The organism is Pseudomonas sp. Pso3, from assembly GCF_055393275.1.
Genome location: NZ_AP043687.1, coordinates 3,114,551 through 3,337,248 on the forward strand (window position 1 = coordinate 3,114,551; position 222,698 = coordinate 3,337,248).

General features: G+C 64.9%; 210 protein-coding genes, 7 tRNA genes, 3 pseudogenes and 1 riboswitch (2 of these 221 running past the window's edge). Of the genes and pseudogenes, 88 read left to right on the forward strand and 132 right to left on the reverse strand.

Translation table 11 applies throughout. The annotated features are described in order from the left end of the window. The 3 genes from ACZ5R1_RS14725 to ACZ5R1_RS14735 all read left to right on the forward strand — a co-directional run. Positions 1 to 378 carry the 3' portion of a CoA transferase subunit B gene (locus ACZ5R1_RS14725; RefSeq protein ID WP_007162849.1) on the forward strand. 249 nt of this gene lie to the left of the window's left edge, so only the last 378 of its 627 coding nucleotides appear in the window; its start codon lies beyond the left edge, outside the window; the stop codon is at positions 376 to 378. A 12-nt stretch (positions 379 to 390) separates the two neighbouring features. Then, on the forward strand, positions 391 to 1,572 hold the full coding sequence (locus tag ACZ5R1_RS14730) for an acetyl-CoA C-acetyltransferase (protein ID WP_464712457.1): 1,182 nt from the start codon (positions 391 to 393) through the stop codon (positions 1,570 to 1,572). A gap of 180 nt (positions 1,573 to 1,752) precedes the next feature. Then, positions 1,753 to 3,174: a short-chain fatty acid transporter gene (locus ACZ5R1_RS14735; RefSeq protein WP_144946177.1), complete on the forward strand. Its 1,422-nt coding sequence runs from the start codon at positions 1,753 to 1,755 to the stop codon at positions 3,172 to 3,174. A 56-nt stretch (positions 3,175 to 3,230) separates the two neighbouring features. Here the strand turns inward: ACZ5R1_RS14735 and ACZ5R1_RS14740 are convergent, their stop codons facing one another. The 5 genes from ACZ5R1_RS14740 to ACZ5R1_RS14760 form a co-directional block, all read right to left on the reverse strand. Beyond that, entirely contained in the window at positions 3,231 to 3,455 is a 225-nt protein-coding gene (locus ACZ5R1_RS14740; RefSeq protein ID WP_007159037.1) for a hypothetical protein, read from the reverse strand. A 132-nt stretch (positions 3,456 to 3,587) separates the two neighbouring features. Beyond that, positions 3,588 to 4,340 carry a TerC family protein gene (locus tag ACZ5R1_RS14745; protein ID WP_464712458.1) on the reverse strand — a complete coding sequence of 251 codons (753 nt, stop codon included), beginning with the start codon at positions 4,338 to 4,340 and terminating at the stop codon, positions 3,588 to 3,590. Positions 4,341 to 4,451: 111 nt separating this feature from the next. Then, positions 4,452 to 5,267 carry a quaternary amine ABC transporter ATP-binding protein gene (locus ACZ5R1_RS14750; RefSeq protein ID WP_007159039.1) on the reverse strand — a complete coding sequence of 272 codons (816 nt, stop codon included), beginning with the start codon at positions 5,265 to 5,267 and terminating at the stop codon, positions 4,452 to 4,454. Continuing rightward, positions 5,264 to 6,115, reverse strand: a complete 852-nt coding sequence (locus tag ACZ5R1_RS14755) for an ABC transporter permease (protein ID WP_027602790.1) — start codon at positions 6,113 to 6,115, stop codon at positions 5,264 to 5,266. Before ACZ5R1_RS14755 ends, ACZ5R1_RS14750 begins: the two co-directional genes overlap by 4 nt. 1 nt (position 6,116) lies before the next feature. After that, entirely contained in the window at positions 6,117 to 7,076 is a 960-nt protein-coding gene (locus ACZ5R1_RS14760; RefSeq protein WP_042135584.1) for an ABC transporter substrate-binding protein, read from the reverse strand. Between the two features lie 285 nt (positions 7,077 to 7,361). Here ACZ5R1_RS14760 and ACZ5R1_RS14765 point away from each other — a divergent pair, with 285 nt between their 5' ends. Further along, complete coding sequence (locus ACZ5R1_RS14765; protein WP_464712459.1) at positions 7,362 to 8,198, forward strand: MBL fold metallo-hydrolase; 837 nt, start codon at positions 7,362 to 7,364, stop codon at positions 8,196 to 8,198. Between the two features lie 339 nt (positions 8,199 to 8,537). On the opposite strand, the gene ACZ5R1_RS14770 is transcribed toward ACZ5R1_RS14765, so the two are convergent. The 3 genes from ACZ5R1_RS14770 to hpxO form a co-directional block, all read right to left on the reverse strand. Then, entirely contained in the window at positions 8,538 to 9,320 is a 783-nt protein-coding gene (locus ACZ5R1_RS14770) for a phosphate/phosphite/phosphonate ABC transporter substrate-binding protein (RefSeq protein WP_464712460.1), read from the reverse strand. 46 nt (positions 9,321 to 9,366) lie between these two features. Further along, complete coding sequence (locus ACZ5R1_RS14775) at positions 9,367 to 10,380, reverse strand: ABC transporter substrate-binding protein (protein WP_007159045.1); 1,014 nt, start codon at positions 10,378 to 10,380, stop codon at positions 9,367 to 9,369. Positions 10,381 to 10,455: 75 nt separating this feature from the next. Beyond that, positions 10,456 to 11,613, reverse strand: coding sequence for an FAD-dependent urate hydroxylase HpxO (hpxO, locus tag ACZ5R1_RS14780; protein WP_464712461.1), 1,158 nt, complete (start codon positions 11,611 to 11,613; stop codon positions 10,456 to 10,458). Positions 11,614 to 11,904: 291 nt separating this feature from the next. Here hpxO and ACZ5R1_RS14785 point away from each other — a divergent pair, with 291 nt between their 5' ends. Further along, positions 11,905 to 12,498 carry a Yip1 family protein gene (locus tag ACZ5R1_RS14785; protein ID WP_007159047.1) on the forward strand — a complete coding sequence of 198 codons (594 nt, stop codon included), beginning with the start codon at positions 11,905 to 11,907 and terminating at the stop codon, positions 12,496 to 12,498. Between the two features lie 69 nt (positions 12,499 to 12,567). Here ACZ5R1_RS14785 and ACZ5R1_RS14790 read toward each other — a convergent pair whose 3' ends face one another. Continuing rightward, the gene (locus tag ACZ5R1_RS14790) at positions 12,568 to 13,344 is read right to left on the reverse strand and encodes a DODA-type extradiol aromatic ring-opening family dioxygenase (protein ID WP_464712462.1); all 777 of its coding nucleotides are present in this window, start codon (positions 13,342 to 13,344) and stop codon (positions 12,568 to 12,570) included. Between the two features lie 23 nt (positions 13,345 to 13,367). Then, complete coding sequence (locus ACZ5R1_RS14795) at positions 13,368 to 13,766, reverse strand: DoxX family protein (protein ID WP_007159049.1); 399 nt, start codon at positions 13,764 to 13,766, stop codon at positions 13,368 to 13,370. 102 nt (positions 13,767 to 13,868) lie between these two features. Between ACZ5R1_RS14795 and ACZ5R1_RS14800 the strand changes: the two genes are divergently transcribed. The 3 genes from ACZ5R1_RS14800 (at position 13,869) to ACZ5R1_RS14810 (ending at position 15,925) form a co-directional block, all read left to right on the forward strand. Then, complete coding sequence (locus ACZ5R1_RS14800; RefSeq protein WP_027596810.1) at positions 13,869 to 14,777, forward strand: LysR family transcriptional regulator; 909 nt, start codon at positions 13,869 to 13,871, stop codon at positions 14,775 to 14,777. A gap of 106 nt (positions 14,778 to 14,883) precedes the next feature. Further along, entirely contained in the window at positions 14,884 to 15,255 is a 372-nt protein-coding gene (locus ACZ5R1_RS14805; RefSeq protein WP_027602781.1) for a YkgJ family cysteine cluster protein, read from the forward strand. Positions 15,256 to 15,652: 397 nt separating this feature from the next. Further along, the gene (locus tag ACZ5R1_RS14810) at positions 15,653 to 15,925 is read left to right on the forward strand and encodes an HU family DNA-binding protein (RefSeq protein WP_007159052.1); all 273 of its coding nucleotides are present in this window, start codon (positions 15,653 to 15,655) and stop codon (positions 15,923 to 15,925) included. A gap of 112 nt (positions 15,926 to 16,037) precedes the next feature. Here the strand turns inward: ACZ5R1_RS14810 and ACZ5R1_RS14815 are convergent, their stop codons facing one another. The 4 genes from ACZ5R1_RS14815 to lpxO all read right to left on the reverse strand — a co-directional run bounded on the left by ACZ5R1_RS14815 (position 16,038) and on the right by lpxO (position 22,162). After that, on the reverse strand, positions 16,038 to 19,112 hold the full coding sequence (locus ACZ5R1_RS14815; RefSeq protein ID WP_464713286.1) for an error-prone DNA polymerase: 3,075 nt from the start codon (positions 19,110 to 19,112) through the stop codon (positions 16,038 to 16,040). Further along, entirely contained in the window at positions 19,109 to 20,518 is a 1,410-nt protein-coding gene (locus ACZ5R1_RS14820) for a Y-family DNA polymerase (RefSeq protein WP_464712464.1), read from the reverse strand. Before ACZ5R1_RS14820 ends, ACZ5R1_RS14815 begins: the two co-directional genes overlap by 4 nt. Positions 20,519 to 20,525: 7 nt before the next feature. Next, entirely contained in the window at positions 20,526 to 21,140 is a 615-nt protein-coding gene (gene imuA / locus ACZ5R1_RS14825; protein ID WP_027602778.1) for a translesion DNA synthesis-associated protein ImuA, read from the reverse strand. A 122-nt stretch (positions 21,141 to 21,262) separates the two neighbouring features. Then, positions 21,263 to 22,162 carry a lipid A hydroxylase LpxO gene (gene lpxO / locus ACZ5R1_RS14830; protein ID WP_027596814.1) on the reverse strand — a complete coding sequence of 300 codons (900 nt, stop codon included), beginning with the start codon at positions 22,160 to 22,162 and terminating at the stop codon, positions 21,263 to 21,265. A 180-nt stretch (positions 22,163 to 22,342) separates the two neighbouring features. On the opposite strand from lpxO, the gene ACZ5R1_RS14835 reads away from it, so the two are divergent. Next, a complete protein-coding gene (locus tag ACZ5R1_RS14835) occupies positions 22,343 to 22,828 on the forward strand; it encodes a DUF4124 domain-containing protein (protein ID WP_442442132.1) in 486 nt (161 codons plus the stop codon). 2 nt (positions 22,829 to 22,830) lie between these two features. Here the strand turns inward: ACZ5R1_RS14835 and ACZ5R1_RS14840 are convergent, their stop codons facing one another. The 3 genes from ACZ5R1_RS14840 to ACZ5R1_RS14850 all read right to left on the reverse strand — a co-directional run bounded on the left by ACZ5R1_RS14840 (position 22,831) and on the right by ACZ5R1_RS14850 (position 26,137). Beyond that, the gene (locus ACZ5R1_RS14840; RefSeq protein ID WP_377708093.1) at positions 22,831 to 23,787 is read right to left on the reverse strand and encodes a SphA family protein; all 957 of its coding nucleotides are present in this window, start codon (positions 23,785 to 23,787) and stop codon (positions 22,831 to 22,833) included. 70 nt (positions 23,788 to 23,857) lie between these two features. Next, on the reverse strand, positions 23,858 to 24,625 hold the full coding sequence (locus tag ACZ5R1_RS14845) for a coniferyl-alcohol dehydrogenase (RefSeq protein WP_313334834.1): 768 nt from the start codon (positions 24,623 to 24,625) through the stop codon (positions 23,858 to 23,860). Between the two features lie 39 nt (positions 24,626 to 24,664). Continuing rightward, positions 24,665 to 26,137 carry a benzaldehyde dehydrogenase gene (locus tag ACZ5R1_RS14850; RefSeq protein ID WP_464712465.1) on the reverse strand — a complete coding sequence of 491 codons (1,473 nt, stop codon included), beginning with the start codon at positions 26,135 to 26,137 and terminating at the stop codon, positions 24,665 to 24,667. A 227-nt stretch (positions 26,138 to 26,364) separates the two neighbouring features. On the opposite strand from ACZ5R1_RS14850, the gene ACZ5R1_RS14855 reads away from it, so the two are divergent. Both ACZ5R1_RS14855 and ACZ5R1_RS14860 read left to right on the forward strand, forming a co-directional pair. Then, positions 26,365 to 28,092, forward strand: a complete 1,728-nt coding sequence (locus tag ACZ5R1_RS14855) for a sigma-54-dependent Fis family transcriptional regulator (RefSeq protein WP_077173198.1) — start codon at positions 26,365 to 26,367, stop codon at positions 28,090 to 28,092. A gap of 54 nt (positions 28,093 to 28,146) precedes the next feature. Continuing rightward, a complete protein-coding gene (locus ACZ5R1_RS14860; RefSeq protein ID WP_027602773.1) occupies positions 28,147 to 28,611 on the forward strand; it encodes a MarR family winged helix-turn-helix transcriptional regulator in 465 nt (154 codons plus the stop codon). A 271-nt stretch (positions 28,612 to 28,882) separates the two neighbouring features. On the opposite strand, the gene ACZ5R1_RS14865 is transcribed toward ACZ5R1_RS14860, so the two are convergent. The 3 genes from ACZ5R1_RS14865 to ACZ5R1_RS14875 form a co-directional block, all read right to left on the reverse strand. Continuing rightward, the gene (locus tag ACZ5R1_RS14865) at positions 28,883 to 29,815 is read right to left on the reverse strand and encodes an amidohydrolase family protein (RefSeq protein WP_464712466.1); all 933 of its coding nucleotides are present in this window, start codon (positions 29,813 to 29,815) and stop codon (positions 28,883 to 28,885) included. Between the two features lie 51 nt (positions 29,816 to 29,866). Then, positions 29,867 to 31,198, reverse strand: coding sequence for an MFS transporter (locus tag ACZ5R1_RS14870; protein WP_144960406.1), 1,332 nt, complete (start codon positions 31,196 to 31,198; stop codon positions 29,867 to 29,869). Positions 31,199 to 31,278: 80 nt separating this feature from the next. Continuing rightward, positions 31,279 to 32,256, reverse strand: coding sequence for a hydroxyacid dehydrogenase (locus tag ACZ5R1_RS14875; RefSeq protein WP_027596823.1), 978 nt, complete (start codon positions 32,254 to 32,256; stop codon positions 31,279 to 31,281). 215 nt (positions 32,257 to 32,471) lie between these two features. Here ACZ5R1_RS14875 and ACZ5R1_RS14880 point away from each other — a divergent pair, with 215 nt between their 5' ends. Next, entirely contained in the window at positions 32,472 to 33,146 is a 675-nt protein-coding gene (locus ACZ5R1_RS14880) for an RraA family protein (protein ID WP_074584700.1), read from the forward strand. A gap of 413 nt (positions 33,147 to 33,559) precedes the next feature. On the opposite strand, the gene ACZ5R1_RS14885 is transcribed toward ACZ5R1_RS14880, so the two are convergent. Both ACZ5R1_RS14885 and ACZ5R1_RS14890 read right to left on the reverse strand, forming a co-directional pair. Then, positions 33,560 to 34,915: an MFS transporter gene (locus ACZ5R1_RS14885; protein WP_044341410.1), complete on the reverse strand. Its 1,356-nt coding sequence runs from the start codon at positions 34,913 to 34,915 to the stop codon at positions 33,560 to 33,562. A 53-nt stretch (positions 34,916 to 34,968) separates the two neighbouring features. Further along, positions 34,969 to 35,889, reverse strand: a complete 921-nt coding sequence (locus ACZ5R1_RS14890; RefSeq protein WP_074584701.1) for an SMP-30/gluconolactonase/LRE family protein — start codon at positions 35,887 to 35,889, stop codon at positions 34,969 to 34,971. A gap of 217 nt (positions 35,890 to 36,106) precedes the next feature. Here ACZ5R1_RS14890 and ACZ5R1_RS14895 point away from each other — a divergent pair, with 217 nt between their 5' ends. From ACZ5R1_RS14895 to ACZ5R1_RS14910, 4 genes are read left to right on the forward strand one after another with little or no spacing between them, the layout of a single operon-like run. After that, positions 36,107 to 37,150 (forward strand): ABC transporter substrate-binding protein, encoded by a 1,044-nt coding sequence (locus ACZ5R1_RS14895; RefSeq protein ID WP_027596826.1) that lies wholly within the window; start codon positions 36,107 to 36,109, stop codon positions 37,148 to 37,150. A gap of 1 nt (position 37,151) precedes the next feature. Beyond that, positions 37,152 to 37,976, forward strand: a complete 825-nt coding sequence (locus ACZ5R1_RS14900; RefSeq protein WP_464712467.1) for an ABC transporter ATP-binding protein — start codon at positions 37,152 to 37,154, stop codon at positions 37,974 to 37,976. Next, positions 37,969 to 38,847: an ABC transporter permease gene (locus ACZ5R1_RS14905; protein WP_027602768.1), complete on the forward strand. Its 879-nt coding sequence runs from the start codon at positions 37,969 to 37,971 to the stop codon at positions 38,845 to 38,847. Before ACZ5R1_RS14900 ends, ACZ5R1_RS14905 begins: the two co-directional genes overlap by 8 nt. Positions 38,848 to 38,889: 42 nt before the next feature. After that, entirely contained in the window at positions 38,890 to 39,957 is a 1,068-nt protein-coding gene (locus ACZ5R1_RS14910) for an amidohydrolase family protein (RefSeq protein WP_464712468.1), read from the forward strand. Here the strand turns inward: ACZ5R1_RS14910 and ACZ5R1_RS14915 are convergent. Next, a complete protein-coding gene (locus tag ACZ5R1_RS14915; RefSeq protein ID WP_464712469.1) occupies positions 39,941 to 41,176 on the reverse strand; it encodes an alpha-hydroxy acid oxidase in 1,236 nt (411 codons plus the stop codon). The genes ACZ5R1_RS14910 and ACZ5R1_RS14915 overlap by 17 nt on opposite strands. Before the next feature lie 84 nt (positions 41,177 to 41,260). Here ACZ5R1_RS14915 and ACZ5R1_RS14920 point away from each other — a divergent pair, with 84 nt between their 5' ends. Continuing rightward, complete coding sequence (locus ACZ5R1_RS14920; RefSeq protein ID WP_464712470.1) at positions 41,261 to 42,127, forward strand: LysR family transcriptional regulator; 867 nt, start codon at positions 41,261 to 41,263, stop codon at positions 42,125 to 42,127. 44 nt (positions 42,128 to 42,171) lie between these two features. Here the strand turns inward: ACZ5R1_RS14920 and ACZ5R1_RS14925 are convergent, their stop codons facing one another. Genes ACZ5R1_RS14925 through ACZ5R1_RS14935 form a run of 3 tightly spaced genes read right to left on the reverse strand, consistent with a single transcriptional unit; the run spans position 42,172 to position 45,082 of the window. Continuing rightward, positions 42,172 to 43,680, reverse strand: coding sequence for a tripartite tricarboxylate transporter permease (locus ACZ5R1_RS14925; protein WP_464712471.1), 1,509 nt, complete (start codon positions 43,678 to 43,680; stop codon positions 42,172 to 42,174). Further along, the gene (locus tag ACZ5R1_RS14930) at positions 43,680 to 44,141 is read right to left on the reverse strand and encodes a tripartite tricarboxylate transporter TctB family protein (RefSeq protein ID WP_027596833.1); all 462 of its coding nucleotides are present in this window, start codon (positions 44,139 to 44,141) and stop codon (positions 43,680 to 43,682) included. The genes ACZ5R1_RS14925 and ACZ5R1_RS14930 overlap by 1 nt, the downstream gene beginning before the upstream one ends. Beyond that, entirely contained in the window at positions 44,129 to 45,082 is a 954-nt protein-coding gene (locus ACZ5R1_RS14935) for a tripartite tricarboxylate transporter substrate binding protein (RefSeq protein WP_042135634.1), read from the reverse strand. Before ACZ5R1_RS14935 ends, ACZ5R1_RS14930 begins: the two co-directional genes overlap by 13 nt. 751 nt (positions 45,083 to 45,833) lie before the next feature. Here ACZ5R1_RS14935 and ACZ5R1_RS14940 point away from each other — a divergent pair. Next, positions 45,834 to 46,568: an IclR family transcriptional regulator gene (locus ACZ5R1_RS14940; RefSeq protein WP_037007228.1), complete on the forward strand. Its 735-nt coding sequence runs from the start codon at positions 45,834 to 45,836 to the stop codon at positions 46,566 to 46,568. A gap of 326 nt (positions 46,569 to 46,894) precedes the next feature. Here ACZ5R1_RS14940 and ACZ5R1_RS14945 read toward each other — a convergent pair whose 3' ends face one another. From ACZ5R1_RS14945 to ACZ5R1_RS14960, 4 genes are all read right to left on the reverse strand, one after another. Further along, positions 46,895 to 48,763, reverse strand: a complete 1,869-nt coding sequence (locus ACZ5R1_RS14945; RefSeq protein ID WP_464712472.1) for a feruloyl-CoA synthase — start codon at positions 48,761 to 48,763, stop codon at positions 46,895 to 46,897. A 75-nt stretch (positions 48,764 to 48,838) separates the two neighbouring features. Beyond that, on the reverse strand, positions 48,839 to 50,287 hold the full coding sequence (locus ACZ5R1_RS14950; protein ID WP_027596836.1) for an aldehyde dehydrogenase: 1,449 nt from the start codon (positions 50,285 to 50,287) through the stop codon (positions 48,839 to 48,841). A 39-nt stretch (positions 50,288 to 50,326) separates the two neighbouring features. Continuing rightward, the gene (locus tag ACZ5R1_RS14955; RefSeq protein ID WP_027602761.1) at positions 50,327 to 51,157 is read right to left on the reverse strand and encodes a p-hydroxycinnamoyl CoA hydratase/lyase; all 831 of its coding nucleotides are present in this window, start codon (positions 51,155 to 51,157) and stop codon (positions 50,327 to 50,329) included. 106 nt (positions 51,158 to 51,263) lie between these two features. Further along, on the reverse strand, positions 51,264 to 52,607 hold the full coding sequence (locus tag ACZ5R1_RS14960; RefSeq protein ID WP_144960390.1) for an MFS transporter: 1,344 nt from the start codon (positions 52,605 to 52,607) through the stop codon (positions 51,264 to 51,266). Between the two features lie 378 nt (positions 52,608 to 52,985). Here ACZ5R1_RS14960 and ACZ5R1_RS14965 point away from each other — a divergent pair, with 378 nt between their 5' ends. Both ACZ5R1_RS14965 and ACZ5R1_RS14970 read left to right on the forward strand, forming a co-directional pair. Next, positions 52,986 to 54,044, forward strand: coding sequence for an aromatic ring-hydroxylating dioxygenase subunit alpha (locus tag ACZ5R1_RS14965; RefSeq protein WP_074584707.1), 1,059 nt, complete (start codon positions 52,986 to 52,988; stop codon positions 54,042 to 54,044). 10 nt (positions 54,045 to 54,054) lie between these two features. Beyond that, positions 54,055 to 55,008 (forward strand): PDR/VanB family oxidoreductase, encoded by a 954-nt coding sequence (locus ACZ5R1_RS14970; protein WP_464712473.1) that lies wholly within the window; start codon positions 54,055 to 54,057, stop codon positions 55,006 to 55,008. A gap of 63 nt (positions 55,009 to 55,071) precedes the next feature. On the opposite strand, the gene ACZ5R1_RS14975 is transcribed toward ACZ5R1_RS14970, so the two are convergent. Both ACZ5R1_RS14975 and ACZ5R1_RS14980 read right to left on the reverse strand, forming a co-directional pair. Then, positions 55,072 to 55,779 carry a GntR family transcriptional regulator gene (locus ACZ5R1_RS14975; RefSeq protein ID WP_027596840.1) on the reverse strand — a complete coding sequence of 236 codons (708 nt, stop codon included), beginning with the start codon at positions 55,777 to 55,779 and terminating at the stop codon, positions 55,072 to 55,074. Beyond that, on the reverse strand, positions 55,776 to 56,681 hold the full coding sequence (locus tag ACZ5R1_RS14980; RefSeq protein WP_027596841.1) for a LysR substrate-binding domain-containing protein: 906 nt from the start codon (positions 56,679 to 56,681) through the stop codon (positions 55,776 to 55,778). Before ACZ5R1_RS14980 ends, ACZ5R1_RS14975 begins: the two co-directional genes overlap by 4 nt. Before the next feature lie 151 nt (positions 56,682 to 56,832). Here ACZ5R1_RS14980 and ydiJ point away from each other — a divergent pair, with 151 nt between their 5' ends. Beyond that, on the forward strand, positions 56,833 to 59,862 hold the full coding sequence (gene ydiJ, locus ACZ5R1_RS14985; RefSeq protein ID WP_313331632.1) for a D-2-hydroxyglutarate dehydrogenase YdiJ: 3,030 nt from the start codon (positions 56,833 to 56,835) through the stop codon (positions 59,860 to 59,862). 338 nt (positions 59,863 to 60,200) lie between these two features. Here ydiJ and ACZ5R1_RS14990 read toward each other — a convergent pair. Both ACZ5R1_RS14990 and ACZ5R1_RS14995 read right to left on the reverse strand, forming a co-directional pair. Beyond that, positions 60,201 to 60,277 (reverse strand) — tRNA-Asp (locus ACZ5R1_RS14990). A gap of 13 nt (positions 60,278 to 60,290) precedes the next feature. Then, positions 60,291 to 60,366 (reverse strand) — tRNA-Val (locus tag ACZ5R1_RS14995). A gap of 210 nt (positions 60,367 to 60,576) precedes the next feature. On the opposite strand from ACZ5R1_RS14995, the gene rdgC reads away from it, so the two are divergent. Together rdgC and ACZ5R1_RS15005 are read left to right on the forward strand one after the other, a co-directional pair. Next, on the forward strand, positions 60,577 to 61,497 hold the full coding sequence (rdgC, locus tag ACZ5R1_RS15000) for a recombination-associated protein RdgC (protein ID WP_007159072.1): 921 nt from the start codon (positions 60,577 to 60,579) through the stop codon (positions 61,495 to 61,497). A gap of 60 nt (positions 61,498 to 61,557) precedes the next feature. Continuing rightward, positions 61,558 to 62,499 (forward strand): bile acid:sodium symporter family protein, encoded by a 942-nt coding sequence (locus ACZ5R1_RS15005; protein WP_027602755.1) that lies wholly within the window; start codon positions 61,558 to 61,560, stop codon positions 62,497 to 62,499. Here the strand turns inward: ACZ5R1_RS15005 and ACZ5R1_RS15010 are convergent. Next, positions 62,449 to 64,905 carry a putative bifunctional diguanylate cyclase/phosphodiesterase gene (locus tag ACZ5R1_RS15010; protein ID WP_115946119.1) on the reverse strand — a complete coding sequence of 819 codons (2,457 nt, stop codon included), beginning with the start codon at positions 64,903 to 64,905 and terminating at the stop codon, positions 62,449 to 62,451. The genes ACZ5R1_RS15005 and ACZ5R1_RS15010 overlap by 51 nt on opposite strands. Positions 64,906 to 65,091: 186 nt before the next feature. After that, the gene (locus ACZ5R1_RS15015; RefSeq protein ID WP_027596845.1) at positions 65,092 to 65,658 is read right to left on the reverse strand and encodes a GNAT family N-acetyltransferase; all 567 of its coding nucleotides are present in this window, start codon (positions 65,656 to 65,658) and stop codon (positions 65,092 to 65,094) included. Positions 65,659 to 65,816: 158 nt separating this feature from the next. Here ACZ5R1_RS15015 and ACZ5R1_RS15020 point away from each other — a divergent pair, with 158 nt between their 5' ends. From ACZ5R1_RS15020 to ACZ5R1_RS15035, 4 genes are all read left to right on the forward strand, one after another. Continuing rightward, a complete protein-coding gene (locus ACZ5R1_RS15020) occupies positions 65,817 to 69,287 on the forward strand; it encodes a hybrid sensor histidine kinase/response regulator (RefSeq protein ID WP_464712474.1) in 3,471 nt (1,156 codons plus the stop codon). A 568-nt stretch (positions 69,288 to 69,855) separates the two neighbouring features. Continuing rightward, positions 69,856 to 70,737, forward strand: a complete 882-nt coding sequence (gene rfbD / locus ACZ5R1_RS15025; protein ID WP_027596847.1) for a dTDP-4-dehydrorhamnose reductase — start codon at positions 69,856 to 69,858, stop codon at positions 70,735 to 70,737. A gap of 97 nt (positions 70,738 to 70,834) precedes the next feature. Next, positions 70,835 to 71,116, forward strand: coding sequence for a DUF3509 domain-containing protein (locus ACZ5R1_RS15030; protein WP_007159078.1), 282 nt, complete (start codon positions 70,835 to 70,837; stop codon positions 71,114 to 71,116). A gap of 15 nt (positions 71,117 to 71,131) precedes the next feature. Further along, complete coding sequence (locus tag ACZ5R1_RS15035) at positions 71,132 to 71,569, forward strand: hypothetical protein (RefSeq protein WP_027602752.1); 438 nt, start codon at positions 71,132 to 71,134, stop codon at positions 71,567 to 71,569. 124 nt (positions 71,570 to 71,693) lie between these two features. Here the strand turns inward: ACZ5R1_RS15035 and ACZ5R1_RS15040 are convergent, their stop codons facing one another. Next, positions 71,694 to 71,981 carry a DUF3509 domain-containing protein gene (locus ACZ5R1_RS15040; protein ID WP_007159080.1) on the reverse strand — a complete coding sequence of 96 codons (288 nt, stop codon included), beginning with the start codon at positions 71,979 to 71,981 and terminating at the stop codon, positions 71,694 to 71,696. 352 nt (positions 71,982 to 72,333) lie between these two features. Between ACZ5R1_RS15040 and ACZ5R1_RS15045 the strand changes: the two genes are divergently transcribed. From ACZ5R1_RS15045 to ACZ5R1_RS15070, 6 genes are all read left to right on the forward strand, one after another. Further along, positions 72,334 to 72,729: an ElaB/YgaM/YqjD family protein gene (locus ACZ5R1_RS15045; protein ID WP_037007227.1), complete on the forward strand. Its 396-nt coding sequence runs from the start codon at positions 72,334 to 72,336 to the stop codon at positions 72,727 to 72,729. A 15-nt stretch (positions 72,730 to 72,744) separates the two neighbouring features. Next, entirely contained in the window at positions 72,745 to 73,137 is a 393-nt protein-coding gene (locus tag ACZ5R1_RS15050) for a phage holin family protein (RefSeq protein ID WP_037007225.1), read from the forward strand. Beyond that, entirely contained in the window at positions 73,134 to 73,481 is a 348-nt protein-coding gene (locus tag ACZ5R1_RS15055; protein WP_027596850.1) for a hypothetical protein, read from the forward strand. Before ACZ5R1_RS15050 ends, ACZ5R1_RS15055 begins: the two co-directional genes overlap by 4 nt. Before the next feature lie 91 nt (positions 73,482 to 73,572). Beyond that, positions 73,573 to 74,751: an EAL domain-containing protein gene (locus tag ACZ5R1_RS15060; protein WP_150338386.1), complete on the forward strand. Its 1,179-nt coding sequence runs from the start codon at positions 73,573 to 73,575 to the stop codon at positions 74,749 to 74,751. Between the two features lie 94 nt (positions 74,752 to 74,845). Continuing rightward, positions 74,846 to 76,177 carry a deoxyguanosinetriphosphate triphosphohydrolase gene (locus ACZ5R1_RS15065; RefSeq protein WP_027596852.1) on the forward strand — a complete coding sequence of 444 codons (1,332 nt, stop codon included), beginning with the start codon at positions 74,846 to 74,848 and terminating at the stop codon, positions 76,175 to 76,177. A gap of 11 nt (positions 76,178 to 76,188) precedes the next feature. Next, entirely contained in the window at positions 76,189 to 78,810 is a 2,622-nt protein-coding gene (locus ACZ5R1_RS15070; protein WP_464712475.1) for a ligase-associated DNA damage response DEXH box helicase, read from the forward strand. On the opposite strand, the gene ACZ5R1_RS15075 is transcribed toward ACZ5R1_RS15070, so the two are convergent. Together ACZ5R1_RS15075 and ACZ5R1_RS15080 are read right to left on the reverse strand one after the other, a co-directional pair. After that, on the reverse strand, positions 78,764 to 79,615 hold the full coding sequence (locus tag ACZ5R1_RS15075) for a CvfB family protein (RefSeq protein ID WP_007159087.1): 852 nt from the start codon (positions 79,613 to 79,615) through the stop codon (positions 78,764 to 78,766). The two genes, ACZ5R1_RS15070 and ACZ5R1_RS15075, sit on opposite strands and share 47 nt — an antisense overlap. A gap of 280 nt (positions 79,616 to 79,895) precedes the next feature. Next, positions 79,896 to 80,132, reverse strand: a complete 237-nt coding sequence (locus ACZ5R1_RS15080) for a hypothetical protein (RefSeq protein WP_007159088.1) — start codon at positions 80,130 to 80,132, stop codon at positions 79,896 to 79,898. A 548-nt stretch (positions 80,133 to 80,680) separates the two neighbouring features. On the opposite strand from ACZ5R1_RS15080, the gene ACZ5R1_RS15085 reads away from it, so the two are divergent. The 4 genes from ACZ5R1_RS15085 (at position 80,681) to dacB (ending at position 83,460) form a co-directional block, all read left to right on the forward strand. Beyond that, on the forward strand, positions 80,681 to 80,890 hold the full coding sequence (locus ACZ5R1_RS15085) for a cold-shock protein (protein WP_007159089.1): 210 nt from the start codon (positions 80,681 to 80,683) through the stop codon (positions 80,888 to 80,890). 105 nt (positions 80,891 to 80,995) lie between these two features. Continuing rightward, positions 80,996 to 81,652, forward strand: coding sequence for a hypothetical protein (locus ACZ5R1_RS15090; protein WP_288403644.1), 657 nt, complete (start codon positions 80,996 to 80,998; stop codon positions 81,650 to 81,652). A gap of 26 nt (positions 81,653 to 81,678) precedes the next feature. Then, a complete protein-coding gene (locus ACZ5R1_RS15095) occupies positions 81,679 to 81,828 on the forward strand; it encodes a hypothetical protein (protein WP_007159091.1) in 150 nt (49 codons plus the stop codon). Positions 81,829 to 81,996: 168 nt separating this feature from the next. Further along, positions 81,997 to 83,460 carry a D-alanyl-D-alanine carboxypeptidase/D-alanyl-D-alanine endopeptidase gene (dacB, locus tag ACZ5R1_RS15100; protein WP_007159092.1) on the forward strand — a complete coding sequence of 488 codons (1,464 nt, stop codon included), beginning with the start codon at positions 81,997 to 81,999 and terminating at the stop codon, positions 83,458 to 83,460. A gap of 159 nt (positions 83,461 to 83,619) precedes the next feature. On the opposite strand, the gene ACZ5R1_RS15105 is transcribed toward dacB, so the two are convergent. From ACZ5R1_RS15105 to ACZ5R1_RS15225, 25 genes are all read right to left on the reverse strand, one after another. Next, on the reverse strand, positions 83,620 to 83,778 hold the full coding sequence (locus ACZ5R1_RS15105; RefSeq protein ID WP_007159093.1) for a DUF3309 family protein: 159 nt from the start codon (positions 83,776 to 83,778) through the stop codon (positions 83,620 to 83,622). 202 nt (positions 83,779 to 83,980) lie between these two features. Continuing rightward, positions 83,981 to 85,636 carry a cation acetate symporter gene (locus ACZ5R1_RS15110; RefSeq protein ID WP_169854167.1) on the reverse strand — a complete coding sequence of 552 codons (1,656 nt, stop codon included), beginning with the start codon at positions 85,634 to 85,636 and terminating at the stop codon, positions 83,981 to 83,983. Then, complete coding sequence (locus tag ACZ5R1_RS15115) at positions 85,633 to 85,944, reverse strand: DUF485 domain-containing protein (protein ID WP_144955319.1); 312 nt, start codon at positions 85,942 to 85,944, stop codon at positions 85,633 to 85,635. Before ACZ5R1_RS15115 ends, ACZ5R1_RS15110 begins: the two co-directional genes overlap by 4 nt. 96 nt (positions 85,945 to 86,040) lie before the next feature. Next, positions 86,041 to 86,943: an efflux RND transporter periplasmic adaptor subunit gene (locus ACZ5R1_RS15120; protein ID WP_027596856.1), complete on the reverse strand. Its 903-nt coding sequence runs from the start codon at positions 86,941 to 86,943 to the stop codon at positions 86,041 to 86,043. Between the two features lie 28 nt (positions 86,944 to 86,971). Then, positions 86,972 to 87,175, reverse strand: a complete 204-nt coding sequence (locus ACZ5R1_RS15125; protein WP_042135685.1) for a DUF1656 domain-containing protein — start codon at positions 87,173 to 87,175, stop codon at positions 86,972 to 86,974. Further along, positions 87,162 to 89,165 (reverse strand): FUSC family protein, encoded by a 2,004-nt coding sequence (locus tag ACZ5R1_RS15130; protein ID WP_288463826.1) that lies wholly within the window; start codon positions 89,163 to 89,165, stop codon positions 87,162 to 87,164. Before ACZ5R1_RS15130 ends, ACZ5R1_RS15125 begins: the two co-directional genes overlap by 14 nt. 153 nt (positions 89,166 to 89,318) lie before the next feature. Next, positions 89,319 to 90,317 (reverse strand): tRNA dihydrouridine synthase, encoded by a 999-nt coding sequence (locus ACZ5R1_RS15135; protein ID WP_027596859.1) that lies wholly within the window; start codon positions 90,315 to 90,317, stop codon positions 89,319 to 89,321. Between the two features lie 2 nt (positions 90,318 to 90,319). Further along, complete coding sequence (locus ACZ5R1_RS15140; protein ID WP_007159100.1) at positions 90,320 to 90,760, reverse strand: acyl-CoA thioesterase; 441 nt, start codon at positions 90,758 to 90,760, stop codon at positions 90,320 to 90,322. 142 nt (positions 90,761 to 90,902) lie between these two features. Continuing rightward, a tRNA-Arg gene (locus tag ACZ5R1_RS15145) sits at positions 90,903 to 90,979 on the reverse strand. Positions 90,980 to 91,039: 60 nt separating this feature from the next. Beyond that, positions 91,040 to 91,116, reverse strand: a tRNA-Arg gene (locus ACZ5R1_RS15150). A gap of 106 nt (positions 91,117 to 91,222) precedes the next feature. After that, a tRNA-Ser gene (locus ACZ5R1_RS15155) sits at positions 91,223 to 91,313 on the reverse strand. A 61-nt stretch (positions 91,314 to 91,374) separates the two neighbouring features. Further along, the gene (gene csrA, locus ACZ5R1_RS15160; RefSeq protein ID WP_007159101.1) at positions 91,375 to 91,560 is read right to left on the reverse strand and encodes a carbon storage regulator CsrA; all 186 of its coding nucleotides are present in this window, start codon (positions 91,558 to 91,560) and stop codon (positions 91,375 to 91,377) included. 155 nt (positions 91,561 to 91,715) lie between these two features. After that, entirely contained in the window at positions 91,716 to 92,951 is a 1,236-nt protein-coding gene (locus ACZ5R1_RS15165) for an aspartate kinase (RefSeq protein ID WP_007159102.1), read from the reverse strand. Between the two features lie 84 nt (positions 92,952 to 93,035). Continuing rightward, positions 93,036 to 95,660, reverse strand: a complete 2,625-nt coding sequence (gene alaS, locus ACZ5R1_RS15170) for an alanine--tRNA ligase (RefSeq protein WP_027596861.1) — start codon at positions 95,658 to 95,660, stop codon at positions 93,036 to 93,038. A gap of 185 nt (positions 95,661 to 95,845) precedes the next feature. Then, positions 95,846 to 96,844, reverse strand: coding sequence for a low-specificity L-threonine aldolase (ltaE, locus tag ACZ5R1_RS15175; protein ID WP_288463829.1), 999 nt, complete (start codon positions 96,842 to 96,844; stop codon positions 95,846 to 95,848). 11 nt (positions 96,845 to 96,855) lie between these two features. Further along, positions 96,856 to 97,863: a succinylglutamate desuccinylase gene (astE, locus tag ACZ5R1_RS15180; protein ID WP_464712476.1), complete on the reverse strand. Its 1,008-nt coding sequence runs from the start codon at positions 97,861 to 97,863 to the stop codon at positions 96,856 to 96,858. Positions 97,864 to 97,899: 36 nt separating this feature from the next. Then, positions 97,900 to 98,196: a hypothetical protein gene (locus ACZ5R1_RS15185; RefSeq protein WP_007159106.1), complete on the reverse strand. Its 297-nt coding sequence runs from the start codon at positions 98,194 to 98,196 to the stop codon at positions 97,900 to 97,902. Positions 98,197 to 98,210: 14 nt separating this feature from the next. Next, positions 98,211 to 99,572, reverse strand: a complete 1,362-nt coding sequence (astB, locus tag ACZ5R1_RS15190) for an N-succinylarginine dihydrolase (RefSeq protein WP_464712477.1) — start codon at positions 99,570 to 99,572, stop codon at positions 98,211 to 98,213. Continuing rightward, positions 99,569 to 101,032 (reverse strand): succinylglutamate-semialdehyde dehydrogenase, encoded by a 1,464-nt coding sequence (gene astD / locus ACZ5R1_RS15195; RefSeq protein WP_464712478.1) that lies wholly within the window; start codon positions 101,030 to 101,032, stop codon positions 99,569 to 99,571. Before astD ends, astB begins: the two co-directional genes overlap by 4 nt. Before the next feature lie 9 nt (positions 101,033 to 101,041). Beyond that, positions 101,042 to 102,049 (reverse strand): arginine N-succinyltransferase, encoded by a 1,008-nt coding sequence (gene astA / locus ACZ5R1_RS15200; protein WP_027602736.1) that lies wholly within the window; start codon positions 102,047 to 102,049, stop codon positions 101,042 to 101,044. A gap of 26 nt (positions 102,050 to 102,075) precedes the next feature. Continuing rightward, entirely contained in the window at positions 102,076 to 103,095 is a 1,020-nt protein-coding gene (aruF, locus tag ACZ5R1_RS15205) for an arginine/ornithine succinyltransferase subunit alpha (protein ID WP_007159110.1), read from the reverse strand. A gap of 62 nt (positions 103,096 to 103,157) precedes the next feature. Continuing rightward, positions 103,158 to 104,378 carry an aspartate aminotransferase family protein gene (locus tag ACZ5R1_RS15210; protein ID WP_042135701.1) on the reverse strand — a complete coding sequence of 407 codons (1,221 nt, stop codon included), beginning with the start codon at positions 104,376 to 104,378 and terminating at the stop codon, positions 103,158 to 103,160. Positions 104,379 to 104,563: 185 nt separating this feature from the next. Beyond that, positions 104,564 to 105,028, reverse strand: coding sequence for an outer membrane lipoprotein (locus tag ACZ5R1_RS15215; RefSeq protein ID WP_007159112.1), 465 nt, complete (start codon positions 105,026 to 105,028; stop codon positions 104,564 to 104,566). A 133-nt stretch (positions 105,029 to 105,161) separates the two neighbouring features. Further along, positions 105,162 to 105,809 carry a pyridoxamine 5'-phosphate oxidase gene (gene pdxH, locus ACZ5R1_RS15220; RefSeq protein WP_044342727.1) on the reverse strand — a complete coding sequence of 216 codons (648 nt, stop codon included), beginning with the start codon at positions 105,807 to 105,809 and terminating at the stop codon, positions 105,162 to 105,164. A gap of 80 nt (positions 105,810 to 105,889) precedes the next feature. Next, positions 105,890 to 106,735 (reverse strand): OmpA family protein, encoded by an 846-nt coding sequence (locus ACZ5R1_RS15225; protein WP_042135705.1) that lies wholly within the window; start codon positions 106,733 to 106,735, stop codon positions 105,890 to 105,892. Positions 106,736 to 106,989: 254 nt separating this feature from the next. On the opposite strand from ACZ5R1_RS15225, the gene ACZ5R1_RS15230 reads away from it, so the two are divergent. Together ACZ5R1_RS15230 and ACZ5R1_RS15235 are read left to right on the forward strand one after the other, a co-directional pair. Next, positions 106,990 to 107,409: a hypothetical protein gene (locus ACZ5R1_RS15230; RefSeq protein ID WP_144960361.1), complete on the forward strand. Its 420-nt coding sequence runs from the start codon at positions 106,990 to 106,992 to the stop codon at positions 107,407 to 107,409. 256 nt (positions 107,410 to 107,665) lie between these two features. Further along, entirely contained in the window at positions 107,666 to 108,259 is a 594-nt protein-coding gene (locus ACZ5R1_RS15235) for an NYN domain-containing protein (protein WP_464712479.1), read from the forward strand. Between the two features lie 18 nt (positions 108,260 to 108,277). On the opposite strand, the gene ACZ5R1_RS15240 is transcribed toward ACZ5R1_RS15235, so the two are convergent. The 4 genes from ACZ5R1_RS15240 to ACZ5R1_RS15255 all read right to left on the reverse strand — a co-directional run bounded on the left by ACZ5R1_RS15240 (position 108,278) and on the right by ACZ5R1_RS15255 (position 112,849). After that, positions 108,278 to 109,423 (reverse strand): serine hydrolase domain-containing protein, encoded by a 1,146-nt coding sequence (locus ACZ5R1_RS15240; RefSeq protein WP_464712480.1) that lies wholly within the window; start codon positions 109,421 to 109,423, stop codon positions 108,278 to 108,280. A 135-nt stretch (positions 109,424 to 109,558) separates the two neighbouring features. Next, the gene (gene dinG / locus ACZ5R1_RS15245) at positions 109,559 to 111,703 is read right to left on the reverse strand and encodes an ATP-dependent DNA helicase DinG (RefSeq protein ID WP_027602729.1); all 2,145 of its coding nucleotides are present in this window, start codon (positions 111,701 to 111,703) and stop codon (positions 109,559 to 109,561) included. Between the two features lie 135 nt (positions 111,704 to 111,838). Continuing rightward, positions 111,839 to 112,099, reverse strand: coding sequence for a DUF1145 domain-containing protein (locus tag ACZ5R1_RS15250; RefSeq protein WP_181083928.1), 261 nt, complete (start codon positions 112,097 to 112,099; stop codon positions 111,839 to 111,841). Between the two features lie 90 nt (positions 112,100 to 112,189). After that, positions 112,190 to 112,849, reverse strand: coding sequence for a PA1041 family peptidoglycan-binding anchor lipoprotein (locus ACZ5R1_RS15255; RefSeq protein WP_007159120.1), 660 nt, complete (start codon positions 112,847 to 112,849; stop codon positions 112,190 to 112,192). Between the two features lie 136 nt (positions 112,850 to 112,985). On the opposite strand from ACZ5R1_RS15255, the gene ACZ5R1_RS15260 reads away from it, so the two are divergent. Both ACZ5R1_RS15260 and ACZ5R1_RS15265 read left to right on the forward strand, forming a co-directional pair. After that, on the forward strand, positions 112,986 to 113,483 hold the full coding sequence (locus ACZ5R1_RS15260; protein WP_464712481.1) for a DUF6231 family protein: 498 nt from the start codon (positions 112,986 to 112,988) through the stop codon (positions 113,481 to 113,483). A gap of 1 nt (position 113,484) precedes the next feature. Beyond that, positions 113,485 to 113,958, forward strand: coding sequence for a YchJ family protein (locus ACZ5R1_RS15265; RefSeq protein ID WP_464712482.1), 474 nt, complete (start codon positions 113,485 to 113,487; stop codon positions 113,956 to 113,958). A gap of 12 nt (positions 113,959 to 113,970) precedes the next feature. On the opposite strand, the gene ACZ5R1_RS15270 is transcribed toward ACZ5R1_RS15265, so the two are convergent. Beyond that, on the reverse strand, positions 113,971 to 114,537 hold the full coding sequence (locus ACZ5R1_RS15270) for a hypothetical protein (protein WP_144960351.1): 567 nt from the start codon (positions 114,535 to 114,537) through the stop codon (positions 113,971 to 113,973). Between the two features lie 169 nt (positions 114,538 to 114,706). On the opposite strand from ACZ5R1_RS15270, the gene ACZ5R1_RS15275 reads away from it, so the two are divergent. Both ACZ5R1_RS15275 and ACZ5R1_RS15280 read left to right on the forward strand, forming a co-directional pair. Next, the gene (locus ACZ5R1_RS15275) at positions 114,707 to 115,189 is read left to right on the forward strand and encodes an LEA/WHy family protein (protein ID WP_027596881.1); all 483 of its coding nucleotides are present in this window, start codon (positions 114,707 to 114,709) and stop codon (positions 115,187 to 115,189) included. Position 115,190: 1 nt separating this feature from the next. After that, on the forward strand, positions 115,191 to 115,388 hold the full coding sequence (locus tag ACZ5R1_RS15280) for an SEC-C metal-binding domain-containing protein (RefSeq protein ID WP_007159125.1): 198 nt from the start codon (positions 115,191 to 115,193) through the stop codon (positions 115,386 to 115,388). Positions 115,389 to 115,445: 57 nt separating this feature from the next. Here the strand turns inward: ACZ5R1_RS15280 and ACZ5R1_RS15285 are convergent, their stop codons facing one another. Then, positions 115,446 to 116,939: a RimK family protein gene (locus ACZ5R1_RS15285; protein ID WP_464712483.1), complete on the reverse strand. Its 1,494-nt coding sequence runs from the start codon at positions 116,937 to 116,939 to the stop codon at positions 115,446 to 115,448. Between the two features lie 139 nt (positions 116,940 to 117,078). On the opposite strand from ACZ5R1_RS15285, the gene ACZ5R1_RS15290 reads away from it, so the two are divergent. The 3 genes from ACZ5R1_RS15290 to yghU all read left to right on the forward strand — a co-directional run bounded on the left by ACZ5R1_RS15290 (position 117,079) and on the right by yghU (position 120,161). Then, positions 117,079 to 118,173 (forward strand): GNAT family N-acetyltransferase/peptidase C39 family protein, encoded by a 1,095-nt coding sequence (locus ACZ5R1_RS15290; protein ID WP_042135720.1) that lies wholly within the window; start codon positions 117,079 to 117,081, stop codon positions 118,171 to 118,173. Positions 118,174 to 118,239: 66 nt separating this feature from the next. Further along, positions 118,240 to 119,142 carry an AraC family transcriptional regulator gene (locus tag ACZ5R1_RS15295; RefSeq protein WP_027596884.1) on the forward strand — a complete coding sequence of 301 codons (903 nt, stop codon included), beginning with the start codon at positions 118,240 to 118,242 and terminating at the stop codon, positions 119,140 to 119,142. A 185-nt stretch (positions 119,143 to 119,327) separates the two neighbouring features. Continuing rightward, positions 119,328 to 120,161: a glutathione-dependent disulfide-bond oxidoreductase gene (gene yghU / locus ACZ5R1_RS15300; protein ID WP_027602724.1), complete on the forward strand. Its 834-nt coding sequence runs from the start codon at positions 119,328 to 119,330 to the stop codon at positions 120,159 to 120,161. 39 nt (positions 120,162 to 120,200) lie between these two features. Here the strand turns inward: yghU and ACZ5R1_RS15305 are convergent, their stop codons facing one another. After that, positions 120,201 to 121,592 carry a CoA transferase gene (locus ACZ5R1_RS15305; RefSeq protein ID WP_464712484.1) on the reverse strand — a complete coding sequence of 464 codons (1,392 nt, stop codon included), beginning with the start codon at positions 121,590 to 121,592 and terminating at the stop codon, positions 120,201 to 120,203. A gap of 162 nt (positions 121,593 to 121,754) precedes the next feature. On the opposite strand from ACZ5R1_RS15305, the gene ACZ5R1_RS15310 reads away from it, so the two are divergent. The 3 genes from ACZ5R1_RS15310 (at position 121,755) to ACZ5R1_RS15320 (ending at position 123,974) form a co-directional block, all read left to right on the forward strand. After that, a complete protein-coding gene (locus ACZ5R1_RS15310) occupies positions 121,755 to 122,798 on the forward strand; it encodes an SDR family oxidoreductase (protein ID WP_464712485.1) in 1,044 nt (347 codons plus the stop codon). Positions 122,799 to 122,883: 85 nt separating this feature from the next. After that, complete coding sequence (locus ACZ5R1_RS15315) at positions 122,884 to 123,423, forward strand: DsbA family protein (protein ID WP_464712486.1); 540 nt, start codon at positions 122,884 to 122,886, stop codon at positions 123,421 to 123,423. Between the two features lie 113 nt (positions 123,424 to 123,536). Next, entirely contained in the window at positions 123,537 to 123,974 is a 438-nt protein-coding gene (locus tag ACZ5R1_RS15320) for a YqaA family protein (RefSeq protein WP_464713287.1), read from the forward strand. A gap of 20 nt (positions 123,975 to 123,994) precedes the next feature. Here ACZ5R1_RS15320 and ACZ5R1_RS15325 read toward each other — a convergent pair whose 3' ends face one another. The 3 genes from ACZ5R1_RS15325 to ACZ5R1_RS15335 form a co-directional block, all read right to left on the reverse strand. Next, positions 123,995 to 124,777 carry a lipopolysaccharide biosynthesis protein gene (locus tag ACZ5R1_RS15325; RefSeq protein ID WP_464712487.1) on the reverse strand — a complete coding sequence of 261 codons (783 nt, stop codon included), beginning with the start codon at positions 124,775 to 124,777 and terminating at the stop codon, positions 123,995 to 123,997. A 307-nt stretch (positions 124,778 to 125,084) separates the two neighbouring features. Continuing rightward, the gene (uraH, locus tag ACZ5R1_RS15330; RefSeq protein ID WP_464712488.1) at positions 125,085 to 125,483 is read right to left on the reverse strand and encodes a hydroxyisourate hydrolase; all 399 of its coding nucleotides are present in this window, start codon (positions 125,481 to 125,483) and stop codon (positions 125,085 to 125,087) included. Positions 125,484 to 125,494: 11 nt separating this feature from the next. Continuing rightward, on the reverse strand, positions 125,495 to 125,971 hold the full coding sequence (locus ACZ5R1_RS15335) for a GlcG/HbpS family heme-binding protein (protein WP_027602717.1): 477 nt from the start codon (positions 125,969 to 125,971) through the stop codon (positions 125,495 to 125,497). A 366-nt stretch (positions 125,972 to 126,337) separates the two neighbouring features. On the opposite strand from ACZ5R1_RS15335, the gene dapA reads away from it, so the two are divergent. From dapA to ACZ5R1_RS15375, 8 genes are all read left to right on the forward strand, one after another. Beyond that, the gene (dapA, locus tag ACZ5R1_RS15340) at positions 126,338 to 127,213 is read left to right on the forward strand and encodes a 4-hydroxy-tetrahydrodipicolinate synthase (protein ID WP_464713288.1); all 876 of its coding nucleotides are present in this window, start codon (positions 126,338 to 126,340) and stop codon (positions 127,211 to 127,213) included. 12 nt (positions 127,214 to 127,225) lie between these two features. Continuing rightward, entirely contained in the window at positions 127,226 to 128,392 is a 1,167-nt protein-coding gene (locus ACZ5R1_RS15345; RefSeq protein ID WP_464712489.1) for an iron-containing alcohol dehydrogenase, read from the forward strand. Further along, entirely contained in the window at positions 128,389 to 129,642 is a 1,254-nt protein-coding gene (locus tag ACZ5R1_RS15350) for a four-carbon acid sugar kinase family protein (RefSeq protein ID WP_464712490.1), read from the forward strand. The genes ACZ5R1_RS15345 and ACZ5R1_RS15350 overlap by 4 nt, the downstream gene beginning before the upstream one ends. Next, positions 129,635 to 130,654: a 4-hydroxythreonine-4-phosphate dehydrogenase PdxA gene (gene pdxA / locus ACZ5R1_RS15355; RefSeq protein ID WP_464712491.1), complete on the forward strand. Its 1,020-nt coding sequence runs from the start codon at positions 129,635 to 129,637 to the stop codon at positions 130,652 to 130,654. Before ACZ5R1_RS15350 ends, pdxA begins: the two co-directional genes overlap by 8 nt. Positions 130,655 to 130,715: 61 nt before the next feature. Then, positions 130,716 to 132,128 (forward strand): sodium:solute symporter family protein, encoded by a 1,413-nt coding sequence (locus ACZ5R1_RS15360; protein WP_464712492.1) that lies wholly within the window; start codon positions 130,716 to 130,718, stop codon positions 132,126 to 132,128. Next, complete coding sequence (locus tag ACZ5R1_RS15365; protein ID WP_464712493.1) at positions 132,115 to 133,245, forward strand: sialidase family protein; 1,131 nt, start codon at positions 132,115 to 132,117, stop codon at positions 133,243 to 133,245. Before ACZ5R1_RS15360 ends, ACZ5R1_RS15365 begins: the two co-directional genes overlap by 14 nt. A gap of 11 nt (positions 133,246 to 133,256) precedes the next feature. Further along, complete coding sequence (locus ACZ5R1_RS15370; protein WP_464712494.1) at positions 133,257 to 133,940, forward strand: SDR family NAD(P)-dependent oxidoreductase; 684 nt, start codon at positions 133,257 to 133,259, stop codon at positions 133,938 to 133,940. 55 nt (positions 133,941 to 133,995) lie between these two features. Next, positions 133,996 to 134,757 (forward strand): DeoR/GlpR family DNA-binding transcription regulator, encoded by a 762-nt coding sequence (locus tag ACZ5R1_RS15375; RefSeq protein WP_074584379.1) that lies wholly within the window; start codon positions 133,996 to 133,998, stop codon positions 134,755 to 134,757. 293 nt (positions 134,758 to 135,050) lie between these two features. Here the strand turns inward: ACZ5R1_RS15375 and ACZ5R1_RS15380 are convergent, their stop codons facing one another. Continuing rightward, positions 135,051 to 136,379: an APC family permease gene (locus ACZ5R1_RS15380; protein ID WP_464712495.1), complete on the reverse strand. Its 1,329-nt coding sequence runs from the start codon at positions 136,377 to 136,379 to the stop codon at positions 135,051 to 135,053. 107 nt (positions 136,380 to 136,486) lie between these two features. Then, positions 136,487 to 137,302 (reverse strand): carbon-nitrogen hydrolase family protein, encoded by an 816-nt coding sequence (locus ACZ5R1_RS15385; protein WP_464712496.1) that lies wholly within the window; start codon positions 137,300 to 137,302, stop codon positions 136,487 to 136,489. A gap of 139 nt (positions 137,303 to 137,441) precedes the next feature. Here ACZ5R1_RS15385 and ACZ5R1_RS15390 point away from each other — a divergent pair. Next, positions 137,442 to 138,231 (forward strand): annotated as a pseudogene (locus ACZ5R1_RS15390) (helix-turn-helix transcriptional regulator). A gap of 89 nt (positions 138,232 to 138,320) precedes the next feature. On the opposite strand, the pseudogene ACZ5R1_RS15395 reads toward ACZ5R1_RS15390, so the two are convergent. After that, a pseudogene (locus ACZ5R1_RS15395) lies at positions 138,321 to 138,709 on the reverse strand (SDR family oxidoreductase); the annotation flags it as partial. A 274-nt stretch (positions 138,710 to 138,983) separates the two neighbouring features. On the opposite strand from ACZ5R1_RS15395, the gene ACZ5R1_RS15400 reads away from it, so the two are divergent. After that, positions 138,984 to 139,202 (forward strand): hypothetical protein, encoded by a 219-nt coding sequence (locus ACZ5R1_RS15400; RefSeq protein WP_464712497.1) that lies wholly within the window; start codon positions 138,984 to 138,986, stop codon positions 139,200 to 139,202. A 447-nt stretch (positions 139,203 to 139,649) separates the two neighbouring features. On the opposite strand, the gene ACZ5R1_RS15405 is transcribed toward ACZ5R1_RS15400, so the two are convergent. Continuing rightward, on the reverse strand, positions 139,650 to 139,997 hold the full coding sequence (locus ACZ5R1_RS15405) for a helix-turn-helix domain-containing protein (RefSeq protein WP_158891822.1): 348 nt from the start codon (positions 139,995 to 139,997) through the stop codon (positions 139,650 to 139,652). 320 nt (positions 139,998 to 140,317) lie between these two features. Here ACZ5R1_RS15405 and ACZ5R1_RS15410 point away from each other — a divergent pair, with 320 nt between their 5' ends. Further along, positions 140,318 to 140,593, forward strand: a complete 276-nt coding sequence (locus ACZ5R1_RS15410; RefSeq protein WP_464712498.1) for a hypothetical protein — start codon at positions 140,318 to 140,320, stop codon at positions 140,591 to 140,593. A gap of 47 nt (positions 140,594 to 140,640) precedes the next feature. Here ACZ5R1_RS15410 and ACZ5R1_RS15415 read toward each other — a convergent pair whose 3' ends face one another. Further along, positions 140,641 to 141,753, reverse strand: a complete 1,113-nt coding sequence (locus tag ACZ5R1_RS15415) for an STY4528 family pathogenicity island replication protein (RefSeq protein WP_464712499.1) — start codon at positions 141,751 to 141,753, stop codon at positions 140,641 to 140,643. A 672-nt stretch (positions 141,754 to 142,425) separates the two neighbouring features. Here ACZ5R1_RS15415 and ACZ5R1_RS15420 point away from each other — a divergent pair. Then, the gene (locus ACZ5R1_RS15420; protein WP_464712500.1) at positions 142,426 to 142,713 is read left to right on the forward strand and encodes a hypothetical protein; all 288 of its coding nucleotides are present in this window, start codon (positions 142,426 to 142,428) and stop codon (positions 142,711 to 142,713) included. Between the two features lie 203 nt (positions 142,714 to 142,916). On the opposite strand, the gene ACZ5R1_RS15425 is transcribed toward ACZ5R1_RS15420, so the two are convergent. The 9 genes from ACZ5R1_RS15425 to ACZ5R1_RS15465 all read right to left on the reverse strand — a co-directional run bounded on the left by ACZ5R1_RS15425 (position 142,917) and on the right by ACZ5R1_RS15465 (position 151,307). Continuing rightward, on the reverse strand, positions 142,917 to 143,276 hold the full coding sequence (locus tag ACZ5R1_RS15425) for a RidA family protein (RefSeq protein WP_464712501.1): 360 nt from the start codon (positions 143,274 to 143,276) through the stop codon (positions 142,917 to 142,919). Further along, positions 143,237 to 144,403 carry an NAD(P)/FAD-dependent oxidoreductase gene (locus ACZ5R1_RS15430; RefSeq protein ID WP_464712502.1) on the reverse strand — a complete coding sequence of 389 codons (1,167 nt, stop codon included), beginning with the start codon at positions 144,401 to 144,403 and terminating at the stop codon, positions 143,237 to 143,239. The genes ACZ5R1_RS15425 and ACZ5R1_RS15430 overlap by 40 nt, the downstream gene beginning before the upstream one ends. Positions 144,404 to 144,416: 13 nt before the next feature. Then, positions 144,417 to 145,796: an FAD/NAD(P)-dependent oxidoreductase gene (locus ACZ5R1_RS15435; protein WP_464712503.1), complete on the reverse strand. Its 1,380-nt coding sequence runs from the start codon at positions 145,794 to 145,796 to the stop codon at positions 144,417 to 144,419. Next, on the reverse strand, positions 145,793 to 146,140 hold the full coding sequence (locus ACZ5R1_RS15440; RefSeq protein WP_074584385.1) for a (2Fe-2S)-binding protein: 348 nt from the start codon (positions 146,138 to 146,140) through the stop codon (positions 145,793 to 145,795). The genes ACZ5R1_RS15435 and ACZ5R1_RS15440 overlap by 4 nt, the downstream gene beginning before the upstream one ends. After that, positions 146,130 to 147,269: an NAD(P)/FAD-dependent oxidoreductase gene (locus ACZ5R1_RS15445; RefSeq protein ID WP_464712504.1), complete on the reverse strand. Its 1,140-nt coding sequence runs from the start codon at positions 147,267 to 147,269 to the stop codon at positions 146,130 to 146,132. Before ACZ5R1_RS15445 ends, ACZ5R1_RS15440 begins: the two co-directional genes overlap by 11 nt. Further along, positions 147,266 to 148,063 carry an ABC transporter permease gene (locus tag ACZ5R1_RS15450; protein WP_464712505.1) on the reverse strand — a complete coding sequence of 266 codons (798 nt, stop codon included), beginning with the start codon at positions 148,061 to 148,063 and terminating at the stop codon, positions 147,266 to 147,268. Before ACZ5R1_RS15450 ends, ACZ5R1_RS15445 begins: the two co-directional genes overlap by 4 nt. A 5-nt stretch (positions 148,064 to 148,068) precedes the next feature. After that, entirely contained in the window at positions 148,069 to 148,941 is an 873-nt protein-coding gene (locus ACZ5R1_RS15455) for an ABC transporter permease (RefSeq protein ID WP_150338357.1), read from the reverse strand. Beyond that, a complete protein-coding gene (locus ACZ5R1_RS15460) occupies positions 148,928 to 150,001 on the reverse strand; it encodes an ABC transporter ATP-binding protein (RefSeq protein ID WP_464712506.1) in 1,074 nt (357 codons plus the stop codon). The genes ACZ5R1_RS15455 and ACZ5R1_RS15460 overlap by 14 nt, the downstream gene beginning before the upstream one ends. A gap of 232 nt (positions 150,002 to 150,233) precedes the next feature. Further along, a complete protein-coding gene (locus ACZ5R1_RS15465) occupies positions 150,234 to 151,307 on the reverse strand; it encodes an ABC transporter substrate-binding protein (RefSeq protein ID WP_288358430.1) in 1,074 nt (357 codons plus the stop codon). A 223-nt stretch (positions 151,308 to 151,530) separates the two neighbouring features. Here ACZ5R1_RS15465 and ACZ5R1_RS15470 point away from each other — a divergent pair, with 223 nt between their 5' ends. Then, positions 151,531 to 152,424 carry a LysR substrate-binding domain-containing protein gene (locus ACZ5R1_RS15470; protein WP_464712507.1) on the forward strand — a complete coding sequence of 298 codons (894 nt, stop codon included), beginning with the start codon at positions 151,531 to 151,533 and terminating at the stop codon, positions 152,422 to 152,424. Between the two features lie 762 nt (positions 152,425 to 153,186). Here the strand turns inward: ACZ5R1_RS15470 and ACZ5R1_RS15475 are convergent. Continuing rightward, positions 153,187 to 154,875 (reverse strand): DNA cytosine methyltransferase, encoded by a 1,689-nt coding sequence (locus tag ACZ5R1_RS15475; protein WP_464712508.1) that lies wholly within the window; start codon positions 154,873 to 154,875, stop codon positions 153,187 to 153,189. A gap of 34 nt (positions 154,876 to 154,909) precedes the next feature. Between ACZ5R1_RS15475 and ACZ5R1_RS15480 the strand changes: the two genes are divergently transcribed. Then, the gene (locus ACZ5R1_RS15480) at positions 154,910 to 155,332 is read left to right on the forward strand and encodes a very short patch repair endonuclease (RefSeq protein ID WP_464713289.1); all 423 of its coding nucleotides are present in this window, start codon (positions 154,910 to 154,912) and stop codon (positions 155,330 to 155,332) included. Positions 155,333 to 155,676: 344 nt separating this feature from the next. On the opposite strand, the gene ACZ5R1_RS15485 is transcribed toward ACZ5R1_RS15480, so the two are convergent. From ACZ5R1_RS15485 to ACZ5R1_RS15505, 5 genes are read right to left on the reverse strand one after another with little or no spacing between them, the layout of a single operon-like run. Beyond that, on the reverse strand, positions 155,677 to 156,591 hold the full coding sequence (locus tag ACZ5R1_RS15485; protein WP_464712509.1) for a PD-(D/E)XK motif protein: 915 nt from the start codon (positions 156,589 to 156,591) through the stop codon (positions 155,677 to 155,679). Beyond that, positions 156,584 to 157,282 carry a DUF6339 family protein gene (locus ACZ5R1_RS15490; protein WP_464712510.1) on the reverse strand — a complete coding sequence of 233 codons (699 nt, stop codon included), beginning with the start codon at positions 157,280 to 157,282 and terminating at the stop codon, positions 156,584 to 156,586. The genes ACZ5R1_RS15485 and ACZ5R1_RS15490 overlap by 8 nt, the downstream gene beginning before the upstream one ends. Continuing rightward, the gene (locus ACZ5R1_RS15495; protein ID WP_464712511.1) at positions 157,279 to 158,238 is read right to left on the reverse strand and encodes a hypothetical protein; all 960 of its coding nucleotides are present in this window, start codon (positions 158,236 to 158,238) and stop codon (positions 157,279 to 157,281) included. The genes ACZ5R1_RS15490 and ACZ5R1_RS15495 overlap by 4 nt, the downstream gene beginning before the upstream one ends. Next, a complete protein-coding gene (locus ACZ5R1_RS15500) occupies positions 158,235 to 160,280 on the reverse strand; it encodes a hypothetical protein (protein WP_464712512.1) in 2,046 nt (681 codons plus the stop codon). The genes ACZ5R1_RS15495 and ACZ5R1_RS15500 overlap by 4 nt, the downstream gene beginning before the upstream one ends. A gap of 3 nt (positions 160,281 to 160,283) precedes the next feature. After that, positions 160,284 to 163,112 carry a Z1 domain-containing protein gene (locus tag ACZ5R1_RS15505; RefSeq protein WP_464712513.1) on the reverse strand — a complete coding sequence of 943 codons (2,829 nt, stop codon included), beginning with the start codon at positions 163,110 to 163,112 and terminating at the stop codon, positions 160,284 to 160,286. 1,001 nt (positions 163,113 to 164,113) lie between these two features. Here ACZ5R1_RS15505 and ACZ5R1_RS15510 point away from each other — a divergent pair. Next, positions 164,114 to 164,774 (forward strand): annotated as a pseudogene (locus tag ACZ5R1_RS15510) (tyrosine-type recombinase/integrase); the annotation flags it as partial. A 71-nt stretch (positions 164,775 to 164,845) separates the two neighbouring features. Here the strand turns inward: ACZ5R1_RS15510 and ACZ5R1_RS15515 are convergent. From ACZ5R1_RS15515 to ACZ5R1_RS15560, 10 genes are all read right to left on the reverse strand, one after another. Next, positions 164,846 to 164,922: transfer RNA gene (locus tag ACZ5R1_RS15515), tRNA-Pro, on the reverse strand. A 64-nt stretch (positions 164,923 to 164,986) separates the two neighbouring features. Continuing rightward, on the reverse strand, positions 164,987 to 165,346 hold the full coding sequence (locus ACZ5R1_RS15520; protein ID WP_007159195.1) for a MerR family transcriptional regulator: 360 nt from the start codon (positions 165,344 to 165,346) through the stop codon (positions 164,987 to 164,989). After that, positions 165,327 to 165,629: an integration host factor subunit alpha gene (gene ihfA / locus ACZ5R1_RS15525; protein ID WP_007159196.1), complete on the reverse strand. Its 303-nt coding sequence runs from the start codon at positions 165,627 to 165,629 to the stop codon at positions 165,327 to 165,329. Before ihfA ends, ACZ5R1_RS15520 begins: the two co-directional genes overlap by 20 nt. A 3-nt stretch (positions 165,630 to 165,632) precedes the next feature. Then, positions 165,633 to 168,011: a phenylalanine--tRNA ligase subunit beta gene (gene pheT / locus ACZ5R1_RS15530; RefSeq protein WP_288504285.1), complete on the reverse strand. Its 2,379-nt coding sequence runs from the start codon at positions 168,009 to 168,011 to the stop codon at positions 165,633 to 165,635. An 18-nt stretch (positions 168,012 to 168,029) separates the two neighbouring features. Further along, the gene (pheS, locus tag ACZ5R1_RS15535; RefSeq protein ID WP_017638834.1) at positions 168,030 to 169,031 is read right to left on the reverse strand and encodes a phenylalanine--tRNA ligase subunit alpha; all 1,002 of its coding nucleotides are present in this window, start codon (positions 169,029 to 169,031) and stop codon (positions 168,030 to 168,032) included. 96 nt (positions 169,032 to 169,127) lie between these two features. Continuing rightward, positions 169,128 to 169,484 carry a 50S ribosomal protein L20 gene (gene rplT / locus ACZ5R1_RS15540; RefSeq protein WP_007159199.1) on the reverse strand — a complete coding sequence of 119 codons (357 nt, stop codon included), beginning with the start codon at positions 169,482 to 169,484 and terminating at the stop codon, positions 169,128 to 169,130. A 30-nt stretch (positions 169,485 to 169,514) separates the two neighbouring features. Then, positions 169,515 to 169,709 (reverse strand): 50S ribosomal protein L35, encoded by a 195-nt coding sequence (gene rpmI, locus ACZ5R1_RS15545; RefSeq protein ID WP_007159200.1) that lies wholly within the window; start codon positions 169,707 to 169,709, stop codon positions 169,515 to 169,517. A 61-nt stretch (positions 169,710 to 169,770) separates the two neighbouring features. After that, positions 169,771 to 170,304 carry a translation initiation factor IF-3 gene (gene infC / locus ACZ5R1_RS15550; RefSeq protein WP_007159201.1) on the reverse strand — a complete coding sequence of 178 codons (534 nt, stop codon included), beginning with the start codon at positions 170,302 to 170,304 and terminating at the stop codon, positions 169,771 to 169,773. 20 nt (positions 170,305 to 170,324) lie between these two features. Further along, positions 170,325 to 172,247, reverse strand: a complete 1,923-nt coding sequence (gene thrS / locus ACZ5R1_RS15555) for a threonine--tRNA ligase (protein WP_278387441.1) — start codon at positions 172,245 to 172,247, stop codon at positions 170,325 to 170,327. Between the two features lie 206 nt (positions 172,248 to 172,453). Then, the gene (locus ACZ5R1_RS15560) at positions 172,454 to 172,735 is read right to left on the reverse strand and encodes a hypothetical protein (RefSeq protein WP_007159203.1); all 282 of its coding nucleotides are present in this window, start codon (positions 172,733 to 172,735) and stop codon (positions 172,454 to 172,456) included. 405 nt (positions 172,736 to 173,140) lie between these two features. Here ACZ5R1_RS15560 and ACZ5R1_RS15565 point away from each other — a divergent pair, with 405 nt between their 5' ends. From ACZ5R1_RS15565 to ACZ5R1_RS15600, 8 genes are all read left to right on the forward strand, one after another. Further along, positions 173,141 to 173,848, forward strand: a complete 708-nt coding sequence (locus tag ACZ5R1_RS15565; RefSeq protein WP_042135821.1) for a YfdX family protein — start codon at positions 173,141 to 173,143, stop codon at positions 173,846 to 173,848. Between the two features lie 568 nt (positions 173,849 to 174,416). Beyond that, positions 174,417 to 175,586: an MFS transporter gene (locus tag ACZ5R1_RS15570; RefSeq protein WP_288406689.1), complete on the forward strand. Its 1,170-nt coding sequence runs from the start codon at positions 174,417 to 174,419 to the stop codon at positions 175,584 to 175,586. Between the two features lie 285 nt (positions 175,587 to 175,871). After that, entirely contained in the window at positions 175,872 to 176,828 is a 957-nt protein-coding gene (locus ACZ5R1_RS15575) for a tyrosine-type recombinase/integrase (protein ID WP_464712514.1), read from the forward strand. A 2,156-nt stretch (positions 176,829 to 178,984) separates the two neighbouring features. Then, positions 178,985 to 179,320 carry a hypothetical protein gene (locus ACZ5R1_RS15580; protein ID WP_464712515.1) on the forward strand — a complete coding sequence of 112 codons (336 nt, stop codon included), beginning with the start codon at positions 178,985 to 178,987 and terminating at the stop codon, positions 179,318 to 179,320. Between the two features lie 10 nt (positions 179,321 to 179,330). Then, positions 179,331 to 179,750, forward strand: a complete 420-nt coding sequence (locus ACZ5R1_RS15585; RefSeq protein ID WP_464712516.1) for a hypothetical protein — start codon at positions 179,331 to 179,333, stop codon at positions 179,748 to 179,750. An 11-nt stretch (positions 179,751 to 179,761) separates the two neighbouring features. Continuing rightward, positions 179,762 to 180,064, forward strand: a complete 303-nt coding sequence (locus tag ACZ5R1_RS15590) for a hypothetical protein (RefSeq protein ID WP_464712517.1) — start codon at positions 179,762 to 179,764, stop codon at positions 180,062 to 180,064. Between the two features lie 185 nt (positions 180,065 to 180,249). Further along, positions 180,250 to 180,480, forward strand: a complete 231-nt coding sequence (locus tag ACZ5R1_RS15595) for a hypothetical protein (protein ID WP_464712519.1) — start codon at positions 180,250 to 180,252, stop codon at positions 180,478 to 180,480. A gap of 506 nt (positions 180,481 to 180,986) precedes the next feature. Continuing rightward, complete coding sequence (locus ACZ5R1_RS15600; RefSeq protein WP_464712521.1) at positions 180,987 to 181,400, forward strand: hypothetical protein; 414 nt, start codon at positions 180,987 to 180,989, stop codon at positions 181,398 to 181,400. Positions 181,401 to 181,529: 129 nt separating this feature from the next. On the opposite strand, the gene ACZ5R1_RS15605 is transcribed toward ACZ5R1_RS15600, so the two are convergent. Next, positions 181,530 to 182,291 carry a hypothetical protein gene (locus tag ACZ5R1_RS15605; protein WP_464712522.1) on the reverse strand — a complete coding sequence of 254 codons (762 nt, stop codon included), beginning with the start codon at positions 182,289 to 182,291 and terminating at the stop codon, positions 181,530 to 181,532. A gap of 662 nt (positions 182,292 to 182,953) precedes the next feature. On the opposite strand from ACZ5R1_RS15605, the gene ACZ5R1_RS15610 reads away from it, so the two are divergent. Then, positions 182,954 to 183,583 (forward strand): hypothetical protein, encoded by a 630-nt coding sequence (locus ACZ5R1_RS15610; RefSeq protein ID WP_464712523.1) that lies wholly within the window; start codon positions 182,954 to 182,956, stop codon positions 183,581 to 183,583. A gap of 468 nt (positions 183,584 to 184,051) precedes the next feature. Here the strand turns inward: ACZ5R1_RS15610 and ACZ5R1_RS15615 are convergent. The 4 genes from ACZ5R1_RS15615 to ACZ5R1_RS15630 form a co-directional block, all read right to left on the reverse strand. Next, positions 184,052 to 184,128: transfer RNA gene (locus ACZ5R1_RS15615), tRNA-Val, on the reverse strand. Positions 184,129 to 184,217: 89 nt separating this feature from the next. After that, positions 184,218 to 184,730: a DUF2937 family protein gene (locus ACZ5R1_RS15620; RefSeq protein WP_288406688.1), complete on the reverse strand. Its 513-nt coding sequence runs from the start codon at positions 184,728 to 184,730 to the stop codon at positions 184,218 to 184,220. 18 nt (positions 184,731 to 184,748) lie between these two features. Next, positions 184,749 to 185,522, reverse strand: coding sequence for a class II glutamine amidotransferase (locus ACZ5R1_RS15625; RefSeq protein ID WP_042135826.1), 774 nt, complete (start codon positions 185,520 to 185,522; stop codon positions 184,749 to 184,751). Positions 185,523 to 185,620: 98 nt separating this feature from the next. Further along, positions 185,621 to 186,094 (reverse strand): hypothetical protein, encoded by a 474-nt coding sequence (locus ACZ5R1_RS15630; protein WP_042135828.1) that lies wholly within the window; start codon positions 186,092 to 186,094, stop codon positions 185,621 to 185,623. A gap of 89 nt (positions 186,095 to 186,183) precedes the next feature. Here ACZ5R1_RS15630 and ACZ5R1_RS15635 point away from each other — a divergent pair, with 89 nt between their 5' ends. From ACZ5R1_RS15635 to ACZ5R1_RS15675, 9 genes are all read left to right on the forward strand, one after another. After that, positions 186,184 to 188,205 (forward strand): S9 family peptidase, encoded by a 2,022-nt coding sequence (locus ACZ5R1_RS15635; protein ID WP_042135830.1) that lies wholly within the window; start codon positions 186,184 to 186,186, stop codon positions 188,203 to 188,205. 53 nt (positions 188,206 to 188,258) lie between these two features. Continuing rightward, positions 188,259 to 189,014 carry an SRPBCC family protein gene (locus ACZ5R1_RS15640; RefSeq protein ID WP_464712524.1) on the forward strand — a complete coding sequence of 252 codons (756 nt, stop codon included), beginning with the start codon at positions 188,259 to 188,261 and terminating at the stop codon, positions 189,012 to 189,014. A gap of 218 nt (positions 189,015 to 189,232) precedes the next feature. After that, a complete protein-coding gene (locus ACZ5R1_RS15645; protein ID WP_042135834.1) occupies positions 189,233 to 190,084 on the forward strand; it encodes a MurR/RpiR family transcriptional regulator in 852 nt (283 codons plus the stop codon). Positions 190,085 to 190,125: 41 nt separating this feature from the next. Then, a complete protein-coding gene (gene ddpX, locus ACZ5R1_RS15650) occupies positions 190,126 to 190,701 on the forward strand; it encodes a D-alanyl-D-alanine dipeptidase (RefSeq protein ID WP_042135836.1) in 576 nt (191 codons plus the stop codon). 106 nt (positions 190,702 to 190,807) lie between these two features. Next, on the forward strand, positions 190,808 to 192,373 hold the full coding sequence (locus ACZ5R1_RS15655) for an ABC transporter substrate-binding protein (RefSeq protein ID WP_464712525.1): 1,566 nt from the start codon (positions 190,808 to 190,810) through the stop codon (positions 192,371 to 192,373). A 48-nt stretch (positions 192,374 to 192,421) separates the two neighbouring features. After that, complete coding sequence (locus tag ACZ5R1_RS15660) at positions 192,422 to 193,438, forward strand: ABC transporter permease (protein WP_068385385.1); 1,017 nt, start codon at positions 192,422 to 192,424, stop codon at positions 193,436 to 193,438. Between the two features lies 1 nt (position 193,439). Beyond that, positions 193,440 to 194,315 (forward strand): D,D-dipeptide ABC transporter permease, encoded by an 876-nt coding sequence (gene ddpC, locus ACZ5R1_RS15665; protein WP_074584400.1) that lies wholly within the window; start codon positions 193,440 to 193,442, stop codon positions 194,313 to 194,315. Position 194,316: 1 nt separating this feature from the next. Continuing rightward, positions 194,317 to 195,300, forward strand: a complete 984-nt coding sequence (locus tag ACZ5R1_RS15670; RefSeq protein ID WP_044342414.1) for an ABC transporter ATP-binding protein — start codon at positions 194,317 to 194,319, stop codon at positions 195,298 to 195,300. Beyond that, the gene (locus ACZ5R1_RS15675) at positions 195,297 to 196,313 is read left to right on the forward strand and encodes an oligopeptide/dipeptide ABC transporter ATP-binding protein (protein ID WP_464712526.1); all 1,017 of its coding nucleotides are present in this window, start codon (positions 195,297 to 195,299) and stop codon (positions 196,311 to 196,313) included. The genes ACZ5R1_RS15670 and ACZ5R1_RS15675 overlap by 4 nt, the downstream gene beginning before the upstream one ends. Here ACZ5R1_RS15675 and ACZ5R1_RS15680 read toward each other — a convergent pair. Next, the gene (locus ACZ5R1_RS15680) at positions 196,289 to 196,738 is read right to left on the reverse strand and encodes a YcgN family cysteine cluster protein (RefSeq protein WP_007159211.1); all 450 of its coding nucleotides are present in this window, start codon (positions 196,736 to 196,738) and stop codon (positions 196,289 to 196,291) included. The genes ACZ5R1_RS15675 and ACZ5R1_RS15680 overlap by 25 nt on opposite strands. Before the next feature lie 135 nt (positions 196,739 to 196,873). On the opposite strand from ACZ5R1_RS15680, the gene ACZ5R1_RS15685 reads away from it, so the two are divergent. Then, positions 196,874 to 197,470: a nitroreductase family protein gene (locus ACZ5R1_RS15685; RefSeq protein WP_027596916.1), complete on the forward strand. Its 597-nt coding sequence runs from the start codon at positions 196,874 to 196,876 to the stop codon at positions 197,468 to 197,470. Here the strand turns inward: ACZ5R1_RS15685 and ACZ5R1_RS15690 are convergent. The 3 genes from ACZ5R1_RS15690 to rnd are packed head-to-tail and all read right to left on the reverse strand — an operon-like array spanning position 197,455 to position 199,846. Then, positions 197,455 to 198,396: a D-2-hydroxyacid dehydrogenase gene (locus tag ACZ5R1_RS15690; protein WP_464712527.1), complete on the reverse strand. Its 942-nt coding sequence runs from the start codon at positions 198,394 to 198,396 to the stop codon at positions 197,455 to 197,457. The genes ACZ5R1_RS15685 and ACZ5R1_RS15690 overlap by 16 nt on opposite strands. Beyond that, on the reverse strand, positions 198,393 to 198,695 hold the full coding sequence (locus tag ACZ5R1_RS15695; protein ID WP_027596918.1) for a YcgL domain-containing protein: 303 nt from the start codon (positions 198,693 to 198,695) through the stop codon (positions 198,393 to 198,395). Before ACZ5R1_RS15695 ends, ACZ5R1_RS15690 begins: the two co-directional genes overlap by 4 nt. Next, positions 198,692 to 199,846, reverse strand: coding sequence for a ribonuclease D (gene rnd / locus ACZ5R1_RS15700; RefSeq protein ID WP_027596919.1), 1,155 nt, complete (start codon positions 199,844 to 199,846; stop codon positions 198,692 to 198,694). The genes ACZ5R1_RS15695 and rnd overlap by 4 nt, the downstream gene beginning before the upstream one ends. 284 nt (positions 199,847 to 200,130) lie before the next feature. On the opposite strand from rnd, the gene ACZ5R1_RS15705 reads away from it, so the two are divergent. Beyond that, complete coding sequence (locus tag ACZ5R1_RS15705; RefSeq protein WP_115946052.1) at positions 200,131 to 201,441, forward strand: OmpP1/FadL family transporter; 1,311 nt, start codon at positions 200,131 to 200,133, stop codon at positions 201,439 to 201,441. 103 nt (positions 201,442 to 201,544) lie between these two features. Here the strand turns inward: ACZ5R1_RS15705 and ACZ5R1_RS15710 are convergent, their stop codons facing one another. From ACZ5R1_RS15710 to cobO, 11 genes are all read right to left on the reverse strand, one after another. Beyond that, entirely contained in the window at positions 201,545 to 203,698 is a 2,154-nt protein-coding gene (locus ACZ5R1_RS15710) for a putative bifunctional diguanylate cyclase/phosphodiesterase (protein WP_042135851.1), read from the reverse strand. Between the two features lie 159 nt (positions 203,699 to 203,857). Continuing rightward, a complete protein-coding gene (locus ACZ5R1_RS15715) occupies positions 203,858 to 204,589 on the reverse strand; it encodes an adenosylcobinamide-GDP ribazoletransferase (RefSeq protein ID WP_464712528.1) in 732 nt (243 codons plus the stop codon). Next, positions 204,589 to 205,140, reverse strand: coding sequence for a histidine phosphatase family protein (locus ACZ5R1_RS15720; protein ID WP_042135855.1), 552 nt, complete (start codon positions 205,138 to 205,140; stop codon positions 204,589 to 204,591). Before ACZ5R1_RS15720 ends, ACZ5R1_RS15715 begins: the two co-directional genes overlap by 1 nt. Next, the gene (gene cobT / locus ACZ5R1_RS15725; protein WP_027596926.1) at positions 205,133 to 206,191 is read right to left on the reverse strand and encodes a nicotinate-nucleotide--dimethylbenzimidazole phosphoribosyltransferase; all 1,059 of its coding nucleotides are present in this window, start codon (positions 206,189 to 206,191) and stop codon (positions 205,133 to 205,135) included. Before cobT ends, ACZ5R1_RS15720 begins: the two co-directional genes overlap by 8 nt. After that, positions 206,188 to 206,709: a bifunctional adenosylcobinamide kinase/adenosylcobinamide-phosphate guanylyltransferase gene (gene cobU / locus ACZ5R1_RS15730; protein WP_464712529.1), complete on the reverse strand. Its 522-nt coding sequence runs from the start codon at positions 206,707 to 206,709 to the stop codon at positions 206,188 to 206,190. The genes cobT and cobU overlap by 4 nt, the downstream gene beginning before the upstream one ends. Next, entirely contained in the window at positions 206,710 to 208,161 is a 1,452-nt protein-coding gene (locus ACZ5R1_RS15735; RefSeq protein WP_464712530.1) for a cobyric acid synthase, read from the reverse strand. Next, a complete protein-coding gene (gene cobD, locus ACZ5R1_RS15740; RefSeq protein WP_464712531.1) occupies positions 208,158 to 209,147 on the reverse strand; it encodes a threonine-phosphate decarboxylase CobD in 990 nt (329 codons plus the stop codon). The genes ACZ5R1_RS15735 and cobD overlap by 4 nt, the downstream gene beginning before the upstream one ends. After that, on the reverse strand, positions 209,140 to 210,048 hold the full coding sequence (gene cbiB, locus ACZ5R1_RS15745; protein ID WP_027596930.1) for an adenosylcobinamide-phosphate synthase CbiB: 909 nt from the start codon (positions 210,046 to 210,048) through the stop codon (positions 209,140 to 209,142). Before cbiB ends, cobD begins: the two co-directional genes overlap by 8 nt. Continuing rightward, positions 210,045 to 210,695 carry a 5,6-dimethylbenzimidazole synthase gene (bluB, locus tag ACZ5R1_RS15750; RefSeq protein WP_144960271.1) on the reverse strand — a complete coding sequence of 217 codons (651 nt, stop codon included), beginning with the start codon at positions 210,693 to 210,695 and terminating at the stop codon, positions 210,045 to 210,047. The genes cbiB and bluB overlap by 4 nt, the downstream gene beginning before the upstream one ends. Beyond that, on the reverse strand, positions 210,692 to 211,990 hold the full coding sequence (locus ACZ5R1_RS15755; RefSeq protein ID WP_027602690.1) for a cobyrinate a,c-diamide synthase: 1,299 nt from the start codon (positions 211,988 to 211,990) through the stop codon (positions 210,692 to 210,694). Before ACZ5R1_RS15755 ends, bluB begins: the two co-directional genes overlap by 4 nt. Next, the gene (gene cobO, locus ACZ5R1_RS15760; RefSeq protein WP_464712532.1) at positions 211,984 to 212,610 is read right to left on the reverse strand and encodes a cob(I)yrinic acid a,c-diamide adenosyltransferase; all 627 of its coding nucleotides are present in this window, start codon (positions 212,608 to 212,610) and stop codon (positions 211,984 to 211,986) included. The genes ACZ5R1_RS15755 and cobO overlap by 7 nt, the downstream gene beginning before the upstream one ends. A gap of 101 nt (positions 212,611 to 212,711) precedes the next feature. Beyond that, positions 212,712 to 212,907, reverse strand: a riboswitch (cobalamin riboswitch). Between the two features lie 97 nt (positions 212,908 to 213,004). Here cobO and ACZ5R1_RS15765 point away from each other — a divergent pair. From ACZ5R1_RS15765 to ACZ5R1_RS15780, 4 genes are all read left to right on the forward strand, one after another. Then, complete coding sequence (locus ACZ5R1_RS15765; protein ID WP_027596934.1) at positions 213,005 to 213,334, forward strand: four-helix bundle copper-binding protein; 330 nt, start codon at positions 213,005 to 213,007, stop codon at positions 213,332 to 213,334. A 165-nt stretch (positions 213,335 to 213,499) separates the two neighbouring features. Continuing rightward, complete coding sequence (locus ACZ5R1_RS15770) at positions 213,500 to 213,868, forward strand: YggL 50S ribosome-binding family protein (RefSeq protein WP_044342397.1); 369 nt, start codon at positions 213,500 to 213,502, stop codon at positions 213,866 to 213,868. Positions 213,869 to 213,937: 69 nt separating this feature from the next. Next, positions 213,938 to 214,771 (forward strand): metallophosphoesterase family protein, encoded by an 834-nt coding sequence (locus tag ACZ5R1_RS15775; RefSeq protein ID WP_464712533.1) that lies wholly within the window; start codon positions 213,938 to 213,940, stop codon positions 214,769 to 214,771. A 130-nt stretch (positions 214,772 to 214,901) separates the two neighbouring features. After that, positions 214,902 to 215,519 carry a DedA family protein gene (locus tag ACZ5R1_RS15780; protein WP_027596937.1) on the forward strand — a complete coding sequence of 206 codons (618 nt, stop codon included), beginning with the start codon at positions 214,902 to 214,904 and terminating at the stop codon, positions 215,517 to 215,519. On the opposite strand, the gene ACZ5R1_RS15785 is transcribed toward ACZ5R1_RS15780, so the two are convergent. The 8 genes from ACZ5R1_RS15785 to ACZ5R1_RS15820 all read right to left on the reverse strand — a co-directional run. Further along, positions 215,516 to 217,762 carry a xanthine dehydrogenase family protein molybdopterin-binding subunit gene (locus ACZ5R1_RS15785; protein ID WP_464712534.1) on the reverse strand — a complete coding sequence of 749 codons (2,247 nt, stop codon included), beginning with the start codon at positions 217,760 to 217,762 and terminating at the stop codon, positions 215,516 to 215,518. The two genes, ACZ5R1_RS15780 and ACZ5R1_RS15785, sit on opposite strands and share 4 nt — an antisense overlap. After that, positions 217,759 to 218,181: a (2Fe-2S)-binding protein gene (locus tag ACZ5R1_RS15790; RefSeq protein WP_464713290.1), complete on the reverse strand. Its 423-nt coding sequence runs from the start codon at positions 218,179 to 218,181 to the stop codon at positions 217,759 to 217,761. The genes ACZ5R1_RS15785 and ACZ5R1_RS15790 overlap by 4 nt, the downstream gene beginning before the upstream one ends. A 62-nt stretch (positions 218,182 to 218,243) precedes the next feature. Continuing rightward, a complete protein-coding gene (locus tag ACZ5R1_RS15795) occupies positions 218,244 to 219,470 on the reverse strand; it encodes a cytochrome c (RefSeq protein ID WP_052382653.1) in 1,227 nt (408 codons plus the stop codon). Positions 219,471 to 219,748: 278 nt separating this feature from the next. Then, positions 219,749 to 220,069: a hypothetical protein gene (locus ACZ5R1_RS15800; RefSeq protein ID WP_007159236.1), complete on the reverse strand. Its 321-nt coding sequence runs from the start codon at positions 220,067 to 220,069 to the stop codon at positions 219,749 to 219,751. Positions 220,070 to 220,123: 54 nt separating this feature from the next. After that, entirely contained in the window at positions 220,124 to 220,660 is a 537-nt protein-coding gene (locus tag ACZ5R1_RS15805) for a C40 family peptidase (RefSeq protein ID WP_017638877.1), read from the reverse strand. A 96-nt stretch (positions 220,661 to 220,756) separates the two neighbouring features. Then, positions 220,757 to 221,395 (reverse strand): C40 family peptidase, encoded by a 639-nt coding sequence (locus tag ACZ5R1_RS15810; protein ID WP_081875203.1) that lies wholly within the window; start codon positions 221,393 to 221,395, stop codon positions 220,757 to 220,759. Between the two features lie 95 nt (positions 221,396 to 221,490). Further along, entirely contained in the window at positions 221,491 to 222,255 is a 765-nt protein-coding gene (locus ACZ5R1_RS15815) for an SIR2 family NAD-dependent protein deacylase (protein ID WP_042135875.1), read from the reverse strand. Beyond that, positions 222,252 to 222,698, reverse strand: the 3' portion of a protein-coding gene (locus ACZ5R1_RS15820) for a DNA-3-methyladenine glycosylase I (protein ID WP_027596943.1). 225 nt of this gene lie beyond the right edge of the window; the window shows 447 of its 672 coding nt (coding positions 226–672); its start codon lies beyond the right edge, outside the window; the stop codon is at positions 222,252 to 222,254. The genes ACZ5R1_RS15815 and ACZ5R1_RS15820 overlap by 4 nt, the downstream gene beginning before the upstream one ends.

A 222,698-nucleotide genomic window follows, 5' to 3' on the forward strand; every position in this document is an offset into this window, starting at 1 on the left:
GACAGCGCCGCGAGCTTCGGCATGATCCGCGGCGGCCACGTCAACCTCGCTATCCTCGGTGCCATGCAGGTGTCGGAACAAGGCGATCTGGCCAACTGGATGATCCCCGGCAAGATGGTCAAGGGCATGGGCGGCGCCATGGACCTGGTAGCCGGCGTGCAGCGCGTGGTGGTGCTGATGGAGCACACCGCCAAGGGCGCCCACAAGATCCTGCCGGCCTGCGACCTGCCGCTGACCGGGGTCGGCGTGGTCGACCTGATCATCACCGACCTGGCCGTGCTGGAGGTGACCGAAGGCGGTCTCAAGCTGGTGGAACTGGCCGAAGGCGTGAGCCTCGATGAACTGCGCGCCGCCACCGGCGCCCCCATCCAGGCCTGAGGAGACCCAGCCATGCAAGATGTCGTCATCGTCGCCGCCACCCGTACCGCGGTCGGCAGCTTCCAGGGCTCCCTGGCCAACGTACCCGCGGTCGAACTCGGCGCCACCGTCATCCGCGCCCTGCTGGCACAGACCGGCGTGGTGCCAGCCGAGGTGGATGAAGTCATCCTCGGCCAGGTACTCACCGCCGGCGCCGGCCAGAATCCCGCCCGCCAGGCGGCGGTCAAGGCCGGCCTACCCCACGAGGTGCCGGCCCTGACCCTCAACAAGGTCTGTGGCTCCGGCCTCAAGGCGGTGCAACTGGCCGTCCAGGCGATCCGTTGCGGCGACGCCGAGATCGTCATCGCCGGTGGCATGGAGAACATGAGCCTGGCGCCCTATGTGCTGCCCAAGGTGCGCAGCGGCCTGCGCCTGGGGCATGCCGAGCTGGTCGATTCCATGATCAGCGATGGGCTGTGGGATGCCTTCAACGACTACCACATGGGCCAGACCGCGGAGAATCTGGTGGAGAAATACCAGCTCAGCCGCGAGGCCCAGGATGCTTTCGCCGCCCGCTCCCAGCAGCGCGCCGCGGCCGCGGTGGAGTCCGGGCGTTTCCGCGAGGAGATCACCCCGGTGGCCATCCCCCAGCGCAAGGGCGAGCCGCTGCTGTTCGACACCGACGAAGGCATCCGCGCCGATACCAGCGCCGAGGGCCTGGCCCGCCTGCGGCCGGCCTTCGCCAAGGACGGCAGCGTCACCGCCGGCAACGCCTCCAGCCTCAACGACGGCGCTGCCGCGGTGCTGGTGATGAGCGCGACCAGGGCCGCCGCCCTGGGCCTGACGCCGCTGGCCCATATCGCCGCCTATGCCAGCGCCGGAGTGGACCCGGCGATCATGGGCATCGGCCCGGTCTCGGCCACCCGCAAGACCCTGGAAAAGGCCGGCTGGCAGCTGAGCGACCTGGACCTGATCGAGGCAAACGAAGCCTTCGCCGCCCAGGCCCTGGCCGTGGGCCAGGAGCTGGGTTGGGATGATGACAAGGTCAACGTCAATGGCGGTGCCATCGCCCTGGGCCATCCCATCGGCGCCTCGGGGTGCCGGGTGCTGGTGACGCTGCTGCACGAGTTGCGTCGACGCGAGGGTCGGCGGGGCCTGGCGACCCTGTGCATCGGCGGTGGCCAGGGCGTGGCCCTGGCGGTGGAGCGGCGGTAGTCGAGTGATGATGTTATCGCGGCCATGGGCCGCTCCTACAGGTCAATTCGCACCTGTAGGAGCGGCCGCATCGGCGGACCGCCATGGCCGCGATATGACCCCAACCGCGTGGAAAAGGCTGCGCCGTTTTCCACGCTACGCCTGATGTTCCCCTGAAAAACAACAACAAAAGGATCTCCCATGAGTTCAACCCCCTCCCGCGATTCGCGCAGCGCGCGGTTCGCCCTGGCCTGTTCCAACTGGGCCGAGCGCTGGTTTCCCGATTCCTGGGTGTTCGCCGTGCTCGCCGTGGCCGTGGTGGCCCTGGCCGCCCTCGGCATGGGCGCGCCGGCGGCCAAGACCGCCAAGGCCTTTGGCGACGGTTTCTGGAGTCTGATTCCCTTCACCATGCAGATGGCCTTCGTGGTCATCGGCGGCTATGTGGTGGCCAGTTCCGGTCCGGCCGGGCGCCTGATCGAGCGCCTGGCGCGGGTGCCCCGTACCGGACGTGGCGCGGTGTGCTGGGTGGCCCTGGTGGCCATGCTCGCCTCCCTGCTCAACTGGGGCCTGAGCCTGGTGTTCGGCGGCCTGCTGGTGCGCGCCCTGGCCCGCCGCGAAGAACTCAAGATGGACTATCGCGCCGCCGGCGCCGCGGCCTACCTGGGCCTGGGCGCGGTCTGGGCGCTGGGGCTGTCGTCGTCGGCGGCGCAGCTGCAGGCCAATCCGGCCAGCCTGCCGCCCTCGATCCTCGCCATCACCGGGGTGATTCCCTTCAGCCAGACGCTGTTCCTTTGGCAATCCGGCGCCCTGCTGCTGGTGCTGCTGGTGGTCTCGGCGGTGATCGCCTATGTCACCGCGCCCGGACCGGACAGTGCGCGCGATGCCCGTGCCTGTGGCGTCGACGTCACCCCGGCGCCCAAGCCGGCCGCTACGCCGACCCGTCCAGGCGAATGGCTGGAATACAGCCCGATCCTGATCATCCTGCTGGTGCTCCTGGCCGCGGGCTGGCTGGTGCAGGAATTCGCCAGCAAGCCGGCCATCGAGGCCATTTCCGGGCTGAACACCTACAACCTGCTGTTCATCTCCCTGGGCGCCCTGCTGCACTGGCGGCCGCGGCATTTCCTCGACGCCGTGGCCCGCGCCGTGCCGGCCACCACCGGGGTGCTGATCCAGTTTCCGCTGTACGGCTCCATCGCCGCCATCCTGACCAAGGTCAATGGCGCCGATGGCCAGACCCTGGCGCACCATATCGCAGCATTTTTCACCCAGATCGCCACCCACGACACCTTCGCCCTGCTGATGGGCGTCTACTCGGCGCTGCTGGGGTTCTTCATCCCCTCAGGCGGGGGCAAGTGGATCATCGAGGCGCCCTATGTGATGCAGGTGGCCAACGATCTGCAGTATCACCTGGGCTGGGCCGTGCAGATCTACAACGCCGCCGAGGCATTGCCGAATCTGATCAATCCCTTCTACATGCTGCCGCTGCTGGGCGTGCTGGGGCTGAAGGCGCGCGACCTGGTCGGCTTTTCCTTCGTGCAGCTGCTGGTCCATGCACCCCTGGTGCTGGTGCTGCTATGGCTGTTGGGGGGAACGTTGGCCTATCTGCCGCCGGTACACCCGTAGCTCGGGTGGGGCGCAGACGGTAAAGCGGGAGGGGTGGAGCGGGAGCCGGCTGAATCTCAGCCGGCGATGGCCAGGCGGGTGCTGTCGATGATGGCCTGCAGGCGGCTCGGGTTGCTGTATTCGTCGCGGTAGATCCGGCGGGTGTGCTTGGCCACGCCATGCTCGTTGACGACGATGAAGGAAAAACCACGCTTGCTGGGCGCGTCGATGACGCAGCTCATCGGCGCGAAAGCGGCGCTGAGGGCATGCATGGCGTTCTGGGCTTGGGCTTGTATGTTCATGACTTCAGTTGTAAACCTCACGTGTGACGCTGCTATGACAAAGGTCTTGACCGATAGTGCCTAGACTTGCCAGTTATTGTTAGCAATAGGCGTGCCGGAATGTAACAAGGCCTTTTCCGACACGCCCTGCCCTCACTTGCCGGCAGCCTGCTGGCGACGCTTGGCTCGCCGCGACAGCATGTTCAGGCCCTCGATCAGCGCCGAGAAGGCCATGGCCGCGTAGATGTAGCCCTTGGGCACATGGGCGCCGAAACCTTCGGCGATCAGGGTCATGCCGATCATGATCAGGAAGCCCAGCGCCAGCATCACGACGGTGGGGTTGTCGTTGATGAACCTGGCCAGGGGGTCGGCCGCCAGCAACATGACGGTCACCGCCACCACCACCGCGATCACCATCACCGGCAGGTGCTCGGTCATGCCGACGGCGGTGATGATGCTGTCCACCGAGAACACCAGGTCCAGCAGGAGGATCTGCACGATGGCCGAACCGAAGGCGAGGGTCGCCGTCTCGCCGCCCTTGCTCAGGGCGCTGTCGGGCTCGGGATCGACGTTGTGATGGATCTCCTTGGTCGCCTTCCACAGCAGGAACAGGCCACCGGCGATGAGGATCAGGTCCTTCCAGGAAAAGCTCTTGCCGAACACCTCGATGATGGGCTCGGTGAGCTGGACGATCCAGGCCACGGTACCGAGCAGGCCCAGGCGCAGGATCAGCGCCAGGCTGATGCCGATGCGGCGGCCCTTCTGCTGTTGGTGCGCGGGCAGCTTGTTGGTCAGGATGGAGATGAAGATGAGGTTGTCGATGCCCAGCACCACTTCCATCACGATCAAGGTGGCGAGAGCAGCCCAGACGGTCGGGTCGGCGGCAGGTTGTAGCAGATAGTCCATTGCGGCGCGGTTCCAGTGGGAAGAGAAAGGCCTGACAGGGTCAGGCCGCAGGTCTCACCATCAGAGCCTCGCATCTGTGAAATGCTCGTGAAGGCCTCTGCCGCAATTGTTTCAAACTGTCGCAGCGGTACGCCGCTGAACGAAGCGCGCCACATAGTCGTCGGCCGGCTGGCCGAGGATGTCCGCCGGGGTGCCCACCTGCACCAGCCGACCGTCACGCAGGATGGCGATGCGATTGCCCAGGCGCAGGGCCTCGTCCAGGTCATGGGTGATGAAGACGATGGTCTTGTGCAGGCGCTGTTGCAGCTCCAGCAGTTGCTCCTGCATCTCGGCGCGGATCAGTGGATCGAGGGCGGAAAAGGCCTCGTCCATCAGGATGATCTCGGTATCGGCCGCCAGGGCGCGGGCCAGGCCGACGCGCTGGCGCATGCCGCCGGAGAGCTGGTGCGGCCATTTGCGCTCGTAGCCGGCCAGACCCACCACCTCCAGCCAGTGCAGCGCCCGTTCGCGGCAGACCGCCTTGGGCTCGCCGCGCACCTTGAGACCGTAGGCGACGTTGTCCAGCACTCGCCGATGGGGCAGCAGGCCGAAGCTCTGGAACACCATGCTGATGCGCTGGCGGCGCAATTCGCGCAGCGCCGGCAGCGGCAGCTGGAGGATGTCCTGGCCATCGATGAGGATGCGCCCGCTGCTGGGATCGATCAGCCGGTTGAGGTGGCGCACCAAGGTCGATTTGCCGGAACCGGAAAGGCCCATGATGACGAAGATCTCGCCCTCGGCGATCTCCAGGGACAGATCGTCCACCCCCACCACGCAACCGGTGCGGGCGAGGATCTCGGCCTTGTCGTGCCCCTCGCGCAGCAGCGCCAGGGCCGCCTGTTCGCGCTTGCCGAAAATCTTGGAGACCCGCTCGACGACGATCTTCATCGCTCCACCTCATGGCGCTGGCGGCCATAGGCCTGGGTGATGCGGTCGATGACCACGGCGAGGATGACGATGGCCAGGCCGGCCTGCAGGCCCTTGCCCACGTCCAGGGTCTGGATGCCCACCAGCACCTCCTCACCGAGGCCGCGGGCGCCGATCATGGAGGCGATCACCACCATGGACAGCGCCATCATGGTGGTCTGGTTGATGCCGGCCATGATGCTCGGCAGCGCCAGCGGCAGCTGCACGCCGAACAGCTGCTGCCAGCGACTGGCGCCAAAGGCGTTGACCGCTTCCATGACCTCGCGATCGACCTGGCGGATGCCCAGGTCGGTGAGGCGGATCAGCGGTGGCGCGGCATAGATCACGGTGGCGAAGATCGCCGGCACCTTGCCCAGGCCGAACAGCATCAGCACCGGGATCAGGTACACGAAGCTAGGCATGGTCTGCATGATGTCCAGGAGCGGCATCAGCACCAGGCGCAGGCGAGCGCTACGGGCGCAGAGGATGCCCAGGGGCACACCGATGATGACCGCGATGGCGGTGGCCACCAGCACCAGGGCCAGGGTCTGCATCAGCTTGTCCCACAGCCCCAGGGCGCCGACCAAGAACAACAGGCCGGTGATCAGTAGCGTCGGCACCACCCGGCGGGTGGCGTGGGCGGCCAGGGCCGCGACGATCAGCAACAGCGCCCACCAGGGGGTGCCGCGCAGCAGGCCCTCGAGCCAGACGATGGCCTGCAGCAGGGTGTCGGAGATGGTTCGGAAGACGTCGCCGTAGCGCGTCACCAGCCAGTCGACGCCACGATTGACGGCGTCGGCGAAGGAAAAGGTCAGGCCTTCGGGAAACATCCTAGAGCGCCGCCTGGATCTTGCTGCGCGCCGCGGCGTCGGTCACCCAGGCCTGCCAGAGTTCCGGATGGGCCTTGAGCAGCGCCTTGGCGGCGGCGGGGGCGTCCTGCTTGGTTTCGGCCTGCTCGGCCAGGGTGCGGTTGAGCAGTTCGATGGGCACATTGACCCGACTCAGCACGGCCACCAGTTCGGGGGCGCCATCGTGGAAAGGCTTGGACAGGCCTGCCTGCACCTGGATGCGCTTGGCTTCGCCGTCGCGCGGCTTGAGCTGGACCATGTCGACCCGACCCAGCAGGGGCGTTGGCGACCAGTAGTAGGTGAGGATCGGCTGCTTGCGCTTGGTGGCCGAGACGATGGCCGCATCCAGCGCCGGACCGGTGCCGGGGCGGAAGTTGGTGTACTTGTCGCTCAGGCCGTAGCTCTGCAGCATCTGGGTGTTTTCCAGCTCGCAGGTCCAGCCGGCCGGGCAGTTGTAGAAGCGGCCCTTGCCCGGCTCTTCCGGATCGCGGAACAACTCGGCGTACTGGCCCAGGTCGGCGATGCTCTTCAGCTTGGGCGCCTTGGCGCCCTCGCCTTCCACCAGATAGCGCGGCACGTACCAGCCTTCGGTGGCGCCTTCGATGGGCGCGCCCACGCCGACCACCTTGCCGGCCGCGGCGGCCTTGTTCCAGGCCTCGCTGCGGCCGATCCACTCCTCGGCGAACACCTGGATGTCGTTGTTGCCCAGGGCCTGCTCCAGGGTGATGGAGTTGCCCGGGATGCTATCCACCTTGCAGTCGTAGCCGTGCTGCAGGACGAAGCCCATCAGTTCGGTGAGCAGCATGCCGCTCTCCCAGTTCACCCCGGCGAACTTGACCGGCTTGCTGGCGCACCAGCTGTCGGCTTGGGCGGTACCGGCGGCGAGCAGGCCAAGGGAAAGGCCGGCGGCCAGGAGGGAACGGCGGGGAAAGGCTGTGGGCATGGGTGGCTCCGTCTGCACTGGGAGGGCCAGGGCGGCAGAGCCGGTCCGCTGGCGATCCTATCTTGGTCAGCGCCAACGGCTCAGGGTTCAGCCAGAGGCCCTGGCACTGCCGTTACCCGCCTCGGCGGCGCTGAATCCGGGAGCCTGCTCCGGTCGATCGATCGTCGCCACCCGGGTCCGTCGATCTCTCTTCACTGGCTGCGACACCCGCGCGAAATGGCCGCTGCGCTCGAACTTTGCCCACGCGCGCCTCTTCTACCGGAGGTCACCTTCGCGGAGCCGAGCATGCGTATCCATCACCTCAACTGCGGCTGCATGTGCCCCCTGGGTGGGGCGCTGTACGACGGCTTCAGCCGCGGACTCGCCGCCCACCTCGCCTGTCACTGCCTGCTGGTGGAAACCGACCGGGACGGCCTGGTGCTGGTGGATACCGGCTTTGGCGAAGCCGATCTGCGGGAGCGCGGCCGGCGCCTGAGTCCCTTCTTCCGGTTGATGAATCGCATCCAGTACGATCCCGAACTCAGCGCCCTGGCGCAGCTCCGCCGCCTGGGTTTTCGTCCGGGCGATGTCCGCCATATCGTGCTGACCCACCTGGATTTCGACCACGCCGGCGGCCTGGACGACTTTCCCCAGGCCCAGGTCCATGTGCTGCAGCGGGAGTGGGATGCGCAGCGCCAGCGCCACGGCTTCATCGGTCGGCGCCGCTACAGTCCGGCGCAGTGGCAAGGCATCCGCCATTGGCATTTCCACGAGCCCCGGGGCGAGGCCTGGCACGGCTTCGCCAGCGTGCGAGACCTGCCTGGCCTGCCGCCGGAAATCCTGATGATCCCCCTGCCCGGCCACACCCCGGGCCATGCCGGCATCGCCGTCCAGCACGACGGGGGCTGGTTGCTGCACGCCGGCGACGCCTATTTCTACCGCGACGAGATGCGCCAGCCCGAACGTCACTGCACGCCGGGGCTGAGGTTCTACCAGCGGCTGATGGAAGCCGACCGCTCCAGCCGCCTGGACAACCAGGCCCGCCTGCGCGAACTTTCCCTGCGCCAGGACCTGGGGCTGACGCTGTTCTGCAGTCATGATCTGGTGGAGTTCAAGCGGTTGCAGGAGGGTGGGCGGATTTAGGTTGCATGCGTACGGGCTGACTACGGTACAAGTACCCAGTCGCGACCATGGCGGTCCGCCGATGCGGCCGCTCCTACAGTTCAGATTGAATGCAGGAGCGAATGTCTTGGCGTTTTAGGGGTACATCAGGTGTAGAACCGTAGCGTGGAAAACGGCGCAGCCTTTTCCGCTGGGGACTTCGTGGCGAGGGACGCCCTCACCCCAACCCTCTCCCAAGGGGAGAGGGAGTCATCCGTGCAGACGCTCATAGCCACTAGCCCCCGCAGGATCGCGGTCGGCCGACGTGCCTGCGTCCGCAGGAGCGGCCGCATTGGCGGACCACTATGGCCGCGACAGGTCTTAAGCAATCACTGGATAACCCTGCTCCACCGCTTCTCGCCGCCAGTCCAGCAGCGGTAGATAGGTCGTCTCGTCCACCGCCGTGACACCCTCGATGGCCAGGATGTCGGCCAGGGCAGAATCGGCGGCCAGGCTGTCGTTCAAGGCGGCGCGCAGGGCTTCCACGTCCGCATCCGAACGACTGGCGGCGGTGATGAAGGGCAGCGTCGGACTGGGGCGGGTGCGTTGCAGCAGGCGCAGACCGGCGACCCGCTCGGGTTGGGCGCGCTGCAGGTAGCCGTAGGTCACGGCATCCACCGAGGCCACATCGGCATGACCCTGCTGCAACAGCGCCAGGCTGTTGGCATGGCTCTCGCTGACGATCATCTCGCCAAAGAAGCGGGCCCGCTCCGCCAGGGGCGCCACGGCGTGGCGCAGCAGATTCATGCCGGTGTTGGAATCCAGGCCGTTGAGCGCCACGCGCTTGCCGCGCAGATCGGCCAGGCTGGTCGCCTCCAGCGCCTCGGGCACCAGGATGAAGGCGCAGTGCTCGGCCGCCTGGCAGCCCGCGAAGCGATAGCGCGGCGCCGCCACCAGGCGCACCTGGCCGCGCAGGCGGGTGGCCCAGGGATAGCCGCAGGTCTGCGCCAGCAGCAGCTCGGGATGCGTCCAGAGCGCCGGCAGGTCCTCGGGCGCGGGGTCGAGCGTCTCGCCCAGGCGCAGCGCCACGGCTTCGGCCAGCTGGCGATAGGCATCGCGCACCTCGGCAGGCTCGAAGTACATGGTAAGGGCGGCGACGGTCATGGGCGGCTCCAGCATGGAAAACCGCCATTATCCGCTATCACTGCACTCAGAGCGCCGCCTTTACCCGTTCGGCGTTTTCCGCCGGCAGCCAGGTCGTCCAGACCTCCGGATGCTCCTTGAGGAAACGCTTGGCCACCACCTGGGCGTCTTCGCGTTTCTCGGCCATGCCGGCGAGGATGCCGTTGAACTGGTCGAGGGGGAATTCGACCTTCTCGAACAGGGCCACCAGGGCCGGTGCCTTGTCGTGCAGGTCGCGGGAGACGCCGATGGTGATCTTGGCCGGCAGCGAGCGCGACGGCAGCGGATCAGGATTCTTCGGATCCGACAGGGTCTCCCAGGCCTTCTCGCTGAAGGGCGGCTCTTCCAGCTGGACCAGCTTGTAGCGGCCCATCAGCGGGGTCGGCGACCAATAGTAGAAGAGCACCGGCTCGCCACGGCGCATGGCGGTGGCGATGGCAGCATCCAGCGCGGGACCGGTACCGGTGCGGAAGTTGGTGTAGCTGTCGGTCAGCTTGTAGGCCTTGAGCTTCTGGCTGTTGACGATCTCGCAGGTCCAGCCGGTGGGGCAGTTGAGGAAGCGGCCCTTGCCGGGCTCTTCCGGATCGCGGAACAGCTCCTTGTAGCGCGGCAGATCGGCGACGCTCTTGAGGTCCGGCGCCTTGGCCTGGATGCCCCGCGCGGGATCGCCCTTGACCAGGTATTCCGGTACCCACCAGCCTTCGGTGGCGCCCTTGACCGTCTCGCCGACGGCAAAGACCTTGCCGGCCTTTTCCGCCGCGCGCCAGGCCGGACTGCGCCCGGCCCATTGCTCGCCGGTGACCTGGATGTCGTTTTGCGCCAGGGCGTTTTCCAGGGTCACGGTGTTGCCCGGCACGCTGTCGGTCTGGCAGCCATAACCCTTTTCCACCAGCAGGCGCAGCACCTCGGTAGTGAACATGCCGCTCTCCCAGTTGGGGCCGGCGAACTTCACCGTCTGCGGATAGGGACAGCCGCCGTCGGCGGCAAAGGCCAGCGGGGTGATGGCGAGGCTGGCGAGGGTCAGGGCGAGACGCAGGCGCATGGGCTAACTCTCCGACGAGGACGTGGGCCTTTCGACCCCCGGCACTGCCATTCGTCCCCGCGGCCCAGAGCTATTTCACAGCGGACCGCCCTCGGCGGTCTTGCGCAGGCCGGCGATCACCGTCTCGCCGGTTTCCCGGGCCAGCTCGGCGTACCAGGCCTGGGTGGCCAGGGGCTCATGCCCGTGGGTGATCTCGCAGCGCTTGCGCGCCCGCTCGACGATGCCGGCGACCCGCTCCAGCCGCGCGGCCTGATAGGCCTGGAGCGCGGCCAGGGGATCCTGTTCCGCGTCCAGACAGCGCGCCAGCACCCAGGCATCCTCCATGGCCTGGCAACCGCCCTGCCCCAGGTCCGGGGCCATGGCATGGGCGGAATCTCCCAAGAGCGCCACCCGCCCCTGCACCAGGGTCGGCAACGGCCGGGTATCGTGGATCTCCACCCGGGCCACGCCCTGAGGGTCCAGCCGTTCGATCAGGCGCTGCACCGGCGGCGCCCAGCCGGCGAAATGCTCGGCCAGCTCCGCACGGTAACGGCTGCGATCGTTGGGCGTGCCCTTGGGCAGGGGCACGTCGAAGAAGAAATAGAATTCATCGCCGCCCATGGGCATCAGCGAGACCCGCTGATGCGCCCCGACGAATTGCGCCCAGTCCTGGGCCTCGGCCAGATCCGGCGCGATCTTTACCCGCCCGTTCCAGTTTACGTAGCCGCAATACTCGCGGGTGATGGCCTGGCCCACCACCCGCTCCCGCAGGCGCGAGTGGGTGCCATCGGCGGCGATCAGCAGGTCGGCCCGCTCGCGCCGACCATCGCCGAGCAGCACGGTCACCCCGGCCGTATCCTGCTCGAAGCCCTCGCAGCCGACGCCCAGGGTCACGTGCTCGGCGCCCACCGCTTCGAGCAGGAGGCGCTGCAGGTGGGCGCGGGCGATGGGGCGCGCCGGTCGGCCCACGGCCTCATAGAGTGGCAGCAGGCTGAACCGGGTAAGCAACTGTCCCTCATGGTCGCGATAGCTCATGGTCTGCATGTCGCCGCTGACCGCGGCGATGGCGGACCCGAGCCCCAGCTGCTCCAGCACCTTGACGCCATTGGGCCAGATGGAGAGGGCCGCGCCGATGGGGGCCAGATCCTGCGCGCGCTCGAACAGGCGGACCCGGTGGCCGGCCTGTTGCAGCGCCAGGGCGGCGGTGAGACCGCCCATGCCGGCGCCGGCGATGATGATGTCGAGAGATGGCATGACGGACCTCGTTGACCGGTAACAGATGCCTTGGGCAAGCAATTTCCTGACCAAGTGGTCAAGTATTGCCGTCCGGGCTTTGCCCGCTTGCCAGGGGCCCAGAAACGCACCAGGGTGGTGCCCCTTGACCATTGGTCGCTTCGTTTCCAGGCAGGCTGCCCTTCGTCGGCTCGCATGACGCATTCCAGAGCTCTTCTATACTCCTAAGGTAGTCGCCAGTCGCGTTGTACCCAGCGTTCGCCATCCACAGAGGCCCGCTTGCGGCGACCACAGCGGGTGAGGAGCAGGATCATGATCAATCATGTCTGGGGCCTGCTGGCCCATCCCGATCGCGAGTGGCAACAGATTCGTCGCGAAGGGGAAACGGTCGGGCACTTCTTTGCCCATCATGTCGCCTTCCTGGCGGCCATTCCCGTCGTCGCTTCCCTGGTGGGTACCACCACCTTCGGCTGGCGCTTCGGTGGTGGTGAGGCCCATGTGCTGGACCTGCCCACGGCGGTGGTCCTGGCGGTCATCAGCTATGCGCTGATCATGGCGGCGGTGGTGGCCATGGGGCACGTGATCCACTGGCTGGCGCGGCGCTATCCGGATCGGCCCAGCGCCAATCGCTGCATCCTGTTCGCCGGCTACGTGGCCACGCCCATGCTACTGAGCGGCCTGGTGGGCTTCTATCCGCTGGTGTGGCTGTGCGCCATCGCCGGGATCGTTGGCCTGGCCTATTCGGCCTATTTGCTCTATACCGGCATCCCCTCCTTCCTCAATATCGATCAGCGGGAAGGCTTCATCATGTCCGGCTCCACCCTGGCCATTGGGGTGCTGGTGCTGGAGGTGCTGATGGCCACCACGGTGCTGATGTGGGGGTATGGACCCGAGTTGTTTGGCTGATCGAATGTCGTTTTGACATAGCAAAAAGCCCGGATCCGTCAATCGATCCGGGCTTTTTGTCGTCAGGGGCTAGTGGCGGGAGAAGCCGTAGAGGTCCATGGCCAGGATGCGATGGGCGATGCCATCGTGATGGACGCTGAAGGTGCCCTCGGGATCGGCCGCGCCTAGGGCGACGAACAGCGGCAACAGGTGCTCGTCGGTGGGATGGGCCTGACGGGCCTGCGGCGCCTGACGCCGGTAGTCGAGCAAGGCGTCCAGATCCCGCTCGCGCAGGCGGCTCTGGATCCAGTGCTGGAAGTCCCGCACATAGCCGGGAGACTCGGCGCCGCCACGGCGGAAGTCACCAAGGTTGTGGGTCAGGCTGCCCGAACCGATCAGCAGGGTATCCGCCGGTAGCACCCTGTCCAGTGCCCGGCCCAGGGCAAAGTGGTAGTCCGGTCCACGGGCGGCGCTCATCGACAGCGGCACCACGGGGATTTGCGCGTCGGGATAGAGATAGCGCAAGGGCACCCAGGCGCCATGATCCAGTCCCTGCTCGCCCGTCTCGGCCTCCCAGCCCTGCTCGCGCAGGCCCTGGGCCAGCTGCTCGGCCAGGGTCGGAGCGCCAGGTGCGGGATAATCCAGCTGATAGAGGGCCTCGGGAAAGCCATAGAAGTCATGGACGGTAGCTGGCCACGTGGCGTTGCCGAATACCGGTATCCGGGTGTCGAAGTGCGCCGAGACCACGACGATGGCGGCCGGGGTCGGCAGCGACTGCCCCAAGGCGCGCCAGGCCGCTCCCGCCGCACCGGCGTCGAGCGCCTCCATGGGCGAGCCGTGGGAAACGAACAGGGTGGGAAGCGACATGGTGGCGACCTCTCGAGCAGGATTCAGGAGCGCTTGCGTGCATCCCAGGAGAGCTGGCCCGCGCCCAGCAGCGCCAGGGCGGCAGCGGTCACGGCGAGAAAGACCGGATATTCCCAGCCACCGTGGGGATTGGAAAAGGACCAGCCGTTGCCGAAATGGACCGTCGCCGCCGCGAACAGTTGGACGGCGGCGACTGCCGCGACCGGACGCACCCAGGCGCCCAGGATCAGCAGCACGCCGGCGCCCAGCTCGAAGAAGGTGACCGGATAGGCCAGCCAGCCGGGAAAGCCCACCGAGGCGAAGAAACCCGCCGTGCCCGGCAGGGTGAACACCAGCAGCTTGGTCAGGCCATGGGCCAGGAACATGGCGCCCAGGGCCAGGCGCAGCAACAGAGGAGCATAGGAAGAGGTACGGTCGGTCATGCTGATTCTCGAACGGAGGAAAGATGACCCCATTGTCCTGTTTCCAAGACGCGAATAAAGGTGCACGCTGGGAATTAACTATGCACGTTATGGAAACAATCCTTGGATACCCTGAAAGCTCTGCAGGCCTTCGTCAAGATCGTCGAACTGGGCAGCCTGACCGCGGCGGCGGAGCGGCTGGAGCTGTCCCGCTCGGTGCTCACCAAGCACCTGGCCGCCCTTGAACGGCATTACGGCACCCGGCTGCTGCAGCGCACCACCCGTACCCTGAGCCTGACCGAGGCCGGACGCACCCTCCATGAAGGACTGGTGCCCCTGCTGGGTGATCTGGAGGCCCTCGAACAGCGCCTGCAGGAAGGCCACGAACGGCCCCGCGGGCGTCTCAGGGTCAGTGCGCCCCTGACCTTTGGCGTGCGTCACCTGGCGCCCCTGGTGAGCAGCTTCCTGCACGAATATCCCGAGGTCGCCATCGACCTGGAGCTGAGCGATCGCCAGGTGCGCCTGGTCGAGGAAGGCTTCGATCTGGCCGTGCGCATCGGCGACCTCAGCGATTCCAGCCTGGTGGCGCAGCCCCTGGGAGCGGTCGAGCTATTCATCTGCGCCGCGCCCGCCTATCTGCAGCGCCACGGTCGCCCCGAGCATCCTGCCGAGTTGCGCGAGCACCGCTGCCTGCTCTACAGCTATGCCAGCGACGGCGATCTCTGGGAATTCCGGCGCGACGACGAGCGCCTGCAGATCAAGGTCAGCGGGCCGCTGCGCGCCAACAACGGCAGCGTCCTGCACCAGGCGGCGCTGGACGGCCATGGCATCATTCGCCAACCGGATTTCCTGGTGGGTGATGATCTGGCGGCAGGTCGCCTGGAGCGACTGTTCGCGCCCTGGTACACCCAGGCCATCGCCATCCATGCCCTCTATCCCCATCGGCGCCTGGTGCCGGCCAAGGTACGGCTGTTCATCGCCTGGCTGCAGCGACACCTGGTCACGCCCGGGCCGCGAAAAGCACTGCCGTAGGTCGCCGCCGAACGGTCGTTGGGAGGGGCTTCGCAGCCTCGCAGGGCTTGCCTAGAATCCCCGTCTGTCCCGCCGGCTCTGCCGGTTTCTGCGATGGCTGTCGTCCATGTCGACCGAGAATCCCTGCCTCAGCTGTGGCGCCTGCTGCGCCCATTTCCGCGTGTCTTTCTATTGGGGCGAATGCCAGTCGGCCGGTGGCCTGGTGCCCGACCACCTGACCGTCGCGATCAGCCCGCATCTGGTGGCCATGCAAGGTACCGAGCAGAAGCCGGTACGCTGCACCGCCCTGCTCGGCGAGGTCGGCTGCGGCACGCGCTGCACCGTCTATGAGAACCGTTCCAGCACCTGCCGCGAGTTCACCGCCGCCTGGGAGAACGGCGAAGCCAATCCCCATTGCGATGCGGCCCGCGCCGCCTATGGGTTGCCGCCCCTGACGCCGCCGTTGCAGCCGCATCTATCGCCCGATCGCGTAGCTTAGGCACTGTACGAAAACTGCCTGCGCTCGGTGATGCTTCGTTGAAAAACCTTTCGGAATGCTCATTTACCACTCGTAAACTCCGCTTCCTCAAGGTTTTTCGCCTCGCCTCACCATCGCTCGGCGACTTTTCGTTCAGCGCCTAGAGGAAACCAAACGGCCATCGCCGCTGCCCAAAAAGGCGACGGCTGGGCTGTAAAGCGTGGAAAATGCAGTGCGGATCAGGTTTTCACGGCCCTGCTTGATCGAATACCCTATCGCTCTTTCGCCCGCTATGCGTATCCTGTAGCGCCGAACAACAAGGCTGCTTCAACCGGCCACGTAGAGGCTCACAAAGGCTCTACGCAAGGCAAAGCTGCCGCTATACTGCCTGGCCAATACTCACACATGGAGTTTTTACATGAATAAAGCTGAGCTGATCGACGCCATTGCCGCGTCTGCCGACCTGCCCAAGGCCACCGCTGCCAAAGCCCTGGACGCCTTCACCACTGCGGTGACCGACGCCCTGAAGCAAGGCGACAGCGTCAGCCTGGTCGGTTTCGGAACTTTCGCAGTAAAAGAGCGCGCTGCTCGCGAAGGCCGCAACCCGCAGACCGGTGCCACCATCAAGATCGCCGCTGCCAAGCTGCCCGGCTTCAAGCCCGGCAAAGGCCTGAAAGACGCCGTCAGCTAAGACTGCGTTGGTCGATTCTTGTCTTCCGGGCGCTCCAGAGCGCTTCGGAAGACAGTCCCCCGCTCCACCCGCTCTCTCCCTCCTCCGCTTTTCCCCCTCTCCCCTCTCCGTCCTAGTGAAAATCCCGACTCGACACCATGAGCTCGTCGAGCAGCGGACTCAGATCGGTCAGGCGACCGGCGATCAGGTGCTGCACCCCCGCCTCCCGTTCCAGATGCCCCTCGACCTGTAGCAGCCGTGCCTGCAGCAGGGGCCGACGCTGCTGTTCGCCCACCGCGCGCCAGACCACCACATTGAGCATGCCGTGCTCGTCTTCCAGGGTCACGAAGATCACCCCGCTGGCCGTGCCCGGGCGCTGACGTCCGCGCACCAGTCCGGCTACCCGCACCAGGGCACCGGGCTTGATCTCGTCCAGCTGCCGGAAATCCCGACAGCGCCGCGCCTGGAGTTCGCCGCGCAGCAGACTCAGCGGATGCGGCCCCAGGGTGGTGCCCAGCATGCGGTAGTCGGCATGGACGTTTTCCGCAACACTGGGCGCGGGCAAGGCTGGTCGTTCCTCCAGGGCGCTGTCCGCCGATGCGAACAGCGGCAGCTGGCGCTCCACCCCGGCCATGGCCCAGCGCGCCTGATGGCGATCACCGGCCAGCTCCGCCAGGGCGCCGGCCTCGGCCAGCTGTCCGCGCGCCCGGGCATCCAGCTCGGCCCGGCGACAGAGGTCCTCGACGTCGCGAAAGGGCTGCGTACCCCGCGCCGCCACCAGGCGCCGACCCACCGCCTCCGCCAGTCCCTGCACCAGGCGCAGGCCCAGGCGGATCGCCGGCTGGTGGCCGGCCCCCGCCTCCAGCCGGCAGTCCCAGTCGCTGGCCTGCACGGTCACCGCGCGCACCTCGATGCCGTGGCGCCGGGCGTCCTGGAGGACCTGGTCGGGACTGTAGAACCCCATCGGCCAGCTGTTGACCAGGGCACAGGCGAAGGCGGCCGGCTCGTGGCACTTGAGCCAGGAGCTGGCATAGGTCAGCAGGGCAAAGCTGGCGGCATGGGATTCGGGAAAGCCGTAGCTGCCGAAGCCCTTGATCTGCTCGAAGAGGCGCGCGGCGAATTCCGGGCGATAGCCGCGTTCGACCATGCGGCTGTGCAAGCGTTGACGGTGGGGTTCGAGGCCGCCATGACGCTTCCAGGCCGCCATGGAGCGACGCAGCTGATCGGCCTCGCCCGGCGAATATTCGGCGGCGACCATGGCGATCTGCATCACCTGTTCCTGGAACAGCGGCACTCCCAGGGTGCGTTCCAGCGCCGGCCGCAATTCGTCATGGGGATAGTCGGCCTCTTCCTCGCCATTCCGGCGGCGCAGATAGGGATGCACCATGTCGCCCTGGATCGGCCCGGGGCGGACGATGGCCACCTCGATCACCAGGTCGTAGAGGGTTCGCGGCCGGAGGCGCGGCAGCATGGCCATCTGGGCGCGGGATTCGATCTGGAACACCCCAACCGTGTCGGCGCGGGAGATCATGGCGTAGGTGGGCTCATCTTCCTGGGGCAGGCTGGCCAGGGTCCAGCGCTGGCCGCGCCAGTTGGCGACCAGGTCGAAGCAGCGGCGCAGAGCGCTGAGCATGCCCAGGGCGAGGATGTCGACCTTGAGCAGGCCCACGGCATCGAGGTCGTCCTTGTCCCACTGGATCAGGGTGCGCTCGGGCATGGCGGCGTTTTCCACCGGCACCAGCGTGGCCAGGGGCGCCTCGGAGATGACGAAGCCGCCGGGATGCTGGGAGAGATGCCGGGGAAAGCCGATCAGTTGACCGGCAAGGATGAGCACCCGCTGCAGCAGGGGGCTGTCGGGATCGAAACCCGCTTCGCGCAGGCGCGCGGGGCCGGGGATCTCGTCGGTCCAGCGCCCGGCGCACCCGGACAGGGCGTCGAGCTGGTCGCCCGGCAGGCCCAGCGCCTTGCCGACATCGCGCAGGGCGCCGGCGGCATGGTAGGTGCTGACCACCGCGGTGAGCGCGGCCCGCTCGCGGCCATAGCGGCGAAAGACGTACTGGATGACCTCTTCGCGGCGCTCGTGCTCGAAGTCGACGTCGATGTCGGGCGGTTCGTCGCGCTCGCGGGAGATGAAGCGCTCGAACAGCAGATTGCCGGTGAGCGGATTCAGCTCGGTGATACCCAGCACGTAGCAGACCACCGAGTTGGCCGCCGAGCCGCGGCCCTGGCAGAGGATGTGCTGGCGGCGGGCGTAGTCGACGATGTCGTGCACGGTGAGAAAGTAGTTCTCGTAGCCCTTCTCGGCGATCAGCGCCAGCTCCCGGGCTACCTGGTCGGTGACCCTTGCCGGCGCCCCCTCCGGCCAGCGCCAGGCCAGGCCGCGGCGGGTCAATTCGGCCAGCCAGGAGCCCGCCGTCTCGCCGGCGGGTATCACCTCCCGGGGATAGCGATAGCGCAACTCGCCCAGGTCGAAGCGGCAGCGGGCGGCGATCGCCAGGGTCTCGGCGCGCAACGCCGCGGGATAGAGCCCCTCCAGCACCGCCAGTGGGCGCAGATGGCGCTCGCCGTTGGGATGCAGGTGATAGCCGGCCTCGGCCACCGGCAGGTGATGGCGGATGCCGGTGAGCACATCCTGCAGGGCACGGCGTCCGCGGGTGTGCATGTGCACGTCGCCGCAGGCCACTGCCGGCACGCCCAGCTGCCTGCCCAGCGCCTGCAGCTGCAAGAGTCGGGCGACATCGTCGGCGCCGCGCAGCAATTCGACGCCGAGCCAGAGGCGCTCGGCAAAGACGCTCCTGAGCCAGGCGCCCTCCTCGGTCGCGGGTTCGCCGCCCGGCAGCCAGATCGCCAGCAAGCCGGGCAAGGGCTGCTGCAGGTCCGCGCGACCCAGCTGGTAGCGGCCCTTGGGTGCTCGGCGGCGGGCCCGGGTGATCAGCGCGCAGAGGCACTCGTAACCCGGCAGATCCTCCACCAGCAGCACTAGGCGCAGACCGTCGTCGAGGGTCAGTTCGCTGCCGATGATCAGGGGCAGCCCGACCTGGCGCGCCGCCTGCCAGGCGCGGACGCTGCCGCTCAGGGTGCATTCGTCGGTGATGGCCAGCGCCGTGTAGCCCAGCGCCTTGGCCCGCTCGAACAATTCCAGGGCACTGGAGGCACCGCGCTGGAAGCTGAAGTTCGACAGGCAGTGCAACTCGGCATAGCCGCTCATGCGAACCAGCCCTGGATCCACCAGGGCGCCTCCTCGCCATAGCGGCGAAAGGCCCAGGCCTGGCGTCCGTCGGCCACCTCGATGCGGTAGTAGTCGCGCCGCTGATCACCCCCGTCCCACCAGCCGCTTTCGATGCGCTCGGGACCGGCGAGGACCCGGCGTGGCTGGCCGTCCAGGGGACGCGGTTCGCTCAGCAGCCAACCCGGACGCAGGCCGGGCAAAACGGTCTCCAGACGCCGCTCGTGGCGCCAGACCAGGGCGCGCTCGGGACGATGATCCGCCTGGATGCCGAGCCCCAGCACCGCTTCCTCGCCCAGCCGGGCACGCAGGCGTTCGCGTAGCACTTCCCAGCCCACAGCCTGGGCGGGACGCTCGTCGAACAGGCCATGGCGTTCCGGCACGAAGAGGGGCAACTCCTCGCTTTCCAGGCACAGCGCCAGCACCGGCGCCACCACCTGCAGCTGTTCGAGGCGACCGCGGGCGAATTCGAACAGCAGGGCGGCATCGCGTTCGGGGGCCAGCAGGCCGATGGTGAGGGTGGTGGCCGGCCCCTGGCGATGTTCCAGCCAGAGCAGGAAGCGCTGCACGCCCCGGTCGCGACTGGCCAGCCAGACCGCCAGATCGGCGGTGAGGCGACGCAGGGGGAACAGCAGCGCCTGGTGGGATTCCACCTCGAAATTGAGCTCCACCCGCGCCACGAAACGATCGGGCGGCCGATAGAACTCCAGCGCCAGGCTGCGACTGCCGCCCAGCAGATCCAGCTGCTGCAGCAGCTCGGGGGCGAAGCGCCGGGCCAGGGCGGCCCTGGGCAGGGCCTTGAGTTGCTCCAGGCGGCGGATGCCCATGCGCACCAGCGCCTGGGCCTGCTGGGGGGCGAAACCGGCGCGCTCCACGGGCAGCCGATCGAGCAGGCACGGCAGGTCGTCCGGGGAGGCGATGAGGCCATCGGCGACATTGGTCAGCATGCGCGCCGCCACCGGATTGGGCGCCAGGGCCAGTCGGTGGCGAAAGCCCAGGCCCTGGAGCTCCTGGCGCAGGCGCCGCTCCAGCCGTGGCCAGGGCCCCAGCAGCGGCAGGCTGGACTGGATCTCCAGCAGCAGCGCCCGCGGATAGTGGCGACTGACCTGGGAGCTGAAGCCATAGCCCCAGGCCGCCAGCAGCGCCTCGGCCGTCTCGATGAGCGCCGGGTCGTATTCCTGCTGCTCGAAGTCGCGGGTCAGCGCCTGGGCGGCGGCCAGGGTCAGGCCGGGGCGCAGCCCCAGGGCCCGCGCGGCCGGATTGACCGCCTGCAGCAGGCGGCGCTGTGGCGGACCGGAAAGCAGCACCAGCGGCCGCTCCGGCTGGGGATGACGGCGCAGCACGGCATCCAGCGCCAGCTGCGGAAAAAGGATGCAGGCCCAGCGCATGGCAAGCTCAAGCGCCGCCGGCCAGATCGAGCACGCCGGGCTGACCGCCGCGGCATTTGCGGATGTGCAGCCGCTGCAGCGGCGCCCTGAGTTCGAGGCGCAAGGCCGCCGGCGAGGGATTGTCCAGGGCGGCGGCCGGGCGCAGGGCGAAGGCCAGGGTACGACCGCTCTCGGCAGCGACCTGCAGCCGGCGCAGCTGGCGATCGTCGGCCCGCTCGGGCCAGCAGAGCACCGCGCCGAAGCAACCGGAGCGCAGGCACTGCTCGGCGGCCCAGAGCACCTCGGCGCCCTGGGCGCGGATCACCACCAGGGCATCCAGCGCCACGCCGGCCGCCTGCCAGGCCAGGGGATAGGGCAACAGCGGCGGCCCGATCAGGGCGATGCGCTCGGCGGCCTGGCTCAGGCGCGCCAGGGTCGGCCAGAGCAGCCGCAACTCGCCATGGCCGGGGCCGGCGAGCAGCAATTCGGTCAGGGCCGCTTCCGGCCAGCCGGCACCGGGCAGATGGGCATCCAGGGCGGCGACCCCGGTGGGCTGGTCGCTGCGCCGGGCGTCGGGACTGGTCTGCCCCTTCCACAGGCGCCGCTCCTCGAACAGCCGGGCCAGGCTGGCGCCGCCGCTCATGCCGTCAGACCTGCAGGGATATTGTCCATGGCCATCGCCTCTATCTGTATATGCATACAGTATTAGAGGCGATTCGTATCGGGGTCAAGTCGAACCGCTGTCTTTGCGGTTGCAGGGATCGCTCAGATCCAGATCACCACGCCGACCAGCGCGGCCAGCAACAGCCACTGTTCGAGGTAGTAGCGGAAGCGGTTGCGCTTCTTCAGCGCCTTGCCGCGCTGGCGGATGCGATAGAGGTGCCGGAAGGCGCGATTGAGGCCGCCGGTCTTGTCGCTGGCGTCATTGGGCGAGGCCGCCGAGGCCAGCAGGGTGCCACTGACCCAGCGGTTGAAGGCGCTCGCCCAGCGATAGCGCAGCGGCCTTTCCACGTCGCAGAAGAGGATGATGCGATCCTGGTCGGTGGTGTTCTCGGCGTAGTGGATGAAGGTTTCGTCGAACACCACCGCCTGGCCATCGCGCCAGTGATAGCGCTGGCCGTCCACCTCGATGAAGCAGCGCGGATCATTGGGCGTAGCCAGGCCCAGGTGATAGCGCAGGGAGCCGCCATAGGGATCGCGATGGCGCACCAGCCGCGATCCGGGCGGCAACTCGGCGAACATGGCCGCCTTGACCGTGCCGATGCCGCGCAGCAATTCGGTGGTCCTGGGGCACAGCTGCATGGCGGAAGGATGGCTGTCGCCGTACCACTTCAGATAGAAGCGCTTCCAGCCGCTCTTGAAGAAGGAGTTGAAGCCGGCATCGTTGTGCTCGGCGGATTTCTTGATCTGGCCGGCGCGCAGCAGGTCGAGGGCTTCGTCGCGGATCAGCTGCCAGTTGTCCTGCAGCACCTGGAGTTCGGGAAAGCGCTCCACCGGGTGATAGGGCGCGTTGGGCACCCGCGAGGTCAGGAACATGAAGGTGTTCAGCGGCGCCAGAAAGGTCGAATGGTCACTGAGCTGACGCAGCAAGCGATGGCGCACCCGGCCGCGAAAGTGCACATACAAAACACAGAGAAAAAAACCGCCAATCACGAACCACTTCACGCGTCGCTGCCCTGAAAAGAATGTTTCCGGATGTTATACGCCTCACCTCGGGCCGGGCCTAGTCTTTACAGTCTGACGATAAGCTGAATGCCTGGTGTCGAGCCGGACAGCAGCACTGGGAGCCGTAGCGGGCATCTTGTATCCTGCAGGTGACAATTCGAGTGCCCGGAGGGCCTCATCATGCGTTCGCTGCTCTATGGCCTGCTGCTCGCCAGTGGCGTCGTGGCCGCTCAGGATGTCTACAAGTGCGTGGACGACCAGGGCCGGACGACCTATACCCAGGGCGCCTGCCCGACGAATAGTCAGATCACCACCATTCCGCTGCAGAGCCTGCCCGAGAGCAACGGTTTCACGCCGCCGCCCCGGCCTGCCACGCCGCCGCCGGCCGCCGCGCCGCGGGAGGTCACCGTGGTACCCGCCCCCGCTGCCACTCGCCAACGTCCGGTAGACGACGTCACCGTGGTCGGTGGCTCTTCGTCCTCTTCGAGCTTTCGCCAGGAAAGCGAGGTGCGCGGCTCCGGCATCATCTATCAGCCGGTGCCGGTCTACATCGACCGCCGGCCGCGCAACGAGACCTGGCACATGGTGCCCCATCCCCAGGCGCAGCAGCCCCAGCCGCCGGCGCCTCCGCCGCCGCCGAACCGGGGCATTCCCATCGATCGCTAGCACTAGAGCTTGTGCAGGAAGTTGACGACGAACTTGCGCCCCTCGGTGCGGTTCTCGGCGTCCTGCTCGAAGTAGCTGTTGACGGTGATCAGATTCTCCCGGGAAAAGGCATAGGTGAAACCCGGACCCCAGGCCCAGACCTTTTCCCGCCGCCCGCTGACGTCGTGACCATCGACCTGGGTGTCGGTGATCTGCCGCAGCCAGTAGCCGCTCAGGCCGACGCTGAGGCGATCGTTCAGCGCGTACTGGGTGGCGAAGTTGGCGTGCAGCGCCTGGCCGGCCTGGGTGTCGGAGACCGCGCCGAAGCTGCGCAGCGGCTGGTCGTTCTTGCCGTTCCACAGGTACCAGAAGCGTCCGGTCACCGACCATTGGGGCGTCAGCCAGTAGGTGGTGGCGTAGTAGGGATTGAAGGACCAGAAGTTGCTGCCCGGATTGATCGCCCGGTCGCGGTCGTAGCGACCGGTGGGGGCGACGATCTCGGCCTCGATGCGTTGCGCCCAGCGCGGTCCGCCGTCGGGGCGGGTGGTGGTGGGCAGTTGCAGGAAGGCGCCCAGGGTCAGGTCCCCTACCCCCTCGCGGGCGCTCAGCGCCTGGCCGCCGAGGCCGTCATCGACATTGGCGTGAGCCAGCCAGGGCAGGATGGCGGTGAATCCGGGCATGGCGCCGTTGGCCAGCGGCTGGCCGACATAGATGATCTGGCTGACCGGGGCGAAGGTGGTCAGCTCCTGCTTGGGCAAGGGCAGCTTGCGGCCGTCCTGGTCGTTGAAGCGGCTGGTCTTGCCATAGATCAGGTACTCCTCCCAATACCAGCCGGGACCGTCCGGCGCCGGGGCGCCGTCGTAGAAGCTGGTGGAGCCGAGATTGAGACCGGGCAGGTCGTAGGCCTGGGCCACTGTGGAGGCGAGACTGGCCGCGGCCAGCAGACCGAATCCGAAACGTAATCCGAAACGTGTGCGCATGACGTCGTCCTAGAGTTGTTCTTGTTGTGGGAAAACGTGATCGCCGCACCGGCCGGCGCGGCGATCCGGGTCAGACGTAACTGGCGGCGAGACCGCCATCCACCGGCAGGTTGGCGCCGTTGATCCAGCGCGAGGCATCGCTGCAGAGAAAGGCGATCACCGCGGCCACCTCGTCGGCCAGCGCCGGGCGCAGCATGCGCTGGCTGTCGCGGGCGACGCGCTCTTCGCCGAGCATGCTGACGAAGTCGCCGAGGATGGGGGTGAATACCGGCCCCGGCGCCACGCAATTCAGGCGCACACCGAATTCGCGCAGCCAGGTCTGGGACTGCACGAAGCTCCAGACGATGAGCGCCTCCTTGAAGTACTGGTAGCAGGTGGCCTGGTCGACCGGATGACGCGCCAGCCAGGCCTGGGCCGGGGCGAAGTCGGCGATCTGCGCCAGCTCGCGGTGCCGCTCCAGGCGCTGCGGCCATTCGGCGCCGAGGATGGAGGCGACATTGACGATGGCGCCGCCCGGCCCCAGCCGCGCGACCAGTTGCTGGCTGAGCAAGCGCAGGCCGAGGTAGTTGACGCGCGCCACCGTCTCCCGGGGCGCCGTGCCCGGTACCCCGGCGATGTTGCACAGGCCGTGCAGGCGCGCCGGCAGGCGACTGACCAGGGCGGCGATGCTGTCGGGGTCGCCCAGGTCGGCCTGGTGGAAGTCGTCCAGGCTGAACTGGGGCTGGTTGCGGTCGACGCCGATCACATAGGCGCCCTGGAAGCGCGCCAGCCGCGCCAGTTCGGCGCCGATGCCGGAGGCCACGCCGGTGACGACCAGGGTCTTGCCATTCAGGGTCATGGGATTTTCCTCTTGTTGTTATTGGTTGGGTAACTCGGGCTAGAAGGGATAGCTCGGCGGCTCGGCATGCTCGGTCACCCACTGCCACTGGCTGTAGTCGTCCCAGTTGCACAGGCCACCGACGCTGCCGCCATTGCCGGACTGGCCACGGCCGCCGAAGGGATTGACCACCTCGTCGTTCACCGTCTGGTCGTTGAGGTGCAGCATTCCGCACTCCAGCCGTTCGCCCAGCGCCCGGGCGCGGGCCAGGGAGCTGGAGAGCACGCCTGCCGCCAGGCCGTAGGGGGTGCGATTGGCCAGGTCGACGGCCTCGGCCTCGCTGGCGAAGGTCACCACGCTGGCCACCGGTCCGAAGATCTCTTCGTCGAAGGCGCGCATGCCGGGACGGACGCCGCTCAGTACGGTCGGGGCATAGAACAGCCCTTCGTGCCGGCCGCCCTGCTCCAGCCGGGCACCGGCAGCGAGGCTGTCGGCGACGATGCCCTGTACCCGTTGCAGTTGCCGGGCATTGATCAGCGGACCCAGCTGGGTTGTGGGTTCCAGCGGATCACCGAGGCGCAGGGCGGCGGCGCGGGCGGCCAGGCGTTCGGTGAAGGCGGCGGCGAGGCGCTGGTGCACCAGGATCAACCCGGTGGCCATGCAGATCTGCCCCTGGTGCAAAAAGCTGCCCCAGGCGGCGCAGCCGACGGCGCGGTCGAGATCGGCGTCGTCGAGCACGATCAGCGGATTCTTGCCACCCAGTTCCAGGGCCACCTTCTTCAAGTGGCGTCCGGCGCTTTCCGCCACCTGGCGTCCGGCCTGGGTCGAGCCGGTGAAGGCGATCATCCGCACCTGGGGATGGGCGCAGAGCGCCGCGCCGGCCTCGGCACGCCCGGGCAGCACCTGCAGCACGCCCCGGGGCAGGCCGATGGCCTCGAACAGCCGGGCGATGAGGATGCCGCCACTCACCGGCGTCTGGTGATCCGGCTTGAGCACCACGGCATTGCCGCAGGCCAGGGCCGGGGCCACGGCGCGCAGGGAAAGGATCAGCGGGAAATTGAACGGCGAGATCACCCCCACCACGCCATGGGGCAGGCGCCGGGCATAGGACAGGGCCCCGCGCTCGCTGGGCAGGACCACGCCATGTGCCTGCAGCAACTGACCGGCGACCTGCTGCAGGATGACCCCGGCTTCGCGCAATTCCAGCTCGGCCTTGGGCAGGATGCCACCGGTCTCCCGGGCGATCAGGGGGGCCAGTTCGGCGCGATTCATCTCCAGGTGCGCGGCGGCGGCCAGGAACAGCCCGGCCTTTTGCCGGGCGGTCCAGGCCGCCCAGGCCGGTTGCGCCCGGGCCGCCTTGGCGCAGGCCTGGTCGATGTCGGCGACGCTGGCCAGACCGGTGCGGTGCAGGGGCTGGCCGGTGGCAGGTTCGACGACCTCCAGGGTGCCGCCCTGGGCGGCGATCCAGTCGCCATCGAAGATCCGCTCGCGCCAGGGGGCGCCGTCCAGGAACGGCGTGGATGATCTGCTCATAGCCTTCTCCTTGTTGTTATCGGGCCGCGGTGGGCACAGGCAAGGGAGCAAGGGCTGTGCCCAGACCGGGCTGACAGGAAAAAGAGTCTTTCTATCAAGGACTTGCTGGCTTGAGCGGACGCAGGCAGCAGGCTCGACCGGCAAACGCCTTGCTCAAAAGATAAAGTTATGAGGTATAACCTTTTCCTCGATTGCGCATTTGCGCAATTCACCCGAGAGGTCGTGCCATGGCCCGTTCCGAACGTCTGTCCCTCAGCGATCTGCAGCAGGCCGCTAGCGGCTTCCAGCGTGGCGACAGTGCCGCCTGGGATGGCAGCGCCAGCCCGACCCAGGCGGAACTGGCCGAGTGCCTGTTTTTCTCCCCCGGCGATGGCCGCATCTGGCTCAACGACCAGCGCATGCTGCTGGTACACGCCTCCGCCTTTGGTGCCCTGCGGCGCGAGCTGATCGGCGCCCTGGGGCAGGAACGCGCCCGCGGCCTGCTGACCCGGGTCGGCTATCTTTCCGGGGTGCGCGACGCCGAGCTGGTGCGCAAGCGCTGGCCCCAGGCCGACGCCGCGGCGATCTTTGCCGCCGGTACCCGGCTGCATGGCCTGGAGGGTCTGGTGCGGGTCGAGCCGCTGCATTTCGAATTCGATGTCGACCAGGGGCGCTATGGCGGCGAATTCCTCTGGCATCACTCGGCCGAATGCGACGAGCACCAGATCGCCCATGGCCAGGGCAGCGATCCGGCCTGCTGGATGGAGATCGGCTATGCGATCGGCTACGTCAGCAGCCTGTTCGGCCGCCTGGTGATCTTTCGCGAGGTGGAATGCCGCGCCATGGGTCATGCCGTCTGCCGGGTCGAGGGTCGCAACGCCGAACGCTGGCCCGACGTGGCGGAAGACCTGCGCTATCTCAATGCGGCCGGCGATGGCGCTCCGGCGCTGACGCCGGCGGAACGCCTGCCCGCGCCCCTGCCCCACGCCGCCGACGGCCAGCAGCCGCTGGTGGGGGCCTCAGCGGCCTTCAACAGCGCCTTCCAGGCGCTGCAGCGGGTCGCCCCGACGCCGGCCACGGTGCTGCTCACCGGCGAATCCGGGGTGGGCAAGGAACTGTTCGCCAGCCACCTGCACCGCCTCAGCCGCCGCGCCGACGGCCCCTTCGTCGCCCTCAACTGCGCGGCCATTCCCGAGAATCTCATCGAAGCCGAATTGTTCGGCGTGGAGCGCGGCGCCTTCACCGGCGCCAACCAGTCCCGCGCCGGACGTTTCGAACGGGCCCAGGGCGGCACCCTGTTCCTCGACGAGATCGCCTGCCTGAGCCTGCCCGGTCAGGGCAAGCTGCTGCGCGCGCTTCAGGAGCGCGAGATCGAGCGGGTCGGCGGCAGCCGCACGCTCAGGGTGGACGTCCGGGTGATCGCCGCCACCAACCTGGACCTGCGCGAGGCGGTACGTCGCGGCGACTTCCGCGAAGACCTCTTCTATCGCCTCAACGTCTATCCCATCGGCATCCCGCCCCTGCGTGACCGGCGCGACGACGTGCCCCTGCTGGTGGACCTGTTCCTGCGGCGCTTCTGCGCCGCCTACGAGCGGCCGCCGGTAGGCCTGACCATGCGCGCCCTCAAGGCCCTGCTGCGCTACGACTTTCCCGGCAACGTGCGGGAATTGCAGAATCTGGTGGAGCGCGGGGTGATCGCCAGCGATCCGGGCGAACTCATCGACCTGCCCCACCTGTTTCGCGGCGAGCCGCTGCCGGCCGAGCTCGTCGACGAGGCGCCGCCTGCCACCGGCTGGCTGGAGCGCCTGGGCGTGGACGGCGAACGCCCGCTGCCGCTGGCGCAGTTGGAAGCCGAGCTGCTCGACGAAGCCCTGGCGCGCAGCCAGGGCAACATGGCCGCCGCGGCGCGCCTGCTCGGCCTGAGCCGCGCCCAGTTCGCCTATCGCCATCGCCGCGCCCGCCAGGATCTGGACTAGAATGACCCCTCGATACCCTCCCCTCGCCATCTCCGACGGAAGCCCTTCCCGCCGATGAGTTCCCCTGACGACGCCACGCCCCTGGACCCTGCCGCCACCCCCTGGCTGGACACCGCCGTAGGCTATGCCCTGCGCCGCGCCCAGATGAAGATGTTCCAGCATCTGGTGGACAGCCTGGCCGCCTATGACCTGCGCCCCGCCCAGTTCACCGCCCTGGTGATCCTCGAACAGGAGCCCGGCCTGATGCAGGCCGACCTGGCCCGGCGCCTGGCCATCGAGCCGCCGCAACTGGTCCTGCTGCTGAACAAGCTGGAACGCCAGGGCCTGGCCGAGCGGGTGCGCGGCACCCAGGATCGCCGCGCCTATGCCCTGCACCTCACCGAGCAGGGCCGCGCCCTGGTCGGCGAACTCAAGGAACGCGCCGCCGCCAGCGACCGCGCCGCCAGCGCCCCGCTGGACGACGCCGAGCGGGCCGAGCTGTTGCGGCTGCTACGCAAGCTCAATGGGGAGTTGGGGTAGTACGCCACGCCTATCCGGGTGTCCTCTGCCTCCCGCCATCACTCAGGTATGCGCCCCCTATCGTTGCCGCTCCTACAAGAGCACTACCCCTATAGGAGCAACTATATTGTCGCTACGGGGATACATCACGTAGCGTGGAAAACGGCGCAGCCTTTTCCACTGGAGACTTGGTGGCAAGGGGGCGCCCTCACCCCAACCCTCTCCCGAGGGGAGAGGGTGCTATCCGAGCAGATGTTCAGTTACATCAGCTCCGGCAACATCACGATGAGCGTCAGAAACCGTACAGACTGACCGGGTTATCGCGCAGGATGGCATTGCGTACCTGCTCATCCGGCGCCCAGTCGGCCAGGAGGTCGAAGATGCGCCCGTCGTCCGGCTTGTTGCCGGTCGCGACCGTGGGATGCGGCCAGTCGCTGCCCCACAGCAGCCGCTCTGGATGGCGACGCACCAGCTCCCGGGCCACCGCGCCCACGTCGGCATACTCCGGCGGGCCGCTGCGCGACCTGATGTAGGGACCTGACAGCTTCACCCAGGTACGCTCGCCGTCCAGCAGGCGGGTCACCACGGCGAAGGTCGCCGAATTCACCCCCTCCGGTTGAGGCACATGGCCCATGTGGTCGATCACCAGCCGCGCCGGCAGCCGTTGCAGCCGACTCTCCAGCTCTGTCAGCTGATTGCCCGTGGCGACCACCTGGACATTCCAGCCCAGTTCGGCGACCCGTGCGGCCAGGGGCTCGAGGTCGGCCAGGTCGGCGCCGCCGTAGCTGAGGTTGAAACGGATCCCGCGCACCCCGGCCTTGTGCAGCGCCTGCAACTCGGCATCGGTGATGCTTTGGTCGAGGACAGCTACACCGCGGGCCTGGCCCCGGCTGCGCGCCAGGCCGTCGAGCATGCAGCGATTGTCGGTGCCGTAGGTGGACGGCGTGACGATGACCATCCGGCGCAATCCCAGCAGCGCCTGCAGCTGGTGATAGTCGTCCAGGGAGGCATTGGGCGGGAGAAGCTTGGCGCCCGGCGCCGCCGGGTAGCGGTCGTCATAGAGGTGCATGTGACAGTCGACACTGCCGGCCGGCGCCTTGAGTCTCGGTGCCGTTTGAATACTGGAGAACGGAGTGGCGGCCTGGACGCCGAGGGCATCGAAAAGGCACAGGGCGGCACTCGCCTGGGCGCTCGCTTTCAGGAAGCGCCGACGATTGAAGGTCATGATGGATTCCTTGAAAGGCTGCCGGCCCGGACGGGCCGGCAGCGATCAGCTTTAACCGGCGTTGGTCGCTACGGCCTGGGCATCTGCCTTGGCGCGCGCGGCCTTGCGGCCCATGACCAGCACCAGCAGGCCACTGATGGCGCACAGGGTGGCCAGCGGCAGTACCGCCAGGGCATGGCTGTGGGTGGCGCCATGGATGGCGCCATAGACGTTGACCATCACCCCGCCGCCGATGAGGTTGGCCAGGGCGCCGATGGCGGCCAGACCCGCCGCTGCGGTGGAGGACGACAGCCAGCCCGAGGCCAGTGCCCAGAACGGCCCCTTCATCGAATAGGCCCCGATCAGCACCAGACTCAGCAGGATCACCGTGGCGGCCAGGGACGAGGTGAACATGCCCGCCAGCAGGCCCACGGCGATCAACAGCATGGTGAGCGAGGTGTGCCAGCGACGCTCGCCGGTGCGATCCGAACTGCGCCCCCAGAGGACCATCGCCACCGAGGCCAGGCCATAGGGAATGGCATTGGTGAGGCCGACCTCCAGGTTGGACAGGCCAAAGGACTTGAGCAATTGCGGTGCCCAGACGCTCATGGTGCTACCGGCCGCCGAGGCGCCGGAATAGATCAGCGCCATTACCCAGATATCCTTGTGCTTGAGCAGCTGCCACAGCGAGATATGGCCGATGCTGGTCTTGCGATTGCGCTCCTCGGCCAGCTTGAGCGTCAGCCAGTTGCGCTGCTCGTCGCTCAGCCATTTGGCCTGCTCCGGGCGGTCGGTCAGCACGAACAGGCAGGCGATACCCAGCAGCACCGCCGGGATACCTTCCAGGATGAACAGCCAGTGCCAGCCACGCATGCCCATCCAGCCGTCCAGGCTCAGCAGCAGGCCGGAGAGCGGTGAACCCAGGAAATTGGCGCCCGGGATCGCCACCATGAAGATGGCGACCATGCGCGCTCTATAGTTGGAGGGCAGCCAGTAGGTGAGGTACAGCAGCACGCCAGGGAAGAAGCCGGCTTCCGCGGCGCCCAGCAGAAAGCGCATCACGTACAGCGAGTTGGCGCCCTGGACGAAGGCGGTGCCGGCCGAGATCAGGCCCCAGGTGATCATGATCCGGGCGATCCAGATGCGCGCACCGAAGCGCTGCAGCGCCAGGTTGCTCGGCACCTCCACCAGGAAATAGGAAAAGAAGAACAGGCTGCTGGCGAAACCGAAGATCGCCGGCGTCAGGCCGAGATCCTGGTTCATCTGCAGCGAGGCCATGCCGATGTTGCCACGGTCGATGATGGCGATGAGGTAGCAGACGATCAGGAACGGCAGGAGGCGCCAGGCGACGCGGCGCATCGTCGCGCGTTCCAGTTCACTGATTTCGGACGTGGAAGAGGTCATGCAGGCTCTCCGTCTTATTGTTGTGGAGATAGACGTAGCGAGCGGCTCCGGGAAGGAGACCGCCCGCCCTGACGCGAGGATCAGGCTGCGATCAGGTGACGATTGACCACAGCACGGGTTTCCACCGCCTTGCCGTTCCAGCGATCGAGTACCTGCTGCACCGCCACCAGCCCGACCCGGTCGCGGGCCTCGGTGGTGTTGGCGCCCACGTGCGGCGTGGCGACCAGGTTGGTCAGGCCCCAGAGGGCGCTGTCGGCCGGCGGCGGCTCGGGGTGGAAGGTATCCAGGCCGGCACCGCCGATCTGGCCGTCGCGCAACGCCGCGACCAGCGCCTGGGTGTCGATCAACTCGCCGCGGGCGGTATTGATCAGCAGGCTGCCGGGACGCATCCGGGCGAACTGGGCGGCGCCGAACAGGTGGCGATTGGCCTCGGTGAGCGGGCAATGCAGGCTGATGATGTCGCACTCGGCCAACAGGTTATCGAAGCTCTCCTCCCGGCGCACGTGGTCACGCACCGGCAGGCTCTGAAGGTAGGGATCGTAGACCCGCACCTGCATCCGCAGCGGCGCCACCAGGTCCATCAGCACGCTGCCGATGGAACCCAGGCCCACCAGGCCGAGGGTCTTGCCAAACAACTCGGTGCCATTGGCCTGGGCCTTGTCCCAGTGCCCGGCATGCATCCGCGCGTTCAGCCAGGGGGTCTGCCGGGCCACGCTGAACATCAGGGCGAAGGCGTGCTCGGCCACCGACTGGGCATTGGCGCCCAGGGCGATGGTGACCGGAATGTTTCGGTCGGCCGCCGCCTGCAGATCGATGGTGTCGTAGCCGACGCCGTGCTTGGCGATGATCTCGAGCTTGGCCGAGGCCTCGATCATCTCGCGGGTCAGCTTGCCCTGGCGGACGATGATGGCGTCGGGCTGCTCCTGGCGGATCAGCGCGACCAGCTCGTCATGGGGCATGTAGGGCTGGGTGGGTACCACGCGGATGCCGTGGGCGGCAGCCAGGGCCATGGCGTCGGGCGCGAGTTCGGGACCGGTGAGGAGCAGGGTGCGGGTCATGTGGGTTATCCCTTGTTGTTATGACGTCGTCCGTCGAGCGGACAGCCAGATGAGCAGGCCTTGACCTTAGCATAATGGAATAGCGTTGCAATACTGAACGTAACCTGGAATTTCCTGCCACCCATCCGACCGTTGAATGTTTAAAAAAGAAATGCCATTCTGAAATTTGACACCCGCTCCAGCGGCATCCAACAAAGCCCACAAGAGAAATGCCCATGACCATCGGATTCAGAGTTCTCAATGCCCAACGCAAGGTCGCAGCCGAATGGGTCGCGCGTTATCGTGAGGTTCCGGTCGCCAATGTCAGCGACTCGATGAACCGCATGACCGCCGGCGGCTCGCGCCTACGTCCCATGCACCGCCAGGGCGTGCTGGCCGGCCCGGCACTGACCGTGAAGGCGCGCCCGGGTGACAACCTCATGCTGCACTACGCCCTGGACATCGCCGAGCCGGGCGACGTCATCGTGGTGGATGCCGGTGGCGACCTGACCAATGCCCTGATCGGCGAGATGATGGTGGCCTATGCGGTCAAGCGCGGCGTGGCCGGCATCGTCATCAATGGCGCCATCCGCGATGCCGCCAACATCGGCGCGGGTGACTTCCCCCTGTTCGCCGCCGGCATCTCCCACCGCGGCCCCTACAAGGACGGCCCGGGCGAGATCAACGTGCCCATCGCCATCGACGGCATGGTCATCGAGCCGGGCGACCTGATCATCGGCGACGACGACGGCCTGCTCTGCGTGCCCTACGACCAGGTCGCCGAGGTCTATGACCGCGCCACCGCCAAGCACGCGGCGGAAGAAAAGCAGATGCGGCAGATCGCCGAAGGCACCAATGACCGTAGCTGGGTGCTGGAATCGCTCAAGAAGAAGGGCTGCGCCCTCCCCTAGTCCGTATCCCGAATGAAGAAAGGCAGCCTGGTGCTGCCTTTTTTATTGTGCTTCAGCCCAACGGGTATCCCGTTGACCTCAACCTGTCTCCCTGACCGAGCACGACAGGTCCGCAGGAACCAGGAACCAGGAACCAGGAACCAGGAACCAGGAACCAGGAACCAGGAAAGCATGGTCGCGGTTCGAAGGCTTGAGCCAACCAGCCTTGCGACGCGTCAGGAGGACATGACAAGACAGCCGGGTAAACCCCTTGCTGCGAAGAGGCGCGTTATAGATCGACGACGCCAGCTGCCGGCATCCCGCCAGCATCTCCTGCCCGGTCCTATCCGGAGCGCTGGCCTCTCGCCCAAGAGCAGCCAGCCGCAAAAGCAGAAGGCGGCTCATCGCCGCCCCCTTCCTGGCTCGCCCCTGAATCAGGTGCGACCCGCAGGCTCCAACCCGGTCCCACCAACTGGCTTCACCGGCGCCCGGCGACTCGGGTCGCCCAGCCAGAGCATCATGACGACACCCAGCGCCAGTACCGAGGCCACCACGTAGAAGGGACCGGAGTAACTCTGGGTCGCATCCTTGACCAGGCCGATGGCGAAGGGCCCGACGAAGCCGCCGAGGTTGCCGATCGAGACGATCAGCGCCAATCCGCCCGCTGCCGCCCGACCGGTCAGGAAGCTGGAGGGAATGGCCCAGAAGGTCGCCTGGAAGGACAGGATGCTGGCCACCGTCACGCTCAGACAACTCATGCGCAACAGCGGATCGGCCGAGAGCGCAGCGCCCACCAGACCGCAGGCGGCCAGCCCCAGAGCGCCGGCCACATAGGGCAGTCGGTGCGCACTCAGGTTGGCCTGCCGCGCCCAGAGGGTCATGGCGACAGCGCCGAGGATATAGGGGATGGTCGCCACCAGTCCCACGGTGGTGTTCTGCATGCCCAGGCTCTTGATGATCTGCGGCATCCAGATCCCGATCCCCACGGAGCCGACGATGCCGCAAAAGTTGATGGCGGCCAGCACGAAGACCTTGGGATTGGTGAGGGCAGCGCGCAGGGTGGAGCCATGGGCCGCGCCTATCTCGCGCTGCTCGCGGGCCAGTCGTTCGGTCAGCCAGGTGCGCTCGCGAGTCGACAGCCAGCGCGCCTTGGCCGGCGAATCCACCAGCACGAAAAGACAGAGGATACCCAGCAGTACCGCCGGCAAGGCTTCCACCACCAACAGGAATTGCCAGTTCTTCAACCCCATGAAGTCATGGATGTCCAGCAGGAAGCCCGACAGCGGCGAGCCGATGATGTTGGCGGTGGGGATGCCCAACAGGAAGGCGGCGGTCGCCTTGGCGCGCCACTTCCCCGGGAACCAGTAGGTGAAGTAGAGGTAGACCCCCGGGGTGAAGCCGGCCTCGGCCACCCCGAGCAGGAAGCGCAGGATGCTGAAGCTGACCGGGCCGGTGGCGAAGGCCGTGGCCATGGAGATGAGGCCCCAGCTGATCATGATCCGGGCGATCCAGATCCGCGCGCCAAAGCGCTGCATGAGCAGGTTGCTGGGAATCTCGAAGATGAAATAACCGAAGAAGAACAGACCCGCAGCCCAGCCGAACATGGTTGCCGTCAGGCCCAGGTCCTTGTTCATGCTGATGGCCGCGAAGCCGACGTTGGTGCGATCCAGATAGCTGATCACATAGCAGGCGAAGATGAACGGCAGGATGCGCCACAGGGCGCGATGCAATACCTGTTCGCCTTCGGCATCGGTCAAGGGCGGCTGGCCGCCCAGCGGGGTCTGACTCATGGATAACCTCTGTTGTAATTATTGTGGAGCTGACAAGGGCGCCGGAGCGCTGTTTACAGATGAGAGAACAGGGGTAGGCCCCGTACGCTGGTCTCCACCCGCAGGATGCTGCCGGTCTCGGATTCGGTGATGAACAGACTGCTCCCCTCGGGGCCGCCGAAGGCCAGGTTGGTGTTGCTGATGCCCGCGCAGGATTTCAACCGCGCCAGGGGCTCGGCCACCTGCGACAGCTGCCAGACCGAGCCGAAACCGGTATGGGCGATATAGAGGTTGCTCTCCTCATCCAGCGCCAGGCCGTCCGGACCACCGAGGCCACCGTGGAGCTGGGCGAAGACCCCGACCTTGCCGATCAGCGAGCCGTTGCCCAGGGGAATACGCCAGATCTGCTGCGCACGGGTCACCGCGATCAGCAGGTGGTTGAGCCGCGGATCGAAGACGATGCCATTGGGGCTGGGCACCGTGTTCAACAGACAGCTGAGCTGGCCGTCGGCGCTCAGGCGATAGATCCGGCCGCTGGCATCCTGCAGGCCGGTCTGGCCCTGGTCGGTGAAGTAGAGATCCCCGGCCGGCGAGAACACCAGGTCGTTGACCCCCTTGAAGCCTTCCGAGCCGGCGCTGCCCAGTAGCGTCTCCACCTCGCCGCGCAGCGGATCGAGCAGCAGGATGCCGCGCTTGTAGTCGGCGATGAAGATGCGCCCGTCACGATGGATCTTCAGGCCATTGGGCCAACCGTCGTACTCGCAGACCAGTTCCCACTCCCCTTGGGGATCGATGCGGAAGATGCGCCCATTGGGGATGTCGGTGACATAGAGATTGCCCTGTCGATCGAAGGAAGGCCCTTCGAGGAAGGAATCGATCGCCCTGCCCTGGCGGTTGGCATCCGCCCAGGCCGTGCGCTTCGGCTGGCGATAGCGATCGGGCAGGCGGGTGAAGACAGCGGTTTGGATAGTCGGCGGCGCAGCGAAAAAGCTCATGACCAAGCACCTGAGAGAGGCTGAAGCCCCTCGGCAAAAAGGGCTATGCAATTTTATTTTTAACGAAATGCCGTTGCAAAAATAAAACACTCAAGGCCAATTGCAAGCAAAAGTTTTCAGCTGACGAAGGCTGCATCCTCAAGGCTGCTTGACAGGCACGGCTTTTCTAAATACTCCTTAAAAGAAATGGCATTTCAAAAATAACAAGGAGAACGCCATGCTGCACCCGTCCGGTCGCTCATCCCGTCCCGCCCTGCGTCAGCTCGCCCGCGTCCTGGGTCTGGCCGCCAGCCTCACCTTGGCTACCGTCCTCCCGGCTCAGGCCCAGACCGAACAGAGCCAGGTCACCCTGGCCATCCAGTACGGCTACGCCTATCTGCCCGTGACCCTGGCGGACAAGCTGGGCTTCTTTCGCGAGCAGGCCAAGGCCGCCGGCCAGCCCGACACCCAGTTCGAGATCAAGCGCATCAGCGGTTCGCCGGCTATCAACGACGCCCTGATCAGCGGCAACATCGACATCGGCGGCTACGGCCTGCCCGGTACCCTGGTGGCCTGGCAGAAGACACAGAAGTCACTCGATATCCGCGCGCTCTGCGCCCTTGTCGCCGGCGACAACGCCCTGTTCGTCAACGACCCTTCGATCAAATCACTCAAGGACTTCAAGGCCGACCAGAAGATCGCCGTGAGCTCTCCCACCGGCCAGCAGGCTCTGCTGCTGCAGATGGCCGCCGAGCGCACCTTCGGCCCGGGCCAGGCACACCGGCTGGACAACCTCATGGTGGCCCTGCCCCATCCCGACGCCACCGCCAGCCTGCTCAACAAGGCCGGGATCACCGGCTACATCGGCCCCAACCCCTACAGCTATCTGCTGGCCAAGGACGCCAAGGTCACCAAGCTCTTCGACTTTTCCAAGGAACTCGACCTGCGCATGACCAGCGGGGTGCTGACCACCACCGGCAAGTTCGTCAAGCGCAACCCGAAACTCAGCGCCGCCGTGGTCGCCGCCATCGGCCAGGCCCAGGACTTCATCAAGGCCGAGCCGCGCAAGGCTGCCGAACTCTTCCTGCAGTCGGAGCCCTCCAGCCTGAGTCTCGATCAGGTGGAAGAGATGCTGCGTGGCGTCAGTGGCGAATGGTCGGTGCAGCCTATCGGCGTCATGACTCTGGCCACCTTCATGGTCGGCAGCGGTGCTCTCAAGGAGGCACCGCAACGCTGGCAGCAGGTCTTCTTCGATCCCGTGGCCACCGGCGAGGGCAACTGACATGAACGCCGTACCGACCTCCGCACCCACCGCCGTACCGGATAGCCCTGCCTGCCTGCTGCAGGTCGAAAATGTGACCCTGCAATACAAGACCCGCGAACAGCTGATCACCGCGACGCACCAGGTGTCCTTCGCGGTCCGCGAATACGACCGCTTCATCCTGCTCGGCCCCTCGGGCTGCGGCAAATCCAGCCTGCTCAAGAGCGTCGCGGGCTTTCTCGAACCGGCGGCGGGCCACATCCGCCTCCAGGGCAAGGACGTCCGCGAACCCGGTCCGGATCGCATGATGGTGTTCCAGGAATTCGACCAGTTGATGCCTTGGAAGACCGTACTCGGCAATATCCTCTTCCCGCTCCAGGAAACCCGGCGCTTCCCCGCCGGCGAATTGCGCGACCGCGCCCGGGCCGCCGCGGTCAAGGTGGGCCTGGAGAAATTCGTCGATGCCTATCCGCACCAGCTCTCCGGTGGCATGAAGCAACGCGTGGCCATCGCCCGCGCCCTGGCCATGGAGCCGGCCATCCTGCTGATGGACGAACCCTTCGCCGCCCTCGACGCCCTCACCCGGCGGCGCATGCAGGAGGAACTGCTCGGGCTCTGGGAGCAGTCGCCCTTCACCCTGATGTTCGTCACCCACTCCATCGAGGAGGCCATCCTGCTCGGCTCGCGCATCCTGGTGCTCAGCCCTCATCCCGGCCAGGTCCGTGCCGAGCTCGATGCCAGCCAGTACGGCTTCCGTCAGCAGGGCGCCGCCGGCTTCACCGCCTTCCACAATCGCATCAGCCAGATGCTGTTCGGCCCCAACGCCAGCGAGACCGCCCATGACTAAGCCCGCCGTCATCCTGCAACCGCGCCCGGACCTCGAATACACCCCCGTCGCCCCCGGCCAGGTCGGCGACATCGCCCGGCGCCTGGGCCTGGCCGAGCGCCTGTTCGCCCAGGCCGGCGTGCGCCGCACCCTGGTGCTGATCGCCCTGGCGCTGATCTGGGAGGTCTATGCCCGCTATCTGGACAACCCGCTGATGTTCCCGACCTTCAGCGACACCGTCGTCGCGCTGTGGACCGATCTGGTCAATGGCGCCCTACCCCTCGCCGTGCTCAGCTCGCTCAAGGTACTGATGGTGAGCTATGGCCTGGCCATCGCCCTGGCGATGCTGCTCACCACCCTGGCCGTATCCACCCGGGTGGGCACCGATATCCTCGCCACCCTCACCGCCATGTTCAATCCGCTGCCGGCCATCGCCATCCTGCCGCTGGCCATGCTCTGGTTCGGCCTCGGCGTCCAGAGTCTGATGCTGGTCATCGTCCACTCGGTGCTCTGGGCGGTGGCGCTCAACACCTACTCGGGCTTCCTCTCGGTCAGCCAGACCCAACGCATGGCCGGGCGCAACTATGGGCTGCGCGGCATCCGCCTGGTAGCCAAGGTGCTGATCCCGGCGGCGGTTCCCTCGATCCTCGCCGGCCTGAAGATCGGCTGGGCCTTCGCCTGGCGTACCCTGATCGCCGCCGAGCTGGTGTTCGGCGTCTCCGGCAACTCGGGTGGCCTGGGCTGGTACGTCTTCCAGCACCGCAACGCCCTGGAGACCTCCAATGTCTTCGCCGGCCTGCTGATGGTCATCATCATCGGCCTGGTGGTGGAAGGCCTGGTGTTCCGCAGCATCGAGGTGCTCACGGTGCGCCGCTGGGGCATGCAGAATTGACTCGCCCCTCACTATCCAAAAGCCTTCTCCGGAGCCGTCGCCATGGCTGAGGCTCCGGCTTCCCCCCACGCCCCGGTCCGCGAGGCCTGGCTGGCCCAGGTCCAGGAACCGATCCTGGAGCCCGAGCTGCCCATCATCGACGCCCATCACCACCTCTGGGACCGACCCGGCCAGCGCTACCTGCTGCCCGAGTACCTGGCGGACACCGGTAGCGGCCATCGCATCCTGGCCTCGGTCTATGTGCAGTGCCGGTCGATGTACAGCGCGGACCGGGCCGCGCCCTTCGATGCCGTGGGGGAAGTGGAATTCGCGGCCGGAATAGCGGCCCAGAGCGCCAGCGGTCTCTATGGCGAGAGCCGGCTCTGCGCCGCCATCGTCGCCGGCGCCGACCTCCGCCAGGGCGAGGGGATCGTCCCGGTTCTGGAAGAAATGCAGGCGCGCAGCGGCGGACGCCTGCGCGGCATCCGCAACGCCACTGCCTGGCATGGCGATCCACGGCTGGTGTCCAATCCACGGCCACCGCCGGCGGGCATCCTCATGGATGAGCGCTTCCACGAAGGCGTGGCCTGTCTTGCCCGGCATGACCTCTCGCTCGACATCTGGGCGTACCACACCCAGCTCGACGAGGTCCTGGCCCTCGCCCGCAGATTCCCCGACCAGTTGATCGTCCTTGATCATTTCGGCGGCCCGCTCGGCGCCGGACCCTATGCGCACCAACGCCAGGAGGTGTTCCAGACCTGGTCCCTGGCCATCAGGGAACTGGCCAGGTGCAGCAACCTGCGCCTGAAACTGGGTGGCCTGGGCATGAAGGTCGGTGGCTTCGCCTTCGACGAGAGAGCCACGCCGCCCAGCTCAGCGGAGCTGGCGGACCTGTGGCGGCCCTATGTGCTGACCTGCGTGGAAGCCTTTGGCGCCGAGCGCTGCCTGTTCGAAAGCAATTTCCCCGTGGACAAGGGCATGTTTTCCTATGGGGTGCTCTGGAACGCCTTCAAGCGCCTGACCAAGGGCTGGGTCAAGGATGACCGGGCAGCGCTGTTCAGCGGCACGGCCAAGGATACCTACCGCCTATCATCAAATAGCAGATCGGCCGTGGTTACCGCACGATCCTGAGGCTGTCGCGACGGACCTCGCCGGGACTCTGGATCCCCAGCAGCGCCATGTTGCGCGACAGTTCGGTGGCCAGGATGCCGATCGCATGCTTGATGCCCGGCTGGCCGCCCACGGCACCGGCATAGTTCATCGGTCGACCGACGAAGACGAAGGTCGCCCCCAGGGCGAGCGCCATGAGGATGTCACCGCCACGGCGGAAGCCGCTGTCGATCATCACCGGATAATCCGAACCGACCGCCTGGACCACCTGCGGCAGGATGGCGAGGGGCGCGACACTGCCATCCAGCTGGCGTCCGCCGTGGTTGGAAACGATGATGCCCTCCACGCCGACCTCCCGGGCGCGCACGGCATCCGCCGGATCGAGGATGCCCTTGACCACCAGGGTGCCCGGCCAGTGGCGGCGGATCAGCTCCAGATGCCGCCAGCTAAGGTGATCGCGGGCGCCGAAATCGCGCATCACATTGGCCGACACGATGGGCGCGCCACGGCCGACGCCGGAATTCTCGAAGTGCGGCATGCCCCGCCGGAGCAGGGTGCGCAAGGCGGTACCCAGCAGCCAGCGCGGGTGGGTGATGCCCTCCCCGGCCAGGTGCAGATCCGGCTTCAACGGCGTGGAAAAGCGTGCGCGAATCAGATTCTCCCGATTGGCCGACACCGGTACGTCGGCGGTGACCACCAGCGTCTTGAAACCGGCGCGCTGCACCCGCTCGAGGAGAGCGAGGATCTTGGCGTCTTCGCCCGGCACATAGGCCTGGAACCAGGCGTCCGGATTTTCCTGCACCACCGCCTCCATCGGCAGCAGGGAGGAGCCGCTCATGATCGCCGGAATATTGGCCTCCCTGGCCGCCCGGGTCTGGATGAGGTCACCCTCGAAGGCGGTGAGGGCGCTGATGCCCATGGGCGCGATGCCGAAGGGCGCGCTGTAGCGCTGCCCCAGGAGCGTCGTTTCGAGGCTGCGCGCCGAGGTATCGGTGAAGACGCGCGGGACCCAGGCATAGCGATCGAATCCCGAGCGGTTCCCGTGCAGCGACTTTTCCTCTTCCGCGCCACCGCTGACGTAGGCGAACAGCGGCTTGGGCAGGAAGCGGCGAGCGGCCGCCTCGAAGTCATCGAGGGACAGAATCGTCCGCAGGCGCCGGGGTATCCGGTAGCCGCCGCTGCCCTTGGGCAGGGTGTGGGACGCCAAGGGATAGTCTTGCAGTCTGCTCGTCTGGTTCATGCCGCTGGCCTCGTTTTGGCCATCTTAGGCGCCCGACCCGCCAAGAAAAGTTATTCTTCGTCGATCCAAAGACGAGAAAAACTCATGAAGATCGAAGCCTTCCTGACCTTGCAGGCGGCAGTGGAGCGCGGCTCCTTCGCCGCCGCCGCGGAGGCGGTGAACCTGACCCCCAGCGCTGTCAGCCTGCAGATCAAGCAGCTCGAGGCCTACTTCGGCCAGTCACTGTTTGATCGCTCGGGTCGGGCGGTGCAAGCCACGGGGTTCGCCCGACAATTGATCGACACCATGGCCCGGCCGTTGGCCGATCTCGAGAAGTTGCGCAATAAGCGCGCCCAGCCGCTGACCGGTCGCGTCCGTCTCGGGGTGACGGGTTCGGTCCTGACCACCCTGCTCCCCAAGGCGGTCGCCGAACTGCAGCAACGCGCTCCCGGCATCACCCTGCAACTGGAGCGGCACAATACGCCCGAATTGATCGCCGCCCTGAAAGCGGATCGCCTGGATGCCGCCATCCTGATCAGACCACCAGGCGGCGGCTCGGCCCGGCTGCATTGGCATGACCTGCTCCGCGAGCCGCTGGTACTGGTGGTGCCAGCGCAGCTCGCGCCCCTGGAGCCAGAGGCGTATCTGCGGCGCTATCCCTGGATCAGGCTGGATCGCAAGCTGGTGGTCGGTCGCCTGGCGGCGCGCTTCGTCGATGGCCTGGTGCCCCAGTGCGAGGCCCTGCTCGATGTCCCCAGCGCCGACGCCATCGTCGCCATGGTCGGCCTAGGTCTGGGCGTCTCGGTGCTGCCGCGACTGCGCCCGGAACACCTGGGGCCCTATGAGATAAGGGAGGTCTCCCTCGGCACCGCCGCGCCCACTCGCCAACTCGCCATGGCGCGTCGCAAGCAGGACTCCGAAAGCGCCTTGCTCGACACCATCGCCCAGACCTTCGACGTCGCCTGCCGCTAGCACGCCGAGGGGGCGGCGAGCTCAGCCCGTCGCCCCCTCCCCGCTCAGGCCTCCTCCTCCTGGAAGGCCTCCTCCCGCTTCCGGCGAAACGCCGGCAACACCATCATCACCAGCAGCATGGCCGAGGCGGCGAACAGGGTGGCGCTGATCGGCCGCTGGACGAGCACGGACGGATCCCCCTGGGAAATCAGCAGGGCGCGTCTCAGGTTGGTCTCCAGCAAGGGGCCGAGGACGAAACCCAGCAGCAGCGGACCCGGCTCGCACTTGGCCTTGCGGAACAGATAGCCCAGCAGCCCGAAGATGATCACCAGGGCGACATCGAAGCCGCGGTTGTTGACGCTATAGACCCCGACGCAGCAGAACAGCAGGATGGCCGGGAACAGCAGCCGATACGGCACCTGCAGCAGCCGCACCCAGACGCCGATGAGCGGCAGGTTGATGACCAGCAGCATCAGGTTGCCGATCCACATGCTGGCGATCAGACCCCAGAACAGCGCGGGCTGGTTGGTGATCACCGAAGGCCCGGGAGTGATGCCGTGGATCATCATGGCGCCGAGCATCATGGCCATGATCGAGTTGGACGGGATGCCCAGGGTCAGCAGCGGGATGAAGGACGACTGGGCGCCGGCGTTGTTGGCCGACTCCGGCGCGGCGACGCCCTCCACCATCCCGGTGCCGAATTGCTCCGGCGTCTTGGAAACCTTCTTTTCCAGCGAATAGGCGCTGAAGGCGCTCAGGGTCGCACCGCCGCCCGGCAGGACGCCGAGGAAGGTCCCCAACGCCGTGCCCCTCAGGGTAGCCGGCCAGGCCCTGCGGAAGTCCTCGCGGGTGGGCCACAGCCGGGTGATCTTGCCGGCCAGGGTGCCGCGGGCTTCGCGGGATTCGAGGTTGACGGCGATCTCGGCGATGCCGAACAGGCCCACCGCGATCACCACGAAGTCGATGCCGTCGTAGAGATCGGTGGAACCGAAGGTCAGGCGCGTGGTGCCGCTGCTGACATCCATGCCCACCATGCCGAGCAGCAGTCCCAGGCAGACCATGCCGACCGCCTTGATCACCGATCCGCTGGCCAGGATGGTCGCCGCCAGCAGGCCGAAGACGGTGAGCGCCACGTATTCCGCCGGCCCGAAGGACAGGGCGAAGCGCGACAGCACCGGGCCGGCCACCGCCAGGGCCACGGTGGCGACGGTCCCGGCGAAGAAGGACGCCAGGGCGGCGGTGGCAAGCGCTGCTCCCGCCCGCCCCCGCTTGGCCATGGCATGGCCGTCCAGCGCCGTGACCACCGCCGAGGCCTCGCCCGGCAGATTGACCAGGATCGCCGTGGTCGAGCCGCCGTATTGCGCACCGTAGAAGATGCCGGCGAGCATGATCAGGGCGGCCAGCGGTGGCAGGAAGTAGGTGATCGGCAGCAGGATCGCCACGGTGGCCGTGGGCCCGATGCCTGGCAGCACGCCGATCAGGGTTCCGAGCAGGGCGCCGATCAGGCAGAACGCCAGGTTGGTCGGGCTCATGGCTTCGGAGAAGCCCAGGTAGAGCGCGTCGAAGATCTCCATCAGAAAGGCCCCACACGCATTTGGACATCCAGTCCATAGATGAAGACCAGCACGCCGAACAGGGTCAGCACCACGCTGGAGATCAGCACCTCGCGCAGCCGCCACTCGCGGTCGGCCATGCTGCCGAAGATCACCAGCCCGGCCGCCGCGACGATGAAGCCGGCATACTCGGCCGCCAGGGCGAAGCCGCCGACGGAAGCCAACAGGATCAATAAAGGCCTGAGCTGTACGGCGCCGATGGATTCCGCGTGCTGCCACAGGCCCAGCAGACCGATGACGACGCCGAGGATGATCACCAGCGAGCCGACCAACACCGGCAGATAGCCCGGCCCCATCATGGCCGCGCTGCCGAACGGCAGATCCTTCGACGACCAGAGCACCAGCGCCCCCAGGCCGATGAAGATGGCACTGGCGAGCAGGTCGGGGCGGCTACCGCGCGCCGCGCGTGTCACTGCACCCATGGCGAGACGCTCCACAGCTTCTGGTAACCCGCGAGCTGCGCCGGCATCTGGGCGGCCCAATCCTCGCCGGACAGATAGGCCAGCGGCAGCGACAGGTCCCCGGCCTGCTTGACGAAGGCCGGATCCTCGATGACCTCTTTCACCGCCTGCGCCATCCGCTGCTCGATGGCCTCGGGCACCCCGGACGGGGCGGCGATGCCCCGTTCGGAGGTCATGACCAGGTCGACGCCCTGCTCCCTGGCAGTGGGTAGATTGGGCTGCTGCGGCATGCGCTCGGCGGAGAATTGCGCCAGCACGCGGAAGTCGTCGTCCGCGTTCATCTCGCTGATGTTCTGCCCGGCCGCGCTGATATGGCCGCCCATCAGGGCGGTGCGGGATTCGGAAGCGCCGCTGAAAGGCACGTGGGTGAGCTTGATGTCGGTCAGCTGCTGCAGCTCCACCATCATCAGGTGGTCATCCGTCCCCACGCCGGAGGTACCGACCGAGAACTTGCCGGGCGCTGCCTTGGCGGCCGCGGTGAAGTCGGCCAGGGTCTGGTAGGAGGAATCCTTGGGCACCGCCAGCACCGTGGGATCGTCGACGATGCGCGCCACCGGGCGAATCTTCGCCGGGTCGTAGCCGACCTTGCGCTGCACGCGGGTACTCAGGAAGCCGGGGGTATTGATGAAGGCGAAGGTGTAGCCATCGGGTTTCGCCTTGCTCAGCATGGTGTAGGCGATCTCGCCCGCCGCGCCGGGGCGGTTGACGATGACGATCTTTGCGCCCAGGCGCTTCTCCAGATAGGGCTGCATCGCGCGCGCCATGACATCGGTGCTGCCACCGGGGGCATAGGCGACCAGGAATTCGATCGGCCGGTCTTCCGGCCAGGCGGCCTGCGCACTGAAGGAGCTGAGGGACAGCGCCAGGAAAGAGGCAAGCACAGCACTCGCGGTCTTGGTCATGGATAGCTCTCTATTGTTTTTGTTGGAATGGACGTGGCCAGGCGTCACGCGCGGCAGCGGCGTCCAGGGCGACGCTGCCGGCGTTGACTGATCACGGAATAGCGTTTCCGGCCGCAAGGAAGATCTCTCGGCCGGCACCCGTTGAAGCAAGATAATGGAATGCCATTTCGTAAACGAGACAAGGCATTGGCTACGCTGCCGAAAATTCGTAACCAAAAAAGTCCTATCAAGCCTTTTACGGCCTAACGGTCAGCGTGAGCCAGGCTCCTGAAGCCGCCAAAAAATATACTTTGAAATGATATTTCTTTTTTAAAGGATCGCTCATGAATTCCCACAGCTTCACTCGCCAGCCCGGAACGCCCTTCCCACTTCAAAAAGGAATACAGGACCCATGATGAGGGCCGCCGGCCTGGTCATTCGTTGCCTGGAAACGAGGATGCAATACCTCTTCGGCATTCCCGGGGGAGAGAGCCTGGACTACTCCGAGAACGACCGGCTCCTGCGTCAGGAGATCAAGGAACGCAGCGCGGCGATCTGAGCGGCGGCGCAAGCAAAGCAATGCCCTGACGGCATGATCGGGGCATTGGTGGACGCTCACCTCGGGGCGGGTGGGCCATTGCCATTGAAATGTCTAGCTATCAATAAAGGCGGATAGCAGCGCCTGGACAGCTGACCGGTGTGAGTGACTCACTAGGCGCACACCGGGCGCTCGCGGATAATGGGGCGATAGCTGCCCTTTAGGAACACTCGCTTGAACACCAACCGTCCTCGCCCAGGCGTTTCCGGCGTTGCCTCTGCTGATCGCGTCTTGACCGTTCTCACCGCCTTTCGCATCGGCGATGCCGCCCTGAGTCTCGCCGAACTGGCCAATCGCACCGGTCTGATCAAGAGCACCATCATGCGCCTGGTGGTGTCCCTGGAAAAATACGGCCTGGTGACCCGGCTCGCCGATGGCAACTACATCCTGGCCAGCGAGGTCGTGCGCCTCAATGCCGTCTACCAGGACTCCCACGATGTCGGCCGCCACATCATGCCGCGGCTGCATCAGCTCACCGAAGAGAGCGGCGAAACCGCCTCCTTCTATGTACGACACGGCGCCTACCGACTCTGTCAGTACCGGGTGAATTCCCCGCATCGCCTGCGTCTGCACCTCCAACCCGGCGACATGCGTCCCATGGACCAGGCGGCCGGGGCCCAGGCCCTGCAGACGCCCTACGCGGTGGCCAAGGCAGGGATCATCCCCTTCTATTCCTGCGGTGCCACCGATCCGCACGCCTCTTCCGTCGCCCTGCCCATCTATGACGCCCAGGAAGAGCTGCTGGGTGCTCTGGTGATCTCGGGGCCGGCCAATCGCCTCAGCCTGGAACGCGCCCAGACCCTGTACGAGGTCCTGCGCGAAGCCGCGGATGAACTCACCCGCAGCCTGGGCGGCAAGCCCCTGTACGGCACGGATCAGGCGAAGCGCAAGCCACGCAAGGATGAGTGATCGGGCATAAGGGCCGGCGGCCCCTGGAGCCAGTCTCCGCCGCCCTTGCGTAACGCCCTTCTTCCACGGAAGAGGGCTGGGGTGAGGGATGTCGTCAGCCCCCCTTGTAGGGCTTCGCTACGCTCAACCGCAACCTACGAACGTCGCGCAGTGGCACTGAACGCCCCCTCTCCCTCTTGGAGAGGGCTAGGATGAGGGATGTCGTCAGCCCCTCCTTGTTGGGCTTCGCTACGCTCAACCGCAACCTACGAACGTCGCGCAGTGGCACTGAACGCCCCCTCTCCCTCTGGGAGAGGGCTGGGGTGAGGGCGACCCCAGCCGCCGAATTACACCCTGATCAACAGCGGCGCCGTTCCCCTGTAGCAGGCGTCCAGCCGCTCGGCGCGATGGGCCAGGACGCTGCGCTGGTTGAGTGAGCCCTTGTCGGTGATCTCGCCGCGGTCGGCGGATGGTGGCTCTTCCTGCAGGGCGATCCATTCCAGGCGGCTGGCGTTGCCCGAGGCCTCGCGATTGAGGCGCCCCAGCCAGGCGGCGAACCAGTCCTGCACCGGGGCGCTGGCCAGTACCGTGGCGGCATCGACCCCATTGTCCAGCCCGGCCAGTTGCCGGCAGTCCGCCAGGCGCGGAAAGACCAGCAGCCCCAGGCACTCGCGATCCGGCGCCGCCACCACCACGTCCTGCACCAGCGGCGTCCCCTCCAGCACCGCGCGATTGCGCAGGGGACCGACGCTGACGAAGACCCCGGACGAGAGCTTGAAGTCCTCGGCGATGCGACCGTCGAACATCAGGCCCAGTTGCGGATTGGCCGGATCGACCAGCTTGAGCGCATCGCCCGAGCAGTAGAAGCCTTCCTCGTCGAAGCAGGCGGTGGTCTGGGCGGCATCGCGCCAGTAGCCGGGCATGATGTGCGGACCGCGGAAGCGCCCTTCCAGCTTGCCGTCCACCGGTACCAGCTTGAGTTCGCAGCCCGGCGCCGGCACCCCGACATAGCCGGCCACCGACAGCGGGCCGGTGGTGAAGGTGCAACTGGGCGAGGCCTCGGTCATGCCCAGGCCGGCCATCATGCGGATGCGTTCGCCGCAGTGGGCCTCGGCGATGCGATCCAGGCGATCCCAGACGCTTTGCGACAGCCCCGCCGCGGCAAAGAAGAACAGTCGCATGCGGGCGAAGAAGCGCTCGCGCAACCTGGCGTCGCGCTCCAGCGCATTGGCCAGCTCCTCCCAGCCGCGCGGCACCGTGAGGTAGGCGGTGGGCGATACCTCCTGCAGGTTGCGCAGGGTTTCGCCGAAGCCCTGGGGCGTCGGCTTGCCCTCGTCCAGGTAGAAGGTGCCACCGTTGTAGAGCACGATCCCCAGGTTGTGGCTACCGCCGAAGGTGTGGTTCCAGGGCAGCCAGTCCACCAGCACCGGCGGCTCTTCGCCGAACACCGGAAAGGTCTGCAACAGCATCTGCTGGTTGGCGCAGAGCATGCGCTGGGTGGTGGTCACCGCCTTGGGCAGCTTGGTGGAACCTGAGGTGAAGAGAAACTTGGCGATGCTGTCCGGCCCGGTGGCGGCGAAGGCGCGCTCGGCGGCGGCCAGTTCGCCGCGGGCGAGCAGCGCCGCGAAGGCCAGGGTGCTGCGACCCTGCACCTGGCCGCGGGTCGCGATCACCGGTACGTCGGCGGGCAGTACGGCATCCAGCGCCTTCTGGAAGGCCGGGCCGTCGCTGACGAACACCAGCGCCGGCTGCAGCAGACCGCAGACATGGCGCAGCTTGGCGTGGTCCTGGGACAGCAGCGCATAGCCGGGTGACACCGGGCAGAAGGGAATGCCGGCATAGAGCGCCGCCATGGCCAGCTGCAGGTGCTCGGGGTCGTTGCCGGAGAGAATCGCCAGCGGACGCTCGGCGCAGAGGCCGAACTCCAGCAGCGCGGCGGCCAGTTGGCGCACTCGCTGCAGCATCTCGCCATAGGAAAATTCGCGCCAGGCGCCGCCGGCGTCCCGCGCGGCGAAGAAGGTGCGGTCCGGTGCCACTTCGGCCCAGTGCAGCAGGCGATCCAGCAGCCGCGGCGGCGGTGGGGTCAGGGCTTCCTGGGAGGCCATGTAGAGCAGCCCCCCGCGCTCTTCCACCGTGACCCCGGGGTGGCCCAGGGTCACCGGGCGATAGCGCAGCGGCTGATCGGCGGGCGCGCGGGTTTGCGTGACGTGACTCACCTTGAATTCTCCTCTGGGCTGGCGCCCGGAGGCGCCTCTTATTGTTGTTGCAACAGGAGCTAGGGACTGCGGACGCTAGATCGGGTAGTGACGTGGCCCCGTCTGCAGCGTCACCCAGCGCAACTGGGTGAAGTGGTCGATGGAGGCGCGCGAACCGAAGCTGCCGTAGCCGCTGGACTTGACGCCGCCGAAGGGCATCTGCGCCTCGTCGTGCACCGTGGGGCCATTGATATGGCAGATGCCGCTCTCCACCCGCTGGGCCAGCGCCAGGGCGCGAGCGGTGTCGCGGCTGAAGATGGCGGACGAGAGACCGAATTCGGAGTCGTTGGCCAGGCGCAGCAGGGCTTCGTCGCCCTCGGCACGGATCACCACCGCGACCGGTCCGAAGGATTCCTCGGCATAGAGCTGCATCTCGGCGGTGACGCCATCCAGCAGGGTCGGCTGGAGGATGCTGCCGTCGAGCTGGCCACCACAGACCAGCCGGGCGCCCTTGCCCACGGCGTCGTCGATCATGGCCTTGATGCGGGTGCCGGCGCTGGCGTCGATCAGCGAGCCCAGCACCGAGTCGGCTGCACTGGGATCACCCGCCTTGAGGGTGCGCACCTTGGCCGCCAGGCGCTCGACGAAGGCGTCGGCGATACGGCTGTCGACCAGCAGGCGCTCGGTGGACATGCAGATCTGCCCCTGGTTGAAGTAGGCGCCAAAGGCTGCCGCGGCGACCGCGGCATCCAGGTCGGCGTCTTCCAGCACCAGCAGCGGCGCCTTGCCGCCCAGTTCCAGCACGGCGGGCTTCAGATGGCGCGCCGACAGCTCGCCAACGATGCGACCGACCCGGGTGGAGCCGGTGAAGTTGACCCGCCGCACCGCCGGGTTGGCGATCAGCCGTTCGACGATGGCCGGGGCATCCTCCGGGGCGTTGGTGACGACGTTGACCACGCCGTCGCCCAGCCCGGCGTCCTGCAGCACCTGGCCGATCAGCCGGTGCACGCCCGGACTCTGCTCCGACGCTTTGAGCACCACGGTATTGCCGCAGGCCAGGGGCATGGCCAGGGCGCGGGTCCCCAGGATCACCGGTGCGTTCCAGGGCGCGATGCCGAGCACCACGCCACAGGGCTGGCGCAAGGCCATGGCGAAGCTGCCGGGGACGTCGGAAGGGATGACTTCGCCCTGGATCTGGGTGGTCATGGCCGCCGCCTCGCGCAGCATGTTGGCGGCCAGGTGGACATTGAAGCCGTACCAGTTGGCCATGGCCCCGGTCTCCCCGGCCAGGGCGACGAATTCGCCACTGCGCGCCGCCAGGCCATCGGCTGCCGCCAGCAAACGGCGGCGGCGCTCGCCCGGCGGCAACGCGGCCCAGGCGGGAAAGGCGGCCTGTGCCGCGGCCACCGCGGCGTCGGCATCGTCCAGGGTGGCGGCGGCCACCGTGGAGACCACCGCACCCGTCACCGGATGGCAACGCTGATAGCTGCGACCGTCGCCGGCCGGGCGGCTGGCGCCGCCGATGAGCAGGGATACCTCGACCATGACGCTACCTCTTGTTGTTGTATGTGGGGCGGTGGCGATCTAGCGCTTGTAGGTCTGCAGACCGGGCTTGATGCTCTTGTCGTCGAGGAATTGCTTCATCCCCTGCTCCCGCCCGCCTTCCGGATCCTGCAGGCGCGACTGGTCGAGCTTGGCATAGAGGTAGTCCTCGTTCTGCTCCCAGGTCAGCTCGCGGCAGCGCTTGAAGCCGACCTTGGCGGCGCGCAGCACCACCGGATTCTTGTCCAGCAGCTCGCGGGCCAGGGCGGTGGTCACCTCGCGCAACTGGTCGCGCGGCACGCTCTGGTTGACCAGGCCCATGGCCGCGGCCTCGGGACCGCTGAAGGTCTTGCCGGTCATCACATAGTAGAGGGCGGTGCGATGGCCCACGGTGTCGGCCAGGGCCTTGCTCACCAGGTTGCCCGGCGGGATGCCCCAGTTGATCTCGGACAGGCCGAAGGTGGCCTCGTTGGCGGTGATGGCCAGGTCGCAGGCCACCAGCGGACTGAAGCCGCCGCCAAAGCACCAGCCGTTGACCATGGCGATGGTCGGCTTGGCGTACATGCGCAACAGCTTCCACTGCCACTGGGAGGCTTCGCGACGAATCTTTTCCTGCAGGATCTCCGGGCCGGCATCGGTCTCGCGGAAGTATTCCTTGAGGTCCATGCCCGCGGTCCAGGCCTCGCCGGCACCGGTCAGCACCAGCACGCCGGCACTGGCGTCCTGCTCCAGGGTTTCCAGCACCTCGACCATTTCGCGGTTGAGGGTGGGGCTCATGGCATTGCGTTTTTCCGGACGATTGAGCGTCACCCAGGCGATACCGTCCTCGATGTCCACTTTGACCGTCTGCCAGCGTCCGTCGTAACTGCCCATGGCGTGTGCCTCTTGTTGTTGGGTGGGTATGGCACTGAAGCTACGCCAGGGAATTAGTTAAGTCAATTAACTATTTTTGGCAAAATGATGACCCTGCCAAAAGCGGCTAGCCCAGCGCCTTGCCCGCGGACACGCTCAAACCTGCTGACGTCGGCCGTCCTTCGGGGCGGGTCAGCAGGAGCAGCAGCCCCGCCGCGACGAAGACGCCAGCAAAGACCAGGTACAGCCGCAGCGGCGGCCACCCGTTATCGAGCAGCAGTCCTGCTACTACCGGCGAGAGAATGGCGCCCAGGCGACCAATCCCGATGCCCCAGCCCACCCCGGTGGCGCGCACCTCGGCGGCATAGGCCAGTGCCGGCAGCGCATAGAGTCCGGCGACGCAGCCATTGGCGAAGAGCCCGATCAGCAGACCCATGGCCAGGGCGCCCAGGTAGGAACTGCCCATATGGGCGAAGGCCACCAGCAGCAGCGCGGTGGTCAGCATGAAGCCGCCCAGCGCCCGGGACAGCGGCAGGCGAGCGAACAGCAGACCCACCAGGGCGGCGCCAAAGATGCCGCCCACGCTCAGCAGCACGCCACCGGCCACCCCCTGCTGCTCGGAAAGCCCCAGGGTGGTCAGCAGCTTGGGCGTCCAGCTCATGATGAAGTAGAAGCCGAACATGGCCAGAAAGAACAGCGTCCACACCAGCAGGGTGGTCCGCCGCAAGGCCGGAGCCAGCAGCCGGCCAACGGTGCCGGCGGCGCCGGGGCCTTGCACCTGCGGTGGCAGCGCGGCGAGCTCAGGCTGGCCAAGTCGCCGGGCCAGGCGATTGACCTGCACTAGGGCGCTGACCGGCCGCCGCGTGAGCAGAAAATCCAGCGATTCCGGCAGACCAAGGAGCACCAGTGGCAGGGCGCCCAGGGTGATGAGGCCACCCGCGCAGAAGACCGCGCGCCAGCCCCAGTGCGACAGCAGCCAGACCGCCAGCAAGCCACCCAGGGTCGCTCCCAGCGCATAGCCCATGCCCTGCAAGCTGACCGCCAGGCCCCGCCAGCGGCGCGCCGAATATTCGCTGGCGATCACGTTGCTGCTGGCCAGCACTCCCCCCACGCCCAAGCCGGTAAGGCCGCGCAGCAGTGCCAGTTGCAGCGGCGACCCCGCCAGCGCCGAGAGCAACATGCCGATCCCCGAGAGCAGCAGGCAGACCAGGATCAGCCGGCGGCGCCCCCATCGATCGGCCAGCGGCGCCAGCAGCAGCGAACCGGCCGCCATGCCGACCAGGCCGGCGCTGAGCAGCAGCCCGACCTGAGCGCCGGAGAGTCCCCACTCGCGGGAAACCGAGGCCGCGGTAAAGGCCATCACCAGCACATCGAAGCCATCGATCATGTTGAGCAGGATGCACACCAGCACGGCCAGGTACTGGAAGCCGCGCATAGGCCCTCGGTCGACGATCTCGCGCAGATCGGTCATAGCCCACCTCGCGCAACGAGCAGGTGACGGCGACCGCGCGGGACGCGCCCGGGATTGGACGGAAAGAGAGCGAGGCGTACTGACATGGTGAGCATCCTTGGGTTCTTGTTGTTGGAATCTCAGCCCGCTAACGCTGGCAAATATGGATCCAATCCACAAGATGCCGCTGCCCAATCGAATCCAGGCGCCAGCCTCTGTCCTGCCCGGAAAGCGCTGGCCGATCAAGGCTATTCCGTCCTGTAAGAGCCCGTACCTCTGATCAATTAGCGGGCGATTATCGAGCAGCAATCGCCCTCGACGACCTGGCAGCCGCATTGACACCCCTAAAGACCTCAATCGATCATTGGATCCAATAGACAACAACAAGAGGTCCCATTCATGTACCCGAAGAACGCCTGGTACGTCGCCTGCACCCCCGACGAAGTGCAGGACAAGCCCCTGGGCCGCCAGATCTGCGGCGAACCCCTGGTCTTCTATCGCGATGCCAAGGGCCAGGTGGTGGCCCTGGAAGACTTCTGCCCCCACCGCGGCGCGCCGCTGTCCCTGGGCTTCGTCCGCGACGGCACCCTGGTCTGCGGCTATCACGGCCTGGAGATGGGCTGCGGCGGCAAGACCCTGGGCATGCCGGGGCAGCGGGTCGGCGTCTTTCCCGCGGTGCGCCCCTATGCCGCCGTCGAGCGGCACGGCTTCGTCTGGGTCTGGCCGGGCGACCAGGCCAAGGCCGATCCCGCGCTGATCCCCCGCCTGGAATGGGCCGAGAGCCCGGACTGGGCCTATGGTGGCGGCCTCTATCACATCCAGTGCGACTACCGGCTGATGATCGACAATCTCATGGATCTCACCCACGAGACCTATGTCCACGCCTCCAGCATCGGCCAGAAAGAGATCGACGAGGCGCCGCCGGCCACCCGCGTCGAAGGCGACGAGGTCATTACCAGCCGGCACATGGAAAACATCTCCGCCCCGCCCTTCTGGCGCATGGCCCTGCGCGGCAACGGCCTGGCCGATGACGTCCCGGTGGATCGCTGGCAGATCTGCCGCTTCACCCCGCCCAGCCACGTCATGATCGAGGTAGGCGTGGCCCATGCCGGCCATGGCGGCTACGACGCCCCGGCGGCGGTCAAGGCCGCCAGTGTGGTGGTTGACTTCATCACCCCCGAGACCGAGACCTCCATCTGGTACTTCTGGGGCATGGCGCGCAACTTCAAGCCGGACGATGCCGAGCTCACCGCCAGCATCCGCGAGGGCCAGGGCAAGATCTTCGGCGAAGATCTGGAAATGCTCGAACGCCAGCAGCAGAACCTCCTGCGCTATCCCGAGCGCGGCCTGCTCAAGCTCAACATCGACGCCGGCGGCGTGCAGTCGCGGCAGATCATCGACCGCCTGCTGGCCGCCGAACAGGCCGCCACCGGCATCCCGGTCCGGCAGATCGCCTAGGAGACCTCCCATGCTCGACCTGATCGTCACCGCCGTGCAGCGCGAGGCGCCCACCATCCTGGCCTTCGACCTGGCCCGCGCCGACGGCGGCCCCCTGCCCGGCTTCGCCGCCGGCGCCCATCTGGAGATCGCCCTGGGCGACGGCCTGCTGCGCCACTATTCGCTATGCGCCACGCCCGAACCTGCCCCGACCCGCTATCGCATCGCCGTGCTGCTCGTCCCCGACTCCCGCGGCGGCTCCCAGGCCATGCACCGCCTCCAGGTAGGCGATCGCCTGCAGGTCAGCGAGCCGCGCAATCTGTTCGCCCTGTTGCCGAGCGCACGCCGCACCCAGCTGCTGGCCGGCGGCATCGGCATCACCCCCCTCCTGGCCATGGCCGAACAGCTCTATCGGCAGGGCGCGCGTTTCACCCTGCGCTACCTGGTGCGCGACCGCGAACACGCGGCCTTCATCCCCTGGCTCAAGGCGCGGCCCTATGCCGAGCAGGTCAGGGTGCATTTCGACCAGCACGATCCGGCGCTGAGACCCAATTTCCAGCACCTGCTCGGCCCGGCGGCGCCGGACGACCACCTCTATGTCTGCGGCCCGGCCGGCTTCATGGCCGCGGTGATGGACGCCGCCCAGGCCCAGGGCTGGCAACCCGGGCAGATCCATCGCGAATTCTTCGCCGCCGATGCCGCCGCCCAGGGCGAGCAGCGGCCCTTCGAGGTGGAGCTGGCGCGCAGCGGGCGCCGCGTGCAGGTACCGGCCGAGCGCAGCGTGGTCGAGGTCCTGGCCGATATGGGGGTCGTCCTGCCGGTGTCCTGTGGTCAGGGCCTCTGCGGCACCTGCCTGACCCCGGTGCTTGACGGCGAACCCGAGCACCGCGACCTCTTTCTCTCCGCGGCCGAGCACGCCGCCAACGACCGCTTCACCCCCTGCTGCTCCCGCGCCAAGGGCGAGCGGCTGGTGCTGGATCTCTAACGACCCGAGCCCTCCTAGCCTCCCCCTCTCCCCCTGGGAGAGGGCCGGGGTGAGGGAACCGGCCTACACCAACACCCGCACCGCCCCCGCCTCCCCCTCTTCCCCACCGAACCAGCGTGCATAGCCCAGGGTCGCCTGGGCGTGCTCGCGCATGATGCCCTCGGCACGGGCGCCCTGGCCGCGCACCAGGGCATCGAAGACCGCATGGTGCTGCAGATGGGCGAAGTTGAAGCGGCGGTATTCGCGCTCGAGATTGTCGGCATCCACCGCCAGCGCGCTCACCGAGGCGAAGGGCAGATGCTCGTGGCGGCCCAGGGCCAGGCCGATGGCCGGATTGCCGCTGGCCGCGACGATGGCCTGGTGAAAGGCCCGGTTGAGATCGTGGTACTCCTCCAGATCCTCCAGCAGCACATGCCCCTTGGCGAACAGCAGATCGCCCCGGCGCAGGCAGTCTTCCAGCCGGGCGCGCGTCGGCGCGTCCAGGCCACGCTCGGCGGCCTGGCGCGCGGCCAGGCCCTCCAGCACCCCGCGCACTTCCACGGCGCCCTCCAGATCGGCACCGGTCAGCGCCCGCACCTGATAGCCGCGGGCACCGCTGCGCTCCAGCAGGCCTTCCTCGGCCAGGGTGCGCAGGGCCAGGCGCACCGGCATGCGCGACACGGCGAAGCGTTCGGCGGTGGGAATCTCCGCCAGGCGTTCGCCCGCGCCCAGTTCGCCGGACAGGATCATCTGCCGCAGCGCGGCCAGTACCCGCTGTCCCGGCTTGCTCATGGCTGTCCCTCTCCTTCATTGATCTCGGCCAGCAGCCACTGCCGAAAGGCCTGCAGCGACGGCAGCCCCTCGTTGCGCGGCGGATAGACCAGGTAATAGCTGCGGCGACTGACCAGCGCCGGCCCACAGGCCAGCAACTCGCCCTGGGCCAGTTCGTCCTCCACCAGTACCCGCGGCACCAGGCCGATGCCGATGCCGGCGCGTACCGCCTGGATGAGGTGCGAGGTCAGCTCGAAACTCGGCCCCGGCCGCATCGCCCGATGCGGCAGCTCGTGATGCCGGAACCACTCGCCCCAGGCCTGGGGATTGTTGGCCACGCCCAGCAGCAGCTGGTCGGCCAGGGTGGCAGGCGTGGCGTCCGGCAATTCCGCGAGGGTCGCCGGGCTGGCGATCACCACCAGGTGCTCGGCTTGCAGCGGATGGGCACGGAGCCCCGGCCAGTCGCCGCTGCCGACGCTGATGGCGGCATCGATCTCGCTGGCGGCGAAGTCCACCGCCTGGATGCGCGAATGCAGGTGCACCAGCATGCCGGGGTGGGCGGCATAGAAGTCGCCCAGACGCGGCAGCAGCCACTTGGAACCAAAGGTCGGCAGCACCGCCAGGCGCAGGGTGCCCTGGCCGGAGGCGAAGGCCATGGCCTGCAGGGTGGCGCTGCGGATCTGCCCGAGGGCCAGGCCCAGTTCGCGACTGTAGGCGCGACCGACATCGGTAAGGACGATCTGCCGCCCCTCGCGGCGAAACAGCGTCAATCCCAGCAACTGTTCCAGGGCCTGCACCTGGCGACCGACGGCGCTCTGGGTCAGCGACAGCTCCTCGGCCGCCCGGGTATAGCTCTCATGGCGCGCCGCCGCCTCGAAAGCCAGCAGCAGCGACATGGAGGGCGTCAGGCGACGGTGATTCATTCAGGATCTTCCGGCATAGGCGGCGGAATCTTCGGTTGTAGCGCCGCCGCGCTGTGGTGAGAATGCCTACTATAGCCAGAAAAGGTCGACGCCATTCCTTCGCTCGCTGAAGGAGACGGCCGTCCGCCGCCAGAGAGCCCGCCTGATGAACATGATCGCCCGCCTGCCGGCCCCGGCGCCCCTTGCCGCCGCCTACACCGACTTCCTGACCACCCTGGCCGCCAGCGGCTTCCAGGGCGAGATCGCGCTGGATCATGCCAGCCGCACGGTCATGGCCACCGACAACTCCATCTACCAGCGCCTGCCCCAGGCGGCGGTCTTTCCCAAGGACAGCGCCGACGTCCAGCGCCTGGCCCGGCTGATGGGCGAGTCGCGCTTCCAGGGCGTGGTCCTGACCCCGCGTGGCGGCGGCACCGGTACCAACGGCCAGTCCCTCACCGATGGCATCGTGGTCGACCTCTCCCGCCACCTGAACCAGATCCTCGAGATCAACGCCGCGGAGGGCTGGGTGCGGGTGCAAGCAGGCGTGGTCAAGGACCAGCTCAACGCCGCGCTCCGGCCCCACGGCCTGTTCTTCGCCCCGGAGCTGTCCACCTCCAACCGCGCCACCATCGGCGGCATGATCAACACCGACGCCAGCGGCCAGGGCAGCGTGACCTACGGCAAGACCCGCAACCACGTGCTGGAGCTGGATGCCTACCTGATCGGCGGCGAGCGCCTGCAGAGTCGCCCGGTGGACAACGCCGAGCTGGACGCCCTCTGCGCTCGCGACGACCGCACCGGCGCCGTCTATCGCTGCGCGCGGGACATTGCCGAGCAGCAGGCCGACCTGATCGAGGCGCGCTTTCCCAAGCTCAATCGCTGCCTGACCGGCTACGACCTGGCGCACCTGATCGAGGCGGACGGCCGCTTCAACCTCAACAGCGTGCTCTGCGGCGCCGAGGGCTCCCTGGCCTTTATCGCCGAGGCCAAACTCAATGTCCTGCCGATTCCCAAGTATTCGGTGCTGGTCAACGTCCGCTACGCCAGCTTCATGGACGCCCTGCGCGACGCCCGCGCCCTGATCGAACTCAAGCCGCTGTCCATCGAGACGGTGGATTCCAAGGTCCTGCTGCTGGCCATGCAGGACATCGTCTGGCACAGCGTGGCGGAGTATTTCCCCGAAGACGTCGCGCGTCCCACCCTGGGTATCAACCTGGTGGAATTCAGCGGCGACGATCCCGAGGAAGTGGATGCCCGCGTCCAGGGCTTCCTCGAGCACCTGCGCCAGGACCCTACCGTCGAGCGCCTCGGCCACACCCTGGCCGTCGGCCGCAATGCCGTGACCCGGGTCTACACCATGCGCAAGCGCGCGGTGGGCCTGCTCGGCAACGTCCAGGGCGAGATCCGCCCGCAGCCCTTCGTCGAAGACACCGCGGTACCGCCCGAGCGGCTGGCCGACTTCATCGCCGAATTCCGCGCCCTGCTCGACGGCCACAACCTGCAATACGGCATGTTCGGCCACGTCGACGCCGGGGTGCTGCACGTGCGTCCGGCGCTGGATCTCAAGGACCCGCGCCAGGCGGCGCTGGTCCGGCCGATCTCCGACCAGGTGGCCGCCCTGACGCAGAAATACGGCGGCCTGCTCTGGGGCGAACACGGCAAGGGCGTGCGCTCGGAATACGCGCCGGCCTTTTTCGGTGACCTCTATCCTGCCCTGCAGGCGCTCAAGGGCGCCTTCGATCCGCACAACCAGCTCAATCCGGGCAAGATCGCCACCCCGCTCGCTAGCGGCGCCGAGTTGCTCAAGGTCGATGGCGTGACCCTGAGAGGCGAGCTGGACCGCACCCTCGACGAGCGCGTCTGGCAGAGCTACGGCACCGCCATGCACTGCAACGGCAACGGCGCCTGCTACAACTACGATCCCGACGACGCCATGTGCCCGTCCTGGAAGGCCACCCGCCAGCGCATCCATTCGCCCAAGGGCCGCGCCGCCCTGATCCGCGAATGGCTGCGGCTGCAGGGCCAGGCCGGCATCGATGTCCTGGCCCCGGCGCCGCGCGGTGCGCTGAACTGGCTCAAGGCCCTGCCGCAGCGCTGGCGCAATGGCCGCCAGGCCGAGGCGGACTTCTCCCACGAGGTCTATGACGCCATGGCCGGCTGCCTGGCGTGCAAGTCCTGCGCAGGCCAATGCCCGATCAAGGTCAATGTGCCGGAATTCCGCTCGCGCTTTCTCGAACTCTATCACCGTCGCTATCTGCGCCCCGTCCGCGACTACCTGATCGGCTCCCTGGAATTCAGCCTGCCGCTGTTCGCCCGCGCCCCGGGCCTCTACAACGCGGTGATGGGTGCGACGCCGATCCAGCGGCTGTTCGCCGAGCGCATCGGCATGGTCGACAGCCCCCTGCTCAGCCGCTTCGACCTGGTGCCGGTCATGCATCGGTGGCAGGTGCAGATCGCCACGCCGGAGCGGCTGCTGGCGCTGAGCGAGGAAGAGCGCGCCAGGACCGTAGTGGTGGTACAGGATGCCTTCACCCGCTACTTCGAGACGCCGCTCACCGCCGCCTTCCTCGAACTGGCGGCCCGGCTGGGCCAGCGGGTGTTCCTCGCGCCCTATCGCGCCAACGGCAAGCCGCTGCAGGTGCAGGGTTTTCTCGGCGCCTTCGAGCGCACCGCACGGCGCAACGCCGCCCAGCTCGCCAGCCTGGCCGGCTTCGGCGTCAAGCTGGTTGGCCTCGATCCGGCCATGACCCTGGTCTACCGCCAGGAGTACCCCAAGGTCCCCGGCATTGCCCGGATGCCCGAAGTGCTCCTGCCCCAGGAGTGGCTGCTGCAGGTGCTGCCGAAAGAGCAGAAGGTAGTTGGCGACAAGGTCTATCGCCTGCTCGGCCATTGCACCGAGAAGACCAACGCCCCGGCCAGCGTCAGCCAGTGGCAGCAGGTGTTCGAACGCCTGGGTCTGGGCCTCAAGCCGGAAAGCACCGGCTGCTGCGGCATGTCCGGCACCTATGGCCACGAGGCACGCAACCTGGCGACCTCCAAGGTGATCTACGACCAGTCCTGGGCCCGCGCCCTGGCCGTCCCGGCGGAACAGGGCGAAGCCCTGGCCACCGGCTATTCCTGCCGCAGCCAGGTCAAGCGCATCGACGACCGCCGCCTGCGGCATCCGCTGGAAGTAGTGCTGGATGCGGTGCGGGGCTGAACGCTCCTGCCCTACCCCTGATCGCGGCCATGGGCCGCTCCTACAGCGGCATCCGTGCCTGTAGGAGCGGCCCATGGCCGCGATCAGAACCCTAATGCAGAAGCAGCCATATCGGCGGAGCACCGCGGCCATGATTAATCAGTAGCGTGGAAAACCGCGCAGCGTTTTCCACAGGCATGCGAACAGGCCGAAGGGCAAGAACCCTCGACCCAAGCAAGCTACATAGAGAAGGAAAAACCCGAGAAAGCCCGACCAGAAAAATCGCGCCCAAACGAAAAAGCGGCCACTAGGGCCGCTTCTCGATGGTTGCTGGCGTTCAGGACCAGACAACCCTTGAATGGCGCAGCGGACGGGACTCGAACCCGCGACCCCCGGCGTGACAGGCCGGTATTCTAACCGACTGAACTACCGCTGCGCATTACCTCGAGTGGTGGGTGATGACGGGATCGAACCGCCGACCCTCTGCTTGTAAGGCAGATGCTCTCCCAGCTGAGCTAATCACCCGTTTGCTCTCGAAGTGGGGCGCATTCTACGGAGGGGTTTACGACCTGGCAACCCCTTTTTCAAAAAAATTTTCCCAGCACTTCCAAAGGCTTAGCGCTGCCCTCCAGCGCACCTAAGAAAGCGCGCATTCCCGACGACCATCGCGATCCGGGGTTGGCCTCCGGGGCGGGCGACGCGGATAATGCGCGCTTCGTTTTTGGGAGTGACACCATGTGGTTCCGTAATCTGCTCGTCTACCGTCTCACCCAGGAAGTCGCCTTCGAGACCGAAGCCCTCGAAGCCGCCCTCGCCGCCAAGCCGGCTCGTCCCTGCGCCAGCCAGGAATTGTCCACCTACGGTTTCGTCGCCCCCTTCGGCAAGGGCCCGGACCTGCCGCTGGTGCACGAAAGCCAGGGCTTCTTCCTGATCGCCGCGCGCAAGGAAGAACGCATCCTGCCCAGCAGCGTGGTCAAGGAAGCCGTGCAGGAAAAGGTCGACGAGATCGAAAACCAGCAGATGCGCAAGGTCTACAAGAAGGAGAAAGAGCAGATCAAGGACGAGATCGTCCAGGCCTTCCTGCCGCGCGCCTTCATCCGGCGCCAGACCACCTATGCCGCCATCGATCCCAAGCAGGGCTGGATCCTGGTCGACGCCTCCAGCGCCAAGCGCGCCGAGGACCTGCTCTCCACCCTGCGCGATGCCCTGGGCTCGCTGCCGGTCCGCCCGCTGGGCGTCAAGCAGGCCCCCATGGCCACCTTCACCGACTGGGTCAAGGCCGGTGACGCCACCCATGGCCTCTATATCCTCGACGAGTGCGAACTGCGCGATGCCGGCGAAGACGGCGGCGTGGTGCGCTGCAAGGGTCAGGACCTGACCAGCGAAGAGATCCAGAACCACCTGGGCGCCGGCAAGCTGGTCACCAAGCTGGCCCTGGCCTGGCAGGACAAGCTGGCCCTGCTGCTGGACGACAAGGTCACCATCAAGCGCCTGAAGTTCGAGGACCTCCTGCAGGACCAGGCCGAACAGGACGGCGGCGAAGACGCCCTCGGCCAGCAGGACGCCAGCTTCGTGCTGATGATGATGACCCTGGCGGAATTCCTGCCACAGCTGATCGAAGCTCTGGGTGGTGAAGAATTGCCCCAGGGGCTCTAAGCTCACCTCAAGGCCGGCGCAGACCGGCCTTTTTTCTGCCTATTGAAAAAGGAGTTTGCCATGCGTGCCCTGGCCGCCTTCAGCCGCTTCGTCGGCAATACCTTCGCCTTCTGGGTGCTGCTAGCCGCCCTGCTGGCGTTCTTCGCCCCCGCGGTGTTCAAGCCGCTGAGCGTGGCCATCGTGCCGCTGCTGGGGGTGATCATGTTCGGCATGGGCCTGACGCTCAAGGTCGAGGATTTCGCCGCGGTCGGCCGTCACCCCTGGCGGGTGCTGCTGGGGGTGGTAGCGCACTTCGTCATCATGCCGGGGGTGGCCTGGGCGCTCTGTCAGCTGTTCCACCTGCCGCCGGAGATCGCCGTCGGCGTCATCCTGGTCGGCTGCTGCCCCAGCGGCACGGCGTCCAATGTCATGACCTGGCTGGCCAAGGGCGACCTGGCGCTGTCGGTGGCCATCGCCGCGGTGACCACCCTGCTCGCGCCCCTGCTGACCCCGGCGCTGATCTGGCTGCTGGCCTCCACCTGGCTGCCGATCTCCTTTGGCGGGCTGTTCTGGTCGATCCTGCAGGTGGTGCTGCTACCCATCGCCCTGGGTCTGGTCGCCCAGCGCCTGCTCGGCCAGCGCGTCGGCGCCCTGGTCGAGGTGCTGCCGCTGGCCTCGGTGGTGAGCATCGTGGTGATCGTTGCCGCGGTGGTGGCCGCCAGCCAGGCGCGTATCGCGGAATCCGGGCTGCTGATCATGGCGGTGGTGATCCTGCACAACGGCTTCGGCTTCCTGCTCGGCTATCTCACCGGCAAGTTCTGCAAGCTGCCAGTGGCCCAGCGCAAATCCCTGGCACTGGAAGTCGGCATGCAGAATTCCGGGCTCGGCGCCGCCCTGGCCACGGCGCATTTCTCGCCGCTGGCCGCGGTCCCCAGCGCCCTGTTCAGCGTCTGGCACAACATCTCCGGGGCGCTACTGGCAACCCTCTTCCGCCGCTTCAAGGACGACGACGCGCGTCCCTGAAGTCTCGTGCCACACCTGCCGGAGCAGCGCCTGGCAGGTGTCCTCGGTGAAGGGCTGCGGCCGGGCGATGCCGTAGCCCTGGGCATAGTCGACCCCCAGGGCAGTCAGCGCCGCCACCACCGCCGGGTTCTCGGCGAACTCGGCGATGGTCTTCTTGCCGGTGAGATGGCCCAGCTGATTGATCGCCTCGACCATGGCACTGTCCACGGCGTCTTCCAGCAGGTGGCGGACAAAGCTGCCGTCGATCTTCAGGTAGTCCACCGGCAGGTGCTTGAGGTAGGTGAAGGACGACATCCCGGCGCCGAAGTCGTCCAGCGAGAATCTCACCCCCAGGCCACGCAATTCGTCCATGAACAACCGCGCCGCATCCAGATTGGCCACGGCGCTGGTCTCGGTGATCTCGAAGCAGATGCGCGCCGGCGCGATCTGCCAGCGCTGCAGTTGCTGCCTGACGAAATCGGCCAGACCCGCCTCGCCCAGCGAATGCCCGGACAGGTTGATGGCCAGGGTGTCGAGCAGCCCGTCGGGCAGCTCGGCGAAGCGCGCCAGCGCCGCGGCGATCACCCAGCGATCCAGATCGGGCATCAGGCCATAGCGCTCCGCGGCCGGGATGAAGGCGCCCGGCGCGATCAGCCGCTCGCCCTCTTCCAGTCGCATCAGCACCTCCACGTGGCGATCCGCGACGGTCTCCTGGCCCAGCCCCAGGATCGGCTGGACATACAGCCGAAACCTGTCCTCGGCCAGCGCCCGGTGCAGGCGCTGCACCCAGGCCATCTCGCCATGGCGCTGATCCAGCTCCACATCGCCCGGGGCAAAGACCTGGATGCGATTGCGCCCCTTGTCCTTGGCCGCATAGCAGGCCAGATCGGCCAGGCGCAGCGCCTCCTCGGGCGCCAGGGCCTGGCCTCCCAGGTGCACCACGCCGATGCTCAGGCCGACGCGAAAGCCCTGCCCGGCCGCTTCGAATTGCAGGCTACCGACGCAGCAGCGCAGGCGCTCGGCCACGGCCTCGACCTGCGCCGGCGTACGGCTTTCCAGCAGCACGCCGAATTCGTCGCCGCCCAGCCGCGCCAGGCAATCCTCTTCGCACAGTTGCTGAGCGAGCAATTCGCACAGCTGGCGCAGCAGGCGATCGCCATGGAAATGCCCGGAGGTGTCGTTGACTATCTTGAACTGGTCCAGATCGATGAACAGCAGCGAGGCACAGGCCAGGTCCTCGCGGGCCAGCAGGCGCTCCAGCCGGGTCTCGAATTCGCGGCGATTGACCAGCCCGGTCAGGGCATCGTGACTGGCCTGCCAGGCCAGATCCTGCAGAAAGGCGCGCTCGCGGGTCTGGTCGTGCATCACCAGCACCACCCCGGTGCCGGACTCGCCCCGCGGCAGGGAGGTCACCGTCAGGGCCACTGGCACCCGGGTACCGTCGATGCGCACCAGCTGATGGGCCAGGGGCTCGTTGCCCGCCAGCCAGTCCTGGCTGCGCAGGCGCTCGGCCAGCGGCTGGGTCGACGCCGGCTGGTCCTCGGTCTGGATGTCGAACAGATGGGTGACGGGCGTACCCGCCGCCAGCCCCGGCCACGCCAGCAGGCGCTCCGCGGCCGGGTTGTGATAGAGCAGCCGACCCTGGGCATTCAGCGCCAGCACGGCATCGCCGAGGGACGCCAGGATGACCTGGATATGTTCTTTTTCCGCCTGCAGCGCCTGCTCGGAGCGCCAGCGCTGCTGCACCAGGCTGTGCATGCGCCAGATGGCCAGGAGCACCAGCAAGGCGCCGACCAGGACGTTGGCGATGAACAGGGCCGCCACCAGCTGCCGCGACGCCACCCCCAGGCGCTCCGAGAAGGCCACCGTTTCCGGCATCATCCGGTCGTGCAGGTCCAGCAGCTGGCGTTTCAGCGGAATCAGCGCCGGTCCCGGTCCCCGCAGCTTGATCAACTCGAAGCCGGTGCGGGCCAGGGCTTGGAATTCGTCCATGTAGGGATCGGTGATCTGCCAGCGGGCGATCACCCCTTCGAAGGGTTCCACATGGCGAGCCATCTGGAAGAGCGCGATGAGGCCATCGATGTCGTCCGGGCTGTTGCCTGCCAGGCGCAGCAGCCGCGCCGCTTCGGCCCGGTCGCCGGCACTATCGAGTTCCTGCCGCGCCGCCCGGTCGAGGTCGTTGACGCTGATGGACGCGAGGTAAGCGTGATAGAACTCGGGCCGCCCTTCGTCCAGGTAGGCGCCGAGCGCCAGCATGGCGTTGCCAAGGCTCTTGCTCCATAGGCTTTCCGCGGACACATAGGCGCGCACCGTCGACAGCAGTTGCAGGCTGACGATGGCGACCAGCGCCTGGCAGGACAGGATGATGACGAAGGGCCAGACGACCCGCAGCGTGCGCAGCGCAGAGGAAGGCGACAGTGAAGACATACAGCGATCCGCAAAAGGAGACGGGCGAATTCTTGCCATTAAGCAGGCATGTCGGCCGTTTCGCGGAAAACTGTTGGCTCGGAAAGACAGCTACGCTGTATTACCGGCGCCAGACAAGCGACGCAGAGGGGGTCCCGCCCTACCGCTGCCGGCGGCTGCCGACGAACGGTAGTCGAGGAGCCACCGCTAGTTGAAGGATGCCTCCAGGCGCGCCTTCACCTCGGGCCATTCGCGATCGGTGATGCTGTACATCACGGTGTCGTCCAGACGTCCGTCGGCCAGGCGCCGATGATGGCGCAGCAGGCCTTCGCGGACCGCCCCCAGCTTCTCGATGGCGGCCTGGGACCGGAGATTGGTCGCGGCGGTCTTGAGCTGCACCCGCACCAGCTGCCAGTGCTCGAAGGCATGGCGCAGCATCAGGTACTTGATGTTGCCGTTGAGTCCGCTGCCATGCTGCTCACTGTCGAGCCAGGTCCAGCCAATCTCGGCGGCGGGCAGCGCCGGCAGGAAGTCGGCGAAACGGGTGGTGCCCACCAGCCGGTCGGCGATGCGCACGGCAAAGGGCAAGGCGCGTCCTTCGCGCTGCTCGGCCAGGGCCTGGCGATACCAGTCCGGACGCAGGGGCCCGCTCAGGTAGTGCAGCGCTTCGCGATTGCGCTCGGCCAGGCTGACCAGCTCCAGGACGTCGCCTTCCGCCAGGGGGTCCAGGCGCAGCGCACCACGTTGCAGGGAAATGGGCTGCGCTTGGAACATGACGGTCTCTCGCTCTTGAATCAGCCCGCCAACCTAACAGGGCCGGCCGCCCGGCTCAACCCACTGGCATCCCCCAACGCACCAGAACTGACGTCTGGCACCCCAAGGTGCGACACTTTGTCCGGGCGCGATGGGCGCCTGGAACGTCTGGAGTCGCCATGTCCCTGCCCAGCGGACTGATCATCACCGTTACCCTCGGCTATCTGGCCCTGCTCTTCGCCATCGCCTTCTATGGCGATCGCCGGCCCCCGCTCAGGCCGCGCCTGCGGGCCTGGGTCTACAGCCTGTCGCTGGCCGTCTACTGCACCAGCTGGACCTTCTTCGGCGCGGTCGGCCAGGCCGCCGACCAGCTCTGGTCCTTTTTGCCCATCTACCTGGGCCCCATCCTTTTCCTGCTGCTGGCGCCGCAGCTGGTCAAGAAGATGGTGCTGATCAGCAAGAAGGAAAACATCACCTCCATCGCCGACTTCATCGCCTCCCGCTATGGCAAGTCGCAGACGCTGGCCATCGTCGTCGCGCTGATCTGCCTGATCGGCGTCCTGCCCTACCTGGCGCTGCAGCTCAAGGGCATCGTCATCGGCGTCAACCTGCTGACCGGCATCAATGCCGAGTCCCTGAGCACCCGCGCCCAGGACACCGCGCTGTTCGTCTCCCTGGTGCTGGCGGTCTTCGCCATCCTGTTCGGCACCCGCAACCTGGACGTCACCGAGCACCACCGCGGCATGATGCTGGCGATCGCCTTCGAATCCCTGGTCAAGCTCGCCGCCTTCATCGCCGTCGGCCTCTGGGTCACCTATGGCCTGCACGACGGCTTCACCGATCTGCTCACCCGCTCGCAGCAGGCGCCGCAACTGCAGGAATACTGGCGCGAAACCCTGGACTGGCCGGGGCTGCTGATCCAGACCGGCGTGGCCTTCATCGCCGTGATGTGCCTGCCGCGCCAGTTCCACGTCACCGTGGTGGAAAACACCGACACCCGGGACGTCAACCTGGCGCGCTGGGTGTTTCCGCTCTATCTGGCGCTGGCCGCGCTGTTCGTCATCCCCATCGCCCTGGCCGGCCAGTTGCACCTGCCCGGCGGTGTGCTGCCCGACTCCTTCGTCATCAGCCTGCCGCTGGCCCAGGAGCGTCCCTGGCTGGCCCTGCTGGCCTTTCTGGGCGGCGCCTCGGCGGCCACCGGCATGGTGATCGTCGCCTGCGTCGCCCTCTCCACCATGATCTCCAACGACATCGTGCTGCCCTGGCTGCTCAAGCGCCGCGGTCAGGTCGAGAGTCCCCATGCGGTGTTCAGCCACTGGATGCTCACGGTGCGCCGCGCCAGCATCGTGGTCATCCTGGTCCTGGCCTATTGCAGCTATCGCCTGCTGGGCTCCAACGCCAGCCTGGCCACCATCGGCCAGATCGCCTTCGCCGCCATCGCCCAGCTCGGACCGGCCATGGTCGGGGCGCTGTTCTGGAAGGCCGCCAATCGCCGCGGCGTCTTTGCCGGTCTCACCGCCGGAGCCCTGCTCTGGGGCTATCTGATGGTGCTGCCGGTGGTGGCCACCAGTCTGCAATGGTCACTGGAGGCCTTTCCCGGCCTCGCCTGGTTCGAGCAGCCCGCGGGGGAGCGGACGCTGCAACCGACCACCGTCGGCGCCCTGGTCTCCCTGGCCGGCAACTTCCTGCTGTTCGCCCTGGTGTCGCTGCTCTCGCGCACCCGGGTCTCGGAATACTGGCAGGCCGGGCGCTTCATCGCCCAGTACGCCCTGCCCCGACCGCGCAATCGCGCCCTGCTGGCGGTCAAGCTGGAAGACCTGCGGCTGCTCGCGGCGCGTTTCGTCGGCGACGAGCGCGCCCGCCTGAGCTTCAGCCGCTTCGCCGAGCAGAGCGGCCTGACCTATCACCCGGGGATGAACGCCAACAGCGAATGGATCGCCCAGACCGAGCGGCTGCTGGCCGGGGTGATCGGTGCCTCTTCCGCCCGCGCGGTGGTCAAGGCCGCCATCGAAGGCCGCGACATGCAGGTCGACGACGTGGTGCGCATCGCCGACGAAGCCTCGGAGGTGCTGGAGTTCAACCGGGCGCTCTTGCAGGGCGCCATCGAGAACATCTCCCAGGGCCTCAGCGTGGTCGACCAGTCGCTGCGCCTCGTGGCCTGGAATCAGCGCTACCTGGAATTGTTCGACTATCCCGACGGCATGATCCAGGTCGGTCGCCCCATTGCCGAGATCATCCGCTACAACGCCCTGCGCGGCCTCTGTGGCCCGGGCGATCCCGACGAGCACGTCGCGCGCCGGGTGGAGCGGATGCGCCAGGGCATTCCCCACACCTCGGAGCGGACCTTTCCCAATGGCCGGGTGATCGAGCTGATCGGCAGCCCCATGCCCGGACGCGGCTTCGTGATGAGCTTTACCGACATCACCGCCTTCCGCGAGGCCGAACGCGCCCTGCGCGAAGCCAACGAGGGCCTCGAGCAGCGCGTCGAGGAACGCACTCGCGAACTGTCCCAGCTCAACCAGGCCCTGGAGGAAGCCAAGGCTCACGCCGAAGCGGCCAACCAGTCCAAGAGTCGTTTTCTCACCGCGGTCAGCCATGACCTCATGCAACCCCTGAGCGCCGCGCGCCTGTTCACCGCCGCCCTCGCCCACCAGGACGGCCTGGCCCAGGAAGCCCAGGAACTGGTGCGCAACATGGACAGCGCCCTCAGATCCAGCGAAGACCTGATCGCCGATCTGCTGGACATCTCGCGGCTGGAGAACGGGCGCATCCTGGCGGCGCCGGCGCCCTTCTCCCTGGCCACCCTGTTCGAAGCCCTGGGCGTCGAATTCAAGGCCCTGGCGCAGAATCAGGGCACCAGCCTGCGCATCCGCAGCAGCCGCCTGGTGGTCAACAGCGACAGCAAGCTGCTGCGCAGAGTGCTGCAGAATTTCCTCACCAACGCCCTGAGATACGCCCATGGCCGGGTACTGCTCGGCGTACGCCGCCAGGGCCAGCACGTGAGCCTGGAAGTCTGGGACAGCGGCCCCGGCATTCCGGCGGACAAGCTCGAGCTGATCTTCGAGGAATTCAAGCGGCTGGACAGCCACCAGACCCGCGCGGAAAAGGGCCTGGGCCTGGGCCTGGCGATCGCCGACCGTCTCTGCCGGGTGCTCGGCCACGAACTCTCGGTACGCTCCTGGCCGGGCCATGGCAGCGTCTTCAGCGTCAAGGTCCCCCTGGCGCCCGCCCTGGCCATCCAGGCCGCAGCCGCCAGCGAGGCAGCCCAGCCCCTGGCCGGCGATCCGGTGCTGTGCATCGACAACGAAGACAGCATCCTGCTCGGCCTGCGCAGCTTGCTGGGCCGCTGGGGCTGCCAGGTCTGGACCGCACGCAGCCGCGAGGAGTGCGCGGCCCTGCTCGCCCAGGGCGTGGTGCCGCGGCTGCTCATCGTCGACTACCACCTGAGCGATGCCGACACCGGCCCGGATGTCGCCGAATGGATTCGCCAGACCCTTGGCCAGGACATCCCCGGCATCGTCATCAGTGCCGATGGCCGCCCGGAATGCCTGGACAAGGTGCGCCAGGCGCGCCTGGACTTCCTGCCCAAGCCGGTGAAGCCGGCTTCGCTGCGCGCCCTGCTGAGCCGTCAACTGGCCTTGTCCGGTTGAGCGAAACCAAGGCGGCTGACCACGCTGCCGACCGGTCTTTCGTTCAGCGTCGATTAAGGTTGCCGAGGCCCAGCGAGACGGAACAATCCACAGCTTCTGTTGATAACTTTGTTGAAAACATGGTGGAAAAGAACCCGGAGCCTTGCTCTGCGGGCTCCTCAAACAAGTTGATCATTTTTTAATCACTTTAATAAGTTCAACATAATCAAAAACTTAATTTAAAAGCAGGATTTCCGGCAGGCAAAACTCCGGGCAAAAGAGGGCTTGACAAGCGCTAGCACAACTTGTGCACAACTCCGGATGAAAATGACCAACGGAGACCTGTCAGCCGTCGCACAATTGTCAAGTATTCGTGAAACAAATTTTTGCGCTACCTTGCCGAGGGCAGTAGCTGGAGGCAGCCCGCAGGCTAGAGCCGACAGCCAGGACAGAGGGCAGGCCAAAGGCTAGCCTTGTCCTCTGCCGGTCATCGGGTAGACTGCCTGCTTTTGCTCAGGGCTGTCGTGGCGACGCCCACCCTGTCAATCAGGCATGGACGCGCCAGCCCTTCTGGAATCAGCTCAGTCACATGAACGTCTTTATCGCCGGTCAACACGGCCAACTCTCTCAGGCGCTGCAAAAACTGCTGGCCACCAAGGCCCAGGTAACCGTCATCGGCCGGGCCCAGGTGGATTTCACCCAGCTGGACGCGCTCCATGACCGCGTCCTGGCCGCAAAGCCCGATGTCATCATCAATGCCGCCGCCTATACCGCCGTGGACGCCGCGGAGAGCGACGCCGAGACCGCGACCCTGATCAACGAGCGGGTGCCCCAGGTCTTCGCCCGGGCGGCGCAGCAGCTGGGCATCCCCATGGTCCACTACTCCACCGACTACGTCTTCGATGGCACCAGGGAAGGCCGTTACCGGGAAGAGGATCCGACCTGTCCGCTCAATGTCTATGGCCGGACCAAACTGGCTGGCGAGAACGCCGTGCGCGAACACGCCGAACGCCACCTCATCCTGCGCACCAGCTGGGTCTATTCCTGGCAGGGCAACAACTTCCTGCGCACCATGGTGCGGCTGCTCAGCGAGCGCGATGAACTGAACATCGTCGACGACCAGATCGGCGCACCCACCTGGACCCGGACCATCGCCGACGCCACCGAGCGCCTGCTGGCCCACAGCAACCAGGACGATGGCCTCTGGGGCACCTATCACCTGACGGCCAACGGCACCACCTCCTGGTTCGGCTTCGCCGAGCAGATCGCCCAGCGCCTGCGCGAGACCGGTCAGCTGAAGGCTCGTCTCAATCCGATCCCCAGCAGTTCCTACCCCACCCCGGCGCATCGCCCCATCAATTCGCGGCTGTCCACCGAAAAGCTGGCAGCGGTGCTGGGGCAGCCGCTACCCGACTGGCAAGCGGCTTTCGCCCAGTGCTGGAGCGAGCGCGAACTTCAGGTGAGCGGCTGAAACGGGCCGTCGGTCATACTTCTGGGATCTCCTCCAGAACTACCCCCGCCCCTGGAAGTCAATGGCACTGACCCCGCTCACGCCAGTCAGGTACGTCATGGACAACCCTTTCCAACTCATCGCCGCGGCTTTCGAGCAAGACTTTCGGGTCAATTTCCGCATCGAACGTCTCGACGGCAGCGTCAGCCTGACGCTGTCCGACGACAGTGGCGTCAAGGTCAAGCGGTTGATCAGCAAGCAGCAATTGCATGACCACACCCGCCTCGCGCGCCTGATCGACAGCATCCGGCTGGGTATCGCCATCGACGAGGGCCATGGCGTCACGGCCCTGCTGGCCGGTGGCACTGGCGGTGCGCCCCGTCTGACCGTCGCGAACTGAGCAGGGATCCGCGCTATGCATACCATGGAAGGCTCCACCCCTCGTCTCATGCAGGCGGCGAACGCCGCGCCGTTGCTCGACAGTCTGGAAACGGCGGCGCCCGAGCGGCAGCCGGCGCCCACCTCGCTGTATCAGCTGACCTGCGCCCGTCTCGACGAACAGCTGGCACCGCTCAAGGTCTGGCCGACCTTGCCGGATCGTACCGGACGGTTTTCCTTTACCCTGCTGGACAGGTGCGGACGCATCCTCTATCGCTCGCCGACCTTGCGCCAGGCGCTGTATCGGGAAGAAGAGCTGCTCAATGGTGTGATCGCCAATGCGCGGCTGGCTGCCGTGCAGGCCGGACAGGGCTTTCCGTCCTGGGGAGTGGTGGACGTCGCCTGCCCCATGTACCAGCTGCCTGCGACTCAACTTCCCTGCGCGGGATGCCGTCTGCTGAAGTGCAAGAGCTGACGAAGGCGTTGCGGGATTAACGCTAACTACTTGATTGCCATCTTTTAATCTTCAACGTTCGAGACCAACGAATGCCGGGGCATCCGTACTGCAAGTCTCGCGCTGAAGCTTTGAAGCCGTGGTGTTACTCGGAATATCTCAGCATGTTGGCGCCCGTGGCCCGCAGCACCGCCATGGATTGCGGCGCCAGCGCACCGGCCCGCAGCGACACATCCTTGCGCACCTCGTCGATCACCGTTTTCAACAGCTGGCTCTCGCCCAGTTGCCGGGCGCTGACCACCCGGTTCACTCGCGCATCGTCACACTGCTGATCCTGCACCGTCAGCACAATACTGCCGTCAGGGCGAGGCGCCGTAACCGAGCATTTATAAGTACTGAAAGCGGCAGTCAGTCTATCTATGGCGTTTTCCATTCTTCCCCCTCTTATTTGTCTAGAAGTGCATGGACGATCAAATACGACGCAACTGACAGTGATAGAAACAGCAAAGTTCTTGCGTCTTACTTGAATAAGACGAGCAATGGCGCTAGCGCCTGATTTTGTGAGCCAGCTCTTCTAATCCGTATTAGGTACGGAACTTTTGGCGAGGCTGAATCGAAAAGGTATGACCATTCGTCCGCCTTGGGCTGCGTTTCGGGTGCCATGCCTGGCCACCTTATAGAGGCGCCTGGCTCGTGCCGGGATGGCTCTGGCCGGTGGAACCTTTGCTCCAGGCGCTCACTCGAAAGGGCTGAAACGGATACCCATCGCCTACCAGGAGCGCGCCATGACCGACAAAACCCCTCCCGTGATCAAAGACGAGCTTGCCGCTGACATCGATGAGCAGGCACACAAGCAGAACGCTGACCGGGTCCGTCGTCATCTGGGCGAGGCCGAGCAGGCACTGACCGACGAATTTCACACCCTGCTGGCAGACGCCGAGCAGCTGCTCAAGCACACCGCGAGCATGGCCGGTGAGCAGGCGGACGAGCTGCGCGCCAAGTTGAGTTCCAGCCTCGAACGCTCCCGCGACGTCCTCAAGACCAAGCAGGACGATCTCTATCGCCAGGGCGTCGCGGCCAAGGAGACCACCGAGGAGTACGTGGTCGACAATCCATTCAAGGCCCTGGGCATCGCTGCCGGCGTCGGCTTCCTGATCGGTCTGCTGGCCTCGCGCCGCTAAACCTGGGGGACTGCCATGGACACCTCCTCTCCTCCACGGGAGCTGCCTGACGAGGCGCCCAAGCCATCGGTCAAGCGTCTCGCCGGCGCGGTGGTAGGGCTACTGCAGAGCCACTTGGAACTGCTGGGCATCGAGGTTCAGGAAGAGAAGGTCCGGACCTTCCAGCTGTTCCTCTTTACCGGGCTGAGTCTGATCTTCGGCTTGCTGGTGCTGGTCGGCGTCTCGGCGGCGGTCATCATCGCCTTCTGGGATACCTATCGGATGGCCGCGACCCTGGGCCTGTGCGCCTTCTATGCCGTGGCGCTGGCGATCTGCATCCTGCGGGCCCTGAGCCTGGTCAAGGGCGCCGCGCCCTTCCATGCCACCCTGGAAGAACTCAACCGCAACCGGGAGCGCCTACTGCCATGAACCAGCCGCTTACCTCTGCCACCAGCCAGGCCAAGCGCAAGGAACTGGTCCGGCTGCGCATGGAGATGTATCGCCAGCAGCTGATCTACAACGCCCAGCCCCTGCACAACCCCATCAGCCTCATCGGCGATCTGGTGCGGCCCAATCGGGACAAGGTCGCCAGCTCGGCGAAGAAGCCGCTGATGCTCGGCGCCACGGTATTCCTGTCGCTGTTCGGCAAACGCCTGGGCGCGGTGGGCCGTCTGGCCCGCATCGGTCTGGCCCTCTATCCGATCGTCAACCGATTGCAGGCTCACCATCGTGAACAACGGCAGGCGGAACACCCGCTGCCACCGCCGCGCTAGGTAGAGAATGGCTCCTTCGGGAGCCATTCTGTCATCTGGCACCCTTATCGCATGGTCAAGCCGAACGCTACTCAAACGATAAGGATGCCCCGTGTTTTCCGGCCACCCCACCGCCTTCTTCCAACCCTTCATCGACACCGCGACCGGGCGCATCGCCGGCGTCGAAGCCCTGGGGCGCTTGCGCCAGGAGGACGGGAGCCATACCTCCGTCGGCCCCCTGTTCGCCGATCCCGGCACCCCGACCCTGGACCTGCTGCACCTCGACCGCACGCTGCGGGACGATGCGCTGCGGCGCTTCGCCAGCGCACCGGATGACTGGTTTCTCAGCCTCAATCTCTCGCCGCGCTGGATCAGTCAGCTGGAAAGGGGCGCCGAATTGCCCAGCCTGGCGCAGCTGGAGCGCTCCGGCATCGCCCCGAGCCGAATCGTCTACGAGATCACCGAGGCCGCTGGCGATCTGCCCAGCCTGACCCAGGCCGTCGCCCGCTATCGCGAACTCGGCATCCGCATCGCCATCGACGATTTCGGTTCCGGCTATTCGCAACTGGATCGGGTGCTGGATCTGCAGCCGGACATCCTCAAGCTGGACATGCGCCTGTTCCAAGCTGCGGCCCGGGGTGGCACCCGCGGCGATGCGGTCAAGGCGCTGGCGCAAATGGCCGAGAAGACCGGGTGCTGGCTGATCGCCGAGGGCGTGGAGACCGAAACCGAACTCGACTTCGCCCTGGAGTGCGGTGCGCGCTACGTCCAGGGCTTCCTCTTCGCCGAGGCCACCGCCGAGCTGGGCACCAGCGACAGCCATCAGCAGCGCTTCGCCGCCCTGCGCAGCCGCTTCGTCGATGGCAAGCTGGATCAGCAGACCCGGCTGCTGGAGCTGCGCCAGCAACTGGCCGACTTCGTCACCCAGCTCAGGCCCTGGGCGGAACACGGCGGCCCCCTGAGCGCCCTGCCCGATCCCCAGGCGTTTCCCGGGCTGCTGCGCATCTACCAGTGCGACCGCACCGGCACCCAGATCACCCCCAACCTGGAATGGAACGGCATGTTCTGGCGCGAGAATCGCCGCTACCTCAACCACAACTGGTCCTGGCGACCCTACTTCTATGCCCTGCTGGCCGAAGGCTGGAACGAGCGACGCCTGGCGCTTTCGACGGTCTATCGCGATGCCACCACCAACCAGTACTGTCTGACCGCCAGCCAGTTCCTGGAGAGCGGCCAGCGCCTGCTGCTTATCGACTTGGACGCCAGCCAGTTGCCGGGCTTTGCCAACTGAGCGGTGATGATCGTATGTTGCCGAGGTCAGAACGCAGAAGCGCCGAACGGCTACCGCCGGCGCTCCCCTTATCGGTGATAGCTCGAGGACGGCCTTGGACTGGCAGACACTTCTTATCCGCGAACGGCTGGGCAAACCCCTGCACAGCCCGGATGAACTGGGGCGTAGCCCCTTTCACAAGGACCACGATCGCATCATCTTCTCCGGCGCCTTCCGCCGGCTGGGGCGCAAGACCCAGGTTCACCCCGTCACCAGCAACGATCACATTCACACCCGCCTGACCCATAGCCTGGAGGTCAGCTGCGTCGGCCGCTCCCTGGGCATGCGCGTGGGTGAGAGTCTGAGGGGCGCCCTGCCCGAGTGGTGCGATCCGAGCGATCTCGGCATGGTGGTGCAATCCGCCTGTCTGGCCCACGACATCGGCAATCCGCCCTTCGGCCACTCCGGCGAAGACGCCATCCGCTACTGGTTCACCCAGGCCGCCGGCCGCGGCTGGCTGGACGACATGAGCGAGGCGGAGCGCCAGGACTTCCTGCATTTCGAAGGCAATGCCCAGGGCTTCCGGGTGCTGACCCAGCTCGAATACCACCAGTTCGACGGCGGCACCCGTCTGACCTACGCCACCCTCGGCACCTACCTCAAGTATCCCTGGACCTCGCGCTATGCCGCGGCGCCCGGCTACAAGAAGCACAAGTTCGGCTGCTACCAGAGCGAGCTGCCGCTGCTGGAACAGATCGCCGAGAAGCTCGAGCTGCCGCTGCTGGGTCCGGAGCGCTGGGCACGGCATCCGCTGGTCTACCTCATGGAAGCCGCCGACGACATCTGCTACGGCCTGATCGATCTGGAAGACGGCCTGGAGATGGAGTTGCTGGACTATGCCGAGGTCGAGGCCCTGCTGCTGGGCCTGGTCGGCGACGACCTGCCGGAAACCTATCGCCAGCTCGGCCCCAAGGATTCGCGGCGGCGCAAGCTGGCCATCCTGCGCGGCAAGGCCATCGAGCACCTGACCAACGCCACCGCCCGCGCCTTCGTCGACCAGCAGGACGCCCTGCTCGCCGGCACCCTGGGCGATGACCTGGTCGAGCACATGGCCGGTCCGGCCAAGCTCTGCGTGCAGCGCGCCAAGGCCCTGGCCCGGGAAAAGATCTTCCACGACAAGCGCAAGACCCTGCACGAGATCGGCGCCTACACCACCCTGGAAATCCTGCTCAATGCCTTCTGCGGCGCCGCCCTGGAACAGCACCGCGGACGCGAGCCTTCGTTCAAGAGCCGCCGCATCCTCGACCTGCTGGGCAACAGCGCGCCCGATCCGTCCTGGACCCTGCACCAGGCCTTCATGCGGGTGATCGATTTCATCGCCGGCATGACCGACAGCTACGCCACGGCCATGGCGGCCGAGATGACCGGGCGTTCGAACCCGGTCTAAGGAGCGCCACGATGGTCACCGCACCCCGCACGCGCAAGGGCCCAGGCAGTCGCTGGCTGGCCGCCCAGGGCTGGAAGGCCTTTCCCTTTCAGCGCGAGGTGGCCAAGGCCATCGCCGCAGGCGAATCCGGCCTGCTGCACGCCACCACGGGTTCGGGCAAGACCTACGCCGTCTGGCTGGCCGCCCTGGATGCCTTCGTCGCCCCCAAGCCGATCACCGCCAAGGGCCTGCCCAGCAAGCGCAAGCAGGCACCACCGCCGCTCACCGTGCTCTGGCTGACGCCCATGCGCGCCCTGGCGGCGGACACCCTGCGCGCCCTGGAGCGCCCGGTACTCGACGAAGAACTGGAGTGGACCCTGGGCCTGCGCACCGGCGACACCGGCAGCAGCGAGCGTGCGCGACAGAATCGGCGCCTGCCGACGGCGCTGGTCACCACCCCCGAAAGCCTGTCGCTGCTGCTGTCCCGCGAAGACGCCCAGGAGGCCCTGGGCCAGGTTCGGCTGGTGGTCATCGATGAGTGGCACGAATTGCTGGGCAACAAGCGTGGCACCCAGACGCAACTGGCCCTGGCCCGTCTGAGCCGCTGGAATCCCGGATTGCAGACCTGGGGCCTGTCGGCCACCCTCGGCAACCAGGCCCATGCGCTGGATGTGCTGCTGGCCGGCGCCCCGGGCCATCTCGTCCAGGGGCGCCAGGACAAGCGCCTGCAGGTGGATACGCTGCTGCCCGAAGGCGGCGTCGAGCGCTTCGCCTGGGCCGGGCACCTGGGCATGCGCCTGCTGCAGCAGGTGATCCGCGAATTGGAGGATAGCCCCACCACCCTGGTCTTCACCAACACCCGCGCCCAGACCGAACTCTGGTACCAGGCCCTGCTGCAGGCGCGCCCGGACTGGGCCGGCCTGATCGCCCTGCACCATGGCTCCATCGAGAAACAGGCCCGCGAGTGGGTGGAAGGCGGTCTCAAGAATGGCCAGCTCAAGGCGGTGATCTGCACCTCCAGCCTCGACCTCGGGGTGGACTTCCTGCCAGTGGAGCGGGTGCTGCAGATCGGCTCGCCCAAGAGCATCGCCCGCCTGCTGCAGCGCGCCGGCCGCAGCGGCCATGCCCCGGGCCGTGCCTCGCGTGCCACCCTGGTACCCACCTACAGCCTCGACCTGCTGGACGCCGCGGCCACCCGCCGCGCCATCACCGCGGGCGAGATCGAAGCGCGCACGGCGCCGGTCAAACCCCTGGATGTCCTGGTGCAGCACCTGGTGACCGTTGCCCTGGGCGGCGGCTTCGAGCCGGATGACCTGCTGCCGGAGATCCGCAGCGCCTGGGCCTATCGCGACCTCAGCGAGGGCGAGTGGATCTGGGCCCTGGCCTTCGTGCGCAACGGCGGCGCCTCGCTGTCGGCCTACCCGGACTATCGCCGCGCCGAGCCCGACGCCGAGGGCATCTGGCGCGTCCCCGACAAGCAGCTGGCCAAGCGGCATCGACTGGGCATTGGCACCATCGTCAGCGAGACCAGCCTCAATGTGCAGTTCTGGTCCAAGGGTGGCGGCGGCAATCGCCTGGGCAACATCGAAGAAGGTTTCATCGCCCGCCTGCGGCCCGGCGATCACTTTCTCTTCGCCGGGCGCACCCTGGAACTGGTGCGGGTGGAAAACATGACGGTGTATGTGCGCCGCGCCTCCGGGCGCAAGGCCGCCATCCCGCGCTGGAGCGGTAGTCGCATGCCGCTTTCGGACACCCTGGCCAAGCACGTCCTGGCGCTGCTGGAAGACGCCGAGGCGCAGCGCTACGAGAGTCCGGAGATGCGCCTGCTGCAACCGCTGCTGGACGTGCAGCGGCAGTGGTCGGCGCTACCGAGCGCCCACTACCTGCTCGCCGAGACGCTGGAATCCCGCGAGGGCTCGCACCTGTTCCTCTATCCCTTCGCCGGCCGTCACGCCCATCTGGGGCTGGCCAGCCTGCTGGCCTGGCGGCTGGCGCAGCGGCGTCCCTGCACCTTTTCCATCGCCGTCAACGACTACGGCCTGGAGCTGGTCTCGCCGGTCAGCCTGGACTGGCAGGCGCTGCTCGATGCCAGTCTCTTCACCACCGACAACCTGGTCAGCGACACCCTGGCCAGCCTCAATGCCGCCGAACTCGCCCAGCGCCGCTTTCGCGAGATCGCGCGCATCTCCGGGCTGATCTTTTCCGGCTATCAGGGGGCGCACAAGAGCAATCGCCAGCTGCAGGCCAGCAGCAGCCTCTTCTACCAGGTGTTTCGCCAATACGATCCGGACAACCTGCTGCTCGGCCAGGCCCAGACCGAGGTCCTGCGTCAGGAGCTCGATGCCGATCGCCTGCAGCAGACGCTGATCCGCACCGGCGCCCTGCCGCTGCGCCTGGTGGTGCTGGACCATCCCTCACCCTTCGCCCTGCCGCTCATGGTCGAGCGGTTGCGCGAGAGTCTGAGTTCGGAAAAGCTGGCCGACCGCATCACCCGCCTGGTCGGCGATCTGGAGCGCGAAGCCGGGCCGGACGAGCGGGCGCGCGCCTTCGACCCCGAGTCCCTGGTGCAGCCCAGCCACGACAGCGATCTGACACCCCGCCGCGGCGCTAGCCCGCGGCGTCCTCGCGTACAGAAATCCGGTCGTCCTCGATAACGATCCGCCCCTGGCGATAGAGATGGCCGATGGCCTTCTTGAAGTTGCCCTTGCTGACGCCAAACAGCTGATGGATCAGCGCCGGCGGACTGCTGTCGCTGAGCTCCAGGACCCCACCGCGTGCCTTGGCCAGGCCGATGATCTGCTCGGCGAGATCGCTTCCGGCGGCAGCTCCCTGAGGCTGCAGGGTCAGGCTGATCTTGCCGTCCGCCCGCACCTCGCGAATGAAGCCCCGCTCCCGCTGCCCCAGGCGCAGTGGCTTGAAGGCCTCGTTGCGATGCACCAGGCCCCAGTGCTTGTTGTCGACGATCACCTTGTAGCCCAGGTCGGTCCGCTCGACCACCAGCAGGGGTACCGGCTGACCCACCTTGTAGCGTGGCGGTTCACGATCCAGGTAGCGATCCAGGCGCGCGGTGGCAACGATCCGCCGGGTCCGGGCATCCAGGTGCACATGCACCACGCAATGATCGCCCACCTGCAGCGGACGCTTCTCCTCCGAATGCGGCAGCAGCAGGTCCTTGGGCAGGCCCCAGTCGAGGAAGATCCCCACCCGGCCGACCTCCACCACACGCAGACTGGCGAAGCCGCCGACCTGCACCTTCGGCTTCTCGGTGGTGGCGATCAGGCGGTCTTCGCTGTCCAGGTAGAGGAAGACGTTGAGCCAGTCGCCCTCGGCGCAGGGTTCGTCGCGAGGCGCATAGCGGCGCGGCAGCAGCACCTCGCCGTCATTGCCGGCATCCAGGAATAGACCGATGGGGGTGTTGCGCAAAATCTGCAAGCTGTTGAAGCGACCCAGCAAGGCCATGAGTGGAGACTCCTGTAGAAAGCGGTGCATTTTACCGCGATCAGCAGAGTCACCGCTTGGTCGCGACCCTTCGTCGCTGAACGGTCGCGAGGCGTGGCTGGCAGCCGAGTGGGTATGAATCTCGACCCGATCGGCCTTGCCCCCACCGCTCGCCACGCTGCCGTGCGGGAGACCTGACCAGGCTGTTTGAGGTGAAACGCCTCACGGCAGGTGGAGGCGGCGGTCGTCTTGAAGGCGATGCCTGGAGATCGCTTTGGCTCGCCTCAGGCGAGCGTCCGGCTCAGGCAGTAAGGCAGTCGTCTGCGAGGGGAATCTCGATGAACAGACCCACGGTGTCAGCCTCGACCCGCATGGCGGCCACCACCGCATTCAGCAAGAACGGATTGGTCGCCTGTTCGTTGGTCACGATACGCTGGGTCAGCTTGATCGACTGGTGGGCGTGGTAGACGGCTACGAGTATTTCATTGAGGTTCAGGCGACGGAGCTCGACCCGGTATCCGGCGAGTCCGTGGCCCAAGGCGCGTCCTGCGCTTTCAAGCCCATTTTTCACAGTAAGTCCTTGGACCGTTGCGGTCCGGGGTAATGATTCGAACAAGATAATAGCACCAGGCCATTATCCTTATTGCGCAGGCCATCACCGTTTCGCTACCACTTGCCGAAGAGACTGAACGCGCCCATGAACGTGCGCCTGCCGGGTGCTGCCCAGCGCTTCGCGCGGCGCCCCTTTCGTGCCCGGGAAACGATTCAGCACGGTGCCTTTGCCACAATCGACCGGTCCCGGTGCCAGAGCGCGCTACGCCTCCCCCCTTCAACCGCCGTTCGCCCGCTTCAGCCCGCACTTCGACCATGGTCGGTAAAGTCAACATCGAGCTGCTCAAAGGTCTTGTTTTGCGCAAGCCAGTCTGAGACCATCCTTCGCTGTCAGGTGAGGCTGTCTCCACGGAGCGGCTGACCTGTCGAGAACCTGGAGTACATCAGGGCCAGCTTTCGCGGCATGGGTTTCTCCTCGTTTCAAAACTGTCGTCCTTCGCGGACAACAACGTCATCTTATTCAAGGAGAAATCCATGTCTACTCGCCAAACTGGCACCGTCAAGTGGTTCAACGACGAGAAAGGCTTCGGCTTCATCACCCCCCAGAGCGGCCCGGACGTGTTCGTTCACTACCGTTCCATTCAGGGTAACGGCTTCAAGAGCCTGCAAGAAGGCCAGGCTGTTTCCTTCCTGGTCGTGCAAGGCCAGAAAGGCCTGCAGGCCGATGAGGTGCAGGTGATCTAATCACCCGCCTTCTCGAAAAAGCCCAACCCCCGGTTGGGCTTTTTTTTGCGCGGACGTTGGCCCCGCCAGCCTCTGCTATCGCCACTTAGGGATGAGGTGCGTCTCGTGAAAACCTTCGCTGCCCTGCTCTGCCTGCTCCTGCTCGCCGGTTGCGCCGCCTTTCCCGGCGATGAACTCTCTTCCCAGCCGTTCCGCGCGCCCCTGAGCGAGCAACCGCAGCGGCCCAAGGTGCTGGTGGAATTCAACTTCTATCGCGGCACTGTCGAGGACGCCAAGGACGCGACGTCGATCGCCGTCGCCCGCGAAGGCCTGAAGCCCCGGCTGCGCGAGGTCCTGGAACGCTCCAATCTGTTCGACCGCATCACCCTGGTGCCGGAGCCCGGCAGGCCCGACGACGCCCTGCTGCGCCTCAAGCTCTACAACAGCACCTCCTACGCCGCCGCCATCGCCAGTGGCCTGATTACCGGCGCCACCTTCTTTCTCGTCCCGGGTACCGCCAAGGACGACTATGTGCTGACCGCCGAATGGATCGCACCGGGTAGCGCTCCGTCCACCCGGGTGCGCAATGCCAGTTCGGTACGCACCTGGATGGGAGTCTGGTTCCTGCCCCTGGCCGCCAGCCATCAGGCCGGGACCGCCATCGAGGAAACCTTCGCCCGCCAGCTCGGCGACGCCCTGCGCCAGCTGCAGAGCGCCGGCGCCTTCGCCGACCACTCCTCGCCCCAGGGGAACGGCGAAACGCCTGCACCGGTCACACCTTGACCGGCAATCACGTAGACGAGGATCCCATGGCCGAAGAAAAGCGCAAAGCCGACGAACGCGAACTGCCCAAGGACGAGAAGCCCCTGCGCACCGAACACGCCAAGACCGACGACGGGCGCAATCCCCCTTCGCCCAACAGTCCGGACCGCACCAAGGACGCCACGGGCTACAACTGATCCCGACCTTTCCGGAAACGACCGCCACGGCGGTCGTTTCTTTATCTGCGCCCTGCCCCGCGGGGTTGGCTCGCCCCTCCCTCCTTACTGCATAATGCCCACACTCCGACGTCTATCGGCCCCTTTTCTCTTCAACTAGGCCGGTACCCTGCCAAGGTGTGTGTCCCGATGCGAAAGACCTTCCGATCTCTGGGCCTGCTGCTGAGCTGCTGCGCCCTGGGCTTTTCCCTGCCCGTCAGTGCCGATACCTCCTACCTGCCGCCGCGAATCGAAAAGGCGATGCAGACCAACAAGATCCCCGGCAGCGACCTGTCGCTGGTGATGCTGCCCCTCGATGGCCCGGGCGAGAACGACTATTACAATGCCGACGTCTCGGTGAATCCGGCGTCGACCATGAAGCTGATCACCACCTTTGCCGCCCTGGAACTGTTGGGTCCCACCTACCAGTGGAAGACCGAGTTCTATACCGACGGCACCCTCAAGGACGGCATCCTCAACGGCAACCTCTATCTCAAGGGCGGTGGCGATCCCAAGCTGAACATGGAGCGGCTGTGGCTGCTCATGCGTGACCTGCGCGCCAACGGCGTCCTGGAAGTCACCGGTGACCTGGTGCTGGATCGCGGTCGTTTCGTGAAGCCCAATCTGCCGGCCTTCAACGACGACGGCGAAGACGAGAACAAGACCTTCCTGGTCGGTCCGGATTCGCTGCTGGTCAATCTTAAGTCGGTGCGCATGGTGGTGCGCTCGGCCGATGGCCGGGTCAGCGTCTCCATGGATCCGCCGCTGACCAACGTCAACATCGACAACCAGATGCGCGCCACCGGCAAGAGCGGTTGCCCGGCCTGGCCGGAGGTGCGCTTCAATCCGGTGCCCCAGGCCGATGGCAGTACCAGCCTGGTGGTCAGTGGCCAGTTGCCGGACGGCTGCAACGCCCAGAGCTATCTGTCGCTGCTCGACCACCCGGCCTATACCGCCGGCGCGGTGCGGGCCATCTGGCAGGAACTGGGCGGCAGCATCAAGGGCCGTACCCGCGAGGGCAGCGTGCCGCGCAATGCCGAGGTGCTGGCGCGGGCCTTCTCGCCCGATGTGGTCGAGATCATTCGCGACATCAATAAGTACAGCAACAACACCATGGCCCAGCAGCTGTTCCTCTCCATCGGGGCGCAATTCCGCACCTCGGCGGATGCGGACGACAGCAAGGCGGCGCTGCGGGTCATCCGCTCGTGGCTGGCGCGCAAGGGCATCAATGCCAGTCACCTGATCATGGAGAACGGCTCGGGCCTGTCGCGCACCGAACGGGTCAGTGCCCGGGAGATGGCCGAGATCCTGCGCGCCGCCTGGCAGAGTCCCTACGGCCCGGAGTTCATCTCTTCGCTGCCGTTGGCGGGCATGGACGGCACCCTGCGCAAGCGCATGAAGAATTCGCCGCTCACCGGTCAGGCGCATATGAAGACCGGCACCCTGAACAACGTACGGGCCCTGGCGGGCTTCGTCCGGGATGCCAATGCGCGCAACTGGGTGGTGGTCGCCATCCTCAACAGCAGCCGCCCCTGGGGCGCTTCGTCGATCCTCGACGAGGTGGTGCTGGACCTCTATCTGCGCAGCCGCCAGGACGGCGCGGTCGCCAACTGACGCGCAAAACAAAACCGGCGTCTGCTCACGCAGACGCCGGTTTTGTTTACAGCACTCGGCAAGGCAGGCCGGAAAGCCGACGTTACCGCGCTGCACCGCATTGGGCAAGAACTTTGTCCAACGCACCTTTGTGGGGCATTTTCAGGCGACCGTCAGGGTCTAGATCATGCCCAGCAGCAGCAGTACCAGCAGGACGACCAAAATGGCGCCCACGATGCCGGACGGGCCATAGCCCCAGCTGCGCGAATGCGGAAACACCGGAAGTCCGCCGATGAGCAGGACCAGCAGCACCAGAACCAGGATGGTCGAGAGAGTCATCTGCCATTCTCCATGAAGGCCAAGGGTCGACCGCCGCCGTAACAGGATGATACGAAGCGACGGGCTTATTCCATGGACCTGCGCCAGCGGCGGAAAATCCCGACGTCGTCAGCTAACCCTGCCCGCCTCGCCGCCTCCCAGGTGCCAGCGCACGAAAAAGCCCGGATCAGGGATCCGGGCTTGGTCTTGTCGCAGCTGGCTGTCAGTGGGCCACAGCGCCACTGGCACCCAGGCCGGTCTGGGATCTCACGAACTGCGGATAGAAGCGTGCCCGCTCCTCTTCGGCAGCCGCCGACTTGTCGGTGATGGAGAAGAACCAGATGCCGATGAAGGCCACGGCGATGGAGAACAGCGCCGGGTATTCATAGGGGTAGATCGGCTTGGCATGACCGAGGATGGTCACCCAGATGGTCGGGCCGAGCACCATCAGGGCCACCGCGGTGATCAGGCCGAGCCAGCCACCGATCATGGCGCCCCGGGTGGTCAGACGCTTCCAGTACATCGAGAGCAGCAGGATGGGGAAGTTGCAGCTGGCCGCGATGGAGAAGGCCAGGCCCACCATGAAGGCGATGTTCTGCTTCTCGAAGAGGATGCCCAAGGCGATGGCGACCACACCCAGCGCCACGGTGGTCATCTTGGAAACGCGGATTTCGTCCTTCTCGTTGGCTTTGCCCTTCTTGATCACGCTGGCGTAGAGGTCGTGGGAGACCGCCGAGGCACCGGCCAGGGTCAGACCGGCGACCACCGCCAGGATGGTGGCGAAGGCCACCGCCGAGATGAAGCCGAGGAAGATGCTGCCGCCCACGGCGTTGGCCAGGTGCACCGCCGCCATGTTGTTGCCGCCCAGCAGGGCGCCGGCGGCGTCCTTGAAGGCCGGATTGGTGCTGACCAGCAGGATGGCGCCAAAGCCGATGATGAAGGTCAGGATGTAGAAGTAGCCGATGAAGCCGGTGGCGTAGAACACGCTCTTGCGCGCTTCCTTGGCGTCACTGACGGTGAAGAAGCGCATCAGGATGTGCGGCAGCCCGGCGGTGCCGAACATCAGCGCCAGACCCAGGGAGAAGGCCGAGATCGGATCCTTCACCAGGCCACCGGGACTCATGATGGCTTCACCCTTGGGATGCACGGCGATGGCTTCGGCGAACAGGCGGTTGAAGTCGAAGCCGACGTGCTTCATTACCATGAAGGCCATGAAGCTGGCACCGGACAGCAGCAGCACCGCCTTGATGATCTGTACCCAGGTGGTGGCCAGCATGCCGCCGAAGAGGACATAGAGCACCATGAGGATACCCACCAGCACCACGGCCAGGGTGTAGTCCAGGCCGAACAGCAGCTGGATCAGCTTGCCGGCACCGACCATCTGGGCAATCAGATAGAGGGCGACCACCACCAGCGAGCCGCAGGCGGACAGGGTCCGGATGTCCTTCTGCTTGAGGCGATAGGAGGCCACGTCGGCGAAGGTGTACTTGCCGAGGTTGCGCAGGCGCTCGGCGATCAGGAACAGGATGATCGGCCAGCCCACCAGGAAGCCGATGGAGTAGATCAGGCCGTCGTAGCCGGAGGTGAACACCAGGGCGGAAATGCCCAGGAAGGAGGCGGCCGACATGTAGTCGCCAGCGATGGCCAGGCCGTTCTGGAACCCGGTGATGCGGCCACCGGCGGCGTAGTAGTCGGCGGCGGAGCGGTTACGCTTGGAAGCCCAGTAGGTGATGCCCAGGGTGGCACCGACGAAGGCGACGAACATCAGGATGGCGGAGACGTTCAGGGGTTGGCGCTGGACCGCGCCACTGATGGCATCGGCGGCCCAGAGCGCAGGCGAGAGGGCCAGCAGCGCGGCGGCCAGGGAAAGACGTCTCATGGCTGCACCTCCCGGAGGATTTCCGCGTTGAGCCGATCGAACTCGCCATTGGCCCGGCGCACATAGATGCCGGTCAGGACGAAGGCCGAAAGGATCAGACCGACGCCCAGGGGAATGCCCCAGGTCATGGCGGCTTCCGCATGGATACGGGTCGCGAGAACCTTGGGCGCGAAGGCGATCAGGAGGATGAAGGCGGAATAGAGTCCGAGCATGATGGCGGAAAGCGTCCAGGCGAAGCGCCCGCGCTTGGTCACCAGTTCTTGGAAACGCGGACTGGCTTCAATCCGCCGGTAGGTGCTGTCATTCATTATTGTTGTTCCTTACAGCATGACGGGAGCGTCGAGCTCTACTCTAGGCCCGCCCGGTAAGGCTTCCAGACGACTTTAGTCGTACCCCTCCAGACCTTAGTAATCCCAGAGCCGACGCCAGCCCTGCAGCGGGTGGTGACCCTCGCCATCGAGCACGGAAACGCTTGCCGTCATCCCCGCGCTGAGGTGGATATCCGCGGGGACGTCCAGCAGTTCGATGCGCACCGGGATGCGCTGCGCCAGGCGCACCCAGTTGAACGTCGGCTCGACGTTGGCCAGCAGCTGGGTATCGCTGGCCGCGTTGCGATCGGTGATGCCGCTGCTGATGCTCGCCACCCGCCCCTGCAGGGGCGCCGCCTGGTTCATCAGGCGCACCCGTACCGCATCGCCGGGGTGGATGTGGGGAATCTTGGTCTCTTCGAAATAGGCCATGACGTAGAAGGAGCGGGTATCCACCAGGGCCATCACCGCCTGGCCGGTCTGCACATAGTTGCCCTCGGCGAATCTGAGGTTGGTGATCCGCCCTTCCCGCGGCGCCAGCACCCGGCTGCGATCCAGGTTGATCTGGGCCAGGTTCACATCGCTCAGGGCTTCCTGGTACTGGCTGCGGGCGACCGCCACGTTGACCTGGGCGGTCTCGCGATCTTCGGCGCTGATGGCACTGGTGCCCAGCCGTTGACGCCGGGCGGCTTCGCTCTCACGCAGGCGCAGTTGTTGCTGGCGCGTCTCGGCCACCGCCTTGGCATGGGCGAGATTGGCCTGGTAACGCTGCTGATCGATCTGCAGGAGCAGATCGCCCGGCTTCACCAGCTGGTTGTCGACCACCGCCAGGCGCGTCACCCAGCCCGATACGTCGGGCGCGACCACCACCACATCGGCGCGCACCCGCGCATCGCGCGTCCAGGGCGTATAGAGATAGAAGTGCCACAGCCAGGTGCCGGCCAGGATGGCGAGCAGTACCACGATCAGGGTTATCGCCACACGCAGGGTCTTGTGCATCGCCTTGTCGATCCTCTTGTTATGGGGCTCAGGTGGCCAGCACGGCCACGAGGCCGGCCAGCCACAGCACGAACAGCGCGCAACCGAACAGGGCGCTGTGCCAGAGATGGCGGCCCAGGCCACTGCGCTGCAGCAGCCACAGCGACAGCGCCGTCAGCAGCAGCGCCAGGACGCCATAGACGAACAGCGGCCCCAGGTAGACCCCGCCGATGGCCCATTCATGCAGATTCATCCGCACCCTCCTCCGCTACCGCCTCTAGACAACAGCTGCGCCAGGTCTGCTGGAGCTGGCCGATGGCGCCGCGCGCCAACCGATGCGGCTCATCGTCTGGCGCCTGGTGCAGCGCCTGTCGCAGACGCTCTGCCGCCGCGTCCAGCGCGCCCGGCTGCAGGTTACCGAAGCCCACCTCCAGCTGTTCGGCGAAGCGGCCGAGAAAGGCATCCCGCGCCCGGGGCACCTCGCCCTGGGCACCTGCCAGGCAGGCGCGCAGATGCAGTAACTCATTGCCCAGGTCCAGCGCCAGCAGCCCCTGCTCCCAGCGCCCGCGTTCGCTGGCCGACAGCTGCTCGATATGTCGCGCCAGCAGTAGCAGGCGATCCGCCATGCGCCCGCCGAACCAGGTCTCGGCGTTGGCTAGGGGGACCGTGGTCAGTCGCTGCAGGTCGTAGGTGGTGGCCTCGAGGATGCGGCGGCTGGTGCGCCGCGGCGTGCGTAGACTGATCAGCCGGAACATCAGCACGGCCGAACCGACGCCGATCAATAGACTCTGCAACTGGTTGAGCAAGGCGCCCATCTCCACCTGGCCGTGGTTGCTGGGCGAGACCAGCACCAGCAGATGGATGGCGAAGGCCGTCGCCGTCCCCACCACGCCCGGCGGTCCGGCCATCCCCAGGGCGGCAAAGAACAGTGGCACCCCCAGCACCAGGCACAGCAGCGGATAGCCGCTGATCTGCGGCAGCAGCACCTGGCTGACCAGGATGGCGACTGGCGCGGCATAGAGGATGCCCCGCAGGAAGCCGAGGCCGATGGTGGCGGCGTTGTCGCGATTGGCGAACAGGCTGCAGATGACCCCGGCCATGAGCATGGCACCCGGCGCCGAGGGCCAGGCGCTGGCCAGCCAGAAGACGCCCACGACCAGCAGCGCACAGGCGCTGCGCAGGCCGTAGAGCAGTGCCGTCTGCACATCGCGATGACGCGCCAGTGCCGAGGGCGCCACGGCGCTGAGCTGGGCCGTGTGGACGCTGTCCAGGGCGCGACCGGCCAGCAGGATCTTGTCCAGCAGGATGGCGAAACGGGCCAGCAGGTAGCGCTGATCGTTGTCCAGCTCCGGGGCGGTGCCCGCAGCCTCTCTCAGACGCTGCAGGAGGGCCTCCAGGGCAGACGCCTGGGGGTCGGCCAGGGTCGTGAGCAGTTCGTCGCGCCAGGGCTGCAGAGCGGCCCTTCTCGGCTCGTCCAGACCACGCCACTGGCGCATGGCACCACGGGCGGTGCGCAGCAGGCTGAGCAGATCCCGCGAGAGCAGGCGCAACGCCCTGGCGCGTTGCCGGCCGCGCTGACCTTCGAACCAGGCGTGGTCGCGCTGGGCATCCACCGCCACCACCTGGCCAAGCATGGCCAGCAGACCCTGGGTGGCATCCTGGGCCTCGGCCAGCTCCGCCCGCGCCGCAGCCACGCCCTGCTCCCAGGTGCGCCGCGCCTGGGCGGCCAGGTTCTGCTCCACGCGCTGTGGCCAGAACAGCGCGCTGACCGCCGAGGCCACGACGATACCCAGGCAGATCTCGGTGCAGCGGGCCACCGCCTGGTCGAACACGGTCAGCGGATGGGCAATGGCAGGCAGGCCGATGATGGCGACGGTATAGCCGGCCAGCACGAAGCCATAGGCGACATGGTTGCGCAGCAGGGTCGAGGCTGCCGTGCAGAGGGCCATCCAGCCGGCCAGGGCCAGGAGGAACAGCCAGGGCGTCTGGGCGAAGAAGCCCATGAGCACCACCGCCATGCAGGTGCCGGCAATGGTGCCGAGCAGGCGGAACAGGCCCTTGGCCAGCACCATGCCGGACAGCGGCTGGGAGACGATCATCACCGTCATGCAGGCCCAGACCGGTTGTTCGAGACTGAAACGAAAGGCCAGCCAGAGCGCCAGTCCGGCGGCGAACAGGGTCTTGCCGGCAAAGAGTAGTGCCGCAGGCGTGGGTGCGAGAAAGACCGTCCAGGGTAGGCGCACGTCGGCTCTTGGTGTGCAGGGGGTCCAGCATAGGCCGCGTGGCCCAGGCGAAGTTCCAGGCGGGCGCCCAGACGAAAAAAAGGCGACCCGGGGTCGCCTGAAGTGCCTTGCGTGCTCGAGCGACGACGCTCCGTCGTCACCACTCCCCAGAGACTAGACGAGTTGCGGCCGGCGTTCTTGATCGAGATCAAGTTCGGCTGGATTGTGCCCGGCCATGCCGAGCAGGCGGTCGATCAGGGCGCAATCGGATTCGCGCCGCACCTCGGCGAACAGGGCCGCGGCCTCGGGATAGCTGCGGGTCAGCATGCCCAGCCACTGCTTGAGGCGACCGGGGGCGTAGCGCGGCGCCAGCTTGCGTTGCGCCATGACCCAGAAGCGTTGCACCCGCGGCAGGATCTCGGCCCAGCTCTGCGGCGCGGTCTCCTCTCCGCGCACCGCCGCGGCGATCTGCAGCGCCAGGTCCGGCCGCGAGACCAGGCCGCGCCCCAGCATCACCGAGGCCTGGCCGCTGACGCTGCGGCAACGCCAGTAGTCGTCCAGGGTCCAGATCTCGCCGTTGGCCAGCACCGGCACGGATACCCGGTCGGCCACCCGCGCCACCCATTCCCAGTGCGCCGGCGGCTTGTAGCCCTCGACCTTGGTCCGCGCATGGACCACCAGTTGCGCCGCGCCACCCTCGACCAGGGCCTCGGCGCAGGCCAGGGCGGCGTTCGGACTGTCGTAGCCCAGGCGCATCTTGGCGGTGACCGGAATGTGCGCCGGCACGGCCTGGCGCACGCTCTCGACGATCCGGTTGAGCAGCTCCGGCTCCTTGAGCAGCACCGCCCCGCCGCGGGACTTGTTGACGGTCTTGGCCGGGCAGCCGAAGTTGAGATCGATCACCGGGGCGCCCAGGGTGCAGGCGAAGGCCGCGTTGTCGGCCAGGCAGGCCGGATCCGAACCCAGCAGTTGCACCCGCATGGGCGTACCGGACGGCGTGCGCGCGCCCTGCTCCAGCTCAGGTGCCAGCTTGGCGAAGGCCGCCGCCGGCAGCAGGCGATCGCAGACACGGATGAATTCGCTCACGCACCAATCGAGTCCACCGACCTCGGTCAGCAATTCCCGCAGGATGTCGTCGACGAGGCCCTCCATGGGCGCCAGGGCGATTTCCATGCTCAGACGTCCTCGCCAGGCAGCGCCTGGCCATAACCGGCCAGGAATTCGGGTGGCATGCGCCTGGGCTTGCCGGAAGACAGCTCGATGCAGACGAAGGTCGTCCGGGCGCGCAGCAGGGTCACACCATCGGCGGGACGCTGCAGCTGGAATTGCCGGGTCATGCGCAGACGACGATCCCAGTCCACCAGCCAGGTGCCCAATACCAGCTCATCGTCCTGATAGCCGCTGCTGAGATAGTCGATCTCGTGGCGCACCACGGCCATGGCACGATCCAGCCGCTGGAAGGTGGCGAGATCCAGGCCCAGGGCCGCCGAATGCTGCCAGGCGCACTGTTCGAGCCAGCTGACGTAGACGGCGTTGTTGGCATGACCCAGGCCGTCGATGTGCTCGGCACCGATGCGCAGCGGCAGGAGGTGGGGAGTCGGTCTGTCCCACTGCATGAAGAGACCCTCTCGCGGGCAAGGTCAAAAGACGCACGGCCTGACCGGACGGAATCCTGGCCAGGCCAACGGTCGCGGATACTGGCACGAATCCGCAGACAATAAAAAAGGGCCTGCATCGCTGCAGGCCCTTCTTCATGTTTGGCGCACTCGGGAGGATTCGAACCTCCGACCGCTCGGTTCGTAGCCGAGTACTCTATCCAGCTGAGCTACGAGTGCGTTTCGGTGCGTTTAGCCAGAACACCGCTGGTACTGCTGAAGCCAGAGGCTTCGTCGATTTGGCGCACTCGGGAGGATTCGAACCTCCGACCGCTCGGTTCGTAGCCGAGTACTCTATCCAGCTGAGCTACGAGTGCGTTGAAGCTGCGTATTCTAGCTTCCGTTTCTGACGTGTCAAGCAAATTTGCTTGTTTATCAGGTACTTACCAATCGGTCAGTACAGCGGAGCCAGTTTGAAGCAAATGGCGGTGAGGGAGGGATTCGAACCCTCGACACCCTTTTGAGGTGTACTCCCTTAGCAGGGGAGCGCCTTCGGCCACTCGGCCACCTCACCGCAACGGGGCGAAACTATATCGAAGGTTTGCCCGTTTGCAAAGAGAAAAATTCAAAAAAAATCAGTGGTTTGGTTCTTGGTCCTTTTCCTTCTGGATGCGCTGGTAGATTTCCTCGCGATGAACCGCGACTTCCTTGGGCGCATTGACGCCGATGCGGACCTGGTTGCCCTTGACTCCCAGTACCGTCACGGTGACTTCATCACCCACCATCAGGGTCTCACCAACCCGACGAGTCAAAATAAGCATTCCATTCTCCTTAAGCTTTAACTCAGTCTGCACGTATGAACCGAAACGATCCCTGAATGGACCCTCTAGTCGCTATTGACCTCTGTCCATGCAAGTAAAGTTCCGCAGAACCCGCGTCGGATGAGGTCCCTGTGGCAGGAACCTCATCTGGCAGGTCACTCGGCGCCGCGTGCGGGGGCGTCGAGTTCGAAGGCGGTGTGCAGGGCGCGGACGGCGAGTTCGAGGTATTTCTCCTCGATGACCACCGACACCTTGATCTCGGAAGTGGAGATCATCTGGATGTTGATGCTCTCCTTGGCCAGGGCTTCGAACATCTGGCTGGCCACGCCGGCATGGGATCTCATGCCGACGCCGACGATGGAGACCTTGGCGATCTTGGTGTCGCCGACGGACTCCCGAGCGCCGATCTCGACGCCGGTGCGCTTGAGGATCTCCAGGGCGCTCTGGTAGTCGTTGCGGTGCACGGTGAAGGTGAAGTCGGTGGTGTTATCGTGCGCGACGTTCTGCACGATCATGTCGACTTCGATGTTGGCCGCGCTGATCGGGCCGAGGATCTTGAAGGCCACGCCGGGGGTATCCGGCACACCGCGAATGGTCAGCTTGGCTTCGTCACGGTTGAAGGCGATGCCGGAGATGATCGGCTGTTCCATGGATTCCTCTTCATCAAGGGTAATGAGGGTGCCCGGACCCTCCTGAAAGCTGTGCAGCACGCGCAGCGGCACGTTGTACTTGCCGGCGAACTCCACCGAACGGATCTGCAGCACCTTGGAGCCGAGGCTGGCCATTTCCAGCATTTCCTCGAAGGTGATCTTGTCCAGGCGCTGGGCCTGGGGCACCACGCGCGGATCGGTGGTGTAGACGCCGTCGACGTCGGTATAGATCTGGCACTCGTCGGCCTTCAGCGCGGCCGCCAGGGCCACGCCGGTGGTGTCGGAGCCACCGCGACCCAGGGTGGTGATGTTGCCCTGCTCGTCAACGCCCTGGAAGCCGGCCACGACCACCACCTTGCCGGCCTTGAGCTCGGCGCGGATGCGGGCGTCGTCGATCTGCTGGATGCGCGCCTTGGTGTGGGCGCTGTCGGTGAGGATGCGCACCTGGTTGCCGGTATAGGACACCGCCTGGACGCCGCGCTTGAGCAGCGCCATGGCCAGCAGGCCGATGGTGACCTGCTCGCCGGTGGAGACCATGACATCCAGCTCGCGCGGATCGGGTTGCTCCATGATCTGCTTGGCGAGGCCGATCAGGCGATTGGTCTCGCCACTCATGGCCGATACCACCACCACGATCTGGTCGCCCGCCTCATGGAAGCGTTTCACCTTCTCGGCGACCTGCTCGATACGCTCCACCGTACCCACCGAGGTACCGCCGAATTTCTGTACGATCAATGCCATTGCTTGCTGCCCGTCCGCAGAAAAATCTGATTCAAGTTGTTGAGGGAGGAAGCGGGCCGCCCTCCCCGGCGACCCGCAGCGCTCTTAGAGGCTTTCCTCGGCGTACTGCGCGGCGCAGGCCAGGGCCGCTTCAAGCTGGCTGGCATCGGTGCCGCCGCCCTGAGCCATGTCCGGACGACCGCCGCCCTTGCCACCGACCACGGCCGCGGCGCGCTTCATCAGCTCGCCGGCCTTGAGCCTGGCGGTCAGGTCGGCGGTGACGCCGGCCACCAGCACCACCTTGCCGTCGGCTTCGCCACCGAGCAGGATCATGCCGCTGCCGAGCTTGTTCTTGAGCTGGTCGACCAGCGCCAGCAGCGCCTTGCCGTCGAGACCGTCGAGGCGCGCGGTCAGCACCTTGGCGCCCTTGACGTCCTGCGCCTGGTCCACCAGATCACCAGCCGAGGCACTGGCGGCCTTGGCCTTGAGCTGCTCGATTTCCTTTTCCAGCTGGCGATTGCGCTCGACCAGCGCGGCCAGCTTGTCCAGCACGTTGTCGCGACTGCCCTTGAGCAGGCTGGCGGCTTCGCGCAGCTGCTCTTCGGCGCTGTTGAGGTAGGCCAGGGCCGCGGTGCCGGTGATGGCTTCCACACGGCGCACGCCGGAGGCCACGCCGCCTTCGCTGACCAGCTTGAGCAGGCCGATGTCGCCGGTCTGGGCGACGTGGGTGCCGCCGCACAGCTCGACGGAGAATTCACCGCCCATGCCGACCACGCGCACCACGTCACCGTACTTCTCGCCGAACAGCGCCATGGCGCCGCGGGCCTTGGCCTCGTCGATGGCCATGACCTCGGTGGTCACCGCGCTGTTCTTGCGGATCTCTTCGTTGACGATGGTCTCGATGCGCTTGAGCTCCTCGGGCTTGATGGCCTCGAAGTGGCTAAAGTCGAATCTCAGGCGCTGGTCGTTGACCAGGGAGCCCTTCTGGTGGACATGGTCGCCCAGCACCTGGCGCAGGGCGGCGTGCAGCAGGTGGGTACCGGAGTGGTTCAGGGCGATGCCCTGGCGGCGCCCGGCATCAACCTGGGCCATCAGCGCGGTGCCGACGTTGAGGCTGCCCTTGGTCACCACGCCATGGTGCAGGAAGGCCCCCTGGGTCTTGGTGGTGTCGCGCACGGCGAAGCCAACGCCGGCGCTTTCCAGGGTACCGGTGTCGCCGACCTGGCCACCGGATTCACCATAGAACGGCGTCTGGTCGAGGATGACCACGCCCTCCTCGCCTTCGGCGAGGCTGTCCACCGGCTGGCCGGCGCGGTACAGGGCGACGATGGTGCCCGAGGCGCTGGTGGTGTCGTAGCCGAGGAAGCGGGTCTCGCCCTCGACCTTGACCAGGCTGTTGTAGTCCACGCCGAAGGCGCTGGCGGAGCGGGCGCGCTCGCGCTGGGCTTCCATCTCGCGCTCGAAACCAGCCTCGTCGAGGTTGAGGTTGCGCTCGCGGGCGATGTCGTTGGTCAGGTCGACCGGGAAGCCGTAGGTGTCATAGAGCTTGAACACCACGTCACCGGGAATGGTGTCGCCCTGCAGCTGCGCCAGATCCTGTTCGAGGATCTTCAGGCCCTGCTCCAGGGTCTTGGCGAACTGCTCTTCCTCGGTGCGCAGCACGCGCTCGATGTGCGCCTGCTGCTGGACCAGCTCGGGATAGGCCTGGCCCATCTCGGCCACCAGGGCGGCGACGATCTTGTGGAAGAAGGTGCCCTTGGCGCCCAGCTTGTTGCCGTGGCGGCAGGCGCGACGAATGATGCGACGCAGCACGTAGCCACGGCCTTCGTTGGACGGCAGCACGCCATCGGCGATCAGGAAGCTGCAGGAACGGATGTGGTCGGCCACCACCTTGAGCGAGGGGGCGTCGTCGTTGGCGCAACCGATGGCCTCGGCCGAGGCCGCCAGCAGCTGCTGGAACAGATCGATCTCGTAGTTCGAGTGCACGTGCTGCAGCACGGCGCTCACCCGCTCCAGGCCCATGCCGGTGTCGACGCTGGGCGCCGGCAGCGGATGCAGGACGCCATCGGCGGTGCGGTTGAACTGCATGAAGACGTTGTTCCAGATCTCGATGTAGCGATCGCCGTCTTCTTCCGGCGAGCCGGGCGGGCCGCCCCAGATCTCGGGACCGTGGTCGAAGAAGATCTCGGTGCAGGGGCCGCAGGGACCGGTATCACCCATGGTCCAGAAGTTGTCCGAGGCATAGGGCGCGCCCTTGTTGTCGCCGATGCGCACCATCTGCGCCTCGGGCACCCCGACTTCCTTGGTCCAGATGTCGTAGGCCTCGTCATCGGTGGCGTAGACGGTGACCCAGAGCTTTTCCCGGGGCAGACCCAGCCACTGAGGCGAGGTGAGGAATTCCCAGGCGAAGGTGATGGCGTCGCGCTTGAAGTAGTCGCCGAAGCTGAAGTTGCCCAGCATCTCGAAGAAGGTGTGGTGACGCGCCGTGTAGCCGACGTTCTCCAGGTCGTTGTGCTTGCCGCCCGCGCGCACGCACTTCTGGCTGGTGGCGGCGCGGGTGTAGCTGCGCTTTTCCATGCCGAGGAAGCAGTCCTTGAACTGGTTCATCCCGGCGTTGGTGAACAGCAGGGTCGGATCGTTCGCGGGGATCAGCGAACTGGAGGCGACCCGGGTGTGCCCCTTCTCTTCGAAGAAGCGGAGGAAGGCTTCACGGATTTCGGCGCTTTTCATATTCATTCCAGACAATGGGCTTTTCGACGCGCGTGACGGGCATCCGACTGGATCGCAGACGAGACGAACGGAGCGGGCGCCGCAGACGCGGCACGTGCGGAAAACGGACACGCATGTCTGGGAGTATATCGACGCCTGCGCCCCGGTGTCGCCCCGGTTGCGCAGGAAAAACGTCGTCGGAAGACTTAGCGGCGGCGGTAGGTGGCGAAAGCGGCGATGACCGCCTCGATATCGGCGGGGCTGACGTCCAGATGGGTGACCAGTCGCAGGCGCGGCGCAGGACTGATGCGGATGCCGCGTTCGGCCAGGAAGGCCTGCAGGGCGGGCGCCCCGTCGCCCAGGGCGAGGTAGACCATGTTGGTCTGCACCGGCTCCACCTGATAGCCGAGTTCGGCCAGGGCGGTGCCGAGCTGCGCCGCGTGGGCATGGTCCTCGGCCAGGCGCTCGACCTGGTGGTCGAGGGCATGCAGACCGGCCGCTGCCAGCATGCCGGCCTGGCGCATGCCGCCGCCGACCACCTTGCGCCAGCGGCGCGCCTTGGCGATCAGGGCGGCATCGCCGCAGAGCACCGACCCCACCGGCGCGCCGAGGCCCTTGGACAGGCAGACCGATACCGAATCGAAATGCTGGCTGATCTCGCGCGCCGGTACCCCGAGCTTGACCGCGGCGTTGTACAGCCGCGCGCCGTCCAGATGCAGGGCCAGGCCGTGCTCCCGGGTGAAGGCGCGTGCCGCGGCCAGATAGGTCAGCGGCAGCACCTTGCCGTGCATGGTGTTTTCCAGGGCCAGCAGCCGGGTGCGAGCGAAGTGGAAGTCATCGGCCTTGATGTAGCTGCGCACCAGATCGAGGTCGAGGCTGCCATCGGCGGCCATCTCTATGGGTTGCGGCTGGATGGAACCGAGCACCGCAGCGCCGCCCCCTTCGTACTTGTAGGTATGGGCCTGCTGGCCGACCAGGTATTCGTCGCCCCGCTCGCAGTGCGCCAGCAGTCCGAGCAGATTACTCATAGTGCCGCTGGGCACGAAGAGTCCGGCTTCCAGGCCCAGATCGCCCGCCAGACGCTGTTCCAGGCGGGTGACGGTAGGGTCTTCGCCATAGACGTCATCGCCCAGCTCGGCGGCCAGCATGGCCTGACGCATGGCCGGGGTGGGCTGGGTGACGGTATCGCTGCGCAGATCGATCATGAGGTCGCTCCTTAGGCCGGGACCACGATGAGTCCGGCCCGCAGGCCGACGGCGACCTTGGGATTGGGAAAGATGATGCGCGCCTCGGCTTCGTCGACGATCCAGCGCTCGCTGCCGTCTTCGGCCAGCAGCGAACCCTGGCGCAGCGGCGAGAAGTTGGCCACGTCGTCGGCCAGGTGCAACTGGAAGCGCGGACTGGATTTGTACACCTGGCGCGCCACGCGGAATCTCAGCAAAGAGGAATCCGGCGGCGGCAGCTCGGCTTCGCGGCCTTCGATCAGCGCCTCGAGCAGCAGCCGCAGGCGACTCAGGTCGAGTTCGCTGTTCTCGCCAAAGGGCCGCGCCTGGCCCAGCTCCAGGGTCAGGGCTTCGGCCTGGCACTCGGCATAGGTATAGGCGCTGAAGGTGATGCCCGGCTTGTCGTAGAGCAGCACGGCTTCGATACCGGCGGCTTCGAGACGCTGCAACTCGGCTTCCGAATGCTCGCGCCCGGCGCTCCAGGGATAGAGGGCGAAACGCGGCAGCGCCGAGGCCCGCAGCGCGGTGTGCAGGTCGTAGTGCAGGCGCGCTCGATCCGGCTTGCTGAAGAATTGCGCGGACAGGCGTTCCAGGTCGTTGGCGCGTTGCGCCTCGGAGCCTTCGGCCTGGGTATGGCGGCCGTTGAACAGGCGATTCAGGTCCTGCTCGACATAGCGGGTGCCGCGGCGCATGGCGTCGGGATTGCCGAACATGAACAACAGACGGCAGGCGGGACGCAGGGCGCCGCTGGCGATGCCGCCGAGCAACTCGTCGAGCAGCTCCATGGGCGCCGTTTCGTTGCCATGGATGCCCGCCGAGAGCAGCAGGTCCATGCGGTTGTCGCGCGCCACCGGCGGGGTGACTTCCAGCACGCCTTCGGTCAGCCAGTGGAGACGGGTGCCGTCGGCAGTCAGTTGAATCTTCTCGGTCGGCTCGCGGCCGGCCAGGGTCAGGTCCAGCAGGCGGCCAAGCGCCAACCGATAACGTTCAGATGCAGCCATGCTCTACTCCGCTGAGCGACGTGTCGCGCTAGATACTCAATGATCGTGGCCGCAACCGCAATCGGCGTCATGCACATGATTCTCATCGCCGTCGTCGGCGAAGGTCTCCAGGGCGATGGACAGGCCCAGGGCATTGAGGGCCTGAGGGCGCAGCACCAGGACCGGGGTCTGCTCTTCGTCATCCTGGGAGTCAGCGAAGATATTGAGGCCACCGGCGCCATCGGCTTCCAGCCAGAGGTCGCGACCGGCCAGGCGGATGGCCAGGCGCTGGACCTGCAGCGTCTGCTGCTCGTCGGCGGTGGGTTCGAGGATGAGATCGAGACGATTGCTCATGGGGGCTCCGGACGTCAGGGCAATTGAAAGGGATAGACCGAGCCGAGGCCCAGCAACTGGGTCAACTCGTCGAGGGCGGTGCGGACCTCGCCCAGCAACTGGGGATCGGCGAGATCCGTCGGTGCCAGGCGGTCGCGGTAGTGCCGATCCACCCAGTCGAGCAACTGGGCATGCAGCGCCGGGGTGAAGTGCACTCCCGGATTCACCGCGGCCAGCTCCTCAGGGGCGAGCGCCACCCGCAGCCGCAGGCAGGCGGGGCCGCCGCCGTTCTGCATGCTCTGCTTGAGATCGAAGACCTTGACCTCGCCCAGCGGGCCCGCGCCGCTGACCTGGGCCTGCAGATAGTCCCAGACCGCCGGATTCTGCCGGCACTCGTCGGGCACCACCAGCAGCGCGCCCTGCCCCGGCCGATCCAGTAGCTGGCTGTTGAACAGATAGGAGCGCACGGCGTCGCCGACGCTGATCTCGCTGCGACGCACGCAGAGGCGCTGCAGCTGGCCGCCGCGTCGGGCGAGCTTGGCCTGCAGTTCGTCCAGCACCCGGTCGCTGTCGAGAAAAGCGTCTTCGTGGTGGAACAGCACCTGGGCGTTGCCCACAGAGATGACGTCGTTATGGAAGACGCCCTGGTCCACTACCGCCGGATTCTGCTGGGCGAAGACCACGCCCTCTTCGCTCAGGCCATGCAGCCGGGCGATGGCCTGGGAGGCTTCCAGGGTCTGGCGCGCCGGATAGCGGTGAGGCTCGGGATAGCGCGGATCGAAGGCGCTGCGGCCGAAGACGAAGAATTCCACGCCCGGAACGCCATGGTCGCGACTGAAGCGGGTGTGGTTGGCCGCGCCCTCGTCGCCGAACTGGGCCACCGAGGGCAGCGGCGCATGGTGCTGGAAATGCGCGGAATCGCGAAACATCGCCTGGAGGATGCGCGCTGTTGTGCTGGGTTCGAGGCTGCGGTGGAACTTGCAGGCCAGGTTGGCCGGGGTGAAATGCACCCGGCCGTCGCGGGTGTCGGCGCTGGGGCTGACGGTGGCGGCGTTGGCCGTCCACATGGCCGAGGCGGAACTGGCCGAAAGGAGCAGCGGCAAGGCTTCGCGTGCGGCGCTTTCCAGCACCTGGGCATCGCTGCCGGCGAATCCCAGGCGCCGCAGCGAGGCGATGTCGGGTCTTTCGTGGGGGGCCAGCACGCCCTGTTCGAAGCCCAGTTCCATCAGCGCCTGCATCTTGGCCAGGCCCTGGCGCGCGGCCTCGCGCGGATTCGAGCACTGCTGCTTGCTGGCCTGGGAGGCCACGTTGCCATAGGACAGGCCGGCATAGTTGTGGGTCGGACCGACCAGGCCGTCGAAATTGACCTCTCGAGCAGCAGGGGCGAGTTGACTCATAGCGGTAATCCTGGAGGCAATTGGCTAGGCAGGGTCAGGGCGTCGCTTTCCAGCGAGGCGACCGGGAAGGCGCAGTAGTCCGCGGCGTAGTAGGCGCTGGGGCGGTGATTGCCCGAGGCACCGACGCCACCGAAGGGCGCCGCGCTGGCCGCTCCGGTCAGAGGCCGATTCCAGTTGACGATGCCGGCGCGCACGCCCTGCCAGAAGCGTTCGTAGGTGGCCGGATCGTCGGCCAGCAGCCCGGCCGCCAGCCCGAAGCGGGTGGCATTGGCGAGGGCCAGGGCCTGGTCGAAGTCGTCATAGCGCTGGACCTGCAACAGCGGCCCGAAGACCTCTTCGTCGGGCAGGTCGGCGATGTCCGACACCTCGATGATCCCCGGCGTGAGCAACGCCCGCCGGGCGTCCGGCTGGCGCAGCTCCAGCAGTCCCCGCCCCCCCTGCGCCAGACGCTGGGCCTGGGTCCGCAGCAGGGCCTGGGCAGCGGCGAGGGAGATGACGGTGCCCATGAAGGGCGGCGGATCGGCGTCAAAGCGACCGATGCCGAGACCGGCGCTGACGGCCACCAGGCGCGCCAGCAGGGCATCGCCCCAGGCACCCTGGGGCACGAGCAGGCGGCGGGCGCAGGTGCAGCGCTGCCCCGCGGAGAGAAAGGCCGACTGGACGATGGTCACCACGGCGGCGTCCAGATCGGCCACCGGCGCCACCACCAGCGGATTGTTGCCGCCCATCTCCAGGGCCAGCAGTCGCTGCGGACGCTCCGCATTGAGCCGATGCAGCGCCGCCCCGGTGGCGCTGGAGCCGGTGAAGAGGATGCCGTCCAGGCCCGGATGCGCGGCCAGGGCCTCACCAGTGGTCCGACCGCCCTGCACCAGATTGAGCACCCCGGCCGGCAGTCCGGCGGCGATCCAGCACTCCAGGGTCAGAGCGGCAAAACGCGGCGTCAGCTCGCTGGGCTTGAACACCACCGTGTTGCCGGCCAGTAGCGCAGGCACGATATGGCCGTTGGGCAAATGGCCGGGAAAGTTGTAGGGACCGAAGACCGCCAGGACACCATGCGGCCGATGACGGGTGACGCTACGGGCATCCGCCACGCTGGCCGAGCGCTCGCCACTACGGGCCGCCTCGGCCTGGGCGGAGATGGCCACCTTGGCGATCATGCTGCCGAGTTCGGTATCGGCTTCCCACAGCGGCTTGCCGGTTTCCTCGGCGAGGGCCCGGGTCAGCGCGGAGCGGCGTTGCTGCAGCGCCTGGGCGAAGGCCTGCAGGATCTCCAGGCGCGCGGCCTGGCCGCGTCTTTCCCAGGCGGGAAAGGCCTGGCGCGCTGCGGCGATCGCCTGGTCGACGTCCGCTGCATCCGCGGCGGCGCCCTGCCAGAGCTCGGCGCCGTCGTAGGGATCGAGCGAACTGAACACCTCGCCCCTGCCGGGGCACCACTGTCCCGCTATGTACAGGCTATCCATGAGCTCTCCTCAGGGCATCAGGCGCACGGCGCGCACCTGGGCGCCGGCCATCAGCCGCAATTCGCGGGCGGTGGCCAGATCGACCACCAGGGTGCCCGAAGCCAGGCGCGCGCGGGCGCTGGTGATGCGGCAGTCCTGGCACTTGCGGTTGTGGATCAGATAGACCTCGGCGTCATCGCCCGGCGTGCCCACTGCCAGCACCAGGCGCTGGCTGTCGCGGATCGCGCGTACCTTGGCGGTCTCGGCTTCCAGGGTCGGACCGGCATCGAAGATGTCGACGTAGCCCTGGTAATTGAAGCCCTCGGCCTCCAGCAGGCGGCGAGCGGCTTCGGTGTCCGGGTGTACCTTGCCGATCACCTGGCGCGCTTCCGCCGACAGGAAGCAGGTATAGAGCGGGAAGCGCGGCATCAGCTCGGCGATGAAGCCGCGATTGCCGATGCCGGTGAGATAGTCCGCCTGGGAGAATTCCATCTTGAAAAAGTGGCGGCCCAGGCCCTCCCAGAACGGCGACTGCCCCTGGTCGTCGGACATGCCGCGCAACTCGGCGATGATGCGCTCGGCGAACAGCTCGCGGAATTCGGCGATGAACAGGAAGCGCGACTTGGACAGCAGGCGCCCAGCCGCGCCGCCGCGGCGATCCGCGCGCAGGAACAGCGAGCAGAGCTCGGAGCTGCCGGTCATGTCGTTGGCCAGGAACAGCGTGGGGATCTGCCGGTGGATGTCCAGTTCGCGCGAGGCGCTCACCGTCAGCCCGACCCGGTAGTTGTACCAGGGCTCGCGCAGGCCCAGGGCGGCGGCGATCCCGGCGATGCCGATGACCTCGCCGTCTTCTTCCAGGGCGAAGAGATAATCCGCATCGGCGGATTCGGCCTGGCGCAGAAAGCTGCGCTCGGCATTCTCCACCCGCTGCGCCAGGCGTTCTTCGCTGGCCGGCAGGGTGGTGAGACCGGCGCCGGCCGCCTGCGCCAGCTGCAGCAGCGCGGGCACATCGGCACGGGTGACGGGACGGACGATCATCGGACCTCCAAAGACGCTAGGGTCGGCTACAGCGCTACCAGACGAACCCGGTCGCCTTCGGCGATCTCCAGGGTGGCGATCTGCTCGGGGGAAAGGACGACGGGCTCGCCAGGCGCCCAGCGCAGCGGCGTGGCGAGTGCCCGGAAGTTTTCCAGGCCGTCGTTGGCGATCAGGAACCAGGGCGCCTCCTCGCCGGCCGGGGCCCCTTCGCTCACCGGCGCCAGGCGGCTCTCGGCGATGGAGCGGATGGCCGTGGTGCGGGCGTGCAGGGTCGGACCGCCATCGAAGATGTCGATGTAGTTGTCGGTCTCGAAGCCCTCGCGGCTGAGGATGTCGAAGGTGATCTGGGCGCGGGGATGCACCTGACCCATGGCCTCCTGGGCGCTGTCGGGCAGCAGGGGTACATAGAGCGGATAGGTGGGCATCAATTCGGCGAGAAAGGTGCGGCTCTTCTGCCCGGACAGGCGCTCGGCGGCGGCGTAGTCCATATCGAAGAAGTTGCGCCCTACCCCGTTCCAGAACGGCGATTCGCCGTCATCGTCCGCCAGCCCGACGATTTCCACCACCACCGTTTCGGCGAAGCGCGCCGGGTGGGCGGCCATGAACAGCAGGCGGGCACGGGAGTTGAGTTCGGCGTGGGGGGTGTCGAGCAGCGGGCGCTGGACATAGAAGCTGCTGAGCACGCTGTTGCCGGTCAGGTCGTGACAGAGCGACAGCACATGCACCTTGTTGTGGATCTTCAGCTCGCGCGAGGCGTGGATGAATGTCTCGTTGCGAAAGCTGTAGAAGGGCTCGGAGAAACCGGCCGAGGCGACGATGGCCGAACAGCCCAGCAGCTCGCCGCTGGTGGTGTCTTCGAGCACGAAGAAATAGCTCTCCTCGCCATGAAAGCCCACCTCGGCCGCCAGCGACGACTCCGAGGTGCGGATCTTGTCGCGCAACCGCTCGGGGTTGTCGGGCAGCGAGGTGACGCCAACCGGGCTATCCGCGGCGAGCCGCTGGACCAGGGGCAGATCCGCCGCGCGCGCAGGGCGCATTACCAGCATGAGAACTCCTTGTGTACGGATCCATCCCTGGATGCCAGCGGTACGCGTCCCGCGTCCGGAGATTAGCCTTGGGTGAGACGCGCCAGGGCGCGATCCAGGCGGGCCAGGCCTTCGTCGATATCGGTCTCGGAGATGATCAGGCTCGGCGCCATGCGCAGCACGTCGGGACCGGCCTGCAGGATCATCAGACCCTCTTCGTTGGCGGCGGTGACGATGTCCTTGGCGCGCCCCTTCCAGCTGTCGTTGAGCACGGCGCCGATCAGCAGGCCCAGCCCGCGGATCTGCTGGAACAGGCCATAGCGGGCATTGAGCTGCTCCAGACCGGCGACGAAGCGCTGATGACGGGCAGCGACACCGGCCAGGGTTTCCGGGGTGGCGACGATGTCCAGCAGCGCGGCGCCCACGGCGCAGCCCAGCGGGTTGCCGCCATAGGTGCTGCCGTGCACGCCGGCGCTGAAGTGCTGGGCGACCTTCTCGGTGGTCAGCATGGCCGCCAGCGGAAAGCCGCCGCCGATGCTCTTGGCGGTGGTGAGGATGTCCGGTACCACGCCATAGTGCTGGTAGGCGTAGAGATGACCGCTGCGACCGACCCCGCTCTGCACCTCGTCGAAGATCAGCAGGGCGCCATGGGCGTCGCACAGGCGACGCGCGCCCTCCAGGTAGGCCTGGTCGGCCGGCAGCACGCCGCCCTCGCCCTGGATGGGTTCGAGGATGACCGCGCAGGTCTTGTCCGAGACCACGGCTTCGAGAGCGGCCAGGTCGTTGTAGGGCACGTGGCGGATGCCTTCGATCTTGGGACCGAAGCCATCAGAATACTTGGGCTGACCACCGACGCTGACCGTGAATAGGGTCCGGCCGTGGAAGCTGTTGGTGGCGGCGACGATCTCGTAACGGCTGCCGCCGCTGACGTCATGGCCATAGCGACGGGCCAGCTTGCAGGCCGCCTCGTTGGCTTCGGCGCCGGAGTTGGCGAAGAACACCCGGTCGGCGAAGGTGTGGTCCACCAGCTTGCGCGCCAGGCGCAGGGCAGGCTCGTTGGTGTAGATGTTGGAGACGTGCCAGAGCTTGCCGGCCTGATCGGTCAGGGCGTTGATCAGCGCGGGATGGCCATGGCCCAGGGCGCTGACGGCGATGCCACCGGCGAAATCGACGTATTCGCGATCGGCCTGGTCCCAGACGCGGGAGCCCTCTCCTCGCACCGGAATGAACGCGGCGGGGGCGTAGGTCGGGACCATCACCTCATCGAAGGCGGCGCGTTGCACGTTGGGTTGAGAAGCGGACATCGGGGTTCTCCTGCCGATCACGGCGGTGACTGAGGGGGATTGTAGGACGGCCTCCAGGCGCGGCATTGCGCCCAGGCGACAACTATTTACGGGCGAAAACGCAAACGGGCATCCGATTCGCAGTCTAGCGATTCGGACGCCCGTTCTGGAAGGGCATGGACGTACCTTCGGGTACGTCCGGCAGATCAGTTGGGCGCGACGCGGCTGGTGCCGTTGACGGTCAGGATGCGCACCCGCTCGCCCACGCGGAAGATCTCGCCCTTGTTGACCGCCTGCACATAGGCGCGGGAGCCGCCGTCGTCTTCCTTCACGGTGATCTCGACCCCGTTGGCCTTGGTGAAGCCTTCTTCGGTGGCGGCACCCAGCAGGCCACCGGCCACTGCACCGATGATGGCGGTGACGAAGCTGCCACGACCGCCGCCGATGGCGCTGCCGCCAATGCCACCGACCACGGCACCGGCCCCGGCGCCCACCGGCGACTTGGTGCCCTCGATGGTGACCGGGCGCAGGGCGGTGATGGTGCCGGTACGGACCGTCTGCACCTGCCGCGCCTCATCGCGCGAATAGACGTCGCCGGACTGATCGGAGGCGCAGCCGGCCAGCAGGGCGACGGCGGTCAGGGAGGCGGCGAGCTGAAGGACTCTGTTCATGGGGCAACTCCAAGGGCAGTTGAAAGACACTGGCCGTACCGGGCAGCGGTACTGGCGCAGATCGCTATTATCCTTGACCCAGGGCGTCCGGGGAGGTTTCCGGCGACTGTAACGCCGGTACCTTGCGAACGCCTTAAGGTGCCAGGCGCTGGCGCTGCCACTCGCCTTCCACGCGCCGGTAGTCCAGCCGGTCATGGAGGCGGCTGGAGCGGCCCTGCCAGAATTCGATGCGTTGGGGCCTCAGACGATAACCACCCCAGAACGGCGGGCGGCTCGGCTCACCGTCGGCGAAGCGCTGCTGCACGGCGGCCAGGCGCTGCTCCAGCTCGTGACGATCGGCGATGACCTGGCTTTGCGGCGAGGCCCAGGCACCCAGGCGACTGCCCAGCGGGCGGACCCGGTAGTAGGCGTCGGATTCCTCGGTAGAGACCTGCTCCACCAACCCCTCGATACGCACCTGGCGCTCCAGCGCCGGCCAGAAGAAGGTCATGGCCGCACGGGGTTGCCTGGCCAGCTGCTGGCCCTTGGCGCTGTCGTAGTTGGTGTAGAAGACGAAGCCCTGGGCATCGACGCCCTTGAGCAGCAGCACGCGGCAATGCGGCTGACCCTCGTCATCGACGGTGGCCAGCCAGCAGGCGTTGGCTTCGACGGGAGGCTGCTCGGTGCGCACCGCCTCTTCGAACCACTGCCCGAACAGGGCATAGGGATCCGCGGGTGCCTGGGCTTCGGTCAGGCCGTCGCGGGTGTAGTCGCGACGCATATCGGCGAGGGACGGTGACATGGAGGTCTCCTGCTAGGTCGTTGTCGACCTAGCTTAACCAAGTCCCGCCCCGCTCGCCTGCTTCAGGACAAGCTTTGCGGCTAGCGCGCGGCCAGGGATTGCAGGCTGGCCAGCACGGTGGCGCGCGGCTGGATCAGCACCTCGACGCGGCGGTTGGCGGCGCGGCCGGCGGCGGTGGTGTTGTCGGCACGCGGATGGGCGGCCGCCAGACCCCGCACGATCAGGCGATTGCCGCTGTAGCCACTGAGACGGAAGATCGCCGCCACGGCCTGGGCGCGCTGCAAGCTGATCTTGTCGTTGAGCGCGGCGGCACCGGTGCTGTCGCTGAAGCCGAGTACGATCACGGCGCTGTCTTCATCCACGCTCACCGACTTGGCCGAACGCGACAGCGGGCCGAGCATCACCGGCAGCAGCATCTCGGCGCGATCCGGGTTGAAGGAGCCGTCCACCGGGGTCACCAGCACCAGGGCATCGTCGCGACGCTCGACCTTGACGTTGCTGCCGGCCACGGCGACGCGCAGCTTCTGCTCGTGCTCGTCCAGCCAGGCCTTGCTGACCTTGACCGGTACCGGCTTGAGGACTTCCGCCTTGGCGACGGGCTTCACGTCTTCGCTGCCGAAGGGCCACCACCAGTGACTGCCCTTCTCGCCGGCCGCAGCGGCCTGCTCCGGCTTGGCCGCCGGCGCCTTCGCCGCGACCTTGGTTTCAGCCTTGGGCTCGGCGGCCTTGGCCACCGGCTTGACCGGCTCGGCCGCCTTGTCGCTGCCGCCGAACGGCCACCACCAGTGGCTGCCACTGGTGGCGGTGCTGGCCTGGGCATTGCCCGGCTTGGCGGGGGCGGCGGCCTGGTCGCCATTTCCCTGGAAGGAGCTGCAGGCGGATACGCCCATGCAGAGAATGAGGGTGGTGGATTTGATCAGCTTCATGCAAAGTTTCCCATCGGCGAGCCGGAGGACAGAGTGAATCAATGCCCCGGCCAGAGCCGGCGGCACGAGTGAACTTAAAGTAGTTTCGAGATTGTGGCCGCAAACCTACGCCGGGCAAAGCGGTGGAGTCACGAAATTTGCGTATCCGCCGACCAGTGGCGTGTCTTGAGCCACGCCTCGACCAGATCCATACAGGTCAGGCGACAATCGAGATCCGTGGGCGCAAGGTCGCCCGACCAGCAGGAGGCTTGGGCATGGAAGACTTCATCGATGTCGCGACCCTGAAGGAACTGGCCGCCACCGCTGCAGCCATCACCCAGGCCTGCCATTGCCAGCAGCGGGATCTGTCGGGATGGACAGCCTGGCCAGTGGGCTATCGGGAAGCGGATTTCGCCCGAGTCGGCACCCTGGCGCGCCATGCGCCCGAGGAGTCGACCCTTGAGGAGTATCACCCTGCTGGCACTCACTACTGGGCGAGCGCCGCCCCGATCGCGCCGCGCTTCTATCCCTGCAACCAGAGCACACTGTGGCGGTGCCTGGGCTGCCAGCGGCTCTACCTGCGACATAACGATGACGGTGCTTACCACGTAGCACCGCGAATCCGGCTGCTGCAGCCGACGCTGATCGTCGATGCCGCCCACGCCGGCGACGGGCGCGACAGCACGGCGATCTGACTACGCCAGTGCCAGCCGGCCGCTGCGCTGAAGCTGCTGCCAGCGGCCTGGCACGACGCTCGTACCGAACTGGTGGTCGCCTCGCCCGTCGCCTGGAGCGACGCCTTCACCCTCTCGGGCGCTCTAGCATGCACCCCCTGGAATTCCTTCGCGTTAGCTGAGGCGCAAACCGGGAATTAAGCCCACAATAGGCACCGCGTATCCCGCGTGCGGGTGTGCGCCCATCAACGGTAGAAAACCTGGTCCCAGCAATACGATGGCTACTACAACTCGAACGGGCGTCGCCTGGTTTGTCGACGGCGCCTACGCCCTGAGCGCCTGGAATGGTTCGGTATATGGCGCCAAATTCGACTATCTCAAACTGCGGCTTTTCATCGAGCAGGATGCGGGCGAACCCATCGGCGACGCCTACTACTTCAACTGCGACAGCGATCCGCCCACCGTCGCCCAGACCAACTTCAACAAGTTTCTCAGCTCGGCCCCACACAAGGGCGCCGGTCTCAGGGTCAAGCTCTACTGGCTGCAGAGCAAGGCCCACGAATGGCCCGCCTCGGCCGGCGGCGGCCCGATCCTGCATCCGGTGACCGGCGAGCAGTACACCACCAAGAGCCAGAAGGGCGTCGATGTCGGCCTGGCCTTCAACCTGATGCGCTCCCATGCCAAGCGCGGCTGGAAGAAGCTGTACCTGGTCGCGGGCGACGGCGATTTTCACGAGGTGGTGCAGTACCTGGTGGAAAACGAAGGGGTCGAAGTCACGGTGATCGGCGCGCACTTCTCCATCAGCGGCGAGATCGCGCCCTATGTCCGGGTGATCGAATTCAAGGACATCGAGGCGGCCATCGCCCGCTAGCCGCCCGTCGCGAGGTCCTTACAGGCACTCCCCCACCGCGCGCGCCAGGGCCTGGGCGCGCGGATCCATCAGTACATAGGGGCCGAGGGTGTTGGTGACGAAGCCAAAGGCCACCTCGCGCTCCGGATCGGCGAAGCCGGTCGAACCGCCCGCCCCCGGATGGCCAAAGGCCTGGGGGCCTAAGCCGTAGGTGGCATTGGCCTGGTCGGGCTGGTCGAGCATGAAGCCAAGGCCGAAGCGGGTCGGCGTGAGCAGAGTGCGGTCCTCGCCTTGGCTGTGCTCGACCAGAGCCTCGCTGAGGGTCTCCCACTCCAGCAGATCGCCAGTCAGCAACCCGGCATAGAAGCCCGCCAGGCTGCGCGCATGGCCGTGGCCGTTGGCGGCCGGCTGCTGGAAGCGCCGCCACTCGGCCTTGTTGGTGCTGGTGAGCACTCCGGACGGATTGCCAAAGGCCAGGGTCGGCAGCGCCGCCGGATCGCTCATGGTCGTCTTGAGCAGGCGCTGCGCCGCGGCGTCGCCCAGCACGCCTTTTCCACGCACGATATGGGCGACGCGTTCGTCTTCGCTGGCCGGCAGGCCGATATGGAAATCCAGGTCCAGGCGCCCGGCGGTACGGCCGACGATGGCCTCGCCCGGGCTACGGCCATCAGCGCGCCGGATCAGCTCGCCGAGCAGCCAGCCAAAGGTGATGGGCGCATAGCCATGGGCGATGCCAGGCGTCCACCAGGGAGCCTCGGCGGCGACCGCGGCGGTCATGGTGTCCCAGTCGTACAGGGCATCCCCCGCCAGGCGTTCGCGCAAGGCGGAAACGCCGGATCTGTGGCTGAGCAACTGCCGCAGGGTGATGTCGGCCTTGCCGGCAGCAGCGAATTCGGGCCAGCGTTCGGCGACCGGGGCATCGAGGGCCAGCTTGCCCTCCTCCACCAGTTGCAGCGCCGCCACCGTGGTGAAGGCCTTGGTGCAGGAGAACAGATTGAGCAGGGTATCGGTGTGCCAGGGCGTCTGACCGTCCTTGTCGGCCATCCCGCCCCAGAGATCCAGCACCGTTTCACCGCCGACCTGGACGCACAGTGCCGCACCGCGGGTTTGGCCGGCCGCGAGCAATTCGGCGAAGGCTTCGCGGACGGATTCGAATCTCAGGTCGTGATAGCCGTGGACGGTCATGGGGGCTCCTGGGGGTTTAAGGTGTTTACCGATAGCGCTGACAGGGAGTTTGGATAGGATCGCGGCCATGGGCCGCTCCTACGGTTAGGGTTACCTGTAGGAGCGGCCGCATCGGCGGACCGCCATGGCCACGAATTACTGGATCTCCCGCCGGAACGGCGGCAGCGCATTGAGGATGGCCTTGCCGTAGCGCTGGGTCACCAGGCGGCGATCCAACAGCGAGATGGTGCCGCTGTCCTGCTCAGTGCGCAGCAGCCGGCCGCAGGCCTGGATCAGTCGCAGCGAGGCGTCGGGCACGGCGATCTCCATGAAGGGATTGCCACCGCGCGCCTCGATCCACTCGGCGAGGGCGGCTTCCACCGGATCGTCGGGCACGGCGAAGGGAATCTTGGCGATGACCACGTGCTCGCAATAGGCGCCGGGCAGGTCGACCCCCTCGGCAAAGCTGGCCAGGCCGAACAGTACGCTGGCCTCGCCGTCGTCGACGCGCTTCCTGTGCTTGTTCAGGGTCTCCTGCTTGGACAGGTTGCCCTGGATCAGCACCCGCTTGCGCCAGTCGCGCTCCAGGCCATCGAAGACGTCCTGCATCTGCCGCCGCGAAGAAAACAGCACCAGGGCGCCACGCGCGCCGTCGAGCATGGCCGGCAATTCGCGAACGATGGCCGCGGTGTGCTCGGCGGCGTTGCGCGGATCGGCCTTGAGATCCGGCACCCGCAGCACCCCGGCCTCGGCATGGCGGAACGGACTGGGCACCACCGCGGTGGCTGCCGACCGCGGCAGCCCGGATCTCATGCGAAAGCGGTCGAAGGTGCCCAGGGCGGTCAGGGTCGCCGAGGTCACCAGGGCGCCATAGGCGACGTTCCACAGGTGGCGGCGCAGCATCTCCGCGGCGAGGATGGGGCTGGCGTTGACCTCGATGTCGTACAGCGAACCCGTTTCGGCGAGGGTCATCCAGCGCGCCATGGGCGGGCTGTCTTCCGGATCCTCGCAGGTAAAAGCCGTCCACAACTCCCAATTGCCCTGGGAACGCGCCAGCAGACTGCCGAACAGCGGATACCACTCCTCGGCCTGGTAGCTGGCCAGGCCGATGCTGGATTCGCCATCCATGGCCTGCTTGAGCATCTCGGTCAGGCGGGTGAAGAGATCGGTGAGCTTGGCGAAGCCTTTCTTCAGCTCGATGCCCATCTCGCGCAGGTCTTCGGGAATTACCCCGCCGACGAATCTATGCCGCGGCCGCTCGCGGCCTTCCATGTCCTCGCCCGCGCGAAAATCCGCCAGGGCCTCGCAGGCGGTAAACATGAATTGCTGCTGGGTGCGGATCTCCCGCGCCAGTTCCGGTACCTGCTCCACCAGCCGGCCGAGATCGCCCGGCAAGGGGTGCTGGGCAAGGAGCTTGGTGAGGTTCTTGGCGATCTGCTCCAGCCACTCGGCGGTGGATCTCAGCCGGGTGAAATGGGCGAAGTGGCCGATTGCCTTGTCCGGCAGGTGGTGGCCTTCGTCGAACACATAGAGGGTATCGCGGGGATCGGGCAGGATGGCGCCGCCGCCCAAGGCCAGGTCGGCCAGCACCAGGTCATGGTTGGTGACGATGACATCGACCTTGGTCATGCCTTCGCGGGCCCGATAGAAGGCGCACTGCTGGAAATTCGGGCAATGGCGATTGGTGCACTGGCTATGATCGGTGGTGATGCGCGACCACTGGACGTCCTCGATGGCTTCCGGCCAGCTGTCGCGATCGCCGTCCCAGCGATTGCCGGCCAGGCGCTCGATCATCTTGCCGAACAGTTCGTTGGACGCCTCGTCCACATCGATCTTGAAGCCATCCTCGGCGAACAGCTGGGCAGTGGCGTTCTGCGCCTGGCCCTCCTGTAGCAGCATGTCCAGCTTGGACAGGCACAGATAGCGCCCCCGCCCCTTGGCCAGGGCGAAGCTGAAGGACAGGCCGCTGTTGCGCAGGATGTCCGGCAGATCCTTGTGCACGATCTGCTCCTGCAGCGCCACCGTCGCCGTGGCGATCACCAGGCGCTTGCCGGCCGCCTTGGCCGCGGGAATGGCGGCCAGGGCATAGGCCACGGTCTTGCCGGTCCCGGTGCCCGCCTCCACCGCCACCACGGCGGGCTCGCCTTCGCGATGCCCCTCCTCGTCCTGGGCGATGGCACCCAGGCCCTTGGCGGTCTCCGCGATCATCAGCCGCTGGCCATAGCGTGGCTTGAGCGACTTGGCTTCGAGGAAACGCGTGTAGGCGCCCTGGATCTGGGTCTTGAGTTCGGTGCTGAGCATGCCTGGTTCCGGGCGATGGCAAAGCAGCGCCACGTCCGGCGGACGAGCGCTGTATGCATCTACAGTAATGGATCTTGGGCGCTATGATAACGCGCCTGTCGTCAGGATGCGCCCGACGTTGAGGTCGCAGGCCGCTCAGGCCACCGGCAGCTGCGGCGGCAGCCGATGAAAGGCGCCAAAGATCAGCAGGCTCAGGCGGTCGAGCCAGGGATGGCGACGCAGGCGCAGGGCACGACGACTGGCGAAGACTTCACCCAGGTGCAGGAGCAGCAGGGCCAGGGCGACCAGGGCGAGCAATTGTGGGAAAGGACGAGCGAGAGGCAGAGCGATGGCGGCGGCTGCGGTGAGCCAGAACAGCAGGAGAAGGACTTTGCCGGTAAGGGACAGGGTTTTCATGGATTCCAGCAGGAGGACGAGATGGATCGGACCATAACGCCTGGAGCCGGAAAAAGTAAAGGCGGCGGACCAGGGTCCGCCGCCGATGCATCACTCGCGGTCGATCTGGATTTCGACGCGGCGGTTGGTGGCGCGGCCTTCAGCGGTCTCGTTGGTGGCGATCGGCTGACGCTCGCCCATGCCCTTCACAGAGACGATGCTGGCTGCCGGCACACCGGCCTGGATCAGGTAGTTGCTGACCGACTTGGCGCGACGCTCGGACAGACGCTGGTTATAGGCGTCGGTACCCTTGCTGTCGGTGTGGCCGGTGATCGACAGACGGGTGCTGGCGGCTTCGCCACGCAGACGACCGGCGATGCCGTCCAGCTGAGCCCGGTCTTGAGCATCGATGGCGGCGGAGTCGAAGGCGAAGTGCAGATCACGGGCGGTGATCACTTCCTGCTTCGGCAGCGGGGCCGGTGCGGGAGCCGGTGCGGGCGCCGGAGCCGGGGCCGGAGCGGGCTCCATGCGGGCGACCTGTTCGTTGCCCTTGCCATGCACCCAGCAATAGGCGCCGGCGGTGGTACCTATGCCCAGGGCCGCCATGCCGGCGACGTTACCGCTCTGGGTAGCGCCGGCCGCACCGCCGACCAGCGCGCCGACCGCAGCGCAGACCGGCCAATCGGATTTCTGTACGCCGCCCGCACAACCAGCCAGCACGGTGCTTGCCAGGATGAGGGGTAAAGCTGTCCTTGCGATGCTCTTGCTCATGAAGGGGTCTCCTATAGACCAGGTACCGCGAGTTGTGCTCGTCTTTCGTTTTATGGCGCTGTCAGACTAATGGTGGCGTACACATCTTGACAACGCTGGTTGCTTAGTCAATCGCGATTTGATTAGGGTTCCCTTAATGGCAAACATATTCTCGTCCCGTACCCCGCAACAGGCTCTGGCAAGCCTGCTCGAGCATCATCAGCCCAGGCGCCTGCTCTGTGTGGCGCGCGAACCGCTGCCGGCGCTCGCGGCCTATGCCGAGGCCCATCCGCACTGCCAGCTGGTGCAAGCGACGGTGCCTCTGGATGATCCCAGCCTACTGGCCGAACGCTACGATCTGGTGATCGTCGCCGACTGCCTGGAACATCTGCCGCTGCGCCAGGGGCGCGAGTTGCTCGGCGGCTTGCGCAACTTCAACACCTCGCGCCTGGCGGTGCTGGTGGACCTGGCCGCCAGCGAATGGCAGCTGACGGATTTCTACGCCCTGGCCCTGCAGGCCAGCGAGCGCTTCGCCCGCGAAGGCCAGGTGGTCACCCTGTTCAGCTATGATCTGCACGACTACAAACAGGTCCCGGACTGGCTCAATGCCAAGTTCTGGGCCAACCCGCAGAATTTCGGCAAGTACTGGTGGTGAGATGCAACCCATGGCCCTCTGCCCCTGTGGCTCGGAACGTCCGCTCGGCGACTGTTGCGGCGTCTTTCATGCCGGCACGCCGGCGCCCGATGCCGAGCGCCTGATGCGTTCGCGCTACAGCGCCTATGTGCTGGGCTTGATCGACTATCTGGTGGCCACCACGGTGCCTGCGCAGCAGGGGCAGCTGGACAGGGAAGCCCTGACGGCCTGGAGTCTGGGCAGTCGCTGGCAGGGGTTGCAGGTGCTGGAGCATCGCCCCGAGCCGGGCGATCCTGACCATGCGCGGGTCAGCTTCGTGGCGCGCTGGGAGGACGGCCGCGGCGCCCATCGCCATGAAGAGCGCTCGGGCTTCGTCCAGCGCGAGGGGCGCTGGTACTTTCTCGATCCGACCGTACGCCCGCTGCCGGGTCGCAACGACGCCTGCCTGTGCGGCAGCGGCGCCAAGTTCAAGAAGTGCTGCGCCGGCTTCCTGTAACGCCGGCCGTGCTCACTCCCTGACCAGCGTCAGGTGATCGGTATCCGGGACCGCCACGGGTAGCGGCTCGGAGGCCGGGCCCAGGTCGCTGCCCACCGGCGCCAGACTCAGGTGCGACAGATCGACCCGCGGCGGCGCCACCGGTGCGGCCTCGTCCTGGAGATCGGCGCCCACCGGTGCCAGGCCGAAATCCGGTGCCTGGACGTCGACGAAGGCCGCCATCACGGCATCGCGCGGCGCGACCGACAGGGATCCGCGCTCCGCGGACGGTGGCGAGGCGGTCGCCGTGGTGGTCGGGGTAGGTTCCCGCGGCTCGACGGGTGCGGCAGCCGGCTCGACCGTCTCGGCCATGGGCGCCACCTCGACCCGCGCCCCGGCCTGGGCCAGGGTGGCGCGATAGCGCTCGGCGGTGGCGGCGTCGAGGCGATTCTTGATGATCATGCGACGACCGGAAAAGAGCACGGCGATGCGCTGTTCATCCGCCTGAAACAGACGCATCAGATTCTGTCGGGTCTGCTGCGCATCGGCGCCAGCGACCAGCTCGCCCTGGAAGGCGATTTCATAGAGCACGGCGGACATGACGACCTCCTCGGTCACGGCAAGAGCTGCAGGATGCAACGTCGCGCCGGAGGGGTCCAGTCCGCATGGTCGCCTGGCCCAGGCGTTTTTTTGTTAGCCTGTGCCGAAGCGGCCCCGACTTGTGCAGCAATCGGTGCTTGTTAAACTGCGCAGAAAACGGGAGTGCCGCATGCTTCGCCAGGCCTTGTTCATCACCCTGCTCGGCGTTTTGCTGAGCAGCCTTGGCGGTTGTACCTACATCGGGCGCAACTATGAGGAGCCCCAGGTCGAACTGACCGGCGTGGAGCTGATCCGCGCCCGGCTGTGGAGCCAGGACTTCGTGCTGCACTTCCGCGTCCAGAATCCCAACGACAGTGCCCTGCCCGTGCGCAGCCTGGCCTATACCGTCTACCTGAACGATCTGCTGCTGTCCCAGGGGACCGCCAACCTGCATTCGTCGGTGCCGGCCAATGGTCAGCGCAGCTTCTCGGTGCCGGTGCAGACCAATCTGTGGCGCTACGTGAAGGACGTCGGTCGCATGCTGGAAGACCCCAACCAGCCGATCAACTATCGGCTGCGCGGTCGGGTGAAGACCGGCTGGCTGTTCGGGCGCAGCGTCCATTTTTCTCGCCAGGGGCAGTTCGTGCCTGGCGCCTACATCCCGGAGTTATGAGATGAACCAACACGTCCACGGTCCCGATTGCAATCACGACCATGACCACGATCACGGCCATGCCCACCATGTGCACGGCCCGCACTGCAACCATGGCCCGGCCCAGGAGCCGGTGCGCAATCCGCTGAAGGAAGTGGGTCGCAACGATCCCTGCCCGTGCGGCAGCGAGAAGAAATTCAAGAAGTGCCACGGCGCCTGATCGCGCTTTGAGCGACGGGTGAGGCCCTGCCCTCACCCGCTCCGCGACCCTGGCGCGTTACCAGGGCTGTCCGCCGCGCTGCGACTCCAGCCGCCGGATGAATTCCTCCAGCACCAGGGCGTAGAGATCGTCCTTGAGCACCAGGTCCTCCACCCCGCAATCGATGTTGGGGTTGTCGTTGACCTCGATCACCGCCAGCTTGTCGCCCGCCTGTTTCAGATCCACGCCATAGAGACCATCGCCGATCAGGTTGGCGGTGCGTACCGCCAACTCGACCACCGCATGGGGCGCGTCCTGTACCGCCAGGGTGCGGAAATCGCCACTGACCTCGGTGGCGCTGGCGCTGTGGTCGTAGATCTGCCAGTGCCCCTTGGACATGAAGTACTGGCAGGCGAAGATCGGCTCCTGGTTGAGCACGCCGATGCGCCAGTCGTATTCCGTATAGAAGAATTCCTGGGCCAGCAGCAGTACCGAACGCTCGAACAACTCGGCGCTGGCCTTGCGCAGCTGCGCGGCGTCCTCGACCTTGATGACGCCACGGGAAAAGGAGCCATCGGGAATCTTCAGCACCAGCGGAAAGCCCAGGCGCTTGCCGAGGCCTTCGAGTTGGCTGGGATTGTCCTTGTAGAGGATCTCGGTCGCCGGCATGTCCAGCTTGTGGGCGCGCAGCAGGTCGGCCAGATAGACCTTGTTGGTGCATCTCAGGATCGAGCGTGGATCGTCCATCACCACTAGCCCCTCGCTTTCGGCCTTTTTGGCGAAGCGATAGGTGTGGTGGTCGATGGCGGTGGTCTCGCGGATGAACAGGGCATCGAATTCGCCCAGCCGCGCGTAATCCTTCTTTTCGATCAGCTCCACGTCCAGCCCCAGGTGCTTGCCGACGCGCACGAAGTTCTTCAGTGCCTTGGCATCGGAGGGAGGAAAGGCTTCCTTGGGGTCGTGCAGGATGGCCAGGTCGAAGCGGTACTTCTCACGGCGCCCCGGCTTGAGCCAGACGCGGCGACTGAAGCCGTCGAGGGCGTTGGCGAAGAGGTCTTCCTGCTGCTCGTGCAGCTTGTGGATGCTGCCCAGCTTGAGGCCGCCGATGTGCCAGCCGGCGCGGTCGCGGCGGAATTCCACCAGCAACAGCGGACAGGGAAAGGCTTCGAACACCTGGCGCGCCAGGTCCTGCAGGGGCGCGATGTCGGTGTTGCCGAAGTAGAGCGTGAGGGTGAAGCCATCGGCGCTGCCATAGGGATGACCGGCCAGCGCCTTGGTCAGCAGCTTGTCCAGGTCCTCCAGCGCCAGGCCGTAGAGGGACTTGCGCGCCAGTTCGCTGATGGTGCGCACCGAAGGGATGACCTTGTGCCCGCGGGCTTCGGCGAGCAGCGAGCAGTAGTAGCCGTGGCCGAGGTACTTCTGGCTGCGGCACAGGTTGATCACCTGCACGCGTTTGCCATTGTCCTGTTCGTTGGATTGCTCCAGGTATTCCTGGGCGGTGATGACGTCTTCGCTGGGATAGTAGGACGACCAGTCTTCCTTGCGTTCCACGACGATATACAGCTTGCTCACTGGACCTCCTGGTTGCGGGGCGTGGTCCCGGCGGAAACCCGGATGCCGCCGGACCACTCCAACTGTTGTAACGCGGGTGCTATTAACCGTTGCTTAACCATGCCAGGCTGCCCGCTCTGCTCCAGGAGAATCCTTCGCGATGAGTTTCATGCTCAGGCCCGCCGGGCTGGACGATCTGGCGGCGCTGGTCGATCTGGAAGCCCGCTGCTTCAGCTATGACCGCCTTTCCCGGCGCAATTTCCACTACATGCTCACCCGTGCGAACGCGGTCCTGATCCTGGCGGAAAATGACCGCCAGGTGGCCGGCTACGCCCTGGTGCTGTTCCACCAGAACACCTCGCTGGCGCGGCTCTATTCCATCGCCGTCGATCCCGAGGCCCGCGGTCATCGCCTGGGCCAGCGCCTGCTGGAGGCTGCCGAAGCCGAGGCGGTGGAGCGCGATTGCGCCTACCTGCGCCTGGAGGTCCGGCCGGACAACGCCGCCGCCATCGCCCTTTACGAGCGCAACGGCTATCTGCCCTTCGCTACGGTGGAGGATTACTACGAGGACCACAGCCAGGCGCTGCGCTTCGAGAAGCGCATCCGTCAGCCGCGCGAAGGCCAGGCCCGCCCGGTGCCCTTCTATCGCCAGACCACCGATTTCACCTGTGGCCCGGCCAGTCTGCTGATGGCCATGGGCGCCCTGCAGCCGGGCCGCCCGCTGGAACGGCGCGAGGAACTGCGGCTGTGGCGCGAAGCCACCACCATCTACATGACCGCCGGCCACGGCGGCTGCGGCCCCCATGGCCTGGCCCTGGCCGCGCTGCGCCGGGGCTTCAAGGTCACGCTGCAGGTCAATACCCGGGGGCCCCTGTTTCTCGACGGCGTGCGCAGCGAGGAAAAGAAGGAGGTGATGCGCCTGGTGCACGAGGACTTCAGCGCCGAGGTCAAGCAATCGCCCATCGAGCGCCTGTACCGGACGCGCCTGGACATTGCCCACTGGGTCAACCAGGGCGCCTTTCCGCTGGTGCTGATCAGCTCCTTCCGCCTGACCAAGGCCAAGGGGCCGCACTGGGTGCTGGTCACCGACTGCGACGAGGACTTCGTCTACCTGCACGATCCCGATGTCGATCACAGCCAGCATCGCCGCGAACTGGATTGCCAGCACATCCCCGTGTCCCACGCCGAGTTCGACAAGATGAGTCGCTTCGGCCGCGGCAAGCTGCGCGCGGCAGTGATCCTGCGCACCGGCTGAACCCGGGGTTGTACTGGGCGTCGAACAGGGCCAGGATCAAGGCCAACAAGAACGACGGGGCGGTCCATGAGTCAGTCCTTGCGCAAGCGCAATCCCTCCTACGAATTGATGGAGGACTTAAGCGGTCACTCGGTGATCTACCGGGAGCATGGTTTTCCCTGCCCGCTGGTGCGCTGGCATTTCCACAAGGAATACGAGCTGCACCTGATCGTGGCCAGTTCGGGGACCGCCTTCATCGGCGACTACATCGGCAACTTCTATCCGGGCAGCCTGTTCCTTACCGGGCCGCATCTGCCGCACAACTGGATCAGCCGCGTCGCCGAGGGCGAGGTGGTGGCCAAGCGCGACATGCTGGTCAACTTCACCAACGAGACGGTGGACAACGCCACGGCGGTGTTTCCCGAACTCAGCGGCCTGGCGCCGCTGCTGGAACGCGCCCGCTACGGCATCGAATTCCAGGATCCGCAGCTGATCGCTCGCGCCGAGGCCTTGCTGCAACAGATCTCCGAGAGCGGCGGCGCCACCCGTCTCGGTCATTTCCTGGTACTGATGGAGGCACTGGCCACCTCGGAGCGCTACCAGCTGCTGTCCGGCAGCGTCGAGCCGGCCACGGCCAGCGAACAGGCGGTGGATCGCACCAACCGGGCGCTGAATTTCATCTTCGATCACTACCAGCGTGATTTCACCCAGGAAGAAGTGGCCGAACACCTGGGCATGACGCCCACCTATTTCTCGCGCTTCTTCCGCCAGGCCACCGGTCGCACCTTCGTCGAATTCGTCAACAGCCTGCGCATCAGCAAGGCCTGCGAGATGCTCTCCCACAGCAGCATGCCGGTCACCGACATCTGCTTCGAAGCCGGCTTCAACAACATCTCCAACTTCAATCGACGCTTCCACCAACTCAAGGGCATGACCCCACGTCAGTACCGCACCCTGACGGTACAGCGGCTGACCGAGCAGAACGCCTGAACGACCTGTCGCGTCTCGGTCCTGCGGCGTCGAGCGGGTCTGTGATCAGCAACCGTCCTTGAGCCCTGCTGTCGTGTGAATGCGCGACAGTGTTTATCGCCAGCTTGCGAGCCATTGAACAGACCGGACGCAAAGTTCGGTTATGATCGAACTACCAACCCTTGCCGACCGAGGCCAGTGCCACCATGACCGAATCCTATACCCCCCCACGCGTCTGGACCCCCACCACCTCCGGCGGCAACTTCGCCAGCATCAACCGCCCCATCGCCGGCCCGACCCACGACAAGGAACTGCCGGTCGGCGAGCATCCCTTCCAGCTGTATTCCCTGGGCACGCCCAACGGCATGAAGGTGACCATCCTGCTGGAAGAGCTGCTGGCGGCCGGTCACGCCGACGCCGAATACGACGCCTGGCTGATCCGCATCAGCGAAGGCGAGCAATTTTCCAGCGGCTTCGTCGAGATCAACCCCAACTCCAAGATCCCGGCCCTGGTGGATCGCCGCGGCGCCGAGCCGCTGCGCGTCTTCGAGTCCGGTGCCATCCTGCTCTATCTCGCCGACAGCTTTGGCGCCTTCATCCCGAAGGATCACGCCGGTCGCACCGAAACCCTGAACTGGCTGTTCTGGCAGATGGGCTCGGCGCCCTTCCTGGGCGGCGGCTTCGGCCATTTCTACGCCTATGCGCCGGAAAAGCTCGAGTACCCCATCAACCGCTATGCCATGGAAGCCAAGCGCCAACTCGATGTGCTCGATCGCCTGCTGGCCGAGCGCACCTATGTGGCCGGCGAGGAGTACGGCATCGCCGACATCGCCATCTGGAGCTGGTACGGCAACCTGGTGCTGGGGCAGCTGTACAACGCCGCGGAGTTTCTCTCCGTGCAGGAGTACAGCCACGTCCAGCGCTGGGCCCAGGCCATCGCCGCCCGGCCGGCGGTGCAGCGCGGCCGGCGGGTCAATCGCACCTGGGGCGAGCCGGGCGAGCAACTGGCCGAGCGGCATTCGGCCAGCGATTTCACCTGATCCGGCAGAGCGGACGGCGGCGGCATGTCTCCGCCGCCGCTAGCGACTCCAGTCCGCGGTCGCGGAGCCGAGTCGTGTCGCGGGGCGTTGCCACTGCAACTCGACCTCGCCGATCCTCAGCGGCGCCCGCAAGCGCAGCGCCGGACCCCAGGCGGTCGGCTCTTGCGTCTCGCTATAGTCGCCCTCCTCCGGCCCTCCATACGCCGGACCACCACTCGCGCCCGGTCGCTCACTCAGTAGCACAGCGATACGGGCAAGGGACAGTCGCGCCGTCATAGCTCGCCGCTCCCGCTGACGCAGCGCCAGCCCGCGAAGGGCGGCGGCCGCCATGAGGTAGCCGGTAGCGTGGTCGAGCGCCTGCACCGGCAAGGGCACCGGCTGCTCACCGCCCTGCCAGTCGCGCCCGGCCGCGGCGATACCGCAGGACATCTGCACCAGGCTGTCGTAGCCCCGACGGAGCGCCCAGGGACCGCTCCAGCCATAGGCGCAGAGCGAAATATCGATCACCCCGGGATTCAGCGCGCGACGTGCAGCGACGCCGTAGCCCAGTCGCTCCAGCGCATCGGCGCGATAGCCGTGGACCAGGATGTCTGCCGAGGTCAGCAGCGCCTCGAATCGCTGGCGATCGGCGGGGCGCCTGAGGTCCAGTCGCGCGCAGCGCTTGCCCAGGGTCACCTCGGGTGCCTGGGCCGGTTCGTCCCAGTCGGGCGGATCGATCCGCAGCACCTCGGCGCCCAGCCCGGCCAGCAGGCGGGTGGCGATCGGCCCGGCGAGGATGCGGGTCAGGTCGAGGACGCGGATGCCCTGCAACGGACGCTGTGGATCGGGCCGCCAATTGCTGGCGATATCCGCGACTGTCCATTCCTGGGCGATCAGCGGTTCGGCGCCAACGGCCTGCCCCTGGGGATGCGCCTGCCACTCCGCCTGGGTGCGCAGCTTCGCCGCGCAGCCGCCCGCCGCGACGATGGCCGTCTCCAGGTCTTCGCCCGACCCGCCCGCCATGGCCTGAGCCACGGCGTCATGGCTATTGGCGCAGCCCAGCACGGCCAGGGCGCGCTCCCGGTGATGAGGTGCATTGGCGTGCAACCGTAGCCAGCCGTCGCGGGTACGGTAGTCGCCGGTGATCGGGTCCCAGACGGCGGGCAATTCCCAGCCCAGGGGACGCAGGGATGTCTTGAACCAGGCCGCGGCCAGGTGCCGGTCCACCTGCACCGGCAATCCGGGGGCTCCTTCGGCCAGCAGGTCGGCGGCGGCCAGGCCGGCGACCCCGATCGCCGCCGTGGCGAGGTCGCTGACCGGAAAGCAGGAGGCCAGGCTGTCGTTGCCCCGGACCTGCAGGTTTGCCGCCTGGGCGGCAGACAGATCCAGGGCGGTGACGAGTTCGCCGAGCAGGGATTGAAAGACGGCAGGCGTACGGGACGGGTGGGTCAAGGCAAGGTCCTCCGCGGCAGCAGGCAGTGCTCTCACAGTAGCCCTGCTTGCGCGAGCAGGACACCGGCGTTCGTCCGTCTACCGTCCAGCCCGACACAGGGACAAATCGCCCTCTGCCTGGGTCTCCCCTTCATCAGCCCACCTACGCTATCGGGAGACCCCATGACCGAACGACAGCTACTCATCGCCGGCGCCAGCGGCATCATCGGCCAGGCCGTGCTGGAAGCCTTCGCCAACGCCGGCTGGTCCATCACCACCGTCGGCCGCTCGCGACAGGCACCCAGTCGCTTTCCTCATCTGACCGCTGACCTGCTGGACCCGGACAGCCTGGCCGCGGCCAAGACCGATCTCGCCGGCGTGACCCATCTCTTCTACAGCGCCCTCAAGCCCAACCCTGACCCGGGCGTCGAGGCGGACGAAAACGCCGCCATGCTGGAGAACCTGGTCGCCGCCGTACGGGATGCCGGCGCCCCCCTGGCGCGCATCACCTTCGTCCAGGGCGGCAAGATCTATGGCGCCCACCTGGGGGTGTACAAGACCCCAGCCCGCGAGGACGACAGCCGCCACTTCCCGCCCAACCTCTATTTCCGCCATGAAGACTTCGTGCGCAGCCTGGAGGCCGACGGCATCCGGTGGACCGCCCTGCGCCCCGACATCGTTATCGGTCACTCACTGGGCTCGGCCATGAACCTCGGCAACCTGATCGGTCTCTACGGTGCCCTGTGCAAGGCGACCGGTACCGCCATGCAATTCCCCGGAACCGAGCAGGCCTATCGCTGCGCCCTGGTCAACATCACGGCCGCGCCGCTGCTGGGCGAAGCCGCGGTCTGGGCCGTCGAAGAGGAGCGCGATGGCGCCTTCAACCTCACCAACGGCGATGTCTTTCGCTGGAGTCACGTCTGGCCACAGCTGGCCGACTGGTTCGGGCTGGACGTCGGCGAGCCGCAACCCATCTCCTTGGCCCAGCGCCTGACCGCGCTGAAGCCGGTGTGGCAGGCGCTGGCGCAAGGGGAAGGACTGGCCGAGGCCGATCCCGAGCGGATCGCGCCCGGGGCCTTCGGCGACTTCATCTTTCATGTCGAGAAGGATGCCATCTTCGATGTGACCAAGGCGCGGCAGGCCGGCTTCGGGCAGATGGTCCTGAGATCGGACGAGGTCCTGCTCGCGCACCTGGAGGACATGCGTCGGCGGCGACTGATTCCCTAAGGCATCCCGCGCCGTCCCGATTGAGGCAAAACGCCCGGGACGACATGCGGTCTCAACCCCAACGTCTCGCCATTGGAGTTTTAACTTGTACGCCGACACCCTCACCTGGGGCCATGGCCCCCGCACCTTCGAAGTCTTTCTCGAGCCCACCTGCCCCTTTTCGGTCAAGGCCTTCAACAAGCTCGATGAACTGCTGGCCCAGGCCGGTCCGGACCGCATCACCCTGAAGATCCGTTTGCAATCCCAGCCCTGGCACCTGTTCTCCGGTGTGGTGGTGCGCTGCGTGCTGGCCGCCGCCACCCTCGAAGGCGGCAAGGAGAGTGCCAAGGCGGTGCTGGCCGCGGTGGCGGCCCATCGCGAGGAATTCGAGTTCAAGGATCACGCCACCGGGCCCAATCGCGACGCCACACCCAATGACATCATCACGCGCCTGGAAGGCTACAGCGGCCTGGCCCTGGCCGATGCCTTCGCCAATCCGGACCTGCAGCACGCCATCCAGTGGCACTGCAAGTACGCCCGGCAGAACGGCATCCACGTCTCGCCGACCTTCATGATCGATGGCCTGGTGCAGCCTGACATCAGTAGCGGGGATTCGGTCGTAGACTGGCTTGCGCGGCTGGAGTGAGCACCGGGGCCCGGGGTCGCGAGGAGGCATAGTCCGGTCCCTAGCGCTATGCTCCGCGGCTTCTCCTCGACCCGAGACAGCCTCGTCATGGCCTGCCCTGCTGGAGCTCTATCCTGGAAGCCCTGAGCGTCTACCTGGGCCTGGTCGCCCTCGCCTTTGGCGCGGCCACCCTGCTGCCCCTGCAATCGGAAGCGGCCCTCGCCGGGCTGCTGCTCACCGAGCGTTATGCCACGCCCCTCCTGCTTCTGGCCGCCACGGTGGGCAATGTCGCCGGCTCGACGCTGAACTGGTGGCTGGGTACCCATCTCGAACGCTTTCGCCAACGGCGCTGGTTTCCGCTGTCGGCGGAACGCCTGGCGCGTATTCAGGCGGCCTATCAGCGCTGGGGCTGGTGGTCGCTGCTGCTCAGCTGGACGCCCGTGATCGGCGATCCCCTGACCCTGGTGGCCGGAGTGATGCGCGAACCCCTGTGGCGCTTTCTAGTGGTGGTGACCCTGGCCAAGGCCACGCGCTACGCCGTGGTCTGGGGCCTTGCCCTGGGTTGGCGCTGAGGCGGCCTGGCTATCGTTCACTAACCAAGCTGACGCCGGCGTCGCCACAACCAGCGCGTTTCCACGGCGGCGAGATCGGCAAGCGGAATTAGGTCAGCGGGAATACGACTGCAGTTCGACAGGTTGAACACCTGGCGACCCGCGGCGCGCATCGCGGTCTGCATGACCTGCAAGCCGGGCAGGATGCGACTGTGCAGGTGCTCGTCGAGGCCGCAGGGCGACGCCGGCGAGCGACCATCCTCGTAGAACCGCGGACGGTCGCTGTCGAGATCGAGGCCGGCGAGATAGATCTCGGTGAATCCCAAGTGATAGGCCAGTTGCAGGGCGATGAAGGCCACCGTGCGGACATCGAAGATGCCGTAATCCAGGTTGCAGCTGAAGCCGATATCCCGGGCGCGACGACTGAACCAGGCGGGCAGCCGTTGCGCCTGTTCCTGTTCGGCGCCCAGGTGGTGCTCCAGGCGTGTGGCTGGCGCCCGGTGCAGCGGATGTGCCTTGGCGGCCAGTTCCGCGGGCAGGGCCTGGATGGCTTCCGGCCAGAGCGCCAGCCGGGTGGCCCGTTCCAGTCCCTGTCGATAGAGCTCGGGTTGCTGCTGCGCGAAACTGAGATCGCTGCAGACGTAGAACAGCGGACTCAGGGGACTGCCCAGCAACTTGGCGATGGCGCCATTCATGGTGATGACCGGAATGTCCCGCCAGACCGGCAGATTGAGCCTGCCCGCCGACGGCCCCGAGGCCAGCAGCAGCAGTGGGCCGCGGTAGGCATTGCGCCAGGCGGCGAAGGCGCCAGCGGTCGAACTCACAGCTTCGTTCGGGCGGAACGAGAGGGGTGAAAGGTACAAGGTACGACTCCTCGGAGTGACGATGACCAGACCTGGCGCGCCGATCGACCACTAGCGAACGCGCCACGTGACAGGGCCCAGCACTGGACAGCGCTGCGGCCCCGTCGCCCATTGTGCGTGAACCTGCCGCTGCTGGATTTCTACCCCAGGTAAAAGTCTGTCGCCACCTTGTATCCGGATTCTTACAAAGTCCGGCGTTGAGTCATGACCGCTGCTGCCCTGGCGCCTCCCAGGCTGGATACTCTGGCCAGCCTGGGAGGCCTTGCCGCTAGGAACCGCGGTAGGTGCTGAAGCCGTAGGGGCTGAGCAACAGCGGGATATGGTAGTGCTGCTCCGGCTGGGTGACGTCGAACACCACCGGGATCTCCGGGAAGAAGGCGCTGCGGCCCTGCTGGCGATAGTAGTCGCCGGTCTTGAAGACCACCCGGTACTCCCCCTTCTCGAAGGTCTTTTCCTTGGGAAACAGCGCCGGCACCCGGCCCTGCTCGTTGGTGACCTCTTCCGCCAGCGGCTGCCAGCCCTGCCCCACCTGGCGCTCCAGGGTCAGGTGCACGCCGGCCGACGGCTTGCCGTCTTCCAGGTTGAGCACATGGACACTCAGGGGATTGGGTGCGGCGACCGCAAAGCCGGACAGGGCCAGACCCGACAACAGCACGAACGTCTTCATGAAAATCTCCTTCAAGGATGAGAGGTGAGGTTGAGGTGTTCAGCGGCCGCCAGCGCACAGCGCTCGTCCGCCCCGCCACCGCCGGCACCGGCGATGCCCAGGGCACCGACCAGCTGGTCGCCTTCGTAGAGGGGGATGCCACCGCCCAGCAGCAGCAATTCGGGCAGGGTGACGAGATTGGCGGCGTCCGGGTTTTGCCGGGCACGCTCGGCCAGCGCCTGCGACGGGGTGCGGGTGGACAGGGCGGTAAAGGCCTTGCGCCGCGCCGCCTCGGCGTTGTGCGGTCCGACGCGGGTATCGCGTTGCAGGAGGATCAGTTGACCGCTGCGGTCGAGCACCGCCAGCGCGGCGCTGCAGGGCGCGGCCTGCGCCAGACGCTGCGCGGCAGCAAGGTCGAGATCGGGGTGCTGCGGCAGCGCCGCCTGCGCCTGACCGAGCAAGGCAGCGCCCAGCAGCGTGACGGTTAGGGAAGAAAGAAAGCGCGACATGATTCGAGGTCCGGGAGATGACCTCGCCAACCTATCCTGATCGTTCGGTCAGAAACGGGTACTGCGGGATGACAATTTTGTCAGAAGGATCAGCGGGATAGCTGGTCGGACCCAACAGGCACCACTCCTTACCCACGGTTTGAACATTCGTTCCATCAGACGCGTGAAGGCGCCGCGCCGAGACTGCCGTTGCGTTTATCCGTCTCTATCGCCGAGCAACTCGAGTCGACCGTTGCCTCGCGTATGCCTATTGCCTTCCGGAAGTGCACCCGTTCATCGAACGCGCAAAATCAGCGGACCACTATTGATCGATTAGATCAAAACATGCTTTATTGTGATCACAACAATCACAATGTAGGCATGACCATGAAATTCCGCGGCATCGTTCCCGCCCTCGTTACCCCTTTTGACGCCCAGCAGCGTGTCGATGAAAACGCTTTGCGCGGTTTGATCGAAAACCTGATCGGCGCTGGCGTCCACGGCCTGTTCGTACTGGGCACCAACGGCGAGTTCTTCGCCCTGTCCGAAGCCGAGAAGCTGCGTATCGCCGAACTCACCGTGGACGCCGCGGGCGGCCGGGTCCCGGTCGTGGCCGGGACCGGTGCCTTCGCCACGCACGAAGTGATTGAACTGAACAAAAAAATGGCGGACCGCGGTGTCGATGCCCTGTCGGTGATCACGCCCTACTTCAATGCGGTCAGCCAGAAAGAGCTGATCACGCATTACGAAGCCATAGGCGACGCCTCCTCGCTGCCGCTCATGCTCTACAACATTCCGGCCAAGACCGGCATGTCGATCGGCATCGGCGCCGTGGCCGCTTTGAGCCAGCACCCGCAGATCAAGGGCATCAAGGACAGCGCCGGCAACTTCGATGCCCTGGTGCAGATGATGAAGTACCGCAGCGACGACTTTGCCGTCTTCGCCGGTACCGACTCCCTCATCTACTGGAACCTGCTGGCCGGCGGCGATGGCGCGGTGGCGGCTACCGCCAATGCGGTGCCCCAGGTCGTCATGACCATCTGGAACGCCTTCCAGGCCGGCGACCACGCCACCGCCCGCGCCGCCCAGGAAAAGCTGCGGCCGCTGCGCGATGCCTTCGCCCTGGGCACCATGCCCTCGGTACTCAAGAAGGCCGCCGACCTGCTCAACGTCCCCGTCGGCCCCTGCCGCGCCCCGGTCGCGCCGCTGGACGAAGCCACCGTACACAAGCTCGAAGGCCTACTGGCCATCTACCGCGACTGATCCGGAGCGCCCATGTCCCTCTATCATTTCCAGACCGTCAAACACCTGGTTCACGGCGCTGGCGCCCTGGATCAGCTCGGCGACAAGCTCGCCCTTCTCGACGTCCCGCTGCGCCGCGTGGTGCTGGTCACCCAGAACGCCATGCACAGCCTGGGCGTGACCGAGCGCGTCAAGGCGCAGCTGGCTGCCCGCGACATCGAGGTGGCCGTGATCGACAACGTCGAGATCGAGCCGACCCTTGAGAACATCGAGCAGGTCTTTCGCGAGCAGGTCGCGCCGCGCCAACCGGACGCCCTGCTGGCCATCGGCGGTGGCTCGGTGCTGGACGCCGCCAAGCTGTTCGCGGTCATGCTCACCAACGAGCAGTCGCTCAGGTCCATGCTCGGCATCGACCAGGTAGCCCGCGCCGGGCTGCCCACCGTGCTGGTGCCGACCACTGCCGGGACCGGCTCGGAAGTAACCCCCAATGCCATCGTCACCCTGCCCGACGAAGAGCTGAAAGTGGGCGTGGTCAGCCGCCACCTGCTGCCCGCGCTGGTGCTGCTCGATCCGCTGCTGACCCTGAGCCTGCCCAAGGCCATCACCGCGGCTACCGGGATGGACGCCTTCACCCATTCCCTGGAGTCCTTCATCTCCAACAAGGCCAACCCGGTCAGCGATACCTTCGCCCTGGAGTCCATGCGCCTGATCGCCGGCAGCATCGTCGAGGCCTACCAGCAACCGGATTCGATACGCGCCCGCAGCGACATGCTGCTCGGCTCCACCTATGGCGGTGTGGCCCTGACCGCGGCTGGCACCGCCGCTGTCCATGCGCTGGCCTATCCCCTGGGCGGCAAGTTCCACGTCACCCATGGCGTGGCCAATGCCATGCTGCTGCCCCATGTCATGGCCTTCAACCTGGACAGCTGCGCGCCGCGCCTGAAGCGCGCCGCCCTGGTCTGCGGTCTGGCCCGCCAGGAAGACAGCGATGAAGCCGCCGCAGGCAAGCTGATCGAGCAGATCGCCACCTGGACCGCCACGCTGGAAATTCCCCAGGATCTGGCCGCCTTTGGCGTGCGCGAGGAGCACCTGCCGGACATGGCAGTGGCGGCGTCCAAGGTCACCCGGCTGATGGTCAACAATCCCAAGCCGCTGAGCCTGGACGACATCCAGGCGCTGTACCGGCGCCTGCTGCCATGACCCGCCTGCTGATCCTGGCCGACGACCTCAGCGGCGCCGCCGACTGCGCCCTGGGCTTTGCCAAGGCCCAGGCGACCCGGGTACTGCTCGACGCCGAGGCCCTGGACACCCAGGCACCGGTGACGGCGCTGGATCTGGACAGCCGTCGCCTGGACACGCGCGCGGCGGCCGCACGCCACGCCGCACTGCTCGGGCACCCGGCCTTGGCGGGCGCGGCCCTATACAAGAAAATCGACTCCACCCTGCGTGGCAACGTCGCCGCCGAGGTAGCGGCCCTTGCCCCGCGTGGCCTGGCCCTGGTCGCCCCCGCCTACCCGGCACTGGGCCGCACGACCCAGGGTGGCATCCAGTACCTGGACGGCGTACCGGTCGACCAGACCGATGTCTGGCGCAACGAGGGCCTGACCGGCAGTGCCGATCTGGTCGCTCAACTGACCGATCACGGCATCAGCTGTGCGCGGCTCGACCTCGCCACCCTCCGTCAGCCGGTGGCCCTGGCCGCCGCCCTGCGCCGCGCGCTGGACAGTGGTCTGCCCGCGCTGGTCTGCGATGCCGAGCGCCAAACAGACCTGGAGGCGCTGGCCCGGGCTTCCGCTCCGATTGCGCAGCAGCTGTTCTGGGTCGGTTCGGCAGGTCTCGCCGAAGCGCTGCCCGCTGCCCTGGGCCTGACCGGCCACATCGCGCTCCGCCCTCCGAGCGACGGCCCGATCCTCACGGTGGTGGGCAGCATGTCTCGGCACTCCCAGGCCCAGGCCAAGCGGCTGGTGGCGGGGAGCGGCCAACACTGGCAGCGGCTGGCCCCTGCCTGGCTGCTGGAGCCGCAGCGCGCCGCCGAGCGTACCGCGCTGGCCACGGCCCTCGCTAGGCAACTCGCCCGCGGCGAAGACGTCCTGGTCAGTCTTGACCAACAGGCCCGCGACCCGCGTCAGGCCGTGGCCCTGAGCCAGGCCCTGGCCGAACTGCTACAGCCCGCCCTGCAGGAGGCCGCCGCCCTCATGGCTACCGGCGGCGAGACCGCTCGCGCCCTGCTCGCCCAGGCCGGCATCACGGCGCTGGACCTGCACGGCGCCCTCGCCCCAGGCGTGGCCCTGGCCAGCACCCGCTGGCGCGGTCGCGCCCTGCGGGTAGTAACCAAGGCCGGCGGCTTCGGCCAACCCGACACTCTCCTCGACGCCTGGCGCCACCTGCGCGCCAGCCTACCCGCACAGGCCGCCACGGCCTCCCTGCAGAAGGAAGCCCACCATGTCTGAACGTCCCGTCATCGGCATCACCATGGGTGACGCCACCGGCGTCGGTCCCGAAATCATCATGAAGTCCCTGGCCCACGCCTCGGTCTACGACAGCTGCCGGCCGCTGGTCATCGGCGACGCGGGTCGCCTGGAGGATGCCAATCGCATCGTCGGCGGTCGCCTGCAGATCAACGCCATCGAGTGCCCCGATCAGGCACGCTTCCAACCCGGCGTGGTGGATTGCATCGACCTCGGGCTGATTCCCGCCGACCTGCCCTACGGCAAGCTGTCCGCGCTGGCCGGCGACGCCGCCTATCGCTACATCGAACGCACCGTGCAGCTCACCTCCGCGGGCGAACTCGACGCCATCTGCACCGCCCCGCTGAACAAGGAAGCCCTGCACGCGGGCGGCCATATCTTCCCGGGCCACACCGAGCTGCTGGCGCACCTCACCGGCACCGAGGAGGTGTCGATGATGCTGATGACGCCGATCCTCAAGGTCATCCACGTCACCACGCACATCGGCATCATCGATGCCATCGCGCGCATCGAACCGGGCCTGGTCAAGCGCACCATCGAGCGCGCCCACGCGACCCTGCAGCGGGCCGGCATCCAGGATCCCCTGATCGCCGTTTGCGGTATCAACCCGCATGCCGGCGAGAACGGCCTGTTCGGCTACGGGGAAGAAGAAACCAAGATCCAGCCGGCCATCGACGAACTGCGCACCCGCGGCTGGCGTGTGGAAGGCCCGCTGCCTGCGGACACCCTGTTCTTCCGCGCCGGTCGTGGCGATTTCGACTGCGTGGTGGCCATGTACCACGACCAGGGCCACGGCCCGGTCAAGGTCATGGGCCTGGAAGCCGGCGTCAACGTCACCGTCGGCCTGCCGGTAATCCGCACCTCGGTGGACCACGGCACCGCCTTCGACATCGCCGGCAAGGGCATCGCCGACGAGCGCAGCCTCATCGAGGCGCTGCGCCAGGCCACCGAACTCGCCAGCCGGCATCGCGCCAGCCAGGCCGCTATCGCCTGAGGAGCGACCGATTTTTCCGTAACGCCAGTGCTATCCAACAACAACAAACGGAGTCACTCGCATGCAAACGTTCGACGTGCAAAGCACCGCCATCATCATCGGGATGGTGGTGGTCTACATTCTCTTCACAACCTGGCTCAGCATCCGGCTGCGCAGCCGCACCAGCGGCGAATTCATGGTGGCCGCGCGCAGCATGCCGGCCTTCGTGGTGGGCATCCTGATGATGTCGGAGTTCATCGGGGCCAAGTCCACGGTGGGCACCGCCCAGGCGGCCTTCGAGAGTGGTTTCGCCGCCTCCTGGTCGGTGATCGCCGCGGCCATCGGCTTTCCGCTGTTCGGCCTGCTGATGGCGCGCAAGCTCTACGCCTCCGGTGAGTTCACCATCTCCGGCTTCATCGCCCAGAAATACGGCCTGTCCACCAAGCTGATGGTGTCGATCATCATGATCTACGCCCTCCTGCTGGTGAACGTGGGGAACTACGTCAGCGGCGCCGCGGCCATCGCCACGGTGCTCAAGATCAACCTGCCCACCGCGGCCTTCATCACCGCCATCGTCAGTACCCTGTACTACGTCTTCGGCGGGCTGAAGAGCGTGGCCTACGTCAGCATCCTGCACACCTCGGTCAAGTACGTGGGCGTGCTCATCGTCCTGGGCGTGGCCCTGCACATGACCGGTGGCTTCACTCCGGTCATGCAGAACATGCCGGAGCACTACTTCACCTGGGACGGCGCCATTGGCGGCAGCAAGATCTTCGCCTGGATCATCGGTACCGTCGGAGCGATCTTCTCCACCCAGTTCATCATCCAGGCGATCTCCTCGACCAAGGATGCGCGCGCGGCCCAACGCTCCACCTTCCATGCCTCGCTGCTGTGCATTCCCATCTCCCTGGCGCTGGGCTTCATCGGGGTTGCGTCCAAGTACCTGCATCCGGAGATGAGCAGTCTCTACGCCCTGCCGGTCTTCCTGCAGTCGATGCACCCGGTACTGGCCGGCGTGGTGACCATTTCCCTGGTCGCCTCCATCTTCGTCAGCGTCAGCACCGTGGCCCTGGCCATCGCCTCGCTGGTTGTACGCGACTTCTATGTGCCGCTGCGCAAGCCCACGCCCGAGCGTGAATTCAAGGCCACCCGGGCGATCTCCCTGATCATCGGCTTCGTGCCGCTGTTCTTTGTGTTCTTCGTCCCCGAGATCCTCAACCTGTCGTTCTTTACCCGGGCGCTGCGCCTGTCCATCGCGGTGATCGCCATGATCGCCATCTACCTGCCGCTGTTCGCCACCAACCGCGGTGCGACCCTGGGCCTGCTGGCCTCGACCATCACCACCAGCGTCTGGTATCTGCTGGGCAATCCCTATGGCATCGACAACATGTACGTTGCCCTGGCGACGCCTGCCATCGTCGTGGTCATCGAACGTCTCTTCCCCCAGCCCGCCGCCAAAGCCGCTCCTACCGAGGTCCCCCATGTCCATCACTGAAATCGCCATCGCCGGCCGCCAGGACAGCTTCCTGCCGACGCCCTATCCGCAGAACCACGCCGCCAACCTGCTGGCCCAGCCTGACGGCACCCTACTGTGCACCTGGTTCGCCGGGACCCAGGAAGGCAAGGCCGACGTCTCGGTGCTGCTGAGCCGTCGCGACCCCATCACCGGCACCTGGAGCGAGCCCGTGCAACTGTCGGACGACCCCACTCGCTCCGAGCAGAATCCCATCCTGTTCCAGGCGCCCGGTGGTCCACTGTGGCTGCTGTGGACGGCCCAGGTGGCCGGCAACCAGGACACCGCCATCGTCCGTCGTCGGCTGTCCATGGATGGCGGCCACAGCTGGGGCCCGATCGAAACCCTGATCGACACCCCCGGCACCTTCGTTCGCCAGCCGCCGGTGGTGCTCGCCAATGGTGACTGGCTGCTGCCGATCTTCCACTGCATCGCCCGCCCCGGCGAGAAATGGGTAGGCAGCCATGACACCAGCGCCGTGCTGATTTCAGGCGATCAGGGCCGCAGCTGGACCGAACATGCGGTACCGGAAAGCACCGGCTGCGTGCACATGAACATCCAGCGGCTGGGGGACGGCAGCCTGCTGGCGCTGTTCCGCAGTCGCTGGGCGGACTTCATCCACGCCAGCCGCTCCCAGGATGGCGGGCGCAGCTGGAGCGCCCCCACCCCGACGACCCTGCTCAACAACAACTCCTCCATCCAGTTCATCCGCCTCGCCAGCGGCGAACTGGTCGTGGCCTACAACCCCACCAGCGCCGCCGAGTACAGCGAACGCCGCGCCTCGCTCTATGACGAGATCGACGATGGCGACAGCCGTGTCGATCCGGTGGCGAAGGACGGCGAGCGCAGCGCCGTCTGGGGCGTGCCGCGCGGTCCCATGAGCCTGGCCGTCTCCACGGACGAGGGTCACAGCTGGCGGCGCCTGGATGTCGAGGCCGGCGATGGCTATTGCCTGACCAACAACTCCACCGAAAAGCTCAATCGCGAGTATTCCTATCCCAGCCTGGTGCAGGCGGCCGACGGGGATGTGCACCTGGCCTTCACCTACTTCCGCCAGCGCATCAAGCACGTCCGGCTGCCCCTGGCGGCGCTGCGTTAGAGGAGATGGCGATGACGACTCAGCCTCATGTCCTGGTGACCGGCGTCAGCTCCGGCATCGGCGCAGCCATCACCCAGCGCCTGCTCGCCGAAGGCTGGCGGGTGACGGGCCTCAGCCGCCGCCCGCCGGAACAGCCGCATACGGCGCTGACCTGGATCGGCGTCGACCTGGCCGATGCCCAGGCGCTGGATGCCGTGCTGGCCGACATTGGCCCGCTGGACGCCCTTGTCCACGCCGCCGGCTTCATGCGCACCGCGCCACTGGGCACCCTTGATCCGGCCGACGGCGCCGCCATGTGGCACCTGCACGTCGCCGTGGCCAGCCGGCTGGTGGATCGCCTGATCGAGCGCCTCACCGAGGGCGGGCGCATCGTGCTGATCGGCAGCCGCACCATGCAGGGCGCGGCCGGACGCAGCCAGTACGCCGCCACCAAGGCAGCCCTGGTGGGCCTGGTGCGCTCTTGGGCGCTGGAGCTGGCCTCGCGTGGCATCACCGTAAATCTGGTGGCGCCCGGGGCCACCGAGACGCCCATGCTGCGCGATCCGGGTCGCGCCGGCACGCCGCCGCGGCTGCCCCCGCTGGGTCGCTATGTGCAGCCTGAAGAGGTGGCGGGCCTGACCGCCTTCCTGCTCGGTCCGGATGCCGGCGCCCTCACCGGCCAGACGCTGACGGTCTGCGGTGGCGCGTCGCTGTGATGTGGGGGAAGCGTGACTGCGCTAGAGTAGCGCGGTCTCTCCCGATGGATTCCCCATGAAGGTCGCCAAACGTCGCCAGGCCATCCTCGAACTGGTCCTGGCCGGTCACACCAACGTCGAAACCCTGTGTCGGCATCTGGGAGTGTCGGAAGCCACGGTCCGCCGCGACCTGACCGCCCTCGCGGAAGAGGGCCAGATCCTGCGGACCTACGGCGGCGCGACCCACATCGGCACCCGTGAGCCCGAGCCGTCCCTGGAGCAACGCAGCAACCAGTCCGGCCCGGAAAAGGCGCTGCTCGCCCGCGCCGCCCTCGCCCATATCAACGACCACGACACCCTGGTGCTGGACGGCGGCACCACCACCGCTGCCCTGGCCAAGCTGCTCAACGAAAGACGCGGCCTGCACGTCATCACCAACAACCTGCTGGCGGTGCCGCTGCTGCGCGATCTGCCCGAAGGCCATGTGACGTTGCTCGGCGGCGACCTGCGCCCCGGCAGCATGTCCACCTTCGGCCCGGCGGCCTTCACCATGCTGGAGCGACTCTCGGCCGACAAGGTCTTCCTCAGCGCCGACGGCGTTGTCGCCGGCCGCGGCCTCTGTGAGGCCAGCACTGAGCAGGCCTACCTCAAGGAATTGATGATCCAACAGGCCGCTGAGGTCTTCGTGCTTGCCGACTCGACCAAGCTGGGCCGGGATCGCCAGCAACACTGGACGCCGCTAAAAACGGACTGGACGCTGATTACCGATGCGACGGCGGGTGAGGTTCTGACGCCGTTCAGGCAGCTGGGATTGGTAAGGGTCGAAGTGGTTTCCTGAGCGCTAACGCGCTGATCTACGCAGGGCCTTGGCGTAAGGATCAGTCGTTAAACGCGGTAGGCGGCTGTGATCCACACACCAGCTTCATTCCAGGCGTGCTTTGGGTGCCACCCCTGAACCGTGTCGCCGGCTCCTGACGCCAAACCTTGGCCGGCGCCTGAGCTGAGTGCATAGAGGCCACCCGCAGCCGATACGGCAATGGTTCGGTATGTGGCCACCGGCGAAGCAGATGTACTCACACGCCTTCGCCGGCTTGGCTGGGTACCTGCCCTGCACAGCGAAAAGCGCGTTACTTACCCTTGCTCAGCTTCGAAACTAAGTGCGGGCGGGCGACTACGAAAACCTCCCGTCAGCCAAGCCAGATAGAGTCCACCGAGCAGCAGCCAGCTGCAGCCAAGCATGATCGCCAAGCGGTCAAGACTGATCATCAGCCAGAGCGTCGCCAACATACCGATGAGTGGACACAGTAGGTAGAGCACCAGTTGTAGGGGGCCACGCTTCTGCGGCTGGCGTGCGAAGTGAACGATCACTGAGAGGTTCACGAGGCTGAACGCTAGAAAGGCGCCGAAGTTGATGAATGAGGTCGAGGTGGTGACATCGAGCCTCAGGGCCAGCAGCGCCACTACCGCGCAGACCAGGATAGCGCCTACCGGCGTACCGAAGCGCGGGCTCAGGGTGCCCAGTAGCGCCCGGGGCAGCACGCCATCGCGGCCCAGGGCGAACATCAGTCGCGAGGCGCTGGCCTGCGCCGACAAGCCCGAGGTGAACTGGCCCACGATCAACCCGATCAGGAAGACCGACACAAACAGGTCACCCCCGATATTGCGCGCGATCTCGTAAGCGGCCGCATTGCTGCTTTCAAATAGGGTGGACGGATGGGCCAGCTGAACGAAATAGGCCGTGACCACGAAAATCAGTCCACCGATCAGGGTGATCAGCAGGATCGCCCGAGGAATGGTGCGCTGGGGGTCGCGGGTTTCCTCGGTCAGGGTGCTGACCGCATCAAAGCCCAGGAAGGAGTAACAGGCTACCGCCGCGCCGGCCATCACCAGGGACAGGTTCACGCCCTCGCCCAAGAACGGTTGCAACGACAACAGCGGCTTGCTGGCGTCGCCCAGCACGTAATGCACGCACAGCGCCACGAAAGCCAGCAGTACCAAAAACTGCACCAACATCAGTACGCTGTTGATGCTCTTGGCCAGGTGCAGGCCAAAGATGTTGATCACGCTGGTGACCAGGATGAACGTCAGCACCCAAACTGCCTGGGGTAGCTGCGGGAACGCCGAATGAAGGTAAGCCGCGCCAATCAGCCAGATCGCCATCGGCAGGAAGAGGTAGTCCAGCAACACCGCCCAGCCGGCGATGAACCCGAGGTGATCGCTGATGCTGTGGCGCACATAGCTATAAGCCGATCCGGCTACCGGAAACAGCTTGGCCATGCGCGCGTAGCTCAGCGCGGTGAAGCACATCGCCACCGCAGCGGCCAGGTAAGCCGCTGATACGGCACCGTGGGTAATCTCGGCAAGGATGCCGAACGTGCCGAGTACGATGATCGGCGTCATGTAGGCGATGCCGAACAGCACCACCGCTCCCAGAGAGAGGGATCGTTGCAGACGAGCCATTACTGGTTACTCCCATTTTATACGTTGTTATGGCAGGACCGAAGTCGGCAAAAGCGCGCGGCAATGCCGCAACGGGCGCGTCTGTGGCGCCCTTCAGAAGGGAAATGTCAGGGGATCAGTAGCTCACGCACGCCATTGGCATGGTCGATACGCGTACCTGGCAGCGTCATGCGGCGCTCTTCCAGATAGCGGTAGTCACGGCGGGCTTCAGCTAGGCGATGAAAGTCCAAGGTAATGGACTGCGCGCAGGGCTCTCGACCGGCTTCCAGCAACAGGCTGCCGTTGGGGTCGACCACTGCACTGCCGCCCGCGAATACCAGGCCGTCGTCGCCTGCGCCGACCCGGTTGCTCATCACCGCGTAGGCCTGGTTTTCCATCGCCCGCGCGGTGATCGCGGTTCGGTGCGTCGGCCCGTACGGGTCCATGTTGCCGTTAGTGACGATCAGCAGCTCTGCGCCAAGCTCGCCCAGGGCACGTGCGCTCTCCGGAAACTCGATGTCGAAGCACACCAGCAAGCCGACCCGTACGCCCTCCAGCAGCGCGGTGGCGTAGCGATCGCCCGGCGCGAACACGCCGCGATCCGACGCCCACAGGTGCGTCTTGCGATAGATCAGCACAATGTCCTGCCCGTCCATCAACACAGTAGTGTTATAGAACGTGCCGCCGTCGTCTTCGGCAAAACCGATGGCAACAGCCAGCCCACGCGCAGCCGCTGCCTTGCCGATAGCCGTCAGGCTCGGACCGTTTAAAGGCTCCGCCAGGGCCGCAACGTTTTCTGGCGTCGGAAAGCCCGTCAGGTAGGTCTCCGGGAACACCAGCAGGCGTGTACCCGCCCTGCACGCCGCGATAGCCTGCAGGGCCTGGGCGAGATTATGGGCCGTATCACCATCACGACCGGTGAGCTGAGCGAGTTCAACTTGCATGACGGGGCTCCGTTCTTGGTGTTGCATCAGGTGGGGGGCAAACACAGAATGCGGACACCCCTCCGGCCGGAGTCGAGTATGGAGGCGGAGCCACACAGGCGGAATTACGCACGCGGGGTAACCCCATAGGGGTAGACAGATGACCATGACCTTGCACGACATCGCCTTCCATCAGACCGTGGCCGAACTCATCGAAGCGCTCGAACGCCCGCACTTTTGGCGTGCCATGACTCGCGCGCTGGCGCAGTACGTACATCACGACAGTTGGGTGGCCCTGGTCTTTAGCGACGGACGCCCGCAGGTGTTGGCTGAAAGTCCCGGCGACGACGGTGCACCGGACCGGCTCTTTCAGGACTATCTGCACGGCCTGTACCTGCTCGACCCCTTCTACATCGCCAGTCGCGAGAGCCAGCGGGAAGGTCTCGTACGCTTGAGCGAAATCGCGCCTGACTGTTTCGAGCAAACGGACTACTACCTACTACCAGCGCTACTTCAGCCTCAACGTGGTCGCTGACGAGGTGCAGTTCAATGTCGCCCTCCCCGGTGCTAGAACGCTGTGTCTGTCACTGGGTTCACGGCAACGCTTCCAACCTGACCAGATAGCCCTGTTCTCCCTGGTAGCGCCCTGGGTTACCGCGTTGGTCCGTCAGCGCCTGAACCACGAGCCGGAGCCCAGTGAGCCGACGGCCGCCCCGCCTTGGCAGGAGCGCCTTGAGCGGATGGCACGCCAAGTGGAAACGGCGCTGACCGGTCGCGAGCTGGAAGTGGCGCGTCTGGTCCTCAGCGGGTACTCCAGCAAAGAGGTGGCGCGCAAGTTAGCCATTTCGGCTGAGACCGTGAAGGTGCACCGCAAGCACGTCTACAGCAAGCTGGGCATCAAGTCGCAGTCGGAGCTGTTCGCGGTGTTCCTGCAGGCTCAGCGCGGATGACGCCACAGATTTGCATCGCGCAGTGCAATGAAGAAGGCAACCTGGGTCAGTATGACCATGGGGGGTCTCCTGTATGCGTGATGGGTTGATCAACCGGCGGTGACAGTCATGCTGCCATCGGCCATGACCATCGAGCCGACTAGATAGCTTGCGCGGTCCGAGGTGAGCATGGCGACAATCTCGGCAATTTCCTCCGACTGCCCAGCACGGCCAATGGGCGCGGTTTCGCCGTGCCGAGCAAGAAAACCCGGGCCGTCGCCGACCACGCCATTAAGGATGTTGGTGACGACGTTGCCGACTCCGACCGCGTTGACGCGGATGCCGTGCTCGATGGCTTCGAGCGCGAGCGTGCCGGTCAGTTGGGCTAGTACGCCCCGTAGGCGCCGAGGGTTGGAAACGCACAGCCGGACGCGTATGAGGCCATGGTGACGATAGCTCCGGATTCGTTGGGCATCATTGTCTTGACGGCCTCACGGCACCAAAAGCGATCGTAGCGAGGAAAGCCAGTAAAACGTTTAGGTTTGCGCAGGTTGACACCGACCCGGAGTCGTTCGGCCGGGACCTAAATCAGCCACAGCCGCCAGGAGCTACGTTCTTTGACCGACAACCGTGTCTGAGAGCCGGCCTATGTGGAAACGCGGCGCGACTAGTTGGCGCGCCGCGCATGCTCACCGTGGGCCGGGCGCTGCCGGCCATCGTAAGAGGGGGCATAGCCCCACGTATTTTTTCCACCAATCAAAGATGGGTACTGTATGTCCAATAGACAGGAGCCGCCATTAGGGCTATCTGCGGGCGATTTCGATGAAGACCCTAGAGATCCGCGGCTCGAGCTGTCGCCTGCTGATATCGCGGCCGAAGTGGAGCAAATTGCTTGGTACCAGGCTGAGCTGACGCTGGAGAAGACCCTGCTGGAGATCGACAAGCTCAACATCGAAATCACAGAGCTGCGCGTCGACTCATTTCGAAAATGAGCCACGCTTGCAGCAGTAATCACCGGTATTATGATCACGCTTATATCGGCCTTGAATAAGGCCCCGGAGGAGGCGCCCTCCAAAGGAGTAGCGCATGAACGCACAAGCCATAAATGAGTCGAGACGCCGTAGGGTCGAAGCCACACGCGCTGAGGTTGACGCGGTCCTTGAGAAGTCTGCCAGGTACCGTAAGCGTCAGGCCAATCCTCTGTGGATCGCGGTGCCCGTACTCACCGGCGCGGCCTTTACTGCTGACGTAGCCTATCTCGCCCACCTGCTCGTGTAACTCTATCGCCGGTGAAGGAGCCCTCTCGCGAGGGCTTTTTTGTGCCTGCTATTCCTTCAAGCGCACAGACGCCAGGTCCCGTCGAGGAGCCGGCACTGCTCCTTCCCAGGCATCTGCCTGAGAGCCTAAAGGTGCGGGAATCAAGCACCCTAGTCGCTCGCTCAACCGCGTCCCAGTCGCTGAATCAGACTTTCAAGCAACTCCATGACCAGTTGGCGATCCTCGGCGCTGAGGGTAGCCAGGCGCGTTTCGAGATGTCGGGCCTGATCCTGAGGCCGGACACTTGCCTCGGTCAGCAAATCCGCTGCTTCACAGCCGAATACCTCCGCCAGAGACAATAAGCGCTCAATGTTAGGCATGACCAAACCGCGCTCAATGCGCGATACCGCCTCGTTGCCTATCCCCAATCGTTCGGCGATCTGCTCTTGGGTGAACCCGCAGCGAATGCGCTGCCGAGCAATGGCTCGCCCCACCAGACCTGCCAATGCCGCCGTATCGTACTCAGCCATGACGCCCTCCCTTCAACCTCAATGGTCGAGCGACACCCTGTTGACATGAAGGGCATTACAGGTTGAATATCAACTCTATAGGTTGCCCTGCTAAAGCTCGCCTAGCTGCTCATGGGCAGCTAGTGAGAGGGCAGGAATCCTCCTGGTCAACAGAGATATGGCTAGCCCGGCACCTTGGGCAATAGCGCTTTTAAGGCTGCTGCGAAGGCTGGAATACCTTCAAGCCATCGAGTGAAGGCTGAAGTGCTGAGCGACCCGCCCGGACAGGATCGATTGATCGCCCCCTAGACGGACGTTAGGAAAATCGAGGTATACGCATCATGACGCACACCAAGAACACGCGGATTTATCCGCTCCCGCAGAAAGGTATCGACGCCAGCCACTTCGCAAGCGACTTGTCGGACCTTTCAGATGACATCGAGCTACGCTTTTCCGTACTGAAGGACCTACTCGATCAGCTTGACGCCAGCACCCTGGAAACAGATTCGCTTCGCGCCACAATTATCAAGATGACTGCGCAAGATCTGTTGGATGAGATGGTCATCATCCATCGCCGCAGCAAAAGCATTACGAACGCCTCCGCACTGGGCCTATGAGCAGTCCAAGCCCGCAGCGTGGCTCAATCATTCTTAAGTCACCACGACTAGCTTTCTTCGCTGAGCTGCTCGGACTGAGCTTTGATGTCGTCGAGCACGCGCGACACCCTGACAGGCATGTTGAGCATCTTGCGAAGCGTCGCAATATGGTTTTCAGCAACCTCGGGCGTTGAGCGCTTTGCGGGGGCTACTCGATGTGCCGGACGTGGACGACGGTCCATGCCGGGGACTCTGTTCGTCACGGTCTGCACTGCCGGCCTATCCCGCAGTGCATAGGGCCGGAAACCTCCCGACTGCACGCGTCTGATCAAGCCAAAGGCATAGGCCACCACGTTGCGCACACCGCCGCTACGGTGTCTGGCCTCAAGCTCTGCCAACACCTGCTGACGCTGCTCCAGGGACAACTCGTTAAGTGCCTTCAGCAGCTCCTGCAACTGCTCCTCATCAATTCCCGCGAGACAGGATGGAAGCGGAGCGCTGACCTTCGGGTTTTCCAGCTCTGAAGGATACGTACGTACTTTATACGTCTTACTACTGTACGTACTGTATTGGCCAATTGGTTCGTCGTGGACCTCGTTGGTCTGTGGCAGACCGGTTTGGCCTAAGCCGGACTCCACAGGTACCGCCCCGGAGATAGAGCTCCCAAACTCGCTTGGGATAGAAGCTCCATTAGGCACTGCCTCTTCACTGCGCTCACCCTGCGTGAATGCCTGACTCAGATGCTGCGCGATCCGCTGGATCGGATGCCCAGTTTCGTGCAGGCACGCTTGTAATAGACAGGCAAGCGTCTGGTCGGCATTGCATGCCTGATCAAACGCTAAGGCACGCTCATGCACCCTGTAGCGCTCGCTCATCACCTTGCCTGTCATGGGGTCACGCTGCACACCGACCAGCGCGATCCATCCCGTCAGGCGCAGCACTTTCAGAACGCGGCGCGCCGTCTCATAGCCCGCCCGCTGTCCTAATGGCGTGGTGGTGAGATAGCGCCGTAGCTGGCTCAGGCTCGTAAGCGAACTGATGCCATCAGGGCCGCTGAGCATGCGCAAGACCTGCCAGCCGTTGCGCTCCAAGGGCGTCAGCCGCGGATCTACCAGCAGCGCGGTTGGCGTAGTGAACCAGTCAGTCGATGCGTAGCGCTCGTGTGCGGAATAGCTTGCCATTTCCTCTCCCCTACCAAGGCCTTTCGGCTGCCAGGCGAGTCTCTTTGGCACCAACTGGTCTGTCCCGGATAAATCCGATTTGGCCCGTTACCGTATTTCTGTTGCATACCAAATGGTCTGCTGCAGACCAAAAGGCGATGAGTCATAGGTGGGGAGAGCCCCCTAGCTTTACGGCGGAGAAGGTCTGGGACTGTCTGCCAAGGCCGGGGCCGGGAAACCGTCTGGATGACCTGACCAACAAACGGTCTCCACCCTGCTGCATGTTGCTCGTGATTAACCAACTGCTATCACTGCTGGGTAGAGCTAGGAACGCCTGTGACCGGTTGCGGTCGCGATATGAGCGCGGTAGATTTGCCTGGTCATGGTCAATCCCATGGCCGGGCGTGACAACCCGATGAACAAGGGCGCGGTAGCCTAATCGCCCACAGCCAATGCTAAGCATTCGGCTGCGTGCGTTTTATGGCGGGCCGTGCGGGGCAGGCTTCGGCCTGGCCGGTTCCCTTGGTTCCCGGTTGTCACCCCCGTACGGTCCGCCTCCATACCGCGTGACAACGGTGGTGGCGGCTCCTCAACCGAACCAAGGAGCAGCATGAATGCACCGTCTTTCTTTTAAGCCCGAGCTCCGCCTCGGCGCTATCGGCTCGTCATATACCTCTACAACGGAGGTGTGCCATGGCTGAGAAAAAGCCCTCTGTGGTCCCCTTCCCCAGCAAGCCAATCGCGCTTAACCAAATGGATCTTTCCACTCGGTCTATCGAAGCCGATGCGGATCTTCGTGCCTCAATGCTAGGTGACCTGCTAGTTCAGCTGGCAGAGCGCGACTCTGGTCCTTCTGACGAGCTGCGGCTAAAGGTTGCCTGCAACATCGCTCAGGAATTGCTAGACGAGATGGTCACGCTCTATCGCCGGGCAATCTCCAGTTCCCGGTGCGCCATTGCTCAAGCGACTACCGTTGATTAGAAGCGGTGGCTGGGATGGTCTAGCAACCATCCCAGCCTTCTAAAGCTTCACACTTTCCGCTACAAACGCCTTACATCGAGCACCTGTCGCAACAGTCTCCATGGGTCTGTAGCAAAATCGGCTCTACATCAAAGGCAGTGTTCTACCGGCGTTTCTTGATATAGGCGCAGTGTCTCAGCTACAGGGCACTCAAGCGGCCGCCTTCACTCCGCCGCTGCGACGATGGCGATCTCGACCAGCAATTCCGGCGCCGCCAGCTTGGACTCAACTGTAGCCCGCGCGGGTGCCTGCCCTTCCGGTGCCCAGGCGTCCCACACCTCGTTCATGCCGGCGAAGTTGGCCTGGATGTCCGACAGCCATACCTGGGCGCTTAGGATGCGTGTCTTGTTCAAGCCGACTTTGGCCAGGTAGTCGTCGATCTTCTGCAGGACCTGCGCGGTCTGCCCTTTGATGTCCTGGGTGCGGTCGTTGGCGGTCTGGCCGCCGACGAAGGTGATGCCACCCTTGTACTGGACGACCCGGCTCATGCGCTGGTTGGTTTCGATACGGGTAATGGGTTGCATATAGGCTCCTTGAGTGGCCTGGGGGTTGAGGAATCTCTGTGAAAGCGATCGATGGCGAAGGCCGCAAGATCGATGGGTGAAGACTCGCCCAGCACCAGCTGCGCGACGCGCTGGCCAGTACCGAGACTCATCTGGAAACCGCTGCCGCAGTAACCGAACGAATAGGTCAATCCACTGGTGCGACTGCTGTTCGAGATGACGGGCAGATCGTCCTCGATGAAGGCTTCGATACCGGACCAGGCGCGGTTGATGCCCAGATGCCTAAGGTGCGGAAAGAGATCCGTCACGGTCTGGGCGCTGGTCACGAGCCGAGCGATATCGACCTCGCCGTGGCCAGCATCGAAGTCCAGGGCACCGATCAACTTGCCGCCAATGACCACCGTGCCGTTATCGAACTGCTTGAAGGACAGGGCGCGACCGGTGGCGCCGAGTACCTGCTTGCAGAAGGGCGCCACTCGATGGGTCACCATCAGCATCAGGCCTTGCGGATAGGTGGGTACCGGCTCGCCCACCTCGGCAGCCAGGCGCCCCGCCCAGGCACCTGCCGTCACGACCAGCTGGTCCGCCTCGAACCGCCCTTGGCGCGTCTCGATCTGCCAACGTGTGCTTCGCTGCATGATGGATAGCGCAGGCGTCTGTTCATGCAGCACCACACCCAGGCGCTCCGCTGCCTGCCGAACCGCCGTCACTACCCGGTAAGGCGTCGCGTAGCCATCGTCCGCCACCCAGATGCCCCCCACCACATGGGGCGCCACCGTCGGCAGGAGTTCGAAGACCTCCTGCCGATCGACGAGCACCTCATGGGAGAAACCGTGCGCCTGGAGGTGGGCGACTCGGTCCCGACATTCCTGCAGCTCCTCGTCGCTTTCGGCCAACTTGAGCTGGCCGCTGGCGACGAAACTCGCGTCCGTCCCCAGCAGCGCCGGCAGGTGGTGCCAGAGCGCGCGCGACGCCAGCGCTAGGGGGATTTCCGCCAGGTGCCGGCCAAGCGTCCGCACCCCGCCGGCGTTCACCCCGGAGGCATGTCGCCCGGCATAGTCGGCTTCGAGCACGATTACCCGCACGCCGCGCTGCGCGAGATGCCAGGCCGTGCTCAACCCATGCAGCCCGGCGCCAATGACGATCACGTCCGCCGTCCTGTCAGCCACTGGCGAGCTCTCCCAGGGTAATGGGCTTGATCGGTGGCCGAATGCGGTAGTAGCCCACCTCGTCAGGCGTGAGTCCACGGGACTTGGCAATGATCTCGGTGACGGTCAGTCCGCACATGCGCCCCTGACAGGGGCCCATGCCGCAGCGCCCAAAGGATTTCGCCTGGTTCGGACCACTGCACCCCAGCTCGACAAAGCGCCGGACGTCGCCCGCCGTTACCTCTTCGCAGCGGCAGATGGTGACGTCGTCACGCGCGGGAATCCGGTTCTCCTCGCGCGGGCGATACAGGGCATCGAGGAAGGGGCGGATACGCAGGTTGCGCTCCAGCTCCGCACGCAAGGGAGCGGCCTGGGCATCGCGCTGCGCCGGGGTGATCTGGCCAAGACTACGCGCCAGCCCGAGCGCCGCGACTTGCCCTTGCAGCGCGGCCGCTTGGGCCCCGCCAATACCCGCGCCATCACCCGCCACCGCGATGAAGGGCACGTCGAGCGCGCCCCATCGATCGGTTTCCGGCACGAAGCAAAGCTGCGCATCATCCCAGCGATGCTGGGCCCGGAGCGCCTGGGTGAACTGGATATTCGGCACCACGCCCTGGTGCAGCAGCACGATACTGGCTGGCAAGCGATGCGACTGCCCGGCGACAACGAAGCTGAGTGCCTGGGCCTGCCCTTCCCCTTCGACCTGCAACTGCTCGGCGCCGGTGTAGTGCGGGACCTCCTCTTTGCGCAGGGCGCGTAACAGCGAGACGCCCTTGCGCAGATAGGGCCAGGCCCGCAGCGCCGCCAGCAGGTGCCCACGGGCGCGCCAGTAATCCTCACGGCGACTGGTGTCCACCAGGGCCGCAATGGGTATGCCCGCCCGCAGGTATTGCCAGCCGAGCAGATAGAGCAGCGGTCCGCACCCGGCCAGCACCACCGGTCCCTGCGGACCGATGCCAGCGGTCTTGAGCAGGATCTGCGCGGCCCCGGCGGTCATCACACCGGGCAGGGTCCAGCCGGGAATGGGAAAGGGTCGCTCCATCGCACCGGTCGCCAGCAGCACGGCCCTGGCGGCGAAGGAACGTACCTGTCCGTTCTTGAGATAGTGCACCTGACGCTCGCGGGTGATCTGCCAGACGGAGGCACCCGTCTCATGGCGCACGGTCGTGCTCTTCACCGCATTCGCCAAGTCGACGCCAGCCGCATAATCCGGCCCGAGCAGCGTACGCCGTGCCGCTGAGGCGCTGTCGATACCGCGATAGATCTGTCCGCCGACCGCCGACTGCTCATCCAGCAGCACGACGGAGAGTCCCAGGTCCGCCAGGGTGCGGGCCCCGGCCATGCCGGCCGGGCCCGCGCCGATGACGACGACGTCCACAGGTTCGAGATTCATGGCTGCACCTCCATCACCACGGGTTCGGCAGCGGTGAAGGGCAGCTCCCGGGCGCCCTGCTGCGAACGGATACGCATGCCGTCGGCCGCCTCGATCAGGCAGCTCTGGCGACTCGGCACCCCATCGATCTCGACCAGGCATTCGAAGCACACGCCCATCATGCAATAGGGTGCACGGGCTTCACCGCCCACCGGCGAGGTGCGGAACTGCCGTACGCCGGCCAGCAGCAAGGCGGCGGCAACCGTGAGACCGCTCGGTACCTGGAAGGCCTGGTCATCGAAGGTCAGGGTGATGAGGCGGCCGCCTTCGGCGTCCACGCGGCGAAACAAGGAATCAGTGGGCATGGGAAAACACCTCCCCCGTAAGAAAACGTTCGCCGGCGAACACCGCCAGCTCTTCTGGCTGTTCACCGCCCCGAACCCAGGGCGCGATCCGGGTCGCGTGCGCCGCGGCCAGGGTCACGCCGCTGTGGCAGGTGACGACGAAGGCACCGGGATGCGAGGCGGACTCCTGGTAGATCGGATAGCCATCCGGGCTCATGACGCGCAGGGCGCCCCAGGCGCGCACCAGGCGTACGTCAGCCAGCAGCGGGAAGGTGCTGACGCCGCGCTGGGCGATCCGGGCGAGCACGTCGGTAGTGGTCAGGTCGTTGAAGCCGACCTCCTCCATGGAATCGCCGAGCTGCACGCTGCCCTCGTCGGTCTGGCGCACATTGATCGTCGGGTAGTCGAGGAAGGGGCGAACCCGCTCACTGACCAATACCTGCCCCCGATTCGGAGCGACCGGCGCATGCAGCCCGACCTGCTCCCCCAGCGCTCGATTGCCCAGGCCTGCCGCCAGCACCAGGCGCGGCGCGGTGAAGCGCTGCCCCGGCGTGACCACGGCGAATTCGCCCGGCGCGGAATCGATCCGCTCGACCGACATCCGCCCCAGTATCGTCGCCCCGTGGTGCCGCGCCCCGGCGTGCAGAGCGCGCAGCAGCTTGAGCGGATTCACGTGGCCATCCATGGGCGTGTAGCTCGCCCCGACGACATTCGGCCCTATGCCGGGCAAGCGCGCCCGCAGATCCGCCTGATCCAGCATCTCGAAGGGGTAATCGCCCAGACCGGCCTGCATACCTGCCAGCCGCGCCTGGCGCTCCGCCAATTCCTGGTCGGAAAAGCACATGTGAAAACCGCCGGGCTGCTTCAGGCGGACATCGACATCCGTCTCCTGCAGCAGGCCTTCGGCCAGCCCGGCCCAGGCCAGCGCGGAGGACCTTGTCCAGCGCGAATATTCGAGGCGGTCGAAACCCTTGCCCTGCACCCAGACCAAACCGAAGTTGCCCCGGGAGGCGCGGAAGGCATCATCGCCCTGGTCGAGCACCAGGGTCCTGGTGCCGGCTTTGGCCAGGCCATAGGCGACCGCCATGCCGACCAGGCCGCCACCGACCACGATGACGTCCGCCGAGGTCGGTACGCTGCTGTCGTTCATTGCTTCTCTCCGATCAACACCCGATCCAGGCCGACCAACCGATCTAGTATCAACATCACCGCCAGGGTGCCCAGGATCAGCACCGTGGAGGCTGCCGTGATCAAGGGGTCGATGGTCTGGGCGATCTGGTTGTACATGGCGACCGGCAGGGTCGTGGTGCCTGGCGTGGCGACGAAGACCGTCATGGTCAGCTCGTCGAAACTCTGGATGAAGGCGAGCAGCCAGCCACCCACCACGCCGGTGCGGATCCGCGGCAGGATCACCCGCCAGAAGGTCTGCAGCCGATTGGCGCCCAGGGACAGCGCCGCGTGCTCCGCATCGCGCTCGAGGCCGATGGTGGACGCCAGGGTCAGCCGCAAGGCATAGGGCAGCACGACGATGACGTGGGTGATGCTCAGGGCCCACAGCGAGCCGCCCACCTGGGCGAGGGAAAAGAAGCGCAGGAAGGCGATCCCCAGCACCACCGAGGGAATCATCAGTGGCGACATCAGGAAGCCCGTGATCGCCCCGCGGCCGGGAAAGTCGTAGCGACTGATGGCCAGCGCCGCGGGGACCGCTAGCAGGGTGGCGACCGTCGCCGACACCAGGCCCAGCTTGAGCGACAGCCAGAAGGCATCGACCATTTCCTGGTTGGCCCACAGCGCCTCAAACCAGCGCAGCGACAGGCCACCAGAGGGCAGCGAGATGAAACCTTCGCCGGTAAAGGACACCGCCATCACCACCACCAGCGGCGCGACGATGAAGGCGATGAACAGCGTGTGAAAGGCAAGGGAGAAGAAACCGTTCCGGTACATGGCGATCACTCGAAGACGTGTTTGAAACGGCGCTCGGCCAACCGGCTGCAGCCCACCACGATCACTAGGTTGGCGATCAGCAACAGCACCGCGATGGCGGCGCCCAGCGGCCAGTTCAGCGAGCCGAGGAATTCGTCGTAGGCAGCCGTGGCGACCACCTTGAGGCGACGTCCGCCGATGATCGCGGGGGTGGCGAAGGCCGAGGCCGCCAGGGCGAAGACGATGATCGAACCCGAGAGGATCCCCGGCACGATCTGCGGGAGCACCACCCGCCTGAAGGTCGTCATCCGCGAAGCGCCCAGCGATAGGCCGGCCTGCTCCACCTGCAGATCGAGCTTCTGCAGGCTGGCCCAGACGGCGATCACCATGAAGGGCACCAGCACATGCGTCAGCGCCAGCACCACGCCGAACTGGGTGAACATCATGCGGATCGGAAAATCGATGATGCCCAGCGCCTGCAACGCCTGGTTGATCAGGCCATTGTTGCCCAGCAGGATGGCCCACCCCAGGGTGCGCACCACGACCGAGATGAGCAGCGGACCGAGCACCACGAGCAGGAACAGCGATCGCCAGGGCGCCCGCATCCGGGCGATAATAAGCGTCTCCGGTACGCCGATCAGGACCGAGCAGATGGTCACGGCGAGCGCCATTCCTCCGGTACGCAGGAAGATCTCGTGGAAATAGTCGTCGCCGAACACCTCCAGGTAGTTGGCGAGCGAATACACGGGAATGACGCCCTTGGTGTCACTGAACAGGTTCAACGACAGCATAGCGGTGAGCACCAGCGGCGCCGCCAGCAGGGTCAGGAAGACGAGAAGCGCAGGGCCAGTCAGCAGCCAGGGGGCACTGCCGACGCGCTCGGCATCATAGGTGGCCATGGGACACCTCCCGGCCGAGCAGGCGCAGGTCATCGTCCAGCCAGGTCAGGCCCACCTCAGACCCTTCCAGCGGCGGCGGCGCGCCGAGGTTCGGCTGCGTCAGGTTCACCGGTCCCAGGGGGCTCTCGACGCCGATCAGCCAGAGGTTGCCGAGGAACACCCGCATGCGCACCGTGCCGCGCAAGCGCGCTTCGGCCGGCTCGGCCAGGCGGATCTTTTCCGGCCGCAGGTAGACGTTTACATCGCCGTCGAACTGATGCCCCTCATGAGGGATATGCAGCATCAGGCCGTCGACCTTGACCTCGTAGCAGCGCGGCTTGCGGGTCTGGACGGCCCCAGGGAAGGCATTGGTCTTGCCCAGGAAGCTCGAGGCGAAGGGGGATTGGGGCCGCTCATAGGTCTCGAACGGCGAACCGATCTGCACGATGCGCCCGCCGTGCATCACCGCGATACGGTCGCTCATGGTCATCGCCTCCACCTGGTCATGGGTGACGAGGATGGTGGTGATACCCAGGTCGCGCTGGATGGCGCGCAACTCGATGTGCATGTCCTCGCGCAACTTGGCGTCGAGGTTCGACATGGGCTCGTCCAGCAGCAACAGGTTCGGCCGAATCGCCAGCGCCCGGGCGATGGCCACCCGCTGACGCTGCCCGCCGGACAGGGCCTTGGGATAACGCTCGCCCAGGCCCTGCAGCCGCACCATGTCGAGTGCCGATTTCACCCGCTCTGCGCTATCGCCACGCGCCACGCCGCGCATCTCCAGGCCGAAGCTGACGTTCTCGGCCACGGTCATGTGGGGGAACAGCGCATAGCTCTGGAACACCATCCCCAGCCCGCGCTTCTCCGGCCGGACATGGGTGATGTCTCGCCCGTCCAGCACGATGCGCCCGGCGGTGGGCTGTACGAAGCCGGCAACACTCTGCAGGGTCGTGGTCTTGCCGCACCCCGAAGGGCCGAGCAGGGAGAGAAATTCGCCTTTCTCCACTGCCAGGTCGAGCCCGGCGATGGCGGTGAAGTCACCATAGGTTTTGACGAGGCCGTCGAGGATCAGGAAAGCCATGGGCATGCCTCCGGCGATCACGAGGGCGTGATCACTGTTCGTCCAAGGGAGGTGGGAGCGACCGGTTCCTAGGGAAAAACCAGCCACTCGATCATTGAGCGAGTCGGAACCGGACGATGGTGAAATGGATTCAGGGCTTGGCGCTGTGGCGGGTAGATAAGTAGCCCGAAGGCGCCTTCCTCTCCAGCCGCAATCCCGGTGTCACTTCATCGCCGTCTGGTCGACATGCCCTTTACCGCTCGATGGTCCTGTTCCAGCGCGTCGTCCACTCGGAACGCTTCTGGTTGATGGTGTCCCAATCGACCTTGAGCAGGCTGTCGACCTTTTCCTGTCCGTAAGGCATACGGGCAGCCAGCTCTGGCGGTAGCTCCACAGTGCGATTCACCGGCGCAAAGCCGTTACTTTCGGACTGGATCTTCTGGATTTCCGGCGACAGCACGTACTGAATGAATTGCTGGGAGAGTTCGGACTGCGCATTCGGCGTGACGGAGCAGGCGGCGACCTGGAGCGCTACGGCCCCCTCTTTCGGATAGATGAACTTGAGCGGAAAGCCGGTGTTTTGCAGCGCCACCGCCCGGCCACTGCCGTACACCGCCATGACCACATCACCGTTCTGCATCATCCCGTCCATCTCGCCCGGTGCACTGACCCAGGCCAGTACATTGGGCGCAATCTTTTTCTCGAACACCGCAAAGCCCGGATCGATGTCTTTTTCGCCGCCGCCATTTAGCCTCGCCATCTCGATCAGCGAATGCAGTCCGTAGGTATTGGTGATCGGCGGCATGCCCAGCAGCTGCCGGTACTTCGGATCTTCCAGATCCTTCCAGGACGTCGGAGCCGCCCACCCGCGCTTCTTGAAGGCTTCTTCGTTGTAGCCGATCCCCGTGGCGACCATACCCACTGCCGTGGCCTCGGGACTCAGGCGCGCCAGGGGATACAGGTCCTGGTAGACAGGCGCATCCGTGAGCTTTTCGCAGAACCCGAGCTGCAGCGCCTGGTACATGGGGCCGTCGTCCATCATGGCGACGTTGATCTGCTGCCGCCCCTTCTGCGCCTGCAGCTTGGCCAGCGTTTCAGTCGAGTTGCCCGACACATACACGACCTTGACCCCATGCGCCTTCTCGAAGGCGGGAATGACGCGGGTCTTGTACATCTGCTCGGTGGAGCCGCCGACGCCGGCCACGTAGAGCGTCGTTTCAGCGTGAGCGGGAAGCGTCATGCCAGCGCCCGCTGCGGCCAACAGCAGCGCGGACAACCCCTGACGCAAGGAGATGGATGGGGTACGGACGAGATACGGACTGGTCACGGGCAATGCTCCCTTTTTTGCGTTGCGGCAGATCGAGAACGTCGTGAGGACACGACCGGAAGATCCAGGCATCCGCCTCCGAGGACATCGCGGTAACCGCCATTCGGAAACGCTTTCTTTTTATGGGGCCATTGGGCTTGTGACCGAGTATTGTCAGCCTGAACCCATAGGGTCAAATACGAAGGTACGGGTTAAGTATTCATATTTGATATGGAGAGCTCTGTTGAATCTCAGACAGATCGAAGCCTTCCGCAGCGTGATGCGTCTAGGCTCCATGACCGCGGCCGCCGAAGCCCTGCACACCTCGCAGCCCAACGTCAGCCGACTGATCGCCCAGCTGGAGCTGAGCACCGGACTCAAACTGTTCGAGCGCGCGGGGGTACGGCTGATACCTACGAAGGAAGGCAGCGCCTTCTTCCAGGAAGTGGAACGGGCCTACGTGGGGCTGGACAGCCTGCGTCAGTCGGCCAAGAACATCCGCAACCTGGGAACCGGGCGTCTGCGTATCGCGGCGGTACCCTCGACCGGCCTCACGCTCATCCCCCATGTGATCAAAGACTTCGTCGCGACCCGCCCAGAGCTGACTGTCTCCCTACACATGAACGCCTCCCCAACCGTAGTGCAGTGGGTGCAGTCTCAATTCTGCGATCTTGGCGTAGTGGTCCAGCCAAGCGATGCTGGCCCTCTGGAAACGCTACTGATCACCCGGCTCCGCGCCGTCTGCGTGCTGCCGCCAGGCCACCGACTGGCCTCAAGGGAAGTCATCAGGGCGGAAGATCTCCACGGCGAGAACTTCGTGTCACTCTGCCATGGTGACGGCACCCGCGAGCAGATGGACAGGGTCTTCGAGCAGGCCGGCGTCGAGCGCAAACTCGCCGTGGAAGGCCAATACAGCTCGATCACCTGCGAGATGGTCGCCGCCGGCATGGGCGCCGCCCTCATGAGCCCGAATGTCGCTCAGGACTTTCTTCACAAGGGCATCACGGTCCACCGCTTCGAGCCGGAGCTGCTGTTTCCGGTTTATGTGGTTGCACCGGCGGGGTCGGGCCAGACGCCATTGGCGACGGACTTTATTCAGGCGTTGCGGGGTCATTACGCGACAAATTTCTCGAATTGAGCATGGCTTGCTCATCTTTACGCCTGAGCAGAGTATACGTGGATAGGTATACACTCAGCGTCAGCTTCGCTAAAGAAACCAATGCTATTTCAATTAAATCTCGGTAGATTTTCTATAAATAGTTAGCAAATGAGGCGCAGACTCGTCACTCGGCCAACTGGCTGGGCACTGTCTAAAGTATGCGTAGACGTAAAGTGCAGCCTAAAGCATCCCGAACCAGACACTCGAAGACGTTTAAGACTTTGCAAATAAGAACTACGCATGGATAATTAAGCGATGCCGAGCTACAGCCCCCATCCTACGACTGTGCCAACGAACACGCAGACTGACCGACAGCGCCGACAGCTTGCTAGCACAGACGTAATCCTAAGAAATTACCATCGTTATGATGCGCTGATGATACGAGCTCGCGTCATTTCGGCCATTAATATAAAAAATAGTCAGCCACTCTTGGCTAATTGGTGATTCTCCTTCATTGGAGGCTAGAAACGAAAAGGCCCAACAGCTGTGTGCTTGGGCCTTCTCCCTAAAAGTGGTCAGCCGTGAGGCTTCAGAATTCTACCCGCTGAACGCCTTGCATAGCACTGGACAACCGCAAGTCTTTGACCAGATTAGGGCATTTGGCTTTCCGAATCGCCAACGCCCATGAGCTTAGTGCTTTCGAAAAAGGATGCAGCGTGCAAAAGTGATCTTACGCGAAAGAAAGTGCTTCCTACCCCGCAGAATAACGCTCGTGAATCGGCATCAGAAGGAGCCACCAGATCAACTGCAGACAGTCTCAAGCTCATTCAGCTCAACTGTAGCATCTTTCTCGTCGAACTCCTTCACCTTGTTAAAGAGCAACCGAAAGACGACCCTAGCGATCTTGAATGCTAGCAACGGCGGAACGGCATTGCCGACTTGGTGGAACTGCTCAGTCCGGTTTCCTTGGAAGAAATAGTTATCGGGGAAGGTCTGGATGCGAGCGGCTTCCCTCACAGATAAGCTTCGGCACTGCTGCGGATCGTAGTGAATAAAGTAATGCCCATCTTTGGAGATATGGCTGGTGATCGTCGTGGCCGTCAGGTTCTCTGCCTGTACTCGGAACCGATCACTGAACACGCCGCTCTCCCAATTCTTGTGATCGGGGGCCAGCCCTTCTAAATTGAACCCCTTATGACCCTTTGGGGAGAAACCGTTTTGCTTGGCGTAGGCCGCTGCAAAAACATATCTACGCAAATCACTTGACATATGTCCACGCACTTCGTGGTTCAACCAGCAATTCAGATTGCCATCTCTGTACCACTCATCCAGAGCATCATTTCCAGTCGTGCCATCAACATTGCCGGCAGCACGGGGAACTCGCTTTGCGCCAGGAGTTGCTGGAGGATTGAAGTCCTTTGTGACATCACCGAGAACTCGCCAAAGTTTCTCTTTTACATCGATTTGGTCGCGCAGGTACTTCACTTGCTCTTCAACGACAGAGGCCCATGCGTCCTGAGTATCTTCCATTTTGGTCAAGCTGCTACGCAGCTTTGGTAAATCACCCAAAACTTGGCCAACAGTAGCTGCTGAACTGTCTTTGCTCAGCTTCACTTGGGTCACATCGTCAGGAAGGCAGTCTTCTGCGATTCCGAGAAGGATGACTCGATGTCGAGCTTGAGGAATACCATATTCTTCAGCCTTGATAATGAACGCCCGTGGATCGATCTTGTCGACGTCATCATCCGGGGCGAAATGTGTTCCCGTGACCAACGAATAGATGTGGTACCGCTTGCCTGGCTCGCCTTTCGGGGGAGCAGAAAGGTCGCGGAGGATGCTGGAGAAGATTCGTTCGTTATTGATCTTCGAAGAAAGAATACCCTTTACATTCTCCATCACGAAGATGGTCGGTTGCTTCTCTCGAATGATTCTTAGGTATTCCTTGTAGAGAAAATGGCGGTGGTCTTCTTCGGCGACATAATTTGCCTTGGCTCTATTTCGGGCACGTCCAACGACAGAGTATGCTTGGCAGGGGGGCCCCCCGATGAGCACCCAAGGACGCTTGTGATCAAGACCATGCTGATCATCGTCCAGTGCTTCATCTAAAGCGTCGTTGCCTTCACTACTCCCCAAGGTAATGCAACGAGCCTCTTGGGCCGCCCTCTTCCAGAGGTTTTCTGTTTCTTCCGAAGGTTTGAATTCACCGGTTGCGGACAGGTCGTTGCAATATAGGTAATACTCAGTGAGGCGCTCGGGCATGTGCTTTTTAAGTAGCCTATAGAAGGCCCTTAAGCGAAGCGTCTGCCAAGCCTTAGGGTCTTTTTCTGCAGATACGACGATGTCGAAACGCTTTCCCTCACCGAACGAGGTGAAACCCTCACCCAATCCACCCGGGCCCGCAAAAAGGTCAACCACTTGGATAGCGCGGGCAAGCTCTTCTGTAGGATCCTTGAACACATCTTCGAAGAGGTTATGCTGGTCTTGATTCATGGACATAGTCAGTAAAGAAATCAGGTCTCGCATGATGGCGGGCATTCGTAGCCGTGACACATCGCCAGAAATGAAGGTCCGGCGCTTGCTACATCGGCATGGCTTCAGGTATCGCCTGCACAAGCAGGACCTTCCTGGAAGGCCGGATCTGGTACTTCCTCGCTACCGGCTCTGCATTTTTGTGCATGGCTGCTTCTGGCATAGGCATCTAGGCTGTCGCTATGCAACGACCCCCAAGACCCGGCCAGAATTCTGGCAGAATAAATTCGACCAGAACGTCGCACGAGACACCAAGAACAAGTCTGCCCTGTTGGCTATGGGATGGCGAGTGCTGGAGCTGTGGGAGTGTGGGATACGTGGGCCGGAAGCAGATATGGACTGGCTTTTGGAAGCCGTGTCGGATTGTAATCAAAAATATATCTGTTGGCCCGCGTTTCCTTGCGTCCCCTCCAGCTGACCATGACGGCCACGTAGGCCAGCTACCTTTCACCGTGATGGAGGGCCATCACCTACATCGCCCAACGTGCACCATTTCTCGGCGGAAAATAAGGTTACTCCCAAGCTAGGCAGAGCAACTGCCTAGCTATAACCATGTGATGAATAGGGGCTCTCGGAAAGGTGCCGGAGTAGAAATTCCGCTCACCTATCAGTCTCCGCGCGCTATCAGCAAAAGGGCATCATCATATTTTACGCGCTCGGGTTTATCCAATATCTGATGATCGCTACTACCATGCACATATCCGTTAGAGTACATCGGGCTGGAAGTCGAATCGTCAGCCGGCACGCAACGAAACTTGGTCTCTAAAACTGCTGCGACTTCAAACCAGAAAGATCAGCCCTATACTCAAACTGAACAACGCCTACTGGCAACGCTCCGCCTATAAAACTTGCAGGTGTGATGCGGGGAAAACTGTCATCAACCGCATAAGACCGTGCTTCTAGCAGATTGTATGCCTCTTTCCGCGCAGAACACCCTGCCTCCATGCCGAGCCGCTGCAATGCGCCTTCCAGCATCGCGGCATCTACGCCGAGCGCAACAAGACGATCACAAACGAGATCAATCGACAGGCCATCATCGACTACCTCGAAGCGGAAGTGAACTAGTTGTAGCGGCTTATCGGTTGAGGCGGCCAGCTGGAACTGCCCAGAGATGTTGATCACGGTCCCGTACCGGCTGATTGTGGACTTGACCTCGTAATCGGTCGCGGGAGTCTTGATGTCGACCACACCGCCGAAAGGGCCAGTCCACTCAAAGGTATCCCCGTTAATAACCAGAGTTTCCAAAGTCAGCAGTTCAGCCAGCACATCATAGCCATGCTTGTCGACCAGCACATTGCCCAGCAGGTGCCGCCACCGTTGCCACCAGGCCAAGGGATCAGCCAGCAGCATCTGGCGTACGGCGGTGCCGGACTCGACACTGACCATATGCTCACAGATCAGACCAAACTCGTTGCGAAGCCATTCAATAGACGACTCCAGCCGCAAAAAGCGCCGATGCTGACCCGCGACAACCCGCTCGACTGTCCGGAGTCTGGCGCCGGCAAACCCTTCTGAAACCTCGCATGGCACAGAGCACTCGACAGCGACGCCGAATATGTCGCCTTCACGAAAAACCCAAGCCGGCCACGCTTGTGGCATCACCTTGATTGGCAACATTCGGCCGCTCTGATCAAGGTTAGCAAACCCTTCTCGAATCTCTTTCAGCAAGTTAGTCATGGTCAATATTTAGGTTGGTGAGCGCGCACCCCACATCGGCAAACAATGCGTCAACGTAACCGGACAAACCGCCTTCACAAAATAAAGGTTCCTTCAGCACGATCTGCGCCGTATTAAGCTTCATGATTGCCCTGAACTGATCCTGAGTAGGATTGCGCAATCGACGCATTTTGAAAATTAGCCGTGTCAAATCGATCCTGAAACCGCCCTTTCCGGGACGCTCTACCAGTTGCACGACAGTATCCGTCGTCACGCCCTCCAGCATTTTTCGGGTTTTTTCCTCGGAGCCCTGCCACGTGAGATGGACTGTCCACCACAACGCTCGCAACCAGATGCGGCTTCGGCCCTTCCAAAACCGCACGGGCGGTGCGTTATCCCAACGACTCTTCACCAGATCAGGTAGTACACGCAGAGAAAGAAAGCGCCACCAGCCATCATCTGCGGCGGTACGAATGTCCATGCCGGCATTTTCCAGTACCCGGTAAAGGGCAAGGCCAACTTTCATGTCATAGGCACCAGGGCCCGAGGCGTTGGTCCTCGCAGCGGGATCATACAGCGACACAATGGCGAGTAGCTGGAGACGGATCTCGACCATTTCCGGATTGGACATGTCCGGGAGAAACACATCGCTTTTGACTATCTCGTCAAAGTGGCGCTGCGACAGTTTGAGGTTCAGTGTTGGGAAATTCACGCCGCGCTCTCCAACTCCCGAACCCGTTGATCGAGCCAGCATTGGGTGGATATGAACAACTCGGGAAGTGAGCCTGTATTCAGATCGCCTAATCGAACAAATGAACGCACCGCGTCCGCAATACTTGCGATACCTTCATCAGCAACGGGCGCGCCTAGATAAGGGTCGAATTGTGCCCCCATGTCTTCCTTTACCTGATAAATGACCAACGCAAGCCACGCTGCGAACACCTGACGCATTAAGGGCGATTGTTCGAAATTCAAAGTCCGGCGGTCGCGCAATTGTTCGAAATGGGGGTGGGCGTTATTCAGTACTAGGGCGACGTAATCGCTGGAGAATGGTTCATCCTGTGGATCGCTCCAGCAAGCTTTCAATTCCCAGAGAGGCCCCTCGGCCCCCAGAGACTCCTCCAACACAGGGAAAAGGGAGCCGTCGCCGTCAATAACGATTTCGATGGGTTTTGCCAAGGATCCTAGGCGTGCGCCTACCTGATGCGCAAATCCGGGAACGAACTCTCCCGAGTACCGGCCGAGAAAGGCTTGAATTGACAGAAAACCGCTACCTCTGACCGTCCCGGGCTCCAGTTCGATGGCGAGCGTCACTGGCCCGCCTTGTTCTTCGTACCGCAATGCATGAACGAGTCCAAGTGTTCGCCAACAGGAATCTGCGGATGTCCATTCCAACGCTAGCATCACCTCAGTGCCCGTGCTCGCCACACCGGCAGAACCGAAGATAACTTCTAGAAGAAGAGCCCGCTCGATCAAACATTGAACCTTCAAGGGATGTTCGGCCGGGTTCCAGTCACTATCCTTGCCCAAGGCATATTGATCTCCACTCACTAGTATCGCGCCTGGATCAATACCGTCATATGACCGAAAAACATAGTGCACTTCCGACCCGCTTTCACCGCCGAATGGTGCTTTCAACATTCGATATAGCGGCAATTTAGTACTCATTCCGCCGCTCCACTTGCATCCGACATCCGGACACCGATCACCGGCCGCAATAACTTTTCACAAGCGTCAGTCATGGTGACTTGAAGTTCCCCTTCCAGTATCAGACCCGGTTGAACAGACGCAGCATCAATCGTGAGCCTGACACCGGCCCCATTGGCAATCTCCATGCTTTTTACAGAAAGGGACGCACTAGTAATGCGCGGTGACTCCAGTCGAAATGGAAACGCCCCGAGCCCACTCTCGAGCCACTTATCACACGGTATCGGACCGGTTTCGGAGTCTATAGAAATGACAATTTCCCTTGGCATGTTTAGCTGCACCATTCCCCATCTCAAACACCATTTCATGACGACGGCGGATGCTACATACCTGACTTCTGTTATCTCCAGCTCGGGCGAATGCACCGCAGCTCCTCTGGAACCGTGCCCGATGGTCGCACGCGGTGTCGCTTTGCCAAACCGCCCATCCTCTCCAAACCCACGACTGGGCAACACTAGTTCGGCAAGTTTGCGTGACATACGCATCAAAGGTTTGACGGTCACACTGGGCGGGGGCGGTACGCCGAAATCCTTCAAGGCCCGGCCACACTGGGCACGAATCTTTTCAACGACCCGCCCTCCGTTTACGTCAACCCAAGCAGCATGATCCGCACGCTCGCAACTCCTCAGATATCCTTCGAGGCTCTGTACGGTCGAACGTAATCCTCGGGCTTCGGATGGCAGGAGCTCCTGACTCGAATCTGGTAGAAAGAGACCTATAACGTATCGTCCGTCCGAAAAACCAGCGAACCCACCGGACCACCCTCGCGAATCGATATTGTCATCCCAACAGATGCTCATGCCAGGCGAGCGCATGAACGTCAGGATCGGTCGATGGGGCGCACCGCTGTCTATCCTCGAGAAGATGCAGGTCTCCGGACTGGAGACGTTATCTGGCGCATCCATTTGTAATTGACGCGGAGTCATCGCCACGGCAAGCAGCCAACCTGCGTGACTACTACCCACGAACTCACCGCGTAACTGAATAGCTCTGCAGAGCACGTTGTTACTCTTTACGCCTCTGGTCATCAGATAATCGTCCTTCTCAGGCACCTCTCCTACCACACGGTCATACAAGCACTGACTTACCCGGAATATCGGCAACATGTCCGCGCTGGCAATCTCCTTGCCGTTCACCGATGCTCGCAGATACCTACCACTGGCGAAGAAGGGGTTGTCCAGCCGAGCACTGAACCAGCGCTGAATCGCAACATTCACGTAATTTTCGTAGCTGCTGTACCACCATGCCATCGGCCCAACTTCTTCGTCGAACACGGGAAGCAGGTTTTCCTTGAGCAGTGGAATGATGATTGCCGTTCCGGTTGTTTTACCGGTGAACGGCTGTGCGCCCAATGCATCTAGGACCTCTTGAATCTGATCCGGAGCCGTGATTGCTCGCAAGCCGTCACTCGCCCCCCACCAGGCAATGCCGGTTTGCGTCGTAAGCTGCAGTCGGTCGTCTCGGTTTTCATCTTCTACCAACGAAGCCACCAGCCGCTCTTCATACCCATCGCCCGTATTGATCCGGCTGTAGTAAATCACTAGGCCAGCCCCCATGCGGAAGTAACAGGTTTTACCCAATCCCCACGAACCGCCCGCATTGTCATCCGCACGAGTTCGGCCAATTTCAAACACGAGCTTCAAGAAATTGCCATGCTGACCATTCGTTCCCACACTGTCGAACGACATCGGTCCCGTCAGTCCCTCGGTACCTGAATCACGAATTTCAAGCAGTTTCGGAGTACGCAAACAGCGTTTCCCGAGCATCTGCAGGTTCAGCCCTTCACTGAACGTGGAGGCGATGGAGTCCAGCGAATGCTCGCGAATGTGGAAGTCCACCGAAACCGGCATTGCTTGATTACCGTTGCGCCCTGCATCGAGCGCGTTCTGAACAGATTCGCGCACCAGCAGGTCCAGCAAAGGCGTTTCGTCGTTTTGTAGCGCGCGAAGCAGAAATGCACCGGATTCCTGCATAGGCTGCAGTGGAAGGCTGTAATACTTCATGGGTCAGATCACGCCTACCGTTTCTTCCAAGTCATTATCCGAGGACGTGAATGTATTCGGAATATCAACCGTCACGTGAGTTACGTAGTTTTTCTGCTTACCTTGCGAACCCGGCAGATAAAGACTGATGCCTACGATATGTGCTTTGGCATTGAGCGACCGCCTCTCTCGGCGCGGTGCAGCGGCCACCGTCGCAGAGCGCTCATAGTGGCTGTCTTTGTCGATTAGATAGATCAGCAGTTGAGGTATTGTTCCGACGCCACCTTTAGCGCGAAGCTCTGCCACTTTTGCATTGCCGAAACCCGCGTTCGAAAGACCACTCTCTTCAAGGCCGCGGGCATCCGCCAGAAGATCCTTCGGATCTCGCAGGGCACCAATGGACACGCCTTCATCCGAACGTTTATCAGCGAAGCGGCTACGATTGACCCGACCAACAGTCTTGCCAGAAATCTCCCAGCTGTTTTCCGGTTTCGGTGAGCTGCCCGCCATCACGACGTTCCATTTCGTGTAGCCCGCGCTTTCAGCATGCTCACCGAGCCATTTCAGAAACGCTTTCATGTCGGAGAAGAACTGATTCCCTGGATGGAACGACAGCCCCTCCAAGTAACTGGCTACCAGCTGTACTTCAACATTACGCCAGACAAAGCTGTTGCTCCCCTTCAATTCGGACTTTTCAAGGTTGGCGCCTGCCGAACTCAGAAATCTCTCAGTTGACGAAAAATTGGCATTAAGCATGGCGGCAGCATCATCGCCGTCATGGAAAACGGTTGTTTGCCGATTGATTCCCGAAAAGTCGAATGTCGCCTCGATCGCTCGCTGCATCCTGTTCGCACCTGTCGGGCGAATCCAGGCGAGCCTCGCATGCACGCGAACGCGAGGCCCGAATTCCTCAGGCTTGGCGCCACCGTGCATGAAGCGTTCCAAATCGTCACGAAGCTCCTCCTCCGCAACTGTCATGAACTCGTACTTTGCTCTTGTATCATCGGTCATCCAGATGCGGGGCAACAATTCATAGCCTCTACGGTATCCAAACCAGCGCCCCATCTGCATGAGGGAATCTGCTTGTGCAGAACCGCGCAAGAAAAAGGTGCTGACCAGATTTTCAATCGTAAGCCCCCGGGAAAGAGTCCCACCGCCGATAACAATGAACGCCGTACAAAAATCCAAGCCTTGCGCCGCATCAGGGTAGAAAAGTCGCCGAATTTCGTTTTCATCGGTAACCCCGTTATTGGCGCAGTTATCAACACAGACGTGGATACCACGGTGATACGTCCGCTTAGAGTCCTCGTCTAGCTGGATAGCCGTCACCGTACCGAGAAGAGTCCGGACTTCTGCAAAAAAACTGTCAAAAGTCGGCAATTCACAAAGCTCGGAGATCCGCCCATAGTCAGGAAAACGCGATGCAAACTGCTCAACATCCAGATCTAATGAAATCCTGTCCCATACAGGGCTGAAAGTGGCGACCAACATAGACTCTTCATACTTCGACCACATTGCGAGCGTCGCCTGTACCGCTTCGCTCATCCAATGATGGTGAAGCTGCCTTGCGCTGGTATGAATCAACATGCTCACAGGCTTTGCAGCGCCGGAAAATCGCATCACTGCAACGCAGCATAAGTACCAGATTAGACTTTCTTCCAGCGCACGAGGCAGCTTCAGGTCTTCACCCTTGTGAAGGCTTCCAACCTGTTCCAGATCTTGGCCAGAGATTTGACGAATGATTCCAAGCGGTTCCTTCTCATTCTCGGCGTATCCGAAAATCTGTACAGGCCCGAAATGCTCGTCAGCCTGCGGCAACGCCGCTATGAAATCTGTAGGGTAAAGAGTATCGCCAGGTCCCTCATTGAGAAAATTGGCAGCAGGTGTAGCGGTGAATGCGACATAATTCACGCATTGCAGCGGCAAACTAATCAACTGCAGGATTAGGCCATTGATGACCGTACGTTCAGCCCTCGAAACGTCGTTCGAATTGATACCCGCCTGATCCGCTTCGTCATCAATCACCACGAGCCGCATCTGCGACATCCCTTGGGGATGCGCTTTGATCCAAGCGATGAGATGCTTGAGTCTGGCCGGGTTTTTCAGGCAAACCACAAGGTGACGGTCTCTTCGGCCGGCGTCGAACTGCATGTCCTGCGCACGGGCACCATAAGGGCTGTTCCTTGAGGGATGCTCAATTGCCTTCCAGCTGACGTTACCATCATGCTGGAACAGGTCGCCGACCAGACGCTTGCTGGTTTGTACCCGGAGGTTCTCTAGCGTCCCGGTGAGCACGACGAACAGATTCCACCGGTAGTCGGCTGCCATGGAAATCAAGCCCGCCATGTTGGCCGTCTTGCCGGACTGGACATGCCCAACCACCAGCCCTTTTACAGCCATGCGATCTTTTGTGGTCTGCCGAAGGTGCTTGAGGATGCGCACTGCAGATCTCTGAATGTTATCGACTGAAGCTTCCTTCCAGCCCTGCGCAATGAGGTACTTTCTGTATAGCTGCCAAGCGCTGCGCGGATCCTGTGGCACAGCCATGCCCGGCTCGGCCTCTTCTGCCCCGACAACGATCAAGGGTCTAGTCGCGGCTACAGATTGCTGTTCAGCCTGTTCCTTGTGCCGAACGATCCCCTTCCAGCATTCAAGACGCTCTTCCGGACTATTGCCCAGCGAAGGCCAGCCGTCCATTTCCTCCTGTAACAGGAACCAGTCATTGATTTTATCAATTGACTCTCCTAACCGGCCGAGTTTGGCGATATCTTTCCAACTCCTACCTCTCAGGCGCCAACCATCAATGAATGCGCGACATTTGTCGTAAGCTGGGTCAGTACTATAGTCGGTCATGAGCATCCTTACTGTATTCGGAAGACAACTCGAATCAGGCACATTGCACTACGTTCAAGTCAGGAGCGGAGATAGTGGCACACCACTTTCCACTTTGCCAAAAACCGCTACCAGCGGTCGTAATCAGCTACCTAGTGGACTTAGGTAAGCTATACATTTCAGAGCTTCTTGACTAAGCGTACACAAGCACTCTTGGACTTCACCCGCCACTGATCTGCTAAACCACAGCGGCTGACGAACAATTAAACATCCCATAGCAGTCGGCCATCATAAAACCTTTGGCTAGAGTGCGCCCGCTGGTGTAAATCCCACGACCGAGCGTGACTCAAGGAGGCGGGAACATCCTAAGTAATTAGCGAGCACGCGAGTACCGAGCTATCACTTTGCCATGATGGACTGGGTGGTGCAGGCTTTTGCCTACCCAATTCCCTTGGTTCCCGTTTGTCACAACGGTGCGGTGCACCACCGTGGTTTGCCCCAGAAATGGCGGACAGATAGTTGCGAGCTGCTGCTCTAGATAGCCAAGCGTCCAGTGGCGGCCACAGTGATTGTAAAAGCGGATGAAGCCGATGCGCGACACCCGCCGCAGCCGCTATATTCATACTACGGAGTATCGACCTACCAGCACCTCGATGAGGCGAAACCTTAATTAATAGCTTCCTAGAAGATGGCGAGCGCTTTTTTAATACGTTGCGCTCCAAGGTCACCTGAGCTAGCTGCTGGTGCAGTTGAGGTAGCCCCGCGCTCTCGCCGCGCTGCTTGCCATTGCCCGAAAAAGAATCTTCGCTTTAGGCACTTCCGTTTGCCCAACAGGCTTCAGCGATGCCCAACGTCTCGGCGACATAAAAAAGGGAAGTACTGGCAAGCACATGATCTACCCACTCGCGCTTGAAGGATTCGGTAAAACGTAGCCTCGTTTGGGGATTGAACCCTCCTCGCGGCGGGCATTATCCACCACAGTCAGTGTTCGCCTACCTAGGAACAGAATAAGACAGGGTGCCCCTACCCCTATATCTTGCGAAGAGCTGTTCACTCTCTTCTTCGCACTGCCTGATATATAGCACCGCATGGCCCTGTAAAAGGTCAACAGCGGTTCACGAGAGCAGTAAATCGTGTGAAGCCTCACCAAGATTGGGAGATACTAATTCCTGAGCTCAACACCAGCGCCTTTCTCATACCGGCGGATTTTGGTAACCCACATAAGAGCTCTAGGGACAAGAACGGAGACGAACGGCTAGTCGTGCTGAACGCGGTGGCCAAATCGGTCATCGAGGGGTAACGTGGCCAGGATCTGGTCTGGGTATTCCCATATGGGATGCCCAGCAGGAACGGCAAGGCGACACCGGTTCATCGGATGAACGATTCCGCCTGGACGAATTCACGGATCCGAGCAGCGAAGAAGCACCAAGAGTGCTTCCTGTGTCCGGCACCGAAGGGATTCGCCTCGATCCGCATCCACCACCTGAAGCATACCTTTGGAAGGCTTCGGGCAGCTGGCATAACCGAGGACGGTCGGCGGGCCTGCTGAGCCGTAAGAACGGCAGCATCACCAGTCACTACTCGGCGATGGAGCTGGGAAAACTGATCGATTAGGCCAACAAGATATCTGCGACGGACTTGCGAGGGCCGGTGCTGACGATACTGAGGAGGAAGGCAGGATGAAATGCCCGCAAAAGCCCCTGAAACGAAAAAGGCCAGCTCATCTCTGAACTGGCCTAAGTCGTGGAGATATTTGGTCGGGACGGAGTGATTCGAACACTCGACCCCTTGCACCCCATGCAAGTGCGCTACCAGGCTGCGCTACGCCCCGACTGTGTTCCTCTAGGGAACGGCGTGCATCTTACTGCAACGCTTTGATTAATGGAAGCTTTTTTTCACTTCTTCAGTACGACGAGGACTTCTTCGAGTTCGCTGATCATCTGGCGGATGAGCTGGTGGTACTGCGAACCCTCGTCACGGGTCTCGTCGCCCTGGGTGAGGCGCTGGCGCGCCCCGCCGATGGTGAAGCCTTCGTTGTACAGCAGCGAGCGGATCTGGCGAATCATCAGCACGTCGTGGCGCTGGTAATAGCGCCGGTTACCGCGGCGCTTCACCGGATTGAGCTGGGGAAATTCCTGCTCCCAGTAGCGCAGCACGTGCGGCTTGACCAGGCACAGGTCGCTCACCTCACCGATAGTGAAGTAGCGCTTGCCCGGTATGACCGGCAGCTCGTCGTTATGACTTGGTTCCAGCATAGGCCTCGACCCTGGCTTTCAGTTTCTGCCCGGGGCGGAAGGTCACCACACGGCGCGCCGTGATGGGTATCTCCTCCCCTGTCTTGGGATTGCGTCCGGGGCGCTGGCGCTTGTCGCGCAGGTCGAAGTTGCCGAAACCGGACAACTTGACCTGCTCGTTGCTTTCGAGCGCATGACGAATTTCTTCGAAGAACAGTTCGACCAATTCCTTGGCTTCACGTTTGTTCAGACCGAGCTCTTCAAACAGACGTTCGGCCATCTCAGCTTTCGTCAGGGCCCCCATGCGCTATTTCCTTAAGGTGGCGTTGAACCTTCTTTCCAGAGAAACGAGGATTTTCTGCGTCGTTTCGTTGACTTCTTCATCGGTTAATGTGCGCGATGGATGTTGCAAGGTCAAGCCGATGGCGACGCTTTTTCTATGTGGATCAATGCCTTTGCCTTGGTAGACGTCGAACAGACGCAGCTCTTTGAGGCCTTCTCCGGCGTTTTCGCGGATGTCGGCCAGGAGGTCGCCTGCGGCTACGGTTTCGTCCACCACCAACGCCAGGTCACGACGCACTTCGGGGAAGCGCGACAGCTCGCCAAAGCGCGGCAGGCTGCCGGTGGTCAGGGCATCCAGGGCCAGCTCGAAGAGGAACACCGGACGATCCACGTCCAGCTCGCGTGCCACTTCCGGATGCAAGGCGCCCAGGTAGCCCACCGACTGCCCTGCCCTTTCAATCAGCGCGGTCTGCCCCGGGTGCAAGGCCGGATGCTCGCCTGCGACGAAGCGGAAGTCAGAACCCGCACCCGACTGCGCCAGCAGCGCCTCGACATCGGCCTTGACGTCGAAGAAGTCCACCGCCTCACGACCGGACGACCAGCTCTCCGGCAGGCGAGAACCGCAGACGGCGCCAGCCAGGACGTTTTCCTGCACCAGGCCTTCCAGCTGACCGACGAATCTCAGACCCGACTCGAACAGCCGGACGCGGTCCTGCTGGCGGTTGAGGTTGTACTGCACAGCCTTGACCAGACCCGGCCACAGCGACGAGCGCATGGCGGCCATGTCGGTGGAGATGGGATTGGCCAGCATCACCGGCTGCGCCTCAGGGGCGAACAGACGGAAGGTCTTTTCGTCGATGAAGCTGTAGGTGATGGCTTCCTGGTAGCCGCGGGCCACCAGCAGGCGACGCAGCTGGCTCAGCTCGCCCTTGCTCTCGGGCAGGGGCTGCGGGGCCAGGCGCGCCTGGGGGAAGCGGATCGGCAGCTGGTTGTAGCCATAGAGGCGCGCCAGTTCTTCGATCAGGTCCACTTCGATGCTGATGTCGAAGCGGTGGCTGGGTACGCCCACCTGCCAACGACCGGCTTCCAGGCGGGCCACGGCCAGACCCAGGCCACTGAGCAGACGCTCGACCTGGGCATCGTCCAGGGTCAGACCCAGGACGCGCTCGATGCGCTCGGCGCGCAGCAGGATCGGCTCGACCTGCGGCAGGTGCTCGGCGCTGACCGCCTCGATCACCGGACCCGGCTCACCGCCGACGATGTCCAGCAGCAGGCGGGTCGCGCGCTCCATGGCCTTGCGCGCCAGCTCGAAGTCCACGCCCCGCTCGAAGCGGTGGGATGAATCGGTGTGCAGGCCGTAGGAACGGGCCTTGCCGGCCACGGCGATGGTGTCGAAGAAGGCGCTTTCCAGGAACAGATCACGGGTACCGGCAGCAACGCCGCTGTGCTCGCCACCCATGACGCCGGCGATGGCCAGGGCACGTTCGTGGTCGGCGATCACCAGGGTGTCGTTGCGCAGTTCGATGTCCTGGCCATCCAGCAGCACCAGGCGTTCGCCGGCATCGGCCAGGCGCACGCGGATGCCGCCCTTGATCTGGTCCAGATCGAAGGCATGCATGGGCTGACCCAGTTCGAGCATCACGTAGTTGGTGACGTCGACGGCGGCGTCGATGCTGCGCACGCCACTGCGGCGCAGACGCTCAACCATCCAGTCCGGGGTCGGGCGGGACAGGTCGACGTTCTTCACTACGCGACCCAGGTAGCGCGGGCAGGCCTGGGGAGCCAGCACCTCGACCGGACGGGTTTCCTGGTGCGTAGCCGCTACGGCCTCGACCTGCAGCGGCTCGACCGCGGCGTTGTACAGGGCACCCACTTCCCGCGCCAGACCGGCGATGGACAGACAGTCGCCGCGGTTCGGGGTCAGGTCGACGTCGATGATGGCATCGTCCAGCTGCAGGTAGCTGCGGATGCTCTCGCCCACCGGCGCGCCGGCCGGCAGCTCCAGCAGGCCGCTGTTGTCGTCGCTGATCTGCAGTTCGCTGGCCGAGCAGAGCATGCCGTGGGATTCCACGCCGCGCAGCTTGGCCTTCTTGATGGTGAAGTCGCCGGGCAGCGTGGCGCCGACGGTGGCGAAAGGCACCTTAAGGCCCGCGCGCACATTGGGCGCGCCGCAGACCACCTGGAAGGATTCCTGGCCGTTGCTGACCTGGCAGACATTGAGCTTGTCGGCATCGGGATGACGCTCGACGGAAACCACTTCGCCGACGATGACGCCCTGGAAGCTACCGGCCGCCGCTTCGACGCCGTCCACTTCCAGGCCGGCCATGGACAGCCGGGCAACCAGATCCTCGTGCGTAGCCGCAGGGTTCACCCAGCTACGCAGCCATTGTTCACTGAATTTCATAGGACTCCCGTCTGGCAGCTAGCGGAATTGCGCCAGGAAGCGCAGATCGTTGTCGAAGAAGAGGCGCAGGTCGTTGACCCCGTAGCGCAGCATGGCCAGGCGCTCGGCGCCCATGCCAAAGGCGAAGCCCTGGTACTTCTCCGGATCGATGCCGGCCATGCGCAGGACGTTGGGGTGGACCATGCCGCAGCCCAGCACCTCGAGCCAGCGCGAGGCCGGTTCGCCATCGCGACTCGGGCGGCGAATATCCACCTCGGCCGACGGCTCGGTGAAGGGGAAGTAGGAGGGACGGAAGCGGACTTCCAGCTCTTCCTCGAAGAACTCGCGCAGGAAGGTCACCAGGGTGCTCTTGAGATCGGCGAAGCTGACCTCCTCGTCGATCACCAGGCCTTCGACCTGATGGAACATCGGCGAGTGGGTCTGATCGCTGTCGCAGCGATAGACACGACCCGGACAGATGATACGGATCGGCGGCTGCTGGCTCTCCATGGTGCGGATCTGTACCGGCGAGGTGTGGGTGCGCAGCAGCATGTTGGCGTTGAAGTAGAAGGTATCGTGCATCGCCCGCGCCGGGTGGTGGCCGGGGATGTTGAGCGCTTCGAAGTTATGGTAGTCGTCTTCGATCTCGGGACCGGTGGCAACGCCATAGCCGATGTTGGCGAACAGACGCTCGATACGCTCCAGGGTGCGGGTGACCGGGTGCAGGCCACCGGAGGCCTGGCCCCGCCCGGGCAGGGTCACGTCGATGCGTTCTGCGGCGAGGCGAGCGGCCAATGCGGCCTGCTCCAGCGTCGCCTTGCGGCTGTTGATTGCGTCCTGGACACGTTCCTTGGCGGCGTTGATCAGCGCGCCAGCCTGGGGACGCTCCTCAGCGGTGAGGTGGCCCAGGGTCTTCATGATCTGGGTCAGCTCACCCTTCTTGCCCAGGTAATTGACCCGGAGCTGTTCCAGGGCATTGGTGTCTTCGGTGTGCCGCACGGCCTCCAGTGCTTGGGAGACCAGCGCATCCAGGTTTTCCATCTAGGGACTCCAGATACAAAATAGGGGAAGAGCTATGAGGCTCTTCCCCTATTGATAACGTTGCTTCGCGCCAGAGGCGCGAGATTGCCGGGGGGCTTAAGCCAGCGAAGCTTTAGCTTTCTCGACAATCGCAGCAAACGCCGCTTTTTCGTTCACGGCCAGATCGGCCAGTACCTTACGGTCGATCTCGATGGCCGCTTTCTTCAGGCCGGCGATCAGACGGCTGTAGGACAGACCGTTGATACGAGCACCAGCGTTGATACGAGCGATCCACAGAGCGCGGAACTGACGCTTCTTCTGACGGCGGTCACGGTAGGCGTATTGGCCTGCCTTGATTACCGCTTGCTTAGCGACGCGGAAGACGCGCGAACGGGCCCCGTAGTAGCCTTTGGCGAGCTTCAGGATTTTCTTGTGACGGCGACGAGCGATGACGCCACGCTTAACACGAGCCATGAGTAACTTCCTCTAAATTCTTGACCAGGATTAACGAAGGCGCAGCATGCGCTCGACCTTTTGGACGTCGGATGCATGCATCAGCGACGTACCGCGCAGCTGACGCTTACGCTTGGTGGTCATCTTGGTCAGAATGTGGCTCTTGAAAGCGTGCTTGTGCTTGATGCCACCAGCAGTTTTCACGAAGCGCTTTGCAGCGCCGCTTTTAGTTTTCATCTTTGGCATGTTCGGATACTCCGCATTGAGTGATTACGCATAACAGCAAGGCCTGCCAGTGCCCTGGTAGTTACTTTTTCTTCTTGGGGGCGATGACCATGATGAGTTGGCGTCCTTCCATCTTAGGATGCTGCTCAACGGCGCCATGTTCGGCGAGGTCAGCTTCGACCCGCTTCAACAGCTCCATGCCCAGCTCCTGGTGGGCCATCTCCCGGCCGCGGAATCTCAACGAGACCTTGGCCTTGTCCCCCTCGGTTAGGAAACGTACCAGGTTGCGTAGTTTTACCTGGTAATCCCCTTCTTCCGTCCCTGGACGAAACTTGATTTCTTTGACCTGAGCCTGCTTCTGGTTCTTCTTCGCCGCCGCGACTTGCTTCTTCTTCTCGAAGACGTGCTTGCCGTAGTCCATGATCCGGCAGACCGGGGGTACGGCGTCGGCGGTGATTTCCACCAGATCCAGCTTGGCGTCTTCAGCAGCCTGCAGGGCCTCCTGGATGGAGACGATGCCTACTTGCTGACCATCGGCGCCAATAAGGCGAACTTCCCGGGCGGTGATATTTTCGTTGATCGGTGCCCGGGGGGCGGCTCGCTTGTCTTGTCTCATGTCACGCTGCTTGATAGTGATTACTCCGAATCTTGCCGGCCACGCCGGGAAACCGCTTGCGTGAGCAGCTCGCGGAAACGCTCGATGGGCATGGAGCCCAGATCAACGCCTTCACGGGTACGCACGGCAACGGATCGTGTCTCAACCTCCCGGTCTCCAATGACCAGGAGATAGGGAACCTTGAGCAAAGTATGCTCGCGGATTTTAAAGCCGATCTTCTCGTTTCTCAAGTCGGCTTTGGCCCGGAAGCCCTCAGCGTTCAATTCGCCGACGACCTGCTGGGCAAAATCGGCCTGCTTGTCGGTGATATTGAGCACCACCGCCTGGGTCGGGGCGAGCCAGGCCGGGAACAGACCGGCATAGTGCTCGATGAGCATGCCGATGAAGCGCTCGAAGGAGCCGAGGATGGCGCGGTGCAGCATTACCGGACGCTGACGGCTGTTGTCCTCGGAGATGTAGCTGGCGTCGAGGCGCTCCGGCAGGTTCGGATCGTACTGCAGGGTACCGCACTGCCAGTTACGACCCAGGCAGTCCTTGAGGGTGAACTCGATCTTCGGCCCGTAGAAGGCGCCCTCGCCCGGCTGGTATTCCCACTCCAGACCCGAGGCATCCAGCGCATCGGCCAGAGCCTTCTCGGCGCGATCCCACAGCTCTTCGGAGCCGACGCGCTTGGCCGGGCGCGTGGAGAGCTTCATGATCACGTCGGTGAAACCGAAGTCGGCATAGACCTGCAGGGTCAGCTTGATGAAATCGGCCGCTTCCTTCTCCACCTGCTCTTCGGTACAGAAGATATGGGCGTCGTCCTGGGTGAAGCCACGCACGCGCATGATGCCGTGCAGGGCGCCGGACGGCTCGTTGCGGTGGCAGGCACCGAATTCGGCCAGGCGCAGCGGCAGGTCGCGGTAGGACTTCAGCCCCTGGTTGAACACCTGCACGTGGCAGGGGCAGTTCATGGGCTTGACCGCGAAGTCGCGGTTTTCCGAGGCCGTGGTGAACATGTTCTCGGCGTAGTTGGACCAGTGCCCCGAACGTTCCCAGAGGATGCGATCAACCACCTGGGGCGTCTTGATCTCCTGGTAGCCGTGCTCGCGCTGGACCTTGCGCATGTACTGCTCGAGCACCTGGTAGACGGTCCAGCCGTTGGCGTGCCAGAACACCATGCCGGGCGCTTCTTCCTGCAAGTGGAAGAGATCCAGCTGCTTGCCGATGCGGCGGTGGTCGCGCTTCTCGGCTTCCTCGATGCGCTGGATGTAGGCCGCCAGCTGCTTCTTGTCCGCCCAGGCGGTGCCATAGATGCGCTGCAGCTGCTCGTTCTTGGCGTCGCCACGCCAGTAGGCGCCGGACAGCTTGGTCAGCTTGAACGCCTTAAGGAAGCGGGTGTTGGGCACGTGCGGGCCCCGGCACATGTCGACGTATTCCTCGTGGTAGTACAGGCCCATGGCCTGCTCCTCGGGCATGTCGTCGATCAGGCGCAGCTTGTACTCCTCACCCCGGGCCTTGAACACCTCGATGACCTCGGCGCGCGGCGTCACCTTCTTGATGACGTCGTAGTCCTTGTCGATCAGCTCGCGCATCCGCGTCTCGATGGCCGAGAGGTCATCCAGGGTAAAGGGACGCTCGAAGGAGATGTCGTAGTAGAAGCCTTCGTCGATCACCGGACCAATGACCATCTTGGCGGTCGGGAACAGCTGCTTGACCGCATGACCCACCAGGTGGGCGCAGGAGTGGCGGATGATCTCCAGGCCGTCCTCGTCCTTCGCGGTGATGATCTGCAGGTTGGCATCCTGCTCGATGAGATCGCTGGCATCGCGCAGCTGGCCATCGACGCGACCGGCGATGGTGGCCTTGGCGAGACCGGCACCAATGGACTGGGCGACTTCGGCTACGGTGACGGGCTTGTCGAATGGACGTTGGCTACCGTCGGGGAGAGTAATGACAGGCATGGCGCCTCCTCAACTCAGTGGTGACCCATACCAAGGGCCACATGGTGGGATTGGCCAGTAAGCAGCCGCACCGCTGGAAATCCCGCCGCACAGTGGCAGGGCCGCAAGGCATTCCGGGCGACGCGAAAGGATCACTGGAAAGTTTGGGACGGAAATCCTTTCAGAAACTGAGACCTGGCGCAACCTCGAGAGGAACAGTCGCCGGCTCAACGGGCCGCGTCGGGGTACTTCTTGAGGAACTGCTTCTGCATTTCCTGGCAATTTTCCATGAGCGCCTGGCGATCGGCCGGCGAGGTTTCCGGGGCATTGGCCCGCGCCAGGCACTGATCGATGGCCTGCTGCTCGTTGGCCCGATTGGCCGGCGTCGCATTGTGGCGATAGACATAGATGATGGAGCCGAAGACCACGACCGCGAACAGGATCGATAGCAGGATCAATCCCAGGCAGCCGCCTTTACCGATCTGCCGCCCTTCACCACCCTGCGTCATCACTCTCTCCTCGCGGTAACGGGCCCTGCTCGCGCCTTGGCCAAGCAACGAAGCCCCAAAAAAATCGTCTGCCAGTCTACGTGAAAACCCCGGGCATCACGACCGAGGCACGCGGTCACACCCGCCCGAGCAATCGGCAGAACCTTTATTCGCACTTCCAGAAAGTTCTAACGCGCAAACCAGACTCACGCCCGCCCTGATCAATTCCGCCCTTCAATCAAGGCGCGGAAAGATCACGCGCAGTTAGCTGTGCCAACTTGTTAAGCGGCTATTCAAGAAAAGCCCCGCACCTATTAATCCAGTGTTAAGCGATACGGCGGAGTATCGATTCCAGGCACTACAGAACCTGGTTCTGGTACCTGAGCGATAGCCTTACTTCAATTGCATATCCGCTGGAGGCAGCAAATGAACGTCAAGAATAAACTGGCAAAGAGCATGCTGGTCGTCGCCATCGTAGCCGCCTGCTCGTCTGCGGCCATCGCCGCGAACCAAGCCCCCTCGGCAAACGAACTGGGCAGCTTCCAGGCCCTGTCCACCCAGGGGCAACGGGCCTTTACCGACATCTCCGCCGCACGCCTGGAACTCTTCCAGGGGCAAACGAAGCAGGCAGTGTCCCATGTCAAGGACGCCCAGCAGGCACTCAAACTTGCGCAATCGGACAATACCGCGCTGAAAAAAGCCGCGAGCGAATTGCAGGTCAAGGATAATCAGGGCAAGGCCGATACCAGCACTACCGTAACGTCCTGGCTACCCATCTGGGGCGATACCGTAGTACAGGACAGTTACATGGCCAGCCCACAGAAAGTTAAGGCCGTGGCCGATGCCAATAACAAACTCAAGCATGGCGACGCCAAGGGTGCTGCAGAAACCTTGCGCCTGGCCGATGTGGATATCGACACGGCCATCGCCCTGGCACCGCTCAAGCAGACCATGACGGACGTCGACCAGGCGGCCAAGCAATTGGCCAGCGACAAGTTCTATGAGGCCAACCTGACGCTCAAGCAGGTTCAGGATGGCGTGCGCTACGCCTCGACGGCCCTGGACTTCACGGCGAACAAGCATGGGCTGCAGCCGGCAGGCTCCTTCACCGAGACCGTTACCCCGAGCAGCTGATGGCTTGGCAGGGGCAACAGGGCGATCGCAGGGTCGCCCTGTTAAACGACCCGACACCTAGCAAGTCCGCCTCGACCCCAGCGTGCGGAGCAGCCAGACACGAAAGGGGCGATCTCTCGGATCGCCCCTTTTCCATTACCCGCCACCGAGGCGGATATTGTTACCAGGTCCAACTGACCCAAACCCTACCCCTCCCGCACGAGCCTCGGCGAGACCTGTCCACAGCCGCTGACGCATGAACTTCAAGGTGCCGGACATAGACTGGCGCTGAAGGAGAGGCCGTCGGCGTGCGACTGCACCTGAGCCTGTCGCCATGCTGAGACTCCGCCCGCCCACGGATTCGCACAGGCTTCCACCCCCTCCCCGCAGGCAGAGCTACCCGGTCCTGCCGAGATACCTCGATGCCAGCCAGTCTCTAACCCACCCGGATCAGGCACGGCCTTCGCGCGCCGCAGATACAGCCGTGATATGCACGATTGTGCGTATTCTTGCTCAATCATGCATGATCAGCTAACACTGGTATGAGGTGTGATCACCCCTACTGTCACTTTTTTCCGGAGCCTCTCCAATGCAACACGTGGAACTCGCCGCACAACAGCCTTCGGGAGCGATCGAGCAATGGGCGACCCGCGCTGGCTTCCTCATTGCGGGTTCTGCCATGGCCGCCTGGGCACCCCTAGTGCCCGTCGCCAAGGCGAGGATCGGCGCCGATGATTCGACGCTTGGCCTTCTCCTACTTTGCCTGGGCCTGGGATCCATTGTCGCGATGCCCATCGTTGGCATCCTCGCCAGCCGCTTCGGGTGCCGCGCGGTGATCGCGACCAGCTCGGTAGCACTCGCCCTGGTGCTGCCGCTGCTTGCCGTCGCCGATTCGATCTTCGGCATGGCCATCGCCCTGGCCCTGTTCGGGGCAAGCGTTGGCGCGCTGGATGTCGCGATCAACATTCAGGCCGTGATCGTCGAGAAGGACAGTGGTCGCAACATGATGTCCGGCTTCCACGGCCTGTTCAGTGTCGGCGGGATCGTCGGCGCCGGCGGCATGAGCGTTCTGCTGGGGGCTGGAATCCAACCGCTGGTGGCGACCCTGGTGTTCAGCGCGCTGCTGATCGTGCTACTCGCGGTCTCGATCAAGGGTCTGCTGCCCTACGGCAATCATGACGCCGGACATACCCCGTTGTTCACACTGCCGCGCGGGATCGTCGCCTTCATCGGCTTGCTCTGTTTTCTGATCTTTCTCGGCGAAGGCGCGATCCTGGACTGGAGCGCCCTGTTCCTGATCGATACGCATGGTGTCGACCGGGCGCAGGCCGGCTTCGGTTACACGGTATTTGCCTTGGCGATGACCATTGGCCGCCTGACCGGCGACTGGATCGTTAAGACGTTGGGCGGCCTGAAAGTGGTCGTAGGCGGCGGCCTGCTCGCCGCGGCAGGCTTCCTGATGGCGGTCCTGGCACCCACCCAGCCCTTTGCCTTCGCAGGCTTTCTGCTGGTTGGCCTCGGGGCTTCCAACATCGTCCCCGTGCTCTTCAGTGCCGCCGGACGGCAGACCCGGATGCCTGCAAGCCATGCCATTGCAGCGATCACCACCATCGGGTATGCCGGCATTCTCATCGGTCCGGCCGCGATCGGCTTCGTCGCGCAGCACTGGAGCCTGAGTGCAGCGCTGCTACTGGTGGGTGGCGGGATGGCGTTCGTTGCACTCACCTGGCCGATGACCGCCCGGCAGCGAGACGCCTAGCGCCTCGCCTTCGCCGAGGCAAAGGCCAGGGCCAGGGCCAGGGCCAGGGCCGAGCAGTATGTCGCCAGGACTCATCTGAAGCCCTCACCGCTGCCACCCCCAATAAAACCCCAAACGAAAAAAGGCGACCCTTTCGGATCGCCTTTTTTCTTACCCGCCAGCAGTGCGGGTTTTGTTTGGTAGGCACGATTGGATTCGAACCAACGACCCCCACCATGTCAATTTCCAGAGAGATCAATAGGTTATGCGGCTTGCAGAGGCTCCCTTCACTACAGGAACCTCATCATGGCAACGCTCAGACAACTCCCCTCAGGTAGCTGGAACGCTCAGGTACGCATAAAAGGACAGGCTCCCCAATCCAAGACCTTCAAGACAGAACAGGAGGCGACCCTCTGGGCTTCCTCTATAGAGGCAGAGTGTCGGAGCGTGAAGGTGCATACGGTGGCTAGCATTGGAGCCCTGTACGTGGAGACCTTGCTTGCCAGGAAAGGCAGCTACCACCATGCCCTAGCTCGCCTCAAGCATCTGGCTAGCGTCTTCCCTATGCCCATGGACCAGATAACAAAGGGCATGGTGAACGAGTACAAGCACAAGCGGCTAGAGAAGGTGAAGCCTGCCACCTGTAGGACAGAGCTTGAGTTCCTGTCTCGCCTCTTTAAGTACGCCAGAAGGGAGCTTCTGCTAGACATAGCCAACCCCCTTACAGACATAGCCCTACCAAAGCCATCCAAGCCTAGCGACAAGGTGGTCAGCCAAGGGGAGCTGATGAAGCTCCTATCTGCCCTCTCCCCTACCACCAGACTCATCACAGAGCTAGCCTATGAAACAGCTATGCGTAGATCGGAGATAGTGACGCTCAGGCTTGAGCACCTACACCTAGAGGACAGGCTTGTAGACGTAGTGGACGGGAAGAACGGGACACGCTCAGTACCCCTCACTATGCGAGCTGTAGCCCTCTTCCATGACGCTATAGCGCTCAGTAAGAAGAAACGTATAGGTATGGGTAGGCTGTTCAAGATACAGGCTCATAGCGTCTCCCAGGCTGTCAGGAAGGCCAGGATCAAGCTAGGTATGGATGAGAGTGTACGCCTACACCAGCTAAGGCATACACGCATTACCAACGTAGCCAAGAAGGGCTTCAATAACGCTCAGATTATGATTGTGTCAGGGCATAGGGACACTAGGTCTGTAGCTAGATATAGCCACCTCAACGCTAAGGATGTCCTACACCTTATTGATTAACGACTATAAGGCGACAGACACAAGGGGTTAGCTGTAATGGCTAGCCCTTTTTGTTATGCAATGGAGAACCTAGCAGCATTCACGCTAGAAAATGATTTCTGTAAATGCGCTTAGGCATTTCTAATTGAGATAGAGAGGAAGTAATACCCCACTCTCTTCTACACCAACCGAGCCAATCTAACTCTAGCCAAGCAATGTGATGACTTACGTACCAGTGACACTACCATCATAAGCTGCGCTGGATAGAGCCGTCTTACCCAGTAATCTCGCGGCTTCCAGCCGCTTTAGGCTATATGTTCTCCCCTTCTAAACCCGCAACCCTATTGTCTATAAGACTGCTACGACAGGCGAGTGCTGTATAGGTGTGCTCGCCCTCCCTGAGGGCTATAGATAATTACGCATTAAAACTTATAAAAGCATAAAAATTAGTGAACTAAATTTAGACTTTAGTTGTCTTACACACTTTAAATAATTCTAAAGATTTGAGGCCGAAGGCCGATAAGAATAATAGTAGACATAATGCTCTGCCTAGCAATGCTAGGCATGGCGACCTTAGTCGCTGCAGCTTAGGCTTAATGATGCTTTATTGCGTCAAGAAGATAATCTAGGCAGGTACTCGCGAACGCCACAGGCGTGAGCTTCTAGCAACGCTCATAGCGTCACCATCACAGGCATGAGTGAACCCGAATTCAGCATGCAGACGCATGAGTTTCATTACGCTAACCATGGAATAGCTAGAGCCTACGGCTCGCCGATATTTCATCTTTCTTTGACCCCTTTTGTCCAGAATTTCAGTAATACACTATGTTAATAGTGAGGAACGCAGTGTAACGGAGTGACGAACATTAACCAATGTGATAGAACATTGTTAAGAGTATTCTCGCGGCGTTAGCCGCTTAAGAGAGTGCTCCTAAGAATCTTTCTAGGCACACCATAACCTTAAAGGTTCTCCCAGCCTTGGCGTCTTGGATGGACGCTAACAAGCTGGGAATTTATTTACCTAAATCTCATACCTGACACATGTAGGGTATCAACCTATAAGGGTAAGAGTAGTCCCACGCAATAACCTTCCCTTTCAGGGAAGAACATTGGTGGGTGAATAAGAGCAAGAGCAGGAATTTTCTTTTCTATTTATATACTGCGCTAATTCAGGCGGATACGCTAGAAACCTTCTAGTCGTTTCTCCCCTTTATATACTGCGCTATTAAATTACAGGTAAGCATATGCAGCACATCATCCAAGATTTGGTTGAGCTTATGCGTGAGCAGTCGTACGAGTTTGCTGGAGCTAACCTCTACCCTGTACGCATAAAGCGTAATGAAATTATAACCGTGCGTACTGAGAACAAACGACTTCTAATAGTTAATCGCTCTACTGGAGAAATCATAGGGGAGCTACACATAGAACTGAACCTAATGAAGGCAGCTTGATGGATTATTCAAACAATGAAAGCTTTGAGCGTTGGAGACAATCCCTCACGCAAGGGGACCTAGAGAAAGCACAGACTGCCATTACCAGCTCTAAGCGAAAGAAAGCACAGGAGGTAAATAAGACTGTCGAGCGTACCTCTTTAACTCGTGGACCTAAACCAATCTCGACACCTAACCCTCTGTATAAGCACCTCATCTGGGCTGAAGACATCAAGCACAGGACCGAGCACGGCTACAGCGTTAAATGGTTTGATGATTATGTCTATGGAGCTTGCTACGTATCTGCTGGAGTTTCATCTAGCGGAGAACTCAACGTTAGCCCCAAGCATGTCAGATATGCATTGATGATGCCTGAAATTAGTACGTCATCCTGTAAGCATGAGGCTATGAGCAAGCGGACGGCACAGTTAGTAGCTCAGTCAACGCGGTGTGCTCTGGAAGGTATACAGAACTACCTAGCGTCTAGCCCCCGGGCGTTCTTTGAGTTGGCTAAGACCAAGAAGCTTGAAGAGATGGTTTGCTATGACGCTTCTAGCAAACCCTATGGGGATAGCCTTGCCATCTACAAGGACGGTGACTACCTAGCGTATGGCCTAGCACGTCAGCAAGAGACATTAGGGAAAGTCCTCTCCCCTGCTTAATACACATTACGCAATGCTGAACACCTGAGGATTTCTACTAGATACATCCTGGCGGATTTGGCTTGATCTAATTTAGGAAAACACAATGACCAACAAGGCAACGATCCTCGCTGGCTACAGCGTTGAGGAGCAGGCCCTAATTGAAAGGGTTTACTCCAAGATCAACTCAACCAACAAGAAAGCATTCTTAGCAATCATCCGAGCTAACGAACTAGAGAACGGATGGGCAAGAGTTACCATTGAGGACTTCTCTACAGCCACACATGTAAGTCAGACCTCAATTGGTAGGGCATTAGGGACAATGCAAAAGCACGGCATCATTGCCATTAGGAAATATCGACTTAAAGGCACCAATGCCTTACGCAATGAATACAGGATAAACACACCTAAAGACATTATCGCCCTCCATAAAAATCAATAAGGAACAAATCATGAGCAAGCAAATCACCACCACCGTACTCAAGCAAGTAGCTAGTGAAATGGGAATTAGCCCAATTGAAGCCTTTGAGCAACTCCAGGCGAAGGGTTATGAGCTAGTCGACTATCAAGAACCCACCACTCAGAAAGGCACTCTCGAAAGCACTGCTAAGCAGAAGAGCGCGTGGGAACTGGCTAAGCAATCCACCAACGAACGTCTAGCTAATGATCCTTGGCTCAAGGCTATGAATCAGACCGCTGCTATGGAAGCTGAGCGTAAAGCCAAATGGAAGGAGATGAATTCCAGCAAAGCTGTGAAGGTTGCTGAGGATGGCTCTATCAATATCGACAACAAGAAAGGTTCTGTACTTGGTAGCGCTAGGGATGAAGTGGCTTTGATGGCCGCCATTCGCAACCAATACAACAACCAATAAGGAGAGCCACCATGGCACTATTTGAAGATGAGAAGCTGGAAGAGCAATACCGTAAGGCACGAGAGGCTAAGCGTCTTGAAGAGCAAGCATACGTCTTTAAGGCTAACGCTAGCTTGATGAGCGAAAGCTCCTATCGTGGTGTTAAGTATGGAACCACTCAGTATTCCACCATTGTAGTTCTAGGTCTTGAGTACACAACCAAACCTGCCCCTATAGAGCTAACTGGTAGCGTCTACACCAACAAGACAATTCTACACAAAACCATTGATGACCTGATTAGCGCTAAAAAGCTAACTGAGGTGGTAGATGGTTAGCCTTACAGAAAAAGTAGAAGCCAATCAGCTAGCTTCTGAACTATTTCTTCTAGCTGATAAGCATAAGAGCTATTCACCCTTGCTAAATGAGATAGCTTTTCAAGTGGTGAGAGGCAGGGAGCTGAACGAAGAAGACTTAATAGACCTCTCCGAACAATACACCTAAACACGCAAAGGGCTTGAGCATGAACCATGAACAGATAAACGAGCTTATTAACAACTACCTCGCCTCTGGCGGCCTAGTGACCTCTTTCCCTTACGACACCACCAAAGAAACCAAGATGGTTAGCTTCCCCTTCTGCAAGGGCTATGTCTCCATTCTCTCTCCAGTGAACGATGCCAAGCGTTATAGGGAGCTAGTGATGGACCAAGAGAAACACAGGCTAACCATCTTAGCTCAAGCTCAGACAGGTTAGATATGACAGCACCAATTATTCATAGAGATCAGGCGCTAGGATTCAGATGCGGGGATGCCCCTAGAGAATACGTCATAGTGAATGATGCTATATACACTAACGGCAAAGACGTAGTTGACATAGACACTTCTCATGACAGCCAGTCAGATAAAATATCTAGACGTCATTTACGTTACATTGCAGCTAACAGAGAGAGCTATTATGCCCTCTACCATCTTAGCGTTAGCTTAGGTAGACCATGGCAGCAGGTGACATACCTAGCTAGGGAATACACCTTTGACAAAGTTAATAGCTTAATAGTGATCTAAGGCATCTGTAGCCCTAGGCTATGGAACGCCGTATGAACCTACCCCTACTCGCTTACTACCTCATGCAAGCCATTCAGCTAAGCCAAATGGTAGCAATGATGTATCTACACAAATACCAAGAATGCGTAGTGATAGCTAACGTCTTCACGTTTGGCGTAAGCCTCTACCTATTCCACACAAATACAAAATGGAAAGATAATGGACCAGAACACTAAACGGGGACGCCCCTCCAAGCTTCGCCTCTCTCAAGAACAAGAAGACAAGTACATCACCACCAAGAGTCATGTACGCCTAGCTAAAGAGCTGGGCTGTAAGCTTAGTGAACTGAAAGACTATGCAGCCGAGAATGGCTTAGATGAGGAGAGCCGCCTATACTGGCTTGATGTATCTATGGAAAGACTAAAGGAGAAGATTGATACAGCGGAGGAAGTCAGTGCCTCGGATGTCAATACACTAAAGTCTCTTCTACATCCGACTTACAGCAATAAGCCCGGCCGCCCCTCTGAGAAGAAAGCGTTCAAGCAAGGTATGGATGCTGCTGAAAAAGACAATGAGTTTTGGGTTAAGGAACTTGAGCGAGTGGCTAGGTTAAACGTGAAGTACCCTGCATAGGGATAGCTAAGGGCTCACGGAGAACGCTTTGTATAGAGCATTACAGGAGGTTATAGGGGCATATGCTTGTATAGGTGTGCCTCTTTCCTTTTCTCCAAGCAAATTGCGTCTAAACCCACTAGTAAAGTATCATTCTTTATTAGCTTTACTGTCTTTACTGGAGAGTACCAACCTCCGCTTACGCCTAACCTCAACTTCACGGATTGCATCGCCTACTTTCATAGTGAGAATACCTTTTTCAACACGAGCATCAGAACCTAAGTTTCTTGCCTTTATTGACTCAAGGGTCGCGTGCAGCTCTGATACATTTGCTTCTGACTCTTTTAGTCTACCTGATAAATCATTATTCAGCCGTTGCTGTGAAGCAATCTGCTCAAGAAGCTGAGCAAGATGCTGCTTTGCATCACCTTGATTTTTAAGCGATTCAGCTGCTATATCTAACTGCTCCCGCTGCCTCTCAATTTGATTCTTGTAACGCGTGATCTCCTCCTCAAAGTCGGCTGCAATCTTATTATTACTTCGCCTTAGCTCTCTTGCGTCCTCAATACTCAAAGGCGTGTCATCATCAATATTTTGCTGGAGCTTCTTAAGAGCTACTTGCTGCCTACGACTAAAAGAAAATACCCATCGAGCAGGCCATGGGTAGACGAATATCAAAATTATTGTAGTGGCTAGCGGATAGATAAAAGCCTCAAGCGCCTTATCCCAATAAGACGGATAGAGGTTAGCACTTATATAGGAAATTTTTTTATCTACGTCCATTGATGAAATAAGTACAAGAATGAACTTATAGTTCCAGCCACACCAAGCTATTAGGAAAGACCCCAAGAGAGGGCTTGAGACACGCTCATAGAGTTGAGCCTTGACGGTTTTGGATAGTTCTTCTAACACAGCCTGCCTCTTCCCTGAATCAATCTACTTTACTACAGCAACACAAGTATTTATTGCCACTGATAGCGAATAGCTACTGGCCAATGCATTGTCTATGCAGTCGTTATACTTTTTGTTGTACACCCTATCAGCGCCGTATAGGGCAACGAGAAGAAGAGATAGATAAGCAAGGTATTTGACGATCCCACTCGTACCGCTTTCAACATACTTCATAGCTGCGACATCCTTCCTAGACGTACCACCGCAAGCTATAGGCGTGACAGACCAGAGCGCTAGCTCTGTCTGATAGGCGCTTAGCCTATTGCCCTTAGCGGGTCCACTAACCATTGCTGGCTAGGGCGTTCTTCACAGGGGTTAAGCCGTCTGTGCCTGATAGGTCAGCTACCAGTAACCTGCCCTACTAACCAAGCCAGTAGGGTTATGCTGAGTAGTCTCCGCTCTACTCTAGCGGGCCTGTTTACAATCCACCGGCTCGGACTGCCTAACCTTCCCCTAGTCACTACACCATCTAAGGTTCGCCCATAGCGTACTCATCTAGCAGGGCGCTTCCAGCCCTCAGGCTGAGCACCTACGGTTTGCTGTCTCCAGCTAGGCCCGCTTGCCCAAGACAGCTTATAATCTAATATTACATGTGAGTCAAGACAGTAGATCGGAGAGGCCTAGTGGAGCCAGAAAGCTACAAATCGGCTATAGAACTGCTAAGCGCTTTAAAACAGGCTGGCTTGTTCGAGGCAAAGCAATACGATCCATGGGAAAAATGGATACCTGCCCTATCAAGCCTTGCATCAGTTACCGTAGGCGCAGTTGCGGCTTGGCTTCCTACTTACATCTCAACCTTGAGAAAGGAAAAGAAAGAAGCCGAGTCAATAGCGAATGCAATCAAAGCAGAAATCTCTGCATTCCTTGCCATAAATCGCGACTATCTATTTACCAAAATGTTCAGGCACAACATCGAAACGCTTAAGGAAGAAAACAAGCTAGGAAATGAGAGCGCTATGTTCAGCGATTATTATGGCGAAGCCGTAATTAACCACCACTTTGAGTACCCTCACAAGTACGACGAAGTTTATCAAAAGCACATAGAAAAGCTTGGGCTCTTAGAACCAAATCTAGCCAAAAATATAGTGCAATTTTACGCAACCATACCAGCATTCCAAAATTTCATTGGAAAGGATGGCGGGCTAATGAAGATTGGAACAATCAAAAGCTACAGAACCGCCTGCATTTTGAATGAGAGATTAATTATCAAGGGAGCCCTAATAACCCAGGAAGACCCAGAGGATTTTCTCTAGAAACTATTGATAGCTATTGCATAAGTACGTAAGCCCCCCTAGTCCCCCTGGGTGGGGGTGTGTAGGTAGGCGTAACTTTTCTAGCGGAGAGGACTATAAGCTCCTACAAGCGCGCATAAGACGCGATAGAGGGCTAGCCTATGGGTAGGTATAGAGCAAGGGTAGATCGTTGCGTATAGAGCGTTATAGGAAGGCACGTAGCTCAGGTGGGTTAGAGCCAACCTTGAGCGAAGCGAAGGGAGGGACGTTGCGAGGCTACGAGCAATGCCCTCCACCTTCACATGGTGGGGCAGATGCTAGGAGTGATGAGGGTTTGGCTAGGGTCGTTCACAGCTAGACCAGTGTGAATGCCTTTCTCTGGAGGCCAGAAACAACAAACCCCGGATCATTCACAGATTGCTGTGTGAACGCCGGGGTTATATTGTGAACGATCTCTGTGAGCCAAAGCCCTAGAGACCGCTCTGTAGCTGGTAGGCACGATTGGATTCGAACCAACGACCCCCACCATGTCAAGGTGGTGCTCTAACCAACTGAGCTACGTGCCTGCTGTGGGTGCGCATTCTACAGAGCGGGACTTTAGCGTCAAGCCCTTTTTTCAGCTAAACGCCTGAAAACGTGAAATTTTTTTTGAAGGCTAGGAAACCCGCCGGGCCGGACGCCGCGGATAGAGCAGGATTGAAAGCCAGAGGGCGAGGGTTTCCACCGTTATCGCCAGGGCCAAGCCCAGCCCTATCCCCCAGCCGATGGCTTCGGGGGTAAGCACCACCTGATAGCGATATTGCCGGAGGGTCTCGTCGCGCAGTTCGCTGTTGGGCCGTACCAGGATGCGCCAGGCCCGCTGGTACCAGGGACCCTGCAACGCCTGCCACTCTTCGTTGAACAGCGCATTACGGCGCAGCAGTACGCCGAGGCTGTCGGCGTCGCTGCGAAAGACCGGATCCTCGCTGGCCCGGTAATGCGCCAGCAAGCCGTCGAGATTGCCTTCGAAGTACTGCTGCGCGGTCCGCCTGAAACCGCTCAGGGCCTGATCGGATTCGAGGCGATGGGCATCCACGCGCTGCTCGTAGTCGAGCATGAAGCCGGGGATCTGCACCCCTACCAGCAAGGCCAGGGTGAACAACAGCAGACGAATATAACTGCGCAGCATCGTGAAGTGGCTTCCTGTCTAGACGCGGCCCTGGGAGACGATCTCGCCGTCCCACCAGAGATGCCATTCCCCGGGCTGATGCAGGGTCCAGACCTCGTCGGAGGTCAGCGGCTCGGTGGCGATGATGGTGACGACGTCGTTGGGCGTGGTCTCGGCCTTGAAGTCGATGTGGACTTCCGCATCGCGCAACTGGGCCGGACCGAAGGGGGCGCGGCGGGTGATATGGGCCAGCTTGTTGGTGCAGAAGCTGAACAGCCAGTCGCCGTCGCTGAGCAGGCAGTTGAAGACGCCCTTCTTGCGAAAGCCGTCGCAGGCATTCACCAGCTGCGGCAACAGCATCTCCACCGGGACGGGTTCGGGAAAGCGCTCGCGGACCTGGTCCAGCAGGCTGCAAAAGGCCGTCTCGCTGTCGGTATCGCCCACCGGCCGGTAGAAACGCGGCTCGGGATGGAAATCCTGCAGTTGGCCGTTATGGGCAAAGCTCCAATAGCGCCCGCCCAGTTCCCGCACGAAGGGGTGGGTATTGGCCAGATTGACCGACCCGACGTTGGCGTGGCGGATATGGCCGATCACCGTATGGCTCTTGATCGGGTAACCCTGGACCAGCTTGGCCACCTCGGAATCGGCGCCTGGCAGGGCATCCTTGAACAGGTGCAGGCCCCGGCCCTCGTAGAAGGCCACGCCCCAACCGTCCCGATGCGGACCGGTACGACCGCCCCGCTGCATGAGGCCCTGGAGACTAAAGACCAGATCCGTGGGCACGTTGGCACTCATGCCCAGCAATTCGCACATGTCCGTCCCTCCGGGGTGGCTGCCTGGTTCAACGGCGGCTGCAGCCGCTGCCCTTCGCAATCATGCTGAAGGGGTCACGTCCTGGGCGCAAGCCTGGATTACAGACGGGGTTCGACGCGCTCGCCGCGACCCCGGGGTTCGCGGCGTTCGACCGGGGCTGCCGGGGTCCTTGGGGCCACCGGCGATTCCGGTTGCGGATCATCCGTCGGCCCTTCGGCGACGACCGGCGCGGGACGCGGATGGGAGCGGCGGTACAGCCAGCGACAGAGGACGAAGATCAGGTAGAGCACCACGCCGATGGTGCCGGCCGCCGCCAGGTTGGCCACCGCCGACCAGGCACTGTTACCCACCTTGAACACCAGGTCCAGCACCGTCACGGCGATGGCCGGGGCATAGAGGCCATGCTCGGCATCCACCAGGGCCGGCGTCACCAGCAGCACGGCCACCACCAGCCGGATGGGTTCGCGCAGCCAGCGCCAGAGCCAGCCGGTGGCCTTGAAAGACACCACCAACAGCAGCAGCGCGGCGATGGCGTAGACGGCCCAGGCGATCAGGTACTCTTGCTCGGTCATTGCGATCCATGGCGATAGCGGAAAGGAGAAGCCTATGATAGCGGTTTTGCCCCGCCCGCGTGTCTTTGCGCGGCGCCCAAGGAGCCCGCATGACCCAAGCCCCCATTGCCCGCCGCGCCCCTGGCGACGATCCCTACGTCTGGCTGGAAAACCGTGACGCCCCCGAGGTGCTGGCGCACCTGGAGGCCGAGAACGCCTACCTGGAAGCCCAACTGGCCCCCGAGGCCGCCCTGCGCGAGCAGCTGTTCGAGGAGATCCGCGCGCGCATTCGCGAGACGGACCTGTCCCTGCCCGTTCCCCGCGGCGACTATCTCTACTATCAGCGCACCCAGGCCGGTGACGAATACGGCCGCAACTATCGCTGCCGCCGCCCGTCCAACGGCGATCTGACGCCCGATCCGGCGACCGAAGAGCTGCTGTTCGACGGCAACGCCATCGCCGACGGCGGCTTTCTCTCCATCGGTCGCTTCACCATCAGCCCGGACCAGACCCGCCTTGCCTACAGCCTCGATCAGGTGGGCGATGAAACCTACCGGCTCTATGTAAAGGAGCTGGCCACCGGCCTGGTAACCGAACTGCCCTTCGAGGAATGCGACGGCAGCCTGACCTGGGCCAACGACAGCCGCACCCTGTTCTTTGGCGAGCGCGACGAATCCCATCGTCCGCACAAGCTCTATCGCTATCACCTGGGCGATGCCGAGCCGCAACTGGTTTTTCACGAGACCGATGGGCGCTTCTTTCTCGGCTGCTATCGTTCGAGCTCAGAGCGCAAGCTGCTGTTGCTGTCCCACAGCAAGACCACCAGCGAAGCCTGGGTGCTGGACGCGGACCGGCCGGACGAGGCCTTCGTCTGCCTGGCGCCACGCGAGGAAGGTCACGAGTACTTTCCCGATCATGGCGTCGATGGCTGGTACATCCGCAGCAACCAGGACGGCATCAACTTCGCCCTCTACCAGGCCGCCGAGAGCAGTCCCACCCGCGCGCACTGGCAACTGCTGGTGCCCCACGACCCCGAGGTGATGCTGGAGGATGCCAGCCTTGGCGCCCACGCCCTGGTGCTCAGCCTGCGTACCGCCGGACTGCCGATTCTGGAGGTCCGCCCCTATGGCCAGGCACCCTATCGCGTCGACCTGCCGGACGAGGTCTACAGCCTGGATGCCATGGACGTGCTGGAATTCGCCAGTCCGGTCATGCGCCTGCGCTACGAGGCGCTCAATCGCCCCGCCGAGATCCGCGAACTGGAGCTGGCCAGCGGCACCCAGCGGGTGCTCAAGCAGGTCCCGGTGGAAGGCCCGTTCGACGCCGACGCCTACGAGAGCCGCCGCCTGTGGGCCACCGCCGCCGATGGCACCCACATCCCCATCAGCCTGGTCGGTCGTCGCGACCTGCCGCAGAGCGCGCCGCTGTACCTCTATGGTTACGGCGCCTATGGCCACAGCCTCGATCCCTGGTTCTCCCACGCCCGCCTGAGCCTGCTGGATCGCGGCGTGCGCTTCGCCATCGCCCATGTCCGCGGCGGCGGCGAACTGGGTGAAGCCTGGTATCGCAGCGGCAAGCTGGAACACAAGCAGAACACCTTCGACGACTTCATCGCCTGCACCGAGCATCTCTTGGAACAGGGCCTGACGACGCCGCAACAGGTGGTCATCAGCGGCGGCAGCGCCGGGGGTCTGCTGATCGGCGCGGTCGTCAACCAGCGGCCCGAGCTCTATGCCGCCGCCATCGCCGAGGTTCCTTTCGTCGATGTGCTCAACACCATGCTCAAGCCGGATCTGCCGCTGACCGTGACCGAGTACGACGAATGGGGCGATCCGAACGAGCCTGAGGTGCGCGCGCGCATCGCCGGCTACGCGCCCTATGAAAACGTGAAGGCCCAGGCCTATCCGGCCATCCTCGCGGTGGCGGGCTATCACGACACTCGGGTGCAGTACTGGGAAGCCGCCAAGTGGGTGGCGCGGTTGCGCGAGCGGCGGACCGATCAGGCGCCCCTGCTCCTGCTCAAGACCGAATTCGGCGCCGGCCACGGCGGCATGAGCGGGCGTTATCAGGCCTTGCGCGACGTGGCCCTGGAATACGCCTTCGTCTTCCGGGTACTGGGCCTGACCGGCTAGGGAACGGCGGGGGCTCTGGGCAGGTCTTTTCCACAGCTAAAGGAGAATCTGCCATGCACCTAGATGCCCCCACTCCCCCTCTCGCTCCCCCGCCTCGCGACGCCGCTGCCATCAAGGGCGTCGAACGCCTGGCCTCCGTGGCTGGCGGTGGTCTGCTGATCAGCCGCGGCTTGGCGCGAGGCGGTCTGCTCGGCCTGCTGACCGGCGCCACCGGTGCCTGGCTGCTGAAACGTGGCCTGCGTGGTCACTGCTCGATCAAGCGCACCCTGACCAAGGTGCGTTTCGAGCGCGACGTCCGTCGCTCGCTGGCCTGGCATTCGGCGGCCTCCCAGACCCGCCGGGTCGTCATCGCCCGCCCCCGCGATGAGCTCTATCGCTTCTGGCGCGACTTCTCCAACCTGCCGATCTTCATGCGCCATATCGAACGCGTGGACGTGCTCAACGACCGCTATTCCCACTGGGTGGTCAAGGCGCCCATGGGGCGTTTCGAATGGGACGCCGAAGTCACCGACGACATCCCCAGCCAGTTGATCGGCTGGCGCTCGTGCGGGTACGCCGGCCTGAACAACCTGGGCTGGGTCAGCTTCGCCGACGTGCCCGGCGGCACCGAGGTGACGGCGGTCATGGCCTATGAGCCGCCGGCCGGTCGCCTCGGCCATCTGTTCGCCCGACTGCTGCGCCGCGACCCTGGCACCCGCATCGCCCAGGACCTGGCCGAGCTGAAGGTGCTGCTGGAGCGCGCCCATGCGGTCGGCGATCGCTATGGCGCCGTCGAGCGCACCTCGCACATGGAGTCGCCGCTGGGCTGACCTCCGGCTGTGCCGCGGCGTCTCCCTCGGGGACGCCGCCACCCTCCTTCCTGGCCATTGATTCCATCCTGGCTTATCTCCCAACGACCCCAAATCCCGCTTTGCGACACTTCGGTGACAACCGGCGTGCCGCCGCTTGCGACGCCTGGAAGGCCGATGTTAGCTTTCGAACAACGGAGCGATTAATGACAGCTCGATAACATCGCAGGCCAGCCGGTTTGACCAAGCCACTCTTCTTCCAAGCCCTCGAAGGCGCCTTCGCCGACCTCACCCCCACCGGCAAACGCGTCGCGGGCTATCTGTTGGCCAACCCGGAGAAGTTGCCCTTCGAGACCGCCGACAGCATCGCCCAGCGCACCAACACCACCGGCATCTCCGTGGGTCGGCTGCTGCGCTCGCTGGGCTATCGCAACCTCGACGAGGTCAAGCAGAGCCTGAGAGACGAAGGCCTGGAAGCCTGGCGCATCACCGACCGCTTCAGTGCCTTTCGCCAGCAGAGCGGACGCAGCGATGCGCTGGACCGCTCCCTGGCCGCCGAGCTCGCCGCCATCGAGGACGTCTACCAGCTGGCCCGCGGCCCGGTATTCGAACAGGTGGTCCGGCAGCTGACCGGCGCGGACGCGGTGTTCATCGCCGGTATCCAGACCACCCGCGGGGTGCTCGGCAGTTTTCACAGCCTGCTTGAATACATCCGGCCCAAGGCCTTCTACGTCGATGGCCTGTCGGGCACCTACGCCGACATCTTCAACAGTGGCTTCGCCCAGCCCTACCTGGTGGTAGCCGACTTTCGCGCCTATTCGAGTGTTGCTCGCAAGCTGTGCGAAGCCGCACGCGATGCCAGGCTGCCCATGGCGCTGATCACCGACTACCACTGTCCCTGGGCGCGGGACTATCCCGCCGACCTGCTGCAGCTGCGCCCGGAGGTCGACCAGTTCTGGGAGTCACCAGCGCCTCTCGCCTGCCTGCTCAACCTGCTGGTGTCAGCTGTGGCGGATCGCTCCGGCGATGCCCTGGAACAACGGGTGGCCAGCAACCGCGCCCTGCAGCAGCGCTTCGGGCAATTCGAATGAGCCCCGACACCCCTCTTTATTCCAAGGAAGCTCCCCGTACCGTGAACCATCCAGAACTCGTCGAGATCGACGCCCACCGCTACGGCGTGGACATCCACCTGGTCTATGCGACCGCCGACAACCTGGCCGGCAAGGTGCTCTACCAGGACGCCCACTGCCTGCTGCACCGGGATGCCGCCGCCCGCCTGCACCGCGCCAGCGCGCTGGCGCAACAGGCCGGTCTGCGCCTGCAGGTACTGGATGCCTACCGCCCGCCCTATGCCCAGCAACTGCTGTGGCGGGTGCTGCCCGACGCCCAGTACGTGAGCGATCCGGCGCAGGGTTCGCACCATAGCCGCGGCGTGGCCGTGGACGTGACCCTGCTCGACGAGGCCGGCGAGCCGCTGGACATGGGGACCGGCTTCGACGACATGCGTGAGCTGTCGCACCTGTTCAATCCGGCGCTGCCCGCCGCGGCCCAGCGCAACCGCCTGCTGCTGCTCGGCATCATGCAGAGCGCCGGCTTCACCTTCATCCCCAGCGAGTGGTGGCACTTCGAATTGCCCGATGCCCGGCGCTATGCGCTGATCGACTATCACCATCTCAGCCCGGAGGAGCTCGCCGCCCTGCTGAACTGATCCTGCCGGTGACCGGGTCATTCGAATCCGGCGCCGCGAGCCCTTCGCTCGACCACCTTGCCCACTGCCGAAACACCCATAAACCCAAACAATCCGAGGTACCGGCATGTTCTCGTCTTCGCGCACCTGCGTTTCATCGGCGTCCCGCGTGCTCGCCCTGGTTTCCCTGCTGGGCCTCGGCGCCTGGCAACCGGCCAGTGCCGCCACCGCGACCGACACCCTGGTCATCGGCAAGCCTGCGGATCTGCAGACCGTCGACCCGGGTGTGACCTTCGACAACAACGACTGGACCGTGACCTACCCGGCCTACCAGCGCCTGATGCGCTACAAGGTGGAAGACGGCAAGGGCAGCACCGACGTCGAGGGCGACCTGGCCAGCGGCTGGACCGTCTCCCCCGACAACCTGGTGTGGACCTTTACCCTCAAGCCCGGCAACAAATTCGACGATGGCAGCGAGGTCACCGCCGAGGCGGTCAAGTTCTCGGTCGAGCGCCTGATGAAGCTCAAGCAGGGCCCGTCCAGCATCTTCCCGGCGGACATGACGGTGACCGTGGTGGATCCGCAGACGATCAGATTCACCCTGCAGAAGCCCTTCGCGCCCTTCCTCTTCGCCCTGGCCCACGACGGCGCCAGCGTGATCAACCCCAAGGTGGCCAGCACCCACGGTAAGGACGTGGACGCCTGGCTGGCCGGCCATACCGCCGGCTCCGGCGCCTATCGCCTGGCCGCCTGGCAGAAGGGCCAGTCGCTGACCCTGGAGCCCAACCCGCATTACGCCGGCAAGGCACCCACGCTCAAGCAGGTGGTGATCCGCATCATCGCCGAGCCTTCGGTACGCCGCCTGCAACTGGAACAGGGCGATCTGGACATCATCGAGGACCTGCCCGAAGACCAGGTCAAGGCCCTGGCGCAGAAGTCCGGTTTCGTCACCACCGCCTACCCCTCGCTGCGGGTGACCTACCTCTACCTCAACAACAGGCGCGCGCCCATGAACGATGTGAATGCGCGCAAGGCGGTGGTCAATTCCCTCGACTACCAGGGCATCGTCGAAGGCATCGCCATGGGCAAGGCCAAGCTCATGAACGGCCCGATCCCGGACGGCATGTGGGGGCATGACCCGAGTCTGCCAATGCCCAGGCAGGACCTGGAAGCGGCCCAGGCCGCCCTGGGCAAGGCGCCCAAGGTGCGGGAGCTGCAATTCCTCTACTCGGACAAGGACCCTGCCTGGGAGCCCATCGGCCTGACCCTGCAGGCCGGCCTGAGCACCCTCGGCGTCAACCTGAAGATGGAGAAGCTGGCCAACGCCACCTTCCGCGAACGCCTGGGCAAGGGCGATTTCGACGTCGCCATCGGTAATTGGAGTCCGGACTTCGCCGATCCCTACATGTTCATGAACTTCTGGTTCGACAGCACCAATGCGGGGCTGGCGGGCAACCGCGCCTTCTACAGCAATCCCAAGGTGGACCAGCTGCTGCGCGACGCCGCCAGCGTCAGCGACGTGGCCCAGCGCAAGGCGCTGTACCAGGAAGCCCAGAAGATCGTGGTGGGCGACGCCGCCTACGCCTACCTCTACCAGAAGGCCTACACGGTGCCGATGCGCGCCGCGGTGAAGGGGTACGTGTTCAACCCCATGCTCGAGCAGGTCTTCGATTTCGCTGCGATGTCCAAGTAAGGGCGACGGGTGCCGGCGCGTTCCGGCACCCGCCTCGCGAGGTATGCCATGGCCTTCTTCCATCTGCTGCGCAAGCAGCTGACCGATATCCTCATCGTGGTGATCGGGGTGTCCCTGATCACCTTCGTCATCTCCCACCTGATCCCGGGCGATCCGGCGCGGCTGATCGCCGGCGAGCGTGCCAGTGACGAAATCGTCGCCGGTATCCGTCAGCAGCTGGGTCTGGACCTGCCGCTCTACCAGCAATACTTCCGCTACATGGGGGACCTGCTGCAGGGCGATCTGGGCCAGTCGATCCGCACCCATCGGCCGGTGCTGGAAGACCTGCAGCTGTTCTTTCCGGCCACCCTGGAGCTGGCCCTGGCCGCGCTGCTGCTGTCGATCCTGATCGGTGTGCCGCTGGGCGTGCTCTCGGCGGTCTACAACAATCGCTGGATCGATCACATCAGCCGTACCCTGGCGGTGGCCGGCATCTCCACCCCGGCCTTCTGGCTGGGCCTGGGGCTGATCGTGCTGTTCTATGGGCACCTCGGCTGGCTGCCCGGCGGCGGGCGTCTGGACCAGGGGCTGACGCCACCGCCCACGGTGACCGGCTTCTATCTGATCGACACCCTGCTGGCGGGCGATCTCACCGGCTTCGTCAGCGCGGCCAGGCACCTGCTGCTGCCGGCGGTGACCCTGGCCTTCGTCAACCTGGGCGTCATCACCCGGCAGATCCGTGGCGCCATGCTCGAACAGCTGGGCGAGGACTATATCCGTACCGCCCGCGCCTATGGCCTGTCGCAGACCACCGTGGTGCTGCGCCACGCGCTGCCCAATGCCCTGATTCCCTCCATCACGGTAATCGGCCTGGCCCTGGGCGACCTGCTCTATGGCGCGGTGCTCACCGAGACCGTATTCGCATGGCCGGGCATGGGCGCCTATGTGGTCAAGTCGATCCAGGCGCTGGATTTCCCGGCGGTCATGGGCTTCGCCATCGTGGTGTCCTTCATCTACGTCCTGCTCAACCGCTTCATCGACCTGCTCTACCGGCTGGTCGATCCCCGCATCGGCAAGGTGAACTAGCATGACGACCCTGACCGCCTCGCGCCCCGGCTGGCGCGAGCAGACCGCCTGGCTGGCCTGGCGCATTCGCCGCAATCCGCTGATGCTCACGGGGCTGGTGATCACCCTGCTGGTGCTGCTGTGCATGGTCGCCGCGCCCTGGCTCGCGCCCTATCAGCCCAACGCGCTGAAACTCACCGCCCGCCTGCAGCCACCCAGTGCCCTGCACTGGTTCGGCACTGACGAGGTGGGTCGCGACCTGCTCAGCCGGGTGATCTACGGCAGCCGCCAGTCGGTGGGCGTCGGCCTGTTCGTGGCCTTTGCCGCCTGCGCCATCGGCGGGCTGCTCGGTTGCCTGTCGGGCATCGTCGGCGGCGCCTTCGATCGCCTGATGATGCGCCTGATGGACATCATCCTCTCGGTGCCTTCGCTGGTGCTGATCATGGCCCTGGCCGCCGCCCTCGGGCCGAGCCTGTTCAACGCCATGCTGGCCATCACCCTGGTGCGCATCCCCTTCTATGTGCGCCTGGCGCGCGGCCAGACCCTGAGCATCCGCCAGCTGGCCTACGTCCAGGCGGCGCGCACCTTTGGCGCCGGCAAGTGGCACCTGGTGCACTGGCACGTGGCGCGCAACGCCCTGCCGCCGCTGCTGGTGCAATTCAGCCTGGACATCGGCAACGCCATCCTCATGGCCTCGGCGCTGGGCTTCATCGGCCTGGGTGCCCAGCCGCCCACCGCGGAATGGGGCGTGATGGTCGCCAGCGGCCGCAACTTCATCCTCGACCAGTGGTGGTACTCGACCTTCCCGGGCCTGGCGATCCTGGTCACCGCCATCGGTTTCAACCTGCTGGGCGATGGCATCCGCGATCTGCTCGATCCTCGCCAAAAGGGCAAATGACATGGGCCAGCCCGTTCTGCACATCGACCAGTTGAATCTGGAATTTCCCGGCTTTCGCAGCAGCGCCAAGGCGCTTAACGGCGTCAGCCTGAGTGTGGCCCCCGGCGAGATCGTCGGCGTGGTGGGCGAGTCCGGCTCGGGCAAGTCGGTCACCGCCATGCTCACCCTTGGCCTGTTGCCCCCCGGCAGCTACCGGGTCACCGGCGGCAGCGTCAACCTGGTGGGCCACGACATGCTCGCCTTGAGCGAGCGCCAGCTGATGGAAGTTCGCGGCCGCGAGGCGGCGATGATCTTCCAGGAGCCGATGACCGCGCTCAATCCGACGCGACGCATCGGTCGCCAGCTGCTGGACGTGATCCGTCGCCATACCGCGCTGGATGCCGCCCAGGCCCGCGCCAGGGCGATCGAGTTGCTCAAGGACATGCACATCGCCGATCCCGAGCAGATCCTCGAACGCTATCCCTTCGAACTGTCCGGCGGCATGCGCCAGCGCATCATGATCGCCCTGGCCTTCTCCTGCGATCCGCAGCTGCTGATCGCCGATGAGCCGACCACCGCGCTGGACGTCACGGTGCAGCGCCAGGTGCTGCTCCTGCTGCGCGAGAAGGCGCGGGCGCGGGGCACCGCCATCCTGCTGATCACCCACGACATGGCGCTGGTCTCGCAATTCTGCGACCGCGTCTATGTGATGTACGCCGGCGGCATCGTCGAACAGGGAGCCACCGCGGCGGTCATGCAGGCCCCCCGGCATCCCTATACCCAAGGCCTACTGGCCTGCCTGCCGGAAAAGGCGGTGCCGGGCAGCGATCTGGCCAGCATCCCCGGACAGGTGCCCAACCTGGCCCAGCTGCCTGGTGGCTGCAGCTTCAAGGAGCGTTGCAGCCGGCGCCATGAGCGCTGCGAGACACGCCCCGCGCTGCTGCCGACGGACACCCCCGATCACCTGAGCGCCTGCTGGCTGCAGGCGGAGGACGCCCCGGCATGAACACCCTTTCTCCGCCCGCCGTACCCTTGCTGGAGCTCAAGGGCATCGAGGTTCGCTATCCGGTGGGCCGCGACTGGCTCGGGCGCAACAAGGGCCAGGCCCATGCCCTCAACGGCATCGACCTGCGGCTCTTTCCCGGCGAAACGCTGGGCGTGCTCGGTGAATCCGGCTGCGGCAAGAGCACCCTGGCCCAGGTCCTGATGGGGCTGGTGGCGCCGGTGAGCGGCACCCTCGCCGGCGCCGCCCGTGGCGAACGCAACATCCAGATCGTCTTCCAGGACCCGCAGTCCTCGCTGGACCCGCGCCTGCCGGTATGGAAGCTGATCACCGAACCGCTGGTGGTGCGGGGTCGCAGCTCCTCTGCCGAATTGCGCGCCCTGGCCGAGCGCCTGGCGCTGCAGGTCGGTATCCGTCCCGAATACCTGGATCGCTACCCGCACCAGTTCTCCGGCGGTCAGCGCCAGCGCATCGCCATCGCCCGGGCGCTGTCGTCGGATCCGGACGTCATCATCCTCGACGAACCCACCTCGGCGCTGGACATCTCGGTGCAGGCACAGATCCTCAACCTGCTGGCCCAGCTGCAGCGCGAGCGCGGCCTGACCTTCGTGCTGATCTCCCACAACGTCTCGGTGGTGCGCCACCTGGCCGACCGGGTAGCGGTGATGTACCTGGGGCAGATCGTCGAACTGGGGGCGGCGGCTGAGGTGCTGGAACACCCGAGTCATCCCTATACCCGGCTCTTGCTGGAGGCGGTGCCGCGCCTGGATCAGCCGCTCACCGGCGATGCCGCCGCGCAGCGTACCGAGTTGCCGGGCAACCGGGTGCTGCCGAGCGGCTGCTTCTTTCGGGATCGCTGTCCCCAGGCGGGTACCGGTTGCGAGCACCCTCAGGCGCTGTTGCCAGGCAGGTTGGCGGAGGTCCGCTGCCATCGGGTGGCGGGTCTTACGACGCCGCTACGGAACAGCCCGGCGGTGGTCTGCGGCCGGGATCAGCCCGCGCGAAAGATCAGATAGTCTTCCCAGTCGTCTTCGGCGACCTGGGTCTCGCTCAGCATGCGGCCGGACTGGGAGATGCCGGCCTTGTGCACCGCCTCGGGGTCGTCGCAGATCAGCGGGTGCCATTCCGGCAGGTCCTTGCCCTCGGCCACCAGGCGATAGCCGCAGGTGGGCGGCAGCCAGGCGAACTGGTCGGCCTGGGCGGGAGTGAGCTGGATGCAGTCGGGGACGAAGCGGGTGCGCTCGGCGTAGCGGCTGCACTGGCAGGTCTTGAGATCCAGCAGCTTGCAGGCGATGCGCGTGTAGTAGACGGCGCCATCGTCCTCGTCTTCGAGTTTCTGCAGGCAGCACAGGCCACAGCCGTCGCACAGCGACTCCCACTCCTGGGCATCGAGCTGGTCGAGGGTCTTGCGCTTCCAGAACGGCTGGGTGATGGCGGCCATGGCGGGGATCGTGGCAAAGAGAGGGGGCGCGCAGTCTAGTGCCGCACGCCGCGAGCGCCAAGCACCGTTCGCGCCCTTGTCGACTCCGCCCGGCCGGATTACCGTGCCGGATTCCCTTTCCTCCGTGGTGAAGCCATGACCAGCACCAGCCGTACTCCGCAATACCCCGTCGACGCGCAATTCGTGCAGCGCTGGTCGCCGCGCGCCTTCGAACCGGTCGCCATCGAGGAAGAGACGCTGCTCGGCTTCATCGAGGCCGCGCGCTGGGCGCCCTCCGCCTTCAATGCCCAGCCCTGGCGCTTTCTCTATGCACGGCGCGGCGATGCCCACTGGGAGCTGTTCCTGAGTCTGCTGGCCGAATTCAATCGTGGCTGGGCGCAACACGCCTCGGCCCTGGTGATCATCCTGTCGAAGACCACCCTGCTGCGCGCCAGCAGCGGTGAGGAGGTCCCCTTCCCCAGCCACAGTTTCGATGCAGGTGCGGCCTGGGCCTACCTCGCGCTGCAGGCGACCAATGCCGGCTGGCACGCCCACGGCATGGCCGGGATCGACCGCGAAGGCATCCAGCGCGAACTCAAGGTGCCGGCGGCGTTCAAGGTCGAGCTGGCGGTGGCCATTGGCAAGCTGGGCGACAAGGCCAGCCTGCCGGAGTCCCTGCAGGGGCGCGAGCTGCCCAGCCCACGCCTGACCGTCGAGGAGCTGGCGGTGGCCGGCCCCTATACCTTCGGCTGAGCGGCAAGCTCGACGGCGCCGCGCAGGGGCTGCCCCTGTTGCAGGCGCTGGAGATTGTCGAGGAACAACCGGACGGCCGCCGCCGGTGGCGTGGGTCCGGCGACATGGGCGGTGAGGTGCAGATTGGGCGTCTGCCAGAAGGGATGCTCGATCGGCAGCGGCTCCTGACGGAACACGTCCAGTACCACCCCGGCCAGGTGGCCGCTTTCCAGTGCGGCGATCAGATCGGCGTCCACCACGCTGGTGCCGCGTCCGGCATTGATGAACAATGCACCGGCAGGCAAGGCGGCGAAGAAGGCCGCGTCGTAGAGATCGCGGGTGCTGGCGCTGTCCGGCAGCAGATTGACCACGAAGTCCGCCTCCCCCGCCGCCTGGTGCAGCTCCGAGAGCGGCACCACCCGCGCAAAGCCGGGCAGGGTTCGCGCACTACGGGCGACGCCGGTGAGGCTCATGCCGAACGGCGCGAGCAGGCGGGCGATGTCCTGGCCGATGTCCCCTGCCCCGACCAGCAACAGGCGCCGCCCGGCGAGGGTGCCTGGCGCCCGGGTATCCCAGCGTCCTTCCCGCTGACTGAGCTGACGCGTCGCCACCTGGCGCTCATGCTGCAGCAGATAGGTCAAGACGTATTCGCCGATGCTCTGGCCGAACAGACCCACCGCCCGGCTGAAGCGATAGTCGCATGGCAGCTCCGCGGCCAGCAGCGGCGCATAGCCGGCCCAGGTGGATTGCAGCCAGAGCGGCTTGACGCCCTGGCGCAGCAGGGCCGCGGCGCGATCGGGTTGGCCGAGCCAGTAGCACGGCTGCTGCGCCAGACGCACGGCCGCGGCCGGGTCCGCCGGCACCTGCAGGTCCAGCTCCGGCGTCAGCTGGCGCCAGGCATCGACATAGCCGGCCGGCGCGTCTTCCAGCAGCAGGACGGCGGTCATAGCGGATCGTTGAGACGCAGCAGTTCTTCGGGCAGGTGCTCGATATAGTCGTCGCGCTCCAGCTCCGGCGGCGGCATCTGCAGGTGGTAGCCCTGCTTGGCGATGTTCTCGAGGACCTTGGCGACGTCTTCTCGCGCCAGTTTGCGCTCGGGGGTCAGCACGAATTCGAAGGCCAGAGCCGGCGGGCCGAAGGCCGTGAGCAGGCCTTCGGGGACAGGTGTCAGGCCCTTGAGCTTGTCGACATACAGGTACATTTCCGGCTTGCGCGGGCTTCGGTAGATGGAGCACAGCAATTTCATGGGGTGTCTTCCAGGGGCGCCGGCGGGGTGCGCTGCGCCTGCAGGTGATCGAGAAGGGCCTGGCCGAAGCGCTCGCGACGCCAGCCCCGCAGGTTGTCGGGCAACTGATAGTCGCCATCGGGCCAACCGGTGCGCAGCAGGGCTTCGAGCACCTTCTTGCGCAGCATCAGTTCCGGCGCCATGCCCAGGGCCTCGGCATCCCGTTCGCCGATGGCGCGCAAGGCCTTGAGCAACGGCGACGCCTCATGGGGCAAGGGCTCGGACTGCAGCGCCGGCCATTGCTCTGCCGGGGTGGCCGCGCCTTCGGCGATCAGCGCCAGCAGGGTATCGCCATCCTGGCGCACGGTACGCGGATGCATGTCGTCGATGCGCGCCAGGGCCTGCTTGTCGGTCGGCTGGAAACGCGCCAGCGGCCACAGCGAGCGTTCACGCAGGACATGGTTGCGCGGCTGGTCGCGTTCGCGGGCCTGGACCTCGCGCCAGTGGCAAAGCACCCGCAGTACCGCCAGTTGCTGACGCGACAGGCGCCAGGCCAGCTTGACGTCGCGATAGGCTTCCCAGGGATCGCTGACGCGGCGCAGATTGGCCACCAGTTCGGCGCCATCCTCCAGCAGCCAGGCCCGCCGCTGGTCATCCAGCCGCGCATCGAGATAGAGGTAGACGTCGACCAGATAGGTCACGTCGGCCGCCGCATAACGCTCCTGCAGCGGCGTCAGGGGGCGTTGCAGCCAGTCGGAGCGGGTCTCGTCCTTGGGGATGTCGATCTTGAGCACTTCGGCGACCAGCCGCGAATAGCCCATGGAATGGGCCAGGCCCAGATAGGCCGCCGCCAACTGGGTGTCGTACAGCGGCTGGGGCAGGCTGCCGGTCAGGCGCAGCAACACTTCCAGGTCTTCGCTGCAGGCGTGCAGCACCTTGACCACGGCCGGGTCCTCCAGCAGCGCGGCGAAGGGTGTCCAGTCGCCGATGCACAGGGGATCGACCAGGTAGGCCTGTTCGCCGTCGCCGATCTGGATCAGGCCGGCCTTGGGATAGAAGGTGTCGACCCGCATGAATTCGGTGTCGAGGGCGATGAAGGGCAAGGTCTGGCAGCGCGCGCAGAGGGCGGCCAGCGCCGCGTCGTCGCGGATCCAGTGAGGGGCAGAAGTCAAGGGCGCACTCCGAACAGATGAGCCGACAGTATAAGCCACCCTGGCACGATCTTCGGTGCCGCTCGACCCGCCTTTCCGGTACCGGAACGCATGGCATTCAGCGCCTTTCCAGGCGGGTTCGTCGGATGAACGCCGGCTGACCGCCCCGAACCAAACGTGACCGAATAGTTTTTTTTGTATTCGCAAGCAGGGCCTGCTAAAAGCTGAGTGTGCGCAGGTACTCACTCGGACTTGGGAATCCGCGGAGGTAAGCGCTTCTCGCCTTTCAATGGAGCTGCAAGAGCATGAAAACAATAAAACTGACCCTACTTGCATTGGCCGTTTCGAGCGCTTCCGGCTATGCCCTGGCGAACGGTCTGGCTATCAACGAACAAAGTGTCAGCGGGATGGGTACTTCCTTCGCCGGACGCTCTTCCTCCGCGCAGGACGCCTCCACCATCTATGGCAACCCGGCCGGCATGTCGCGCCTGGGTCGCGAGGTGTCCCTGGGCGGCGCCTACATCCATGCCAAGGTAGACATCAAAGACGTAAACGCCCGCTACGCCAGTGGCGCGCAGGTACCTGGTAGTAACGATGGCGACATGGTGCCCAACTCGGTGGTGCCCTTCGGCTACTTCGTGACCCCGGTGGATGACCGCCTGCACTTCGGCCTGGGTGTGTATGTCCCCTATGCGCTGATCAGCAACTACGAGCACGCCTTCCAGGGTCGCTACCAGGGTCAGGCGAGCAAGGTGGAAGTCATCACCATCCAGCCCACCGTCAGCTACAAGATCACCGACAAGGTCTCCATCGGCTTCGGTCCGACCATCAACCGCATCGAAGGTAAGCTCAACAGCAACTTGACCGCGGGTGCCTTTGGCGGCGGCGACGCCCAGGTCAAGATCGACGGCGACGACACAGCCTATGGCTACAACGTCGGCGTCCTGGCTGACCTTACCGACGACCTTACCTTCGGCCTGACCTACCACTCCAAGGTCAGTTACAAGCTCAAGGGCCATACCGAGGTCAGTGGCGCTGGTAGTGCCAACCCGACCTTTAACGCCCTGCTCGGTCGCCTCAACGGCAAATACGATGGCAGTCTGAACCTAACCCTGCCGGAAAGCACCGACGCCTCTTTTACCTATCGGATGAACAACGACTGGACCCTCTATGCCGGTGCCACCTGGACCCGCTGGAGCCGTCTGCAGGCCATCACAGTTGAGAACGAAGGCACCCCTACCCTGCCGGCTCCCATCGGTAATCGCCTGGGCGAGGTCACCGAGGAATTTAATTGGAAGGACACCTGGTCCTACGCTGTGGGCGCGGCCTACCAGCTGAATCCGCAGTGGGTACTGCGCGCCGGTATGGCGCTCGACCCCTCGCCGGTGGACAACGCCGACCGCAACGTGCGCGTCCCAGTGGGTGATCGCAAAACCTTCTCCCTGGGCGCGGGCTGGTCCCCGACCAAGGAGATGACCATCGACGTGGCCTACGCCTACCTATGGGAAGACAATGTCAAGGTCAACCGCGCGCCCGATGCCCTGCGTGGCGGTTACAGCGCCAAGTACGACAACAGCGCCCACGGTCTGGGTGCCCAGCTGACCTACCGCTTCTAAGCATCAGGGTCCGCTAGCGAAGCCGCCGCCAGGCGGCTTCGTGCTTTTCAGGCTATCGAGCGAGCTACGGCTACCCGCAGCGACGGGTGAAACTGGTATCAGGCTAAGCCCTGAGCGCCCAGAGGCCCTGTTCCTGCTCGGCGTACCAGCGCTGGAAGTCGTCCAGCGACAGGGCACCGGCCACCAGTTGGCCCTGGATCTGGTCGCAGCCCAGGTCGGTGAGCACCTCCAGGGCCTGGCGGGTTTCCACGCCTTCGGCCACCACCCGCAACCCGCGCAACTGGCCCAGCTGGACCAGCAGCCTGATCACCTCCTGATCCCCGGGCAGCTGGCAGTGCTCGATGAACTGGCGGTCGATCTTCAGCTCGTCGATGGGAAAGCTGCTCAGGCAGGCCAGCGAGGAGTGCCCGGCGCCGAAGTCGTCCAGCGACAATTCGAAACCCATGGCCTTGAGCTGGCGCAGGCAGTCGAGCACCTGCACCGGATTGCTCATGGCGCGGGATTCGGTGATTTCCAGGCAGAAGCCGGCGGCCATGGCGCCGGTCTCGTCCAGCAGCCGGCCGATGCGGGCGATGAAGGCCGGGTGCTCCAGGTCCAGCAGCGACAGATTGACGTTGAGCTTGAGGGCGCCCAGCTGCCGCTCCCGTTGCAGGCGCATGCAGCGCTCCAGCACCCAGAGGGTGATGTCGCAGATCTTGCGACTCTGTTCGGCGATGCCGACGAAGGCGTCCGGCTTGAGCAGGCCCAGTTCCGGATGCTGCCAGCGGATCAGCACCTCGGCGCCCTCGACGCGGCCGTCGGGCAGCGCGATCTTGGGTTGCAGATAGAGCCGCAGCTGATCGTGGTCCACGGCCAGGTCCAGGGCGTCGAGCATGGCGATGCCGAGCTGCCGCTGACGTTCCTGGTCCGGGTCATGGAAGGCGAAGGGCAGCTGACGCCGGCGCGCGTCCTGCAGCGCGGTCTCGGCGTTGGCCAGCAGGGCTTCGGCGCTGCCGCCATGCTCGGGGTAGCAGGCGATGCCGAAGGTGATGCGCAGGGACACCCGCTGGTTGCCGCTGACGAAGGGCTTCTCCACCAGGTTGCGCAGCGACAGCAGCGCCGCCTCCGCCGAGGCGTCGTCGAACCAGGGCAGCAAGAGGACGAAGGTGTCGGCGCCGATCCGCGCCACGCCATTCTCTTCCGGCGCCGCGACCCTCAACCGGCGGGCCAGGTGGCGCAGGATCTTGTCGCCGCCTTCCTGGCCGAGCAATTCGTTGATGTTGCGGAAGTTGGCCACGTCCAGCAGCAGCACGGCGAAGCGTCCGGCTGCGGCGCGCTCGATGCGCTGGCGGATTTCCAGCACCAGCCGCACCTGATTGGGCAGGCGCGTGAGCATGTCGCGAAAGGCCAGCTGGCTGATGCGCCGCTCGCGCGCGGCCAGGGCGGCGCCCATCTGGTTCATGGCGCGGCCCAGCCGGCCGACCGGATCGCGGCCTTCCTTGAGCCCCAGTTGATAGTCACCGTCGGCGATGCGTTCGGTGGCCTGCCCGAGACGGGCCAGATAGCGATTGAGCGCGCCAGCCAGAATCCGGCTGACCAGGGCGCCCATCGCGAAGATGATCGCCCCTATGAGCAGCGAATCCAGCAGAGCCGACTGCTCCGCCGCTGCTATTCCTTCCATGAACATGTCCGCCCCTATGACGACTGCTTGCCCGTCCTGTCCTGGAATGGCCAGGAACAGGGAACGGAAACTGCCAAAGTTATCCTGGTACTCCGCGAAACGCGGTTGATGATCGGCAAACACCGCACCGAGTTCCGGGGGTGCCTGATCGTAGAGCTGGCGATAGTCGCCGAAGTAGCCGACGCGGATTTCCTCCTCGTTGGCCGAATCCATGATGAAGCGAAAGTCTGACCCTTCCTTGACGAAGGCATAGAGCGAGGCCAGTCCGGCCTTGCGGGCATAGCGATCCAGGGTGATCAGGGTTCGCTGGTAGCGCTCCGGGTCCGCCTTGGCGGGGTCCTGCAACTGGGCGAGATAGTCTTCGCCGAGGATCTCCGGCAGCGCCAGGGCCGCGCTCATCAGGCGATAGTCGATGCTCTGGCTGCTGGCGTCGCGCGCCTGGCGATAGCTGTGCAGGGTGAACAGCAGGGTACCCAGGGCGTCCACCAGGATGAACGCCAGAAAGAACTTGGCGAACAGGCTGCGAGGCTTGAGGCGGAGCCGCGACGCGGGGGCGACTTCCCGGGGCGAGGCGGCGCTGTGAGGCGCATCGGTCATTGGGGCTCCTTGTCCAGCTGACGACGACTCCCTCTGGATCCGCACGTGCCGAGGTGGCTTCGCTGGGCGCGCAACCAGGCGCCTTATTAACCCGTTAACCCGGGTCGTTCAAGGACGGAGATCGCAAAATCCCGGGTATCTCACGCTTGGGCCGATTTTTCAGCCCAGCGTTAGGGCCAGCGCGACCAGCACCCCGGCTTCGACGATCTCAAGCAGGGCGCCCGCGGTATCGCCCGTGGTACCGCCAAGCCGCTGGCGCAGGGCGCGACGCACCAGCAGCGCGATCCCGGCGGTCACCAGCAGCGCGGTCAGGCCCTGGGGTAGCAGGACCATGCCCAGAGCCCCCAGCAACAGCACCCGGACCAGGACCTTCCGCGGCAGGTGACGACTGAGCAGCTCGCCCAGACCGCCAGGGCGCACATAGGCGGTGGTCAGCAACAGCCAGGGCAATGCCAGGCGACCGGCCAGCGGCGCCAGCCACAGCGCGGCCGGCGCGAGGGGCAGAAGCACCACCAGGGCGCTCCACTTGAGGAGCAGGGTCAGCAGCAGCGCCAGCACGCCCATGGGGCCGCAGGCCGGATCCTTCATGATGGCCAGGGTCCGCTCGCGGTCACCGTAGCCGCCGATCCAGGCATCCGCCGTGTCGGCCAGGCCGTCCAGATGCAGGCCGCCGGTGAGGACCACCCAGCCGGCCAGCACCAGGGCCGCCTGCAGCAAGACACCGCCCGACGCCCCCAGCCAGGCGATCAGACTGAGCAGCGCACCCAGCAGCAGGCCGACCGCCGGATACCAGAGCACCGAGCGGCCGACGGCCGCAGCGGGCGGCATGCCGGGCAGGCGCACCGGCAGACGGGTCAGAAACTGCACGGCGATCAGCAGCGGCAGCGGCATCAGCCCTCCTCCAGCGTCAGCGGCCGCAGGGTCGCGTAGGGCGCCTCGACCTGCAGCAGGTCCTTGGGTGGCAGCCCCCGCTGGCGGGCCAGCAGCAGGCGGATGACGCCGCCGTGGGTGACGATCAGACTGCGCCGGCCCTGCAGCCGTGGCCGCCAGCGGGCCACCGCGCCCAGGACCCGCGTAGCGAAGGCCGCCACGGGTTCGCCCCCGGGCGGGGTGTAGGCATAGGGATCGGCCCAGAAGCGGCCCAGGGCCTCTGCCTGGTCCTGCATGAGTTCGGCGGCGGTACGGCCTTCCCAAGCGCCGAAATCCAGTTCGCGCAGATCGGCTTCCACCGCCAGCTCGGCGCCCTGCTCTGCCGCCAGCCACTCGGCGAAGCGCGCGCAACGCTGCTGCGGCGACGTCAGGATCAGCTCGAAAGGCGGCTGCGGGGCGACGGCGGCGCGCAACTGCGCCCAGCCGTGTTCCGCCAGCGGCGGATCGAGGCGTCCACGAAAGCCCTCGGGGCCTTCGGTGACGCCATGGCGCAGCAACCAGCAATCAGTCATGGGCGCGACTGGAGACGCTGGCTTCGGCGAAAGTCGCCATCTCGCTGTGCAGGCGGCAGGACAGCTGCAGCAGCGGCACGGCCAGGGCCGCGCCGCTGCCTTCGCCCAGGCGCAGGCCGAGATCCAGCAGGGGTTCGCCACCCAGCGCCAGCAGCACCGCGGCGTGGCCGGGCTCGGCGCCACAGTGGGCGAACAGCAGCCAGTCGCGGGTATCGGGTTGCAGGTGCTGGGCGCAGAGGGCTGCCACCGAGCAGATGAAGCCGTCGACCAGGGTCGGCAGGCCCTGCTGGGCGCAGGCCATATAGGCACCGGTCAGGGCGGCCAGCTCGAAGCCGCCCAGGCGGCGCAGCAGTTCGTAGGGATCCTCCAGGGCGTCGCCGTGGCGCAACAGGGCGCGCTGGATGACCGCCACCTTGCGCGCCACGCCATCGGCGTCCAGCCCGGTCCCGGGGCCGGCCAGGGCCAGCGGCGAGGTGTCCAGCAGCACGCTGGCAATGGCGCTGGCGGCGGTGGTGTTGCCGATGCCCATCTCGCCACCGATGAACAGGTCGGCGCCGCCGGCGCAGGCGCGCAGGACGGCGTCGCGACCGGCCAGCAGCGCCGCCTGGCACTGGTCATGGGTCATGGCCGGGGTCAGGGTGAAGTTGGCGGTACCGCGCCCCAGGGGCAGGTCGATGACGCCGGGCAGGGCTTCCAGCGGCGTGACGGTGCCCAGGTTGATGACTTCCAGAGCAGCATCCAGTTGCCGGGCGAGCACGCTAATGGCTGCCCCGCCGCAGACGAAGTTGCGCACCATCTCGGCGGTCACGGACTGCGGATAGGCCGAGACGCCCTCTTCCACTACCCCGTGATCACCCGCGAAGACCGCGATGGCGGTGCGCTGCAGCAGCGGCCGCGGCGTGCCCTGCAGGGCCGCCAGCTGGATGGCCAGCACTTCCAGATCACCGAGCGAACCGCTCGGCTTGGTCAATACCGTCTGCCGCTGGCGTGCGGCTTCGGCCGCAGCGGTATCGGGTTGGCGGCAGGGTCCTTGCCACCAGGGCATGCTCATAGCGGGGTTCCTTTGAGGGTCAGGGGGAGACCGGCGACGGTCAGCACCACGCGCTCGCAGCGCGCGGCCAGGGCCTGGTGCAATTCGCCAGCGGCATCGACATAACGGCGGGTCAGCTCGCCCAGCGGGACGACGCCCAGGCCGGTCTCGTTGCTGACGAAGATGAGGTGACCGGGCAACTGCGGCACGAGCTCGAGCAGCTCCGCGCAGGCACGATCGAGGCGCTGGAGATCGTCGAGCAGGAGCAGATTGGTCAGCCAGAGGGTCAGGCAGTCCACCAGCAGGCAGCGCTCCGGCGCCGCCAGGGCCGCCAGGCGTTCGGCCAGCGCCAGGGGTTCTTCCACCAGCGCCCAGTGCGCCGGCCGGCGGGCGGCATGGCGCTCGATGCGCCGCGCCAGCTCGGCATCGCTGCCACCGGCAGTGGCGATATAGGTGACGGCAAGGCCGGACTCGGCGGCCAGGCGCTCGGCCAGGGCGCTCTTGCCGGAGCGCGCGCCACCGAGGATGAATTCACGCATCTAGAGCTCGCAGAGGGCGCGCAGGCGCCCGGTGTCCAGGTAATGTTCGACCAGATCGGCCAGGCGCTCCAGATCGCGTTCGCGCAGGGCGTGGTAGTCCAGCTGCCGCGGCTCGGCCAGGCCGGCCCAGCGCAGCAGGGCGACGCTGGCGGCTGGCGACTCGAACAGGCCGTGCAGGTAGGTGCCCAGCACCTGGCCGTCGGCGCTGAGGCTGCCGTCGACACGGCCATCGGCGAAGCGCAGTACCGGGCGCTCCAGGGCCGGGCCCTGGCTGACGCCGGCATGGATCTCGTAGCCGGCCACCTCGGCATCGCCGTCGTTCAGCCAGCCGTGCACGTTGCGCAGCTGCTTTTCCGCCGCCAGCTCGGTGGTCATGGCCAACAGGCCCAGACCGGCGCTGTCACCCGGCGCGCCTTCCAGTCCGAGGGGATCGGCGATCCGCTCGCCAAGCATCTGGAAGCCGCCGCAGATGCCCAGTACCCGTCCCCCGTATCTCAGGTGACGGGCGATGGCCGTGTCCCAGCCCTGGGCGCGCAGGAAGGCCAGGTCGCTGCGCACGCTCTTGGAGCCGCCGAGGATGATCAGGTCGGCGGCGGGCAATTCCTCGCCCTGGCGGACGAACAGCAATTCCACCTGGGGATGCAGGCGCAGGGGATCGAAATCGGTGTGGTTACTCAGCCGCGGCATCACCGGCACCGCCACCCGCAGGCGCGGTCCCTGCTTGGCGACCTGGCCGGTGGCCAGGCGATCCTCGGCTTCCAGGTGCAGGTCGTGCAGATAGGGCAGCACGCCGAGCACCGGCTTGCCGGTACGGGCCTCGAGCCAGTCCAGCCCGGGTTGCAGCAAGGCCAGGTCGCCGCGGAAGCGGTTGATGATGAAGCCGGCGACGCGCGCCTGTTCGCTGGGTTCGAGCAGGTCCAGGGTGCCGACCAGATGGGCGAAGACGCCGCCGCGCTCGATGTCGGCCACCAGCAGCACCGGGCAGTCCACCGCCTCGGCGAAGCCCATGTTGGCGATGTCGCCCTGGCGCAGGTTGATCTCGGCCGGCGAACCGGCGCCTTCAACCAGCACCACCTGATAGCGCTCGGCCAATCGCGCATGGGAGGCCAGCACCGCTTCCCGCGCCACCGGTTTGTAGGCGTGATAGGCCTTGGCATCCATGCTGGTGACGGCGCGACCATGGATGATCACCTGGGCGCCGACATCGGTATTGGGCTTGAGCAGCACCGGATTCATGTCGGTATGGGGCGCCAGGCCACAGGCCTGGGCCTGAACCGCCTGGGCGCGGCCGATCTCGCCGCCATCGGCGGTCACGGCGCTGTTGAGCGCCATGTTCTGCGGCTTGAAGGGCACCACGGCCACGCCCTGGCGATAGAGCCAGCGGCACAGGGCGGCCACCAGGGTGCTCTTGCCGGCGTCGGAGGTGGTGCCCTGCACCATCAGCGTACTCATAGGGGACTCCGGTAGCTGGCGAGGCCCTGGTCCAGGCGCTGCCAGCCGGCCTCGTCGCCGGGCAGACCGAATCTTAGAGCGCCAAGCGCGGGAAACAGACGGGTCAGGATGGCCTGGCGGGCCAGGTGTTCGTGCAGAGCCGCGACATCCGGGCGCTGCAGCAATTGAAACAGGGCGCAACCACCTATGGGCATAAGATCATGGCGGGCGAGCATGGCGGCCAGACGTTCGCCGGCCTCGAGCAGCGCCTCGCGCTGACGCTGCTGGCCCGACTGATCGGCCAGCAGTTGCCGGGCGAGATAACGACTGGGGCCGTTCACCGTCCAGGGCCCCAACTGCTCGTCCAACTGCGCCAGCAGGCTCGGCGCCGCCAGCACGAAGCCCAGCCGCAGCCCGGCCAGTCCGAAGAACTTGCCAAAGGAGCGCAGCACGATCAGGCCGGGCAGATCGCTGAAGGGTGCAAGGCTTGCCCCCGGGGTGGGATCCATGAAGGCCTCGTCCACCACCAGCCAGCCACCCCGGCGTTCGAGCCGGGCGTGCCAGTCCAGCAGCCGGGCGGGCGACAGGCGCTCGCCGGTGGGGTTGTTGGGATTGACCACCACCACCACGTCCAGCTGGTCGAGATGAGTCGCGATGCCTGTCTCGTCCCACTCCAGCACCTCGTGCCCGGCGCGACGCCAGGCCAGGGCATGCTCGGCATAACAGGGCGCCAGCACCGCGACCCGCGCGGCTGGACGCAGGGTCGGCAGCGCCTGGATGGCGGCCTGGGAGCCGGCCACCGGCAGTGCCGCGCTGGCCCGGTAGCAGGCGCAGGCGGCTTCCACCAGGCCGTCGTCGGGCTCGGGCAGCCGTGCCCAGGCGCTGGCGGGAATCTCCGGCAGCGGCCAGGGCCAGGGGGCCAGGCCGGTGGATAGGTCCAGCCAGTCGCCCAGGGGAATGTCGTAGGTGCGCGCCGCGCGCCTCAGGCGACCGCCGTGCTCAAGCAAGCAGCAGTCCTCCCAGGGCGATGAGTGCGGTCCACAACCAGGCGCCACGGCGGACCAATTTCAGGGCGCGGGTGATGGCCAGGAAGGTCGGCGCCGGGCCACGGCCCAGCACCGGGCGCTCGTGCCACTCGCCGTGGTAGCGGGCCGGACCGCCCAGGCTCACGCCCAGGGCACCGGCACCGGCCGCCATCACCGGGCCGGCGTTGGGGCTGTCCCACAGCGGCGCCTGGGTCCGCCAGCTTTCGATGGCGCTCCAGAAACGGCCGAGGCCGGCATAGGTCAGGGCCACCAGGCGCGCAGGGATATAGTTGAGGACATCGTCCAGCCGCGCCGCGGCCCAGCCGAAACGCTCCAGGCGCGGCGTGCGATAGCCCCACATGGCGTCCAGGGTGTTGGCCAGGCGATAGAGCACCACGCCGGGTGCGCCGAGCAGGGCGAACCAGAACAGCGCGGCGAAGACCGCATCGCTGCCATTCTCCAGCACCGATTCGGTAGCGGCGCGGGCCACGGCGGTCTCGTCCAGCTCGCTGGTTTCGCGACTGACCAGATAGCCGACCCGACGCCGCGCCTCGGGCAGGTTGTTGCGTTGCAGGGCGCGCGCCACCGGCTCGGCGTGCTCGCCCAGGCTGCGCAGTCCCACGGCCAGATACAGCGCCAGGGGCTGGATGATCCAGGCCAGCCAGCCGATCTGGCAGAGCAAGGCGGTGAGCAGCACCCAGGGCAACACGGCCAGGCTCCAGGCCATCACGCCATGGCTGCGCCAGCCGCGCCCGCCGGGATTGAAGCGGGCCTCCAGGCTATCGGCCAGGCGCCCGAACAGGACCAGGGGATGGGCGCGGCGGGGTTCGCCGAGCAGCAGGTCGAGCAGCATGCCGCCGACGACCGCGAAGGCCAGCATCATGGCTTCTGGCCCCAGCGGTTCTCGAAGACCAGTTCCTCCAGCGGCCGCCCCTGGCGCCAGCCCTCCTCTTCCAGCATGGGCCGCGGGTAGAAGGCTTCCACCGGCCCCAGGCAGAGGATGGCCGCCGGCTGGGCGCCTTCCGGCATCTCCAGCAGGCTGCGCACGGATTCCGGTTCGAACAGCGACACCCAGCCCATGCCCAGGCCTTCGCAGCGAGCCGCCAGCCAGAGATTCTGGATGGCGCAGGACAGCGAGGCGAGGTCCATCTCCGGCAGGGTACGGCGGCCAAAGACGTGGGCTTCGCGGCCGTCCATGAGCGCCGCCACCAGCACCTCGGCGCAGTCGAGGATGCCCTGCACCTTGAGCTTCATGAAGTCGTCGCTGCGCTCGCCAAGGGCCTCGGCGGTGGCGCAGCGCTCTTCTTCCACCAGTTCGTGCAGCCGCTGGCGCAAGGCCGGATCGCTGATGCGCAGGAAGCGCCAGGGCTGCATCAGCCCGACGCTGGGCGCCTGGTGCGCAGCGCCCAGCAGACGGGCCAGTTGTTCGGGAGGCACCTCGCCACCGCAGAAATGGCGCATGTCGCGGCGCTCGGCGATGGCTCGGTAGACGGCGGCTTGTTCGGCGGGGGTATAGGGGGTCGTGGTCACGGCTTGAGCATCGCGGCGGCCGCGGCGGGTGCCGACGGCATGTAGAAGTGAATATAGCTGGCGGTGAGGCGACCGTCTCGGTAGACCGCCTCGGCCACCGCCTTGCCGTTGGGGCACAGCCCGCGCGCCCAGGGCGTCTCGGGTGACTCCAGGGCGGAGTGGTGATAGGTGTGGCCGCGCAGGGTGCCCTGCGCGAAATCCACCGACTGCAGGGCCAAGGCGGTGAGTCGCGCCTGCATCCGCGCGCTGCCCGGCAGCAGTCCGAGCAGGCTGGCGGATTCGCCGGCCTTGTCGGTCAGTTCGTCGAGCAGATAGAGCATGCCGCCGCACTCGGCGAGGATCGGCTTGCCCGCCGCATGATGGGCGCGGATGGCCGCGCGCATGCCCAGGTTGTTGGACAGCGTCTGCAGGTGCAGCTCGGGATAGCCGCCCGGCAGATAGAGGCTGTCCACCGCCGGCAGCGTCGTGTCGGCCAGCACGGAAAAGAACTGCAGCTCGGCGCCCAGGGCGCGCAAGAGATCCAGGTTGGCCTGGTAGATGAAGGCCAGGGCCGCGTCCCGGGCCACACCGATCCGCACTCCGGCCAGCAGTGGCTCGACCGCGGTCGGCTCCGGCGCGGCGAAGGCCACCGGCGGCGGCAATTCGATGTCGGAACTGGCGCCCAGGGCATCGGCCGCCATGTCCAGACGGCGATCCAGGTCGGTGACCTCATCGGCCTGGATCAGCCCCAGGTGACGACTGGGCAACTCGATACCGGCATCGCGCGGCAGACTGCCAAAGAAGGTCATGCCCGCCGGCAGGCTGCCGCGGATCAGCTGGGTCTGCCGCGGACTGCCGCTGCGGTTGGCCAGCACCCCGGCGAAGGGCAGGCTCGGCCGGTAATGGGCGAGGCCATAGGCCAGGGCGCCAAAGGTCTGCGCCAGGCCGGCGGCGTCGATCACGCCCAGCACCGGTACGCCAAAGCGCTCGGCCAGGTCGGCGGCCGAGGGCTGGCCGTCGAACAGCCCCATGACGCCTTCGATGAGGATGAGATCCGCCTCCCCCGCCGCTTCCCACAGCAGGCGCCGGCTCTCGGCCTCGCCGATCATCCACAGATCGAGCTGATAGACCGGCGCGCCGCTGGCGCGGGCCAGGATCATCGGATCGAGAAAGTCCGGGCCGCACTTGAACACCCGTACCCGCCGCCCCTGGCGGGCATGCAACCGGGCCAGGGCGGCGGTGACGCTGGTCTTGCCCTGACCCGAGGCCGGGGCGGCGATCAGCAGCGCCGGGCAATGCCGCGTCTCGCCTACCATTCGATGCCCTGCTGGGCGCGGACGCCGGCCTGGAAGGCGTGCTTGACCAGACTCATGTCGGTCACGGTGTCGGCGGCCTCGACGAATGCCTGTGGCGCACCGCGGCCGGTCACCACCACGTGCTGATGAGCCGGACGCCCGGCCAGGTCGGCCAGCACCTGGTCGACCTCCAGATAGCCATGCTTGAAGGCGATGTTGAGTTCGTCCAGCAGCACCAGGCCGATGGCCGGATCGCGCAAGAGCTCCACCGCCACCGCCCAGGCCGCGGCCGCCGACTGCAGGTCGCGGGCCCGGTCCTGGGTGTCCCAGGTGAAGCCCTCGCCCATGACGTGGTAGCGCACCTCGTCCGGGAAGCGCTTGAAGAAGAGTTGCTCGCCGGTGTCACGGCGGCCCTTGATGAACTGCACCACGCCCACCTTCATGCCGTGGCCGAGGGCGCGTGCCGCCATGCCGAAGGCGGAGCTGCTCTTGCCCTTGCCGATGCCGGTATGCACCAGCAGCAGGCCGCGTTCGTCCTGGGCTTCGGCGATGCGGGCGTCGATCACCGCCTTCTTGCGCACCATGCGCGCGCGGTGGCGCTCGTCGCGCTCGGGGCTGGTCGAATCGGGGGTGTCGGTCATGGGCGGTTCTCCGGGTGCGGGCGCGGCGCGGCGGAGAAACGGGCAGAGACGCCGCCCGCGCGAGGCAGGGGGCGACGCCGCGCGACGCCCTCCGCATCGCCGAGATGAACGCAAGCGTGGCCGGTCTCCGGGCTGGTGAGCCGATGCCCTGAGGGCATCCGCTGCGCCCCTTCCCGGCCAGGGCCAGTGGGCATCGCGCAGCTACTGCTCAACTACCGTTGCGGGGGCAGCGCCGGCTCGACCGGCTTCCCTGTTTCACCCCGCTCCAGGCGGGGCACCACGTGCAAGGGCGCAGGGTACGGACTAGCCGGGAGAGCGTCAATCGATGGCGCCGCCCGAACTCGGCGTCGCGCGGACGGGTCCACCCTAGACACCCACCGCCAGGAGCTACCGGATGAACGATGCCACCCTCGCCGCCTGCATCAAGGCCTGCCTCGATTGCGCCGCCGCCTGCGAAACCTGCGCCAGCGCCTGCCTGGGCGAAGCCAATCTGGACATGATGCGCGACTGCGTCCGCCTGGATCGCGATTGCGCCGACGCCTGCCGCCTGGCCGCCACCTTCATGCAGCGCGGCAGCGACCGCATCGCCGAAGCCTGCGCCCTGTGCCTGGCCACCTGCCGTGCCTGCGCCGCCGAATGCGGCAAGCACAAGGCCGAACACTGCCAGGCCTGCGCCCGGGCCTGCGCAGCCTGCGCCGACGCCTGCGCGGCCATGGCCGCCTGAGGCGGCTGCCGATAACCGTATCCGCTGAGCGCCGGCTGCCGTGCTGCGCGCTCTGGTCGCAGCCGAATCCCGCACAGGAAGCCGCCGCTCGGGCGTTCGGCATTGGCATTACCCGGCGACGCCAGGGATAATGCCCGCCCTTTCATCGATATCCAGGCCTTCGCCATGACCGATACCAACCAAGATCCCCGTTTGAGCCGCATGAAGCGTCGCCTGCGCAAGAAGCAGTACCTGGGCGAATTCCAGGAACTGGCCTTTGAAATCAAGGTGAGCTTCAAGAACGAACTCAGCGAAGACGATCTGGACACCTTCCTGGGCGACTTCATCGACTACGTCGAAGAGCGCAAGCTGGACTACATCGGCGGCTTCGACAACGCCTGGGTCGAAGGCACCATCATGGCCAACAAGCGCTACACCTCGCCCACCGAGGAAGACCGCACCGCGCTGCTGGACTGGCTCAAGGCCCGCGCCGAAGTCGGCGAAGCCAACGCCTCCGATCTGCATGACGCCTGGCACCACGACGGCGAAGTCTAACTAGCCTTCGCCGGATAGCTTGGCGTCCGTTGCGGTCGTAAAGGGGAATCCGTTGGAAACCAGGTCCTCATGACGACCCTCCTGCAAATCTCCGATACCCACTTCGGCACCGAGCAACCCGCCGTGGTCGCGGCCCTGGAAGCCCATGTCCGCGAACACGGCGCCGATGTCCTCATCCTTTCCGGGGACATCACCCAGCGTGCCCGCCGCGAGCAATTCGCCGCCGCCAAGACCTTCGTCGAACGCCTGGAAAGCTACGGCATTCCCCGCACCCTGGTGATCCCGGGCAATCACGACCTGCCGCTGTACAATGTCTTCGCTCGTTTCCTGACGCCCTATGGCAACTATCGCCGCCATTTCGGCCAGGACCTCGAGCCCAGTTTCGAGAACGACGAGCTCCTGCTGGTCGGACTCAACACCACCGCCCCGCGACGCCACAAGGATGGCGCGGTGAGCACCGAGCAGATTGAGCGCGTCGCCGAACGCCTGCGCCGCGCAGGCCCGGGCAAGTTGCGCATCGTCATCGCCCACCAGCCCTTCGGCGCCCTCGAACTCAGCGACCTGAGCAATCTGCAGCACAATGCCGATCACGCCCTGGCCACCTGGGCCGATGCCGGCCTGGATCTGGTGATGGGCGGCCATATCCACCTGCCCTATGTGCTGCCGCTGAGTCGCCAGTACCCCACCCTCCCCCGCGAGGTCTGGATCGTGCAGGCCGGCACCGCCCTCTCATCGCGCGTGCGCGGCACCTCGCCCAACTCCTTCAATCGCCTGCTGGTCGGCGAAGGAACGGAGAAGACCGTGGACGTGGAGCGCTGGGACTTCCAGGGCGGTCGTTTCGTCGTCGGCGAGCGTCACGCACTGCGCTGGCAGGCCGCGCAGGACGCCCTCGCGGAAGGCTGAGGCGTCCGACCGGGACGCCGATGCGCGCTCGCGCGCACTTCCAGCAATGGAAATTGATTCAAGCTGTTGAAACGGCTGGCAGGCCACGGGCGCCGCGTAGTCTTAGGACTTTCGGCAAGAGTGGCCTCCCATGGAATCCCTGACGCAATCGCTGCTTGGCTTTATCGAAACCCACCAGGCCTGGGCACCGCTGCTCGTCGGCCTGCTCGCCTTTGGCGAGTCCCTGGTGCTGCTGGGCGTCTTCATTCCGGCCACGGCGCTGCTGCTGGTGGTCGGCGGCCTGGCCGGCTCCGGGGTGCTCTCGCCGGTGCCGCTGGTGCTGGCCGCCATCGTCGGCGCCATCCTCGGCGACATCTGCTCCTATGTCATCGGCCGCTGGCTCGGTCCCAGCATCGTCCACCGCCCACCCTTTCGCCGCTATCGCAAGCAGGTGGCCCGGACCCGGCTGTTCTTCCGCCGCTATGGCTTCTTCGCGGTCTTCGGCGGGCGCTTCCTGACCATGATCCGCAACACCGTGCCCCTGGTGGCCGGGATGATGGCGATGAACCAGCTGCGCTTCCAGTCGGCCAACGTGCTCTCGGCAATCGTCTGGGCGCCACTGATGATGGGCCCGGGTTATCTGGCCGCCAAGGGCGCCAACCACTTCAGCTTCGCCGGCAACGAGTCGCTGTGGATCGGCGCGGCGGTGGTCGCCGTGCTGGGCGCCGGCGCCGCGCTGTTCTTCAAGCAGCGGCTGAAACGCGCCTAGCGGCGGGCGGCCAGCGCCTCGCGCAGACGCTGGCGATTCAGCGGTACCTCGCGCAGACGCAGACCGGTCGCCGCCGCCACGGCATTGGCGATGGCCGCAGGGATGGCGGCAGTGGTGGCCTCCCCGGCCCCCACCGCCGGCTCTTCCGGCCGATCGATCAGTTCCAGCTCCAACTCGGGCAATTCGTTGAAGGTCAGCGGCGGATAGGCGCCCCACTCCAGACTGGTCACCCCCTGCTGATCGAAGCGCACCGCCTGCTTGAGGGTCCGGGCGATGCCCTGTACCACGCAGCCTTCCAGCTGATTGCGCAGGCCATCCGGATTGACGATCAGCCCGCAATCGTGGGCCACCACCACCCGGGTGACGCGGATCCCCGCCGCCTCGCTCACCGTCACCTCGACCACGGCGGCCACATAGGCGTTCTCGTTCTCATAGCGCAGGAAGGCCAGGCCCTGCCCTTTCGCCAGAGCACCGTCCCAGGCCTTTGCCTGCCGGGCCGACGGTCGCCAACCGGCCTTGGCGGTGGCGGCCTGCAGCACCACCCGGGCGCGGGGGTCCTGCAGATAGCGCAGGCGGAATTCGAGCGGATCGACCCCGGCCGCCAGGGCCAGCTCGTCCATAAAGGATTCGTTGGCGAAGGTATTGCCGACCGCCCCCAGGGCGCGCAGGGCCGAGGGTCGCAGCGGCGAGTCCCCGGCTTCCAGCCAGTGGGTCGCCACCTCGATGTTGAGCAGATCGTAGTCCAGCGGCGCATTGCGATTGCCACCGCCCCGCCCACCCTTGAGCGGCAGGTTGTAGGCCAGTTGCCCGGCGAGCAGCGCCGCCTTGCCGGTCTGGCCATTGGGGCGGGTCAGATGCGTGGGCGTCCAGTTGGCGAAGCGCCAGGCCAGCAGATCGCCAGCCGCGCTCAGGCCGCCGGCCAGGCGCATCAGCATGGCCGGTCCCTTGGGATTCCAGCCGTGTTCGTCGGCGCGACTCCATTGCACCCGCACCGGACGGCCACACAGCTTGGAGAGCAGCGCCGCATCGGCCGCCGCGTCATCGGCGCCGTTATGGCCATAGCAACCCGAGGCCTGCTGGTAGATGACATGGATGCTGTCTTCCGGCAGCGCCAGCAGATCCGCCAGCGCCGCCCGGAGCTGATAGACGCCCTGGGTACCGCTCCAGACGGTGGCGCCGTCGGCACGCACATCCGCCACCGCGCAGGACGGACCGATGGAGTCGTGATTCTGATAGGGCCAGCGATACTCGGCGTCCAGGCGCTGGGCGGCGTTGGCCAGCTCCCCCGCGACATCGCCGGTCTCCTGCTGGAGGTCGGCCGGTCCGGCCTTGGCTTCCAGCCGGGCATAGAGTTCGCCTGGCAGGGGCAGGTCCGGCACCAGGCTCCAGTCCACCCGCAGCGCCGCCGCGCCCTGGCGCGCCAGCCAGGGCTGCTCGGCCACCACCGCGACGAAGGCGCCCTCGTACACCAGCTGAGCGCCCGCCGGCAGCGCGCTGGCATCGATACCGCGAACACTCACCCCCGCCAACCGCGCCGAACCGATGCAGGGCGGCCGCACCACGCAACCGTGCAGCATGCCGGGAAGGCGCAGGTCGTGGACGTAATCGAAGCTGCCGAACAGCTTGGCCGGGATGTCTTCCCGCGGCACCGAGGTCCCGACCAGGCGATAGTCCTTGACGGCGCGGGTACGCACCGCCTGGTTGACCAGCCGCCCCAGCGGCCGTCCGCCGACCAGCTCGCCATAGCTGACGAAACGCCCGGTGGGATCGCCACGATAGACCACCCGGCCATCCACCGTGTCCACCACCGCCAGATCCAGCCCCAGGCGCCGCGATCCTTCCAGAAACAGGAATTGCCGCGCGCTGGCGGCGGCCTTGCGCAATTGGGCGCCGCCCACCTGCAGGCTCTTGCTGCCGGCGGTGATGCCCTGGTCGGGCGTCAGCCGGGTATCGCCCTGGATCAATCGGGTGGCGGCAAAGGCCACGCAGAGCTCCTCGGCCACGATCTGCCGCAGCGCCGTGCTGACCCCGGTACCCAGTTCCACCTTGCCGCTGTAGACAATGACCTGGCCCTGGGCATCCACCGCCAGCCAGGCGTCCAGTTGCCGTTGATCGAGGGTCTTGGCCAGACTCGCAGTGTCAGCAGGTGCGGGCAATACCTGGGCGGCGACCGGTCGCTGCAGGCTGAAGCCCAGCAGCAGCACCGCGCTGCCGCCGAGAAAGGTGCGGCGGGACAGCGTCATGCCGGGGCCTGCCCGTCGCGCAAGAGCACCGCCGCCCGCTTGACCGCGCGCAGGATGCGATAGTGGGTCCCGCAGCCACAGAAATTGGCCGCCAGCGCCTGGCGGATCTGCGCATCGCTGGGATCGGGCACCCGGGCGAGCAGCGCCTGGGCGGTCATCACCATGCCAGGGATGCAATAGCCGCACTGCGCCGCCTGCTCTTCGATGAAGGCCCGTTGCAGCGCATGCGGCGCCGCTGACGTGCCCAGGCCTTCCAGGGTCAGCAGCTCGCGACCGGCAAAGGACGCCGCCGGCAGCAGACAGGCACGCACCGGCTTGCCATCCGCCAGCACCGTACAGGCACCACATTCGCCCAGGCCGCAGCCGAATTTCGGCCCCTTGAGGCCCAGCTCGTCGCGCAGGGCGTCCAGCAGAGGCATGCGTGGATCGACGTCGAGCTGTCGCGACTCGCCATTGACCTTGAGTTCGAGGACCGCCACCGCTAGTGCTCCCGTTCGCGCGCCGCCGCCACGTCCTCGGGACGAATATGAGCGGCGTGACCACCAAAGCGGCGGCCGATGTAGGTGGCCAGATCGGCCAGTTGCTGATCACTGAGCAACTCCCGATAGGCTGGCATGAAGGCGTGCTCGGTGCGTCCCTGGCGGTCGAGCCCGTCGAGCAGCACGCGCACCAGGTTGGTCCCTGCCGGATCGCGCACCGCCGAATAGTTGCTGAAGGAGCGCGGATAGGGACCGGCCGGCCCCTGGTCGTCCGGCGCATGACAGCTGGCGCAGGCGGATTGCAGCAAGGCCGCACTTTCCGCCTCGGCGGCAGTGAGCGGCCCGGTTTCACCGGGTGGCTGCACCTCGGCACGCGCCGGAACCGCTCCGGGCTGCGCTGGTAGGGTCCGCAGATAGGCGATCAGGGCACCGAGATCCGCATCGTTCAGATGGCGGGTACCGCCGCTCACCACCTCGGCCATGGGGCCCGCCGCCACAGCCTCGCCGCGCTGATGGCCTTCGCGCAGATAGCTGGCGAGCTTGGCATCGCTCCAGCCGCCGAGGCCGCGCGGGTCCGCGGTGAGATTCCAGGCGGTCCAACCCTGCTGGGTCGCCCCGGCATAGGCCCGGCCGCTGTCGAGACCCTGGCTCCAGGTCCGCGGCGTGTGGCATTCCTGGCAATGCCCCACCGCCTCGGCCAGGTAGGCGCCCCGCGCCACCTGCGCATCGGCAGTAACCGGTAACGGACCCGGCGTGAAGTTGAGCCATTTCCAACCGCGGATCAGCGCGCGCTGATCGAAGGGAAAGCGCAGGCCGTTGGCGGGCGGCGCATAGGGCACCGGTCGCTGGATCTGCAGATAGGCGAAGATCGCGGCGATGTCCTCGTCGCTCAGGCGGGTAAAGGCCGTATAGGGAAAGGCCGGATAGAGCTGCTCACCATCGCGCCCCAGCCCGTCGTGCAAGGCGCGGCGAAACTCGTCCGCCGTCCAGTCGCCCAGGCCGTGCTCGCGATCCGGCGTGATATTGCTTGAGTAAAGACGGCCAAAAGGCGTATCGAAGGCGACACCACCGGCGAAGGGTGCACCGTCGGGACGGGTATGACAGCCCTGGCAGTTGCCCAGCCGGGTCAGGTATTCGCCCCGCGCCAGGGTCGCCTCGTCGGCGCGTACCGGCGCGGCCTTGGACAGGAGCAGCATCCCCGCCAACAGGGGCAGGGCCAGGGATCTCATCAGCTCTCCTCTTGAGGTCGAACCGGACGGGCGGATTCCGCCGTGGCGTTGCCGTCATCCTAATCGCAGCGGCAAGCGCCCGTGGCGTTCGCCCCTGGAGGTGAGATGCAGGCGACAGTTTCGACCCGCACGTCAACGGCGGCCTTTACATTCCCGCTCCACTCCGGCTGCGCCCTGGCGCGAGCTACTGAGTCGCCAATAACCACCAGTTTTGATTACCCGTACTCAGGACAGGAAGGAAGACTTTCCAAGTATAAGCACTAAAGGGGTGGTATTACTCAACGCTTGGGCACGAAGCCATCGGGCTTGGCCGCCAGCCAGTCGACGAACTGGCGAATGCGCGCATCGCTGAGCAGCAACTCGCGGCTGTTGTATTCCAGCGCCAGGGTCTTTTCGTCGAAGGTCTGGTGGATATGGTTGTGGCAGGGTCGGCAGACCCAGAGGGTGGCGGTGATCCGGCTGACGCGGTCGAACCTCTTGCGCACGTAGGCCTTGTCGTGCAGCGAGCGAGGGATCAGGTGATGGCGGGTGAGCGGCGCCGCCCTACCACACAGCTCGCAACGAGCCGGCTGGGGCGGCAGACGTATCGCCTGGGGCATGATGGGCTCCGCACGGGCTGGATGCCTATTCGAGCGGCCCGGGCGGAACGGGGTTCAATAGCCGCCGGCGAGACTCGGCGTGACCAGCACGCGCTTGGCCTGCAGATAGCTGTTCTGCCAATAGGGCTTGGCCAGGCTGTCCAGGCGCACCGTCCCACCAGTGCGCGGCGCATGGACGAAGCGCCCTTCCCCGACGTAGATGCCGGCATGGCTGACCTGACGGCCACCGGCGGTGGCGAAGAAGATCAGATCACCGGGCTGCAGGGCATTGCGCGCCACATTGGGCGAGCCAAGGGTGATCATCTCGCGGGTCGAACGCGGCAGGGTCACCCCGGCCGCATCGCGATAGACGTAGCCGATCAGGCCGCTGCAATCGAAGCCACCCGCCGGGGTATTGCCGCCGTAGCGATAGGGAGTGCCGACCAGGCCAATTGCCCGAAAGAGCACATCGTTGGCGGCCTGGGCCTGGCTTTCCAGCAGGGGGCGGGAGACGACCGGGGCGACCGGTGCGGGTGCCTGGGGCGGCCTGCCGGCACAGGCGGCCAGCAGCACGAAGGCGCAATACAATCCGAGGCGAGCCGCATGCGGCATTGGAGACATCCTTAGTTATCCATCGATCACCGTCGGCCTGCCACGCAGCCTCGACGGGTCCTCGAAGCGCACCGGCGGAGATCGCGGCGATACGCCTCAGCGCAATACGCGCTTGCCTTCCAGGAAACTCACCTTCCAGTACTGGTCGTCCAGGCTGTCCACCCGCACCCCGCCGCTGCGGCGACTGGAGGAATGGATGAACTTGCCCTCGCCCATGTAGATACCGGTGTGACTGACCCGGCCACGGCCGTTGCTATTGAACAGCAACAGATCGCCAGGTTCCAGATCGTTCTTGCTGACTACCGGTACTTCGAGATCGATGATCTCGCGGGTGGAGCGCGGCAGGGTCATGCCGGCCCGCTCGCGAAAGACGTAATTGACGAAACCGCTGCAATCGAAGCCGGCCAGGGTGCTGCCGCCGCGGCGATAGGGCGTGCCCACCAGCTGGGTGGCACGATTGAGGATCTGGTCCGCCAGATTCGGCAGCGCCTGACGCGGACCGACCTCGCGATCCCAATCCAGTTGATGCGGCGACTGGGTATGGGGGAAGACCGGACGTTGCTGAGCGCTCTCGGTCTCCACCGCGGCGGAACCGTTGCCAGCACCACCCAGACCATGCAGCGAGGCGGTCTGGAAGGTCCGGGAGGTAGAGGACTGATCAGGGGCAACGGCGATGTCAGGACTTTGCGGCGCACTCGCACAGGCGGCGAGCAGACAGACAAAAGACAGGGGCACGAGGGGTGCGAAGCGTTTCCTTGGCATGGGCACGACCGTGTCGTTTTCTCAAAGTTTCGACACCTTGCCGACCTGGATCACAGATGGCAAGTTTTTTAGCCTTCGATGTGACTCAAAAGCCGAGGAAGGACGTCTACGGCCCTTTTTTTGATCTGAACGGTCGCCAAGCCGCTCAGCGACGAGCGGTCCGGATTGATTTCGATGAGGTCACCACCCTGCGTCAGGGTCTGGTCAATCGGCGCCTGGATATAGCCGAAGGCGGCCGTGGTGCCGACGGCGATCACCAGGTCGAAGCCCTCCTCCATCGCCTCCTGCAGACGTTGCAGCTCAGTGGCCGGCAGGGCTTCCTCGAACAGCACCACCGGTGGCCGCAGGATGCCGCCGCATGCGGGACAGCGCGGCGGCAGCGGACCGGCCAGGCGATCTTGCGCATCCGCGACCGTCTGCGCGCAACTCATGCAGGCGAGCGGCTCCAGTTGTCCATGGATCTCGATCAGCCGCTCTGGCGGAAAGCCTGCCTGCCGATGAAAGCCGTCGATGTTCTGCGTCAGCACCCAGCTGCCGGGGTGACTGACACCGAAGTCGGTGATCGCCTGGTGCGCCGCATTGGGCCTGGCCGCAGCGCAGGCCCGGCCGAGTTGCGCCAGGTAGCGCCAGCAGAGCTCCGGACGCTGCCGGAGCATGCTGCCCGAGAGCGCCGCCTCGATGGGGATGCCCTCTTCGGTGAGGCCGTTGTACAGCCCGCCCAGGCCGCGATAGGTCGGCAGTCCCGAATCGGCGGACAGCCCCGCCCCGGTGATGAACAGCACCCGACCGGCCCGCTGCAGCAGGCCTTGGGCACGCACCAGGGCGTCGGTCAATGATTCACCGTCAGGGCCAGCATCACCGACAGCTGGCAGAGCGGGCGGCCGCTCTGTTCCTGCCAGAGGTTGAAGGCCTCCTGCATCTTCTGCCGATCGCGCTTGGCGGTGGGCGCCTTGTCGAGGATGTTCTGCGCCTTGAGTGCCGTCACCACGTCGTCAGTCGCCAGAAAGGTGTCCTTGCCAGCCATGCGCAGGAAGCGCTGCGCTGACAGGCCACCCAGCTGATTGCCACGCTTGGTCAGCAGCTCCCAGAGGCCAACGATGTCCTGCGTCGGCCATTCGGCCAGCAACTGGCCGAAGCTGCCGTGACTGCGCTGGAAGTCCAGCACCATCTGGGCGTTGATCGGCACGCTGCGCAACTTGCCCAGGTGGCGGATCAGACGGGCGTCCTGCATCAGCCGCTCCAGACGCTCGCCGCCCATGAGCACCACCTTCTCCGG

Coding starts and splice junctions, on each gene's coding strand:
- ACZ5R1_RS14745 (WP_464712458.1), bottom strand. CDS start 4,340: ATGGACTATCTGCTACAACCTGCCGCCGACCCGACCGTCTGGGCTGCT.
- ACZ5R1_RS15255 (WP_007159120.1), bottom strand. CDS start 112,849: ATGAGCAAGAGCATCGCAAGGACAGCTTTACCCCTCATCCTGGCAAGC.
- astB (WP_464712477.1), bottom strand. CDS start 99,572: ATGAGTCAACTCGCCCCTGCTGCTCGAGAGGTCAATTTCGACGGCCTG.
- ACZ5R1_RS14750 (WP_007159039.1), bottom strand. CDS start 5,267: ATGAAGATCGTCGTCGAGCGGGTCTCCAAGATTTTCGGCAAGCGCGAA.
- ACZ5R1_RS14950 (WP_027596836.1), bottom strand. CDS start 50,287: ATGGTCGAGGTATCCCTGCTCATCGGCGGCGCCAGCCGCCCGGCCGGC.
- ACZ5R1_RS15680 (WP_007159211.1), bottom strand. CDS start 196,738: ATGGCCGCCATCACCCAGCCGTTCTGGAAGCGCAAGACCCTCGACCAG.
- ACZ5R1_RS15480 (WP_464713289.1), top strand. CDS start 154,910: ATGGCGGGCATTCGTAGCCGTGACACATCGCCAGAAATGAAGGTCCGG.
- rdgC (WP_007159072.1), top strand. CDS start 60,577: ATGTGGTTCCGTAATCTGCTCGTCTACCGTCTCACCCAGGAAGTCGCC.
- ACZ5R1_RS15675 (WP_464712526.1), top strand. CDS start 195,297: ATGAACACCCTTTCTCCGCCCGCCGTACCCTTGCTGGAGCTCAAGGGC.
- ACZ5R1_RS15440 (WP_074584385.1), bottom strand. CDS start 146,140: ATGCCCACTGATTCCTTGTTTCGCCGCGTGGACGCCGAAGGCGGCCGC.
- ACZ5R1_RS15295 (WP_027596884.1), top strand. CDS start 118,240: ATGAGTCAGTCCTTGCGCAAGCGCAATCCCTCCTACGAATTGATGGAG.
- ACZ5R1_RS14865 (WP_464712466.1), bottom strand. CDS start 29,815: ATGACCTTCAATCGTCGGCGCTTCCTGAAAGCGAGCGCCCAGGCGAGT.
- ACZ5R1_RS15050 (WP_037007225.1), top strand. CDS start 72,745: ATGGACACCTCCTCTCCTCCACGGGAGCTGCCTGACGAGGCGCCCAAG.
- ACZ5R1_RS14885 (WP_044341410.1), bottom strand. CDS start 34,915: ATGAGTCAGACCCCGCTGGGCGGCCAGCCGCCCTTGACCGATGCCGAA.
- ACZ5R1_RS15035 (WP_027602752.1), top strand. CDS start 71,132: ATGCATACCATGGAAGGCTCCACCCCTCGTCTCATGCAGGCGGCGAAC.
- ACZ5R1_RS15765 (WP_027596934.1), top strand. CDS start 213,005: ATGAACGATGCCACCCTCGCCGCCTGCATCAAGGCCTGCCTCGATTGC.
- ACZ5R1_RS15795 (WP_052382653.1), bottom strand. CDS start 219,470: ATGAGATCCCTGGCCCTGCCCCTGTTGGCGGGGATGCTGCTCCTGTCC.
- infC (WP_007159201.1), bottom strand. CDS start 170,304: ATGAGACAAGACAAGCGAGCCGCCCCCCGGGCACCGATCAACGAAAAT.
- hpxO (WP_464712461.1), bottom strand. CDS start 11,613: ATGCCATCTCTCGACATCATCATCGCCGGCGCCGGCATGGGCGGTCTC.
- ACZ5R1_RS15385 (WP_464712496.1), bottom strand. CDS start 137,302: ATGCAAGTTGAACTCGCTCAGCTCACCGGTCGTGATGGTGATACGGCC.
- alaS (WP_027596861.1), bottom strand. CDS start 95,660: ATGAAAAGCGCCGAAATCCGTGAAGCCTTCCTCCGCTTCTTCGAAGAG.
- ACZ5R1_RS14890 (WP_074584701.1), bottom strand. CDS start 35,889: ATGAGCTTTTTCGCTGCGCCGCCGACTATCCAAACCGCTGTCTTCACC.
- ACZ5R1_RS14740 (WP_007159037.1), bottom strand. CDS start 3,455: ATGAACATACAAGCCCAAGCCCAGAACGCCATGCATGCCCTCAGCGCC.
- astE (WP_464712476.1), bottom strand. CDS start 97,863: ATGGCTGCATCTGAACGTTATCGGTTGGCGCTTGGCCGCCTGCTGGAC.
- ddpC (WP_074584400.1), top strand. CDS start 193,440: ATGACGACCCTGACCGCCTCGCGCCCCGGCTGGCGCGAGCAGACCGCC.
- ACZ5R1_RS15705 (WP_115946052.1), top strand. CDS start 200,131: ATGAAAACAATAAAACTGACCCTACTTGCATTGGCCGTTTCGAGCGCT.
- ACZ5R1_RS14765 (WP_464712459.1), top strand. CDS start 7,362: ATGCGTATCCATCACCTCAACTGCGGCTGCATGTGCCCCCTGGGTGGG.
- ACZ5R1_RS15520 (WP_007159195.1), bottom strand. CDS start 165,346: ATGCTGGAACCAAGTCATAACGACGAGCTGCCGGTCATACCGGGCAAG.
- ACZ5R1_RS15400 (WP_464712497.1), top strand. CDS start 138,984: ATGTCCAATAGACAGGAGCCGCCATTAGGGCTATCTGCGGGCGATTTC.
- ACZ5R1_RS15185 (WP_007159106.1), bottom strand. CDS start 98,196: ATGAGCAATCGTCTCGATCTCATCCTCGAACCCACCGCCGACGAGCAG.
- rfbD (WP_027596847.1), top strand. CDS start 69,856: ATGAACGTCTTTATCGCCGGTCAACACGGCCAACTCTCTCAGGCGCTG.
- ACZ5R1_RS14775 (WP_007159045.1), bottom strand. CDS start 10,380: ATGCGCCTGCGTCTCGCCCTGACCCTCGCCAGCCTCGCCATCACCCCG.
- ACZ5R1_RS15580 (WP_464712515.1), top strand. CDS start 178,985: ATGACCAACAAGGCAACGATCCTCGCTGGCTACAGCGTTGAGGAGCAG.
- ACZ5R1_RS14795 (WP_007159049.1), bottom strand. CDS start 13,766: ATGACCGACCGTACCTCTTCCTATGCTCCTCTGTTGCTGCGCCTGGCC.
- uraH (WP_464712488.1), bottom strand. CDS start 125,483: ATGAAGACGTTCGTGCTGTTGTCGGGTCTGGCCCTGTCCGGCTTTGCG.
- cobU (WP_464712529.1), bottom strand. CDS start 206,709: ATGCGTGAATTCATCCTCGGTGGCGCGCGCTCCGGCAAGAGCGCCCTG.
- ACZ5R1_RS15660 (WP_068385385.1), top strand. CDS start 192,422: ATGGCCTTCTTCCATCTGCTGCGCAAGCAGCTGACCGATATCCTCATC.
- ACZ5R1_RS15570 (WP_288406689.1), top strand. CDS start 174,417: ATGCAACACGTGGAACTCGCCGCACAACAGCCTTCGGGAGCGATCGAG.
- ACZ5R1_RS15445 (WP_464712504.1), bottom strand. CDS start 147,269: ATGAACGACAGCAGCGTACCGACCTCGGCGGACGTCATCGTGGTCGGT.
- ACZ5R1_RS15020 (WP_464712474.1), top strand. CDS start 65,817: ATGTCCCTGCCCAGCGGACTGATCATCACCGTTACCCTCGGCTATCTG.
- ACZ5R1_RS15655 (WP_464712525.1), top strand. CDS start 190,808: ATGTTCTCGTCTTCGCGCACCTGCGTTTCATCGGCGTCCCGCGTGCTC.
- ACZ5R1_RS15450 (WP_464712505.1), bottom strand. CDS start 148,063: ATGTACCGGAACGGTTTCTTCTCCCTTGCCTTTCACACGCTGTTCATC.
- aruF (WP_007159110.1), bottom strand. CDS start 103,095: ATGCTGGTAATGCGCCCTGCGCGCGCGGCGGATCTGCCCCTGGTCCAG.
- ACZ5R1_RS15670 (WP_044342414.1), top strand. CDS start 194,317: ATGGGCCAGCCCGTTCTGCACATCGACCAGTTGAATCTGGAATTTCCC.
- ACZ5R1_RS14965 (WP_074584707.1), top strand. CDS start 52,986: ATGTACCCGAAGAACGCCTGGTACGTCGCCTGCACCCCCGACGAAGTG.
- ACZ5R1_RS15805 (WP_017638877.1), bottom strand. CDS start 220,660: ATGCCGCATGCGGCTCGCCTCGGATTGTATTGCGCCTTCGTGCTGCTG.
- ACZ5R1_RS15015 (WP_027596845.1), bottom strand. CDS start 65,658: ATGTTCCAAGCGCAGCCCATTTCCCTGCAACGTGGTGCGCTGCGCCTG.
- ACZ5R1_RS15775 (WP_464712533.1), top strand. CDS start 213,938: ATGACGACCCTCCTGCAAATCTCCGATACCCACTTCGGCACCGAGCAA.
- ACZ5R1_RS14870 (WP_144960406.1), bottom strand. CDS start 31,198: ATGACCTCTTCCACGTCCGAAATCAGTGAACTGGAACGCGCGACGATG.
- ACZ5R1_RS15095 (WP_007159091.1), top strand. CDS start 81,679: ATGGCCGAAGAAAAGCGCAAAGCCGACGAACGCGAACTGCCCAAGGAC.
- ACZ5R1_RS14970 (WP_464712473.1), top strand. CDS start 54,055: ATGCTCGACCTGATCGTCACCGCCGTGCAGCGCGAGGCGCCCACCATC.
- ACZ5R1_RS14790 (WP_464712462.1), bottom strand. CDS start 13,344: ATGTCGCTTCCCACCCTGTTCGTTTCCCACGGCTCGCCCATGGAGGCG.
- dapA (WP_464713288.1), top strand. CDS start 126,338: ATGAAATTCCGCGGCATCGTTCCCGCCCTCGTTACCCCTTTTGACGCC.
- ACZ5R1_RS15720 (WP_042135855.1), bottom strand. CDS start 205,140: ATGACTGATTGCTGGTTGCTGCGCCATGGCGTCACCGAAGGCCCCGAG.
- ACZ5R1_RS15335 (WP_027602717.1), bottom strand. CDS start 125,971: ATGTCGCGCTTTCTTTCTTCCCTAACCGTCACGCTGCTGGGCGCTGCC.
- ACZ5R1_RS14925 (WP_464712471.1), bottom strand. CDS start 43,680: ATGGAGATCTTCGACGCGCTCTACCTGGGCTTCTCCGAAGCCATGAGC.
- ACZ5R1_RS15620 (WP_288406688.1), bottom strand. CDS start 184,730: ATGCTGCGCAGTTATATTCGTCTGCTGTTGTTCACCCTGGCCTTGCTG.
- ACZ5R1_RS15240 (WP_464712480.1), bottom strand. CDS start 109,423: ATGACCGTCCACGGCTATCACGACCTGAGATTCGAATCCGTCCGCGAA.
- ACZ5R1_RS15695 (WP_027596918.1), bottom strand. CDS start 198,695: ATGAAATTGCTGTGCTCCATCTACCGAAGCCCGCGCAAGCCGGAAATG.
- ACZ5R1_RS14905 (WP_027602768.1), top strand. CDS start 37,969: ATGACTAAGCCCGCCGTCATCCTGCAACCGCGCCCGGACCTCGAATAC.
- ACZ5R1_RS14810 (WP_007159052.1), top strand. CDS start 15,653: ATGAATAAAGCTGAGCTGATCGACGCCATTGCCGCGTCTGCCGACCTG.
- ACZ5R1_RS14920 (WP_464712470.1), top strand. CDS start 41,261: ATGAAGATCGAAGCCTTCCTGACCTTGCAGGCGGCAGTGGAGCGCGGC.
- ACZ5R1_RS14840 (WP_377708093.1), bottom strand. CDS start 23,787: ATGCGCACACGTTTCGGATTACGTTTCGGATTCGGTCTGCTGGCCGCG.
- ACZ5R1_RS15275 (WP_027596881.1), top strand. CDS start 114,707: ATGCTTCGCCAGGCCTTGTTCATCACCCTGCTCGGCGTTTTGCTGAGC.
- ACZ5R1_RS15210 (WP_042135701.1), bottom strand. CDS start 104,378: ATGTCCGCTTCTCAACCCAACGTGCAACGCGCCGCCTTCGATGAGGTG.
- ACZ5R1_RS15600 (WP_464712521.1), top strand. CDS start 180,987: ATGGACCAGAACACTAAACGGGGACGCCCCTCCAAGCTTCGCCTCTCT.
- ACZ5R1_RS15690 (WP_464712527.1), bottom strand. CDS start 198,396: ATGACCGCCGTCCTGCTGCTGGAAGACGCGCCGGCCGGCTATGTCGAT.
- ACZ5R1_RS15360 (WP_464712492.1), top strand. CDS start 130,716: ATGCAAACGTTCGACGTGCAAAGCACCGCCATCATCATCGGGATGGTG.
- csrA (WP_007159101.1), bottom strand. CDS start 91,560: ATGCTTATTTTGACTCGTCGGGTTGGTGAGACCCTGATGGTGGGTGAT.
- ydiJ (WP_313331632.1), top strand. CDS start 56,833: ATGATCGCCCGCCTGCCGGCCCCGGCGCCCCTTGCCGCCGCCTACACC.
- thrS (WP_278387441.1), bottom strand. CDS start 172,247: ATGCCTGTCATTACTCTCCCCGACGGTAGCCAACGTCCATTCGACAAG.
- ltaE (WP_288463829.1), bottom strand. CDS start 96,844: ATGATCGATCTGCGCAGCGATACCGTCACCCAGCCCACCCCGGCCATG.
- rplT (WP_007159199.1), bottom strand. CDS start 169,484: ATGGCTCGTGTTAAGCGTGGCGTCATCGCTCGTCGCCGTCACAAGAAA.
- ACZ5R1_RS15290 (WP_042135720.1), top strand. CDS start 117,079: ATGAGTTTCATGCTCAGGCCCGCCGGGCTGGACGATCTGGCGGCGCTG.
- dacB (WP_007159092.1), top strand. CDS start 81,997: ATGCGAAAGACCTTCCGATCTCTGGGCCTGCTGCTGAGCTGCTGCGCC.
- ACZ5R1_RS15505 (WP_464712513.1), bottom strand. CDS start 163,112: ATGACCGACTATAGTACTGACCCAGCTTACGACAAATGTCGCGCATTC.
- ACZ5R1_RS15785 (WP_464712534.1), bottom strand. CDS start 217,762: ATGACGCTGTCCCGCCGCACCTTTCTCGGCGGCAGCGCGGTGCTGCTG.
- ihfA (WP_007159196.1), bottom strand. CDS start 165,629: ATGGGGGCCCTGACGAAAGCTGAGATGGCCGAACGTCTGTTTGAAGAG.
- ACZ5R1_RS14910 (WP_464712468.1), top strand. CDS start 38,890: ATGGCTGAGGCTCCGGCTTCCCCCCACGCCCCGGTCCGCGAGGCCTGG.
- ACZ5R1_RS14785 (WP_007159047.1), top strand. CDS start 11,905: ATGATCAATCATGTCTGGGGCCTGCTGGCCCATCCCGATCGCGAGTGG.
- ACZ5R1_RS14835 (WP_442442132.1), top strand. CDS start 22,343: ATGCGTTCGCTGCTCTATGGCCTGCTGCTCGCCAGTGGCGTCGTGGCC.
- ACZ5R1_RS15790 (WP_464713290.1), bottom strand. CDS start 218,181: ATGCCTCTGCTGGACGCCCTGCGCGACGAGCTGGGCCTCAAGGGGCCG.
- ACZ5R1_RS15215 (WP_007159112.1), bottom strand. CDS start 105,028: ATGAACAGAGTCCTTCAGCTCGCCGCCTCCCTGACCGCCGTCGCCCTG.
- ACZ5R1_RS15800 (WP_007159236.1), bottom strand. CDS start 220,069: ATGCCCCAGGCGATACGTCTGCCGCCCCAGCCGGCTCGTTGCGAGCTG.
- ACZ5R1_RS15270 (WP_144960351.1), bottom strand. CDS start 114,537: ATGTCCGCCGTGCTCTATGAAATCGCCTTCCAGGGCGAGCTGGTCGCT.
- pdxH (WP_044342727.1), bottom strand. CDS start 105,809: ATGTCACCGTCCCTCGCCGATATGCGTCGCGACTACACCCGCGACGGC.
- ACZ5R1_RS14850 (WP_464712465.1), bottom strand. CDS start 26,137: ATGAGCAGATCATCCACGCCGTTCCTGGACGGCGCCCCCTGGCGCGAG.
- ACZ5R1_RS15500 (WP_464712512.1), bottom strand. CDS start 160,280: ATGAAGTATTACAGCCTTCCACTGCAGCCTATGCAGGAATCCGGTGCA.
- ACZ5R1_RS15460 (WP_464712506.1), bottom strand. CDS start 150,001: ATGGCTTTCCTGATCCTCGACGGCCTCGTCAAAACCTATGGTGACTTC.
- ACZ5R1_RS15040 (WP_007159080.1), bottom strand. CDS start 71,981: ATGGAAAACGCCATAGATAGACTGACTGCCGCTTTCAGTACTTATAAA.
- ACZ5R1_RS14915 (WP_464712469.1), bottom strand. CDS start 41,176: ATGAACCAGACGAGCAGACTGCAAGACTATCCCTTGGCGTCCCACACC.
- ACZ5R1_RS15685 (WP_027596916.1), top strand. CDS start 196,874: ATGACCAGCACCAGCCGTACTCCGCAATACCCCGTCGACGCGCAATTC.
- cobT (WP_027596926.1), bottom strand. CDS start 206,191: ATGAGCATGCCCTGGTGGCAAGGACCCTGCCGCCAACCCGATACCGCT.
- ACZ5R1_RS14900 (WP_464712467.1), top strand. CDS start 37,152: ATGAACGCCGTACCGACCTCCGCACCCACCGCCGTACCGGATAGCCCT.
- cbiB (WP_027596930.1), bottom strand. CDS start 210,048: ATGATGCTGGCCTTCGCGGTCGTCGGCGGCATGCTGCTCGACCTGCTG.
- ACZ5R1_RS15630 (WP_042135828.1), bottom strand. CDS start 186,094: ATGACCGAGCAAGAGTACCTGATCGCCTGGGCCGTCTACGCCATCGCC.
- astA (WP_027602736.1), bottom strand. CDS start 102,049: ATGATCGTCCGTCCCGTCACCCGTGCCGATGTGCCCGCGCTGCTGCAG.
- ACZ5R1_RS14755 (WP_027602790.1), bottom strand. CDS start 6,115: ATGTTTCCCGAAGGCCTGACCTTTTCCTTCGCCGACGCCGTCAATCGT.
- ACZ5R1_RS15380 (WP_464712495.1), bottom strand. CDS start 136,379: ATGGCTCGTCTGCAACGATCCCTCTCTCTGGGAGCGGTGGTGCTGTTC.
- ACZ5R1_RS15495 (WP_464712511.1), bottom strand. CDS start 158,238: ATGAGTACTAAATTGCCGCTATATCGAATGTTGAAAGCACCATTCGGC.
- ACZ5R1_RS15075 (WP_007159087.1), bottom strand. CDS start 79,615: ATGGCCTTGCTGGGTCGCTTCAACAGCTTGCAGATTTTGCGCAACACC.
- ACZ5R1_RS14845 (WP_313334834.1), bottom strand. CDS start 24,625: ATGACCCTGAATGGCAAGACCCTGGTCGTCACCGGCGTGGCCTCCGGC.
- ACZ5R1_RS15085 (WP_007159089.1), top strand. CDS start 80,681: ATGTCTACTCGCCAAACTGGCACCGTCAAGTGGTTCAACGACGAGAAA.
- ACZ5R1_RS15405 (WP_158891822.1), bottom strand. CDS start 139,997: ATGGCTGAGTACGATACGGCGGCATTGGCAGGTCTGGTGGGGCGAGCC.
- ACZ5R1_RS15265 (WP_464712482.1), top strand. CDS start 113,485: ATGCAACCCATGGCCCTCTGCCCCTGTGGCTCGGAACGTCCGCTCGGC.
- ACZ5R1_RS15140 (WP_007159100.1), bottom strand. CDS start 90,760: ATGCAGTGGGACAGACCGACTCCCCACCTCCTGCCGCTGCGCATCGGT.
- ACZ5R1_RS15310 (WP_464712485.1), top strand. CDS start 121,755: ATGACCGAACGACAGCTACTCATCGCCGGCGCCAGCGGCATCATCGGC.
- ACZ5R1_RS15370 (WP_464712494.1), top strand. CDS start 133,257: ATGACGACTCAGCCTCATGTCCTGGTGACCGGCGTCAGCTCCGGCATC.
- ACZ5R1_RS15565 (WP_042135821.1), top strand. CDS start 173,141: ATGAACGTCAAGAATAAACTGGCAAAGAGCATGCTGGTCGTCGCCATC.
- ACZ5R1_RS15420 (WP_464712500.1), top strand. CDS start 142,426: ATGGCTGAGAAAAAGCCCTCTGTGGTCCCCTTCCCCAGCAAGCCAATC.
- ACZ5R1_RS15425 (WP_464712501.1), bottom strand. CDS start 143,276: ATGCAACCCATTACCCGTATCGAAACCAACCAGCGCATGAGCCGGGTC.
- ACZ5R1_RS15105 (WP_007159093.1), bottom strand. CDS start 83,778: ATGACTCTCTCGACCATCCTGGTTCTGGTGCTGCTGGTCCTGCTCATC.
- ACZ5R1_RS15055 (WP_027596850.1), top strand. CDS start 73,134: ATGAACCAGCCGCTTACCTCTGCCACCAGCCAGGCCAAGCGCAAGGAA.
- ACZ5R1_RS15135 (WP_027596859.1), bottom strand. CDS start 90,317: ATGGAAATCGCCCTGGCGCCCATGGAGGGCCTCGTCGACGACATCCTG.
- ACZ5R1_RS14880 (WP_074584700.1), top strand. CDS start 32,472: ATGACCATCGGATTCAGAGTTCTCAATGCCCAACGCAAGGTCGCAGCC.
- ACZ5R1_RS15125 (WP_042135685.1), bottom strand. CDS start 87,175: ATGAATCTGCATGAATGGGCCATCGGCGGGGTCTACCTGGGGCCGCTG.
- pheT (WP_288504285.1), bottom strand. CDS start 168,011: ATGAAATTCAGTGAACAATGGCTGCGTAGCTGGGTGAACCCTGCGGCT.
- ACZ5R1_RS14770 (WP_464712460.1), bottom strand. CDS start 9,320: ATGACCGTCGCCGCCCTTACCATGTACTTCGAGCCTGCCGAGGTGCGC.
- ACZ5R1_RS14820 (WP_464712464.1), bottom strand. CDS start 20,518: ATGCGCTGGGCCTGCATCCTTTTTCCGCAGCTGGCGCTGGATGCCGTG.
- ACZ5R1_RS15635 (WP_042135830.1), top strand. CDS start 186,184: ATGACCCAAGCCCCCATTGCCCGCCGCGCCCCTGGCGACGATCCCTAC.
- ACZ5R1_RS14855 (WP_077173198.1), top strand. CDS start 26,365: ATGGCCCGTTCCGAACGTCTGTCCCTCAGCGATCTGCAGCAGGCCGCT.
- pheS (WP_017638834.1), bottom strand. CDS start 169,031: ATGGAAAACCTGGATGCGCTGGTCTCCCAAGCACTGGAGGCCGTGCGG.
- ACZ5R1_RS14860 (WP_027602773.1), top strand. CDS start 28,147: ATGAGTTCCCCTGACGACGCCACGCCCCTGGACCCTGCCGCCACCCCC.
- ACZ5R1_RS15115 (WP_144955319.1), bottom strand. CDS start 85,944: ATGAATGACAGCACCTACCGGCGGATTGAAGCCAGTCCGCGTTTCCAA.
- ACZ5R1_RS15595 (WP_464712519.1), top strand. CDS start 180,250: ATGAACCATGAACAGATAAACGAGCTTATTAACAACTACCTCGCCTCT.
- ACZ5R1_RS15250 (WP_181083928.1), bottom strand. CDS start 112,099: ATGAAAACCCTGTCCCTTACCGGCAAAGTCCTTCTCCTGCTGTTCTGG.
- ACZ5R1_RS15235 (WP_464712479.1), top strand. CDS start 107,666: ATGGCTACTACAACTCGAACGGGCGTCGCCTGGTTTGTCGACGGCGCC.
- ACZ5R1_RS15230 (WP_144960361.1), top strand. CDS start 106,990: ATGGAAGACTTCATCGATGTCGCGACCCTGAAGGAACTGGCCGCCACC.
- dinG (WP_027602729.1), bottom strand. CDS start 111,703: ATGCTCAGCACCGAACTCAAGACCCAGATCCAGGGCGCCTACACGCGT.
- ACZ5R1_RS15260 (WP_464712481.1), top strand. CDS start 112,986: ATGGCAAACATATTCTCGTCCCGTACCCCGCAACAGGCTCTGGCAAGC.
- ACZ5R1_RS14815 (WP_464713286.1), bottom strand. CDS start 19,112: ATGAGCGGCTATGCCGAGTTGCACTGCCTGTCGAACTTCAGCTTCCAG.
- ACZ5R1_RS15005 (WP_027602755.1), top strand. CDS start 61,558: ATGCGTGCCCTGGCCGCCTTCAGCCGCTTCGTCGGCAATACCTTCGCC.
- ACZ5R1_RS15120 (WP_027596856.1), bottom strand. CDS start 86,943: ATGCACAAGACCCTGCGTGTGGCGATAACCCTGATCGTGGTACTGCTC.
- ACZ5R1_RS15575 (WP_464712514.1), top strand. CDS start 175,872: ATGGCAACGCTCAGACAACTCCCCTCAGGTAGCTGGAACGCTCAGGTA.
- ACZ5R1_RS15010 (WP_115946119.1), bottom strand. CDS start 64,905: ATGTCTTCACTGTCGCCTTCCTCTGCGCTGCGCACGCTGCGGGTCGTC.
- ACZ5R1_RS15640 (WP_464712524.1), top strand. CDS start 188,259: ATGCACCTAGATGCCCCCACTCCCCCTCTCGCTCCCCCGCCTCGCGAC.
- ACZ5R1_RS15415 (WP_464712499.1), bottom strand. CDS start 141,753: ATGGCAAGCTATTCCGCACACGAGCGCTACGCATCGACTGACTGGTTC.
- ACZ5R1_RS15590 (WP_464712517.1), top strand. CDS start 179,762: ATGGCACTATTTGAAGATGAGAAGCTGGAAGAGCAATACCGTAAGGCA.
- ACZ5R1_RS15485 (WP_464712509.1), bottom strand. CDS start 156,591: ATGACTAACTTGCTGAAAGAGATTCGAGAAGGGTTTGCTAACCTTGAT.
- ACZ5R1_RS14930 (WP_027596833.1), bottom strand. CDS start 44,141: ATGGGTGCAGTGACACGCGCGGCGCGCGGTAGCCGCCCCGACCTGCTC.
- ACZ5R1_RS14975 (WP_027596840.1), bottom strand. CDS start 55,779: ATGAGCAAGCCGGGACAGCGGGTACTGGCCGCGCTGCGGCAGATGATC.
- ACZ5R1_RS15070 (WP_464712475.1), top strand. CDS start 76,189: ATGGTCACCGCACCCCGCACGCGCAAGGGCCCAGGCAGTCGCTGGCTG.
- ACZ5R1_RS15280 (WP_007159125.1), top strand. CDS start 115,191: ATGAACCAACACGTCCACGGTCCCGATTGCAATCACGACCATGACCAC.
- ACZ5R1_RS14935 (WP_042135634.1), bottom strand. CDS start 45,082: ATGACCAAGACCGCGAGTGCTGTGCTTGCCTCTTTCCTGGCGCTGTCC.
- ACZ5R1_RS14960 (WP_144960390.1), bottom strand. CDS start 52,607: ATGACCGATCTGCGCGAGATCGTCGACCGAGGGCCTATGCGCGGCTTC.
- ACZ5R1_RS15345 (WP_464712489.1), top strand. CDS start 127,226: ATGTCCCTCTATCATTTCCAGACCGTCAAACACCTGGTTCACGGCGCT.
- ACZ5R1_RS15455 (WP_150338357.1), bottom strand. CDS start 148,941: ATGGCCACCTATGATGCCGAGCGCGTCGGCAGTGCCCCCTGGCTGCTG.
- ACZ5R1_RS15585 (WP_464712516.1), top strand. CDS start 179,331: ATGAGCAAGCAAATCACCACCACCGTACTCAAGCAAGTAGCTAGTGAA.
- ACZ5R1_RS14955 (WP_027602761.1), bottom strand. CDS start 51,157: ATGGGCAGTTACGACGGACGCTGGCAGACGGTCAAAGTGGACATCGAG.
- ACZ5R1_RS15365 (WP_464712493.1), top strand. CDS start 132,115: ATGTCCATCACTGAAATCGCCATCGCCGGCCGCCAGGACAGCTTCCTG.
- ACZ5R1_RS15770 (WP_044342397.1), top strand. CDS start 213,500: ATGACCGATACCAACCAAGATCCCCGTTTGAGCCGCATGAAGCGTCGC.
- ACZ5R1_RS14730 (WP_464712457.1), top strand. CDS start 391: ATGCAAGATGTCGTCATCGTCGCCGCCACCCGTACCGCGGTCGGCAGC.
- ACZ5R1_RS14735 (WP_144946177.1), top strand. CDS start 1,753: ATGAGTTCAACCCCCTCCCGCGATTCGCGCAGCGCGCGGTTCGCCCTG.
- ACZ5R1_RS14760 (WP_042135584.1), bottom strand. CDS start 7,076: ATGCCCACAGCCTTTCCCCGCCGTTCCCTCCTGGCCGCCGGCCTTTCC.
- ACZ5R1_RS15375 (WP_074584379.1), top strand. CDS start 133,996: ATGAAGGTCGCCAAACGTCGCCAGGCCATCCTCGAACTGGTCCTGGCC.
- ACZ5R1_RS15110 (WP_169854167.1), bottom strand. CDS start 85,636: ATGAGACGTCTTTCCCTGGCCGCCGCGCTGCTGGCCCTCTCGCCTGCG.
- ACZ5R1_RS15710 (WP_042135851.1), bottom strand. CDS start 203,698: ATGACCGATGCGCCTCACAGCGCCGCCTCGCCCCGGGAAGTCGCCCCC.
- ACZ5R1_RS15625 (WP_042135826.1), bottom strand. CDS start 185,522: ATGTGCGAATTGCTGGGCATGAGTGCCAACGTGCCCACGGATCTGGTC.
- ACZ5R1_RS14875 (WP_027596823.1), bottom strand. CDS start 32,256: ATGACCCGCACCCTGCTCCTCACCGGTCCCGAACTCGCGCCCGACGCC.
- ACZ5R1_RS14805 (WP_027602781.1), top strand. CDS start 14,884: ATGTCGACCGAGAATCCCTGCCTCAGCTGTGGCGCCTGCTGCGCCCAT.
- ACZ5R1_RS15755 (WP_027602690.1), bottom strand. CDS start 211,990: ATGGTAGGCGAGACGCGGCATTGCCCGGCGCTGCTGATCGCCGCCCCG.
- ACZ5R1_RS15780 (WP_027596937.1), top strand. CDS start 214,902: ATGGAATCCCTGACGCAATCGCTGCTTGGCTTTATCGAAACCCACCAG.
- imuA (WP_027602778.1), bottom strand. CDS start 21,140: ATGAGCGGCGGCGCCAGCCTGGCCCGGCTGTTCGAGGAGCGGCGCCTG.
- yghU (WP_027602724.1), top strand. CDS start 119,328: ATGACCGAATCCTATACCCCCCCACGCGTCTGGACCCCCACCACCTCC.
- pdxA (WP_464712491.1), top strand. CDS start 129,635: ATGTCTGAACGTCCCGTCATCGGCATCACCATGGGTGACGCCACCGGC.
- rpmI (WP_007159200.1), bottom strand. CDS start 169,709: ATGCCAAAGATGAAAACTAAAAGCGGCGCTGCAAAGCGCTTCGTGAAA.
- ACZ5R1_RS15045 (WP_037007227.1), top strand. CDS start 72,334: ATGACCGACAAAACCCCTCCCGTGATCAAAGACGAGCTTGCCGCTGAC.
- ACZ5R1_RS15350 (WP_464712490.1), top strand. CDS start 128,389: ATGACCCGCCTGCTGATCCTGGCCGACGACCTCAGCGGCGCCGCCGAC.
- ACZ5R1_RS15165 (WP_007159102.1), bottom strand. CDS start 92,951: ATGGCATTGATCGTACAGAAATTCGGCGGTACCTCGGTGGGTACGGTG.
- cobO (WP_464712532.1), bottom strand. CDS start 212,610: ATGACCGACACCCCCGATTCGACCAGCCCCGAGCGCGACGAGCGCCAC.
- astD (WP_464712478.1), bottom strand. CDS start 101,032: ATGGATAGCCTGTACATAGCGGGACAGTGGTGCCCCGGCAGGGGCGAG.
- ACZ5R1_RS14895 (WP_027596826.1), top strand. CDS start 36,107: ATGCTGCACCCGTCCGGTCGCTCATCCCGTCCCGCCCTGCGTCAGCTC.
- ACZ5R1_RS15435 (WP_464712503.1), bottom strand. CDS start 145,796: ATGAATCTCGAACCTGTGGACGTCGTCGTCATCGGCGCGGGCCCGGCC.
- ACZ5R1_RS15410 (WP_464712498.1), top strand. CDS start 140,318: ATGACGCACACCAAGAACACGCGGATTTATCCGCTCCCGCAGAAAGGT.
- ACZ5R1_RS15030 (WP_007159078.1), top strand. CDS start 70,835: ATGGACAACCCTTTCCAACTCATCGCCGCGGCTTTCGAGCAAGACTTT.
- ACZ5R1_RS14980 (WP_027596841.1), bottom strand. CDS start 56,681: ATGAATCACCGTCGCCTGACGCCCTCCATGTCGCTGCTGCTGGCTTTC.
- ACZ5R1_RS15735 (WP_464712530.1), bottom strand. CDS start 208,161: ATGAGTACGCTGATGGTGCAGGGCACCACCTCCGACGCCGGCAAGAGC.
- ACZ5R1_RS15715 (WP_464712528.1), bottom strand. CDS start 204,589: ATGCCGCTGCCGCTGCTGATCGCCGTGCAGTTTCTGACCCGTCTGCCG.
- ACZ5R1_RS15475 (WP_464712508.1), bottom strand. CDS start 154,875: ATGAATCAAGACCAGCATAACCTCTTCGAAGATGTGTTCAAGGATCCT.
- ACZ5R1_RS15225 (WP_042135705.1), bottom strand. CDS start 106,735: ATGAAGCTGATCAAATCCACCACCCTCATTCTCTGCATGGGCGTATCC.
- ACZ5R1_RS15560 (WP_007159203.1), bottom strand. CDS start 172,735: ATGACGCAGGGTGGTGAAGGGCGGCAGATCGGTAAAGGCGGCTGCCTG.